At 54.7% G+C, this 194,728-nt stretch carries 203 protein-coding genes, 1 rRNA gene and 1 pseudogene (1 of these 205 only partly in view); 132 read left to right on the forward strand and 73 right to left on the reverse strand.

All coding sequences use genetic code 11. The features are described from left to right. Window positions 1–521 carry the 5' portion of a CPBP family intramembrane glutamic endopeptidase gene (locus WFO64_RS12620; RefSeq protein WP_337012166.1) on the reverse strand. 298 nt of this gene lie to the left of the window's left edge, so the window shows 521 of its 819 coding nt (coding positions 1–521); it begins with the start codon at window positions 519–521; its stop codon lies off the left edge, out of view. Between the two features lie 60 nt (window positions 522–581). Further along, window positions 582–1,424, reverse strand: coding sequence for a 23S rRNA (adenine(2030)-N(6))-methyltransferase RlmJ (locus WFO64_RS12625; RefSeq protein WP_337012168.1), 843 nt, complete (start codon window positions 1,422–1,424; stop codon window positions 582–584). Between the two features lie 438 nt (window positions 1,425–1,862). Between WFO64_RS12625 and prlC the strand changes: the two genes are divergently transcribed. Continuing rightward, the gene (prlC, locus tag WFO64_RS12630; protein ID WP_337012170.1) at window positions 1,863–3,905 is read left to right on the forward strand and encodes an oligopeptidase A; all 2,043 of its coding nucleotides are present in this window, start codon (window positions 1,863–1,865) and stop codon (window positions 3,903–3,905) included. A gap of 8 nt (window positions 3,906–3,913) precedes the next feature. Beyond that, a complete protein-coding gene (gene rsmJ, locus WFO64_RS12635; RefSeq protein ID WP_337012172.1) occupies window positions 3,914–4,672 on the forward strand; it encodes a 16S rRNA (guanine(1516)-N(2))-methyltransferase RsmJ in 759 nt (252 codons plus the stop codon). 405 nt (window positions 4,673–5,077) lie between these two features. Here the strand turns inward: rsmJ and uspA are convergent, their stop codons facing one another. Continuing rightward, entirely contained in the window at window positions 5,078–5,515 is a 438-nt protein-coding gene (gene uspA / locus WFO64_RS12640; protein ID WP_337012174.1) for a universal stress protein UspA, read from the reverse strand. Between the two features lie 417 nt (window positions 5,516–5,932). Here uspA and uspB point away from each other — a divergent pair, with 417 nt between their 5' ends. Continuing rightward, a complete protein-coding gene (uspB, locus tag WFO64_RS12645; protein ID WP_337012176.1) occupies window positions 5,933–6,268 on the forward strand; it encodes a universal stress protein UspB in 336 nt (111 codons plus the stop codon). A 36-nt stretch (window positions 6,269–6,304) separates the two neighbouring features. Here the strand turns inward: uspB and pitA are convergent, their stop codons facing one another. Continuing rightward, window positions 6,305–7,807 (reverse strand): inorganic phosphate transporter PitA, encoded by a 1,503-nt coding sequence (pitA, locus tag WFO64_RS12650; protein ID WP_337012489.1) that lies wholly within the window; start codon window positions 7,805–7,807, stop codon window positions 6,305–6,307. Window positions 7,808–8,050: 243 nt separating this feature from the next. On the opposite strand from pitA, the gene WFO64_RS12655 reads away from it, so the two are divergent. Further along, a complete protein-coding gene (locus WFO64_RS12655) occupies window positions 8,051–9,235 on the forward strand; it encodes an NAD(P)/FAD-dependent oxidoreductase (protein ID WP_337012178.1) in 1,185 nt (394 codons plus the stop codon). Window positions 9,236–9,242: 7 nt separating this feature from the next. Here WFO64_RS12655 and WFO64_RS12660 read toward each other — a convergent pair whose 3' ends face one another. Continuing rightward, on the reverse strand, window positions 9,243–10,229 hold the full coding sequence (locus WFO64_RS12660) for an aldo/keto reductase (RefSeq protein ID WP_337012180.1): 987 nt from the start codon (window positions 10,227–10,229) through the stop codon (window positions 9,243–9,245). A gap of 291 nt (window positions 10,230–10,520) precedes the next feature. On the opposite strand from WFO64_RS12660, the gene WFO64_RS12665 reads away from it, so the two are divergent. Both WFO64_RS12665 and WFO64_RS12670 read left to right on the forward strand, forming a co-directional pair. Then, the gene (locus tag WFO64_RS12665; RefSeq protein WP_337012182.1) at window positions 10,521–10,718 is read left to right on the forward strand and encodes a hypothetical protein; all 198 of its coding nucleotides are present in this window, start codon (window positions 10,521–10,523) and stop codon (window positions 10,716–10,718) included. 1 nt (window position 10,719) lies between these two features. Next, a complete protein-coding gene (locus tag WFO64_RS12670) occupies window positions 10,720–11,547 on the forward strand; it encodes a hypothetical protein (RefSeq protein WP_337012184.1) in 828 nt (275 codons plus the stop codon). A 35-nt stretch (window positions 11,548–11,582) separates the two neighbouring features. On the opposite strand, the gene WFO64_RS12675 is transcribed toward WFO64_RS12670, so the two are convergent. Then, on the reverse strand, window positions 11,583–11,789 hold the full coding sequence (locus WFO64_RS12675) for a hypothetical protein (RefSeq protein ID WP_337012186.1): 207 nt from the start codon (window positions 11,787–11,789) through the stop codon (window positions 11,583–11,585). 262 nt (window positions 11,790–12,051) lie between these two features. On the opposite strand from WFO64_RS12675, the gene WFO64_RS12680 reads away from it, so the two are divergent. Continuing rightward, entirely contained in the window at window positions 12,052–12,729 is a 678-nt protein-coding gene (locus WFO64_RS12680; RefSeq protein WP_337012188.1) for an SDR family oxidoreductase, read from the forward strand. A 15-nt stretch (window positions 12,730–12,744) separates the two neighbouring features. On the opposite strand, the gene WFO64_RS12685 is transcribed toward WFO64_RS12680, so the two are convergent. After that, on the reverse strand, window positions 12,745–14,133 hold the full coding sequence (locus WFO64_RS12685) for a sugar porter family MFS transporter (RefSeq protein WP_337012190.1): 1,389 nt from the start codon (window positions 14,131–14,133) through the stop codon (window positions 12,745–12,747). 270 nt (window positions 14,134–14,403) lie between these two features. Here WFO64_RS12685 and WFO64_RS12690 point away from each other — a divergent pair, with 270 nt between their 5' ends. After that, window positions 14,404–15,063, forward strand: a complete 660-nt coding sequence (locus tag WFO64_RS12690; RefSeq protein WP_337012192.1) for an epoxyqueuosine reductase QueH — start codon at window positions 14,404–14,406, stop codon at window positions 15,061–15,063. Here WFO64_RS12690 and WFO64_RS12695 read toward each other — a convergent pair whose 3' ends face one another. Next, window positions 15,064–15,564, reverse strand: coding sequence for an AraC family transcriptional regulator (locus WFO64_RS12695; protein WP_337012194.1), 501 nt, complete (start codon window positions 15,562–15,564; stop codon window positions 15,064–15,066). 345 nt (window positions 15,565–15,909) lie between these two features. Between WFO64_RS12695 and WFO64_RS12700 the strand changes: the two genes are divergently transcribed. Beyond that, window positions 15,910–16,932: an alpha/beta fold hydrolase gene (locus WFO64_RS12700; RefSeq protein WP_337012196.1), complete on the forward strand. Its 1,023-nt coding sequence runs from the start codon at window positions 15,910–15,912 to the stop codon at window positions 16,930–16,932. A gap of 26 nt (window positions 16,933–16,958) precedes the next feature. On the opposite strand, the gene WFO64_RS12705 is transcribed toward WFO64_RS12700, so the two are convergent. The 5 genes from WFO64_RS12705 to uxuA form a co-directional block, all read right to left on the reverse strand. Further along, the gene (locus WFO64_RS12705; protein WP_337012198.1) at window positions 16,959–17,927 is read right to left on the reverse strand and encodes a GGDEF domain-containing protein; all 969 of its coding nucleotides are present in this window, start codon (window positions 17,925–17,927) and stop codon (window positions 16,959–16,961) included. 102 nt (window positions 17,928–18,029) lie between these two features. Then, complete coding sequence (gene hemB, locus WFO64_RS12710) at window positions 18,030–19,007, reverse strand: porphobilinogen synthase (protein WP_337012200.1); 978 nt, start codon at window positions 19,005–19,007, stop codon at window positions 18,030–18,032. A 127-nt stretch (window positions 19,008–19,134) separates the two neighbouring features. After that, entirely contained in the window at window positions 19,135–20,640 is a 1,506-nt protein-coding gene (proP, locus tag WFO64_RS12715; RefSeq protein ID WP_337012202.1) for a glycine betaine/L-proline transporter ProP, read from the reverse strand. 456 nt (window positions 20,641–21,096) lie between these two features. Beyond that, the gene (locus tag WFO64_RS12720) at window positions 21,097–22,704 is read right to left on the reverse strand and encodes an EAL domain-containing protein (RefSeq protein ID WP_337012204.1); all 1,608 of its coding nucleotides are present in this window, start codon (window positions 22,702–22,704) and stop codon (window positions 21,097–21,099) included. Between the two features lie 288 nt (window positions 22,705–22,992). Continuing rightward, entirely contained in the window at window positions 22,993–24,177 is a 1,185-nt protein-coding gene (gene uxuA / locus WFO64_RS12725) for a mannonate dehydratase (RefSeq protein WP_337012206.1), read from the reverse strand. A gap of 149 nt (window positions 24,178–24,326) precedes the next feature. On the opposite strand from uxuA, the gene WFO64_RS12730 reads away from it, so the two are divergent. Continuing rightward, window positions 24,327–25,010 (forward strand): FadR/GntR family transcriptional regulator, encoded by a 684-nt coding sequence (locus WFO64_RS12730; RefSeq protein ID WP_337012208.1) that lies wholly within the window; start codon window positions 24,327–24,329, stop codon window positions 25,008–25,010. On the opposite strand, the gene WFO64_RS12735 is transcribed toward WFO64_RS12730, so the two are convergent. After that, window positions 24,999–26,054 (reverse strand): AI-2E family transporter, encoded by a 1,056-nt coding sequence (locus tag WFO64_RS12735; protein WP_337012210.1) that lies wholly within the window; start codon window positions 26,052–26,054, stop codon window positions 24,999–25,001. The two genes, WFO64_RS12730 and WFO64_RS12735, sit on opposite strands and share 12 nt — an antisense overlap. A gap of 479 nt (window positions 26,055–26,533) precedes the next feature. Next, the gene (locus tag WFO64_RS12740; protein ID WP_337012212.1) at window positions 26,534–27,349 is read right to left on the reverse strand and encodes a TIM barrel protein; all 816 of its coding nucleotides are present in this window, start codon (window positions 27,347–27,349) and stop codon (window positions 26,534–26,536) included. A 419-nt stretch (window positions 27,350–27,768) separates the two neighbouring features. Between WFO64_RS12740 and WFO64_RS12745 the strand changes: the two genes are divergently transcribed. Together WFO64_RS12745 and iolB are read left to right on the forward strand one after the other, a co-directional pair. Beyond that, window positions 27,769–29,274, forward strand: a complete 1,506-nt coding sequence (locus WFO64_RS12745; protein WP_337012215.1) for a CoA-acylating methylmalonate-semialdehyde dehydrogenase — start codon at window positions 27,769–27,771, stop codon at window positions 29,272–29,274. Between the two features lie 119 nt (window positions 29,275–29,393). Then, window positions 29,394–30,230 carry a 5-deoxy-glucuronate isomerase gene (iolB, locus tag WFO64_RS12750; RefSeq protein WP_337012217.1) on the forward strand — a complete coding sequence of 279 codons (837 nt, stop codon included), beginning with the start codon at window positions 29,394–29,396 and terminating at the stop codon, window positions 30,228–30,230. 59 nt (window positions 30,231–30,289) lie between these two features. On the opposite strand, the gene WFO64_RS12755 is transcribed toward iolB, so the two are convergent. Together WFO64_RS12755 and WFO64_RS12760 are read right to left on the reverse strand one after the other, a co-directional pair. Continuing rightward, window positions 30,290–31,132 (reverse strand): MurR/RpiR family transcriptional regulator, encoded by an 843-nt coding sequence (locus tag WFO64_RS12755; RefSeq protein WP_337012219.1) that lies wholly within the window; start codon window positions 31,130–31,132, stop codon window positions 30,290–30,292. Window positions 31,133–31,627: 495 nt separating this feature from the next. Beyond that, window positions 31,628–33,541 carry a bifunctional 5-dehydro-2-deoxygluconokinase/5-dehydro-2-deoxyphosphogluconate aldolase gene (locus tag WFO64_RS12760; protein WP_337012221.1) on the reverse strand — a complete coding sequence of 638 codons (1,914 nt, stop codon included), beginning with the start codon at window positions 33,539–33,541 and terminating at the stop codon, window positions 31,628–31,630. A gap of 545 nt (window positions 33,542–34,086) precedes the next feature. Between WFO64_RS12760 and iolD the strand changes: the two genes are divergently transcribed. Genes iolD through iolE form a run of 3 tightly spaced genes read left to right on the forward strand, consistent with a single transcriptional unit; the run spans window position 34,087 to window position 38,037 of the window. Further along, entirely contained in the window at window positions 34,087–36,027 is a 1,941-nt protein-coding gene (iolD, locus tag WFO64_RS12765; protein WP_337012223.1) for a 3D-(3,5/4)-trihydroxycyclohexane-1,2-dione acylhydrolase (decyclizing), read from the forward strand. A 55-nt stretch (window positions 36,028–36,082) separates the two neighbouring features. Next, window positions 36,083–37,093, forward strand: a complete 1,011-nt coding sequence (locus WFO64_RS12770) for a Gfo/Idh/MocA family protein (protein ID WP_337012225.1) — start codon at window positions 36,083–36,085, stop codon at window positions 37,091–37,093. A gap of 47 nt (window positions 37,094–37,140) precedes the next feature. Beyond that, on the forward strand, window positions 37,141–38,037 hold the full coding sequence (gene iolE / locus WFO64_RS12775) for a myo-inosose-2 dehydratase (protein ID WP_337012491.1): 897 nt from the start codon (window positions 37,141–37,143) through the stop codon (window positions 38,035–38,037). Between the two features lie 58 nt (window positions 38,038–38,095). On the opposite strand, the gene WFO64_RS12780 is transcribed toward iolE, so the two are convergent. Continuing rightward, entirely contained in the window at window positions 38,096–38,650 is a 555-nt protein-coding gene (locus WFO64_RS12780) for a DcrB family lipoprotein (RefSeq protein ID WP_337012227.1), read from the reverse strand. A gap of 228 nt (window positions 38,651–38,878) precedes the next feature. After that, window positions 38,879–39,544: a 7-cyano-7-deazaguanine/7-aminomethyl-7-deazaguanine transporter gene (locus tag WFO64_RS12785; RefSeq protein WP_337012228.1), complete on the reverse strand. Its 666-nt coding sequence runs from the start codon at window positions 39,542–39,544 to the stop codon at window positions 38,879–38,881. 204 nt (window positions 39,545–39,748) lie between these two features. Between WFO64_RS12785 and tusA the strand changes: the two genes are divergently transcribed. After that, on the forward strand, window positions 39,749–40,000 hold the full coding sequence (gene tusA / locus WFO64_RS12790; protein WP_337012230.1) for a sulfurtransferase TusA: 252 nt from the start codon (window positions 39,749–39,751) through the stop codon (window positions 39,998–40,000). Between the two features lie 54 nt (window positions 40,001–40,054). Here tusA and WFO64_RS12795 read toward each other — a convergent pair whose 3' ends face one another. Together WFO64_RS12795 and WFO64_RS12800 are read right to left on the reverse strand one after the other, a co-directional pair. Then, complete coding sequence (locus tag WFO64_RS12795; RefSeq protein ID WP_337012232.1) at window positions 40,055–42,340, reverse strand: zinc/cadmium/mercury/lead-transporting ATPase; 2,286 nt, start codon at window positions 42,338–42,340, stop codon at window positions 40,055–40,057. Between the two features lie 93 nt (window positions 42,341–42,433). Beyond that, on the reverse strand, window positions 42,434–43,063 hold the full coding sequence (locus tag WFO64_RS12800) for a lysoplasmalogenase (protein ID WP_337012234.1): 630 nt from the start codon (window positions 43,061–43,063) through the stop codon (window positions 42,434–42,436). 145 nt (window positions 43,064–43,208) lie between these two features. Here WFO64_RS12800 and WFO64_RS12805 point away from each other — a divergent pair, with 145 nt between their 5' ends. After that, complete coding sequence (locus tag WFO64_RS12805) at window positions 43,209–43,565, forward strand: DUF2500 domain-containing protein (protein WP_337012236.1); 357 nt, start codon at window positions 43,209–43,211, stop codon at window positions 43,563–43,565. A gap of 26 nt (window positions 43,566–43,591) precedes the next feature. Here WFO64_RS12805 and WFO64_RS12810 read toward each other — a convergent pair whose 3' ends face one another. Both WFO64_RS12810 and rsmD read right to left on the reverse strand, forming a co-directional pair. Next, a complete protein-coding gene (locus WFO64_RS12810; protein WP_337012238.1) occupies window positions 43,592–43,864 on the reverse strand; it encodes a DUF1145 family protein in 273 nt (90 codons plus the stop codon). Beyond that, window positions 43,854–44,453 (reverse strand): 16S rRNA (guanine(966)-N(2))-methyltransferase, encoded by a 600-nt coding sequence (rsmD, locus tag WFO64_RS12815; protein ID WP_337012240.1) that lies wholly within the window; start codon window positions 44,451–44,453, stop codon window positions 43,854–43,856. Before rsmD ends, WFO64_RS12810 begins: the two co-directional genes overlap by 11 nt. Window positions 44,454–44,685: 232 nt before the next feature. On the opposite strand from rsmD, the gene ftsY reads away from it, so the two are divergent. The 4 genes from ftsY (at window position 44,686) to rpoH (ending at window position 49,025) form a co-directional block, all read left to right on the forward strand. After that, a complete protein-coding gene (gene ftsY, locus WFO64_RS12820; protein WP_337012242.1) occupies window positions 44,686–46,281 on the forward strand; it encodes a signal recognition particle-docking protein FtsY in 1,596 nt (531 codons plus the stop codon). A gap of 5 nt (window positions 46,282–46,286) precedes the next feature. Then, on the forward strand, window positions 46,287–46,955 hold the full coding sequence (gene ftsE / locus WFO64_RS12825; RefSeq protein WP_010253318.1) for a cell division ATP-binding protein FtsE: 669 nt from the start codon (window positions 46,287–46,289) through the stop codon (window positions 46,953–46,955). Next, entirely contained in the window at window positions 46,945–47,928 is a 984-nt protein-coding gene (ftsX, locus tag WFO64_RS12830; RefSeq protein ID WP_337012493.1) for a permease-like cell division protein FtsX, read from the forward strand. Before ftsE ends, ftsX begins: the two co-directional genes overlap by 11 nt. 239 nt (window positions 47,929–48,167) lie before the next feature. Next, a complete protein-coding gene (rpoH, locus tag WFO64_RS12835) occupies window positions 48,168–49,025 on the forward strand; it encodes an RNA polymerase sigma factor RpoH (RefSeq protein WP_337012243.1) in 858 nt (285 codons plus the stop codon). 60 nt (window positions 49,026–49,085) lie between these two features. On the opposite strand, the gene panM is transcribed toward rpoH, so the two are convergent. After that, a complete protein-coding gene (panM, locus tag WFO64_RS12840; RefSeq protein WP_337012245.1) occupies window positions 49,086–49,481 on the reverse strand; it encodes an aspartate 1-decarboxylase autocleavage activator PanM in 396 nt (131 codons plus the stop codon). Window positions 49,482–49,875: 394 nt separating this feature from the next. Here panM and WFO64_RS12845 point away from each other — a divergent pair, with 394 nt between their 5' ends. The 10 genes from WFO64_RS12845 to ugpQ all read left to right on the forward strand — a co-directional run bounded on the left by WFO64_RS12845 (window position 49,876) and on the right by ugpQ (window position 60,322). Further along, window positions 49,876–50,988, forward strand: a complete 1,113-nt coding sequence (locus tag WFO64_RS12845; RefSeq protein ID WP_337012247.1) for a branched-chain amino acid ABC transporter substrate-binding protein — start codon at window positions 49,876–49,878, stop codon at window positions 50,986–50,988. 133 nt (window positions 50,989–51,121) lie between these two features. Next, the gene (gene livH / locus WFO64_RS12850; protein WP_009087789.1) at window positions 51,122–52,048 is read left to right on the forward strand and encodes a high-affinity branched-chain amino acid ABC transporter permease LivH; all 927 of its coding nucleotides are present in this window, start codon (window positions 51,122–51,124) and stop codon (window positions 52,046–52,048) included. Then, window positions 52,045–53,316: a high-affinity branched-chain amino acid ABC transporter permease LivM gene (locus tag WFO64_RS12855; RefSeq protein ID WP_337012249.1), complete on the forward strand. Its 1,272-nt coding sequence runs from the start codon at window positions 52,045–52,047 to the stop codon at window positions 53,314–53,316. The genes livH and WFO64_RS12855 overlap by 4 nt, the downstream gene beginning before the upstream one ends. Then, window positions 53,313–54,080 (forward strand): high-affinity branched-chain amino acid ABC transporter ATP-binding protein LivG, encoded by a 768-nt coding sequence (gene livG, locus WFO64_RS12860; protein WP_337012251.1) that lies wholly within the window; start codon window positions 53,313–53,315, stop codon window positions 54,078–54,080. Before WFO64_RS12855 ends, livG begins: the two co-directional genes overlap by 4 nt. A 1-nt stretch (window position 54,081) precedes the next feature. Continuing rightward, the gene (gene livF, locus WFO64_RS12865; RefSeq protein ID WP_337012252.1) at window positions 54,082–54,795 is read left to right on the forward strand and encodes a high-affinity branched-chain amino acid ABC transporter ATP-binding protein LivF; all 714 of its coding nucleotides are present in this window, start codon (window positions 54,082–54,084) and stop codon (window positions 54,793–54,795) included. Between the two features lie 611 nt (window positions 54,796–55,406). Beyond that, window positions 55,407–56,717: a sn-glycerol-3-phosphate ABC transporter substrate-binding protein UgpB gene (gene ugpB, locus WFO64_RS12870; RefSeq protein WP_337012254.1), complete on the forward strand. Its 1,311-nt coding sequence runs from the start codon at window positions 55,407–55,409 to the stop codon at window positions 56,715–56,717. Between the two features lie 60 nt (window positions 56,718–56,777). Further along, window positions 56,778–57,665 (forward strand): sn-glycerol-3-phosphate ABC transporter permease UgpA, encoded by an 888-nt coding sequence (gene ugpA / locus WFO64_RS12875; protein WP_337012256.1) that lies wholly within the window; start codon window positions 56,778–56,780, stop codon window positions 57,663–57,665. Further along, complete coding sequence (gene ugpE / locus WFO64_RS12880; RefSeq protein WP_337012258.1) at window positions 57,662–58,507, forward strand: sn-glycerol-3-phosphate ABC transporter permease UgpE; 846 nt, start codon at window positions 57,662–57,664, stop codon at window positions 58,505–58,507. Before ugpA ends, ugpE begins: the two co-directional genes overlap by 4 nt. Window position 58,508: 1 nt before the next feature. Then, complete coding sequence (locus tag WFO64_RS12885; protein WP_337012260.1) at window positions 58,509–59,582, forward strand: sn-glycerol-3-phosphate import ATP-binding protein UgpC; 1,074 nt, start codon at window positions 58,509–58,511, stop codon at window positions 59,580–59,582. Beyond that, window positions 59,579–60,322 carry a glycerophosphodiester phosphodiesterase gene (gene ugpQ / locus WFO64_RS12890; protein ID WP_337012262.1) on the forward strand — a complete coding sequence of 248 codons (744 nt, stop codon included), beginning with the start codon at window positions 59,579–59,581 and terminating at the stop codon, window positions 60,320–60,322. Before WFO64_RS12885 ends, ugpQ begins: the two co-directional genes overlap by 4 nt. Here the strand turns inward: ugpQ and WFO64_RS12895 are convergent. After that, window positions 60,319–60,594 carry a DUF2756 domain-containing protein gene (locus WFO64_RS12895; RefSeq protein WP_337012264.1) on the reverse strand — a complete coding sequence of 92 codons (276 nt, stop codon included), beginning with the start codon at window positions 60,592–60,594 and terminating at the stop codon, window positions 60,319–60,321. The two genes, ugpQ and WFO64_RS12895, sit on opposite strands and share 4 nt — an antisense overlap. Window positions 60,595–60,799: 205 nt before the next feature. Here WFO64_RS12895 and ggt point away from each other — a divergent pair, with 205 nt between their 5' ends. The 5 genes from ggt (at window position 60,800) to gntU (ending at window position 67,004) form a co-directional block, all read left to right on the forward strand. Further along, a complete protein-coding gene (gene ggt, locus WFO64_RS12900; protein WP_337012266.1) occupies window positions 60,800–62,551 on the forward strand; it encodes a gamma-glutamyltransferase in 1,752 nt (583 codons plus the stop codon). 639 nt (window positions 62,552–63,190) lie between these two features. Beyond that, the gene (locus WFO64_RS12905) at window positions 63,191–63,886 is read left to right on the forward strand and encodes a pirin family protein (RefSeq protein WP_337012268.1); all 696 of its coding nucleotides are present in this window, start codon (window positions 63,191–63,193) and stop codon (window positions 63,884–63,886) included. Window positions 63,887–63,988: 102 nt separating this feature from the next. Further along, a complete protein-coding gene (gene gntR, locus WFO64_RS12910) occupies window positions 63,989–64,984 on the forward strand; it encodes a gluconate operon transcriptional repressor GntR (RefSeq protein WP_337012270.1) in 996 nt (331 codons plus the stop codon). Window positions 64,985–65,124: 140 nt separating this feature from the next. Then, window positions 65,125–65,661, forward strand: coding sequence for a gluconokinase (gene gntK, locus WFO64_RS12915; RefSeq protein ID WP_337012272.1), 537 nt, complete (start codon window positions 65,125–65,127; stop codon window positions 65,659–65,661). A 2-nt stretch (window positions 65,662–65,663) separates the two neighbouring features. After that, window positions 65,664–67,004, forward strand: coding sequence for a gluconate transporter (gntU, locus tag WFO64_RS12920; protein ID WP_337012274.1), 1,341 nt, complete (start codon window positions 65,664–65,666; stop codon window positions 67,002–67,004). A 13-nt stretch (window positions 67,005–67,017) separates the two neighbouring features. Here the strand turns inward: gntU and WFO64_RS12925 are convergent, their stop codons facing one another. The 4 genes from WFO64_RS12925 to WFO64_RS12940 form a co-directional block, all read right to left on the reverse strand. Beyond that, window positions 67,018–67,347 (reverse strand): DUF805 domain-containing protein, encoded by a 330-nt coding sequence (locus tag WFO64_RS12925; RefSeq protein WP_337012276.1) that lies wholly within the window; start codon window positions 67,345–67,347, stop codon window positions 67,018–67,020. After that, on the reverse strand, window positions 67,344–67,655 hold the full coding sequence (locus WFO64_RS12930; protein WP_337012278.1) for a hypothetical protein: 312 nt from the start codon (window positions 67,653–67,655) through the stop codon (window positions 67,344–67,346). Before WFO64_RS12930 ends, WFO64_RS12925 begins: the two co-directional genes overlap by 4 nt. A gap of 110 nt (window positions 67,656–67,765) precedes the next feature. Beyond that, window positions 67,766–68,347: a hypothetical protein gene (locus WFO64_RS12935; RefSeq protein WP_222924892.1), complete on the reverse strand. Its 582-nt coding sequence runs from the start codon at window positions 68,345–68,347 to the stop codon at window positions 67,766–67,768. Window positions 68,348–68,470: 123 nt separating this feature from the next. Continuing rightward, window positions 68,471–69,064, reverse strand: a complete 594-nt coding sequence (locus tag WFO64_RS12940) for a YhgN family NAAT transporter (protein ID WP_003853054.1) — start codon at window positions 69,062–69,064, stop codon at window positions 68,471–68,473. A gap of 219 nt (window positions 69,065–69,283) precedes the next feature. On the opposite strand from WFO64_RS12940, the gene asd reads away from it, so the two are divergent. The 7 genes from asd (at window position 69,284) to WFO64_RS12975 (ending at window position 81,339) form a co-directional block, all read left to right on the forward strand. Beyond that, complete coding sequence (gene asd / locus WFO64_RS12945; RefSeq protein ID WP_337012282.1) at window positions 69,284–70,393, forward strand: aspartate-semialdehyde dehydrogenase; 1,110 nt, start codon at window positions 69,284–69,286, stop codon at window positions 70,391–70,393. Window positions 70,394–70,754: 361 nt separating this feature from the next. After that, entirely contained in the window at window positions 70,755–72,938 is a 2,184-nt protein-coding gene (glgB, locus tag WFO64_RS12950) for a 1,4-alpha-glucan branching enzyme (RefSeq protein ID WP_337012284.1), read from the forward strand. Beyond that, window positions 72,935–74,917: a glycogen debranching protein GlgX gene (gene glgX, locus WFO64_RS12955; protein WP_337012286.1), complete on the forward strand. Its 1,983-nt coding sequence runs from the start codon at window positions 72,935–72,937 to the stop codon at window positions 74,915–74,917. The genes glgB and glgX overlap by 4 nt, the downstream gene beginning before the upstream one ends. 10 nt (window positions 74,918–74,927) lie before the next feature. Then, window positions 74,928–76,220 (forward strand): glucose-1-phosphate adenylyltransferase, encoded by a 1,293-nt coding sequence (glgC, locus tag WFO64_RS12960; RefSeq protein ID WP_337012288.1) that lies wholly within the window; start codon window positions 74,928–74,930, stop codon window positions 76,218–76,220. Window positions 76,221–76,283: 63 nt separating this feature from the next. Next, the gene (glgA, locus tag WFO64_RS12965) at window positions 76,284–77,717 is read left to right on the forward strand and encodes a glycogen synthase GlgA (RefSeq protein WP_337012290.1); all 1,434 of its coding nucleotides are present in this window, start codon (window positions 76,284–76,286) and stop codon (window positions 77,715–77,717) included. Window positions 77,718–77,736: 19 nt separating this feature from the next. Then, entirely contained in the window at window positions 77,737–80,184 is a 2,448-nt protein-coding gene (gene glgP / locus WFO64_RS12970) for a glycogen phosphorylase (protein WP_337012292.1), read from the forward strand. 219 nt (window positions 80,185–80,403) lie between these two features. Continuing rightward, entirely contained in the window at window positions 80,404–81,339 is a 936-nt protein-coding gene (locus tag WFO64_RS12975; protein ID WP_337012294.1) for a LysR family transcriptional regulator, read from the forward strand. On the opposite strand, the gene mdcH is transcribed toward WFO64_RS12975, so the two are convergent. The 9 genes from mdcH to glpD all read right to left on the reverse strand — a co-directional run bounded on the left by mdcH (window position 81,320) and on the right by glpD (window position 90,247). After that, on the reverse strand, window positions 81,320–82,222 hold the full coding sequence (gene mdcH / locus WFO64_RS12980; protein WP_337012296.1) for a malonate decarboxylase subunit epsilon: 903 nt from the start codon (window positions 82,220–82,222) through the stop codon (window positions 81,320–81,322). The genes WFO64_RS12975 and mdcH overlap by 20 nt on opposite strands. Beyond that, on the reverse strand, window positions 82,219–82,836 hold the full coding sequence (locus WFO64_RS12985; protein WP_337012298.1) for a malonate decarboxylase holo-ACP synthase: 618 nt from the start codon (window positions 82,834–82,836) through the stop codon (window positions 82,219–82,221). Before WFO64_RS12985 ends, mdcH begins: the two co-directional genes overlap by 4 nt. A gap of 1 nt (window position 82,837) precedes the next feature. Beyond that, a complete protein-coding gene (locus WFO64_RS12990) occupies window positions 82,838–83,797 on the reverse strand; it encodes an AEC family transporter (protein WP_337012300.1) in 960 nt (319 codons plus the stop codon). A 134-nt stretch (window positions 83,798–83,931) separates the two neighbouring features. Further along, window positions 83,932–84,732 carry a biotin-independent malonate decarboxylase subunit gamma gene (gene mdcE / locus WFO64_RS12995; protein ID WP_337012302.1) on the reverse strand — a complete coding sequence of 267 codons (801 nt, stop codon included), beginning with the start codon at window positions 84,730–84,732 and terminating at the stop codon, window positions 83,932–83,934. Beyond that, window positions 84,732–85,565 (reverse strand): biotin-independent malonate decarboxylase subunit beta, encoded by an 834-nt coding sequence (locus WFO64_RS13000; RefSeq protein WP_337012304.1) that lies wholly within the window; start codon window positions 85,563–85,565, stop codon window positions 84,732–84,734. The genes mdcE and WFO64_RS13000 overlap by 1 nt, the downstream gene beginning before the upstream one ends. After that, window positions 85,558–85,857 (reverse strand): malonate decarboxylase acyl carrier protein, encoded by a 300-nt coding sequence (gene mdcC, locus WFO64_RS13005; RefSeq protein ID WP_337012307.1) that lies wholly within the window; start codon window positions 85,855–85,857, stop codon window positions 85,558–85,560. Before mdcC ends, WFO64_RS13000 begins: the two co-directional genes overlap by 8 nt. Window positions 85,858–85,865: 8 nt before the next feature. Continuing rightward, a complete protein-coding gene (locus WFO64_RS13010; RefSeq protein ID WP_337012309.1) occupies window positions 85,866–86,726 on the reverse strand; it encodes a triphosphoribosyl-dephospho-CoA synthase in 861 nt (286 codons plus the stop codon). After that, the gene (gene mdcA / locus WFO64_RS13015; RefSeq protein ID WP_337012311.1) at window positions 86,726–88,381 is read right to left on the reverse strand and encodes a malonate decarboxylase subunit alpha; all 1,656 of its coding nucleotides are present in this window, start codon (window positions 88,379–88,381) and stop codon (window positions 86,726–86,728) included. Before mdcA ends, WFO64_RS13010 begins: the two co-directional genes overlap by 1 nt. A 360-nt stretch (window positions 88,382–88,741) precedes the next feature. Continuing rightward, the gene (glpD, locus tag WFO64_RS13020) at window positions 88,742–90,247 is read right to left on the reverse strand and encodes a glycerol-3-phosphate dehydrogenase (protein WP_337012313.1); all 1,506 of its coding nucleotides are present in this window, start codon (window positions 90,245–90,247) and stop codon (window positions 88,742–88,744) included. A 227-nt stretch (window positions 90,248–90,474) separates the two neighbouring features. Between glpD and glpE the strand changes: the two genes are divergently transcribed. The 5 genes from glpE (at window position 90,475) to malQ (ending at window position 97,093) form a co-directional block, all read left to right on the forward strand. Beyond that, on the forward strand, window positions 90,475–90,801 hold the full coding sequence (glpE, locus tag WFO64_RS13025; RefSeq protein WP_337012315.1) for a thiosulfate sulfurtransferase GlpE: 327 nt from the start codon (window positions 90,475–90,477) through the stop codon (window positions 90,799–90,801). A gap of 29 nt (window positions 90,802–90,830) precedes the next feature. Further along, window positions 90,831–91,652, forward strand: a complete 822-nt coding sequence (glpG, locus tag WFO64_RS13030; protein WP_337012317.1) for a rhomboid family intramembrane serine protease GlpG — start codon at window positions 90,831–90,833, stop codon at window positions 91,650–91,652. A gap of 30 nt (window positions 91,653–91,682) precedes the next feature. Further along, window positions 91,683–92,441, forward strand: a complete 759-nt coding sequence (locus tag WFO64_RS13035; RefSeq protein WP_337012318.1) for a DeoR/GlpR family transcriptional regulator — start codon at window positions 91,683–91,685, stop codon at window positions 92,439–92,441. Window positions 92,442–92,596: 155 nt separating this feature from the next. After that, window positions 92,597–95,002: a maltodextrin phosphorylase gene (malP, locus tag WFO64_RS13040; protein WP_337012320.1), complete on the forward strand. Its 2,406-nt coding sequence runs from the start codon at window positions 92,597–92,599 to the stop codon at window positions 95,000–95,002. Between the two features lie 9 nt (window positions 95,003–95,011). Further along, window positions 95,012–97,093, forward strand: coding sequence for a 4-alpha-glucanotransferase (malQ, locus tag WFO64_RS13045; protein WP_337012322.1), 2,082 nt, complete (start codon window positions 95,012–95,014; stop codon window positions 97,091–97,093). A gap of 104 nt (window positions 97,094–97,197) precedes the next feature. Here malQ and nfuA read toward each other — a convergent pair whose 3' ends face one another. Beyond that, the gene (gene nfuA, locus WFO64_RS13050; protein WP_161733698.1) at window positions 97,198–97,773 is read right to left on the reverse strand and encodes a Fe-S biogenesis protein NfuA; all 576 of its coding nucleotides are present in this window, start codon (window positions 97,771–97,773) and stop codon (window positions 97,198–97,200) included. Window positions 97,774–97,831: 58 nt separating this feature from the next. After that, window positions 97,832–98,512 carry a DNA utilization protein GntX gene (gene gntX, locus WFO64_RS13055; protein WP_337012325.1) on the reverse strand — a complete coding sequence of 227 codons (681 nt, stop codon included), beginning with the start codon at window positions 98,510–98,512 and terminating at the stop codon, window positions 97,832–97,834. A gap of 34 nt (window positions 98,513–98,546) precedes the next feature. Between gntX and bioH the strand changes: the two genes are divergently transcribed. Further along, window positions 98,547–99,323 (forward strand): pimeloyl-ACP methyl ester esterase BioH, encoded by a 777-nt coding sequence (gene bioH, locus WFO64_RS13060; RefSeq protein ID WP_337012327.1) that lies wholly within the window; start codon window positions 98,547–98,549, stop codon window positions 99,321–99,323. Between the two features lie 170 nt (window positions 99,324–99,493). Further along, window positions 99,494–99,763, forward strand: coding sequence for a YdgH/BhsA/McbA-like domain containing protein (locus tag WFO64_RS13065; protein ID WP_003853019.1), 270 nt, complete (start codon window positions 99,494–99,496; stop codon window positions 99,761–99,763). On the opposite strand, the gene WFO64_RS13070 is transcribed toward WFO64_RS13065, so the two are convergent. From WFO64_RS13070 to yjbE, 4 genes are all read right to left on the reverse strand, one after another. After that, window positions 99,764–101,449 carry an alpha-amylase family glycosyl hydrolase gene (locus tag WFO64_RS13070; RefSeq protein WP_337012329.1) on the reverse strand — a complete coding sequence of 562 codons (1,686 nt, stop codon included), beginning with the start codon at window positions 101,447–101,449 and terminating at the stop codon, window positions 99,764–99,766. 128 nt (window positions 101,450–101,577) lie between these two features. Next, the gene (locus WFO64_RS13075; protein WP_337012331.1) at window positions 101,578–103,905 is read right to left on the reverse strand and encodes a Tex family protein; all 2,328 of its coding nucleotides are present in this window, start codon (window positions 103,903–103,905) and stop codon (window positions 101,578–101,580) included. 103 nt (window positions 103,906–104,008) lie between these two features. After that, a complete protein-coding gene (gene greB, locus WFO64_RS13080; protein ID WP_337012333.1) occupies window positions 104,009–104,482 on the reverse strand; it encodes a transcription elongation factor GreB in 474 nt (157 codons plus the stop codon). A 180-nt stretch (window positions 104,483–104,662) separates the two neighbouring features. Then, window positions 104,663–104,911: an exopolysaccharide production protein YjbE gene (gene yjbE / locus WFO64_RS13085; RefSeq protein ID WP_337012335.1), complete on the reverse strand. Its 249-nt coding sequence runs from the start codon at window positions 104,909–104,911 to the stop codon at window positions 104,663–104,665. A 535-nt stretch (window positions 104,912–105,446) separates the two neighbouring features. On the opposite strand from yjbE, the gene ompR reads away from it, so the two are divergent. Then, the gene (gene ompR / locus WFO64_RS13090; protein ID WP_003853014.1) at window positions 105,447–106,166 is read left to right on the forward strand and encodes an osmolarity response regulator transcription factor OmpR; all 720 of its coding nucleotides are present in this window, start codon (window positions 105,447–105,449) and stop codon (window positions 106,164–106,166) included. Then, the gene (envZ, locus tag WFO64_RS13095; RefSeq protein ID WP_013359293.1) at window positions 106,163–107,530 is read left to right on the forward strand and encodes a two-component system sensor histidine kinase EnvZ; all 1,368 of its coding nucleotides are present in this window, start codon (window positions 106,163–106,165) and stop codon (window positions 107,528–107,530) included. Before ompR ends, envZ begins: the two co-directional genes overlap by 4 nt. 39 nt (window positions 107,531–107,569) lie before the next feature. On the opposite strand, the gene pckA is transcribed toward envZ, so the two are convergent. From pckA to WFO64_RS13120, 5 genes and pseudogenes are all read right to left on the reverse strand, one after another. After that, window positions 107,570–109,189: a phosphoenolpyruvate carboxykinase (ATP) gene (gene pckA / locus WFO64_RS13100; protein WP_337012338.1), complete on the reverse strand. Its 1,620-nt coding sequence runs from the start codon at window positions 109,187–109,189 to the stop codon at window positions 107,570–107,572. Window positions 109,190–109,557: 368 nt separating this feature from the next. Beyond that, window positions 109,558–110,424, reverse strand: a complete 867-nt coding sequence (gene hslO, locus WFO64_RS13105) for an Hsp33 family molecular chaperone HslO (RefSeq protein WP_337012340.1) — start codon at window positions 110,422–110,424, stop codon at window positions 109,558–109,560. A gap of 50 nt (window positions 110,425–110,474) precedes the next feature. Next, a complete protein-coding gene (hslR, locus tag WFO64_RS13110) occupies window positions 110,475–110,876 on the reverse strand; it encodes a ribosome-associated heat shock protein Hsp15 (RefSeq protein WP_136198467.1) in 402 nt (133 codons plus the stop codon). Then, window positions 110,782–111,540, reverse strand: a pseudogene (gene yrfG, locus WFO64_RS13115) (GMP/IMP nucleotidase). The gene hslR and the pseudogene yrfG overlap by 95 nt, the downstream one beginning before the upstream one ends. Before the next feature lie 56 nt (window positions 111,541–111,596). Next, entirely contained in the window at window positions 111,597–113,732 is a 2,136-nt protein-coding gene (locus tag WFO64_RS13120) for an intracellular growth attenuator family protein (protein ID WP_337012343.1), read from the reverse strand. A gap of 392 nt (window positions 113,733–114,124) precedes the next feature. Between WFO64_RS13120 and nudE the strand changes: the two genes are divergently transcribed. After that, window positions 114,125–114,688 carry an ADP compounds hydrolase NudE gene (gene nudE / locus WFO64_RS13125; protein WP_337012345.1) on the forward strand — a complete coding sequence of 188 codons (564 nt, stop codon included), beginning with the start codon at window positions 114,125–114,127 and terminating at the stop codon, window positions 114,686–114,688. A 51-nt stretch (window positions 114,689–114,739) separates the two neighbouring features. Here the strand turns inward: nudE and WFO64_RS13130 are convergent, their stop codons facing one another. From WFO64_RS13130 to mrcA, 4 genes are all read right to left on the reverse strand, one after another. Then, window positions 114,740–116,038, reverse strand: coding sequence for a cytosine permease (locus WFO64_RS13130; protein ID WP_337012347.1), 1,299 nt, complete (start codon window positions 116,036–116,038; stop codon window positions 114,740–114,742). 20 nt (window positions 116,039–116,058) lie between these two features. Beyond that, window positions 116,059–116,505 carry a helix-turn-helix transcriptional regulator gene (locus WFO64_RS13135; protein ID WP_337012349.1) on the reverse strand — a complete coding sequence of 149 codons (447 nt, stop codon included), beginning with the start codon at window positions 116,503–116,505 and terminating at the stop codon, window positions 116,059–116,061. Window positions 116,506–116,772: 267 nt separating this feature from the next. After that, entirely contained in the window at window positions 116,773–117,183 is a 411-nt protein-coding gene (locus WFO64_RS13140; RefSeq protein WP_337012351.1) for a GNAT family N-acetyltransferase, read from the reverse strand. A 483-nt stretch (window positions 117,184–117,666) separates the two neighbouring features. Next, the gene (mrcA, locus tag WFO64_RS13145) at window positions 117,667–120,216 is read right to left on the reverse strand and encodes a peptidoglycan glycosyltransferase/peptidoglycan DD-transpeptidase MrcA (RefSeq protein ID WP_337012353.1); all 2,550 of its coding nucleotides are present in this window, start codon (window positions 120,214–120,216) and stop codon (window positions 117,667–117,669) included. A gap of 116 nt (window positions 120,217–120,332) precedes the next feature. Here mrcA and pilM point away from each other — a divergent pair, with 116 nt between their 5' ends. The 12 genes from pilM to trpS all read left to right on the forward strand — a co-directional run bounded on the left by pilM (window position 120,333) and on the right by trpS (window position 130,196). Then, window positions 120,333–121,139: a type IV pilus biogenesis protein PilM gene (gene pilM / locus WFO64_RS13150; protein ID WP_337012355.1), complete on the forward strand. Its 807-nt coding sequence runs from the start codon at window positions 120,333–120,335 to the stop codon at window positions 121,137–121,139. Further along, window positions 121,139–121,681 carry a PilN domain-containing protein gene (locus WFO64_RS13155; protein ID WP_337012357.1) on the forward strand — a complete coding sequence of 181 codons (543 nt, stop codon included), beginning with the start codon at window positions 121,139–121,141 and terminating at the stop codon, window positions 121,679–121,681. Before pilM ends, WFO64_RS13155 begins: the two co-directional genes overlap by 1 nt. Next, window positions 121,674–122,162, forward strand: a complete 489-nt coding sequence (locus WFO64_RS13160) for a HofO family protein (protein WP_337012359.1) — start codon at window positions 121,674–121,676, stop codon at window positions 122,160–122,162. The genes WFO64_RS13155 and WFO64_RS13160 overlap by 8 nt, the downstream gene beginning before the upstream one ends. Then, the gene (locus WFO64_RS13165; protein WP_337012361.1) at window positions 122,152–122,535 is read left to right on the forward strand and encodes a HofP DNA utilization family protein; all 384 of its coding nucleotides are present in this window, start codon (window positions 122,152–122,154) and stop codon (window positions 122,533–122,535) included. Before WFO64_RS13160 ends, WFO64_RS13165 begins: the two co-directional genes overlap by 11 nt. Next, window positions 122,474–123,745 carry a DNA uptake porin HofQ gene (hofQ, locus tag WFO64_RS13170; protein WP_337012363.1) on the forward strand — a complete coding sequence of 424 codons (1,272 nt, stop codon included), beginning with the start codon at window positions 122,474–122,476 and terminating at the stop codon, window positions 123,743–123,745. The genes WFO64_RS13165 and hofQ overlap by 62 nt, the downstream gene beginning before the upstream one ends. A gap of 362 nt (window positions 123,746–124,107) precedes the next feature. Next, complete coding sequence (gene aroK, locus WFO64_RS13175; RefSeq protein WP_337012365.1) at window positions 124,108–124,629, forward strand: shikimate kinase AroK; 522 nt, start codon at window positions 124,108–124,110, stop codon at window positions 124,627–124,629. A 38-nt stretch (window positions 124,630–124,667) separates the two neighbouring features. Continuing rightward, complete coding sequence (gene aroB / locus WFO64_RS13180) at window positions 124,668–125,756, forward strand: 3-dehydroquinate synthase (protein WP_337012367.1); 1,089 nt, start codon at window positions 124,668–124,670, stop codon at window positions 125,754–125,756. A 72-nt stretch (window positions 125,757–125,828) separates the two neighbouring features. Continuing rightward, window positions 125,829–126,857 carry an SPOR domain-containing protein gene (locus tag WFO64_RS13185; protein ID WP_337012369.1) on the forward strand — a complete coding sequence of 343 codons (1,029 nt, stop codon included), beginning with the start codon at window positions 125,829–125,831 and terminating at the stop codon, window positions 126,855–126,857. Between the two features lie 93 nt (window positions 126,858–126,950). Continuing rightward, on the forward strand, window positions 126,951–127,766 hold the full coding sequence (gene dam, locus WFO64_RS13190; protein ID WP_337012371.1) for an adenine-specific DNA-methyltransferase: 816 nt from the start codon (window positions 126,951–126,953) through the stop codon (window positions 127,764–127,766). A 67-nt stretch (window positions 127,767–127,833) separates the two neighbouring features. Beyond that, on the forward strand, window positions 127,834–128,517 hold the full coding sequence (gene rpe, locus WFO64_RS13195; protein ID WP_337012373.1) for a ribulose-phosphate 3-epimerase: 684 nt from the start codon (window positions 127,834–127,836) through the stop codon (window positions 128,515–128,517). After that, window positions 128,501–129,178, forward strand: a complete 678-nt coding sequence (locus WFO64_RS13200; RefSeq protein WP_337012375.1) for a phosphoglycolate phosphatase — start codon at window positions 128,501–128,503, stop codon at window positions 129,176–129,178. The genes rpe and WFO64_RS13200 overlap by 17 nt, the downstream gene beginning before the upstream one ends. A gap of 16 nt (window positions 129,179–129,194) precedes the next feature. Then, the gene (gene trpS, locus WFO64_RS13205; RefSeq protein WP_337012377.1) at window positions 129,195–130,196 is read left to right on the forward strand and encodes a tryptophan--tRNA ligase; all 1,002 of its coding nucleotides are present in this window, start codon (window positions 129,195–129,197) and stop codon (window positions 130,194–130,196) included. Between the two features lie 59 nt (window positions 130,197–130,255). Here the strand turns inward: trpS and cysG are convergent, their stop codons facing one another. Genes cysG through nirB form a run of 3 tightly spaced genes read right to left on the reverse strand, consistent with a single transcriptional unit; the run spans window position 130,256 to window position 134,529 of the window. Continuing rightward, window positions 130,256–131,620 carry a siroheme synthase CysG gene (gene cysG, locus WFO64_RS13210; protein ID WP_337012379.1) on the reverse strand — a complete coding sequence of 455 codons (1,365 nt, stop codon included), beginning with the start codon at window positions 131,618–131,620 and terminating at the stop codon, window positions 130,256–130,258. A 9-nt stretch (window positions 131,621–131,629) separates the two neighbouring features. Beyond that, window positions 131,630–131,992 carry a nitrite reductase small subunit NirD gene (gene nirD, locus WFO64_RS13215; protein ID WP_337012384.1) on the reverse strand — a complete coding sequence of 121 codons (363 nt, stop codon included), beginning with the start codon at window positions 131,990–131,992 and terminating at the stop codon, window positions 131,630–131,632. Further along, complete coding sequence (gene nirB, locus WFO64_RS13220) at window positions 131,989–134,529, reverse strand: nitrite reductase large subunit NirB (RefSeq protein ID WP_337012386.1); 2,541 nt, start codon at window positions 134,527–134,529, stop codon at window positions 131,989–131,991. The genes nirD and nirB overlap by 4 nt, the downstream gene beginning before the upstream one ends. Window positions 134,530–134,750: 221 nt before the next feature. On the opposite strand from nirB, the gene WFO64_RS13225 reads away from it, so the two are divergent. After that, window positions 134,751–136,028: a cytosine deaminase gene (locus WFO64_RS13225; RefSeq protein ID WP_337012388.1), complete on the forward strand. Its 1,278-nt coding sequence runs from the start codon at window positions 134,751–134,753 to the stop codon at window positions 136,026–136,028. A gap of 35 nt (window positions 136,029–136,063) precedes the next feature. Here the strand turns inward: WFO64_RS13225 and tsgA are convergent, their stop codons facing one another. After that, window positions 136,064–137,242, reverse strand: coding sequence for an MFS transporter TsgA (gene tsgA / locus WFO64_RS13230; RefSeq protein WP_337012391.1), 1,179 nt, complete (start codon window positions 137,240–137,242; stop codon window positions 136,064–136,066). Window positions 137,243–137,503: 261 nt separating this feature from the next. On the opposite strand from tsgA, the gene ppiA reads away from it, so the two are divergent. The 5 genes from ppiA to argD all read left to right on the forward strand — a co-directional run bounded on the left by ppiA (window position 137,504) and on the right by argD (window position 140,847). Then, a complete protein-coding gene (gene ppiA, locus WFO64_RS13235; RefSeq protein ID WP_003852970.1) occupies window positions 137,504–138,076 on the forward strand; it encodes a peptidylprolyl isomerase A in 573 nt (190 codons plus the stop codon). A 98-nt stretch (window positions 138,077–138,174) separates the two neighbouring features. After that, a complete protein-coding gene (locus WFO64_RS13240) occupies window positions 138,175–138,345 on the forward strand; it encodes a YhfG family protein (RefSeq protein WP_314985323.1) in 171 nt (56 codons plus the stop codon). Then, on the forward strand, window positions 138,335–138,928 hold the full coding sequence (locus WFO64_RS13245) for a putative adenosine monophosphate-protein transferase Fic (RefSeq protein ID WP_337012396.1): 594 nt from the start codon (window positions 138,335–138,337) through the stop codon (window positions 138,926–138,928). Before WFO64_RS13240 ends, WFO64_RS13245 begins: the two co-directional genes overlap by 11 nt. A 41-nt stretch (window positions 138,929–138,969) precedes the next feature. After that, complete coding sequence (locus WFO64_RS13250) at window positions 138,970–139,545, forward strand: aminodeoxychorismate/anthranilate synthase component II (protein WP_337012398.1); 576 nt, start codon at window positions 138,970–138,972, stop codon at window positions 139,543–139,545. Window positions 139,546–139,626: 81 nt separating this feature from the next. Next, on the forward strand, window positions 139,627–140,847 hold the full coding sequence (gene argD, locus WFO64_RS13255; protein WP_337012400.1) for a bifunctional acetylornithine/succinyldiaminopimelate transaminase: 1,221 nt from the start codon (window positions 139,627–139,629) through the stop codon (window positions 140,845–140,847). 1 nt (window position 140,848) lies between these two features. On the opposite strand, the gene WFO64_RS13260 is transcribed toward argD, so the two are convergent. Together WFO64_RS13260 and crp are read right to left on the reverse strand one after the other, a co-directional pair. After that, window positions 140,849–142,924 (reverse strand): YccS/YhfK family putative transporter, encoded by a 2,076-nt coding sequence (locus WFO64_RS13260; protein ID WP_337012402.1) that lies wholly within the window; start codon window positions 142,922–142,924, stop codon window positions 140,849–140,851. Window positions 142,925–142,981: 57 nt separating this feature from the next. Beyond that, the gene (gene crp, locus WFO64_RS13265; protein ID WP_003852956.1) at window positions 142,982–143,614 is read right to left on the reverse strand and encodes a cAMP-activated global transcriptional regulator CRP; all 633 of its coding nucleotides are present in this window, start codon (window positions 143,612–143,614) and stop codon (window positions 142,982–142,984) included. 303 nt (window positions 143,615–143,917) lie between these two features. Here crp and WFO64_RS13270 point away from each other — a divergent pair, with 303 nt between their 5' ends. Continuing rightward, window positions 143,918–144,322: an OsmC family protein gene (locus tag WFO64_RS13270; protein ID WP_337012404.1), complete on the forward strand. Its 405-nt coding sequence runs from the start codon at window positions 143,918–143,920 to the stop codon at window positions 144,320–144,322. A gap of 330 nt (window positions 144,323–144,652) precedes the next feature. Here the strand turns inward: WFO64_RS13270 and WFO64_RS13275 are convergent, their stop codons facing one another. The 3 genes from WFO64_RS13275 to WFO64_RS13285 all read right to left on the reverse strand — a co-directional run bounded on the left by WFO64_RS13275 (window position 144,653) and on the right by WFO64_RS13285 (window position 146,823). Continuing rightward, window positions 144,653–145,522, reverse strand: a complete 870-nt coding sequence (locus tag WFO64_RS13275; protein WP_337012407.1) for a phosphoribulokinase — start codon at window positions 145,520–145,522, stop codon at window positions 144,653–144,655. A 61-nt stretch (window positions 145,523–145,583) separates the two neighbouring features. Further along, window positions 145,584–145,802, reverse strand: coding sequence for a YheU family protein (locus WFO64_RS13280; protein ID WP_337012409.1), 219 nt, complete (start codon window positions 145,800–145,802; stop codon window positions 145,584–145,586). Window positions 145,803–145,806: 4 nt separating this feature from the next. Beyond that, window positions 145,807–146,823, reverse strand: a complete 1,017-nt coding sequence (locus tag WFO64_RS13285; protein ID WP_337012411.1) for a hydrolase — start codon at window positions 146,821–146,823, stop codon at window positions 145,807–145,809. A 58-nt stretch (window positions 146,824–146,881) separates the two neighbouring features. Here WFO64_RS13285 and WFO64_RS13290 point away from each other — a divergent pair, with 58 nt between their 5' ends. After that, complete coding sequence (locus WFO64_RS13290) at window positions 146,882–147,484, forward strand: LysE family translocator (protein WP_337012413.1); 603 nt, start codon at window positions 146,882–146,884, stop codon at window positions 147,482–147,484. A gap of 1 nt (window position 147,485) precedes the next feature. On the opposite strand, the gene WFO64_RS13295 is transcribed toward WFO64_RS13290, so the two are convergent. After that, entirely contained in the window at window positions 147,486–148,466 is a 981-nt protein-coding gene (locus WFO64_RS13295; protein ID WP_337012415.1) for a LacI family DNA-binding transcriptional regulator, read from the reverse strand. Window positions 148,467–148,702: 236 nt separating this feature from the next. Here WFO64_RS13295 and tauA point away from each other — a divergent pair, with 236 nt between their 5' ends. The 4 genes from tauA to tauD are packed head-to-tail and all read left to right on the forward strand — an operon-like array spanning window position 148,703 to window position 152,117. After that, window positions 148,703–149,680 carry a taurine ABC transporter substrate-binding protein gene (gene tauA, locus WFO64_RS13300; protein ID WP_337012417.1) on the forward strand — a complete coding sequence of 326 codons (978 nt, stop codon included), beginning with the start codon at window positions 148,703–148,705 and terminating at the stop codon, window positions 149,678–149,680. Window positions 149,681–149,689: 9 nt separating this feature from the next. Continuing rightward, window positions 149,690–150,457, forward strand: coding sequence for a taurine ABC transporter ATP-binding subunit (gene tauB / locus WFO64_RS13305; RefSeq protein ID WP_337012419.1), 768 nt, complete (start codon window positions 149,690–149,692; stop codon window positions 150,455–150,457). Further along, on the forward strand, window positions 150,454–151,281 hold the full coding sequence (gene tauC, locus WFO64_RS13310; RefSeq protein WP_337012421.1) for a taurine ABC transporter permease TauC: 828 nt from the start codon (window positions 150,454–150,456) through the stop codon (window positions 151,279–151,281). Before tauB ends, tauC begins: the two co-directional genes overlap by 4 nt. Continuing rightward, window positions 151,278–152,117 carry a taurine dioxygenase gene (gene tauD, locus WFO64_RS13315; protein ID WP_337012423.1) on the forward strand — a complete coding sequence of 280 codons (840 nt, stop codon included), beginning with the start codon at window positions 151,278–151,280 and terminating at the stop codon, window positions 152,115–152,117. The genes tauC and tauD overlap by 4 nt, the downstream gene beginning before the upstream one ends. Before the next feature lie 33 nt (window positions 152,118–152,150). On the opposite strand, the gene WFO64_RS13320 is transcribed toward tauD, so the two are convergent. Continuing rightward, window positions 152,151–154,055, reverse strand: coding sequence for an ABC transporter ATP-binding protein (locus tag WFO64_RS13320; RefSeq protein WP_337012425.1), 1,905 nt, complete (start codon window positions 154,053–154,055; stop codon window positions 152,151–152,153). Between the two features lie 112 nt (window positions 154,056–154,167). Here WFO64_RS13320 and kefG point away from each other — a divergent pair, with 112 nt between their 5' ends. The 4 genes from kefG to slyD all read left to right on the forward strand — a co-directional run bounded on the left by kefG (window position 154,168) and on the right by slyD (window position 157,494). After that, window positions 154,168–154,719 carry a glutathione-regulated potassium-efflux system ancillary protein KefG gene (gene kefG / locus WFO64_RS13325; protein WP_337012427.1) on the forward strand — a complete coding sequence of 184 codons (552 nt, stop codon included), beginning with the start codon at window positions 154,168–154,170 and terminating at the stop codon, window positions 154,717–154,719. Beyond that, window positions 154,720–156,525, forward strand: a complete 1,806-nt coding sequence (kefB, locus tag WFO64_RS13330) for a glutathione-regulated potassium-efflux system protein KefB (RefSeq protein ID WP_337012429.1) — start codon at window positions 154,720–154,722, stop codon at window positions 156,523–156,525. Between the two features lie 23 nt (window positions 156,526–156,548). Next, window positions 156,549–156,743 (forward strand): YheV family putative zinc ribbon protein, encoded by a 195-nt coding sequence (locus WFO64_RS13335; RefSeq protein WP_337012431.1) that lies wholly within the window; start codon window positions 156,549–156,551, stop codon window positions 156,741–156,743. 196 nt (window positions 156,744–156,939) lie between these two features. After that, complete coding sequence (gene slyD / locus WFO64_RS13340) at window positions 156,940–157,494, forward strand: peptidylprolyl isomerase (protein ID WP_337012433.1); 555 nt, start codon at window positions 156,940–156,942, stop codon at window positions 157,492–157,494. Between the two features lie 96 nt (window positions 157,495–157,590). On the opposite strand, the gene WFO64_RS13345 is transcribed toward slyD, so the two are convergent. Further along, window positions 157,591–157,809 carry a SlyX family protein gene (locus WFO64_RS13345; RefSeq protein WP_010253031.1) on the reverse strand — a complete coding sequence of 73 codons (219 nt, stop codon included), beginning with the start codon at window positions 157,807–157,809 and terminating at the stop codon, window positions 157,591–157,593. A 269-nt stretch (window positions 157,810–158,078) separates the two neighbouring features. Between WFO64_RS13345 and fkpA the strand changes: the two genes are divergently transcribed. From fkpA to bfr, 11 genes are all read left to right on the forward strand, one after another. After that, window positions 158,079–158,924 (forward strand): FKBP-type peptidyl-prolyl cis-trans isomerase, encoded by an 846-nt coding sequence (gene fkpA / locus WFO64_RS13350; protein WP_337012435.1) that lies wholly within the window; start codon window positions 158,079–158,081, stop codon window positions 158,922–158,924. Between the two features lie 166 nt (window positions 158,925–159,090). Next, the gene (locus tag WFO64_RS13355; protein ID WP_337012437.1) at window positions 159,091–159,813 is read left to right on the forward strand and encodes a helix-turn-helix transcriptional regulator; all 723 of its coding nucleotides are present in this window, start codon (window positions 159,091–159,093) and stop codon (window positions 159,811–159,813) included. Beyond that, complete coding sequence (gene tusD / locus WFO64_RS13360; protein ID WP_337012439.1) at window positions 159,813–160,199, forward strand: sulfurtransferase complex subunit TusD; 387 nt, start codon at window positions 159,813–159,815, stop codon at window positions 160,197–160,199. The genes WFO64_RS13355 and tusD overlap by 1 nt, the downstream gene beginning before the upstream one ends. Further along, complete coding sequence (gene tusC, locus WFO64_RS13365; protein ID WP_337012441.1) at window positions 160,199–160,558, forward strand: sulfurtransferase complex subunit TusC; 360 nt, start codon at window positions 160,199–160,201, stop codon at window positions 160,556–160,558. Before tusD ends, tusC begins: the two co-directional genes overlap by 1 nt. A gap of 9 nt (window positions 160,559–160,567) precedes the next feature. After that, on the forward strand, window positions 160,568–160,855 hold the full coding sequence (tusB, locus tag WFO64_RS13370) for a sulfurtransferase complex subunit TusB (protein ID WP_337012443.1): 288 nt from the start codon (window positions 160,568–160,570) through the stop codon (window positions 160,853–160,855). A gap of 124 nt (window positions 160,856–160,979) precedes the next feature. Continuing rightward, a complete protein-coding gene (gene rpsL, locus WFO64_RS13375; protein ID WP_003852912.1) occupies window positions 160,980–161,354 on the forward strand; it encodes a 30S ribosomal protein S12 in 375 nt (124 codons plus the stop codon). Window positions 161,355–161,450: 96 nt separating this feature from the next. Further along, the gene (gene rpsG, locus WFO64_RS13380) at window positions 161,451–161,921 is read left to right on the forward strand and encodes a 30S ribosomal protein S7 (protein ID WP_003852909.1); all 471 of its coding nucleotides are present in this window, start codon (window positions 161,451–161,453) and stop codon (window positions 161,919–161,921) included. Window positions 161,922–162,011: 90 nt separating this feature from the next. Beyond that, the gene (fusA, locus tag WFO64_RS13385) at window positions 162,012–164,126 is read left to right on the forward strand and encodes an elongation factor G (RefSeq protein ID WP_337012445.1); all 2,115 of its coding nucleotides are present in this window, start codon (window positions 162,012–162,014) and stop codon (window positions 164,124–164,126) included. A 68-nt stretch (window positions 164,127–164,194) separates the two neighbouring features. After that, the gene (gene tuf, locus WFO64_RS13390; protein ID WP_105099977.1) at window positions 164,195–165,379 is read left to right on the forward strand and encodes an elongation factor Tu; all 1,185 of its coding nucleotides are present in this window, start codon (window positions 164,195–164,197) and stop codon (window positions 165,377–165,379) included. A gap of 171 nt (window positions 165,380–165,550) precedes the next feature. After that, window positions 165,551–165,745, forward strand: a complete 195-nt coding sequence (bfd, locus tag WFO64_RS13395; protein ID WP_337012448.1) for a bacterioferritin-associated ferredoxin — start codon at window positions 165,551–165,553, stop codon at window positions 165,743–165,745. Between the two features lie 100 nt (window positions 165,746–165,845). Further along, window positions 165,846–166,319 (forward strand): bacterioferritin, encoded by a 474-nt coding sequence (gene bfr / locus WFO64_RS13400; RefSeq protein ID WP_013359241.1) that lies wholly within the window; start codon window positions 165,846–165,848, stop codon window positions 166,317–166,319. Here bfr and WFO64_RS13405 read toward each other — a convergent pair. Then, the gene (locus tag WFO64_RS13405) at window positions 166,306–167,079 is read right to left on the reverse strand and encodes a prepilin peptidase (protein WP_337012450.1); all 774 of its coding nucleotides are present in this window, start codon (window positions 167,077–167,079) and stop codon (window positions 166,306–166,308) included. The genes bfr and WFO64_RS13405 overlap by 14 nt on opposite strands. 393 nt (window positions 167,080–167,472) lie before the next feature. On the opposite strand from WFO64_RS13405, the gene rpsJ reads away from it, so the two are divergent. Genes rpsJ through rpsQ form a run of 11 tightly spaced genes read left to right on the forward strand, consistent with a single transcriptional unit; the run spans window position 167,473 to window position 172,425 of the window. Beyond that, entirely contained in the window at window positions 167,473–167,784 is a 312-nt protein-coding gene (gene rpsJ, locus WFO64_RS13410) for a 30S ribosomal protein S10 (RefSeq protein ID WP_001181005.1), read from the forward strand. Window positions 167,785–167,816: 32 nt separating this feature from the next. Then, a complete protein-coding gene (gene rplC / locus WFO64_RS13415; RefSeq protein WP_337012452.1) occupies window positions 167,817–168,446 on the forward strand; it encodes a 50S ribosomal protein L3 in 630 nt (209 codons plus the stop codon). A gap of 10 nt (window positions 168,447–168,456) precedes the next feature. Continuing rightward, the gene (gene rplD / locus WFO64_RS13420) at window positions 168,457–169,062 is read left to right on the forward strand and encodes a 50S ribosomal protein L4 (protein WP_003850711.1); all 606 of its coding nucleotides are present in this window, start codon (window positions 168,457–168,459) and stop codon (window positions 169,060–169,062) included. Further along, window positions 169,059–169,361 carry a 50S ribosomal protein L23 gene (rplW, locus tag WFO64_RS13425; protein WP_003850708.1) on the forward strand — a complete coding sequence of 101 codons (303 nt, stop codon included), beginning with the start codon at window positions 169,059–169,061 and terminating at the stop codon, window positions 169,359–169,361. The genes rplD and rplW overlap by 4 nt, the downstream gene beginning before the upstream one ends. Window positions 169,362–169,378: 17 nt before the next feature. Continuing rightward, entirely contained in the window at window positions 169,379–170,200 is an 822-nt protein-coding gene (gene rplB, locus WFO64_RS13430) for a 50S ribosomal protein L2 (RefSeq protein ID WP_008927137.1), read from the forward strand. A 16-nt stretch (window positions 170,201–170,216) separates the two neighbouring features. Then, the gene (gene rpsS / locus WFO64_RS13435; protein WP_001138115.1) at window positions 170,217–170,495 is read left to right on the forward strand and encodes a 30S ribosomal protein S19; all 279 of its coding nucleotides are present in this window, start codon (window positions 170,217–170,219) and stop codon (window positions 170,493–170,495) included. 13 nt (window positions 170,496–170,508) lie between these two features. Next, on the forward strand, window positions 170,509–170,841 hold the full coding sequence (rplV, locus tag WFO64_RS13440; protein WP_046289651.1) for a 50S ribosomal protein L22: 333 nt from the start codon (window positions 170,509–170,511) through the stop codon (window positions 170,839–170,841). Between the two features lie 17 nt (window positions 170,842–170,858). Then, complete coding sequence (gene rpsC, locus WFO64_RS13445) at window positions 170,859–171,557, forward strand: 30S ribosomal protein S3 (protein WP_008927135.1); 699 nt, start codon at window positions 170,859–170,861, stop codon at window positions 171,555–171,557. Between the two features lie 12 nt (window positions 171,558–171,569). Continuing rightward, window positions 171,570–171,980 carry a 50S ribosomal protein L16 gene (gene rplP, locus WFO64_RS13450; protein ID WP_008927134.1) on the forward strand — a complete coding sequence of 137 codons (411 nt, stop codon included), beginning with the start codon at window positions 171,570–171,572 and terminating at the stop codon, window positions 171,978–171,980. Then, window positions 171,980–172,171 carry a 50S ribosomal protein L29 gene (gene rpmC, locus WFO64_RS13455; protein WP_003850146.1) on the forward strand — a complete coding sequence of 64 codons (192 nt, stop codon included), beginning with the start codon at window positions 171,980–171,982 and terminating at the stop codon, window positions 172,169–172,171. The genes rplP and rpmC overlap by 1 nt, the downstream gene beginning before the upstream one ends. Further along, window positions 172,171–172,425 carry a 30S ribosomal protein S17 gene (gene rpsQ, locus WFO64_RS13460; protein WP_003850147.1) on the forward strand — a complete coding sequence of 85 codons (255 nt, stop codon included), beginning with the start codon at window positions 172,171–172,173 and terminating at the stop codon, window positions 172,423–172,425. The genes rpmC and rpsQ overlap by 1 nt, the downstream gene beginning before the upstream one ends. A 999-nt stretch (window positions 172,426–173,424) precedes the next feature. Here the strand turns inward: rpsQ and WFO64_RS13465 are convergent. Further along, window positions 173,425–173,667, reverse strand: a complete 243-nt coding sequence (locus tag WFO64_RS13465; protein ID WP_337012501.1) for a hypothetical protein — start codon at window positions 173,665–173,667, stop codon at window positions 173,425–173,427. Between WFO64_RS13465 and WFO64_RS13470 the strand changes: the two genes are divergently transcribed. From WFO64_RS13470 to WFO64_RS13575, 22 genes are all read left to right on the forward strand, one after another. Continuing rightward, the gene (locus WFO64_RS13470) at window positions 173,590–173,817 is read left to right on the forward strand and encodes an amidohydrolase family protein (RefSeq protein WP_337012495.1); all 228 of its coding nucleotides are present in this window, start codon (window positions 173,590–173,592) and stop codon (window positions 173,815–173,817) included. The genes WFO64_RS13465 and WFO64_RS13470 overlap by 78 nt on opposite strands. Window positions 173,818–173,827: 10 nt before the next feature. Then, complete coding sequence (locus WFO64_RS13475; RefSeq protein ID WP_337012454.1) at window positions 173,828–173,965, forward strand: hypothetical protein; 138 nt, start codon at window positions 173,828–173,830, stop codon at window positions 173,963–173,965. A gap of 364 nt (window positions 173,966–174,329) precedes the next feature. Beyond that, entirely contained in the window at window positions 174,330–174,701 is a 372-nt protein-coding gene (rplN, locus tag WFO64_RS13480) for a 50S ribosomal protein L14 (RefSeq protein WP_006120590.1), read from the forward strand. A 10-nt stretch (window positions 174,702–174,711) separates the two neighbouring features. Next, window positions 174,712–175,026 (forward strand): 50S ribosomal protein L24, encoded by a 315-nt coding sequence (rplX, locus tag WFO64_RS13485; protein WP_003850150.1) that lies wholly within the window; start codon window positions 174,712–174,714, stop codon window positions 175,024–175,026. A gap of 14 nt (window positions 175,027–175,040) precedes the next feature. Continuing rightward, the gene (rplE, locus tag WFO64_RS13490) at window positions 175,041–175,580 is read left to right on the forward strand and encodes a 50S ribosomal protein L5 (RefSeq protein ID WP_003850155.1); all 540 of its coding nucleotides are present in this window, start codon (window positions 175,041–175,043) and stop codon (window positions 175,578–175,580) included. A 14-nt stretch (window positions 175,581–175,594) separates the two neighbouring features. Further along, on the forward strand, window positions 175,595–175,900 hold the full coding sequence (gene rpsN / locus WFO64_RS13495; protein WP_008927132.1) for a 30S ribosomal protein S14: 306 nt from the start codon (window positions 175,595–175,597) through the stop codon (window positions 175,898–175,900). Between the two features lie 32 nt (window positions 175,901–175,932). Continuing rightward, complete coding sequence (gene rpsH, locus WFO64_RS13500) at window positions 175,933–176,325, forward strand: 30S ribosomal protein S8 (RefSeq protein ID WP_003850158.1); 393 nt, start codon at window positions 175,933–175,935, stop codon at window positions 176,323–176,325. 13 nt (window positions 176,326–176,338) lie between these two features. Then, on the forward strand, window positions 176,339–176,872 hold the full coding sequence (gene rplF / locus WFO64_RS13505; protein ID WP_013359237.1) for a 50S ribosomal protein L6: 534 nt from the start codon (window positions 176,339–176,341) through the stop codon (window positions 176,870–176,872). A 9-nt stretch (window positions 176,873–176,881) separates the two neighbouring features. After that, window positions 176,882–177,235, forward strand: a complete 354-nt coding sequence (gene rplR / locus WFO64_RS13510; protein WP_003850163.1) for a 50S ribosomal protein L18 — start codon at window positions 176,882–176,884, stop codon at window positions 177,233–177,235. Window positions 177,236–177,249: 14 nt separating this feature from the next. Then, window positions 177,250–177,750 (forward strand): 30S ribosomal protein S5, encoded by a 501-nt coding sequence (rpsE, locus tag WFO64_RS13515; RefSeq protein WP_337012456.1) that lies wholly within the window; start codon window positions 177,250–177,252, stop codon window positions 177,748–177,750. A gap of 5 nt (window positions 177,751–177,755) precedes the next feature. After that, entirely contained in the window at window positions 177,756–177,935 is a 180-nt protein-coding gene (gene rpmD, locus WFO64_RS13520) for a 50S ribosomal protein L30 (protein WP_031376672.1), read from the forward strand. Window positions 177,936–177,938: 3 nt separating this feature from the next. Continuing rightward, on the forward strand, window positions 177,939–178,373 hold the full coding sequence (rplO, locus tag WFO64_RS13525; protein ID WP_003850168.1) for a 50S ribosomal protein L15: 435 nt from the start codon (window positions 177,939–177,941) through the stop codon (window positions 178,371–178,373). 7 nt (window positions 178,374–178,380) lie between these two features. Continuing rightward, on the forward strand, window positions 178,381–179,712 hold the full coding sequence (gene secY / locus WFO64_RS13530; protein ID WP_337012459.1) for a preprotein translocase subunit SecY: 1,332 nt from the start codon (window positions 178,381–178,383) through the stop codon (window positions 179,710–179,712). Between the two features lie 32 nt (window positions 179,713–179,744). Further along, window positions 179,745–179,861 (forward strand): 50S ribosomal protein L36, encoded by a 117-nt coding sequence (gene rpmJ, locus WFO64_RS13535; protein WP_010252805.1) that lies wholly within the window; start codon window positions 179,745–179,747, stop codon window positions 179,859–179,861. Window positions 179,862–180,007: 146 nt separating this feature from the next. After that, window positions 180,008–180,364: a 30S ribosomal protein S13 gene (rpsM, locus tag WFO64_RS13540; protein ID WP_003850176.1), complete on the forward strand. Its 357-nt coding sequence runs from the start codon at window positions 180,008–180,010 to the stop codon at window positions 180,362–180,364. A 16-nt stretch (window positions 180,365–180,380) separates the two neighbouring features. Next, window positions 180,381–180,770, forward strand: coding sequence for a 30S ribosomal protein S11 (gene rpsK, locus WFO64_RS13545; RefSeq protein ID WP_004160563.1), 390 nt, complete (start codon window positions 180,381–180,383; stop codon window positions 180,768–180,770). Window positions 180,771–180,803: 33 nt separating this feature from the next. Then, entirely contained in the window at window positions 180,804–181,424 is a 621-nt protein-coding gene (gene rpsD, locus WFO64_RS13550) for a 30S ribosomal protein S4 (protein ID WP_008927131.1), read from the forward strand. Between the two features lie 25 nt (window positions 181,425–181,449). Beyond that, complete coding sequence (locus WFO64_RS13555; protein ID WP_007891688.1) at window positions 181,450–182,439, forward strand: DNA-directed RNA polymerase subunit alpha; 990 nt, start codon at window positions 181,450–181,452, stop codon at window positions 182,437–182,439. A gap of 40 nt (window positions 182,440–182,479) precedes the next feature. Beyond that, window positions 182,480–182,866, forward strand: coding sequence for a 50S ribosomal protein L17 (gene rplQ, locus WFO64_RS13560; protein ID WP_003850180.1), 387 nt, complete (start codon window positions 182,480–182,482; stop codon window positions 182,864–182,866). A gap of 94 nt (window positions 182,867–182,960) precedes the next feature. Beyond that, a complete protein-coding gene (locus WFO64_RS13565) occupies window positions 182,961–183,332 on the forward strand; it encodes a DUF1992 domain-containing protein (protein WP_337012461.1) in 372 nt (123 codons plus the stop codon). Next, window positions 183,333–183,749: a Zn(2+)-responsive transcriptional regulator gene (zntR, locus tag WFO64_RS13570; protein ID WP_337012463.1), complete on the forward strand. Its 417-nt coding sequence runs from the start codon at window positions 183,333–183,335 to the stop codon at window positions 183,747–183,749. A 59-nt stretch (window positions 183,750–183,808) separates the two neighbouring features. After that, the gene (locus WFO64_RS13575) at window positions 183,809–184,015 is read left to right on the forward strand and encodes an alternative ribosome-rescue factor A (protein ID WP_337012465.1); all 207 of its coding nucleotides are present in this window, start codon (window positions 183,809–183,811) and stop codon (window positions 184,013–184,015) included. Between the two features lie 27 nt (window positions 184,016–184,042). On the opposite strand, the gene mscL is transcribed toward WFO64_RS13575, so the two are convergent. From mscL to def, 5 genes are all read right to left on the reverse strand, one after another. After that, window positions 184,043–184,453: a large-conductance mechanosensitive channel protein MscL gene (gene mscL / locus WFO64_RS13580; RefSeq protein WP_337012467.1), complete on the reverse strand. Its 411-nt coding sequence runs from the start codon at window positions 184,451–184,453 to the stop codon at window positions 184,043–184,045. A 124-nt stretch (window positions 184,454–184,577) separates the two neighbouring features. Next, window positions 184,578–185,954: a Trk system potassium transporter TrkA gene (gene trkA, locus WFO64_RS13585; RefSeq protein ID WP_337012469.1), complete on the reverse strand. Its 1,377-nt coding sequence runs from the start codon at window positions 185,952–185,954 to the stop codon at window positions 184,578–184,580. An 18-nt stretch (window positions 185,955–185,972) separates the two neighbouring features. Then, window positions 185,973–187,274: a 16S rRNA (cytosine(967)-C(5))-methyltransferase RsmB gene (rsmB, locus tag WFO64_RS13590; RefSeq protein ID WP_337012471.1), complete on the reverse strand. Its 1,302-nt coding sequence runs from the start codon at window positions 187,272–187,274 to the stop codon at window positions 185,973–185,975. Window positions 187,275–187,324: 50 nt separating this feature from the next. Continuing rightward, complete coding sequence (gene fmt / locus WFO64_RS13595) at window positions 187,325–188,269, reverse strand: methionyl-tRNA formyltransferase (RefSeq protein WP_337012473.1); 945 nt, start codon at window positions 188,267–188,269, stop codon at window positions 187,325–187,327. Window positions 188,270–188,289: 20 nt separating this feature from the next. Beyond that, entirely contained in the window at window positions 188,290–188,802 is a 513-nt protein-coding gene (def, locus tag WFO64_RS13600) for a peptide deformylase (protein ID WP_337012475.1), read from the reverse strand. Between the two features lie 115 nt (window positions 188,803–188,917). Here def and dprA point away from each other — a divergent pair, with 115 nt between their 5' ends. The 6 genes from dprA to WFO64_RS13630 are packed head-to-tail and all read left to right on the forward strand — an operon-like array spanning window position 188,918 to window position 192,712. Next, a complete protein-coding gene (gene dprA / locus WFO64_RS13605) occupies window positions 188,918–190,042 on the forward strand; it encodes a DNA-protecting protein DprA (RefSeq protein WP_337012497.1) in 1,125 nt (374 codons plus the stop codon). Continuing rightward, window positions 190,014–190,487 (forward strand): DUF494 family protein Smg, encoded by a 474-nt coding sequence (gene smg / locus WFO64_RS13610; protein WP_337012477.1) that lies wholly within the window; start codon window positions 190,014–190,016, stop codon window positions 190,485–190,487. The genes dprA and smg overlap by 29 nt, the downstream gene beginning before the upstream one ends. 24 nt (window positions 190,488–190,511) lie before the next feature. After that, window positions 190,512–191,060, forward strand: coding sequence for a DNA topoisomerase family protein (locus WFO64_RS13615; protein ID WP_337012479.1), 549 nt, complete (start codon window positions 190,512–190,514; stop codon window positions 191,058–191,060). 3 nt (window positions 191,061–191,063) lie between these two features. Beyond that, a complete protein-coding gene (gene tsaC / locus WFO64_RS13620) occupies window positions 191,064–191,636 on the forward strand; it encodes an L-threonylcarbamoyladenylate synthase type 1 TsaC (protein WP_337012481.1) in 573 nt (190 codons plus the stop codon). A gap of 3 nt (window positions 191,637–191,639) precedes the next feature. Further along, window positions 191,640–192,458 (forward strand): shikimate dehydrogenase, encoded by an 819-nt coding sequence (gene aroE, locus WFO64_RS13625; RefSeq protein ID WP_337012483.1) that lies wholly within the window; start codon window positions 191,640–191,642, stop codon window positions 192,456–192,458. Further along, the gene (locus tag WFO64_RS13630; protein WP_337012485.1) at window positions 192,455–192,712 is read left to right on the forward strand and encodes a DUF1488 domain-containing protein; all 258 of its coding nucleotides are present in this window, start codon (window positions 192,455–192,457) and stop codon (window positions 192,710–192,712) included. The genes aroE and WFO64_RS13630 overlap by 4 nt, the downstream gene beginning before the upstream one ends. On the opposite strand, the gene WFO64_RS13635 is transcribed toward WFO64_RS13630, so the two are convergent. Next, a complete protein-coding gene (locus WFO64_RS13635; RefSeq protein ID WP_337012499.1) occupies window positions 192,679–193,233 on the reverse strand; it encodes a gamma carbonic anhydrase family protein in 555 nt (184 codons plus the stop codon). The genes WFO64_RS13630 and WFO64_RS13635 overlap by 34 nt on opposite strands. Window positions 193,234–193,723: 490 nt before the next feature. On the opposite strand from WFO64_RS13635, the gene WFO64_RS13640 reads away from it, so the two are divergent. Continuing rightward, window positions 193,724–194,728, forward strand: a 16S ribosomal RNA gene (locus WFO64_RS13640); the annotation flags it as partial.

The raw sequence follows: 194,728 nt of genomic DNA on the forward strand, positions 1-194,728 counted from the left end.
AAGGCGCCCAGCCACGCCGGCGTGTGTCGCTCAAACGCTAATCCGCCCAGCAGCACCGCGCTACACAGCAGCAGTGGCACGGCGGCGATCAACGCCAGTGCGGCGGGTAGTCGATAGCGTGGTGGCGTGGCCGGCGCGCGAAACAGCGTTGGCAGGCAGGCCAGTAATACAAAAGGAATAAGCGCTTTATCGAAGTTAAACCCGAAGCTGAAAGGCACGCTGCGCGGTCCGGCCTGCACATTCTCTGCCTGAAGGGGGTTGTGAAAGCCTGGAAAAAGATGGAGGAGCAACCCGATGGCGATCAGCACCAGTAGCGCTTCGGTCAGCATTTGTCGTCGATGATGGTCACGGTCATAAATACGGAGTGCCACCACAGCGGCGGTGCCAGTAAACAGCAGCAGTGCTGGCCACGCTAACACGTCCTGATAAAAACCCAGCAGTGTGGCGAGCGCCAGTAATAATAATGCCAGCCGTCGGGCCGGTTGCAGCGCGGCTAGCGCGCCTGCCAGTATAATCCACATGGTAAAGACCTGGTACAACGCCGCAGCACCGGTCGTGAGCGGCGTAGAAGACAAAGAGAGTTATTCGGGTACGATTTGGTTAACCACGAAGTGGCCGGTACCAGCCGGAACCAGTTTCTGATGCAGCCACGGCAGCAGGGTATTCATCTGCTGGGCCAGCTTCCACGGCGGGTTAATCACGATCATGCCAGAGGCGGTCATGCCGCGCTGATCGCTGTCAGGACGGGCCGCCAGTTCGATCTGCAGAATATTGCGGATGCCGGTCGCTTCCAGGTCGCGCAGCATATGTTTGATCTGCTGGCGTAAAACCACCGGATACCACAGCGCAAAGACGCCGGTGCCAAAACGTTTATGGCCTTCCTGAATCCCTTTCACCACCGCCTGGTAGTCGCTTTTCATCTCATACGGCGGATCGATCAGCACCAGACCACGGCGTGACGGTGGGGGCAGTTTCGATTTTAGCTGCTGATAACCGTCGGCACGATCGACGCGCGCGCGGTTATCTTTACTGAACTCATTACGCAGCAGTGGGTAATCGCTGGAGTGCAGCTCAGTGAGTTGCAGTTTGTCATCTTCACGCAGCAGATGACGGGCGATCAGCGGCGAGCCGGGATAGTAACGCAGCACGGGGCCACGATTCAGCGCACTGATCGCATCAAAGTAGGGTTGCAGTAATTCCGGTGCATCGGGCTGCTGCCAGATGCGGGAGATGCCTTCCAGATATTCACCGGTACGCTCGGCGTGCTCGCCGCTGAGCTGATAGCGACCTGCGCCTGCATGGGTATCCAGGTAGAAAAACGGTTTTTCTTTCTCTTTCAGCGCCGTGATGATCAGACTCAGAACGGTGTGTTTCAGCACGTCGGCGTGGTTGCCAGCATGGAAGCTATGGCGATAACTCAGCATTGTTTATCCTGTTGTATGTATAAGGTTTTAATTGATGGAAAATCAATTTATACCAATTATTACCCCACGTATTACCCACAGAACGACGCACAGCAACCGACGCAGGAAAAGCATGAGAACCATTAAGCGGGCGATTATATCAGGGATGTCTCGCTGAGGGGCCAGAAGCGTGATAACAAATCGGGATTTTGGAACACAGCGCTAAGGGCGCCGTTCAGTTCGTGCCACGACGTCGCAGAAAGCAGCTGCAAAACCTGCCCTGCGCGCCAGTGATTCTCTTTGGCATAGGACAAAACCAGCCATCTTACGGGCTGCGATTAGCGCGTTTCTTCCCCACCTCGTCCTGGCTGCCATTGATTTTCGCTACACTAAGCCACATGTTACTTAGATTGCGTTGCGCGACCCGCTGCGCCCCATACATCCAAAAAGGACTGCGCTATGACCAATCCGCTACTGACATCTTTTACGCTTCCTCCTTTTTCTGCCATTAAGCCTGAACATGTGGTGCCTGCCGTGACGGAAGTGCTCAGCCAATGTCGCGCAGAAGTTGAAAAAGTCGTGGCGCAAGGTGCGCCTTATACCTGGCATAACCTGGTTCAGCCGCTGGCGGAAACGGACGATCGCCTGAGCCGTATTTTCTCACCGGTCAGCCACCTCAATGCGGTGAAAAACAGCCCGGAGTTGCGTGAAGCCTATGAGCAGACGCTGCCGCTGCTGTCTGAATACAGCACCTGGGTCGGTCAGCATGAGGGTCTTTATCAGGCGTATCGCAACCTGAAAGAGGGCGAGCAGTACGCTGCATTGGACCTGGCGCAGAAGAAAGCTGTCGACAACGCCCTGCGCGATTTTGAACTCTCCGGTATCGGTCTGCCAAAAGAGAAACAGCAGCGCTATGGCGAAATCGCCGCGCGTCTCTCCGAACTGGGCTCGGCTTACAGTAACAACGTGCTTGATGCCACTATGGGCTGGAGCAAGCTGATCACCGATGAAAGTGAGCTGGCCGGTATGCCGGAAAGCGCGATGGCGGCAGCTAAAGCACAGGCCGAGGCCAAAGAGCAGGAAGGCTGGCTGCTGACGCTGGATATCCCAAGCTATCTGCCGGTCATGACCTACTGCGACAATGCCGCGCTGCGTGAAGAGATGTATCGCGCCTATGCGACGCGCGCCTCGGATCAGGGTCCGAACGCCGGTAAATGGGATAACGGTCCCATCATGGCGGAAGAGCTGGCGCTGCGTCACGAGCTGGCACAGCTGCTGGGATTCGACTCCTACGCCGATAAATCGCTGGCGACCAAAATGGCGCAAAGCCCGTCTCAGGTGATCGACTTCCTCAATGACCTGGCTGAACGCGCCCGCCCACAGGGTGAGAAAGAGCTGGCGCAGCTGCGTGCTTTCGCGCAAAAAGAGCATGGCGTTGAGCAGCTGAATCCATGGGATCTCACCTATTACGGTGAAAAGCAGAAGCAGCACCTCTACACCATTAGCGATGAGCAGCTGCGTCCTTACTTCCCGGAAGCGCGTGCGGTCGCCGGTCTGTTTGAAGTAGTGAAACGTATTTATGGCATCAGCGCGAAGCAGCGTACCGACGTTGAGGTTTACCATCCTGACGTGAAGTTCTTCGATCTGTTCGATGAAACCGGCGAACTGCGCGGCAGCTTCTATCTTGATCTCTACGCCCGCGAGCACAAACGTGGCGGTGCCTGGATGGATGACTGCGTCGGCCAGATGCGTAAAGCCGATGGCAGCCTGCAGAAGCCGGTCGCCTACCTGACCTGTAACTTTAACCGTCCGGTGAAAGGCAAACCTGCGCTTTTCACCCATGACGAAGTGATTACTCTGTTCCATGAATTTGGTCACGGCCTGCACCACATGCTGACCCGCATCGAAGCGCCAGGTGTTTCCGGTATCAGCGGTGTGCCATGGGATGCTGTCGAACTGCCAAGCCAGTTTATGGAAAACTGGTGCTGGGAACCGGATGCGCTGGCCTTTATCTCCGGTCATTTTGAGACCGGCGAACCGTTGCCGAAAGAATTGCTGGATAAAATGCTGGCGGCGAAGAATTATCAGGCCGCGCTGTTTATCCTGCGTCAGCTGGAGTTTGGACTGTTTGATTTCCGCCTGCATACCGAATTTAATCCGGAGAAAGGCGCACAGATTCTGGAAACCCTGCGCGAAGTGAAAAGCCGTGTGGCGGTCGTACCTGGCCCGGAATGGGGCCGTTTCCCACACGCCTTCAGCCACATCTTTGCCGGTGGCTATGCGGCAGGTTACTACAGCTATCTGTGGGCGGACGTGCTGGCTGCAGATGCGTATTCCCGCTTCGAAGAAGAGGGCATCTTCAACCGTGAAACTGGCCAGTCGTTCCTGGATAACATCCTGACGCGCGGGGGGTCTGAAGAGCCGATGGCGCTGTTCAAACGCTTCCGTGGCCGTGAACCGCAGCTCGATGCGATGCTGGAACATTACGGCATTCAGGGATAAACCGGTTCGTGAAAATCTGTTTGCTCGATGAAACAGGCGCCGGAGACGGCGCCTTATCACGTTTAGCACAGTGCTGGCAGCTGGAGCACGATGAGGCTGCGCTGCTTGCCCTGGTGCAAACCCCGACACACCTTGAACTGCGCAAGCGTGATGAGCCAAAACTGGGCGGTATTTTTGTTGATTTCGTCACCGGCGCGATGGCGCATCGCCGCCGCTTTGGCGGTGGACGCGGCGAAGCCGTCGCCAAAGCGGTTGGCATTAAAGGGGGGTATCTGCCGGATGTCGTCGACGCCACCGCCGGGCTGGGGCGTGATGCGTTTGTGCTGGCGGCGCTGGGCTGCCGGGTGCGGATGCTGGAACGCCATCCGGTGGTCGCGGCCTTGCTGGAAGATGGATTGCAGCGCGGGTATCTGGATGCGGAAATTGGCCCCTGGCTGCGCGATCGCCTGACGCTGATTCATGCGGCCAGTGCGCAGGCGCTGGGCGATATCACACCGCCACCGGATGTGGTCTATCTCGATCCGATGTATCCCCATCGACAGAAAAGTGCGCTGGTGAAGAAGGAGATGCGGGTATTTCAGTCGCTGGTGGGGCCGGATGAAGATGCTGATGCATTACTGGAACCCGCCCGACGGCTGGCGAAGAAACGCATCGTAGTAAAACGACCCGATTATGCACCGCCGCTAGCAGGGGTTGTGACGCAGGCAGCTGTGGTAACCAAAAGTCATCGCTTTGATATTTATCCCCCGCTGGTTAATCATCTTTAAGAATGACTAAGCGTTTTTTGGTAAGCACGACGTTATGCGGCGACTTCAGATAATAATTTTCTGCGGTACCGCCCAATTAAGTGTTATTCGGAATGTTTATCGGAAACAAGCGTATCTATCCCGCCGTGACAATGAGCGGCTGATAAGGCAGTGATGTGACTTTTTTGTGATTAAGTAAAACGAGTTTCAGGGATAAGGGACTGTCTGAGTAGAGGGTTTTATGGGAGGGCATGTTTATGGCTGGGCTTAAATTCTTGGCAGAATGTTCTTCTCTTATATTTTCCTGACATTAAGATAATGTCTTTGTTTTTATTAATAGTTTGGCAATAGCAGCCAGTCGATCTGTCGAATGTCAGACTGTCTGAAATGAAAAAAGCCGGCTCACACCGGCTTTAATAACAGCGGCTACTCGTCGTCTGTATCGCGCAGCGGCACAATCAGCATGTCGATATGAACGGTGTTGATCAGCTGACGGGCTGAGGACATCAGCTTGCTCCAGAAATCCTGATGATGACCACACACCACCAGGTCAACGTCATACTTCTTAATCGCATCAACCAGGACCTGTCCAAGGTCGCCACTGCCGCTCAGCGTTTCACTGATCGGGTAGCCCGCCGCATCTGACAACTCTTTCAGTGCTGAATGGGTCTCTTCTGAGATACGCTTTTGCATATCCCCTAAGTTGACATCAATCAGGCCGGTGTAGAGGTCAGAGTAATTCACATCGACGTGAATAAGGGAAATTCTGGCATCGTACGGGCGAGCCAGCGATACGGCCTTATCCACCAGCAACTGGCTTTCGGGAGAAAGGTCTACTGCAATCAGGATATGTTTATAAGCCATGATAAAACTCCTTTCACGAGATTAAGGATGGCATCCGGTGTTCCTGCCGCGTCACAGCTTAGCAAAATCCTTTGCGTGAGCGGGCGATGAGCGCCACCAAAAGTGTCTACCTGCGTTGCAGGTGATGATGTTGTTATGTTCTGAGTATAGCCTTCTCTCACTGCAAATGCTGCCGTTGCCGCCTGGCTTATGAATAAGATCAAGGCTGTGTCAGATTTACTCGCACTGAACGAAAATCATCGTTGGAAAAAATGTAAAGATTTCTCCTACACTGAAAAAAGGCGGTCTGGTTCGCAGCCGTTCAGGGGGCCGAAAAACTTTCGCAGTCCGGTGATTCAGTGGCTGGTTGTTTCTGCAGGCGGACTCAGTGTCTGACGCTGGGTTTGTTGCTGCGATTCCAGCCGGGAGGGGGAGAATATGATCAACACTATTGCGCTTTTTTGGGCTCTTTGTGTGGTGTGTATCGTGAATATGGCGCGCTATTTTTCATCTCTGCGTGCGCTGCTGGCGGTATTACGGGGTTGTGATCCGCTGCTGTATCAGTATGTCGATGGGGCGGGATTTTTCACTTCTCACGGTCAGCCGAGCAAGCAGATGCGACTGGTCACTTATATCTGGGCAAAGCGCTATCTTGATCATCATGATGATGAGTTTATCCGGCGCTGCGAGCGGGTACGGGGGCAGTTTATGCTGACCAGTGCGCTGTGCGGGCTGGTGGTCACGAGTCTGGTGGCGTTGGCGATCTGGCATTAAAAAAGGGCGACGTGCGTCGCCCTTTTTTCGCTGGCATCACACCAGTTTTAAGGCAATCCAGTAGAGCGAACCTGACAGCACAATACAGACCGGCAGGGTGAATATCCACGCCATGGCGATGTTCTTGATGGTCCGGCTCTGTAACCCGCCACCATCGACCAGCATGGTACCGGCTACCGAGGAAGAGAGGATATGCGTGGTGGAGACAGGCATGCCGGTATAGCTGGCGACGCCAATCGACAGCGCGGCTGTCACCTGTGCTGACATTCCCTGTGCATAAGTCATGCCTTTTTTACCAATCTTCTCACCAATGGTGGTGGCAACACGACGCCAGCCAATCATGGTGCCAATGCCCAGCGCCAGCGCCACGGCAACAATAATCCAGATAGGCGCATACTCGATGGTGCCAAGCAGGTCGCTTTTCAGCTTATTGAGGAAACGTTTGTCATCGGGCGAAGTTTCCTGCAGACGGACCGCTTTATCGGCGGTATCCGAGATACACAGCAGCAGACGACGCATCTGACCGCGCTGATCAACTGTCAGCTGATCATAGCTCTGCAGGTTATTCAGCAACACCTGAGCACGGTGTACCGCCTGCAAAGCGCGCGTGCTGTCACAGTGGAACTCCTGCGGGCTGGTTGCTGGCACTTCTTCCGGTGTGGGTAGCTTTGGCGGTGCCATCTGGATGATGTGCGTTAGCGACGCGTTATGTTGCTGGTAATACTGCTCCAGATGATTGACCGCATCACGGGTTCGCGTGATGTCGTAACCGGAGGCATTGATATTCACCACGAAACCGGCTGGCGCTACGCCAATCAGTACCAGCATGATCAGGCCAATCCCTTTCTGACCGTCGTTCGCACCGTGCGAGTAACTTACACCAATTGCCGAAACAATCAGGGCGATACGGGTCCAGAACGGCGGCTTTTTCTTGCCGTCGATCTTCTCACGGTCAGCCGGCGTCATATGAATACGCGCACGCTTTTTGGTGCTGCTCCAGTAGCGACGCAGAATAAAGATTAAGCCGCCCGCCATTACCAGGCCGACAATCGGCGACAGGATTAGAGAGAGGAATATATTCAGCACTTTCGGGATATTAAGTGCATCCACTACTGAGGTTCCGCTCATCAGGGCATTGGTCAGACCAATACCAATAATGGCGCCGATCAGCGTATGGGAGCTGGAGGCTGGCAGACCGAGATACCAGGTGCCGAGGTTCCAGATAATCGCCGCCAGCAGCATAGAAAACACCATGGCGAGACCGTGAGCCGATCCAACATTTAACAACAGATCGGTGGGAAGCATATGAACAATAGCGTAAGCGACACTCAATCCACCGAGCAGCACGCCAAGGAAGTTGAATACACCCGCCATGACCACAGCAAGCTGGGCACGCATGGCACGCGTATAGATGACCGTCGCAACTGCGTTGGCCGTGTCGTGGAAACCGTTGATCGCTTCGTAAAACAATACAAACAGCAGGGCAAGAATCAATAACAGACTCGTACTGAGGTCTAGACCAGCAAACAGATGTAGCATAAACGTTACGCCATTTTGGGAGGACATGAACGCGGCGCATTATCCGCGACAACGTGCTGTATGGGAAAGGAAAATATAGCGTTAATTTACTCTTTAGTTGTAAGGCTTAAGGGTAAGTTAACGAAAAAGGGTTAGATATTAGACAGATACAATATGACACATTTACGGCAATTTTTTGATGCTGGCGTCTCAGTGAGCAGATCACTACAATTTGCGCCTTTCCAGTTAAGAGAGTGAACCGCAGTGGAACAGTTTGACGTTATCATCATTGGTGCCGGTGCCGCAGGGCTGTTCTGTGCCGCCCAGGCCGGACAGCGGGGACGTCGCGTGTTACTGCTGGATAACGGCAAAAAGCCGGGACGTAAAATTCTGATGTCTGGCGGCGGTCGCTGCAATTTCACCAATCTCTATACCGAACCGACGGCATATCTGTCGCACAATCCTCACTTCTGTAAATCGGCGCTGGCGCGTTATACCCAGTGGGATTTTATCGATCTGGTTAACCGCTACGGTATTGCCTGGCATGAGAAAACCCTGGGCCAGCTCTTCTGCGATGACTCCGCTCAGCAGATTGTCGATCTGCTGCTGGCCGAATGTGACAAGGGTAATGTGACGCTGCGACTGCGCAGTGACGTGCTCAGTGTTACGCGCGATGAAAGCGGCTACACCCTGCAACTCAACGGCAGCACGGTACAGGCGGAGAAGCTGGTTATCGCCAGCGGCGGTCTGTCGATGCCAGGTCTGGGTGCCTCGCCGTTTGGCTATAAAATTGCGGAGCAGTTCGGGCTGAGCGTCTTTCCGACGCGGGCGGCGCTGGTACCCTTTACCCTGCATAAGCCGCTGCTGGAGCAGTTGCAGACGCTGTCAGGTGTCGCGCTGGAGACCACCATCGACGCGCAGGATGGCACCCGCTTCAAAGAGGCGATGCTGTTCACCCATCGCGGCCTCTCCGGCCCGGCGGTGTTGCAAATCTCCAGCTACTGGCTGCCCGGTGAGTTCGTCACCATTGACCTGTCGCCTGCTACCCCACTAGAGGCGTTTCTCACGGCCCAACGCGAAGCACACCTGAATCTGAGCCTGAAAAACAGCCTGGCAAAAATCCTGCCGAAACGTCTGGTGGAAGTGCTGCAGGCGCTGAAAGTGGTACCGGATATCACCCTGAAGCAGCTCAACAGCAAACAGCAAACTGAACTGGCGCAGACGCTGCATGCCTGGCGCATTCAACCAAATGGTACGGAAGGATATCGTACTGCTGAAGTGACGCTGGGCGGCGTTGATACCACGCAACTCTCCTCGAAAACGATGGAGGTGCGTGCGGTGCCGGGGCTTTACTTTATTGGTGAAGTGGCCGATGTCACTGGCTGGCTGGGCGGATACAACTTCCAGTGGGCCTGGAGTTCCGCCTGGGCCTGCGCCCAGGCGTTGTAATGCGTATTTACCAGCGCTGATGCACATGGGGGGCGATCTTCTCCCGATAGATCTGCTTCAGCGCCGTCATCGTATCAGCGGAGAGCGCCTCGACGTTGCTGGCACGGGCATTGGCTTCAGCCTGTTCGCGGTTTTTCGCGCCAGGAATCACCACGCTGACATCCTCGTTCATCAGGATCCAGCGCAGCGCAAGCATCGCCATGGTGGTGTCGCCCGAGACAAAACGCCGAATCTCCTCAACTGCTTCCAGCGCCACCTCATACGGCACGCCGGAAAACGTCTCTCCCTTATCGAACGCTTCGCCATTACGGTTAAAGGTGCGGTGATCGTCGGCGGCAAACACGCTGTCGGCGCGCATTTTACCGGTCAGCAGGCCTGAAGCCAGCGGTACACGGGCGATGATCGCCACATCACGGCGTTTCGCTTCATGCAGCAGGAGTTCAGCCGGACGCTGGCGGAAAATGTTGTAGATCAGCTGAATCGACGAGACGTTTGGAAATTCCAGTGCCTTCAGACCTTCTTCTACTTTCTCAACGGATACGCCGTAGTGACGGATTTTTCCGGCGGCGACCATCTCATCCATCTCCGCAAACACGTCCGGGTTGTAATAGACCTCGCTGGGCGGGCAATGCAACTGCACCAGATCCAGCGTGTCGGTTTGCAGATTTTCCCGCGAACGATCGATAAAGGCGTTGAGATTTTCAGTGTTGTAACCGTCAGCCACGTGGGGTGAGAGGCGACGCCCCAGCTTAGTTGCCACAAAAGGGCGTTCCCCGCCACGCTGATTCAGGACCTCAGCAATGATTTTTTCGGATCGACCATCGCCATACACATCGGCCGTATCAATAAAGGTGATGCCGGCATCCAGTGCAGCATTCAGCGCGGCTTTGGCATCCTCCAGACTCACTTCCCCCCAGGTTCCGCCAATGGCCCATGCGCCAAAGCCAATTTCGGAGACGCGCTGACCGGTACGGCCCAGTGTTCGTAGTTTCATGCAAACCTTCCTCGATGCGTTTCAGACAGGGTGACAGTAAGCGGCTAACCCTTGAGCTTAGCGCTTCCCGGCTCAGAGGCGATCAGGCGTTGTCGCAGGCCAGCCCGATAAAATACGACTCTGCTACTCCAGACTGTTGGTTACGTTGAAGATTTCGGCGAAAAACGGTATCGCAAGGGCGACTCCCGCTTCATTAATTAATTGATTTTAAGAAATTTCACCTGAAATTAAACGGGCGAGAGTGTGGATTCAGTCACATACTTCAATTTTCAGGTCAATAAGTGGATCGCTATGTTTAAAGTTTTTAAGTCGGTCTTTGCCAGTCCCGAGAAGTTTCTGCAGATTATGACCCGTCAGGATATCAACGACTCAATCGCTGAAGGTGAGCGCATCATTATTGATGAGAATGGCAATATCTCGGTCAACACGCTGAGCGAGGACGTACACGAAGATTTTGCCCGCCATGTGAATACGTTAAAGGGAGTATAAGGTGGGTACCGCAATATTTATGGTGTTGATGGTCAGTGGTTACTGGTACACCAGTCGCGATTTAAACAGCCGCTTTAAAATCCGTCGCTCGTCGGGTTGGGATGTCTATTTCCTGGTCGCGCTTTACGGCTGTATTTTTGTTCTGCAGGGTGTGTTTGTCACCGGCATCGTCTGGTTACTGCTGCTTTGTGTCTCCGGCATCGCCAATGCTGTCCAGATGATCCCCGGCGTGCATCTGAAGTGGCAGGTGGAGTTTATGAACTGGAGCTTCCTGGGTATCCAGGCGCCGGTCGTGATCATGCTCGCCTTTGCCATTCTGCTCTGCCTCTATCGCTCAAACTGGGCGGGCAGTGCTCGACTGAACGTTTCAGGTCGTAAAGACCTCTATCAGCGACTGTCTCGCTCCAATGGTGTTGAACAACTGCTGTTTCAGTGCATGGAAGAGGGCGAACTGGCATGGATTACATTGAAGTCGCGCCGCATTTACATCGGCATGGTTCATGCCTCAACCTTTGAATATGATAGCACCAAAAACATCGTGCTGATTCCGATGCTGAGCGGATACCGCGACAGCAAGACGCTGAAGCTGGCGGTGGAACATAACTACAGCAAGTGGTACGCCGAGCATGGCATCATGCTTGACTCTAAGCCCAAAGATGCGATGTCGTTTCGGAAAGTCATCATGGTTGACCAGATTGAAAGTCTGTCATTGTTCGACCCGGCCAGTGCAACCGCGCTTTCGATGGGACATCCGCAGGAGGTGGAGAAGAGTCCGGGTAACGATGACGGCGACAGCCCGGATGATAAAAGCCGGGACGCGCCGGGTTAAGAAAGCGCAATATTTCCCCTGATGACATGGCTTCATCAGGGGGAAACCCCTCCCACCTCACACCCTATTTTCTGCGATCCACAGCCGACATACGACTTTATCCGCCTGATACCCACCCGGTTGATAGCCAGTTTCGGATGACGCAGCATCAGATCAATCGTTAAGCGGGCGTGCTGATGCAGGGTAAACGCCACTTCATCATTCAGCACCCGATCGACCGTCGCCATCCCGACGCCCGCCATTTTGTCCCCCTAAGGAGAGCTTTTTTATTCAGACTCCACGCGAAAAATGGCAAGTTTATTGCTGCCCGCCTGCCAGATTGCCTGTCACTTCCAACTAATTGAAATTAAAAAATAATGCGACTTAATAATGGAAAGTGATCAACAGCGCTGTACCGGGGCGGTTTTACCTGCCGTGCGGTCGTCAGACTAAAAAGCAAAGCTGGCCGCTGCCTGGGCGGATTAACCGTTAAGCTTGTGATGAGCGAATCAACGAGGAGTATGTATGGCTCAGCAAAAAGAGGTTCTGATTATTGGTGCTTCACGCGGTATCGGTCTGGCGGTGACGCAGGCGTTTGCCGGTGAGGGCTGGCAGGTCACAGCTACTCACCGCAGTGGCATCCCGGAGCAGGGCAACCGGCCAGAAATATACTGGCATACGCTGGACATGACTCAGTCATCAGCGGTTCAACAGCTTGCCAGCCAGCTCAGTGGTAAGTCGTTCGATGCGATTCTGATCAACGCCGGAATTTCCGGGCCTGCACACCAGACGCTGACGCAGAGCGACGATCAGGAACTGGCGCAACTGTTCCTGACCAATGCGATAGCACCGGTTCGCAGTGCAGAGATTTTGCTGCCGCTGTTGAAGCCGGATGGCGTACTGGCACTGACCTCATCCCAGCTCGGCAGCCTGAATGAAAATCCGGATGCGCAGATGCCGATTTACGCGGCCAGCAAAGCCGCACTGAATATGCTGAGCCGAACGCTGAGAACGGCAACAGAAGCGCAGAGCGGAACACTGCTTACGCTGCACCCCGGCTGGGTGAAAACGGATATGGGCGGCGAGAGCGCGCCTCTGACGGCAGAGGAGAGCGCAGCCGGTATCGTTCAGCAGCTGACCCACTGGCGCGGTCGCGGGGGCCATCACTACGTCGACTACGCCGGCCAGCAACTGCAATGGTAAGCTGATGCGGGGCAGTTACGCCCCGATGTCACGTAGCGCTTTGCCCTTCATCAGGTTGCGTTCAATATGCTCCAGCGTCACATGTTTGGTCTCTGGTACCAGCATCAGCGTCAGCACGATAAACACCAGGTTAAGCACGCCGTAGAACCAGAAGGTGTTGGCATTACCCAGCTGATCCAGCATGGTCAGGAAGGTGGCGCCCACGATCATATTGCCGACCCAGTTGGTAGTGGTGGAGGCGGTAATGCCGAAGTCACGCCCTTTCAGCGGCTGAATCTCTGAACAGAGCAGCCAGATCACCGGTCCGGCTGCCATCGCAAAGCCGACGATGAACATCAGCAGCATCACGACAGCAAAGTATTTGTGGAAATCTGTTTCAACGCCCATGTGCAACAGCGTTCCCAGCACGCCCATGCCAACCGCCATTACCAGAAAACTGGTGGTGAGCATCGGTTTGCGACCCCAGCGATCGACAAAAAAGATCGCAATCAGTGTTGCCAGCATGTTGACCAGCCCGACAATCACCGTGCCCCACATCTGCTCACTGGTGCTGGAGAAGCCGGCAATATTGAAGATTTTGGGTGCGTAATACATCACCACATTCATGCCGGTAAATTGCTGCATAATCTGTAGCAGCATTCCCAGCCACACCGCGCGGCGGAAATTGCCATTGAAACGGAACAGCGACCAGCCGCGCTGCTTCACCTGCAGGCTTTCACGAATCTCTTCCAGCTCCTGCCGGGCCTGTTCGCTGCTGTTGCGCAGCCGATCCAGCACCCGCTGCGCCTCGTTAAAGCGTCCATGCGCTGCCAGCCAGCGCGGGCTGTTGGGCAGGAACAGCACGCCGACAAACAGGATCACCGCCGGAATGGCGATAACGCCGAGCATCCCGCGCCAGTTTCCGCTGTAGCTGAACGCGGTATCGGAGAGATAGGCGACCACGATGCCGGTGGTCAGCATCAGCTGATACATTGAAATCATTGAGCCACGAATACGTTCAGGTGCAATCTCCGCCAGATAGAGCGGCGCAGTGTAAGAGGCAATCCCCACCGCCAGACCCAGCATCACGCGGGCACAGACCAGCGACGCCACATCGGGTGAAAAGGCTGACCAGAGTGAGCCAATCACAAACAGCGTCGCCCCCGCCAGCATACTTTTCTTACGCCCCAGCTTTGATGACATCCAGCCCGCCGCCAGCGCGCCCAGCGCCGCGCCGAACATCATCGAACTCACGACCCACTCCTGCTGATGATTCGTGATCTGCAAATCCTTCGCCAGAAACGGCAAGGCACCTGCAATGACGCCAATATCCAGACCAAACAGCAAGCCGGACAGTGCAGCCATAAAACAGACGAACCAGGTAAAACGGTTCTGTTGATTTCCCGATTTTTTTGCCGCGCCCATGCGAGTCTCCTTGCGGTGGTGCAATGTCAGTATTGTTAATATTATGTAAACATAGTCGCTATCAATGTGTGTCCGATCACACTTCCGACCCTCACCAGGAGGACGCTGGCATTGCAATGAAAAGATAGCCTTAGAGAGCCGCAGGCTGATGCAGCAGGGAGAAACAGCACAGAGGCACGATTACGAAAAACAGGACGCGTCAGGTCAGATTTTGCAACTGCCCGCCTGCGGCATTACACTGCCGCTTTCTGCTATTGATTGAAGGTACTTATGTCTGAACCTTACCAGCGTCAGCCGCTGCCTTTACCGGGTGGTCATAACAAAGTCCTGCTGCACTCCTGTTGCGCACCCTGTTCGGGGGAGGTGATGGAAGCGATGCTGGCATCCGGCATTGAATACACTATTTATTTCTACAATCCGAATATTCATCCGCTCAAAGAGTATGAGCTGCGCAAAGAGGAGAATATTCGTTTTGCCGAAAAATTTGGCGTGCCGTTTGTGGATGCTGACTATGACCGGGATAACTGGTTTGAGAGGGCGCGTGGGTTGGAGTGGTCACCGGAAAGGGGTGAACGCTGCACCATGTGCTTTGATATGCGCTTTGAGCGTACGGCACTCTATGCCCATGAGAACGGATTTCCAGTGATGACCAGTTGCCTGGGTATTTCGCGCTGGAAAGATATGAAGCAGATTAATAGTTGCGGTGTACGCGCAGCGGCCGCTTATCCGGATCTGCTTTACTGGGAGTTTAACTGGCGTAAAGGCGGCGGGTCAGCGCGTATGATTGAAATCAGCAAGCGCGAGAGCTTCTATCAGCAGGAATATTGTGGCTGTGTCTATTCACTTCGCGACACCAATCGTCATCGCGTCACCCAGGGACGTGAGCGTATTCAGATTGGTGTGCAATATTACCAGCCGGATGAATCCTGATTAACCCCTATCGCATAAAGCGTCGGCCTGCGAATAACCGCGCGTTGAGAGCGTAACAGGCCGGGCTGTTACGCCACAACGCTGATTGTCGCATCCAGGCCGCACGTAACTGCAGAGCTGACAGGGATTATCAACGCCGGCCATCTGCTGTGGCGCTTCGTCGTTAAGCAGACGTTTACGACAGGCACTTGGGGTACACCCCATAATCTGCTTAAAAGAGCGCGTAAAGGATTGCTGGCTTTCAAAATGGTATTTCAGCGCCAGACTGATTATGGGCGTCCGGCTGTTTTTTAAATCATTGATACTGGCGTTAAGTTTTTTCTTACGAATATAACGCGCCAGCGTTTCATTATGATAACGGGCAAAAAGTTTTTGCAAGTACCACTTCGAGTAGCCTGCCTTTTCTGCAATATCATCAACACTTAAACGCTGATCCAGATTATTATCAATCCACTCAGTGATAGAGACGATCACGCTTTCGTTATATTTATTTTCGCTCATAGAAACCCCTGTTTAATTTAGGAGGATTCTAAAGAAGTTATCTTAATGTGCTTATTCGTTGCGTAAAGATTTTTCAATATTTGAATCGTTATCTCTAACGATTTCCATTGAACATCATTTTTTAATGCAAAAGACGAATTGTGATTAATCTGTTGTTAATTGCGGGTGAATGGATGATTCTGCCTGAGCAGATGATACTAATTAAAACGGGGTATTACTCCGCTGTCAGACTCAGAGTTAATCCTGTCAGCGTCCATGTAATCAGGGCTATGGCATTGCTCATCAATAGATTTTTGGCGGCGACATGCCAGGCTTAAGACTCACTTTTAACCTGGAGAACCCCGGATGAGCCCGACATACGTGTTGAAAAAACCGCTTGCCGCTTTGCTCACCTCGCTGGCTGTATTTGCTCATGCACCTGCCAGTGTCACGCCGGTTTATGGCGAACAGCTGGAAGGATTTCAATACCCCTATCCACTGCAGCATTTCGATTTTCAGTCCCAGCAGCAACCGCTGAGCATGGGCTATATGGATGTGAAACCGGCGCAACGGACCAACGGCAAAACCGTGGTGTTGATGCACGGTAAAAATTTCTGTGGCGCGACCTGGGAAGAGACCATCCGCGCACTGACTCAGCAGGGATATCGCGTTATCGCACCCGATCAGATTGGCTTCTGCAGCTCGACCAAGCCTGCCAGCTATCAATATAGCTTTCAGCAACTGGCAGAAAATACCCATCAGCTGCTCGCCCGGCTGGGTGTAGATAAGGCGGTGATTATTGGGCACTCCACTGGCGGGATGCTGGCAACCCGTTATGCGCTGATGTATCCGGAACAGACGCAGAAGCTGGTGCTGGTCAACCCGATTGGACTGGAGGACTGGAAAGCTAAAGGCGCACCATGGCGCTCTGTGGATCAGTGGTATCAGCGCGAACTTAAACTCAGCGCAGAGGGCATTAAGAAATATGAGCAGCAGACCTACTATGTGGGGCGCTGGAAACCCGAATATGACAAGTGGGTTGATATGCTGGCCGGACTCAACAGCGGGCCGGGTCACCAGAAGGTGGCATGGAACTCCGCCTTAATCTACGACATGATCTTCACTCAGCCGGTATTGTATGAATTCGGCGATTTGAACGTGCCCACCACTCTGATAATCGGTACCTCAGACACCACGGCCATCGGCAGCGATCTCGCCTCTGCGGAAGTTAAAGCGCGACTCGGTGATTATGCGGTACTGGGGAGAGAAGCCGCAAAACGCATTCCGGGCGCGCGGTTAATCGAATTCCCCGGCATGGGGCATGCGCCGCAGATGGAAGAACCGGCGAAGTTTAATCAGACGTTGCTCGACGATCTGGCTCGGCTCTGAGCCGTCAGGCGCGGCGGCGCCTGATCTTACAGCGCCACGCGTTTCTGCTTTTTACTGAGGTACATCTGTTCATCGCTGTCGTGCAACAACTGCTCCAGTGATTGTGGATGCGCCGCGTCAAATTCCACTATGCCGGAAGAGAATTGCAGGTGGTAGCGACGATTCAGACTGATCGACTGCTGACGTAAATAGCGGGCAAACTGCTGTAACAATGCTTCGCTCTGCTGCTGCTGCAAGCCATTGAAGAGCACCACAAACTCATCGCCGCCCAGGCGGGCAAACAGATCGGAATGCTTGAACACCACTTTCATCGCATCGGCAAAGTCCATCAGCGCACGGTCGCCTTCACGATGGCCGAGCGTGTCATTAATTTGCTTAAATTTGTCGAGATCGAGAAAGGTCAGGCAGGCGGGCCGGTGTTTCATCCGGCACTCATTCAACACCATCTGTCCCAGGGTCATAAAACCGCGGCGATTGGTAATCTGCGTCAGTTCATCACAGGTGGCGGTCTGAAAGGCCACCAGTTCCGCTTCGGCCATGGCGGCCAAATCGCGCATCGTGGCCTGATCCTCTTCATTAAACTGCCGTGGTTCACGACCAATAATACAGAGTGTCCCCATTTTGGCCCCGCCTGGCGCCCGCAGCGGGCAACCCGCATAAAAGCGAATGTGCGGCTCACCGGTAACCAGCGGATTATCATGAAAACGCGCATCTTTGCGCGCATCTTCAACAATCATGATCTCATCCTGCAGGATGGCATGGCCGCAAAATGAGATGTTGCGGGGCGATCCTTTGGGTTCATAGCCCTGAGCGGATTTAAACCACTGATGGTCAGCTTCCAGCAGGCTGACTACTGCGATAGGAACGTCATACAGGCGGCGCGCCAGGCGGGTTAAACGATCAAAGCGTTCTTCCGCTGGGGTATTCATTATGTTCAGCGCACGCAACTGCGATAAACGTTTTGCCTCGTCGGCAGCGATTTCAGGTGCTTTCATCACAGAGCCCTTTATTTTTTAGCTGAAGCCAGGTTCTGGTGTTTGCCTCACGGCGAAGAAGAAGAGCGTGACATAGCCATCACGCTCTTTATGAGGAGGGGATCAGAGCACTTTTTGTTCGGCGAGATCAAGGGCGAAATAGCTGAAAATCAAGTCTGCACCGGCGCGTTTAATTGCACCAAGACTTTCCAGCACCACATTACGCTCATCAATGGCACCGGCCTGTGCTGCAAATTTGATCATCGCGTATTCGCCACTCACCTGATAAGCCGCCAGCGGCAGTTCGGTGCGTTCACGGATGTCACGCAGGATATCCAGATAAGCGCCTGCCGGCTTCACCATCAGTGAATCTGCGCCCTGCGCTGCATCAAGCAGGGATTCACGGATCGCTTCGCGGCGGTTCATCGGATTCATCTGGTAGGTTTTACGATCGCCTTTCAGCGCCGTTCCGGCCGCTTCCCGGAAAGGGCCATAGAACGATGAAGCAAATTTGGTGGAGTAAGACATGATGGCGGTCTGGGTGAAGCCGGCCGCGTCGAGTGCCCGGCGAATCGCCTCGACCTGACCATCCATCGCCGCTGACGGGGCGATGAAATCTGCACCGGCTGCTGCGGCCACTACCGCCTGCTTACCCAGGTTTGCCAGGGTTGCATCGTTATCGACGCCGTGATCACAGAGCACGCCACAGTGGCCGTGGCGGGTGTATTCACAAAAGCAGGTGTCAGACATCACGATCATCTCCGGCACGGTATCTTTGCAGATGCGGGACATACGTGCCACCAGACCGTTTTCTTTCCAGGCATCGCTGCCGGTGGCATCGGTGTGGTGCGAAATACCAAAGGTCATCACCGAGCGGATGCCCGCGTTGGCGATGCGCTCAATCTCATACGCGAGGCGTTTTTCCGGGATACGCATGACGCCAGGCATCGCCTGAATCGCCTTGTAATCGTCCACTTCTTCTTCAACAAAGATGGGCAGAGCCAGGTCGTTCAGGCTCAGGGAGGACTCCTGAAACATTTCACGCATTGAGGCGCTGGTGCGCAATCTTCTTGGGCGCTGGATAAGGGAATAATCAGACATTTTCATTCTTATGCAGGTGAAAAAAGTGACAACAGTTTACTCCCTTTGCCCGCGAGGTATGAAGGTTTGTGTGCGGTAAGGAGAGGGGAGAAGGACTCTCCCGCCGGGCGACGGGAGAGCAGAACGGTTACTCGTTGATATCCGGATGCTGCTGCACCAGGTTTTTACGTTTCGCTTCCAGGCGGGCGATCTCTTCGTCGATATCTTCGATTTTGTGCTCGATATTATCGTGATGCTCCTGGAGAATTTCGCGCGCTTCTTCCATATCCGAGGCGGCTGGTGTGGCACCTTTCAGTGGCTTGTTAGCCGTCTCTTTCATGAACAGACCGGTAACCAGACCAATAATCGCCACGACCATCAGATAGTAGGCTGGCATGTAGAGGTTACTGGTGGTTTCCACCAGCCAGGCGGCCAGGGTGGGCGTCAGACCGGCAACCAGTACCGAGATGTTAAACGCACTGGCCAGCGCACTGTAGCGGATGTGCGTCGGGAACATCGCAGGCAGTGACGAAGCCATGACACCGGTAAAGGCGTTGAGGATCACCGCCAGAAGCAGCAGACCCGCAAAAATCAGGCCCAGCACGCTACTGTTGATCATCATGAAGGCGGGAATTGAGAAGACCAACAGGGCAATACTGCCGATGATAACAAACGGGCGACGGCCGAAACGGTCACTCATCATGCCGATCATTGGCTGGACAAACAGCATACCGATCATGATAGCGATGATAATCATCACGCCATGATCTTCGCTGTAGTGCAGGTTATGTGACAGGTAACTCGGCATGTACGTCAGCAACATATAGTAGGTGACGTTAGTGGCGATAACCAGACCAACACAGGAGAGCAGGCTGCGCCAGTGCTTTGTCGCAATCTCTTTAAACGAGACCTGCGGGCCATCCTGCAGGCCTTCGCGGTCGCCCTGTTCCAGTTTGTCTACGTGCTGCTGGAATGCCGGGGTCTCTTCCAGCGCATGACGCAGGTAAAGACCGATAATGCCCAGCGGCAGCGCAACGAAGAACGGCAGACGCCAGCCCCACTCAAGGAAACTCTCTTCACCGATAATGGAGGAAATCAGGACCACCAGGCCCGCACCAAGCACAAAGCCCGCTATCGAACCGAAGTCGAGCCAGCTTCCCATAAAGCCGCGTTTACGGTCAGGCGAGTATTCGGCCACAAAGATTGAGGCACCGGTATATTCACCGCCCACCGAGAAGCCCTGAGCCATCTTCGCTAACAGCAGCAAAATGGGAGCCCAGATGCCGATGGAGGCATAGGAAGGTATCAGGCCGATACAGAAGGTACTGACCGACATGATGATGATGGTAATAGAGAGAATTTTCTGACGACCATACTTGTCGCCCAGCATACCGAAGAAAAGACCACCCAGCGGACGGATCAGGAAAGGCACTGAGAAGGTTCCCAATGCGGCAATCATCTGCACACCTGGCGACGCATCCGGGAAGAAGACTTTACCCAGCGCATAGGCCACAAAGCCATAAACACCGAAGTCGAACCACTCCATCGCGTTACCCAGCGAGGCTGCGGTGATGGCTTTACGTAAACGGGTATCATCGATGATAGTGACATCATCGATCCCAATTGGTTTTACACGCTTCCTACGCAATTTCATAGAATTACCCTGTAATGGAACACGAAAGTCCTCAACGGCGCGAGCCGTGGTGAATCAGTCAGACCGCTGCGTTGAGAAATTTAAGCATAGCCTCAAATAAGCGCTGTTTTTGCGCCGGCTGACACAATAATTACTGTTGTGATTATTGCGAACAGCGACAGAGTATACCGTTTTTGTGTGATATCTGTCATGTTTGAGCTAAAACTGACCCAAAGGGACGCAAGTTCTGGCTGTTTAGCTCCGCAAAAAAATTATCACTCTGCGTGACGACCGCCGTTTTTTTCAGCAAATCAGGGGGGGATAACCGGTGATTAAGGGCGATACAGACGCCGCAGACGGCGATCCGGTCAACAGAACAGCAGGGCAGGAAAGCCACGGCAGACAACGGAAAAGGCGTAAAAGCAGATGGAGGGGCGCATCAGATATTAACCTCTTGAGTAAAGGTTCAGGTTCAGTTCAGACGCTGGCATTCTGATGAGTGTTAAGGGCGTAATTCCCCTCAACCGGCTGTTCTCCCTGATCGGCCAGCCAGGTGACCAGCGCCGCGTTGTCCATGGGGCGGGCATAATAGTAGCCCTGGATAAAGATTACGCCGCGCCGTTGCAGATAGCGGAACTGTAACGCGGTTTCAACGCCTTCCCCCAGCACTTCCAGCTCCAGTTCACGACTGAGCTGGATAATCGCATCCAGCACCGGGGTTCTGCCATCAAGCGATTCAATCGCGTTGATAAAGCCACGATCGATCTTCAGATAATCCATCGTGAAGGTCTGTAAATAGCTCAGCGAACAGTGGCCGGTACCAAAATCATCAATCGCGACCTTCATTCCGCTATGACGTAATTTCTCCAGCTTGCGTGCCACCGCCACGCCATCTCTAATCAGACTGCGTTCGGTCAGCTCCAGGGTAATCAGAAACTGCTTATCTTTAACCCGCTCAGCAAAGTGCAGCATATCGTCAACAAAATCAGGATGCTGCAGATGATCCGCCGCCACGTTAATGGCCAGGTGGAAATGGGGCTCAACCTGCCAGCTCTGCACATCCTCTGCAATTAAATCCAGCAGATGGCGGGTCAGGGGCACAATCATGCCTTCCGCTTCTGCTGCGCCGATAAAAATTTCGGGCCGCACGCCGTTACCGTCGGGTGTTGTCCAGCGCAGTAGCGCTTCTGCGCCGCTGCAGCGTTGCAGCCGGTTGTCATAGACCGGCTGATAGTGCGCCCTGAACTGGCCACGGGCGATGGCCCGTCGAATCTCATCGCGCCATGAAATATGCCGTTGCAGCCAGTTCGCCATCAGCATCATCAGCAGAATAGAGAAGATAGCCGCCATCGGCATGATGATAAACATCACCTGACGCCAGGCCGAGACCAGTTCAGAAGGTGAAGCAATAAGGGTGACAGAGAGCGGATAGCGGCTGGAGGTGGCCTGATAAATCGGCGGTTCAAACCAGCTGGACGCGGCAATTTGCGAATCACCAAACGAGATCGGCGCGCCGTGGTTAAACTCCATGCTGAAATGATAGAGATGGGAGCTGCTAATCGCGCGCATAAAATCTATCAGATACTGGCCATCAATCACCGCCCAGAAGCTCTCGCCATCGGGCAGATCGCGCATAAAAATCACTGCCGGACGGTCCGGTACGCCGGATGTTCCGGCAATCGACAGACTCCACCACGCTTTTCCGGTTACTGGCGCATTACGCATGATCATCTCTTTCAGCAGGCCAGGGCGTGAACCATAGACCGATGAACAGGCGATTTTGCCCTGCTCTATTTTACCGATGGCGCGGAAATAGGGATTCAGTGAACCGATGCGCTGCAACTGGCTTTGAATCTGGCTGCAGGGCTGATGATGAAACTGGCGCAGCACGGTAATCATATTCCAGGCGCTGTCGCTCATTCTCTCAGCCTGAGATAACAGGGTATTTGCGGCACTCACCTGCTGCTGTTGGACGGTATGACGCGCATCCAGGGTGGTGAAAAAAACGCCAATAATCAGAGGCAGCACACCGGAGATAATAATCACCAGCCTGGCGTAGTCGCGTTTTCGTTTCAGTAGCGGCACCGCTGAATCCTCTGAGTATTTCTGGTTGTATGCGGAGGTGCTGAGCAGGGGCGCATCATAGCATTTCTCCGGGCGCTGCAGATTAGCGTTTTTGCGATCAATTGAACTGACTGAGGTCAATTATCGACCAGACTTCGCATTTATTGACGGGTTGTTTTACCTTCATTGGTATTCAGCAAAAAAATCAGGGGGAGAACGGGTGACGGGCAGGGCAAAAGGCCGATTCGCCGTAGCGGCCAGGGGAGAACCTGGCCCGCCAGAGTACGGGCGCAGGAAGAGACCCTTTACTTAATCGGCAAAATAGATCTGTTTCAGCGCCACTTCAACGCCGCGCAGCTCTGCAAGTCCTTTCAGGCGTCCAATGGCGGAATAACCGGGATTGGTGCGTTTATGCAGGTCGTCCAGCATTTGATGGCCGTGATCGGGACGCATAGGAATTGCCCTCGGGTTGCCCGCCCGACGACGGCGCTGTTCTTCCGCCAGAATGACCTTGATCACGCCGACCATATCGACATCGCCCGCCAGATGCGCCGCTTCATGGAAGCTGGCAGGGTTTGCCTCGCGTTTCGTGGCGCGCAGGTGGACAAAGTTGATGCGGTCAGCATAGGTTTCGGCCATCTCAACCAGCGCATTGTCGGCACGCACACCATAGGAACCGGTACAGAAACAGAAACCGTTGTGCAAACTGTCCACGGTTTCTTTCAGCCACTGCATATCTTCCTGCGTTGAAACAATGCGCGGCAGGCCCAGAATAGGACGCGGTGGGTCGTCCGGATGCACTGCCAGTTTCACGCCTGTTTCTTCCGCAACCGGCACGATGGCGCGCAAGAAAGTTGCCATATGTTCGCGCAGTTTCGCTTTATCGATGCCGTCATACTGTGCCAGTTGCGCCTGAAACTGCTCCAGGGTGTAGCCCTCTTCGGCGCCTGGCAGACCGGCGATAATATTGCGCACCAGGGTGCTTTTCTCTTCTGCACTCATGGTGGCAAAGCGCTGGGCGGCGGCCTGCTGCGCGGCAGCGCTGTAATCCTGCTCAGCGCCCGGACGTTGTAACAGATAAAGTTCGAAGGCGGCAAAAGCGTCGGCGTCGAAGCGCAATGCTTTTGCGCCATCCGGCAGCGTCCAGGCGAGGTCGGTACGCGTCCAGTCCAGCACTGGCATGAAGTTGTAGCAGACGGTATCAATGCCGCACGCGGCCAGATTGCGTATCGACTGCTGATAATTGGCGATATAGCGAAGGTAGTCACCCCGCTGGGTTTTGATCGCCTCATGGACCGGGATGCTCTCTACCACCGACCAGATCAGACCTTTTTCCGCCAGCAGTGCCTGACGCGCTTTAATTTCCTCAACCGGCCACACTTCGCCGTTAGGAATAGGGTGCAGGGCCGTCACGATGCCGGTCGCGCCTGCCTGACGCGCATCATCCAGTGAGACCGGGTCGTCAGGGCCGTACCATCGCCATGTATGTTCCATTTTTACTCCTCAACTGTGATGTGGCCCAGTGGTCAGGCCGCTGGGCCAAGAGTATGATAGTAGGCAAAACAGGGCCGTGATCCGGATCGCAGCGTGACAAACTGCATCGACGACGTGATCGGTTTTAAGCGGCATAAGAGGAGTGGGTGATGACGCTACCCGTAATAAAAACTGAGCGCCTGTACCGTCAGATCGCCAACGCTATTATGGCCGGTATCACGCGCGGTGACTTTGTCGCTGGGGGCTTACTGCCACCGGAGCGCGAACTGGCAAAACAGCTGGGTGTCAGCCGTTCGTCAGTGCGTGAAGCATTGATTGCGCTGGAGATGACCGGCTGGGTCGATATCCGCACGGGTAACGGCATCTACGTAGCTCAGCCGTTGCCACAGGCAGCGGTTCCTCAGGAAATTGAAACCTGCAGTCTGCAGGATCTTTTACAGGCGCGTGAAGCCTTTGAGGGAATGCTGGCAGGATTTGCCGCACGAAACGGTACCACCGTTCAGCGGGCGGCACTGCTGGCGCTGACCGCTGAACTGCAGCAGTACAATGAAAACGATGCAGTCTTTCTGGAGCAGGACAGGCGCTTCCACCTGTTGATCAGCGAGATGAGCGGCAACGATGTGTTGCGCGACCTGCTGGAGCAGTTATGGAACAAACGCCACAGCCCGCATGTGCAGCGACTGGAACGCCATTTTGCCGATAACAGCTTCGCCCAGGAGATGAATGCTGACCATCAGCAGATCGCCAATGCGATTGTGGCGGGCGATGAAGCGGCTGCCCGTCAGGCGATGGAGAGCCATTTACAGCACGTCCAGCAACGGCTACTTGGTTAATCCCCGCGCCCGTTTAGGTCGTCCGGTACCCAGCATAATTGCCAGACGGCTGCCACCTGGCGTGGTTTCCATCAGAATTTTAGTAATGCTGGTGAGCGGCACCGAGAGTAGCATACCAACCGGGCCGAGCAGCCAGCCCCAGAACACCAGGGACAGAAACACCACCAGCGTTGATAAGCCGAGACCTCGCCCCATCAGGCGCGGCTCCAGCATATTACCGAACACCATATGAATCGCGGTAAACAGCGCTGCCACCATCGCAGCATCAAACAGGCTGTTTAGCAGCAGTGCCTGCAGAAACGGTGGGATCCCGGCGATAATCGGGCCGATATTAGGGATAAAGTTGAGGATAAACGCCACGACACCCCATAGCAGCGCGAACTTCACATCCAGCAGATAGAGACTGAGCCAGACCGCGATGCCGGTTATCAGGCTCACCAGGGTTTTCAGCGCCAGATAGTGCGTTACGCCTTTCAGCGCTTTATGCAGTCCGGCGATGCGAATTTTCGGATTCACCAGCGCGTTGCGCATTTTGTAGGGCAGATGATGCACCTCAAACAGCATAAAGACCACGGTCAGCACCAGCAGCACGGTATTGGTCATTGCACCAGAAAAGCCGCTTAGCGCTACTGTGGCCAGGTTCATCATGGTATTAGGGTCGAAATGTTGTACCAGCGCATCGGTTGAGATATTGAGATGAAAACCTGCCGCCAGATGTTGCAGCACCGTCATTTTCTGCTCCATGGTGGCACGCAGTTGCGGGTAAAGATCAGAAAACTCGCTCATTGAGCTGGTGATGATAGCGCCCAGCAGCACGATAATGCAGAAGATCACTGTGATCACCAGCCCAATCGCCAGCCCACGGCGGAAGCCACGACGCATCAGCATCGTCACCAGCGGATTAAGCACAATGGCAAAGAACGCTGCCAGCAGAAGCGGGACCAAAATGTCGGACGCTGCCCGAACTCCGGCGAGGATGATGACCAGCATCGCCAGTTTAATCAGAATATTTTGTCCGATCTTTTCCCTTTGCAGCTCGCTCATTCCCTCTCCCGTAACGTAAATTGGCTGTTGCAAGTGTAGCTGAAAGAAAATTAACAATCTGATTTATCAGAGAAACGGTAAAGCGCGGCGGCACAGAGGCGGTGTTATCAGCGCTACCGCACTCAGCTCTGGCGGAAGAGCAGCAACGGTGCCTTATTCCTGTTTTCATCCCCTCTCTGCTACACGCCTGGGCAGCAGAGAGCCGCCAGATTACCGTGCCATTGTGATGCGCTGGTGGTGAAAGCGGAAAGAGTTAAAGGATAAAACCTATTATTCAGCCAAATACGAGCGAGAGGAGACATGCCTGAACAGCCTGCAGCGGAACCGACTCCCCCACACGGCAACCTGACCCTCTCTTTGCTGATCCTCTCTATCGTGGCCTACATATCGCCATAAAAAAATGGCCCAGCAGCGGGCCAGAACGTCTTTCCAGACACAGATAAACCGATAACTTGTGGGCGCAAAGTCCAAAGCAGGAATCAGGCTTGTAGCAGTTCAATACTGTAGCGGACCTGGCGTTCAATCTCGGCTGGGGTCCAGTTGTTGAGCTGACTGGAGAAAGGCTCAAAGGCATAAACGCCCTTATAGCCGAGCATCTCCAGCCGCTTCACCTGCACCACGCTTTTCAGGACATCGTTATCACTTAGCATGATGCGTTCTTCATCGGTCAGTTCGGCGGTCGGACGCCGATCTTCCACGCCTGAAAGGTGGACCAGCCCAATCTGTTCAGTATCGATACCCGCTGGAAATTCCTGCTCAGCCGGCTCATAGAGATGATGATGGAAAGTATCTAACAGCAGCGTAAAGGGCACTTCCGCCGCGGCGATCAATTGCTGCGCCTCAACCGCCGAACGCAGTGAGCTGCTCGGAAAGCCCAGCGGCTCTACTAACCCCTGAATGCCATAGTGGGCAAAGCGCGGAGCCAGCTGCTGCATCGCCGCCTGTGTCTGCTGGGGTGATATCGGTTTACCCTCATTTAGCGGACACATGACCAGCGCCGTCGCACCAATCTGTTGTGCGGTCTGTAACAGCGTCTCGGACCGGCTCAGCAGCGCGTCATCAATACGGTTAAACGGATAGAGCGCATTAATAGTGACGATATCGATCTGATATCTGTCGGTCAGGGCGCGCAGCTGATCGGTGCTAAGGTCGTCAGTGACGCTGCCGCCCGGCATGTCATTACGCAGTTCAACCTTGCTCAGCCCCAGACGCTGAACCAGCTGAAAAAATGTCTCTAGTGAGAGCCGGGGGGCAATTTTGCGATTGATACAGAAACGGGTCGGATCGATAGCCATGTGCTGACTCCAGGACAAGAAGGTGTTGCGGCTAAAGAAAACATTTATTTCATTAAGAGTGAATTATGAAATTAAGATTATTAGATCAGACTCGCATCAATTTCATATTTCATTTCAGCCAGATGCATAAACACTCGATCGACCTCTCAGAACACAACCTATCTGGCCCCTGGCTACGACGCTGATACGCTAAGGCTGACCGCTGTTAATGACCCCCGTCATCATAACGCTGTCAGAGACTAGCGGGCGGTAAAAATGCGATCTGTGCCGCTAAAAGTAAATTTTCCAAAAAGAACCATTTGAAAAATTTATTCCACTGTAATAGCTTCATAACACGCTTTCAGGTTTGCCTGGTCAGGCAGTATGGCAGGTCACAGAGCCCGCCTGCAGGGAACTTAACCATCTAAAGAGGCAACATCATGACAACCATAGGTAACTTTATTGGCGGTAAAACCACGTTCAGCGCCAGCAACGAAACTATTCCTGTTTACGATCCGGCAACCGGCAAAGTGGTCCGTGAACTGACGCAAAGTACCGCTGATGAAGTGGCCCAGGCGATTGGTGTCGCGCATGACGCTTTTGCAGTCTGGTCGAAAACCTCGCCGCTGCGTCGCGCCCGCGTTCTATTCAACTTTAAAGCCCTGATGGAGCAGCACCGGGATGAGCTGGCGGCGCTGATTGTCTCTGAACATGGCAAAGTCTGGTCTGATGCGTTGGGTGAACTGACGCGCGGTATTGAAGTGATTGAGTTTGCTTGCGGGATCCCGCATCTGCTTAAAGGCGAAAATTCCCCGAACGTCGGCAGCGGCGTTGATAGCTTCTCGCTGATGCAGCCGGTCGGCGTCGTGGCCGGCATTACGCCGTTTAACTTCCCGGCGATGGTGCCACTGTGGATGTTCCCGATAGCTCTGGCCTGTGGTAACACCTTTGTACTGAAGCCACCGGCGCTGGACCCTTCAGCGGCAGTGCGTATGGCTGAACTGCTGACCGAAGCGGGCCTGCCTGATGGTGTCTTTAATGTCGTGCACAGCTCCAATGAAGATGCTGAGCAGCTCTATAAAGATCCGCGCATTGCCGCGGTGAGCTTCGTCGGTTCTTCAGGCGTGGCTGAGCATATCTATAAAACCGCCAGCGCCCATGGCAAGCGGGTACAGGCGTTTGGTGCCGCGAAAAACCATGCCATTGTCATGCCGGATGCCGATCTGGATGCCACCGTTAACGCTATCATGGGCGGGGCATTTGGCTCTGCCGGTGAACGCTGCATGGCGCTGCCGGTCGTGGTCGCCGTGGGCGATGATACCGCCGACAAGCTGATTGCCCGTCTGACACCGCTGGTTAAGGCGCTGCGTATCGGCCCTGGTATGAATCAGGGTGCGGAGGAAAATGAGATGGGTCCGGTCGTCTCGGCAGCGCACCAGAAGAAAGTGCTGGGCTACATCGATAAAGGCGAGCAGGAAGGGGCGAAGCTGGTGGTTGATGGCCGTAGCGTACAGGTTGCGGGTCACGCCGAAGGTTACTATGTCGGCGGCACGCTGTTTGATAACGTCACCTCTGAGATGGTGATTTGGCGTGAGGAGATTTTTGGGCCGGTATTGAGCATCATGCGTGCACCGGACTACAACAGTGCGCTGCAACTGGTTAACAGCCATGAGTTCGGCAATGGCAGCGCGATTTTCACCAGCAACGGTCATATCGCCCGTGAGTTTGTGCAAAACGTCGAGGCGGGCATGGTCGGTGTCAATGTACCGGTTCCGGTGCCGATGGCATTCCACAGTTTTGGGGGCTGGAAGCGTTCTGTGTTTGGCGCGCTCAACGTTCATGGACCGGATGGTGTGCGCTTCTATACCCGCATGAAAACCGCCACCGTGCGCTGGCCATCCGGGCAGCAGACCGTTTCTGAATTCAGTATGCCAACCTTAGGCTAATTCATTTCAACGCTGATCACGGTGCGCGACCGGCAGGATAATCTGCCGGTCGCTTTGTTCGCTGGCACCGCGCCCGCGAGACTACCAGAGCGCCAATCGTGACAGAGAGGAGGATCAGGATGTCTTTATTGTCGAAAGCACAGCCCCCTGACGCGCAGGGTCGTATTCAACATGTGACACCTGAGCGCGCCGGCTGGCGTTACGTAGGATTTGATGTCTGGCTGCTGAAGAAAGGGGAAACTCTGCGCCTCAGCAGCGGTGACAAAGAGCTGTGTCTGGTGCTGGTGGCCGGGCTGGCCTCGGTAAAAACCCGCCATGCTGAGTTTCCCGGTATTGGGAAGCGCATGTCGCCCTTTGAGCGCGTGCCGCCTTATTCCGTTTATGTACCGCATGATGATGAAGTGGACGTTTACGCTGACAGCGATCTTGAGCTGGCGGTCTGTAATGCGCCCGGTCAGGGTAATCTACCTGCGCGGCTGATTGCGCCAGCAGATGTAGGCGTTGAGCATCGCGGAAAAGGGCGCAATCAGCGTCTGGTGCATAATATTCTGCCTGATGATAAACCGGCTGACAGCCTGTTGGTGGTAGAGGTCTACACCAACGAGGGCGATACCAGTTCTTATCCCAGCCACAAGCATGATCAGGAGGCGAGTGAAAACGAAACCTACCTGGAAGAGACCTACTATCACCGTTTCGATCCGGAACCTGGCTTTGCTATGCAGCGCGTCTACACCGACGATCGTTCTCTTGATGTCTGTATGGCACCCTATAATCGCGACGTGGTGATGGTGCCGCGCGGCTATCATCCGGTGGCGACGCTGGCGGGTTATAACAACTACTATCTGAACGTGATGGCGGGGCCGGTGCGGATGTGGAAATTTAGCTGGGAGAAAGATCATGCCTGGGTAAACAGCGACAGCTACCCGCGGAAAGACCAGTCTACTGCGATTTTATAAACGCATGCCTGTCAGCAAAAAGGGCAGTCAATCGGGCTGCCCTTTTTGATGCGCGGAACTCAGGCGGTCCCAGCGTTGTTCAGTGCCAGTGAAACTGCCAGCGTCTGCGCCAGGCAGAGTGAGGCGACCTGAGAACGGAAACCATCGACCTGTGCTTCACGGACTACAAAACAGACATCGCTGAAGGCGGCCAGCGGACTGACCTGGCTGTCGGTAATGGCGATCTGATGCGCACCACGCTTGGCACCCATTTCGACGACTTCAACCGCTTCACGCGCATAGGGCGAGTAGCTGATCGCAATCACCACATCTTTCGGGTTTACCAGGCTGAGCTGCTCGGTAAACATCCCGCCCAGACCATCAATTAAAAAGGCGCGACGCTCCAGATGACGCAACGCGTAGACCAGGTAGGAAGCGACGCTGAAAGAGCGACGCAGGCCGATTACATAGATGTTCTCAGCGTCATTCAGCAGTTTTACCGCTTTATTCAACTGCTCAGGATTAACCTGCATCGCGAGTTGCTGCAGCGCCTGGCTGTTAACCATGGTGAAGACGTTGAGGATCTCCGCTGGACTCTCAGGCGCACTGGCGCTGTCGTCCGTTGAGGTCTGACGAAACAGGCGAGCGCGCTCGGTATAGTTGACCGTCTCCTCCATCAGATGCTGACGAAAAACCTGTTTCATTTCGTTGAAGCCGCTGAAGCCAAACGCATTAGCAAAACGGATCAGGGTTGAGGGAGGCACATCGGCCTGTTGAGCAATCGAGGCGACAGTATCGAAAGCAATATTATTACTGTTATCAAGGATGTAGCGTGCAACCTGTTTAAGACGCTTGCTCAGCGTTTCGTAGCGGCGACGAATATCGTCCTGCAATAGAGAAAGTTGGGTGGGATTATTGCTCATCACTGTTGCCCGTGTAATTAGAATAATGGCTGTATAATGAGCGCTATAGTACCAGATGGATGGAAAATTTCATTTCTTTGCGTCAACGATGCGGTTTATTTCATGGCTTTATGAAATGGTTCACAGATTAGCTTTAGCGTGCCGATGGGTGCCTCTGGACAGGGAATAACAGCGTGAAATCAGGATGAAATGACAGCAGGAAAGGGAAGTCTTCAGTATCATGCCCTCACAGTTAGTATGGCGTGAGACTGTTAAAAAAGTACGTTTTTGGCCGCTGCAAGATCGCGCAGGCCCAGGTAGCACGATCAGATCGGAAAGTCGCTCAGGCCCTCCATGGCCACTCGTCCCGCGCCGTCCCTGGCGCGGGACGCTTTCCTCCTCTGACCGTTTTACCTGCGCGTTTAGCTTATTCATTGCGGCAACATTCACCCTGCTTTGAGTGAGTCAGCAGTCTGAGGCCAGCCTGGTTGAGACAGCCTCTGGCCGAGCAGCAAATCAGGTGCGCGCAGCGCGCCAGTACTCAATCAGCCGCAGATAGTTTGCTTTTACGGTCTCAATCAGCGCCTGATCGTCCAGTTCACCCTGCAACCACTGGCGTGAAGGCTGACCAAAGATGGTACGACCCACCGCAAAACCTTTTACCCAGGGCGCTTTGGCCGCCGCAGCGAAGCCCGCTTTAAGCTTCTCTTCGGGGGCATCCAGGCCGAGTAACAGAATGCCGCGACAGTGGGGATCCTGCTGCTCAATCAGACGGCTGATCGCCTGCCAGCTCTCAGCTGAGAGCGGGGGCAGTTTCCACCAGTCAGGCTGGATGCCCAGACTGTAGAAATGGCTTAAAATATCAAGGTAATACGCTTCGTTCTTATCCGGGTTGCTCTCGGGCAGAATCACTTCCAGCAGCAGTTCATGACTGCTCTTGTTACAGCCTTTCCAGACGTCGAGCACCAGGTCATCCTGCTCTTTGCGCAATTCAGCACTGTCATGGGGATGGTAGAAAACCAGACATTTCACCACGTGTTCGGCGGGCCAGTCGATCAGCTGCGAGCCGATGTTGCCATGTTCCAGGCGCAGTGGACGTGAGCTGGGCAGCTCAATCGGGCGGCCAATCCACCACTGCTTACCGGTAATCGCATTCAGCGCTTTCTGACCGTAGGTGGTATCCGCCAGAATACCGCTTTTGTTCTCCAATCCTGCCTGTTCGGCGGCCTGCTGTGCGGCATTCAGCAGCAACAGTTTCAGCTGTGGAATGCGGCTCTCGTCAACTCCCGCTTCCTGCGCCATATCCGCCAGCTGTTTGCGGTGGTCAAAGGCAAAGACATTCAGTTCCGGCCACTGCTGCTTGCGTGTGGTGACGCGGTGCAGATGGTTCAGACGGCTGTCGAGATCGGGACGCTTCACCTCTTGGTCGCGGCTCAGGAAATCATCCAGTTCTGCTTTAGTTGGCATGGCGGGTGCACAGCCGTGGCGCGACACCACCAGCGCTCCGCAGGCGTTGGCGTAACGGCACGCCTGCTGCCAGCCTTCATCATTCAGCCAGCCGCGCAGCAGCCCAGACATAAAAGCGTCACCCGCGCCCAGCACGTTAAGAACCTCGACGCGCACGCCGGTGTGCAACTGAGTCTGTTCCCAGCTAGTCGGGATCTCACCTTCAAACACCACACAACCCAGGGGACCACGTTTGCAGACCAGCGTCGCCTGGCTTGCCTGACGCACATTCTTCAGCGCGGTCAGGGTATCAGTGCTGCCACCGGCAATATGAAACTCCTCTTCGGTGCCGACGATCAAATCGAAATAGTGCACCACTTCCTGTAACTGCTGAGTCACCTGTGAGGACTCAATGAAACGCGTTTCGCCATCGCCCGGAGAGGTCAGTCCCCACAGCACCGGGCGGTAATCAATATCCAGCGCCGTGCGCAGCCCATTGCGGCGGGCGATATCCAGTGCTTTTATCACCGCTTCACGGGTCTGCGGATGAGATAAATGGGTGCCGGTCACCGCCACAGCACGAGCAGACGTAATAAAGCCCTCGTCAATGTCATTCGGTACCAGACCCATGTCGGCACAGTTATCACGGTAGAAAATCAGCGGGAAAGTCTCTTCGTCTTTGATACCGAGGATTACCAATCCGGTCAGACGCCGCGGATCGGTGATCAGCGCATCGGTATTACAGCCAACGCGCTGCAACTCTTCACGCAGAAAGCGACCATTATGCTCATCTCCTACCCGCGCCAGCATCGCCGATTTCAGCCCCTGAATCGCGGTGCCATAGGCGACGTTGCCCGACGATCCGCCCAGATATTTAGCAAAGGAGGTGACATCTTCCAGACGCGCTCCAATCTGCTGGCCATAAAAATCAACGGCGATACGCCCGATACAAATCACATCAAGCGGCTTCTGTTGTGTACTCATACCTGTGGTTTCCTTCTGTGATTAGCCGAGCTGGCGGGCGAAAAGACCGGCACCAGGTACGCTCTGCTTCCGGATCTGTGGGTGTCTGGCTGGCTATGAGGAGAGTATGAGGAATAAAAATTCCATATTCAACACGGAATGAAATATCCATCGCAATTTTGTGAACCAGGTAAAACTCCTGATTCTCACCCGACTGCGTGGTCTCAGCCTTTACGATGCGTGGTACATCAGGGTTGTGAAGGGGATCGCAGGAATCTGCTCATCAGTAAGACAAGCTGCTGCGTTGAAATGAATTTGTTCATTAGCTTTCGCTCCCTGTTAAACGTTCCAGAGTTTTCTGCCGCTATCGCCCGCCACACCTGTTGCAGTCACTAAATTTGATCTCAATCGCAAAATGAAATGTTTCTTCTGTAATCATGTTTTATGAAAAATATATTTGTTTATAATCGCCTCACGTTTCAGTTATTCCGGTCGCCTTTTCCGCTGATAACAACGCCTGGCGCGGTGTCGCGGAAGTCGGGGTCCACCAGTATGTAAGGAAGAATATGGGCACAATCAGACTGACCACGGCACAGGCGCTGGTTAAATTTCTTGATAATCAATTCATTGATGTCGATGGCGTTGAGACGAAGTTCGTAAAAGGCATCTTCGCGATCTTCGGACATGGCAACGTGCTGGGCCTGGGCCAGGCGCTGGAACAGGAGAGCGGCGATCTGGTGGTCTATCAGGGGCGTAATGAGCAGGGCATGGCTCATGCTGCCACCGGTTTTGCCCGCCAGTCGCTGCGCCGTCAGATTATCGCCTGCAGTTCGTCAGTAGGGCCTGGTTCAGCCAACATGATTACCGCCGCCGCTACCGCCACAGCCAACCGCATTCCTCTGCTGCTGCTGCCCGGCGACGTCTTCGCCACCCGACAGCCCGATCCGGTGCTGCAACAGATTGAGCAGAGCTACGATCTCAGCATCAGCACTAACGACGCTTTCCGCGCCGTCAGCAAATACTGGGATCGCGTCAGCCGGCCAGAGCAGCTGATGTCCGCTTGTATCAACGCCATGCGCGTATTGACCGATCCGGCAGAAACCGGCGCGGTCACGTTGTCGCTACCGCAGGATGTACAGGGCGAAGCCTGGGATTACCCGGACTATTTCTTCCAGAAACGGGTTCACCGGCTGGATCGCCGCCTGCCCGTTGCGGCGCAGCTGGCCGATGCCCTGACGTTGATTAACCGTAAGCGCAAACCGATGATTATTTGCGGCGGCGGGGTGAAGTATTCCGAAGCGGGCGAGGCATTGCGCCAGTTTGCCGAGCGCTATCAGATTCCGTTTGCGGAGACGCAGGCGGGCAAAGGCACGCTGGTCTCTGACCATCCGCTGAATGTCGGTGGAGTGGGCGAAACCGGCTGCCTGGCCGCTAACCTGCTGGCGAAAGAGGCCGATTTAGTGATCGGCATCGGCACCCGCTATACCGATTTCACCACCGCATCGAAATGGATTTTCCAGCATCCCGATGTCAGCTTCCTGAACATCAACACCAGCAACTTCGACAGCTACAAGCTGGATGGCGTGCAGTTGCTGGCCGATGCTCGCGAAGGGCTGACTGCGCTCACCGCCGGGTTGGCCTCGCAGCACTACAGCAACGACTGGGGCAATCAGATTGAGCAGGCACAGAGCCAGTTGATGAAAGAGACGCAGCGCGTCTATCAGGTGGAATATCACGATGGCGACTTTGTGCCGGAGATTGCTGACCATCTTGACCGCGAAGCAGTATACGCAGAATTCAACCGCCTGACCCGATCGCTACTGACGCAAAGCAGCGTGCTCGGCACGTTAAACGAGCAGTTGCCCAAAGACGCGGTCGTGGTGGCGGCGGCAGGCAGTCTGCCGGGTGACCTTCAGCGCGTCTGGCGTACCAAAGATTACAACGCCTACCACGTCGAATATGGCTACTCCTGCATGGGCTATGAAGTGAATGCTGCGCTGGGTGTGAAGCTGGCGCAGCCGCAGCGGGAGGTCTATGCGCTGGTCGGTGATGGCTCCTTTATGATGCTGCACTCTGAGCTGGTCACTTCGATTCAGGAAGGGGCGAAGATCAATGTGGTGCTGCTGGATAACATGACCAACGGTTGCATTAACAACCTGCAGATGGAACACGGTATGGACAGCTTTACCACCGAGTTCCGTTTCCGTAATCCGGAAGGCGGCAAATTGGACGGCGGCTTTATCCCGGTCGATTTCGCCGCGATTGCCGCTGGTTATGGCTGCAAAACCTATCGTGTCACCACGCTTGAGCAGCTTAAAGCGGCGCTGGAAGATGCCCGTCTTCAGGCGGTTTCCACGCTTATCGACATCAAAGTGCTGCCAAAAACCATGATCCACAAATATTTCAGCTGGTGGCATGTCGGTGTGGCGCAGGCGTCGAAAACTGAACGCGCTCAGTCGGTGGCAGACAAGCTCAACAGCCATCTGGAGCAGGCGCGAAAATATTAATCAGGTAGCCGGCCCGTTTCTCTCTTATCCGTTCGAACCCTACACAGGTGTAATTATGACTTTGAAACTTGGCGTAATCGGTACAGGTGCAATTGGTCAGGAACATATTCGCCGTTGCAGTCATGTACTGCAGGGCGCACAGGTGGTTGCGGTCTCTGACATCAATGTTGAAGGCGCGCGTGCTGCGCTGCAACACCTGAACATTGAAGCAGAGTTTTTCCAGAACGGCCATGATGTGATTCAGTCTCCGAATGTCGACGCGGTGCTGGTTACCTCATGGGATCCGACCCACGAAGAGTTCACCTTAGCGGCGATAGCCGCAGGTAAACCGGTGTTCTGTGAGAAGCCGCTGGCGATGAGCGCTGAGGGCTGCCGCCGGGTCGTGGATGCGGAGATTCAGGCGGGGAAACGCCTGGTGCAGGTTGGATTTATGCGTCCTTACGATGCGGGCTACCGCGCACTGAAAAAAGTGATCACCGATGGCGATATCGGTGAGCCGCTGATGCTGCACTGCGCGCACCGCAACCCAACCGTGCCGGAGAACTACTCCACGCCGATGGCGATCAGCAACACCCTGATCCATGAGCTGGATGTGTTGCGCTGGCTGACAAACGATGACTATAAAACGGTGCAGGTGGTCTTCCCGCGCGTTACATCGAAGTCACATCGTCATCTGAAAGATCCGCAGATCGTCCTGTTCGAAACCCACAAAGGGGTACGCATTGACGTCGAAATCTTCGTTAACTGCGCTTACGGCTATGACATTCAGTGTGAAGTGGTGGGTGAAGAAGGAATTGCCCGCCTGCCAGAGCCCTCTTCGGTGCAGTTGCGGAAAGATGCCCGCCTGTCGAACACCATCCTGGTGGACTGGAAAGATCGCTTTATCGAGGCGTATGACGTTGAGATGCAGGCGTTTATCAATGGCATCAAAGCGGGCCAGCTTACCGGGCCCTCTGCCTGGGATGGCTTTGCCGCCTCAGTGGCAGCCGATGCCTGCATCAAAGCGCAAAGCAGTGGTGCGATTGAGCCGGTAGAGATGCCGCCGCGTCCTGCTTTCTATAACTGATTCAGCCCTATACGCGGCCTGGCCGCTCTCCTTCCGGGAAAAAGATGATGAACAAAGAGAATGTAAAACTGGCGATCGCCCCGATCGGCTGGACCAACGATGACATGCCGGATCTCGGCAGTGAAAACACTTTTCAGCAGACCGTGAGTGAGATGGCGCTGGCAGGCTTTACCGGCAGCGAAGTGGGCAGCAAATACCCCCGCAACCCGGCTATTTTGAAACCGATGCTCGACATTCGCGGCATCGAGATCTGCAATGCCTGGTTCAGCACCTTTTTCGCCAACGGAGACAAAGAGAAAACCATCGATGAGTTCATCAATCATATGAACTTTCTGCATGAGATGGGCGCACGGGTGATTGGCTGTTCTGAGCAGAGCAAAAGTATTCAGGGCACCACGCTGGCGGTGTTTGAACAGAAAGCGATTTTCAGCGATGAAGAGTGGCGGTTAACCGCGGAAGGCTATAACGAACTGGCGCGCATCGCGGCGGAGAAGGGGATGCGCGTTACGCTGCATCACCACATGGGCACCGGCATCCAGACCACCGAAGAGATTGACCGGTTTATGGCGATGACCGACGAGCAGGTCGGTTTACTCTATGACACCGGCCACGTCTACTACTCCGAAGGCTCCCAGCAGAAGATGCTGGCGGTGCTGGAAAAATATCTGCCGCGCATCTTCCACGTCCATCTCAAGGATGTGCGTGATGAGGTGGTCGCCGAGGTACGTGAGAACCATCTCTCTTTCCTGGACGGGGTGAAAAAGGGCACCTTTACCGTGCCGGGCGATGGCGTGATCGACTTTAAACCCGTGTTCAAAATCCTGGATGATTACGGCTACAAAGGCTGGATGGTCGTTGAGGCGGAGCAGGATCCGGCGCTGGCCAATCCGTTCGAGTATGCGGTGAAAGCGCGGAAATATATTCGCGAGAATGCAGGGTTATAAAAGGCGCTTCTGACCGAAGGCTGGCTTTCCCACTGTGCAGGGGAGCCAGCCGTCTGGTTTACTTCAGCGTAATGCTTTTCACAATGTTGTCAGCATCGCTCTGCGCCTGCTGCTGATTATCGCCTGGCAGCGTAATCTGCAGCGTCACCAGCTTGCCATCTACTTTTGCCAGAACCACTGAGGACCATGAGGTCTGATTTTTGGCAGAAATTACCGTATCCAGCTGCTGTGCTGGCTGATCTTTCAGCGTCACAGACTTGTTCGACACGACCTGCAACTGCGGGTCGCGATTACGCTGCTGCTGTTCCATACGCTTCGACAGCACATCCAGTCCATCATTGGTCGGATCACCGGCAATCACAATAATCGCTCGGGCACCGGTTTCGTCAGCATAAACGTGCATATTAGTGGTCTGTGAACCCAGTTTACCGCTTTTATCTGACATGCCTGGTGGCAGTGAGAAGCTCAGTTTGCCATCCATCAGCGTGACGGTTTGCGCCGACTGACTGGCGCTGACACCGTTGTCATTCGCCGCTTCATCTTTCTTCTGGTCACAGGCCGCTAAGCCGATTACCAGTAATCCCATTCCTACATATTTCACCAGGTTGCGCATCAGAATCCCTTTTTAAGTTTCCAGTCAGGCATTAATACAACAGGAATCAGGTTGCAAACGCAACCTGATGATTGTCAGAAGATCTTAGCGGGTAATGGCAGAAAATTGTATGGCGGGTCAGAACCTGGGCAGTGCTCGCAATCCTCACGTACAACGTGTACGTTCCAGTTGTTCCGCACAGTCCGTGTTCAGACTGCCTGCAACCATTACGCCTGATGGAATAGGGGGCTAGCCGAAATTTACCTGTCGGACAGTCTGGCGTTCAGCCAGACGCTTCAGCGCCGCGTTGAGTAACACACCGTAAGCGGGCAGGAAGAAGACCATGCAAATCAGCACTTTGAAGCTGTAATCCACCAGGGCAATCTCTACCCAGTGTTGCGCCATAAACGCATCGGGGCTTTTATAAAAGGCGATAAAGAAGAAGGCCAGCGTATCGCTGATATTCCCCAGGAACATGGCGCAGCCTGGTGCAACCCACCACTGTGGCAGACGACGCAGACGATTGAACACGTGAACATCGAGGATCTGACCCAGCGCGTAAGCCATAAAGCTAGCGCAGGCGATACGGGCAACAAACAGATTCATCTTTTCCAGTGCCAGCCAGCCCTGCCATTCACCCTGATAAAACAGTGCCGAGACGCCGTAAGAGATAAACAGCGCCGGAATCATCACCGCCAGGATAATGCGTCGGGCCAGCGGTGCGCCAAAAATACGCACGGTAAGATCGGTCGCCAGGAAGATAAACGGGAAGCTGAACGCACCCCAGGTGGTATGAAAGCCAAAGATTGAAACGGGCAGCTGAACCAGATAGTTACTGGAGGTGATCACCAGCAGGTGAAACAGCGATAACCAGAAAAGCGCATGCAGGCGCTGACGTGAAGAAAATGCGAGCATATTCAACCTTTTTAATGTTGGGGTGAGGGAACCCATTGCGGGACGCCGTTCGGGCAGCGCCAGGCAGTTTTATGAGCAAAAAGCGGCGGCATCTTACCGCGTTGTGCTTTTTATGCAATGGTTAATTTTAGCGCAATCGTTATCGCCTTGATTCACCGCCAGCACGCGCTAGAATGAGCGCCCCTTACCTGAACCGAGTCGATTATGAGCGATGCTTTTTCCTCTGCTGACCATCAGCTGGATGCCCGCGGCCTGCGTTGCCCGGAGCCGGTGATGATGGTGCGCAAAACCGTTCGCAGTTTGCAGGATGGCGAGACGTTAATGATCATCGCCGATGACCCGGCGACGACCCGCGATATTCCCGGCTTCTGTCGCTTTATGGAACATGGCCTGCTGGCGCAGCAGACTGACACGCTGCCCTATCAGTTTCTGATCCGCAAAGGCATGGCAGGTTAACCACAGCCGCCCAGGCCGTCGTTAACCTCACTCTTCAGATCAGAAGCCCTGCACTCAGGCGCGGCGATGCAGTAACCGTAGCGCATTAGCTGTGACCAGCGCGGTTGCCCCCGAATCCGCCAGTACTGCCAGCCAGAGTCCGGTCAGACCCAGCAGGGTTGTGACCAGGAAAATCGCCTTCAGCCCCAGCGCAATGCCAATATTCTGGCGGATGATGCGACGCGTGCGGCGTGCCAGCGCAATCATCGGGGCCAGATTGCTGAGCTGATTACGCGTCAGGGCAGCATCGGCCGCTTCCAGCGCCACATCGGTGCCGCTGCCCATGGCAATGCCCAGCGTCGCCGCTTTCATCGCCGGTGCATCGTTAATGCCATCCCCGACCATCGCCAGCGGCTGCTGCTGACTCAGTTCCCGGATCGCTACGACTTTATCGGCGGGCAGCAGACTGGCGCGATAATCAATATCCAGCTGGCGGGCAATCGTCGCTGCGGCGCGCGGGTTATCGCCGGTCAGCATCAGGCTATCAATACCCAGCTTTTTCAGCGCCTGTAATGCAGATACGGCATCGTCGCGCAGCTGATCGCGCAGAGCCAGCGCTCCCAGCGCCTCACCATCGCGCATTAACACGACCAGTGTTTCACCTTCGGCTTCCCGCTGCGCAATCTGCACGCTTTGCTGCGGCGTCAGACCGGGGGCATGGCCGGGCGTCATCAGCTGAATCTGCTGGCCAGCTATCAGTGCAGTGATGCCGCGTCCCGCTTGCACCTGCTGATCCTGCGCGTCAGGCATCATCAGTTGACGCGTCTGTGCGGCCGCCACGATAGCGCTGGCCAGCGGATGAGTCGCACCCTGTTCCGCCGCAGCGCTCAGCGCCAGCATCTCTGACTCACTGGCCGCACCAAACCGCAGGATCTGTGTCAGCTGAGGCTTGCCCAGTGTCAGAGTGCCGGTTTTATCAAACGCCATTCTGCGCACTGAACTCAGCCGCTCCAGCGCCGCCCCGCCTTTGATTAGCGCGCCCTGACGTGCCGCCGCAGCCAGCCCGGAGGTAATGGCGGCTGGCGTAGAGATCACCAGCGCACAGGGGCAGCCAATCAACAGCAGGGTCAGCCCTTTGTAGATCCACGGCTGCCAGTCGCCTGCGCCGAGCAGTGGCGGCATCACCATCACCAGCAGCGACAGCAGCATTACCAGCGGCGTGTAGAGGCGGCTGAACTGATCGATATAACGCTCAACCGGCGCACGGTGTGTTTCTGCTTCCTCAATCAGTTGCAGGATCCGGTCGATAGCGCTTTCACCCGGCTTCGATACCACTTCCAGCATCACCAGTCGATCAACGCTGGTGGCACCGGCGAGGATTTTTTCTCCACTGGTGCGGGTTACTGGCAGCGATTCACCGGTCAGCGCACTCTCATCGAAACTGGCGAGCGGGCTGATTAAACGGCCATCGACCGGCAAACGGCTGCCTGCCGCGACTTCAATCGTATCGCCGGGTTGCAGCGCCGCGAGCGGCACGTCAATACGCTTTCCTTCTTCAAGGCGAATCGCCGATTCAGGCCGCAATGCCATCAGGCGGGTTACGCCGCTGCGCGCCCTGGAGGCGGCATAGCTTTCCAGTTGTTCACCCAGTTGAAACAGCACCAGCACCATCGCAGCTTCAGCGTGTGCGCCAATAATCAGCGCGCCAGCCGATGCCAGCGTCATTAAGGTTTCTATGGTAAAAGGCGATCCACTGCGCAGGCGCTGCCAGGCACCCCGCGCCACCGGGATCAGGCCGACCAGCGTGGTCAGTACGAACAGCCGGTCGCCCCATCTGGGCGCGAACTGGCTGAGAACGCTGCTGGCGAGCACCAGCAGCGCCAGCATAATCAGCATCCGGTTATGCTGCCAGCCCGGACTGTCGGGTGAGGTGGATGAGGTGGCTGATGGGGCGGCGAGCTGAAAACCCGCTTTTTTCACCGCCTGTTCAACGGTGTTTTGGACATCTTTGTCGGCGTTGATCACCAGCTTCTCACTGCTGAACAGCACGCGGGCGTTGGTTACGCCATTCACCTGACGGACAGCGGTTTCAATACTGCGGGCGCAACTGGGGCAATCCATGCCGCTGACCTGCCAGCTAAAGGTGTGACGGCTTTCGGGTCGCCGGTCGCTTTCCTCATCCGCGTCGTTGCCCGGGCTGTTATTACCGTCGCAGCAACAGCCTGCGGTATCAGCGGTGACTGGCGTGGCGGCGTGGATGGAAAGAGAAACAGGGCGGGCGGGGCGAATCTGGCACAAGGGGTTAGCTGCGGTGTGGCTGGCGCGCGGTTTGCCGCAGCCACAGGCGTGTTGTTGATGCATATGATCTCCAGAGTGTAAGAGTCGCGGGTTGAGCAACGTTGCTCATCCCTTATCCTACACTCTGGAGTGCACTCCAGAGTCAAGGCTATTTTCTCAGATGACCCACAATGAGCGCACGATCATAAAGTGACCGGCAAAGTAGCAGGCGGCGACAATGGCGCTGTCGGCGGTGAAGCGACGACGATAGTGCGAAAGGAACCAGACGGCGTTTGCCAACAGCAGCAGGCCAGCACCGACCATGATAGAGAAGCTGTAATCAGTCGGGCGGAAGAAGTACTGCTCGGTGGCAATCCAGGTCATGACCAGGGTCATACCGATAAAGGTGCAGACGGGCCAGCGCAGATCTTCCAGTCGACTCCACAGCACCCCAATCAGGGCGGCACCGATGATCAGCAGCGTTAGCGGAATCGGCCAGAAGAAGGTCATTGTCATGCTGGCGGCGAAACAGAGGGTATAGAGCAGATGCGACAGGAAAAAGGCCCCGACAGCATAGAGCATCTGCTGACGCGGCAGCAGCGTTAACGCATCACCAACCAGCGTCGCGACCAGCCCGGCCAGAATCAGGTAGTCCGTAGTCTGCAACACCGGTGTCTGCCACGCCAGCCCAACCAGCAGCAGGAGCGTGACCGGTTTAAACAGCCAACGTTGCCACTGTGGGCCGCGATAGGTGGCATCGACATAGAGCCAGCCGGAGAAAAGTACAGCGAGGAAAGACCAGAGCATTGTTTCTCCCTTTTTTACTCAAAATGGTGAAAGATCCCAAAATATCTCTTCCAGTTTAGGTTAAGCCTCTGCGATGTGACAATCAGGCAACTCTGGTTGTATGCTTTGCCGCCTGATTAATTCTACCCACAGGCACGAGAGCGCGATGAGTAAACCTCCGTTAATCTTTTTTATTGTCCTGGCGATTATCGCCGTGCTGGCAACCCGTCACTTCATTAAGCAACGCCGTGAAGTGGCGGTGAATGACGCTTCACCGGAGCGTGCTCTGCAGGTTGAGGTCAGAACCAAACGTGAATTTCCTTCGCCTAATCGCCGTTCACGGCAGCGTGAAGTAATCGCTGGGGAAGAGATGCGGTATGAGGCACTGTTTCATCCGCTGAACGGTGCCAGCGACATCAAAGTGCAGCTTAAAGCGGGGGAATATCATCAGCTGGATAAAGGGGCGAGAGGCGAGCTGAAGATGCAGGGCACGCGCTTTATCAGCTTCACGCCCATGCAGTAACTGGCGGGCATCGCGCCCGCCCGGCACTATTTTTTACGGGGGAAGGTTTTTTTCTGCCACGCGACCAGTTCGAATACCCCGAACAGAAATACTTTGGCCTGGGTGACGCGGTCAATCGGCGGCGCATCTTTAGTCTGCGTCGTGCGCAATAACACCAGTTGCAGGCCATGCATCAGGATCATGAAAATCAGTGCAACGTTGATAAAATAAGTCAGCGGTTTCGGATAGGGATGAACCACGTTAGCCAGTAAAAATCCCCACACGCAAAGCATCAACAGACGCCCCAAATTAAGTAACATCCTGCGTCTCCTGTTGACGTTGATACAAACGATAAGCCACTTGCCCGGCTATTTTCTCGCGATAAAGATCCCATTCTGGCGGCACCGGCGGTGCACCATTTTCTACTTCACTTTCAACGTAAATCAGCGCCTCATCCGCCAGCCAGTGATTCTGCTCCAGCAACTGTAGCGTCTGTTCCAGTAATCCCTGACGAAACGGCGGATCGATAAACACCACATCGAACGGTTCGCCCGGTTGTGCCAGCCAGTTTAGCGCATTGGTCTGAATCACGGTGCCATTGCTGGCGCGCAGGGTTTGCAGATTCTTTGTCAGCTGCTGCGCCACCGGACGTTCCAGCTCCAGCAGGGTCGCCGATCCCGCGTAACGCGACAGCGCTTCCAGTCCTAAGGCACCGCTACCGGCAAAGCAGTCGAGGCAACGCGCCTCTGGGAGCACGGGAGCCAGCCAGTTAAACAGCGTCTCACGCACCCGATCGGTGGTAGGGCGCAGTCCGGCGCTGTCCGGCACCGGTAATTTGCGTCCGCGCCACTGGCCACCAATGATGCGAATCTGCCCGGCACCGCCTGTACTGCGGGGGTTTTTATTCATCTTGCTCACAACTCGTCATAATTTGTTGCGTAGTTTAACGGGCGAATCGGTGAGAAGAAACGTTAAAAAAGGGTGCTGTGGTGAGCTGGCTGGAAAGTGTTAGACTACTGAGTTGCTGAAGTCATGCATTATTCTGCGGTTGACGCCGGTCTGGCGCTGACCGACTTTCATTGATTTACCCCTGGAAACCACGCGCGACCGGGACAAAGCCATCGAGGAGTGTCGTCACACAATGGCAAAAGAGAAAAAACGTGGCTTTTTTTCCTGGCTGGGATTTGGCAAAGAGGAAGAGAAACAACCTGCAGCGGAGGAGCAGACACAAGAGGTCGCAGAACCCGCACAGCAGCCAGAACAGGATGCCCCGGCATTAAGCCAGGCGGAAGCGCAAGCGGAAGAGACTGTCGTCATCACTGAAACGGTGGCCGGACAGCAGCGTGAGGCGGAAGTCACCGCGGCAGCGCCGCATGAAACGGCACCCGTGGTGCAGAATGACGCTGAGCCGATTGAGGCCGATCCTGAAGCGCTGCTGGAAATCGCCGCGCCTGAACATGATGCGACGCCGGTTATTGACGCCGACGACGTGGTGCAGCCAGCAGTTGACGCGGAACCCGCAGACGCGCCGTTAAGCGATGAAGAGCGGACGGCACTGGCGCTGAGCGACGCCGCGATCGTTGAAACCCCGCACAGCGAAGCCCAAGCGCCGTTAAGTGTAGAAGCGCTGACTCCTCTGAGGCCGGACGACGCTGCGATCAATGAAACCCCGCTGACTGAGGAAGAACTGACCGCGCTGGCACTGGGCGATGCCGAAGTGACTGACGCGGAATCGGCAGACACCTTATCCGATACCGTCAGCGATCTTCCGCTGGCCGCCGCGCCACTCATCGTTCAGGAGCAGGAGCGTCCCAGCAAAGAGGGCTTCTTTGCCCGGCTGAAACGCAGCCTGGTGAAAACCCGTCAGAACCTCGGTTCCGGTTTTATCAGTCTGTTCCGTGGCAAAAAGATTGATGATGACCTGTTTGATGAGCTGGAAGAGCAGCTGCTGATTGCGGATGTGGGTGTGGATACCACCCGCCGCATCATCACGCATCTGACCCAGCAGGCAAACCGTAAGCAGCTGCGTGACGCCGAAGCGCTCTACGGCCTGCTGAAAGCGGAAATGGCCTCGATTCTGGCGAAAGTGGATGCGCCGCTGGACGTTTCAGGCAAAACACCGTTTGTGATCCTGATGGTTGGTGTCAATGGTGTGGGTAAAACCACCACCATTGGTAAACTGGCGCGCCAGTATCAGGCCGAAGGTAAATCCGTGATGCTGGCGGCGGGAGATACTTTCCGCGCTGCGGCTGTTGAACAGCTACAGGTGTGGGGTCAGCGTAATAACATTCCGGTTATTGCTCAGCACACCGGCGCAGATTCCGCTTCGGTGATCTTTGATGCGATTCAGGCCGCCAAATCGCGTGGCGTTGACGTGCTGATTGCCGATACCGCCGGTCGTCTGCAGAACAAATCGCATTTGATGGAAGAACTGAAAAAAATCACCCGCGTGATGAAAAAACTGGATGATTCTGCGCCCCACGAAGTGATGCTGACGCTTGATGCCAGCACCGGACAGAATGCGGTCAGCCAGGCCAGACTGTTTAATGAAGCCGTGGGCCTGACCGGTATTGCGCTTACCAAGCTGGATGGCACCGCCAAAGGCGGCGTGATCTTCTCGGTGGCCGATCAGTTCGGTATTCCGATTCGCTACATTGGTGTCGGTGAAGGTATTGAAGATTTACGGCCGTTTAAGGCGGAAGATTTTATTGAGGCACTGTTTGCCCGAGAGGACTAATTAGGATGATTCGCTTTGAAGAGGTCAGTAAGGCATATCTCGGCGGACGTCAGGCGCTGCAGGGGGTAGATTTCCGTCTGCGTCCCGGCGAAATGGCGTTTCTGACCGGCCACTCCGGTGCCGGTAAAAGTACCTTACTGAAGCTGATTTGTGGCATTGAGCGCCCGAGTGCCGGAAAAATCTGGTTTAGCGGCCACGACATTTCCCGCCTGCGTAACAGCGAGGTGCCTTTCCTGCGTCGTCAGATCGGCATGATCTTCCAGGATCACCATCTGCTGATGGATCGTTCGGTTTATGAGAATGTGGCTATCCCACTGATTATCTCCGGTGCCAGCGGCGAAGATATCCGACGTCGCGTTTCGGCGGCGCTGGATAAAGTGGGTCTGCTCGACAAAGCGAAAAGTTATCCGATTCAGCTTTCTGGCGGTGAACAGCAGCGTGTGGGCATCGCCCGTGCGGTGGTGAACAAACCGGCGGTACTGCTGGCAGATGAACCGACCGGTAACCTTGACGACGCGCTGTCAGAAGACATCCTGCGCCTGTTCGAAGAGTTCAACCGCGTCGGCGTCACTGTCCTGATGGCGACGCATGACAGTGGCCTGATCGCCCGACGCAATTATCGGATGATGACGCTGAATCAGGGACGTCTGCACGGAGGCCATGATGGTCAATAAACGTATTAAACGTCCGGCTGCGCCAAAAGCTAAGCGGCCGTCGAAGAGTAAAGCGCTGAAGGGCGGCTGGCAGGAGCAATGGCGCTATGCGCTGCGCGGCACGCTCTCTGATATGTGGCGTCAGCCGCTGGCAACCCTGTTGACGGTGATGGTGATTGCCATTTCACTGACGCTGCCCAGCGTCTGTTACATGGTGTGGAAAAACGTCAGTCAGGCGGCAACGCAATGGTATCCGGCTCCGCAATTAACCGTCTATCTTTCCAAAACGCTGGATGACTCTGCGGCAGAAAACGCAGTGGCGCAGCTCAAACAGGTCGAAGGCGTGGATAACGTCAATTACCTGACGCGGGAAGAGGCGCTGAACGAGTTCCGCAACTGGTCAGGCTTTGGCGGTGCAATGGATATGCTGGAGCAGAATCCGCTGCCTGCGGTGGCCATCATTACGCCTAAGCTCAATTTCCAGAACTCAGACACCATGCAAAGCCTGCGCGATCGGGTGACCAAAGTGCAGGGTGTGGATGAAGTACGCATGGATGACAGTTGGTTTGCGCGGCTGGCGGCGCTTACCGGGCTGGTGGGGCAGATCGCCTCAATGATTGGCATACTGATGGTCGTGGCGGTGTTCCTGGTGATCGGTAACAGCGTCCGGCTCAGCATCTTTGCCCGACGCGACACCATTAACGTGCAGAAGCTGATTGGCGCTACGGACGGCTTTATCCTGCGTCCTTTCCTCTATGGCGGGGCGCTGCTGGGCTTTAGCGGGGCGGTGCTGTCACTGCTGCTGTCGGAAGTGCTGGTGCTGCGTCTGCAATCCGTCGTCGCCAGTGTGGCGACCGTATTTGGTACCACCTTCTCGCTGGAAGGCTTCTCCTGGGATGAGGCGCTGCTGCTGCTGCTGATTGCGGCGATCATCGGCTGGGTCGCGGCCTGGCTGGCAACGGTACAACATTTACGCCGATTTACGCCGCAGTAAACGCCTGCAACATTTTTTTGTTATAATGGTCCTCTGCTACTGATGGTGGGTGCAGAGGATCTTATCCCTTCTTCACTTTCTGTCATCTGTGTGTAAAATATTCACTGCTATAATTTTTCTGTGGATAACTTTGTTTTCCTTGTAGCACAGATTGCTTTCGGATTTCGCGCGACGTTGACTTAATGTATCGTCTGCGCAGGGAAATGTGCGGCAATTCCACTAAATTTGTGAGGGTTTGAATGACCAAAGAAATGCAAACTTTAGCTATTGCTCCTCTTGGCAACCTGGAGTCTTACGTCCGGGCTGCGAATATCTGGCCGATGCTGTCGGCAGAAGAGGAAAAAGCGTTGGCTGAACGGCTGCATTACCAGGGCGATCTGGATGCGGCAAAGACGCTGATCCTGTCTCACCTACGCTTTGTAGTTCATATCGCTCGTAATTACTCCGGCTACGGCCTGCCACAGGCAGACCTGGTTCAGGAAGGCAATATCGGCCTGATGAAAGCGGTGCGTCGCTTCAATCCTGAAGTGGGCGTCCGTCTGGTTTCATTTGCCGTGCACTGGATTAAAGCCGAGATTCACGAATACGTGCTGCGTAACTGGCGTATCGTGAAAGTCGCGACGACCAAAGCACAGCGTAAGCTGTTCTTTAACCTGCGTAAAACTAAGCAGCGTCTGGGCTGGTTTAATCAGGATGAAGTCGAGATGGTTGCGCGTGAACTGGGCGTAAGCAGTAAAGACGTGCGCGAAATGGAATCGCGTATGGCAGCGCAGGACATGACCTTCGACATGTCTGCTGACGACGAGAGCAGCGAAGGCCGATCAATGGCACCGGTGCTCTATCTCCAGGATAAAACGTCTGACTTTGCTGACGGCATTGAAGAGGACAACTGGGACGCACACGCCGCTGACAAGCTGAGCTATGCGATGGAAGGTCTGGATGAGCGTAGTCAGCACATCATTCGCGCACGCTGGCTGGATGAAGATAATAAAACCACGCTGCAGGAGCTGGCCGATCAGTACGGCGTATCAGCCGAACGTGTCCGGCAGCTGGAAAAGAACGCCATGAAGAAACTGCGTATGGCGATCGAAGCGTAACGCACTTCGACATAGCAGGGGGCGACACATGATGTCGCCCTTTTAGTTTCCTGCGCCCGGTTAGTCTGCCGACCGAATCCAGCCATCACTCTGCGCCCTGAAGTCACACGCCTGCATAAACGCTGCCCGCACCTGCTGGTCGTCGCTGCCATCATCAGCAATCCACCAGTCCGCTAGCGATCCATTTTGCCTGATCGTCTCCTCCAGCAAATATTGACCCACCCCGCGTCGCCGGGTGACATCGCGCACCTCCAGCCGGTGAATCTTGCCATGTATCCCGGAGATTTCCAGCTGCAAAGCCGCCAGCAGCCTATCGTTAAAGCGCGCAGCATAGAGACGATGAGACTCACTTAAACTCAGTTCCAGTTTTTCAATCTCCAGATCCGGCCAGACTTTGCCAAGGTCGATGCGATCCTGCGCGGTCAGCGAAGTTAAGCGCTGGATAGTGAGTTTCATAACAAAAACCTCTAAAAAAGGGGAAGTGTAGCGAAAGTATACAACCCGAGTGCCACCACATTTTCATCAATAAAACAGGTCAAAAGATGGCCTGGATGCCAGGATGATAGGTGTAAACAGGGATCGCGTGCGATTTATCCAGCATAACACGCTGGCAAAGTGGTTATAAACCGGCCATTGACTCCAGTGTATTATGCTGTTTCACGGCCTCCATTCTGAATATGTCAGTTGATTTACAGAAGAAAATTCCTGTTTAATAACCTGAAAAATAAAGCCTTATTAATAATAAATGGCAGAAAAGTACGCTAACTCATTAATGCTTAATCAGTTTTCGACTTTATCTGGCCACGCAAACACTCACAACATACACGACAAAACAAATGGGGTAGTCAGGATGAAAATGAAAGGTCGCGCATTACTGGCGGGATGTGTAGCACTGGCGATGAGCCATGCGGCGCTGGCTGAAGATATCAAAGTGGCGATTGTCGGCGCAATGTCGGGTCCGGTGGCGCAGTACGGCGATATGCAGTTCGCCGGCGCTACCCAGGCGATTGAAGATATCAACGCCAAAGGCGGTGTTAACGGCAACAAACTGGTTGCGGTGAAATATGACGATGCCTGTGATCCGAAACAGGCGGTTGCGGTTGCGAACAAGGTGATTAACGACGGCATTCGCTATGTGATCGGCCATCTCTGCTCTTCATCCACCCAGCCTGCATCTGACATCTATGAAGATGAAGGCGTGCTGATGATCACCCCGGCGGCGACCGCACCTGACCTGACTTCCCGTGGCTATAAACTGATTATGCGCACCACCGGTCTCGACTCCGATCAGGGCCCGACCGCAGCAAAATATGTGATGAGCGAGCTGAAACCGCAGCGTATCGCTGTGGTACATGACAAACAGCAGTATGGCGAAGGGCTGGCGCGTTCCGTGCAGGAGAGCCTGAAAAAGCAGGGCGCCAATATCGTGATGTTTGAAGGTATCACCGCGGGTGATAAAGATTTCTCTACCCTGGTAGCCCGCTTCAAGAAAGAGAACGTCGATTTCGTTTATTTCGGCGGTTACTACCCGGAAATGGGTCAGATTGTGCGTCAGGCGCGTGCTGCGGGTCTGAAAACCCAGTTTATGGGACCAGAAGGCGTGGGTAACGCCTCGCTGTCGAACATCGCCGGTGCGGCTTCTGAAGGTATGTTGGTGACGCTGCCAAAACGCTACGACCAGGTTGAAACCAACAAACCGATTGTCGAGGCGCTGAAAGCGAAGAAACTCGACCCGACCGGCCCGTTCGTCTGGACCACCTATGCCGCACTGCAGTCGCTGGCGACCGGCATGGATCGCAGCAAGAGCGCTGAGCCGGATGCTATCGTGAAAAACCTCAAGGAAGGCGCTGCGGTGCCAACCGTGATGGGTAACCTGAACTGGGATGAAAAAGGCGACCTCAAGGGCTTTGAATTTGGCGTCTTCAAATGGCACGCCGATGGCACCTCGACCGCAGTGAAGTAACCAGGCTGTTTTGTGGTGAGCGGGAGGCCGGAAAACCGGTTTCCCCTGACCTGCGACACGAACGCCTGGCCCTCGTCTGCCAGGCGTTTTTTGTACCCCGATCGCCTGCGATCGGTTAAGTAAGGGTCAAGGTATGTCCGAGCAGTTCCTCTATTTTATTCAGCAGATGTTTAACGGTGTGACCCTGGGTAGCACCTACGCGCTGATTGCCATCGGTTACACCATGGTTTACGGCATTATCGGCATGATCAACTTCGCCCATGGCGAGGTGTACATGATCGGTAGCTATGTCTCCTTTATCGTGATTGCCGCCCTGATGATGATGGGCATCGACACGACCTGGCTGATGATTGCAGCTGGCTTTGTGATGGCGGTGATTATCTCCAGCGCTTACGGCTGGAGCATTGAACGTGTCGCCTACCGGCCAGTACGCTCCTCCAAACGCCTGATTGCGCTGATCTCCGCCATCGGGATGTCTATATTCCTGCAAAACTACGTCAGCCTGACGCAGGGTTCACGCGACCTGGCACTGCCGAGCCTGATCACCGGACAGTGGACGGTGGGCGAGAGCAACGGTTTTGCCGCCACCATCTCCACCATGCAGATTGTGATCTGGGTGGTGACGTTCCTGGCGATGCTGGCGCTGACCACCTTTATCCGCTATTCCCGCATGGGCCGAGCCTGTCGCGCCTGCGCGGAAGACCTGAAAATGGCCAGCCTGCTGGGGATTAACACCGACCGCGTCATCTCGCTGACCTTTGTTATCGGGGCTGCGATGGCCGCAGTAGCGGGCGTGTTACTGGGCCAGTTCTACGGTTCAATCAACCCCTTCATCGGCTTTATGGCAGGCATGAAGGCATTCACCGCCGCCGTGCTGGGCGGGATTGGCAGTATTCCGGGCGCAATGATTGGCGGTCTGGTGCTGGGTATTGCCGAAGCGCTGACCTCAGCGTATCTCAGCACAGAATATAAAGATGTGGTCTCATTTGCCCTGCTGATTGTAGTGCTGCTGGTGATGCCGACCGGGATTCTGGGTCGCCCGGAGGTCGAAAAAGTATGAAGTCTTCCTTTATCAATGCCCTCATCTCCTCGGTAATGCTGCTGGTACTCGCCACCTTCTTTATGGGACTGCGCCTGAATCTGGACGGCACCAATCTGGTGGTGCAAAACGCCGGTAGCGTGCGCTGGAACTGGATCGCCACAGGCTGTGCGGTGGTGTTTCTTTTCCAGTTGCTGCGCCCGGTATGGCAAAGCGGCCTGAAAAAAATTTCCGGCCCGGCATTGGTGTTGCCCGGTCTGGATGGCTCGACGCCAAAACAGAAACTGGTGATGGCGCTGCTGATTATCGCTGCCGTTGCCTGGCCATTCCTGGTGTCACGCGGCACCGTTGATATCGCCACCATGACGCTGATCTACGTGATGCTCGGTCTGGGCTTAAATGTGGTGGTCGGGCTCTCTGGGCTGCTGGTGCTGGGTTATGGCGGCTTCTACGCCATTGGTGCCTACACCTTTGCGCTGCTGAACCACTATTACGGACTTGGCTTCTGGCAATGCCTGCCGCTCTCTGGCATCGTCGCCGCGCTGTTTGGTCTGCTGCTGGGCTTCCCGGTACTGCGACTGCGCGGTGACTATCTGGCGATTGTGACGCTGGGCTTCGGTGAGATCGTGCGTATTCTGCTGCTGAATAATACCGCCCTGACCGGCGGGCCGAATGGCATCAGCCAGATCCCGAAACCGACGCTGTTTGGTCTGGAGTTTGGCCGTACGCCACGTGAAGGTGGCTGGGATACCTTCCATAACTTCTTTGGGCTGAAGTACGATCCCAGCGACCGTATTATCTTCCTCTACCTGGTGGCGCTGCTGCTGGTGGTTCTGACGCTCTTTGTCATTAACCGGCTGCTGCGGATGCCGCTGGGCCGGGCCTGGGAAGCGCTGCGCGAGGATGAGATTGCCTGCCGTTCACTGGGCCTCAGCCCGACCCGCATCAAGCTGACCGCCTTTACCATCAGCGCCGCGTTCGCCGGATTTGCGGGCAGTCTGTTTGCGGCGCGTCAGGGCTTTGTCAGCCCGGAATCTTTTACCTTTGTCGAATCCGCCTTTGTGCTGGCGATTGTGGTACTGGGCGGGATGGGCTCGCAGTTTGCAGTGATCCTGGCCGCCATTCTGCTGGTGGTATCACGTGAGCTGATGCGCGATCTCAATGAGTACAGCATGCTGGTGCTGGGTGGCCTGATGGTGCTGATGATGATCTGGCGTCCGCAGGGATTATTACCGATGAAGCGGCCGCATCTGAAGCTCAGAACCGGGAAACAAGGAGAGCAGGCATGATTCAGCCTTTATTAGCCGTTGAAGGCCTGATGATGCGCTTCGGCGGCCTGTTAGCCGTGAACAATGTGGCGCTGGAGTTGCGTCCGCAGGAGATCGTTTCGCTGATTGGGCCAAACGGTGCCGGTAAAACGACTGTGTTCAACTGTCTGACCGGCTTTTACAAGCCAACCGGCGGCACAATCAAATTGCGTGAGCAGCATCTGGAAGGGTTGCCGGGCCAGAAGATTGCACGGATGGGTATTGTGCGGACTTTCCAGCACGTGCGTCTGTTCCGTGAGATGACGGTGATTGAGAACCTGCTGGTGGCGCAGCATCAACATCTGAAAAGTGGCGTTTTTTCCGGCCTGTTGAAAACGCCAGCCTTTCGCCGCAGTGAGAGCGAAGCCCTGGATCGTGCGGCGACCTGGCTGGAGCGAATCGGTTTACTGGACCTGGCTAACCGTCAGGCAGGCAATCTGGCCTATGGTCAGCAGCGTCGGCTGGAGATTGCGCGCTGCATGGTGACGCGCCCGGAGATCCTGATGCTGGATGAACCGGCGGCGGGCCTCAACCCCAAAGAGACCCACGAGCTGGACGCGCTGATTGCGGAACTGCGTGGTGAACACAAGGTGTCGGTGCTGTTGATTGAACATGATATGAAGCTGGTGATGGGGATTTCTGACCGTATTTACGTGGTCAATCAGGGAACGCCACTGGCTAACGGAACGCCGGAAGAGATTCGTAATAACCCGGATGTCATTCGTGCCTATTTAGGAGAGGCCTGAGATGGCAAATGCGATGTTAACCATTGAGAACGTCAGCGCCCATTACGGCAAAATTCAGGCGCTGCACAATGTCAGCCTCTATATCAATCAGGGTGAAATCGTCACCCTGATTGGGGCCAACGGCGCCGGAAAAACCACGCTGCTCGGCACGCTTTGTGGCGAACCGCGCGCGACGCAGGGCACCATTACCTTTGATGGCAAAACCATTACAGACTGGCAAACCGCGCGCATTATGCGAGAAGCAATTGCCATCGTGCCGGAGGGACGTAGGGTCTTTTCGCGTATGACGGTGGAAGAGAATCTGGCGATGGGCGGTTTTTTTGCCAGCCGTCCGGACTATCTGACGCGGCTCAGGCGCGTTTATGAACTGTTCCCTCGGCTGGAGGAACGTAAAATTCAGCGCGCCGGGACGATGTCGGGTGGAGAGCAGCAGATGCTGGCGATTGGCCGCGCGCTGATGAGCCAGCCGCGCCTGCTGCTGCTGGATGAGCCGTCGCTGGGACTGGCACCGATCATTATTCAGCAGATCTTCGACACCATTGAGCAGTTGCGCAGCGAAGGGATGACGATTTTCCTGGTGGAGCAGAATGCGAATCAGGCGCTTAAGCTGGCGGATCGGGGCTATGTGCTGGAGAACGGGCATGTGGTGCTCGAAGATACCGGTGCAGCTCTTCTCTCCAACGAAGCCGTCCGCAGCGCTTACCTCGGCGCTTAACGTCTAGAGGCCTGGCTTACTTGCCATTTCGACACCGGGCAGTGCTCGCATTCCTCACGTACTTCAGTACGCTCCGGATGCTGTGCGCTGGCCGGTGCCGAACTGCCTGCGACGCCGACGGCCTTGAGTGTCGGTGTGGGTGGTGGTGCCGGCGGCCTTTAAATTTGCGCAAAAGCACGGACAAGCGCTGCTATTGCCAGAGGCCGTTGCAGCTAATGGTAATAAATTCGACGTAGCAATGATGTATAGCCGCTCAGACTGCTGACAAACTCAAATCAGTGTGAATCTGGCCGCAACAAATAAACTCAACGCGCAGGAAACACGGTCAGAAGAGGAAAGCGTCCCGCGCCAGGGACGGCGCGGGCCGAGCATGTCATGGATGACGGATTTTGCGTCTTTCCGATCTGACCGTGTTTCCTGTGCATGCTCAGTCTTACAGCAACCTGGCCAGATTTTGTCAACAAAGTAGTTAGCTGCTCCGCCTTTCCTCTCTTCCGCCTGTCACCAGGCTGTCATCTTCCTGTTATTAATTCGTCATTTCCCCGTGTCATGTTACTTCGCGAAACAGAAATCCGTGATTTCACGCGTATTTACCTGCACAGGAAAATTCTATGTCCGTCGTTACCTTTCGTCGTAGCCTGATGAGCGCGCTGCTCGGTCTGACGCTCAGCAGCCATGCCATGGCCGCCACTGAGATCCCTTTCTGGCACTCCATGGAAGGTGAGTTAGGCAAAGAAGTGGATTCGCTGGCACAGCGTTTTAACCAGACGCATCCCGATTACAACATTGTTCCGACCTACAAAGGTAACTACGAGCAGAGTCTGGCTGCAGGGATTGCAGCCGTGCGCAGCGGCAAAGCCCCTGCGGTACTGCAGGTCTATGAAGTCGGTACGGCGACGATGATGGCGTCGCAGGCGATTGTGCCGGTGCATCAGGTCTTCAAAGACGCCGGAATCGCGTTTGATGAAAAGCAGTTCGTGCCAACGGTGGCGGGCTACTACAGCGACAGCAAAGGTCGGCTGATCTCTCAGCCGTTCAACAGCTCAACGCCGGTGCTCTACTACAACAAAGATGCCTTTAAAAAAGCGGGCCTTAACCCGGACCAGCCACCCAAAACCTGGCAGGCGCTGGCGGCGGATGCCGCCGCACTACGCAAATCGGGCATGAGCTGTGGCTACGCCAGCGGCTGGCAGGGCTGGATCCAGATTGAAAACTTCAGCGCCTGGCATGCGCTGCCGGTAGCGACTGAAAACAATGGGTTCGATGGCAGTGATGCGGTGCTGGAGTTCAACAAGCCCGTTCAGATTCGTCATATTGAACTGCTGGAAGCGATGAACAAAAAAGGGGACTTCACCTACTTTGGCCGCAAAGATGAGTCCACCGCCAAGTTCTACAACGGCGACTGCGGCATCACTACCGCCTCATCCGGTTCGCTGGCGGATATCCGTCATTACGCCAAATTCAATTTTGGCGTCGGCATGATGCCGTATGACGACACCGTGCCGAATGCGCCGCAGAACGCCCTGATCGGCGGCGCCAGCCTGTGGGTGATGAAAGGCAAAGATGCGACAACCTACAAAGGCGTGGCTGAGTTTATGCAGTTCCTCGCTAAACCAGAAATTGCCGCGGAGTGGCACCAGAAAACCGGCTACCTGCCGATTACCACTGCCGCCTACGAGCTGACCAGGCAGCAGGGCTTCTACGACAAAAATCCGGGTGCGGATATCGCGACCCGCCAGATGATGAACAAGCCGCCGTTGCCGTTTACCAAAGGCATGCGTCTGGGCAATATGCCGCAGATCCGAACTGTGATCGACGAGGAGCTGGAAAGCGTCTGGACCGGCAAACAATCGCCGCAAAGCGCGATGGATAATGCGGTAAAACGCGGCAATGATCTGCTGCGTCGCTCCAGCAGCAGGTGAAGTAATCTTTCCCCTGGGCCAGCCCTGCTGGCCCTCTCTTTTACTGAGTTTGAATACGCCATGTCTTCATCCCGTCCGGTCTTTTCCACCAGCCTGTTGCCCTATCTTCTGGTGCTGCCGCAACTGCTGATTACCGCCATCTTCTTTCTCTGGCCTGCCGGTGAAGCGCTGTGGTACTCGCTACAAAGCCTCGATCCCTTTGGCCTCTCCAGCCGCTTTGTCGGGCTGGAAAATTTCAGACGGCTGTTTGCCGATGCTTACTATCTGGACACCTTCTGGACCACCCTGAAATTCAGCGGCATGGTCACGGTGTTCGGCATGGTGTTTTCGCTGCTGCTGGCGGCGCTGGTGGATTATGTGGTGCGACTGCGTCGCTTCTATCAGACGCTGCTGCTGCTGCCCTACGCCGTTGCCCCTGTCGTGGCCGCAGTGCTGTGGATGTTCCTGTTTAATCCAGGTCTGGGCCTGTTCAGCTACCTGCTGAACCATATCGGCTACAACTGGAACTATGCGCAAAACAGCGGTCAGGCGATGTTCCTGGTGGTGCTGGCGTCGATCTGGCAGCAGATGAGCTACAACTTCCTGTTCTTCTTTGCCGCATTGCAATCTATCCCCAAATCGCTGGTGGAAGCCGCCGCCATTGATGGTGCCGGGCCAGTGCGTCGCTTTTTTAACCTCTCTTTACCACTGATCACGCCGGTCAGCTTCTTCCTGCTGGTGGTCAACCTGATCTATGCCTTCTTCGATACCTTCCCGGTGATCGATGCGGCAACCGGCGGCGGACCGGTACAGGCAACCACCACGCTAATCTACAAAATTTACCGTGAGGGCTTTACCGGTCTTGATCTCTCCTCGTCCGCGGCGCAGTCGGTGGTGCTAATGCTGCTGGTCATCGGGCTAACGGTACTCCAGTTCCGCTTTGTTGAACGTAAGGTGCAATACCAATGATTGAGAATCGACGCGGGCTGGATCTCTTCAGCCACATCGTACTGGTGCTGGGGGTGCTCACCATCCTGTTTCCGCTCTATGTGGCCTTTGTGGCGGCGACGCTGGATAACGAGGCGGTCTATCAGGTGCCGATGACGCTGGTGCCCGGCACGCACCTGGGGGAGAACATCTCGCGCATCTGGAGCCACGGCGTCAACGGCAACGGACCGGCGTTTGGCCTGATGCTGGTCAACAGCATGATCATGGCGCTGGGCATCACCTTCGGCAAAATCACCGTGTCGATGCTGTCGGCGTTTGCGCTGGTCTGGTTTCGCTTTCCGCTGCGTACGCTCTTTTTCTGGCTGATCTTCATCACCCTGATGCTGCCGGTTGAGGTACGAATCTTCCCTACGGTACAGGTGATTGCCGATCTCAACCTGCTCGACAGCTACAGCGGATTAACCCTGCCGCTGATGGCCTCGGCGACCGCCACCTTTCTGTTCCGCCAGTTCTTTATGTCACTGCCCGATGAGCTGGTGGAAGCTGCGCGCATCGACGGTGCCAGCGCGATGCGCTTTTTTATCGACATTGTTCTGCCGCTGTCCAAAACCAATCTGGCAGCGCTGTTTGTCATCACCTTTATCTACGGCTGGAACCAGTATCTCTGGCCGCTGCTGATCATCAATGACGGCAGCCTGGGCACAGCAGTGGCGGGGATCAAAAGCATGATCTCCTCCAGCGGATCGCCAACCCAGTGGAATGAAGTGATGGCAGCAATGTTACTAACCCTTATCCCACCGCTGGTGGTGGTATTAGTCATGCAGCGTGCTTTTGTGCGCGGCCTGGTTGAGAGTGAGAAATAAGATGGCAGGCGTAACCCTTCAGGCAGTAACCAAATCCTACGATGGCAAAAATCAGATCATCCAGCCACTGAACGTCACCATCAATGAAGGCGAATTTATGGTGATGGTCGGGCCATCCGGCTGCGGTAAATCGACCCTGCTGCGTATGGTGGCCGGACTAGAGCGCGTCAGCTCCGGCGATATCTATATCGACGACCGGCGCGTTACTCAGGAAGAGCCGAAAGATCGCGGCATTGCGATGGTGTTCCAGAACTACGCGCTCTATCCCCACATGTCAGTGGAGGAGAACATGGCCTATGGCCTGAAAATCCGCGGGATGGGCAAAGAGCAGATCCGCCAGCGGGTGCTCGACGCTGCGCGCAGTCTGGAGCTGGATCACCTGCTGATGCGTCGGCCTCGCGAACTGTCTGGCGGACAGCGTCAGCGCGTGGCGATGGGCCGGGCGATCGTGCGTGAACCCGCGGTCTTTCTGTTTGATGAGCCGCTGTCGAATCTTGATGCCCGCTTGCGCGTGCAGATGCGGCTGGAATTGCAGCAGCTGCACCGCCGCTTACAGACTACCAGCCTCTATGTGACGCACGATCAGGTCGAGGCGATGACGCTGGCGCAGCGGGTGATGGTGATGAACAAAGGGGGGGTTGAGCAACTCGGCACGCCGGTCGAGATTTATGAACGTCCCGCCAGCCAGTTTGTCGCCTCGTTTATCGGCGCGCCCGCCATGAATCTGCTGAAAGGGCAATTCAGCAGCGATGGATCACGCTTTGACCTCGACGCCTCGCACGCCCTGCCGCTCAACGACAGCAAAGCGAAATGGGCCAACCAGCCGGTGGTGCTCGGCATCCGGCCCGAACATATTCAGCTCAGCAGCCGCGAGCAAGGCGGCGTACCCTTGCGTGTCGATACGCTGGAGATGCTGGGGGCCGATAATCTGGCGCATGGCCGCATCGGCGACACGCCACTGGTGGTACGCTTAGCCCACAGCGAACGGCCGCAGCCAGGCAGTACGCTGTGGCTGCATCTGCCGTCAGATGCGTTACACTTCTTCGATTCAACCCATGGAAAGCGTCTGGAATGAGCACTCAACACTGGCCCTATCCCCGCATCGTCGCCCATCGCGGCGGCGGTAAACTGGCACCGGAAAACACCCTGGCGGCGATCGATGTCGGCGCGCAATATGGTCATCAGATGATTGAATTTGATGCCAAATTATCTGCGGATGCGCAGATCTTCCTGCTGCATGATGACACACTGGATCGCACCAGCAACGGCTGGGGCGTAGCCGGTCAGCTGCCGTGGGAGAAACTGTCACAGCTTGATGCGGGCAGCTGGTTTGGCAATGCGTTTACCGGTGAAAAGCTGGCGCGGCTGGATCAGGTGGCGGCACGTTGCCGCCAGCATCAGATGATGGCGAATATCGAAATTAAACCGACCACCGGCAGCGACGCCGAAACCGGACGGGCCGTGGCACAGGCTGCCGCGATTCTGTGGCAGGATCAGATCGCACCGTTGCTCTCTTCGTTTTCGTTTGAGGCGCTGGAAGCGGCGATGCAGGTGGAGCCGCAACTGCCGCGTGGCCTGCTATCACACAGCTGGGACGCGCAGTGGCAGGAAAAAACCGCTGCGCTGGCGTGCGTCTCAATTCATCTCAATCATAAGGTGCTGACCGCTGAACGGGTTGCAGAGCTGAAGGCAGCGGGCCTGAAAATTTTGGTCTACACCGTCAATAGCCCTGATCGGGCGCGGGAGTTGCTGAAGTGGGGCGTTGATGCCATCTGTACCGATGCCATCAACATTATCGGCCCCGATTTCAGTTAGTTCTGGTTCTGCTGACCCGGCTGCGTGGTGATCACCCGCTGCTGGGCACTGTTGCGCTGTTCCTGCATCTTACGCTGCATATCCTGCGTCTGACGCTGCTGATCCTGGCGCAGCTTCAGCTGCTGTTGCTGCTGCTGGGTCTGCATCTGCGACTGCATCCGCTGCTGGCTGGGGTTATAGCCCGGCTTGTTCGGATCGTTGGTGCTGTTCAGCGTGTTCGCCTGGCTGGCGAAAGGCAGCAGGGCAGCTAAAACAATCATCCACTTTTTCATCACTCCTCCTTCCTTAACGCGACAGGTTTTGGGTGCACAACGACGCACACCGATATCAGGGTCGCAGCCATAAGTTTACCCGATATCACAGACCTTACGTTCCGATCTATTCCTGATTTGACTTAACCCTGGTTTTTTTGCTGTATTTGTAGGGGGTTGCGTAAATGATAAAAAAATGTAAATAACAATATGGGATGGTAGCAGGATGAAAATGCAGCAAAGAGTGCGTCAGCTTAGCTGGTCGCTGATGATGAGTTTCGCTGTGGTGGCGGGCGCTAACGCTGCGCCAACCCAGGCACCACCGGTCTCCTACGGGGTGGACAGTGACACCTTTCACCCGGTCAAAGCGCAGCACGGCATGGTGGCGTCGGTGGATGCGATAGCAACGCAGGTTGGCGTCGAGATCCTGCGTCAGGGCGGTAATGCGGTGGATGCCGCGGTGGCGGTGGGCTTTGCGCTGGCCGTGACCCATCCGCAGGCGGGCAACCTGGGCGGCGGCGGCTTTATGCTGCTTCGCACCGCCTCTGGCCGCGCCACCGCCATCGATTTTCGTGAAATGGCGCCGGGACACGCGTCGCGCGACATGTTTTTGGATAAGCAGGGCAACGCCGACAGCAAGCTCTCGCTGACATCCCATCTCGCCTCCGGCACGCCGGGCACCGTAGCCGGACTGGCGCTGGCTGCGCAGAAATATGGCACTCTGCCGCTGAGCACCCTGCTGGCACCGGCGATCAAACTGGCGCGTGAGGGTATTCCGGTCAACGACGCGCTGGCGGATGACCTCAAGACCTACGGCAAAGAAGTGCTGATCACCCATCCCAACAGTAAAGCGATCTTCTACAAACCGGACGGTACGCCCTGGCAGAAGGGCGATCGGCTGGTGCAGAAAAACCTCGCGCACAGCCTGCAACTGATTGCCCGTCAGGGGCCGGATGCCTTTTACAAAGGTGAAATTGCGGATGAGATCGCCAGAGAGATGGCGCAGCACGGCGGCCTGATCAACAAAGCTGACCTGGCGGCCTATCGTGCGGTCGAGCGAACGCCTGTCAGCGGCACTTACCGGGGTTATGACGTCTTCTCAATGCCGCCACCGTCATCCGGTGGCATCCACATCGTGCAGATCCTTAATATCCTGGAGAACTTCGATCTGGCGAAGATGGGCTTTGGCAGTGCTGATGCCATGCAGGTGATGGCGGAAGCGGAGAAATATGCCTACGCGGACCGCTCGGAATATCTCGGCGATCCCGATTTCGTGAAGGTGCCGTGGCAGGCGCTGACCAGTAAAGCCTATGCCAAAACCCTGGCGCAGCAGATCGATGTGGCGAAGGCACGACCTTCCAGCGAGATCAAACCGGGCAAGCTCGAACCCTACGAAAGCAATCAGACTACCCATTTCTCGGTGGTGGATAAGCAGGGAAACGCAGTCGCGGTGACTTACACGCTTAACACCTATTTCGGCAGCGGGATTGTGGCGGGCAACAGCGGCATCCTGATGAATAACGAGATGGATGACTTCTCAGCCAAGCCAGGCACACCAAATGTCTATGGGCTGGTAGGCGGGGAAGCGAATGCGGTGCAACCGGCGAAACGTCCGTTGTCATCAATGTCGCCGACCATCGTCGCCAAAGGGGGCAAAACCTGGCTGGTGACCGGCAGTCCTGGCGGCAGCCGCATTATCACCACGGTGCTACAGATGGTGGTTAACACTGTCGATTTTGGGATGAACGTCGCAGAAGCCACCAATGCGCCGCGCTTCCATCATCAATGGCTGCCGGATCAGCTGCGGGTGGAGAAGGGCTTCAGTCCCGATACGCTGCGTCTGCTGGAAACCAAAGGTCAGCATGTGAAGGTACTGCCGTCGATGGGCAGTACGCAGAGCATCATGATCGGGCCAGATGGCATGCTCTATGGCGCTTCCGATCCGCGCAGCATCGATGATTTGAGTGCGGGTTATTGAGATTTTACTGTGTTGTTTGCGCAGGCACGGTTTAACAGTGAACCGTGTCAGACAGAGTCAGCAAGCAGAAAGGGCCCCGGAAGGGTAATGCTAGTCAGTTAAGCGACAGGTGATAACGCAGTCTGGTGCCCGGCCTGCTCTGGCCCGCACTGCGGCTCGCTCGCCCAGAAAAAAAGCTGCCACGTTTGACCGTGACAGCCTTTACAAATCTCATCTTAACTGATCAGCATTACCCCGGAAGGAGCCTTTTTTGCATTCAGAGGCTCAGAGTTCAAATACGCTGTGACGCGATTTAAAACCCGCCACAGCATTAAAACCCTTTAAACATCAAGGTATTCATCGCGTTAATCAGAGCAAAAAGTATGAAAATGACTTTACAGACGCGAATGATAATGATTATTATTGTCATGCGTTCTCGGGAGGTCGCCCGACAGCCTGAGAAAGCACGACATTGCTCACATTGCTTCCAGTATTATTTAGCCAGCCAGGTGCTGGCTTTTTTTTGCCTGCCCTTCTTCAGTGCTTTTCAGCCACTGCTCAATGCTCATTCAACTATTTTGAACAGAGGCGTGAAGTTTTTCAGCTAACAATCAGACTGCCTCAGAGACAAACTATAAAAAACATTGAGGAGATTTGAACATGATCTATGTACGCAAAGCTGAAGAACGCGGTCACGCAAACCATGGCTGGCTGGATAGCTGGCATACCTTCTCTTTCGCCCGCTATCACGACGCGAACTTTATGGGGTTCTCTGCGCTGCGGGTCATCAATGAAGATGTGATCGAGGGCGGTCAGGGGTTTGGCACCCATCCTCATAAAGATATGGAAATCCTGACCTACGTGCTCTCTGGTACGGTTGAGCATCAGGACAGCATGGGCAACCAGGAGCAGATCCCGGCAGGAGAGTTCCAGATCATGAGCGCTGGCACCGGCGTACGTCACTCTGAGTACAACGCCAGCGACAGCGAGCCACTGCACCTTTATCAGATCTGGATCATTCCTGAGCGTACCGGCATTGAGCCACGTTACGATCAGCGCCGCTTCCCGGATGTACAGGGACGTCAGCTGGTGTTAAGCCCGGATGCCCGTGAAGGGTCGCTGAAAGTCTGGCAGGACATGACCTTATCGCGCTGGGTACTGGTTGCCGGTGAGCAGGACAACGTCGCGATTGAGGCGGGACGCCGTATCTGGATTCAGGTCGTCAAAGGGGACGTTACCGTTAACGGCCACGCGGTCACCACCAGCGACGCTCTGGCTATCTGGGACGAAAGCGCGCTGACCATTGAAGCCAGCTCGGCTGCAGAAGTCCTGCTGTTTGATCTGCCACCGGTCTAAGCAGATAACGGGCGCGCATCGTCGCGCCCGGTTAGGAATTTTGTGACAGAAAAGTGATAGACTCATCGTACTTTTGCTTTCAGGGCGATCACAGGCGCTACGATGAAGAAGAAAAGACCGGTATTACAGGACGTTGCCGATCGCGTCGGCATTACTAAAATGACCGTCAGCCGTTACCTGCGTAATCCAGAGCAGGTCTCCGTTGCCCTGCGGGATAAGATTGCGGTGGCACTGGATGAGCTGGGTTATATCCCCAATCGCGCCCCCGATATGCTTTCTAACGCCACCAGCCGCGCCATTGGCGTACTGCTGCCGTCACTCACTAACCAGGTTTTTGCTGACGTATTGCGCGGCATCGAAGCCGTCACCGACGAAGCCAACTATCAGACGCTGGTCGCCCACTTTGGTTACATCCCGCAAAAAGAGGAGCTGCAACTGCGCTCGCTGCTGGGCTGGAACATTGATGGGGTCATCCTCACCGAACGCACCCATACACCAGGCACGTTACGCATGCTGGAAGTGGCTGGCATTCCGGTGATTGAAGTGATGGACAGCGTCACACCCTGCCTGGATATGGCGGTAGGCTTTGATAACGTTGAAGCGGCCCGGCAGATGACACAGACGATTCTCAGCAAAGGCCATCGTCACACTGTCTACCTCGGCGCACGCCTGGATGAACGTACGCTGCAGAAGCAGTGCGGTTACGAAATCGCAATGCGCGAGGCGGGGCTAACGCCACGCAGTGTGATGATGGAAGATGCCTCTTCATTCAGTGCCGGTGGCGATCTGCTGCGTGAGGCGCAACGTCTCTATCCCGAAACGGATAGCCTGTTCTGTACCAATGACGATCTGGCGGTCGGTGCGATGTTTGAGTGTCAGCGCCAGGGATTGCAGGTGCCCTCTCAGATGGCGATAGCCGGTTTCCATGGCCATGACATCAGCCAGGTTGTCACGCCACAGCTGGCGACCGTGCTGACGCCACGTGACCGCATGGGGCGCGAAGCCGCGGCGCTGCTGCTGGCGCGCATTGCCGGTGAGAGCAGCACCTGCCAGCCGCTGGATGTCGGTTTTGAGATCAGTGAAGGTGGCAGCATCTGATTGTGGCATTTTTATGAGTCAGCTCACACTTTCATGCTTTTCCTGGTAAAAAGGTTGCGAGGCTGTTAAACGGCCATGAGAATGAGAAACGACATTGTTATCGGTAACATTGGCAAATTCTCACCTGCCGGAGCAGAAAAATGACAACGCAATCCCCGTCGCATCACGTTTTTATCCTGATGGGCGTTTCAGGCAGCGGAAAGTCTGCCGTCGCCAACCAGGTTTCTCAACAGCTGAATACGGCCTTTCTTGACGGTGATTTTCTCCACCCCCGCGCCAATATCCTGAAGATGGCCGATGGTCATCCGCTGGATGACAACGATCGCCAGCCGTGGTTACAGGCACTGAACGACGCCGCGTTTGCCATGCAGCGCACCCAGGCGATTTCCGTGATTGTCTGTTCAGCTCTGAAGAAAAGTTATCGCGACATCCTGCGTCAGGGAAATGACAACCTGCGTTTCGTCTACCTGAAAGGCGATTTCGACACCATCGAAGCCCGCCTGAAAGCGCGTAAAGGCCACTTCTTCAAGCCGCAGATGCTGGTGACGCAGTTTGCGACGCTGGAAGAGCCAGGGCGAGACGAGCCGGATGTACTGGTGGTGGATATCGCACATTCACTGGACGACGTGGTGGCGGCTACGGTTGCGACTATCCAGGACGCTATCAGCCAGGGTTAGAGATGAATACCGCAACACTCGTTTTGACTGCAGCAGGCTCCGTCCTGCTGCTGCTTTTCCTGGTGATGAAGGCCCGTATGCACGCCTTCGTCGCGCTGATGTTAGTCTCCATCGGTGCCGGGGTGTTCTCCGGCATGCCATTGAACAAGATCGCTGAAACCATGCAGAAGGGGATGGGCGGCACACTCGGTTTCCTGGCCATTGTGGTTGCGCTGGGCGCGATGTTTGGCAAAATCCTGCATGAAACCGGCGCAGTTGATCAGATCGCCATCCGGATGCTGAAAACCTTTGGTCAGAGCCGTGCCCATTACGCCATGGGCATTGCCGGTCTGATCTGCGCGCTGCCGCTCTTCTTTGAGGTCGCAGTGGTGCTGTTGATCAGCATCGCGTTTGCGGTGGCGCGGCGTACTGGTGGCAATCTGGTGAAGCTGGTGATCCCGCTGTTTGCCGGTGTGGCCGCGGCGGCGGCGTTCCTGCTGCCCGGACCGGCCCCGATGTTGCTGGCCTCGCAGATGCACGCAGACTTTGGCTGGATGATCCTGCTGGGTCTTTGTGCGGCCATCCCTGGCATGCTGATTGCCGGGCCGCTGTTTGGCAACTTCATCGGCAACCACGTCACGTTCAGCGCGCCGCCGGAAGATCATCAACCGGATGTCGATGAGAGCAAGCTGCCGTCGTTTGGCTTCAGCCTCTCACTGATTCTGTTCCCGCTGGTGCTGGTGGGCCTGAAAACCATCGGCGCACGCTTCACGACCGAAGGCACCCCCCTGTATGAGTGGCTGGAATTTATCGGTCACCCTTTCACCGCCATCCTGCTGGCGCTGCTGGTGGCGATTTATGGCCTGGCTTACCGTCAGGGTATGGATAAAGAGCGGGTAATGCAGGTGTGCGGCAGTGCGCTGCAACCGGCCGGGATTATCCTGCTGGTGATTGGCGCAGGCGGCGTGTTTAAGCAGGTACTGGTGGACTCCGGCGTCGGGCCGGTGCTGGGCAATGCGCTGACCGGCGCAGGACTGCCGATTGCGCTGGCCTGCTTTATCCTGTCGGGTGCGGTGCGGGTGATTCAGGGATCGGCAACGGTCGCCTGTCTGACCACGGTCGGATTGATCATGCCGGTGATTGAACCGCTGCACTACAGCGGTGCTCAGCTGGCGGCGCTGTCGATCTGCATCGGCGGTGGCTCAATCATTATCAGCCATGTGAACGATGCCGGTTTCTGGCTGTTTGGTCGCTTCACCGGGGCCAGCGAAGCCGAAACGCTGAAGACGTGGACGCTGATGGAAACCATTCTCGGCACTACCGGGGCTATCGTAGGTATGATTGCTTTCGAACTGCTTTCCTGACCAATCTGACGGGCTATCTGCCCGTCAGGTTTTTTTCCCGCGAGCCGGGGAAGAGTAAAAAAGGGAACAGCAGATAAGGCGCCACCGCCAAAAGGACAATGACGCCGCGTGAATAGCCAGAGTCATTTATTCTTCTCACCCCGCAGGAAAAAACAGGCAAAATAAACAGCAGCAGCGCGGTTAAGCCTATTTCATGTTGTGGCCCGGTAAACCATTGCAGATAACTGCAGAACCAGACCAGCTGAAACAGCAGGAAAATAGAATAGCTCGCCCTTCCTTCACGCCCCTCATAGTCAAACGTGCGCAGCAGACAGCTTTTGATAATCTGCAGCAGCCTGTTCATGCCCATTTTCTTCTTATCAGAGCAAAAACAACCAGCGTGATGGCGGCGGCAAGTAAATAAATCCAGGCAAAATCAGTGACGTCAACTTGCATCAGCCGCACGTCATTCAACGTCGCTTTCCGGCCCGAGACGGATAATACGGTCAGTCCAGCTAAACAGAGTATATTTGCCAGAAAGAATAGTGCCTGAAAGGCTGTTTCTTTAGCCGCGGACAGGAAGGCAATTTTTCTGAAACCCCACCAGGCTACCAGATAAACCAGCAGCCAGAGCAACGCGCAGAGTAGCGGGGCAACCAGATAACTGCGCATATCTGTGATCACCCCTGAATAGCCGCTGTTGGCATACTGCAGGACTTCCTGAAGGGAGAAGTAACCTGTTATCAGATAGAGCGCGCCGAAAAAAAAGGATAATAACAACCTCATTGCATTTCCCTCCGGGTTTTCAGACGCTGCATCAGCTGCGGCAGCTCTTTTCCGGGGTCTACCATCACTAGCTGTTTACTTTTTGCATCGTATTTCGCGGCGGCGGTCGGGTCACCTTTACCGCCCTCCGCCATCACAAAGCGTGCATCTGAACGGCCATAAAGGCCGACATGCGGGAAGGGATCGCTGCCAAAGGCCAGCACGTTTCGGCCAGGCAGGGTATATTCTCTGGTCAAAAAATCCGGGATTTTTTTTGAATCGACGCCTGAGAAAGGCGTAGTGACAAAGCGGGAACCTGCATAATCGAGGGAAAAGCACGTACTGTTATCGGCTGCATTTTTCTGCACCAAATCCGCGCCAAACAGAATTTTTAAACGCTGCCAGACCGTCGCGCTGTCGGGTTCGATCTTTTTGCCTTCCAGATAAACATCTTGTTTATGATAAAGTTGGTAAACCATTTTGTGAATCTGCATCATGGAGGCGCCAACACCGTGCCAGTTCGGTGCATCCCTGCTGTAAAGCCGCTCAACGATAATAAAGACGCCTGTCCCGGCATAATTTTCGATACTGCCCGCCATAGAAATCTCCTTTTTTACAACATTATATTAATATTATTGTTCATTTCAATGCCGTAACTATGTGATAAACAGGCTGAACTGATGCGGCTGCCTGCCTCTCAGTGTAAAACGACAAAGGCGCGCTTATAACTTCAGATAAGCCCGAATGCCGTCCAGGAACATCTGGGTGGCCAGCATAATCAGTATTAATCCCATCAGCCGCTCCAGCGCATTCACGCCTTTGTCGCCCAGCAGACGCAGGAACAGACCTGACATCAGCAGAATACCCACCGTCACGCCCCAGGCGATCAGCAGCGCGCCGACCAGGTGCGACATCTGATGCGGATATTGATGCGACAGCAGCATCAGCGTCGCAAGCAGCGACGGCCCGGCCACCAGTGGGATCGCCAGCGGCACCAGGAAGGGCTCTTCACCCGCCGGTAAGCCCGAGCTGCTGCTTTCAGCCGACGGAAAAATCATCTTGATGGCGATAAGAAACAGGATGATCCCGCCGGAAATCGACACTGTCTCGGTGCGCAGATTTAAAAACGCCAGGATGCGTTCGCCGGTAAACAGGAACAGCAGCATGATAATCAGCGCGATCAGCATTTCACGGATCAGCACCACTCGCCGCCGTTTCGGCTCCAGATGCTTTAAAACCGACATAAAAATCGGCAGATTGCCCAGCGGATCCATAATTAACAACAATAATATTGTCGCCGAAATCATTTCAGTCATCGGTTTTACACCATGTTGTTCGCGAAAAAGCGGAGTTATTAGTTACGCTGCTGAAAAAGTTAGCGTAATCGAATTAATTCACTTGCTACCCGGCCTGCATTTTGTAGAGTGAGTGGAAACGGGTAAACCTTATTATTACGCAGAGCGGCGTGAAAATAGCACGCCGCTCTCTCCTCTGAAATGAAAAGCAGGTGTAAAACTGCCTGAGACGGACACGACATGAAGAATGTAGGTTTTGTTGGTTGGCGCGGTATGGTCGGCTCAGTGCTGATGTCCCGCATGAGTGAAGAGCGTGATTTTGATGCAATCAATCCGGTCTTCTTCTCGACGTCGCAGCATGGTCAGGCGTCACCCGCCTTCGCGGGCAAACAGCAGGGCACACTGCAGGATGCGTTTGATATCGAGGCGCTGCGCGCGCTGGATATCATTATTACCTGCCAGGGCGGCGACTACACCAGTGACGTCTATCCAAAGCTGCGCGCCAGCGGCTGGCAGGGATACTGGATTGATGCGGCCTCCACGCTGCGCATGAAAGACGATGCCATTATCATCCTCGATCCGGTCAACCATGCGGTGATTCGCGAGGGCATTGACCGTGGGATCAAAACCTTTGTCGGCGGTAACTGTACCGTCAGCCTGATGCTGATGTCGCTGGGCGGCCTGTTTGCTCAGGATCTGGTGGAGTGGGCCTCGGTGGCTACCTATCAGGCCGCCTCGGGCGGCGGCGCGCGCCACATGCGTGAACTGCTGACCCAGATGGGCATGCTGCACGATCACGTTGCGCCTGCGCTGCAGAACCCGGCCTCTGCCATCCTTGACATCGAACGTAGCGTGACCGACTTCACCCGTTCCGGTACCCTGCCGACCGATAACTTCGGCGTGCCGCTGGCGGGCAGTCTCATTCCATGGATCGACAAACAGCTGGAAAACGGTCAGAGCCGTGAAGAGTGGAAAGGTCAGGCTGAGACCAACAAGATCCTCGCCACCTCCAACGTCATTCCGGTCGATGGATTATGCGTGCGCGTCGGTGCGCTGCGCTGCCACAGCCAGGCGTTTACGCTGAAGCTGAAACGTGACCTGCCGCTGGCTGAAATCGAGCAGCTGCTGGCCTCCCACAATGAATGGGTCAAAGTGGTGCCGAATGACCGTGAGCTGACGATGCGTGAACTGACGCCCGCCGCTGTCACCGGCACGCTGACCACGCCGGTTGGCCGGTTACGCAAGCTTAATATGGGGCCGGAATATCTCTCCGCGTTTACGGTTGGCGATCAGCTGTTGTGGGGCGCAGCCGAACCGTTGCGTCGCATGCTGCGGTTGTTAACCCGCTAAACAGAAAACATCACCAAAGGCCGGATTTATCCGGCCTTTTTTGTCTTTGCAGTAGGCGAAATAGCCTGCCGTTTCGCTTACTCAGTGATCAGCTTCCCTTTTTTGCCGGTCGGTAAATAATTTTTTGCGTAACATCATGGCAACTGCCGTGACCAAGCTATGATTTAACCATGATGTGCCACAGGTAACTCTTTTGCTTTCCAGACTAAATGGTTGTGGTACACGGCAAAAATAATTTTCCCACGGAATGGCCTGACTCCTTTTGTCGTCGTACGTATGGCTCAATGAAGAGCAGCGCAAGTGAAGCGCGACAGGCTATGTTGCGTTCATTTCGGCTGCCAATTATCACAGGAAGAAAGTCATGTCAGAGCTTCCCGATCGCGAGGCGATCAATGCCCTGTTTGCGGGTAATTATGCCGACCCTTTTTCGTTACTAGGGATGCACCGAACTCAGCAAGGCCTTGAAGTCAGGGCATTGCTCCCCGAAGCGCTTGAGGTGTGGGTGATTGAAACTTCCACCGGGCGCAAACTGGCTCAGTTGGTGTGTGAAGATGCACGCGGCTTCTTTAGTGGCGTCATTCCACGCCGTAAAAACCCGTTCCGCTACCAGCTGGCGGTAAACTGGCATGGCCAGCAAAACCTGGTGGATGATGCCTATCGCTTTGGCCCGCTGCTGCAGGAGATGGATCTGTGGCTGCTGGCAGAAGGCACGCACCTGCGCCCTTACGAGACGCTGGGCGCACATGGTGACGTCATTGATGGCGTCTTTGGCACCCGCTTCTGCGTCTGGGCGCCCAACGCCCGTCGCGTGTCTGTTGTCGGCGATTTCAATTTCTGGGATGGCCGCCGTCATCCGATGCGTCTGCGTCAGGAGCTGGGTATCTGGGAGCTGTTTGTACCGGGCGCGGTCAACGGCCAGCTCTACAAGTATGAAATCATCGACGCCAATGGCGAACTGCGCATCAAAGCGGACCCGTACGCCTTTGAAGCACAGATGCGTCCACAAACCGCGTCGATGATTTGTGGTCTGCCAGAGCCGATTGAGATGAAAGAGGAGCGCAAAGCTGCCAACGCCTTTGACGCGCCAATCTCTATCTATGAAGTCCACCTCGGTTCCTGGCGTCGCCATACCGACAACAATTTCTGGCTGAGTTACAAAGAGCTGGCTGAACAGTTGGTCCCTTACGTCAAGGCGATGGGTTTTACCCATATTGAACTGCTGCCGATCAACGAACATCCGTTTGATGGCAGCTGGGGCTATCAGCCGCTGGGCATGTATGCGCCAACCCGCCGTTTTGGTACCCGTGACGAGTTCCGCGCCTTCATTGACGCCGCCCATGAAGCGGGCCTCAACGTGCTGCTCGACTGGGTGCCGGGTCATTTCCCCAGTGATGATTTCGGTCTGGCACGCTTCGACGGCACTCAGCTCTATGAGCACAGCGACCCGCGTGAGGGCTTCCACCAGGACTGGAACACGCTAATCTACAACTTTGGTCGCCGGGAAGTGAGCAACTACCTGTCGGGCAATGCGCTTTACTGGACGGAGCGTTTTGGTATTGATGGCCTGCGCGTGGATGCGGTGGCGTCGATGATCTACCGCGACTACAGCCGCAACGAAGGGGAGTGGGTGCCGAATCAGTATGGTGGCCGTGAGAACCTCGAAGCGATTGAGTTCCTGCGTTATACCAATCGCACGCTCGGCACCGTGGCATCCGGCTCGGTAACCATGGCCGAGGAGTCTACGGACTATCCTGGCGTGACGCGTCCTACCGAAGGCGGCGGGCTGGGCTTCTGGTTCAAATGGAATCTGGGCTGGATGCACGACACGCTCGACTACATGCAGGTCGATCCCATCTACCGCAAGCACCATCACAACCTGATGAGCTTCGGCATAATGTACAACTACACCGAAAACTTTGTACTGCCGCTGTCGCATGACGAAGTGGTGCACGGTAAGCGCTCGATTCTCGACCGTATGCCGGGAGACGCCTGGCAGAAGTTCGCCAACCTGCGCGCCTATTACGGCTGGATGTGGGGGTTCCCTGGCAAGAAACTGCTGTTTATGGGCAACGAATTTGCGCAGGGCCGTGAGTGGAACCACGACGTCAGCCTCGACTGGCATCTGCTGGAAGGGGACGACAACTGGCACCACGGCGTCCAGCGTCTGGTGCGCGATCTCAACCACACCTATCAGTACTACACGCCGCTGCATCAGCTCGACTTCGATCCGGCAGGATTTGAGTGGCTGGTTGTAGACGATGCGGAGCACTCCGTTTTCGCCTTTGTGCGTCGCGACCGTGAAGGCAACGAAGTGATTGTGGTCAGTAACTTTACCCCGGTGCCGCGTCCTGGCTATCGCTTTGGCGTTAACCAGTCTGGCTACTGGCGTGAGGTACTGAACACCGATCAGCACGACTATCACGGCAGCGATGTGCGCAATCATCGGGTGCATACCGATGAGCAGCACAGCCACGGACGACCCCAGTCGCTGAGTCTCAATCTGCCGCCGCTGGCAACGATATGGCTGGTGCGGGAGGCTGAATGACCATCACTGCCGGAGATCCCGAACCGCTGGGTGCCAGTTACGATGGCAAAGGCGTTAATTTCACCCTGTTCTCACAGCATGGCAGGCGCGTAGAGCTGTGTCTGTTTGATGAACAGGGCGCAGAACAGCGTCTCGATCTACCTGGTCGCAGCGGGGATATCTGGCATGGTTATGTTCCGGCGTTAAAACCGGGACAGCGTTATGGCTACCGGGTGCATGGCCCCTGGGCGCCGCAGCAGGGACATCGCTTTAATCCAGCGAAGCTGCTGGTTGACCCCTGCGCCCGCGCAGTTGAGGGCGATGTACCGGATGACCCGCATTTTCATGGCGGCGAGGCGCAGCCCGACGCCCATGATAATGCGGCGATTGCGCCGAAGTCTCTGGTGGTCGCGGAGGATTTTGACTGGCAGGGGGATGTTGCGCCTCGTATCCCGTGGGGCAACACGGTGATTTATGAAGCTCACGTGCGCGGCCTGACGCAGCAACATCCGGAAATTCCGGAAACTCTGCGCGGGACTTACGCGGCGCTGGGTCATCCTGTTATGGTGGATTACCTGCGTCATCTGGGGATTACCACCCTTGAGCTGCTGCCGGTGGCCCATTTCGCCAGCGAACCGCGGCTGCTTCAGCTCGGTCTGAGCAACTACTGGGGCTATAACCCCTTTGCGCTCTGGGCGGTTGATCCTCGTTACGCCTCTGGTCAGTCGGGCGTGACGCCGTTGCAGGAGTTTCAGCAGGCGGTCAAAAACCTGCACGCGGCGGGTATCGAAGTGTTGCTGGATGTGGTGTTCAACCACACCGCCGAACTGGATGAGATTGGCCCGACGATCTCAATGCGCGGCATTGATAACGCCAGCTACTACTGGCTCGATGAGCAGGGCGATTATCAGAACTGGACCGGCTGCGGCAACACGCTGAACATTCACCATCCGCAGGTGATGACGTGGGCATTAGAGGCGCTGCGCTACTGGGTGCGGGTCTGCCACGTCGACGGCTTCCGTTTTGACCTCGCACCGGTGCTGGGCCGCACGCCGGATTACCGGCGTGATGCGCCATTTTTTGAGGCGATACGCGCCTGTCCGCTGCTCTCTCAGGTCAAACTGATTGCTGAACCCTGGGATATCGGGCCTGACGGCTATCAGGTTGGCCGTTTTCCGCCGCCGTTTGCCGAATGGAACGATAAGTTCCGCGACACCGCGCGTCGCTACTGGTTGCACGGCGCATTAAGCACCGGTGAGTTTGCCCGGCGCTTTGCCGCCTCAAGCGATCTTTACCAGCATGATGACCGGCCGCCACACGCCACGGTTAATCTGATCACCGCCCATGACGGCTTTACGCTGTGGGATGTGGTGAGCTTCGAACGTAAACACAATGAAGCGAACGGGGAAGATAACCGTGATGGTCACGGCGACAACTACAGCCACAACCACGGCAAAGAGGGGCTGAACGTCAGCGTTGACGTGATTGAACGGCGCCGCCGCAGCGTGCGGGCACTGCTGACCACGCTGCTGCTGTCACAGGGCACGCCGATGCTGCTGGCAGGCGATGAGCGTGGCCACACGCAGCGCGGCAATAACAACGCCTACTGTCAGAATAACGCCCTGAGCTGGCTTGACTGGCAGGCGGATGAGAAGGGATTAGCCGGGTTCACCGCAGCATTGATCGCTCTGCGCCAGCGCATTCCGGCGCTGACCGCAGATCGCTGGTGGCAGGACGGTGACGGCAATGTGCAGTGGCTTAATGCCGGTGGCCAGCCACTGCAACACGATGAATGGGCGCAGGGGATGCACAGATTGCAGATCCTGCTGTCCGGCCGCTGGTTAATAACAATAAACGCCACGGATACGGTGAATGACATCGTGTTACCAGACGGAGAATGGCGTGCCCTTCCTCCTTTCGCCGGGGACGACAACCCCATCCTGCTCACTGTCTGGCATGGTCCCGCACACGGTGTGTGTGTGTTCCAAAAGCAATCATAAGGAGTCAGACATGGTCAAGTTAGATAGAACAGAACACCTCATGCTGGCCCGCCAGCTCCCTACACAGACGGTTGCTCTGATCCTTGCCGGCGGACGCGGCACGCGTCTGGTCGATTTAACAGCCAAACGTGCCAAACCGGCGGTGCATTTCGGCGGCAAGTTCCGCATTATCGACTTTGCCCTCTCCAACTGCGTTAACTCCGGTATCCGACGGATTGGCGTAATTACCCAGTATCAGTCCCATACCCTGACTCAGCATATCCAGCGTGGCTGGTCGATCTTCAATGAAGAGATGAATGAGTTTGTCGATTTGCTGCCAGCGCAGCAGCGCTTTTCGACCGAACAGTGGTATCGCGGTACGGCCGATGCCGTGACGCAAAACCTTGATGTGATTCGCCGCTATCAGGCGCAGTACATCGTGATCCTTGCCGGGGACCACATTTATAAGATGGATTATTCACGCATGCTGCTGGATCACGTGGTCAATGAGGCGAAATGTACCATCGCCTGTTTACCGGTGCCGGTGCATGAAGCTACCGCGTTTGGCGTGATGGCGGTGAACGAAGAGAACCGGGTGATCGACTTCGTTGAGAAACCTGCGAAACCGCCCACCATGCCGGGCGATGACACGCAGGCGCTCGCCAGCATGGGGATCTACGTTTTCAACGCGGACTATCTCTATACGCTGCTGGAAGAAGACCTGCAGACGCCTGGCTCTAATCATGACTTCGGCAAAGATATCCTGCCGAAAATCGTGGCAAGCGGCGAAGGCTATGCACACTCCTTTGCGCTCTCCTGCGTGCAGAACGACGACAACGCGCCGCCTTACTGGCGCGACGTCGGGACGCTGGAAGCATACTGGCGCGCCAATCTCGACCTGGCATCAGTGATGCCTGAACTTGATATGTATGACGTCACCTGGCCGATCCGTACCCACATGGAGCCGTTGCCGCCAGCCAAATTTGTTCAGGATCGATCCGGCAGTCACGGAATGACCATGAACTCGCTGGTGTCGGGCGGCTGCATTATCTCCGGTTCGGTGGTGGTCAATTCGGTGCTGTTTCCACGGGTACGCGTTAACTCTTTTTGCAATATTGATTCAACCGTACTGCTGCCTGATGTGGTTGTGGGCCGATCGTGTCGTCTGCGTCGCTGCGTGATTGATCGCGCCTGCGAGTTACCGGAGGGCATGGTGATTGGCGAAAACCCCGATGAAGACAGTCGCCGGTTTCACCGTTCGGATGAAGGGATCGTACTGGTAACCCGCGCCATGCTGGCCAGACTGGCCAAAGCGGGGCTGTAAGCGATAAGCGGAACTTACGCAATCGGCACGCGGAGCGTGCCGGATAACTTAATGAGGTCGAGGATGCAGGTTTTACATGTCTGTTCAGAACTTTTCCCGCTGCTGAAAACGGGCGGGCTGGCTGATGTAGTCGGGGCATTACCTCAGGCGCAAATTGCGGGCGGCACGGATACGCGAGTGCTGTTACCTGCGTTTCCCGCATTGCGCAAAGGCATACCTGATCTCCAGGTCGTGACAGAGCGAGAGACATTTGCCGGTCATGTGCGTCTGTTATTTGGTGAATTTAATGGGGTGGGCATCTATCTGATTGATGCTCCCGGCCTCTACGATCGTCCCGGCAGTCCCTATCATGACGAGTCGCAGTTTGCGTATGTCGACAACTATCTGCGCTTTGCGCTGCTGGGCTGGGTCGGCTGTGAACTGGCGTGCGGTATGGATTCCATGTGGCGTCCCGATATCGTCCACGCCCATGACTGGCACGCTGGCCTGACCTGCGCCTATCTGGAAGCGCGTGGCCGTCCGGCCAAATCGGTGTTTACCGTGCATAACCTTGCGTATCAGGGGTTGTTCTCGGCGCACCACATGGAAGAGATTGGCCTGCCGTGGTCGTTCTTCAACATGCATGGGCTGGAGTTTTTCGGTCAGATTTCCTTCCTGAAAGCGGGACTCTTTTACGCCGACCATGTGACGGCGGTCAGTCCGACTTATGCGCATGAAATTACCTCTGCCGAGTTTGGTTACGGCATGGAAACCCTGCTGGCGCAGCGGATGCTGGAAGGCCGTCTCAGCGGGATTCTCAACGGTGTTGATCCCTCTATCTGGGACCCGGCGCACGATCTGTTGCTCAGTGCGCGCTACAACCGCGACACGCTGGAAGCGAAAGCGGAGAACAAACGTCAGCTGCAGGTGGCGATGGGCCTGAAGGTTGATGATAAAGCGCCAGTGTTCTGCGTGATCAGCCGTCTGACTAAACAGAAAGGGCTGGACCTGGTGCTGGAGGCACTGCCCGGTTTACTGGCGCAGGGCGGACAGCTGGTGCTGCTGGGACAGGGCGATGCCGAACTGCAACAAGGATTCCTGGCGGCGGCGGCGGAGCATCCGGGTAGCGTGGGTGTGCAGATTGGCTATCACGAAGCGTTCTCACATCGCATTGTCGGTGGCGCGGACGTGATTGTGGTGCCGAGTCGCTTTGAGCCCTGTGGTCTGACACAACTTTATGGACTGAAGTATGGTACGTTGCCGTTAGTGCGCCGCACGGGTGGGCTGGCCGATACTGTCAATGACAGCTCACTGGAGAACCTGGCCGATGGCATCGCCAGTGGATTCAGTTTTGAAGATGCCAACGCCTGGTCACTGTTACGGGCAATCCGGCGCGCGTTTGTGTTGTGGTCCCGTCCTTCGCTATGGCGTTACGTTCAGCGCCAGGCGATGGCGATGGACTTTAGCTGGCAGGTGGCCGCACAAGCCTACCGTGATCTCTACCAACGTTTGATGTAACGGACGGGGAAAACTGGATATGAATGCACCTTTCACTTACGCCTCACCAACGTTGACGGTTGATGCCTTAAAGCATTCGATTGCCTACAAACTGATGTTTACCATCGGCAAAGATCCCTCTATCGCCAATAAGCATGAGTGGCTCAACGCCTCGCTGCTGGCGGTGCGCGACCGGATGGTGGAGCGCTGGCTGCGTTCCAGCCGTGCCCAGCTCTCTCAGGATGTCCGCCAGGTCTATTACCTGTCGATGGAATTCCTGATGGGACGTACGCTGGGCAATGCGCTATTGGCGATGGGGATTTATGACGATCTCAATCAGGCGCTGGATGAGATGGGTCTGGATCTGGCCGAGCTGATGGAAGAGGAGAACGATCCGGGGCTGGGCAACGGTGGCCTGGGTCGCCTGGCGGCCTGTTTCCTCGATTCACTGGCAACGCTGGGCATGCCGGGCCGCGGCTACGGCATCCGGTATGATTACGGCATGTTCAAACAGAACATTGTGGAAGGTGAGCAGAAAGAGTCGCCGGATTACTGGCTTGAGTATGGCAATCCGTGGGAATTCCAGCGTTTCAATACCCGTTATAAAGTGCGTTTTGGCGGTCGCGTTCAGCATGAAGGCGCGAAAGTACGCTGGCTGGAGACCGAAGAGATCCTGGCGATGGCCTATGACCAGATCATTCCGGGCTTCGACACCGATGCCACCAACACTTTACGGCTGTGGGGCGCGCAGGCCAGCAACGAAATCAACCTCGGTAAGTTTAACCAGGGTGACTACTTCGCGGCGGTGGAAGATAAAAACCACTCTGAAAACGTATCGCGCGTGCTCTATCCCGATGACTCAACCTACTCGGGCCGTGAACTGCGTCTGCGTCAGGAATATTTCCTGGTCTCCGCGACCGTGCAGGACATTCTTAATCGCCACTGGCGGATGCACCAGACCTGGGACAACCTGGCGGATAAAATCGCTATTCACCTGAATGATACCCATCCGGTGCTGGCGATCCCCGAATTGATGCGCCTGCTGATTGACGAACATAAATTCAGCTGGGATAGCGCCTTTGATGTCTGCTGTCAGGTCTTCTCCTACACCAACCATACGCTGATGACCGAAGCACTGGAGACCTGGCCGGTGGATATGATCGGCAAGATCCTGCCGCGCCACCTCAGCATCATTTTTGAGATTAACGACTTCTTCCTCAAGACCATTCAGGATCACTATCCTGAGGATCAGGAGCTGCTGTCACGCATTTCGATCATTGACGAGAACGATGGTCGTCGGATACGTATGGGTTGGCTGGCAGTGGTAGTCAGCCACAAAGTGAATGGCGTCTCTGAGTTGCACTCCAATTTAATGGTACAGTCGCTGTTTGCCGATTTCTCCCGTCTGTTCCCTGGCCGTTTCTGCAACAAAACCAACGGTGTTACCCCGCGTCGCTGGCTCGCGCTGGCGAACCCGGCGCTGTCAGAAGTGCTGGATGAAGAAATCGGCCGCAACTGGCGTACCGATCTCAGTCAGCTGGGTGAGCTGAAGGCGCAGATCGACTATCCGGCATTTATCGAAAAAGTGGCGAGCGCTAAGCATCAGAACAAGCGTCGGCTGGCTGACTGGGTGGCCAAGAATCTGGACGTGGTGCTCGACCCGAATGCGCTGTTTGATGTGCAGATCAAGCGTATTCACGAGTACAAACGCCAGTTGCTCAACGTGCTGCATGTGATCACGCGATACAACCGTATCAAGGCCGATCCGCAGGCGGATTGGGTACCTCGCGTCAATATCTTTGCCGGTAAAGCGGCGTCGGCCTATTACGTCGCCAAGCACATTATTCATCTGATCAACGATGTCGCAAATGTGATCAACAACGATCCTCAGGTAAAGAACAAACTGAAGGTGGTCTTCATCCCGAACTATAGCGTGAGCCTGGCGCAAATCATTATCCCGGCAGCCGATCTCTCTGAACAGATTTCTACCGCAGGAACGGAAGCGTCCGGCACCAGTAATATGAAGTTTGCGCTGAATGGCGCGCTGACCATCGGCACGCTGGATGGCGCTAACGTTGAAATGCTGGATCACGTCGGTGAAGAGAACATCTTTATTTTCGGTAATACCACGCCGCAGGTCGAAGCCCTGCGCAAAGGCGGCTATAACCCGCGTGACTATTACGAAGGGGATGAAGAGCTGCATCAGGTGCTGACCCAGATTGCTTCTGGCGTATTCAGTCCACAGGACCCGGGTCGCTACCGCAATCTGTTCGATTCACTGGTCAACTTCGGCGATCATTACCAGTTACTGGCGGATTATCGCAGTTATGTGGATACCCAGGATAAGGTGGATGCGCTCTATCGTAAACCGGATGAGTGGCAGCGTCGCGCGGCTAAAAACATCGCCGGAATGGGTTACTTCTCGTCGGACCGTACTATTCAGGAGTACGCCGATGAGATCTGGAACATTTCACCGATAAGGTTGTAAGGCGCATGCAATAACCTCTTTTTACGTTGCGGTCGACGGATCGGCCGCACGCTTCTGTTCTCTCTTTCTCACCGCCCATCCCGCACGTCTGTCTGAAGATTCAGCCTCTTATCGCTCCTGCGCCCGTGAGTGCCTCTTGTGCGAGCCAGATCATTACACCCTGGCTGAGAATCGCTACTATGCGGGAAAGCAAAATGACCTTACAGGCAACCGCAGCCAATGAGTGACAACATCAACCAGGAAATTACCTTCCGTAAACTCAGCGTCTTCATGATGTTTATGACCAAAGGGAATATCGCCCGCACGGCGGAAGCGCTGGAACTGAGCAGCGTCAGCGTGCATCGTGCGCTGCACACGCTGGAAGAGGGCATCGACTGCCCGCTGTTTATCCACAAGGGCCGCAACCTGGTGCCGTTGCCAGCCGCCTGGACACTGCTGGACTATTGTCGCGACGTGACCACCCTGATGGGCAAAGGCATTGAAGAGGCGCGCAAGGTGGCGGGTATCGGCGGAGGTCGCCTGCGGCTTGGCACGCTCTACTCGCTGACGCTTGAAACCATTCCCCGGCTGATCATGGGCATGAAGCTGCGTCGGCCCACGCTGGAGCTCGATCTGACCATGGGTTCCAATCAGATGCTGCTGAATATGCTGGAAGATGATGCGCTGGATGCCATTTTGATCGCCACCGATGACGGCCAACTCAACGACGCGCATTTTGATGTCGTTCCGCTGTTTGAAGACAGGATCTTTTTGGCCGCACCGGCCGGGGAAATGCGGAACGAAACCGGTCCGGTGGATCTGCGTGATTTTGCTGACCGTAATTATGTCTCACTGGCTGAGGGGTTTGCCACCTATGCGGGTTCACAGGAGGCGTTTCAGATAGCCGGATTTGAACCGCGAATGGTCACCCAGGTGAATGACATCTTCTCAATGATAAGCCTGGTGCAGGCGGGCGTTGGCCTGGCGCTGATTCCGGGACGGATGAAAAAAGTGTATGAAAACAATATTCAGTTGCTGACGCTCGCTGAGCCTTACCAGATGCGTCAGCAGATCTCGATTGTCTACTCACATCGCCGCGAACGTGATAATGACCTGCTGGCGCTGGCGGCAGAAGGGCGGATGTATGCCCGCAGCCTTACTGACTCAGCCGTTTAGCCAGATGCCGCGCAACCTCGACGCTGTTGCGCTCCAGACAAATCGCTTCGCCCTGCCAGTTCGCCTGAAGCGTCAGGCCAGTCAGCACATTGCCTGGCGGCATCTCAATCGCCAGTCGCGCATCGCGCTGATTGGCTGAAACAATGGCATCATTCCACTGCACTGTGCGCGCCATATTAAAGGCAAGATCGTCGGCAATCTTTTCTGGCTCCCAGATCACCCGTCCGGTTGAGCCGCTGAGGTAAGTGCAATGCGGGCGAGAGAGGCTGACGGCTGCAAATGCACCCGCCAGTTCTGCGGCGGGCTTATCCAGCAGCGCACAGTGCGAGGGCACGCTTACCGCGAGTTTGATCGCTTTGCTGGCACCGGCATTCAGCGCTTTCTGCGCGACCAGGGCCATGTCCTCGTCACGACCGGCAATCACGATCTGCGTTTCCGCGTTCAGGTTGGCGATGTAGGTATTGCTGCCGTCCAGCAGTTTCTCCAGACGACTCAGCGTTAAGCCGGTAATCGCAGTCAGGCCATATCCCTGCGGATAAGCCTGCTCCATCAGGTCACCACGCAACGCAACCAGCCGCAGGGCGTCGCTGAAATCGAGCGCACCGGAAATTACCGCAGCAGGAAAGGCGCCAATTGAAAGGCCGCTGACGATGTCCGGTTTCACTCCGCATCGGATCAGTTCGCGCGCCCAGGCGACACCAGTAATCAGCAGACTGAGCTGCACGGCCCTGGTGTGTCGCAGCGCATCGGCACTGTCGAGCCGGTCGGTCTCGTCGCCCAGCACCGCGCGCACACGGGTTAACACTGCATCACCGTCGGGCATATGCTGCAGCATCCCGGCACGCTGGGTGCCCTGGCCGGGGAAGGTAAAGAGTATTTTCATGGATTCTCCCTGCTCCAGGGTGAAGCGGTCAGTATGGGGCCGGTGTCAGTTTTTAACAGCACGCGTCCCTCGCGCAGCCACTCGTTGAGGGCAAACGCGCCAGACGGCGTTTCTATCTGGGTATCCACCCGGCAGCCCAGCGTATCAGTCTGCTTCTGCCATTGTTGCAGCGCGTCGCGTGCCAGCGGCTGCGGGGCGCGGATCACTAAATCAAGATCGCTGGCGGCGTGCAGCGTGGGTTGTTGCGTCGCCAGTGCATAGCCGGTGCTGCCGGTAATGCCCCAGCACCACGTCCAGGCGGTATCATTAAGCGCAATTGCCGCGCTGACCGGCGCATAAGCGCTAAAGGGTGAATCCAGCAGCCGTGTACGTTCTGCCAGCATCTCTGGCGTCACCACCCGCATAATCTCAGCGGGATCGATCCATCCGGCAGCGCGTTGCTCACGTCGCTCACCGCGCACGCCAATTGGGATCAACCCGGATTCACGATGATCGCGCCGCACTACCACCGGCAGATCGGGATGCCAGAACTGCCTGACCCAGCTTGCTTTGATCCTGGTTAAAGCGCTGCTGTTACGCAGCCAGAGCAGATCGTGGGGGCCAGGCGTGGTCATATTACATTCCTGATGTCAGCGTGATGAACAGCGGTAACGATAAAATACATAAAATCGAACTTAACAGCAGCACGGCTTCAGCATCCGGCGACTGCACACCAAAGCGGTTACCGAACACCACGCCGAAGAAACCGGCTGAGAGTGCAATCATCAGGATAGCGGTGATCGCCACCGAACCGTTAAGTCCCAGCGCCAGTACCAGACCCCAGGCGATAAAAGGCTGAATCAGCAGCTTGGCCACCGTACCGACGCCAACTACGGCGTTGAGTTTCAGTGTACGTGCAGAGAGGATTACGCCAGTCAGGAACAGCGCCGCGGCGGTTGCGGCCAGGCCCAGTGGTTTTATCGCGGCCAGCACCAGATCGGGCATTTTAACGCCCAGCGCCGATAACACCACCCCGATCAACGGCCCCAACACAATCGGTTTTTTCACTGAACGCCACATCAGAATCGGCAGCATAGTCAACGTTGAGCCATGTTCTGTGCCTGCGGCAAACGCTTTTTCACGTTCAAGGATCAGCAGGCAAAGCGGGGTCAGCAGGACTGAACCACAGGCGATGGAGACCGCCACCGAGAGCGACGTCGCACCATTATCACCCAGCACGCTGGCCAGAATCGGCAGCCCCAGTGCGGCGTAATTAGGCAGCGCCACGGTCAGTGTCAGAACGGCCGCATCCTGCGGTGACTTTTTGAATACTTTGGTGGCAAGGAAATAGACGCCGCCATAGGTGATCCACATCGCGCCAGTAATGACCACAATCAGCGGCCATTGCGCCACAATGCCGGGCCAGGGGGTCTGGACGGTAGCACTGAACAGCGCGGCGGGCAGTGCAAAATCCATTACGAAAATATTCAGCAGGGAGACATCTTTGTTATTGACCATTCCGGCCTTACCGGCCCAGAAACCCAGCAGCATAATGACGAAGATTGGAGCAAGGGCATGAACAATTATATAAATCATAAATCACCTGTAATTAAGAAATAATTCATTAAAAAACAGCGATGTTTATAATTCTGAACACGGCCACTGCTCCGGGGCGCACTTAACGATGCACCCCGTCAGACCGGTTTCGGCAGGTTTATTTTTTTATTTAATTACCAGGTCGCGCGTATACGTTCGCGAACCAGGGAGGAGCTGTGACGATTGGATGCGCCAAGACGGATTTTCAGGCTTGCATCCTGACGTGCGTCACTGATCGCCTTGTGCAGCGCAATCTCGACCATTGCCACATCGGCGTCAGATGGCGCATCAGGATCGCCCACGTTCAGCAGATCGGAGAGCAGACCCAGCGTGGCAAAGTTATTCACGTCGTAAGCCATCGGTGGAATGGTGGCAGCCAGTTTTTCCAGCGCCTCCACAGAACGCAGCGTAATACGTGCCGCCGACGCTTTGCCCATAGCATGAACCAGCACGCCCTGATCGTTCAGTGCAATCAGACGGTTAGCCTGATAACCGTGTGCCAGGAATGCACCGGACATCGCTTTGCCGACAATCAATCCAATCACCGGATGACCGTCAAGACGCGCGTTGGCATAAGCCCCCGCTGCACCTGCCAGCGCCTGGTGAATACCAAATGCCTCTTCGCGGCGGCCATAGGCCTGACTCGGTACGTCGATCACCGCCACAATCGGGCGTTTGACGGTGCTGTTTTTGTCTTCTTCCCGCGTTTTATTCACCACTTTCGCCAGTGTCCAGCCTTCCAGCAGACCGACTTCACCCTGTGCGGCGCGCGGATAGTGGTTTTGTGCATCGGGCACTACGGCGATAAAGCGCACGTTTTCGCCATTAAGCTGGCCGTCGGCCACCTGAACAGAGGCACACAGGCCGTTAAGGCGTTGCGCATGGGGTGCAAGTTTTTCCAGCCAGATTGCACCACGGCTGCTTGTCTGCGTCATTATTTCTCCTCCCGGGCGAAAAGCTGTTTAATCTGCGCGGTGTCCGCCTGCTGACGAGTGTCGAACTGCGTCAGACGCGACAGGAAATCGTCATATTTATCGCTGCGGTTCTGCGCCGGAATACCTCTGGCAATAAAGTCATGCATTGCGGTTTTCACGGCGTTGATCCCATCATCAACCAGCGCATCAACCAGACCGCTGGCGTAGCGGATTTCGCCGCCGGTCATGCTCCAGATAAACGGGCGATCGCGTGAGTCATACTCTTCAATGCCCGCTTCCTGCTCAATCACCTGCGGGCCGTTCAGGCCCAGACGGGCTTCCCGTGTCACAATCAGGTAGCTGCACAGGGCGGCGGCGATAGACATCCCGCCGAAGCAGCCAACGGTGCCAGCAATAATGCCGATAACCGGGGTATAGCGACGCAGGTCGACAATCGCCGCATGAATATCGGCAATCGCCGCCAGCCCCAGATTTGCTTCCTGTAAACGCACGCCGCCGGTTTCCAGGCAGAGCACTGCCTGAGTGGGTATTCCGTTGCGGTTGTCTTCGGCTGCCATTTCCAGCGCCGCCGCCATTTTCGCGCCGGAGACTTCGCCCATGCTGCCGCCCTGGAAAGTGCCTTCAATGGCGATAACGACCGCAGACTGACCGTTCAGCGTGCCGCGCGCCACCACCATGCCGTCATCTGACTGCGGCACCACGCCCTGTGGGGCCAGCCATGGCGACATGATGCCTTCAAAAGGATCAAGCAGTTCGCGGTAGCTGCCCGCATCCAGCAGCGCATGGGCGCGTTCACGGGCCCGTAATTCAATAAAACTGGCATCGTTACGCATGGCTCACCTCTTCAAAAACCTGTTCAATACGGATACGCGCCACGCCGGGTGTCGCACCGAAATCGTGAATAATCAGCTTTCCGGCGGGCAGGCCGTTGATCAGCGTCAGGCGGTCGAACAGCGCTTTCCAGCGGGCGTCGCTGTTATCCAGTGAGGTGGTGATATCAATATTCAGTGTCTGACCTTCAGTCGCGGTGTACAGCACTTCCATATCACCGGAACCAACGACCCCGGCCAGCGATCTGCCACTGAGCAGGCGGTTAGCAGGTAAAGATAATGTGATGTGTTCCATAATGGCCTCTAAAAATAAGAATGTTCAGGCGAACAGACCCGATCGATAAACAGCGTCGCGGCCAGCAAATCAGCGGCCCCGCCGGGTGAGGCGTTGAGTGCCAGCATCCGCCGGTCAAGCAGCGCCAGCGCCAGCTGACCTGCGGCTGTGCGGCAGCCGCCAGCCAGCAGCACGGCGCGTGCTCCCTGTTGCATAGCGTTGAGTCCGGCCATTCCGGCACGTGACAGCACACAGGTATCGCTGAGCGAGGTCATGATCGCCATCAGTGCATCAAGGCGGGCTTCGCTTTCACTGGCTCCCACCGCCCGACTTGTCAGCAGTTGCGGTAGCGCCAGCTTCATCACGTGAGGAAACGCCTGTTGCGCCTCTTCGCGTGCGCCGGGTACCTGATAGCGGTGCGTCGCTTTTAACCCTTTGCTGAACAGTTTTGGCGCGCGGCTGTCGGGCAGGCTGGCCAGCGCGGCCGCCGTGCGGGTCAGCGGGTCGGCACGGGCTATGCCACCCTGCATAGCTGCGGCACTCACCAGCAATCCCAGCGCCCAGATCGCCCCCCGATGGGTATTAACGCCGTCGGTTGCCGCCATCATCTGCTGCTCGCCGTCGCGGCCCAGGCGACCCACCGTTTCGCGCAGGGCGATATCGGCGGGACGCAGCCAGCTGTGACGGGCCAGCGCCAGAAAGGTCGGCGTCAGGCTGTGCGCGGAACGCTCCATCAGCGCCAGCGTCAAATCCTGATGTGCGCCGTTTCCCCGGCTGTCTACCAGACCCGGCTTGGGGCTCAGGCGTGCTTCATCGATCAGACAATCGCGCGCCATCGTCGCCAGTTGGCTGGTCTGCGCCTCGGCTTGAGTCTGTGACAGGAGTTTCATTACCAGCTCCGGAATTTAGCGGGCGGGTTATACAGGCCATCTGACCATTCAACCAGGTCAGCCACGCTGCCAGCCGCCAGCAGTGAACGGGTGGCGTCGGAGCGGCGGATACCCATATCTTCCGGGTAAACCACTTTGCCGCTTTTACGCAGGGCCGCGACGCGTGCTGCATCCACCCCAAGACCGATATCGGTGATCCCCGCCACGGCGGCGACCATGGCGCGACGCTCTTCAAGGCTTTCTGCACGATAGAGATAGGCGATGCCTTCCTCGGTCAGCACGTGTGTGACGTCATCGCCGTAGATCATTACCGGGGCCAGCGGCATACCGGAGGATTTCGCCACGTCAACCGCATCAAGTTGTTCAACAAAGGTGGGTTTTGCGCCAGCCTGGAAGGTCTCGACCATCTGCACGACCAGTTTTTTACCGCGCTGCATCGGGTCTGGCTCGGTGATCATATTCAGCCAGGCGGGGGTCGCGTGACGTCGGCCATGCGGATCGTGGCCCATGTTTGGTGCGCCACCGAAGCCGGAGAGACGACCACGGGTTACGGTTGAGGAGTTCGCCAGACCATCAACCTGCAGGGTTGCGCCAATAAACATATCAACCGCGTACTGGCCTGCCAGCTGACAGAGGGCACGATTAGAGCGCATCGACCCATCGCTGCCGGTAAAGAAGATGTCGGGACGGGCGCGGATATACTCTTCCATCCCCAGTTCGCCACCGAAGCAGTGCACGCTCTCCACCCAGCCGCTCTCAATCGCCGGAATCAGTGTCGGGTGCGGGTTCAGCGTCCAGTGCTTACAGATTTTGCCTTTCAGGCCTAGCTGTTCGCCGTAGGTGGGCAGCAGCAGTTCAATCGCGGCGGTGTTAAAACCGATACCGTGGTTGAGTGACTGCACCTGATGTTCGGCGTAGATACCTTTAATCGCCATCATCGCCATCAGGATGTGTTCCTGCTTAATCAGGCGCGGGTCGCGGGTAAACAGCGGTTCGATAAAGAATGGCTTGTCAGCCACCACGATGTAGTCGATCCAGGATCCGGGGATATCGACGCGCGGCAGGTCGGTTTCGTCATCGACCAGTTCATTGACCTGGGCTATCACGATACCGTCACGAAATGCGGCAGCTTCCACCAGCGCCGGGGTATCTTCGGTACTCGGGCCAGTATAGAGATTGCCTTTGCGGTCCGCTTTGTATCCGGCAATCAGGGCAACATTCGGGCTGAGGTCAACATAGAGGCGGGAATAGAGTTCGATATAGGTATGAATAGCGCCTATTTCCAGCTGTCCATCCTGCAGTAGCTGAGACATGCGCAGGCTCTGCGGGCCGGAAAAAGAGAAATCGAGTTTGCGGGCAATACCTTTTTCAAAAATATCGAGATGCTCACTGCGGCCAACGCTGGGCATAATCATATGCAGGTCGTGAATCTTTGCCGGATTAACCGCCGCCAGCGTACGGGATAAAAAGTCAGCCTGCTTCTGATTATTCCCTTCCAGCACCACCCGGTCGCCTGGAGCAATTAACTGTTCCAGCGCTTCGGTAGCTCGTTCAACAGGAATGACTTTGCCATCAAGGGGAAAGGAGGCCATACGACGCGCTTTTTCACTGCGGCGTGTGTTCCACTCCCGGGCAGGCATTTGGCCTGTGTTCATTTCAACCTCCTGATTAGAATCGCGGTAATTAGGTTTATGCTGAGGGAAGTCTGAGCGTTCTTAAAACCGTGTTCAATTAAGCAAAAACACTGAACGTTAGATTTAAGGTAACAATGGCGAAAGGGGGCAAATAAGCGAAATCACAAGTGTTGAGTTTAGGCAGTAATGCATGAAGGAAAAGTTACAGCGATGAATATTGCTGGTCGCAGTTCATTATCAACAAAAACAATCCAGCAGGGTTAATCTTCAGCTAGCGAATATTCTGTGCGCGCGCGAATGCAGGAGGCCTGAATATTCACCGGGTTAGCAGCCAATAAAAAAGCAGGCCGGAGCCTGCTTTATGAGTTCTTTACTGCGCGCTTATGATGCCAGCGACAGGGCGGGTTTTGCTTTTGCGGCCAGCCACTCTGCCACCCGAGCCTGCTGCTCTTTGGTCAGCCACATACCCTGTTTGGTGCGACGCCAGATTGCATCATCCAGCTCACGAACCCACTCATGCTGCACCAGGTAGCGTAACTCAGCCTCATAAAACTCGTGACCGAAGTTCTCACCCAGATCGTCCAGACTTTTCGCGCCAGCCAGCAGTGTTTCAGTGCTACTGCCGTAGGTGCGCGAGAAGTGGCGCGCCATGTTTTCGCTGATAAACGGATAGCGACGACGCAGACTGGCCGCGTAATCTTCACGGGTGCCGGAGATATTTCCGCCCGGCAACACGCAGTTCTTCGTCCAGGCCGGGCCGGCGTTTGGGTAGTACTTCGCCAGTTTCTCCAGCGCATGTTCTGCCAGCTTACGATAAGTAGTCAGCTTGCCGCCAAACACCGAAAGCAGCGGTGCCTGACCGTTATCATCGCGTACATCCAGGGTGTAATCACGGGTGATCGCCTGTGGTGAATCTGATTCATCATCACACAGCGGACGGACACCGGAGTAAGACCAGACGATATCGTCTGCAGCCAGCTGCTTTTTAAAGTGTCCGTTGAACACTTTCAGCAGGTAGTCTGTCTCGCTGTCATCAATATTGACGTTTTTCGGATCGCCTTTGTACTCCACGTCAGTGGTACCGATGATTGAGAACTCATCCATCCACGGAATGACAAATACAATGCGGTTATCTTCGTTCTGCAGGATGTAAGCCTGCTTCTCGGTATGAACGCGCGGCACCACGATATGGCTGCCTTTGATCAGGCGGATGCCGTAGGGCGATTTCAGCTTCAGGCTGTCGTCAAACAGCTGCTTAACCCACGGGCCAGCGGCGTTGACCAGACCTTTCGCCTGCCAGGTGTAAGTTTTGCCGCTGTCGACATCTTCCGCTTCAACCTTCCACAGGTTACCTTCGCGCCAGGCTCGGGTCACGCGGGTACGGGTACGCACTTCGCCGCCACGCTTCACCACTTCCTGCGCGTTCAGGACGACCATGCGGGCATCATCGACCCAGCAGTCAGAATATTCGAATCCCCGCGTAATTTCCGGCTTCAGGGCCGAATCTGCGCCAAATCGCAAACTTTTGCTGGCTGGCAGACTGGTACGCTTGCCGAGATGGTCATACATAAACAGGCCTGTACGAATCATCCACGCCGGACGCAGATGCGGACGGTGCGGCAGACGGAAACGCATCGGGAACGCCAGGTGCGGGGCCATTTTCAGTAGCACTTCACGCTCAGCCAGTGCTTCACTGACCAGACGGAATTCGTAATGTTCAAGGTAGCGCAGGCCGCCGTGAATCAGTTTTGAGCTGGCAGAGGAGGTCGCGCAAGCCAGATCCCGCGCCTCCAGCATTAGCACCGACAGTCCGCGTCCTGCAGCGTCTGCTGCAATGCCGGCACCGTTGATGCCGCCGCCGATCACGATCAGGTCTTTGGTTTCCACGTCATCTCCTCCGATGTTCGGAATAGTTCACTAATGTTCGTTTTCGAGCATAATCATAATCGCAAACCAACATTGACGCCAGCTTTTAACCAGTCAAAAACATTTTTGCGTGATATAGCTAACATTCTGCCCACCAAAAAAACGGATAGCCGTAACGATTGTCAGGTTATCGGCGTGGATTCTCGGGTTACACTGTGCGCTATTGTGACGCTGTTATGAGAGATCCCATGGAAATGTTCGAATGTATTGATGTGCAGCAGGCGCAGGCACATCTGGCGCAGGGCGCGCTGCTGGTGGATATCCGCGATCCGCAAAGTTATGCCCTGGGTCATGCGGCGGGCGCTCTGCACCTGACCAATACCAACCTCAGCGACTTTGTCAGTGGTGCCGATCACAGCCTGCCGGTGCTGGTAATGTGCTATCACGGCAACAGCAGCAAAAGTGCAGCACACTACCTGCTGGGACAGGGCTTCAGTGCAGCGTATAGCATTGATGGCGGCTTTGATGCATGGCGTGCCGCCTTTCCTCAGCAGGTTGCCCTCGGCAGTGAATAAATTGCTTCTCGTCACATGGAGAGTTACTGATGCGCATTACCCAATTTAATCAGCCGCGCATGGCACAGGCGTTTGTTGACTACATGGCGACGCGGGGCATTACGCTGCGTATTGAGCATGAAAATCACTACGTCATCATGCTGGATGATGAGAGCAAGGTTTCAGTGGTCGAAAACGAACTTCAGCAGTTTTTGCACGACCCTAATCATCCGCGCTATCAGGCCGCCAGCTGGCACAGCGGTAAAACCGACAGCGGCCTGCGCTATGAGCGCAGCAATATCTGGGCGAACATCCGTGAGCGTGCCGGTCCGCTGACCATGACCCTGATGGTGCTCTGTATCGCGGTATTTATTCTGATGCAGGTGATGGGCGATCGCACCGTGATGGCCTGGCTCTCCTGGCCGGATGCTGATCAGCATCTTCAGGTCTGGCGCTGGTTCAGCCATGCTCTGCTGCACTTTTCACTGCTGCACATTCTGTTTAATCTGATGTGGTGGTGGTATCTGGGTGGCGCGGTTGAGAAGCGGCTTGGCAGCGGTAAGCTCTTTGTCATTATGCTGATTTCGGCCCTGCTCAGCGGCTGGTTGCAGGCGAAGTTTAGCGGCATCTGGTTTGGCGGCCTGTCGGGTGTGGTCTATGCCCTGATGGGTTACTGCTGGCTTCGCGGGGAGCGCGATCCCGACAGCGGCGTCTATCTTGAACGGGGATTAATCGGTTTTGCGCTGGTCTGGCTGGTGATTGGCTGGTTCGGCGTCTTTGGTCTGGCTATTGCCAACGCGGCGCACGTTGCCGGTCTGGTCGTCGGGCTGGCGATGGCGCTGGTGGATACGCGTAACGTCACGCGTCGTTAAACAGGTTTTGCGGGTTAACAGGAGAGGAACGTGAAGCAGACGCAACGTCATGACGCGATTATCGATTTAGTCCGTCGTCAGGGATATGTCAGTACTGAGGAGCTGGTGGATCATTTTGAGGTCAGCCCGCAAACCATTCGTCGCGATCTCAATGATCTGGCTGATCAGAACAAAATTCAGCGCCACCACGGCGGCGCGGCGCTTCCTTCCAGCTCTGAGAATACCGCCTGGCACGATCGTAAAATGATGTGGTCAGCAGAAAAAGCGCGTATAGCTCAGCGCGTGGCCAGCCAGATCCCGGATGGTGCCACGCTGTTTATCGATATCGGCACCACGCCGGAAGCGGTGGCGCATGCGCTGCTCAATCACAGTGACTTACGCGTGGTAACCAACAACCTCAATGTGGCGATGCTGTTGATGGGCAAACCCGATTTCCGGGTCATTATCGCGGGTGGTGAAGTACGGACCCGCGATGGCGCGGTGATGGGTGAAGCGACGCTCGACTTTATTTCTCAGTTCCGGCTCGATTACGGCATCCTGGGGATCAGCGGCATCGATATGGATGGTTCGCTACTGGAATTCGACTATCACGAAGTCCGAACCAAGCGCGCTATTATTGAGAATTCACGTTGTGTGATGCTGGTGGTGGATCACTCCAAGTTTGGTCGTAACGCCATGGTTAACCTCGGCAACATGAACCTGCTGGACTACCTTTACACCGACAAAACGCCGCCTGCCAGCGTAATGAAAGTGATTGAGCAGCACGAGGTTCACCTCGAACTCTGCTGATTTCTGTCACGCCAGCTTTCGGGCTGGCGTTTTTGTTTGATTACTGTCGCTTTTTCCCCCACTCCCGTCTTTACTTAACGGTTGCTGGCACCTGGTTGCCAGCCCGTGCGCTGTCTATTTTTGCTTCACCTCATTGCATAACAGAAGGGAGTGATATGCCGCAGCAAAAATTCAATAAAGCCCGTTTTAATGCCGCACTTACCCGCCAGTGGCAACAGTTAAGCCTCCTTTCCGCCCAGCAGATGACCCCGCACCAGGCATGGCAGGCGGTCAGCGCGGCACTGGCGGAACTGTTGGCCGCGCAACCGGCACCGCGCCCGGCTGAGCAGCAGCGTCACGTTAATTACCTGTCGATGGAGTTCCTGATTGGGCGGTTGACCGGCAACAATCTGCTGAATCTTGGCTGGTATGACGAAGTCAACGCGGCGCTGGCTGAGCAGCAACTCGATTTAACGGAACTGCTGGAGCAGGAGGTCGATCCGGCGTTGGGCAATGGCGGGCTGGGACGACTGGCCGCCTGCTATATGGATTCGATGGCGACGGTGGGACAATCCGCGACCGGCCATGGACTTAACTATCAGTACGGGCTGTTCCGCCAGTCTTTTGATGATGGTCAGCAGAGTGAAGCGCCTGATGACTGGCAGCGCGAGCGCTATCCGTGGTTCCGGCACAATACGGCGCTGGATGTCGACGTGGCAATGGGCGGCCGGGTAGAAAAGCTGGAAAACGGTGGTGTACGCTGGCATCCCGATTTTACGCTGCGCGGCGAAGCCTGGGATTTGCCAGTGACCGGCTACCGCAACGGCGTGACGCTGCCGCTACGCCTGTGGCAGGCGGTGAGTGCGCATCCGTTTGATCTTACGGCGTTTAACGACGGCAAGTTTCTGCAGGCGGAACAGCCGGGCATTGAGGCGGCAAAACTAACCAAAGTGCTCTATCCCAATGACAACCATCAGGCCGGCAAGCGGCTGCGTCTGATGCAGCAATATTTTCAGTGCGCCTGTGCGGTGGCGGATATCCTGCGGCGTCACCATCAGGCCGGGCGAAGCATTCACAGCCTGCCTGACGTCGAAGTGATCCAGCTCAACGATACCCATCCCACCATCGCTATCCCGGAGATGCTGCGGGTGCTGCTGGATGAGCATCAGCTGAGCTGGGAGGAGGCGTGGCAGATCACCCGCCGGTTGTTTGCTTACACCAACCACACGCTGATGCCGGAGGCGCTGGAGCGCTGGGATGAGAAGCTGATGCGAAGTCTGCTGCCGCGCCATATGCTGATCATTAAAGAGATTAATCAGCGGCTGAAAAAGCAGGTAAAGCAGCGCTGGCCGGATGACAAAGCGATGTGGCACAAGCTGGCGGTGGTGGCTGACGGTCAGGTGCGGATGGCGAATCTCTGCGTAGTGAGCGGTTTCGCGGTTAACGGCGTGGCGGCGCTGCACTCACGCCTGGTGGTCAGCGATCTCTTCCCCGAATATCATCAGCTCTGGCCGCAAAAATTTCATAATGTCACCAACGGCATTACGCCGCGTCGCTGGCTGAAGCAGTGCAATCCGGCGCTGGCCGGGCTGATTGATGAGACGCTGAAAACCGAGTGGGTTAACAATCTTGAGGCATTAACCGGTCTGGAGGTGTATGCCGACGATCAGGCTTTTCGTCAGCGCTATCGCAGCATTAAACAGCAGAATAAAGCGCAGCTTACTGATTACATCGCCCGGCACACCGGCATCATTGTGAATCCGACTGCGCTGTTCGATGTGCAGATCAAGCGGCTGCATGAATATAAGCGCCAGCACCTCAGCCTGCTGCATATCCTCTACTGCTATCAGAAGCTCTGTAATAACCCGGAGGATGTCACCTTTACGCCACGGGTGTTCCTGTTCGGGGCCAAAGCCGCGCCGGGCTATTACCTCGCCAAAAATATCATTTACGCCATTAACAAGGTGGCGGAGGTGGTGAACAACGATCCACGCGTCGGCGACCGACTTAAAGTGGTGTTTATCCCTGACTACCGCATCACCGTGGCCGAACTGATGATCCCGGCGGCCGATCTCTCTGAGCAGATCTCCACCGCCGGGTATGAAGCCTCCGGCACCGGCAACATGAAGCTGGCGCTGAACGGCGCGCTGACGATTGGCACGCTGGATGGCGCCAATGTCGAGATTGCCGAACAGGTGGGCGAGGAGAATATTTTTATCTTCGGTCACACCGTGGATGAGGTCAAAGCGCTCAAGGCGAAAGGCTATAACCCGAAAAAGGTGCGAAAGCAGAACCAGCCGCTGGACGAACTGCTGAAATCGCTGGAGAAGGGCAACTTCAGTGGTGGGGATAAACACGCGTTTGACCTGATGCTGGAGAGCCTGACGAAACATGGCGATCCGTGGCTGGTGCTGGCCGATTTCCAGGCTTATGTCGAGGCGCAGCAACGGGTGGAAGCCCTGTGGCGCGACCCGGAAGGCTGGACCCGCGCCGCCATTCTCAATACGGCACGAACCGGCATGTTCAGTTCGGACCGTTCAATTCGCGACTATCAGCAACGCATCTGGCAGGCACCGCGCTAAGGAGCAGCAATGAAACAAAATTCACTCGATCAGGCCGCCCGTGCCGCAGGTATTTCACTGGATTACATCAACGTTAATGGCGAGAAAGAGGCGATCAGCGATGAGACCAAACGCGCGCTGCTGGCGGTGATGGGCGAGCCGCAGGATGCAAAAAAATTGCCTCTGCCGCCGGTGATGGTCTTCAGCGGCAGTGGCAAGCGCCAGCTAACGCCACAGGGCACTGGCCTTTACCACTGGCAGTTGCAGACCGAAAAGGGCAGGCAGCTCAGCGGTGAGTTAACCGCCGGTGAGCCTTTTACGCTGCCAGGTCCCCTGGCTCAGGGCTATCACCAGCTGACACTTAGCAAAGGCAAGAAAAGCTGGCAGACGCGGATTATTGTCGCGCCACGGCGCTGCTATCAGCCTCCGGCGCTGGAGGCGGGAGAAAAACGCTGGGGGGCGCTGGTGCAGCTTTATACCGTGCGCTCTGAACAAAACTGGGGCATCGGCGACTTCGGCGATCTCGACCAGCTTCTGGTGCAGCTGGCTGAGCGCGGTGGCGATTTCGTCGGGCTGAATCCGCTGCATGCGCTTTATCCCGCCAGCGCCGACTTTGCCAGCCCGTACAGCCCGTCGTCACGCCGCTGGCTAAACGTCATCTATATCGACGTCAGTCAGGTAGCCGATTTTCAGCAAAGCGCGGCGGCACAGACGTGGTGGAAAAGCGCTAAAACCCAAAAGGCGCTGACCATCGCGCGTGAGGCGGAGCGGGTCGACTACGAGACTGTGATGGCGCTGAAGCTCGCTGCGCTGCGACACGGCTGGACACACTTTCAGGCGCGAGACAGCCAAAGCGAAGAGCATCAATCCTGGGCAGCCTTTGTCCGTGAAGGCGGTGACAGCCTGCGTTATCAGGCCGCCTATGACGGGATACACCTGGAGCGGCGGGCAGAGAAGGCGCAGCAAGGCGGCTGGCCAGCGTGGCCGGAGGGGTGGCGCAACAGCCAGTTGCCGGAGGTGCAGCAGTGGTGCGAACAGCATGAAGAGGAGATCGCCTTCTGGCAGTGGCTGCAGTGGCTGGCGCAGCAGCAGTTCTCTGGCTGCTGGACGCACAGTCAGGCGCTGGGCATGAGTGTCGGTCTCTATCGTGACCTGGCGGTGGGCGTAGCGGAAGGCAGTGCTGAAACCTGGCACGACCCGGAGCTTTACCGTCTGAAGGCTTCGGTGGGTGCACCGCCTGACCGTCTTGGTCCGCTGGGGCAAAACTGGGGTTTACCGCCGATGGATCCGCATGTGATGCAGGCGCGCGGTTATCAGCCCTTTATCGACATGCTACGCGCCAACATGCGCGACTGCGGTGCGTTGCGCATTGACCATGTGATGTCGCTGCTGCGTCTGTGGTGGGTGCCTGCAGGGGAGACGGCGGATAAAGGGGCCTATGTCGCCTATCCGGTCAGCGATCTGCTGGGCATCCTGGCGCTGGAGAGCCACCGGCTACGCTGTATGGTGATTGGCGAAGACCTTGGCACCGTCCCCCAGGAGATAGTCAGTTTGCTGCGCAAAAGCGGCGTCTTTTCATGGAAGGTGCTCTGGTTTGAGCAGGAGAAAGATGAACGCTATCGTGCGCCTCAGGATTATCCGCGCCAGTCGATCGCCAGCGCCAGTACCCATGATCTGCCTACGCTGACCGGTTTCTGGGAGCAGGGCGACCTTAAGCTGGGAGAGAAGATTGGGCTTTATCCGGGCGATGCGGTGAAAGCGTTGCATCAGCAGCGCGCTGCGCAGAAGCAGGCACTGCTGGATGCTTTACATCAGGCGTATGCATTACCGATACGCAGCCAGAAAAAGGCGGAGAAGCTTACGATGACGCCTGCGCTGAACCGGGCGATACATCGCTTCCTGGCGGATACAGGCAGTGCGCTGCTTGGCTTGCAACCCGAGGACTGGCTTGGCATGACTACGCCGGTCAACGTGCCGGGCACGGTGGATCAGTACCCTAACTGGCGACGCAAGCTGAGCAAAACGCTGGAGGATATTTTTGCGGACAAGGAAGTGAATGCGCTACTGAAGGTGGTCAGCCAGCAGCGTCAGTCAGGAAGAAAAGGGCAGTAAGAATAGCGCGGCAGCGGGGCTGCCGCGTTTCTGATCGTGTTCCCTGAGCAGGCTCGATCTCACAGCGGAGAGGGCAGCGTTTGTCTGTCATCCCCGCTTAATCATCAGTAAAACGAGTGTTCACCGCGCTGATGCTCGGTAATGTCCCGGACGCCTTTGAGTTCCGGGAAGGCGGCCAGCAGCTCTTTCTCGATGCCATCTTTCAGGGTCACGTCGATCATCGAACAGCCGTTACAGCCGCCACCAAATTGCAGGATGGCGTAACCCTCATCGGTGATCTCCATCAGTGAAACGCGACCGCCATGGCCAGCCAGTTGTGGATTGATCTGCGCCTGCAGCAGATATTCCACGCGCTCAACCATTGGTGCATCATCAGAGACTTTACGCATTTTTGCATTCGGCGCTTTCAGCGTGAGCTGCGAACCGAGATTGTCGGTAACGAAGTCAATTTCAGCATCTTCCAGATACGGTTTGCTCAGCTCATCAATGTAGGCAGAGAGCTTTTCAAACTTCAGTTCAGTGTCGGTGGCTTCAACAGCATCGGGCGGACAATAAGAGACGCCACATTCAGCTGTTGGCGTACCCGGGTTAATCACGAATACGCGAATCTGGGTGCCATCTTCTTGTTTGGATAGCAGTTTAGAAAAATGTTCCTGGGCAGAATCAGTAATTCGGATCATGTCGATTGCTCAATAGTTGACTAATTTAGTTGGTTATAATACGCCCATCAAAGACGCTCTACAAGGTACGGCACAGGCACCAGACCTGCACGCTGGCCGCTCCCTCCGCCAGTAACAGGCGACTGATTTCATCTACGGTACTGCCGGTCGTAATGACGTCATCCAGCAGAGCGATATGGCGGTCCTGCACCGCCATTTCAAGGCGGAAGGCACCGCGTAAGTTGGTGCGGCGCTGGCGGGCGCTGAGTTGATGTTGTAATGCGCCCCTTCGCTTGCGGGAAAGACCTTCACGCCATTCACATCTCAGCCAGTGGGCCAGCGGTGTGGCTAACAACACCGTCTGATTGAAGCCACGCTGCCAGCGTCGCCGCCGATGCAGCGGAACCGGCAGCAACAGATCGGGCCGCGGCACACTGCCGCGTCGGTAAACATTCAGCCAGCTTAGCAAAAGCAGCCGCGCCAGCATCACCCTGAGTGCGGTTATATGAGAAAACTTAAGCTGATTAACCCACTGACTGAACGGCGGACAATAGTCATTGACGCAGACCAGCGCCTGCCAGGCGGGCGGTTTAAGCTGGCAGCGGCCACAGGCGACCTTAACTGAGCCTGCCGGTAATCCGCAGCGCGGACAGAGCAGCGGCAACGGCGGTAATCCGCGCAGGCATAAGCTGCAGATGCCGTGCCGGGCTATTCGCAACGGCATCCGGCATAGCCAACACAGGGCGGGCATTGCTAGCATAGCGACCTCCTTATCATTTTCGGGATAATAACTGATGACGTCGCTCTACTGGCATACCTGCGGAGAAGGAAAACGCGATCTTGTGCTGCTGCATGGATGGGGACTGAATGCCGAAGTCTGGCAAAGCATCATTCCGCGACTTGGCGCGCACTATCGCCTGCATCTGGTCGATCTGCCTGGCTACGGACGCAGCGGAGATTTCGGCGCACTGACGCTAGAGCAGATGGCTGAGCAGGTACGGCCTTTGCTGCCACCGCAGGCTATTGTAGTGGGCTGGTCGCTGGGCGGTCTGGTGGCGACGCAGCTGGCACTGAGTGCGCCAGAAAAGCTGGCTGCACTGATCACCGTCGCGTCGTCACCCTGTTTCACCGCCTCGGATAGCTGGCCCGGCATTAAACCGGAAACGCTGCAGAATTTTCAGCAGATGCTCAGCACCGATTTTCAGCGCACGGTGGAGCGCTTTCTGGCGCTGCAAACGCTGGGCACCGAAACGGCGCGTGCCGATGCGCGGCAGTTGAAAGAGGTGGTGCTGTCACAACCGATGCCGGAGGTGGTGGTACTGGATGGCGGGCTGGAGATTCTGCGTCAGGTCGATCTACGCGATGCGTTACCGCAAATCAGGCTGCCGTTTCTGCGCCTCTACGGAGCATTAGATGGGCTGGTGCCGCGCCGGATTGCCACGGAGATAGACGAAATGTTACCAGGGTCGCCCTCGGTGGTTATCGAAAAAGCAGCACATGCACCTTTTATTTCCCATTCTGATGATTTTTGTCAGCATATTGTTAGTTTTATCAGTGCGTTGCCGGGATAATGATGCTTTGTATTGGCAAAATCTCTGGTAGCAGCAATACTTCTCTCTGTGAGCAAGGCCGCTACAATTTTATGTGATTAGTCACGGAAATGACTATGCCGTTCCATACTGCCTTACGCGTTTAGCGGCTGCTTACATCTCACAATGGATCATGAATGAGGGTAAACATAATGAAGGTTTTTAAATGGGTTGTGGCTTCAATGATGATGGGCGCGATTTCATTTTCTGCGATGGCAGCAAAAGAAGTCACGAAAGAAGAAGTTAAGACAATGAACCTGCAGAAGATTGGCACCGTTAACACCACGGCGGAAACCACCTCGCCAATGGATGCTAAAAAAGTGCTGTCGAAGCTCGCTGACGAAAAAGGCGGCAAATACTATCTTGTGATCGCCGGTCGCGAACACGGTAAATTCAGCGCCACGGCTGAAGTCTACAAGTAATTAACGTAGCCACATGAACTGCCAGGCATCCAGCTTAACCGGCTGGGTGCCATCAACGTTCTCTCCGCTCACCACATCCTGCAGCGTATGCGCCACGGGCAGCTGCGTCTCCACTGATCGCCCACTGAGATTAAACACGCACAGCAGCCCGTCGCCGTTTTCCGGCTGATGGCGGCTGAGCATCAGTACGGCGTTTTCACTGTCATAGATCGTCATGAGATTATCGGGATGAAGCGCAGGCTGACGACGACGTAGCTGAATCAGCTGGCCGAGTCGGGTATAAATCTGCTGGCGCAGCCAGTCACCGCCCGCCAGCGCCGCCTCAATCTGCTGTAAATCATACTTCTGACGGTTAATCGCCCGGTTGTGTCCGGCGGCACGCACGCCATCATAATGGTTACGACCGCCCAGAATGCTCTGGATATAGATGGCAGGCACACCAGGAAAAACCAGTAGAATCGCATGGGCCAGTAAAAAGCGTTTCAGCCGGGTGGCGTCGTCGTCGGTCTCGCGGTTTAACGCATCCAGCCAGGTGACGTTGATTTCATAGGGGCTGGTGGTGCCGTCAGGGTTGTTTTTATAGGAGACCAGCGCGCCTTCCAGCGCGAGATCACGCACCAGCGCTACAATCTCCACTTCAGACAAAATACCGCGTGCCGGATTCAGCCCGATGCCATCGTGTGACGCCAGGAAGTTGAAAAAAGTAGTGTCGTTGCTGCTGAGATCCAGCGAGCTGGCCCACTGCCGCAGTGCGCGCGCCGAGCCGGTGTGAATCGCATGCAGCACCAGTGGCGGCAGCGAAAACTGATAGACCATCTGCGCCTCATCGTGCCCGTTGCCCAGATAGCTAATGTTGTCCTGATGCGGCACGTTGGTTTCGGTGATAATTACCGTACCTGGCGCGACCTGGTCGGCAATCGCGCGAAACAGCTTCACCAACTGGTGGGTTTTTTCCAGATGAATACAGCGCGTTCCAGGCGTTTTCCACATATAGCCGACTGCATCAAGACGTACGTAGTCGGCACCGCGTATCAGGTAGTCGAGCAGCACGTTGACCATGCGCAGCAACACCTCAGGATTGGCAAAGTTGAGGTCGATCTGGTCGGCGCTGAAGGTGGTCCAGATAAAGCGAGTCTCGCCATCCGCCATCTTAAACGGCGTCAGCAGCGGCGAGGTGCGCGGACGCGTCACGGCGCTGAGATCGATGGCGGGTGGCACGCTGATAAAGAAATTGTCCCAGCCGGGATCCTGCGCCAGGAAGTGGCCGAACCAGGCGCTGTGTGCCGACATATGGTTGCAGACGAAGTCGAACATCAGCCGGGTTTCCTGATGCAGTCGCGCAATATCCTGCCAGTCGCCGTAAAGCGGATTGACCTGATGGTAATCAATCACCGAAAAGCCGTCGTCGGAGGACCAGGGAAAAAAGGGCAGCAGGTGAACCAGCGGAAACGTGGATTGCAGGTGCTGCTGATAGAACCGGGAAAAGGTGCTGAGCGTGGGGGTATCAGCTTCACGAAACTGATCGGCATAAGTGATCAGCACCACATCCTGCTCATCCCAGTGTGCCTTGCGCGGCAGTTTAACGGCCTCGCGGGCTGTGGCGATGTCAGCCAGCAGGCGCGCAAAGGTCGCCTCCGGAAATGTGCCAGCATAAATCTTATCAATCAGAACGGTGATCGTTTCCATCGTGAATTGGGTGCCACAGCAGGTGTTGTTTTTATGACAGGCGTCTTTTTAGCGTAGCGTTATGGCGGGGATTTTCAACCGGCGAAAAGGGTGTGAAGAGGGGGCCAGACGGTGGCCCCCTGAAAAGCTTAGCGTTTTTTTCCGAAAGCCGCGGCCAGTGCATCACCCATCGCACTGTTACCCGCTGACGCGCTGACCGGACGCGGACGACCTTTCGCGGCGGTCTGACGTTTCTCTTCGCGCGGGGCGGCGTTTTTCGCGCCACCCCGTGCATTGCCTTCGCCTGGCTGCTCATCAAGACGCATGGTCAGGGCAATACGTTTGCGCTGGAGATCGACTTCCATCACTTTCACCTTGACGATATCACCCGCTTTCACCACCTGATGCGGGTCTTCCACAAAGCGGTCAGAGAGCGACGAGATATGCACCAGGCCATCCTGATGCACGCCGATATCCACGAACGCACCGAAGTTAGTCACGTTAGTGACGGCACCTTCGAGGATCATGCCCGGCGTCAGATCGTTCAGTGTCTCAACGCCTTCAGCGAACTGCGCGGTTTTAAACTCAGGACGCGGATCGCGGCCCGGTTTCTCCAGCTCTTTGATAATGTCGGTGACGGTCGGCAGACCAAAACGTTCATCAATGAAATCGCGGGCGCTGAGATTACGCAGGCTGCCCGCGTTGCCCATCAGGTCACTCAGTGCCTGCTCGGTGGCGGCCAGAATGCGCTCCACCACCGGGTAAGCTTCCGGGTGGACGGTCGAGGCATCCAGCGGGTTATCACCGTGGTTGATGCGCAGGAAGCCCGCACACTGCTCAAAGGCTTTTGGCCCAAGACGGCTTACTTTCAGCAACTGCTGGCGGTTCTGGAAGCGACCATTCTCATCACGCCAGCCGACAATGTTCTGCGCCATCATGCGAGTCAGGCCCGCGACGCGGGTCAGCAGCGGCACCGAGGCGGTGTTGAGGTCAACGCCAACGGCGTTAACGCAATCTTCCACCACGGCGTCGAGTTTCTTCGCCAGCTGGCTCTGGCTGACGTCATGCTGATACTGACCCACACCGATCGATTTCGGGTCGATTTTTACCAGCTCAGCCAGGGGATCCTGCAGACGGCGGGCAATCGACACCGCGCCGCGCAGCGAAACATCGAGATCCGGGAACTCCAGTGCCGCCAGCTCAGAGGCCGAGTAGACCGATGCGCCGGCTTCACTGACAATCACTTTCTGCGCCGTGACCTGCGGGAACTGCTGCTGCAGATCCAGGAAGAAGCGCTCGGTTTCACGGGAAGCGGTGCCGTTGCCAATCGCCACCAGCTCTACCTGATGCTTAATGCAGAGCGCGGCAACGGCGGCAGCGGCTTTGGCGGTCTGGCCGGTGTGCGGATAAACGGTATCGGTCGCCACGACTTTGCCGGTGGCATCGACCACCGCGACTTTAACGCCGGTACGCAGGCCCGGGTCCAGCCCCATGGTGGCGCGCATCCCAGCGGGGGCCGCCATCAGCAAATCGTGCAGGTTGCGGGCAAAAACGTTGATCGCTTCATCTTCTGCGCGTTCGCGTACCGTGCCCATCAGCTCAGTTTCCAGATGCAGCATCACTTTGATGCGCCACGTCCAGCTCACCACCGCTTTACGCCAGCTATCAGCCGGTGCGCTATTCAGGCGCAGGTTCAGGTGCTCAGCAATCAGCGTTTCGCCGTGGCTTTCACGCGGTGCCTCATCAAACTGTGGATCGGCATTCAGCGACAGTTGCAGTACGCCTTCGTTGCGGCCACGCAGCATCGCCAGCGCACGGTGCGACGGCACGCCGCTCAGCGCTTCATGGTGATCAAAGTAGTCGCGGAATTTGGCGCCCGCTTCCTCTTTGCCTTCCACCACGCGTGACACCAGATGGGCATTTTTCCAAAGGTAGTGACGCACTTTCGCCAGCAGCGCGGCATCTTCAGCGAAACGCTCCATCAGAATGTAGCGGGCACCATCCAGCGCGGCACGGACATCGGCGACGCCTTTGTCGGCATCGACATACTGCTCAGCAAGCTGCTCAGGGATGTGAGATGGCGCCTGCCAGAGCGTGTCTGCCAGCGGTTCCAGACCCGCCTCGATAGCGATCTGTCCACGCGTGCGGCGTTTCTGTTTGTAGGGCAGGTAGAGGTCTTCAAGCTCGGTTTTGCTGAGGGTGGTGTTGATGGCGCGGGCGAGGTCGTCAGTGAGTTTTCCTTGCTCGTCAATTGACTTCAGAATCGACTGGCGTCGCTCTTCAAGTTCACGCAGATAGCTGAGACGGGTTTCCAGCTGGCGCAGTTGGGTATCATCCAGCCCGCCAGTCACCTCTTTACGATAGCGCGCGATAAACGGCACGGTATTCCCTTCATCCAACAGGCGAATGGCGGCGTCAACTTGCTCTGCACGTGCCTGGAGCTCACTGGCAATTATCTGGCTCAGAACTTTCATCATCAGGACTGTCTTGCTTTCCGGGTTGTGAAATAGCCGACAGTTATACGGATTGATGGCTAAAATTGCCAGAGAAGTGGGTGGCTTTCAGCGATAATCTGAATCGTTATTGCGAGTAGTCAATCGCGTTCACATACCACAGCGCCGGGCCCGCTGGCGTCTCGACGGTGGTGGCATCGCCGACCTCTTTTTTCAGCAGCGCCCGCGCCATGGGCGAGTCGATGGAGATGTAATCTTTGCGGCCAAAAATCTCATCGTAGCCCACAATGCGGAAGCGTTTGAGGTCGCCCTCATGGTTTTCAATTTCCACCCAGGCACCAAAGAAGACTTTGCCATCCTGCTGAGGTGAATAGTCAACGATACGCAGCTGTTCAAGACTTTTGGTGAGATAGCGAACGCGGCGGTCTATTTCACGCAGCCGTTTTTTGTTGTACTGATAATCGGCGTTTTCACTGCGATCGCCAAGGCTGGCAGCCCAGGTGACTTTCTTTGTCACTTCCGGTCGCTCTTCACGCCACAGATAGTCGAGTTCCGCTTTCAGCTTATCAAAGCCTTCGCGGGTAATAAGTCGGGTTTTCATGCTATACCGGCCAGAGATACAAAGAGCGACAGTGTAAGACAAAGAGGGCGCGGTAAAAAAGAGTCGGGGAAAGGGTTTTTAAAGGTTAAAAACCCACATTGACTTCCCCGGCGGCGAAAGGGTTAGTGCTGAATACCAAACTGAAGCCAGTAATCTGAAGCCGGTCAAAAGGTACGGTACTTATTTTCCGGTTTGGGTCGCCGTGGTGGTCGAGGTGCCGGTGCTGTGACCGTCACCGCCGCCGCCGCCCATGGTGGCCAGTGCTACGCCCAGCAGGGCGGCGACTGCACCCACACCGATGGCGTTAGAGTTACCTTGTGCTGTTGTTGTTGCTGCTGCGCCGGCGGCTTCACCGGTGGCTGTTGCAGCATAACCTGGGCTAACGCTGCTGAATGCCAGCGCGCTCAGCAGTAAAATTGTTTTTTTCATTGTGTTTTCCCCGTTGAGACATCGAATGTTGCCTGAGCAGTCTGGTTGAAAACGGAGAAGGCGAAAAGTTGGCTTTACTGATTGATTTAAAGGGCTTTAATTTAAACTGGCCTTGCGGATGGCACCGCTGAAACTAATCCGAGAGAAGCGTGAGGCGTTAGGCGGGTTTGCTGGAATATTATGCTGCCTGGTTGCTGTTGAGGTAGATTATCTGGAGCTTATCTACAATGATGGCTGCTCATTAAGTCAAATTATCTGCTAACTCACTGAATTGATTGATTGATTAAAAACTGGCTCGCTTCTGACGCCAGTGATACAGAGAAACACGGCCGTTTTTTCAGATTTGCCGTATCAGGGGCCGGGCGAGGGTAAACGTGTTAAAACGGGCTCGAAATCGCCTTAAATCAAATATAAGCTCCTGTTTAATATGCTTTGTAACAATTTTGGCTAGAATATAAACCAATAATGACTGTCACTATAAGGCAACTTTTTTTAACAATGCTGGCTCAGGCAATAGCGCCTTTGGGAGTTGAAAATGCAAGAGAACTACAAAATTCTGGTCGTTGATGATGATATGCGTCTGCGCGCATTGCTTGAACGCTATCTCACCGAGCAGGGCTTTCAGGTACGCAGTGTCGCTAATGCCGAGCAGATGGATCGTCTGTTAACCCGCGAATCCTTTCATCTGATGGTGCTCGACCTGATGTTGCCAGGCGAAGATGGTCTCTCTATCTGCCGTCGTCTGCGCAGTCAGAGCAACCCGATGCCGATTATTATGGTAACCGCCAAGGGTGAAGAGGTGGATCGTATCGTGGGGCTGGAGATCGGCGCTGACGACTATATTCCCAAACCGTTTAACCCGCGTGAGCTGCTGGCGCGTATTCGCGCAGTGCTGCGTCGTCAGGCCAATGAATTGCCAGGTGCGCCGTCGCAGGAAGAGGCGATTATTGCTTTCGGTAAATTCAAACTTAATCTCGGCACCCGCGAGATGTTCCGCGAAGATGAGCCGATGCCGCTGACCAGCGGTGAGTTTGCGGTGCTGAAAGCGCTGGTCAGCCACCCTCGTGAGCCGCTGTCACGCGACAAGCTGATGAACCTGGCGCGTGGCCGTGAATACAGTGCCATGGAACGTTCGATTGACGTCCAGATCTCCCGCCTGCGTCGCATGGTGGAAGAGGATCCTGCGCATCCGCGTTATATCCAGACCGTCTGGGGTCTGGGCTACGTCTTTGTGCCGGACGGCAGTAAAGCATGAAGCGACTGCGCTTCTCGCCACGTAGTTCGTTTGCCCGCACCCTGCTGCTGATCGTTACCCTGCTGTTTGTCAGCCTGGTAACGACCTATCTGGTGGTGCTGAACTTCGCCATTCTTCCCAGTCTGCAACAGTTCAATAAGGTGCTCGCGTACGAAGTCCGTATGCTGATGACCGACCGGTTGCAACTGGAAGATGGCACGCAGCTGGAAGTGCCACCAGCGTTTCGCCGGGAAATCTACCGCGAACTGGGGATCTCGCTCTACACCAATGCAGCAGCAGAGGAGAGCGGATTGCGCTGGGCGCAGCATTATGAATTCCTGAGTGAGCAGATGGGGCAGCAGCTTGGCGGTCCGACCGATGTGCGGGTTGAGGTTAACAAAAACTCGCCAGTGGTCTGGCTGAAAACCTGGCTGTCGCCCGATATCTGGGTGCGGGTGCCGCTGACTGAGATTCATCAGGGCGACTTCTCGCCGCTGTTCCGCTACACCCTGGCGATTATGTTGCTGGCGATTGGCGGTGCCTGGCTGTTTATCCGCATCCAGAACCGGCCACTGGTGGATCTGGAGCACGCTGCCCTGCAGGTCGGGCGCGGGATTATCCCGCCGCCGCTGCGCGAATATGGCGCGTCAGAAGTGCGATCGGTAACCCGCGCCTTTAACCAGATGGCGGCCGGTGTGAAGCAGCTGGCAGATGACCGCACGCTGTTAATGGCGGGCGTCAGCCATGATTTACGTACGCCGCTGACCCGCATTCGTCTCGCCACCGAGATGATGAGCGAGCAGGATGGCTATCTGGCCGAATCGATTAACAAAGATATCGAAGAGTGCAACGCCATCATCGAACAGTTTATCGACTACCTGCGCACCGGTCAGGAGATGCAGACCGAGCGCGCCGACCTGAACAGCGTGCTGGGTGAAGTGGTGGCGGCGGAAAGTGGCTACGAGCGTGAAATCGAAAATGCGGTGATGCCGGAAGAGTTAATGCTGGATATCAACCCGCTGTCGATTAAGCGCGCGCTGGCTAACCTGGTGGTCAACGCCGCACGCTACGGCAATGGCTGGATCAAAGTCAGCAGCGGACGGGAACTGCATCGCGCCTGGTTCCAGGTGGAAGATGATGGACCTGGCATCAAGCCGGATCAGCTGGCGCATCTGTTCCAGCCGTTTGTGCGGGGCGACAGCGCCCGCAGCACCAGCGGAACCGGTCTCGGCCTGGCGATTGTACAGCGGATTATCGATGCCCATCAGGGCTCGCTGGAGATTGGCGAGAGCGAACGCGGAGGCTTGCGTATTCGTGCCTGGTTGCCGTTAGTGGAAACGATGGCGCTGAGCCACAACAATGGCAGCAACAGCATCTCAAACTGATAAACGCGGCGCGGCAGTATCCCTGCCGCGCCGGTTCTTTTAGCGTTGCGGACCGGCTTTCACCAGCGCAGCACCTGCGGCGTTATCTGTATACTTGTCGAAGTTATCAATAAAGCGCTGTGCCAGACCTTCGGCGGCAGCGGTCCACTTCTCTTCACTTTCCCAGCTACGACGCGGATCGAGCGTGTCACTGTCCAGCTCGCCCAGCGCAACCGGCATCTGCAGATTAAAGATTGGCAGCGTTTCTGTCGGTGCGTCATCCAGCTCACCCGCCAGGATTGCATTGATAATGGCGCGGGTATTCTTCAGTGAGATGCGTTTGCCGCTGCCGTTCCAGCCGGTATTCACCAGATAAGCCTGCGCACCGGACGCCTCCATCCGCTTCACCAGCACTTCAGCGTACTGCGTCGGATGCAGCGTCAGGAATGCCGCGCCAAAACAGGCGGAGAAGGTCGGGGTCGGTGCTGTCACGCCACGCTCGGTGCCGGCCAGTTTGGCGGTGAAGCCTGACAGGAAATGATACTGCGTCTGCTCCGGCGTCAGACGTGAAACCGGGGGCAGCACGCCAAACGCATCGGCGGTCAGGAAAATCACTTTCTTCGCGTGGCCCGCTTTTGAGACCGGCTGCACAATATTGTCGATGTGATTGATTGGATAGGAGACGCGAGTATTTTCCGTTTTGCTGCCGTCGGCATAATCGACGCTGCCATCTTTGCGCACCACCACATTTTCCAGCAGCGCATTGCGGCGAATGGCGCGGTAGATCTCCGGTTCAGCCTGCTCAGAAAGGTTGATGGTTTTGGCGTAGCAGCCGCCCTCAAAGTTAAACACGCCATCATCGTCCCAGCCGTGCTCATCATCGCCGATCAGTTGGCGGTCAGGATCGGTGGAGAGCGTAGTTTTACCGGTGCCAGAGAGACCAAAGAAGACCGCCACATCCCCCGCTTTACCAACGTTAGCTGAACAGTGCATCGAGGCAATACCTTTCAGCGGCAGCAGGTAGTTCATGATGGCGAACAGACCTTTCTTCATCTCGCCGCCGTACCAGGTTCCGCCAATCAACTGCATGCGTTCCGTGAGATTGAAGGCGACAAAGTTTTCTGAGTGCAAACCCTGCGTCTGCCAGTCAGGATTGGTGCATTTGGCCCCGTTCATCACCACAAAATCGGGCGTGAATTCGGCCAGCTCAGCGTCGGTGGGCTGGATGAACATGTTCTTAACGAAGTGTGCCTGCCAGGCCACTTCGGTGACGAAACGTACGCTCAGACGTGAATCGGCATTGGCACCACAGAAGGCATCCACCACAAACAGACGCTTACCTGAAAGCTGGCGGGTAACGCAGCTTTTCAGTGCGCTCCAGGTCTCCTGCGACAGGGGCTGATTGTCGTTTTTGCCGGTGCCCTGGTCGTTCCACCACAGGGTATCGCGCGTGGTGTCGTCACGCACAATGTACTTATCCTTTGGCGATCGCCCGGTGAAAATCCCGGTGTCTACTGCAATCGCGCCGCTCTGCGTCAGGGTGCCACGAGCAAAACCTTCGAGGTCCGGGCGCATCTCTTCCTGAAAAAGCGTGTCGTAATCAGGGTTGTAAACCACTTCCGTGGTATCCACGATGCCCAAAGCGGCAAGGTCTTGCGAGGTCAGGCCGTTAACGCGCATTTTACTGCTCCTTAAATCGGTGTCTGTTCTGCAAAGCAGAGATAGGTTGGGATCGTGCCACCTGCTGTTGAATCGGGTGCAGCGAATGACTGAACGTCTACTGCGCTTCGTCACGACAGCCTGCAAAGATCACCGGGCTGTTCAGGGCATCTGCCTCTGGCTTCCAGGCGTTTGCACGATCGCGCGCAGTTTACTCTTCTGCGTTAAGGGAAAAAGGGCAGTGATCTAAAAATGCGACTCAGGGCGCGTTAAGGCTATGTTTCGAACGTTTAAAAGATGTTATGAAAGTAAAAAAAGATAATTTGTCTGAAAAATTATGGGGATAGGCAGGAGATATGGGGAAGGGGCGGCAGAAGCCGCCCGATAAATCAGTGCAGTCGGTCGTTATTTACAAGAGAGTGGCTGCGGATACCGGCAATGTCTACGGCGTCAAACACATAGTTTGAACCGCAGTAGTCGCAGTGCATGTCGATTTTGCCATCTTCCGCGATGATCTCATCCACCTCTTCCTGCGGCAGCGTGGTCAGTACTTCGCCACAGCGTTCACGTGAGCAGGTGCATTTGTAGATCACCGGCTGCGGATCGTAAAGGGTGACCTCTTCCTGATGATAAAGACGCCACAGCGCTTCATTCGCAGGCAGATCGATCAGCTCTTCAGTTTTGATGGTTTCGGTCAATGTTGCCAGATGGTCGAAGACCTCTTGCTCCGTATCCTGCGCGGGCAGCACCTGCAGCAGAATACCGGCGGCGCCTTTGTCGCTGGTGCGAATAAACAGCCGCGTTGGCAGTTGCTCTGAGCGCATGAAGTAATCTTCCAGGCACTCCGCCAGCGTTTCACCTTCCAGCCCGACCACACCCTGATAACGTTCACCCTTTTCAGGGGAAATGGTGATCACCAGATAGCCATTTCCCACCATGCTTTTCAGGGTGCTGTCGTCCGGGATGTCGCCTTTGATACGTGCCACACCGCGCAACTCCTGGTTGTTGTTACCGTTGATCACCGCCAGCGATAGCGGACCGTCACCCTGCAGCTGTACGGTGATTTCGCCATCAAACTTCAGTGTGGCGGTCAGCAGGCTGGTGGCGACCAGCATCTCACCCAGCAGCGTTTTAACCGGTGCCGGATAGTCATGGTTTTTCACGGTTTCACGCCAGGTGTCAGAGACGTTCACCAGCTCACCGCGCACGGCGGCATTTTCAAACAGATAACGATGCAGTTGATCCTGGACTGACATATTTTTTTCTCTCACTGGAACGGAGCGATGGCGCGTCAGCTAAGACGGCATTATTCATCACCCGATAATTTAAACTTCATCAAATCGCGACGCTCTTTCTTGTCAGGTCGCCGATCGGGATGGGGCATAGTCAGCGCATTCATTTTGCGCGCCTGCGCCATTTTTTCGCGTTTTTCAATGCTGGCATCGGTTTCGCGATAGAGCTGCTGGGCCTCGCTGGCGGGACGGCGCTGAGCGCTGATGTCCGCTACGACCACGGTGCGCTCATCGTTGCCCTGACGCAGGGTCAGCTCCGCATTCAGCTCCACCAGCTTGCCGGGTTTGCTGCGCTGGCCGTTGTAATGCACTTTGCCGCCTTCAATCATCTCCCGCGCAATCGCGCGGGTTTTGTAAAAGCGCGCGGCCCACAGCCATTTGTCGAGGCGGACTTCTTCGCTGCTTTTCTCTTTCATTGCTGCTCCTGACTGAGATCAGCGTCCGGTAATCGCTGGTGGCGCGATGACGCTGAAAAATTTGCTCAGGACGACCCGAAGCGGGGTTCCGTACGCCTAAGCACTCGCCAATACCCCATAACGTCGCAGCATCCAGAATCACGTCGTTATCGTCGATAAACAGCGTGCGCTACACAGAAAAGCCGGTGTGCTGTTGTACCGCCTGCCATAAACGTTGGTCTTCTTTCGGATACCCAAAAGTATGGGTGGAAAGTAATAAATCAAGGTGTGGCGCAAAACCTGTCTGCGCCAGTTTGACGTCAAGATTGTAAGGGTGCGCGTTGGTCAGCAGGATGGTGGACTTGCCCGCGCGGCGCAGAGCCTGCCAAAAAGACAGTGTATCCTCTCGTCGCAGCGCGACCTGGCTGCGCATCGCCCAGCTCATGGCACGGATGTCCAGCGCCAGCGCCTCTGCCCAGTAATCCAGACAATACCAGTTTAGCGTATGGGCGACGGCCTGATACTTTTCCGTGATGATCGCATCGGCTTCCGTCCGGGTGATACCGCGTTGCTGGCTAAGTTGTTCAGGCACATGATCCAGCCAGAAGTGACGATCAAATGCCAAACCCAGCAGCGTGCCATCCATGTCGAGCAGCACGGTATCAATCTCAGACCCATTGAGCATGCGGGGGGGCACCCTGTAAAAAAACCGGGCGACAGGGTAGCACAGAAGGGCAGGGCTCAGAATATCGGGCGCACGCTCTGCAAAGTGCCGAGGTTGTGATTGAAACACTTGTCGTAGTATTGCTGGATATCGGCCATGCGCTGACGATTACGGTGCACACGGCGTAACGCCAGTAGTCCATTGATCACACCACAGGTCAGCAGCACCAGCAGCAGCAGTACGGTGCCGAGATAGCGCCACTGCGCCATGGCATCCGGTTCATTGTGCAGTGCGATGTGCCGCGTGCCGTTGGCATCCGTTGAAATGCTGGTGATGATTCCGCTGGCGCTGAAGGGCGTGTGCAGCAGCAGGGCAGAGATACGCTGCAACTCGCGCCACTGTGATGGCGGATCGAGATCAAACAGCGACACGGTAGGCTGTGGCTGATTCACCAGCTGGCGACCCTCGTCGCTGACGATCAGGAACCCCCCTGGCGGTGGGCTATTGAGATTTTCTGCCGCCCGACGGGTTTCGCGGAAAAAGAAGGTAGAGGTAGCCGTATTCACCAGGTTTTCCAGTGCTTCCGCACTGACCGGCCGCAGCAGCACGTTCATGCCGTTTAGCTGGCCGGAATCTGCCCGGCGCATCAGCGCTTCCCAGTCTTTGGCATTGCCCAGGTTTACCAGCGCATTTTTCAGGCGCATACAATCCTGTGGCTGATTACAGAGATCCTGGGTTTTCATCACCAGGTCGGAGAAGTCATCCAGCAGGATCATCCCGGACTTCTGAATCGCGGACGCCAGCTGCGGATTCAGTTTGGGATCGGTATTGGTCTCAGGATGCAGCTGCTTTGTGGTGGTATCCAGCAGGGCAGCGGCTTTATCAATGATGTCCGATTGTGGCTGCGGCAACGGCGTTGCGTTATTCCAGTAAACCGCCGAGCAGTCGAACGGCATATAAGCGTAGCTCCGGTTGCTCTGATAATTGTCCGGCACCGAACACATGCCAGTACCGCTTACCTTGAGATTGTCACCAATGTTCAGGGCCACGCTGCTGAGTTTATCGACGCTGCTGACCTCCAGGCTGTCGGTGCCCCTGGCCCAGGCCAGACTGAGCTTGATGGGCATGCCGAGCGGGATCCAGGTGACCAGCATGGTCAGCACCATTAGCGAGCCACAGGCCAACACCACGTTCTTCCGCCAGCGCTGAATAGGAAAGTTTTTGACTTCATCCTGCAGCGACAAAAAGCGACCCTGACGTACTACCTGACGGTTGAGGTAGATCTCCACATCGGTCACCTGGCCGAGATCATGTGCCACATAAGGCTGCCAGTGCGGGGGATAGGCGAGGTCAATAATTCCCAGCGTGATGTTGCTCTGCTCCTGGTTCGATTCACTGAACAGTCCCCAGCGCTTTGGCGCGCCGCGCAGACAGTGTATGTCACGCAGGCCGCGCTCACCGGGAATGCGACAGAGCAGCCACAGGCTGGCGGCAATCATTAATGCACCCGTCAGCACCAGCCAGATCATCAGAGTGGCGGGCACAAAGAGGCTGAAGAAGAACAGTAAGAAGGCAAGGGAGATCATCACCGCTTCACGCGTGCCGTCTGGCCGCGACAGGCGATACTCTTCCGCTGTCTCTTTGCGCACCTGCAGCAGTTCGACGTTTTCCTTTTCCGCTTTTCGGATCGAGGCGTTGGTCGACACCGGACGCATCAGCGTTGGCAGTGATTGCTGATCCACGGCGTAATCCACCAGCGAGTGGCCATTCAACGAGATCACCAGCGGAATAGATTGGGTGCGGATTAACTCAACGTAGTTTTCGTCGGTGATGTACTGCTCCCATAGTGGCGGCAGATGAACTTCAACTTCATCAAGGTAGTAGCGCCATTTATGGGGATCGTCCGTTGAGAGGCCGTAGCGGGTAATCGCGCGGGTCACCGGATAGACATTGTTGCTCTGCGCCGTCAGCGTCAGACGTTCAGACGCGCTGCGCTTATCGGTAGTGACCGTGGTTCGGGGCTGCTTCTCCAGTGCGGCGACATACTTATCAACCGCCTCACGCTCCTGAGCCGAGAGTTTACGGCAGGGCGGACTGATAAATGGCAGAGGTTTCGCCAACGGCGGCCGATGCCGCATAGCGTACCAGAACCCAATGCCTGCCAGGATTGAACAGGCCAGCACTATGGCCAGGATCATAAAGATTGTGCTCATGCTCTGCTCAATTCAGCCAAAATGCTGCCTTCACTTTTAAACTGACGCTCCCGGTTATGCTCACTATAAAAGAGACATTCCGGAAGATTATATAACCCTGAGGAGTCAGACACCCGATGAGATAGTGCCAGCGTATATCTGATTAGCATTTTTTAAACCCTGCCTTGCCCGAATGGTAACCGGCTCAGACTGGATTAAATATCGGTATTATCTGAAACTTATCGCAGCATATTGACTAATGCAAATTTAGTCTTAACTGATAACCAAAGGCTGTTATTCAATCGCTGTAATCTATGCAACGATAACGTCACAGTCTGACTGTCGCACAATTGCCTGTGGTTAGGTATGCTAATTCGCTACTGATAGCCGGCGCAGAATAATTTGAGGCTGATATGAAAATTCCAAAAAAACCTGACATCCTCAATATCACCGCCGTGGCGCGTTCACGATTATTCACCATTGAATCAGTCGATCTGGCTTTCAGCAATGGTGCGCGTCGCGTTTATGAGCGGATGAAGCCCTCAGAACGCGAAGCGGTGATGATTGTGCCGATTATTGATGACCACCTAATCCTGATTCAGGAATATGCTGTCGGACTGGAAACCTACGAACTTGGTTTCCCGAAAGGGCTGATTGATTCAGGTGAAACTGTGAATGAAGCGGCTGTTCGCGAACTAAAAGAAGAGGTCGGTTTTGGTGCCGAACAGCTGACAACGCTGGGCAGGCTCACCATGGCACCCTCCTACTTTTCCAGCAAAATGAACATCGTGGTGGCGGAAGGTCTTTACGCCGACAAGCTGGAAGGCGATGAGCCAGAGCCGCTGATTGTTCACCGCTGGCCGCTGAGCGATATGCTGTCGCTGCTTGAAGAGCCCGATTTTCGCGAGGCACGTAATGTCAGTGCGTTATTTATGGCGCGCGAATGGCTGGTAAAACAGGGGCGGCTGAGTTACTGACAGAGAGAGGGGTCAGCAAGCAAACGCGCCGGCCAGCCGGCGCGTTTTGCGTTATTCAGTAACTACTTTTTCCTGTGCGGCTGATGTGCGTTTCAGGAGTGGTGCGATCAACAGATAAACCACGCACGCTACGAGAATTGAATTGAGCACCGGTACACCGCGCTCAATCAGCAGACCGGTGGCACCGCCCGCGATGCTGGCAATCAGTGCGGGCCAGCCGATGAGCTGCGAGTTTGCCGGTAAGGCATTGCTATTGCGGCTCAGCGCCAGCGTCTGGCGGTCAGTTTTCAGTACATAGTAGTCAATGATCATTACGCCCAGTACTGGCGGAAAGATGACTCCCAGGAGTTCCAGAAAATCGACAAAACGATCAAGAATCCCAAGAATTGAACAGAGTGTGCCGAGCAGGCCGAGCAGCAGCGTAATCACAGGATAACGCGGCTTATAGCCAGTTACGCCTTCAATCGCGTTGGCGATGCCCAGCGTTGACGAGTAGAGATTCAGGTCGTTAATGCGCAGGGTAGAAAAGACCACAACCAGCAATCCCAGGGAGCTGGTGGTTTGCGTAATAATCGTGATGATGTCTGAGGTCTGCAGTTCTCTGGCGATTAGAATCGCCAGGCCATTAATCCCATATTCTCCCGCCAGAATGGTCAGCAGCGTAATGGCGAAGACATCTTTACCGCTACGTGAGAAACGCGTCAGGTCGGGAGTCATCAGACTGGCCAGGATTGCACCGCCAATCACCATGGTAATGGCGGCGCTCACGGTAATGGTTTCGCTCGCGATAACCGGCGGTGTGCTCTGGCCAGACTGACCGTGGAACGCGTGCCAGAAAATCCAGCCGACCAGCATGATGAACAGCGGAACTGCAATGCGCGCAGTAAAGCGCAGAGCCTTAAAGCCAAAGGTAACCAGTAACGTCAGAACAGTTCCTGAAAGCGCTGCCGACGCTGCAAAGTTGAGTTTGCCGTTCAGGGCATAGCTCAGCGAACGGGCGAAAACGGCATTCTGAATGCCGAACCAGCCCAGCAGGCTGACTGCGACCAGCAGACCAATGAACACTGAGCCGTGGCGACCAAAACCACACCAGCGAGCCAGCAGACTGCCCGGCAGTCCCTCGCGCATTCCCGCATAGCCGAGTGCGAAGGTCAACACGCCAAATAGCAGACTGGCCAGCGTGATCGCGGTAAATGCCTCGCCGGGCGTCATACTGTTGCCCAGAACCGCGCCAAGCATAAACTGATCCAGTGCAGTCAACATGCCCATATGCACAATAGCGACGCTCAGCAGTGAAAGCCTTTTATTTGCAGGCACAGGGCTCAGAGGATAATCATCAAATTTACTCACAACAGGGTTTCCTTACCGGTTTATATGTAAATAACGCCTGTGCTGAGAAACCTCTCTGGCAGATAATTCTCCAGTGATTCCGCACGGCAGTAGCTCTCAAATTGTTGTAGCGAATGCACACCTGCTTTTTGATAAAGCGTGGTGATACGGTTACCGATAGTTTTTACACTGAGGTCATAGATGCGGGCGATCTCTTTCGCGCTGAATCGCCGCAGCAGCAGGAAAATGACATCCAGCTCAGCGGGGGTAAACAGGGGATGATCCAGGCGCGTCGTCAATACAGAAGATTTTTTGGGATCGATAAAGCTCATTGCCGTAAGGTTATCGACCGGACGTGCATTCCAGATGCAGCCCAGCCACTGCTTTCGATTATCGAATACAGGATATTTTTCGCTGATAAAAGGAGAGAGATAATTGTTGCCATACCAGTAGTGGGTTTCGATCACGGCCACGCTGCTGTTATTCAATTTTACCTGCTGATCGTGCTCGCAAAATTTATCGGCGCAATCACTCCAGCGCGTGGGAAACTCACTGTCTCTTTTCCCCTCTAATAAATAACTCCTGGGCGTGGCGGTATACATTCTTGCAGCTTCATTCATATAAAGATGCTGTGATGCTGCATTCTTAAAACCCCAGGGCGTCGGTAATAAATCCATGGTGGTGGCGAATGCAGAAATAAATTCATCAATACTTTGGTATGGGCTATCCATGGCGCCTCGCTGAAAGCATTCAGATTATAATCTCTTTGCCAGATAATAACGTGCGTAGCGCTGCGCATATCCATCATGTTCGCCATAGACGTGATAACCCAGTTTTTCGTAAAAACCACGCGCCTGGAAACTTAACGTGTCAACGACGGACATATGGCAGCCTCGATTGCGCGCTTCCTCTTCCGCTGCCTGCATCAGCTGACGGCCGGTGCCATGCAGCCGCCAGGCATCTTCTATCCATAAATAATGAATATCCAGCGTGCCACACCAGGTATGGGCTAACAGGCCGCCCTGGATATTTTTCTGGTCGTCATACAGGATAACATTTAGCGTTTTCATATTGATGTCAGCAAAGCGTCCATTATGCTGCCAGAGTTGCTGAATAATATATTCTTCAGTCTGAGGGTCTTGCGTATGGCCCACTTTAATTTCCATATATAAACGTATCCATGGGTGATTGAATCAAAATAGAGGTTATCAGGCTTTCTATTCTTATCATGATGATAAGCGATGCGCAAGGGTTAATATCCCTCCTGTTATTGCGCGCAGTTAATATTAAGCTGGCTACCGTTGTTCAGCTGACATGTCAATAATCATATTTGCTGGCATCAGGGAAGACCAGGCTAATCATGGCGATATAATAACAATATTCCTTTTCGGTTCAGTTTCTGAATCGCTTCATACACATTGCTTTTTATTATCACACTGAATTAATGCCGATCGCTTAGGGCGATCGGCATTTTTCTCAGCAATAGAGGGGGCTATCTTTCCGGCCTATATTTCTTTTTTTCCGTTCCGGCTGACTCAGTTGCTCAGCCACGAAAAGCATTGCCTGTTTCATCAGGATAAACGGGCCGATAAAAAAGGCTGATCACTTCGAGTGACCAGCCTCAGATATTTCACATTGCAGATATCACATCAGAACAGCTCGTGACTTTCGCCGTTATCCATAATGGTCGTACCCACATCATGAACCGAATATTCGGTTGGCTGGGTGCCATTGATGAAGTACTCCTGACGGGTGTTGCCCCCCCCATTTGCCAGCTTGCCGGTGTTGCGATCAATAGTGACCGTAACCACCCCATCCGGCGGCGTTAACGGCTGCACCGGTACACCCTCCAGCGCATGCTTCATGTATTCATCCCATGCTGGTTGCGCACTCTTCGCGCCGCCCTCATAGCCTGAAATCTGGTCAGGAATGGCACCGGAGAGCGTGCTGCGGCCCAGATTGCGGCGCGCATCATCAAAGCCGATCCAGACTGAAGTGACCACGCCGGGGCCGTATCCAGAGAACCAGGCATCTTTCGAGCTGTTGGTGGTACCGGTTTTACCGCCGATATCATTACGCTTGAGGTCACGCCCGGCACGCCAGCCGGTGCCCATCCAGCCCGGTTCGCCAAAGATGTTGCTATTCAGCGCGCTCTTGATCAGGAAGGTGAGCGGGGTATTGATCACGTGTGGTGCATATTGCTGATCACCCTGTTGGGCCTGAGCGGGAACCTGTTCCAGTTCAGGCTGAGGAACCGCCTGATTCTGGTTGTTATTAGAGGCAGCAACGTTCTCGACGCTCTCTTCATTCAACGCCAGCGCTTTTTTTGTCTCACCATAGATCACCGGCAGATTGCACTGTGGACAGGCGATTTTCGGTTTCTCTTCAAATACCTTGCCGCCCTGTTCGTTCTCAATCCGGGTGATGAAGTAAGGATCGACCAGGAAGCCGCCATTCGCCATCACGGAATAGCCGCGTACCACCTGTAACGGTGTGAACGACGCCGCACCTAATGCCAGCGACTCAGTGTGAACAATGTTTTGTGCCGGGAAACCAAAGCGCTGCAGATACTCTGCGGCGTAATCCACGCCCATCGCACGCATCGCACGCACCATCACCACGTTTTTCGACTGGCCCAGTCCCTGGCGGAGACGAATGGGACCATCATACGTTGGCGGTGAGTTCTTGGGACGCCAGTCAGCACCCGCACCCGCATCCCAACGTGAAATCGGGACATCATTAAGGATCGAAGCGAGCGTCAGCCCGCGATCCATAGCGGCGGTATAGAGGAAAGGTTTGATGTTAGAACCGACCTGGCGCAGCGCCTGAGTCGCGCGGTTAAACATGCTCTGGTTAAAGGCGAAACCGCCCACCAGCGCGCGCACTGCACCATCATTGGGATCCAGTGAAACCAGCGCCGAGTTCACATCCGGCACCTGGCCCAGCCACCAGTCATCACCGACTTTACGCACCCAGATTTGCTGGCCTGCCTGCAATACCTGCGTGACGCTTTTCGGCGTCGGACCCTGTACGGTGTCAGACTTATAAGGACGCGCCCAGCGCACACCAGCTAATGCCAGCGACACATTGCTGCCATCTTTCAGCATCACGGTCGCTTCATCGCTTCGCGCTTCCGTAACTACAGCCGGATAGAGCGGACCATAGACTGGCAGTGCCTTCAGCGCTTTCTCAATTTTCGTCTGATCCCAGGCGGGTTCACCCACTTTCCACAGCACGCTGGTCGGGCCGCGATAGCCATGACGCATATCGTAGGCCATGACGTTATTGCGTACCGAGGTCTGAGCGGCTTCCTGCAGGCGGCGAGTCACGGTGGTGTAGACCTTGTAACCGTCGGTGTAGGCATTTTCACCGTAGCGTTTCACCATCTCCTGACGCACCATCTCACTGAGATAAGGGGCAGAGAAAGCGATTTCCGGGCCGTGATACTTCGCCACCAGCGGCGTATTACGTGCCTCATCATACTGCTGCTGCGTGATGTAATGCTGATCCAGCATACGCGCCAGCACAACATTGCGGCGCGATAGAGCGCGGCCAGGCGAGTAAAGCGGGTTAAAGGTGGAAGGCGCTTTCGGCAGACCGGCAATCATCGCCATTTCACTCAGCGAGAGCTGGTCAACCGGCTTACCAAAATAGACCTGCGAGGCTGCGCCGACGCCATAAGCACGGTAGCCGAGATAGATCTTATTCAGATAGAGCTCAAGAATTTCATCTTTGTTCAGCAACTGCTCAATGCGGATCGCCAGGAACGCTTCCTTTATTTTACGCATCAGAGTGCGTTCCGGGCTCAGGAAGAAGTTACGGGCTAGCTGCTGAGTGATGGTACTTGCACCCTGCGAGGCATGACCGGAGACCAGCGCAATGCTGGCCGCGCGGAAAATACCCACCGGATCAACACCGTGGTGCTCATAAAAACGGCTGTCTTCGGTCGCAATAAACGCTTTCACCATCACAGGTGGCACTTGCTGCAGAGTCAAAGGGATACGGCGCATTTCGCCATACTGGGCGATTAGATCGCCCTCGGCGCTGTAAACCTGCATAGGGGTTTGCAAACGCACATCTTTCAGCGTGTTCACGTCGGGCAGCTGTGGCTCTATATATTTGTATAAACCATAAATCGAGCCAGCTCCCAACAGAATGCAACACACTGTAAGGATCAATAGATACTTTACGAACTTCACCTGGAATTTCCCATCTGTTGTCGTTTGAGCAGTTTATAAACAACCGCGCGGTAGTATAAAGGCAAGCCAGACGCTTTGATATGTCCATTTTCCCGGACGATAAGGAGATCGCGCGCATGGCTTTTCATACCTGGCAAATTGGGCTGGATATTCAGAATAGGCAGATTTGCGCCCTGGCCCTCCAGCCTCGTCGTGATGGCTGGCAACTGCGCCACTGGTGGCAGCAGCGGCTGCCGCAAGATACGTTAAGAAACGGCGTGCTGCAATCTTCGCCTGAATTACTGGCGGCTTTAACGGCCTGGCGTCAGCGGTTACCACGCCGTTATTCGCTGCGGGTCGGACTGCCAGCCCAACTGGTGCTGCAACGTCAGCTTCCCCTGCCCGCGCAGTCGCTGAATGAGCCCGCACTGGGGCACTACGTGCAGGCGGCTGCACGCCGTCTTTTTCCGCTGGAACCTACTGCGCTGGCGCTGGATTATCGACCGGATGTGCAGAGTGGCCAGCTCTGCGTCACGGCAGCAAGGCTGGAGATTATCGATCAGTGGGCGGCACCACTGCTGCAAGCAGGATTAAAGCCACAGGTGTTCGAACTGACCACTGAAGCATTGAAACGGTTAGCCCGACAGGCAGAACTGAAAACTGGCGCGGTGCTGGTTCTGCAACAGGATAACCGCTGGCTCTGGAGCGATACGCACAGCGCTGCTGACACAGGAGAAGTCGCCACGCTGGAGGCGCTGCAGCAGCACGCCTTTCCCGACGCCATTTCTGTTACCTGGTGTACATCCGGTCACGCTGGGCTGCCCGCTAACGCCCTCGTGTTTTCCCCCTTTGATCTGTTTCGTTATAAGCAGCCGCCCTTGCCGGAGAATCCGGGCGCTTTTGCGCTAGCGGCTGGTCTGGCGCTGCGCGATGGAGATGAGTGATGGTGGCGGTTAATCTGCTGCCCTGGCGGCAGCGCCGTCGGCAACAGCAGCAGCGGCAAAGCTTTGTGGTGCTATCACTGATGCTGGGTACCCTGTTACTGGTGGTGATGCAGCAAACCTGGCGGATCCATCTGGCGCATCAAAATGTGGCGAAGGCGAGCAGGGTGCAGCAGCAGGCGCTGGAAAGCGTGGGAGAGCAGTTAGCGCAGCAGAAGCAGTTACTGGCGCAGCTCGCTGTCGTACGAAAACAACAGGCCAGGCATCGCCAGCAGGCTGTCCAGCTGGCAGCCTGGCAGCAGTTCTGGCTTGATTTACCTCTGTTGCTGCCCGACGCCGCCTGGCTGACCCGGCTGGAGAAGCGCGACAGTCGTCTGACACTGGAAGGGCTGGCGCAGGATATGGCAGCGATCCGGCAGTTCCGCCAGCAGTTAACCACCGTCGCCCTATTTAGTCAGGTGAAGCAGGGCGGGGTTAAGCGTCAGGCTGATGGCAGTTATCGGTTTTCACTGCGGGCAGCGGTGCAGGAGGTGAACGATGATTGATCGCTGGTGGCAGATGGACGCTATACCGCGCTACGGCTTGCTTACCGCCTTTTCATCGGGTCTGCTGCTGCTCTCCTGGATTCTGTGGTTGCGGCCACAGCAACAGACGCTGACCGCTGAGCAGCAGGCGCTGTTTGAGTTGACCCGCACCCTGCAGCAGCGCCAGCAAGAGTGGCGTCAGAATCCCGATAATACGCAGTTGCAGGCGCAACTGCAGTCGATGCAGAGCGCCAGGCCTGCATCGGGCGCATCGGGCCGGGCAGTAGAAGAGATCCTGGCGGCACGCCGTAGCCAGCTGGAAGAGTGGCAGCCGGATGCATCCTCCCGCACGCTGACGCTGCATCTGCAGTGGCAGGCGTTTCAGTCGCTTTTTGCTGAGCTTGCTGATGCCGCCGCGCCGTTTCCGGTACATTTCCAGCTGCTGGCCCAGCCGCAGTTCCTGGTGGCTCAACTCTGGCTGGAACCTGAAGATGCGCCATAGACTGCTGATTTTGCTGCTGTGCTGTGGTGGCGTGCTGGCGCGGGATCCGTTCCGGCCTGTTACCGGTTCAGTCTGTGAGGCGTCAGTGGAACCTCTTACCGGCTGGCGTCTGCAGGGGATTATTGGCCGGGAGGCGCATTTCAATGCCTGGCTGCTGAGCCCGCAGGGAGAGAGCATCACAGCCCGCAGTGGCAAGCCATTTCCATTAGCACCCTGGCAACTGGCTGAGATGACTCGCCGCAGCATCACCTTAGCGGTGCCGAAAAGCTGCACCGCACAACAGACTGCATTTTATTTAAAAGGACGTTCGCATGATAAGGATAGCCACCCTGCTGCTGGCCTTAAGCTGCCTGTTCCCCGTTTACGCCGCTGATGAGGAGCCCCTCAGCCTGACTTTTGATAACGCGCCAGTAGAGCGTATTTTGCAGGCGCTGGCTGACTATCAGCAGATCAATCTGATGATTGCGCCAGAGGTTGAAGGTTCGTTATCACTGCGGCTGGATAACCTGCCCTGGCATCAGGCGCTGGACCTGGTGGCGCGCATGGCAAAGCTGACGCTAATTGAACAGGATAATGTCCTGCTGGTCTATCCAGAGAGCTGGCAGCAGGCTCAGTATCACGCACGGCAGGCTGAGCAGCAGGAGCGGTTGCAACAGATGCCTTTGCAGCAGCGCGCCGTGATATTGCGCTACGCCAGCGCCAGTGAGGTGCATGCCAGTCTGCTGAGTGAGCGACAGTCGCTGATGACGCCGCGCGGCAGCGTAACGGTCGACAAACGCACCAACGCCCTGTTACTGCGTGATACTGCGGCAGCGTTGAAAGAGACGGAGCGTTGGATACGGGCGCTGGACCTGCCACTGGAACAGATTGAGCTGTCGGCTCACATCGTCACCATCAGCGAAGAGCATCTGCAGGAACTGGGTGTGAAGTGGGGATTGCAGGCAGGTGACGCCGCAGTAACAGACATCCTGCATCATCCCCGGCTGGATATTCCGCTGGCGGTGAATTCCCCTGGCATCAGCGTAGGTATGTCGCTGGCGCGCATCGGGGGTCAGCTTCTGGATCTGGAGTTAAGTGCGCTGGAGCAGGAGAACCAGGTTGAAATCATCGCCAGTCCGCGTCTCTTGACCTCACATCAGCAGACCGCTTCGATTAAGCAGGGCACTGAAATTCCCTATGAAGTATCGGCGGGAAACAGCGGCGCCACCAGTATTGAGTTTAAAGAAGCGGTGCTAGGCATGGAGGTGACACCGACAATTTCCGGCAATGGCCGCATTCAGCTGAAAATCCATATCAGTCAAAATATGCCGGGGCGTAGCATCAAAACCGGCGATAGTGACATATTATCCATTGATAAACAGGAAATTGAGACTCAGGTCACGGTCAGTGACGGGCAAACATTGGCGTTAGGCGGTATCTTTCAGCAGCAGCGTACCCGTGGACAGAATCAGGTGCCGCTGCTGGGAAATGTGCCGCTGATTGGTGGGTTGTTTCGCCAGCAATCTGAGCAACGCAAAAAAAGAGAGCTGGTGATCTTCATTACACCGCGATTGGTCAGGGAAGCAGCGCTTACGGCTGGATAAAACGGAAAATGCGTCCCTTAAGGCCATCTGCGTTGACGCAGGAGAGGAATTAGCTTACAAGGTTTAGCGATTTTCAATACGGTGTAACCGTCTATGCTGGGTAAATCCTGGCAAACAGATCAGAAAACTCCTCTGTAAGCAGCGTTGTAAAGACGCAGCGCTGGCGCGTTACAGTTTCGCGAACACAGGCCAATTCAGAAATGGATGTGCTGAAGGCAATATAATCGGTTGCCAAACAGCCTTGAGTGTTGAGATAATTTTTCATCTGACTCTTGCTAACGCTCATGAGGTCTCAGTTCCTGTCCCGCCAGCAAACGCTGAACGCGGGGTATCATTAACGAATTCTTAGTAATACCGACAAAATGGCAGAGAAACGCAATATCTTTCTGGTTGGGCCGATGGGTGCCGGCAAAAGCACTATTGGCCGTCAGTTGGCTCAGCAACTCAACATGGAGTTCTTCGATTCCGATCAGGAAATTGAGCGACGCACCGGAGCGGATGTGGGCTGGGTTTTTGATGTCGAAGGCGAAGCTGGCTTTCGCGATCGCGAAGAAAAAATCATTAACGAACTGACCGAGAAGCAAGGCATCGTCCTGGCGACAGGCGGTGGTTCCGTCAAATCCCGGGAAACGCGTAATCGTCTCTCAGCCCGCGGTGTTGTGGTTTATCTTGAAACCACCATCGAGAAGCAACTGGCGCGCACTCAACGTGACAAAAAACGTCCGTTGCTGCAGGTGGATTCACCGCCGCGTGAAGTGCTCGAAGCGCTGGCTGGCGAACGTAACCCGCTCTACGAAGAGATCGCCGATGTAACCATTCGTACAGATGATCAGAGTGCGAAAGTGGTGGCGAATCAGATTATCCACTTGTTGGAAAAAAGTTGATCCAACGTTCGAAGGCTTTTTAACAGGTATCGAGCTTCATGGAGAAGATCACCGTCTCACTGGGGGAACGCAGTTACCCCATCACTATCGCCGCCGGACTGTTTAACGATCCGGCTTCTTTTTGGCCGCTGACCGCGGGCGAAAACGCCATGGTGGTGACAAACCAGACGCTGGCTCCGCTCTATCTTGACCAGCTAACGGCGCTGCTGACGTCGGCAGGTGTAACCGTGGATCAGGTGATCTTACCCGACGGTGAGCAATACAAAACGTTGGCCGTGATGGATCAGGTTTTTACCGCACTCCTGCAAAAGCCGCACGGTCGTGATACGACGCTTGTCGCCTTAGGCGGCGGCGTCATTGGCGATCTTACCGGTTTTGCTGCGGCCAGCTATCAGCGTGGTGTACGCTTTATCCAGGTACCGACCACCTTACTGTCGCAGGTTGATTCTTCGGTTGGCGGTAAAACGGCCGTTAATCATCCGCTGGGCAAAAACATGATCGGCGCGTTTTATCAACCCGCGTCGGTGGTGATCGATACCGCTTGTCTGCAGACGCTGCCCCCGCGCGAACTAGCCTCCGGCCTGGCTGAAGTGATCAAATACGGCATCATCCTCGACGGTGCGTTTTTCCAGTGGCTGGAGCAGCATCTTGATGCCCTGCTGGCGCTGGATGAACAGGCACTGGCGTACTGTATTCGTCGCTGCTGTGAACTGAAAGCCGAGGTCGTGGCTGCCGATGAGCGTGAAAACGGTCAGCGGGCATTGCTTAATCTGGGCCATACTTTTGGTCATGCGATCGAAGCACACATGGGCTATGGCAACTGGCTGCACGGTGAAGCGATTGCTGCAGGTATGGTGATGGCGGCACGCACGGCTGAACGTCTGGGGCAGTTCCAGGCGCAAGAGACGGAACGCATTATTGCTCTGTTACAGCGTGCCGGTTTACCGGTTCATGGGCCGCAGGCGATGAGTGCGGAGATGTATCTCCCGCATATGATGCGTGATAAGAAAGTTCTGGCGGGCAAACTGCGGCTGGTACTCCCGCTGTCGATTGGCCGCTCTGAAGTGCGTGGTGGCGTGGCACATGATATGGTGCTGGCTGCAGTTAACGATTGTCAGCAACCCTGAGATTAAGCAGTTGAGTGGTGACGCGACGCGCAGGGTGCGCAGTGCGGAATACCGCTTTACGGAGGAGGCAAAATGGATGAGTTTAAACCGGAAGATGAGTTAAAACCTGACGCCAGCGACCGCCGTCCCTCGCGCCCTCGTAAGTCGTCTACCGCAGCCAAAATACCGGTTTCGCGCCAGCGCATCATGATGGGCGTTGGGATTTTGGTTCTGCTGTTACTGGTGCTGGGTATTGGTTCAGCGCTGAATGGCCCGGATGAGAAAAAACCGGCAACTGCGGGCAACACACCGGCGGCGGGTGGGGGTTCCGGCAGCGAGAAAAATATCGACCTGGCCGGTTCCTCTTCCATGTCAGGTGCGCAAAACAGTCCGGGTACTGTCGAAAATAACGCGGCGACCAACGGTGATGCTGCGTCCAATCCGCAGCGTGATGTCTCGATGCCGCCTGTCTCCTCCACCCCAACTCAGGCTGCACCGGTTGACTCGCCTGCAAATCAGCAGCGTGTCACGCTGCCGGGCGATCTGAACAGCGCACTGAGTAATCAGCAGCAGCAGGTCGACAGTGCCGCTATGGGGACGCAAGGTGGCAGTTCACTGCCAACAGCGCCTGCTACTGTCAGCGGCAATGCGGGAACGTCTGCGAATCCTGTAACGGCACCTGCAAGCCGTCAGACGCCGAACAAATCAAACGCTCCTGCCCGTCCGGCGCACGATTCATCGCATAAAACTGCCTCGAAGCCTGCAACCCGTGACAGCAAAGCCCATACCACCCCAGCGCGTACGCCAGCCAGTTCTGCTCCGGCCGCCGCGGCAGGCAGCAGTACAGCCAGCAAATCACTGCCAGGCGGAAGCTACACCCTACAGCTGAGTGGGGCATCGAAGGCAGAAAGCCTGAATGCCTGGGCTAAGCAACAGAATCTGAGTGGGTATCACGTCTACAAAACCACCCGTAACGGTCAGTCGTGGTACGTGCTGGTGAGTGGCTCTTATGCCACACCGGCTGATGCCAAACGCGCGCTAGCTTCGCTGCCTGCGGAAGTGCGAGCCAAGAATCCGTGGGTTAAACCGGTAAGCCAGGTGAAGAAAGAAGCCAGCCAATAGCGGATGTGGGGCCAGTATCTGGCCCCGTTATAAGCGCAGATCTGCTGTCGGTCCAGCCACAGCCTCACATTAAGATGTAATAACCACGACAGCATGAAAAAAAATCGCGCTTTCCTGAAATGGGCTGGGGGAAAATTTCCCTTAGTAGAAGAGATCCATCGTCATCTGCCGCAAGGCGACTGCCTGGTGGAGCCATTTGTTGGTGCAGGTTCGGTGTTTCTGAACACTGAATTTGATCGCTACCATCTTGCTGATATCAACAGCGACCTGATTAATCTCTACAACATTGTAAAAACGCGCACCGCGGATTTCATTCGTGACGCGAAGCTGCTGTTTACGCCGGAAGGTAACAACGAAATCTGTTATTACCAGCGTCGCACCGAATTTAACACCAGCACCGACGCCTACCAGCGCGCGCTGCTTTTCCTCTATATGAATCGTCACTGTTACAACGGCCTCTGCCGCTATAACCTGCGTGGTGAGTTCAACGTGCCGTTTGGCCGTTATCGCAAACCCTACTTTCCAGAAGCAGAACTGTTATGGTTTGCCGAGCGCGCGCAAAAAGCGACGTTTGTCTGTGAATCGTACGATGTTACCCTGACTAATGCCGGTAAAGGTTCGGTCGTCTATTGCGATCCGCCTTATGCGCCACTTTCGGCAACGGCTAATTTCACGGCTTATCACACGAACAGCTTCAGCCTGCGTGAGCAGGAGAATCTGGCGGCACTAGCGGCACAGCTCGCTTCGTCAGAACACCGGATTCCGGTACTGATTTCTAACCACGACACTGCACTGACGCGTTTGTGGTATCAGGGTGCAGTGTTACATGTGGTCAAAGCCCGGCGTTCTATCAGCCGAAGCATAACGGGTCGCACTAAGGTCGACGAACTGCTGGCACTTTATCGCTAGTCTGTTTCGTCCGCGACCAACGCATTACGCCAGCCGCAGGGCTGGCGCACAACAGTGGGAGAATCGGATGAAACAATATTTGCTGGCCCCTTCAATCCTTTCTGCGGACTTTGCTCGCCTGGGCGAAGACACAGCCAAAGCGCTGGCGGCCGGAGGTGACGTGGTACACTTCGACGTGATGGATAACCACTACGTACCTAACCTGACCATGGGCCCGATGGTGCTGAAAGCGCTGCGGGACTATGGCATCACCGCCCCCATCGATGTGCATCTGATGGTGAAGCCGGTAGATGCGCTGATCCCTGAGTTTGCCAAAGCGGGTGCCACCTACATCACTTTTCATCCCGAAGCCAGCGAACACGTCGATCGCACCCTGCAGTTGATTAAAGAGCATGGCTGTAAAGCGGGTCTGGTATTTAACCCGGCGACTCCGCTGAGCTACCTCGATTACGTCATGGATAAGCTGGATATCATTCTGCTGATGTCAGTAAACCCCGGTTTTGGCGGTCAGTCATTTATTCCCGGCACACTGGATAAACTGCGTGAAGCGCGCAGACGTATCGATCAGAGCGGTTACAGCATTCGTCTTGAAGTGGATGGCGGCGTGAAGATCGACAATATCGGCCAGATTGCTGCCGCAGGTGCCGACATGTTTGTCGCCGGATCTGCGATCTTCGGTCATCCTGACTATAAAAAAGTGATCGACGATATGCGCAACGAACTGGAGAAGGCCAATGGCTCATTTCACTGATATTCGTGCGCTGGCATTTGATCTTGATGGCACGCTGGTTGATAGCGCGCCAGGCCTGGCCGATGCGATCGACCGCACGTTGAACGACCTCCGTCTGCCGCAGGCGGGCCTTGAGCATGTCTCAACCTGGATTGGCAACGGCGCCGATATCATGATGGCCCGTGCGCTGACCTTCGCGCTGGGCCGCGAGCCGCAGCCGGAAGAACAGCGTGAAGCGCGGGCACTGTTTGACCGGCATTACGCCGATACCGTGGATGCGGGCAGTACACTCTTCCCCCAGGTGAAGCAGACGCTGGCCGCATTAAAGGCTTCCGGGCTGCCGATGGCGATAGTCACCAACAAGCCGACGCCGTTTGTGGCACCGCTGCTGGAATCGCTTAGTATTGCCGATGCGTTTTCGCTGATTATTGGTGGCGACGATGTGCCGGTCAAAAAACCGCATCCTGCGGCGATCTTTATGGTGCTGGGTACCTTTGGTCTGTTGCCAAATCAGTTGTTGTTTGTCGGCGACTCACGCAATGATATCCAGGCGGCGCAGGCGGCAGGCATCCCTAATGTCGGCATGACCTTTGGCTATAACTATGGCGAGCCGATTGCTACCAGCCAGCCCGATTTAACCCTTGACTCTTTCGACGAACTTTTGCCCGCTCTGGGGCTGTAAATATCAGGACTTAAGTATGAAACCCATCGTTTTCAGCGGCGCACAGCCGTCCGGCGAACTGACCATTGGTAACTATATGGGAGCGCTGCGTCAGTGGGTGCAGATGCAGGATGATTTTCATTGCATTTACTGCATTGTTGACCTGCACGCTATCACCGTGCGTCAGGATCCTGTTGCACTGCGTAAAGCGACGCTGGACACGCTGGCGCTCTATCTGGCCTGCGGTATCGACCCGCAAAAAAGCACTATTTTTGTTCAGTCGCATGTGCCAGAGCATACGCAACTGAGCTGGATCCTGAACTGCTACGCCTACTTCGGTGAACTGAGCCGCATGACGCAGTTCAAGGATAAATCAGCGCGTTACGAAGAGAACATTAACGCGGGTCTGTTTGACTATCCGGTGCTGATGGCGGCTGACATCCTGCTCTATCAGACCCATCAGGTGCCGGTCGGTGAAGACCAGAAGCAGCATCTGGAGCTGAGCCGCGATATCGCGCATCGTTTCAATGCGCTCTATGGCGATATCTTTAAGGTGCCAGAACCGTTCATTCCGAAGTCTGGCGCGCGCGTGATGTCGCTGCTGGAACCGACGAAGAAAATGTCCAAATCTGACGATAACCGCAATAACGTCATCGGCCTGCTGGAAGATCCGAAAGCGGTTGTGAAGAAGATTAAACGCGCCGTTACTGATTCTGAAGAGCCGCCAGTAGTGCGTTACGACGTTAAAGAGAAAGCGGGCGTCTCTAACCTGCTGGATATTCTGTCGGGCGTGACCGGTAAAACCATCGTCGAGCTGGAGCAGGAGTTCGAAGGCAAGATGTATGGCCACCTGAAAGGCGCGGTAGCGGATGCCGTGTCGGGTATGCTCTCTGAGGTGCAGGAGCGTTATCACCGTTTCCGCAACGATGAAGCGTTGCTGGAGCAGGTAATGCGTGATGGCGCAGCAAAAGCACGCGCACAGGCGCAGGAAACGCTGAAGAAGGTCTATCAGGCGGTGGGCTTTGTGGCGATGCCATAATGGCTGAGCAGACAAACAGGACGGCGGGCATCGTGCCCGCCGTTTTTTATTTGCCGGTTTCAGAACCAGCGCAGACTGTCGCGCAGACTCACCACGCTACCGATGATCATCAGGCTGGGGCTGGTTACCTGATTGGCTAACGCTTCCAGCTCGCTCAGTGTCCCGGTGACTACGCGCTGACGCGTACTGGTGCCGTTTTCCACCAGCGCCACCGGCATATCGCTGTGCATACCGTGCTTTATCAACTGCTGCTGAATCTCTCCGGCCTGCGCCAGCCCCATATAAAAGACCAGCGTCTGTTGCTCCGCCGCCAGCGTCTGCCAGGCGAGCGAGCGCTCTTTCTGCAGATGCCCGGTAACCAGTCTGACGCTCTGCGCATGATCGCGGTGGGTCAGTGGAATGCCGCTGTAGGCTGCACAGCCCGACGCAGCGGTGATCCCAGGCACCACACTGAAGGGAATCCGCAACGGCGCCAGTGCCTCCAGCTCTTCACCACCGCGACCAAAGATAAAGGGATCGCCGCCTTTCAGCCGGACCACCCGTTTACCCTGCTGCGCCTGCCGGATTAGCAACTGGTTAATCTCATCCTGCGGCACACAGTGATGGCCGGCGCGTTTACCGACAAAGATGCGCTCGGCATCGCGGCGGACCAGATTCAGGATCTCGTCGGAGACCAGGCGGTCATAGACGATGACGTCTGCCTGCTGGATTAGCTGTAAGCCTTTCAGGGTCAGCAGTCCTGCATCACCCGGACCGGCACCGACCAGCGCCACTTCACCCTGTTGGGGAAGGCTAGCGTTAAAAAGGTGGTCGGTAATCTGCCCCGCCCGTTCACTGTCACCGTTGGCCAGCGAATGGGCCAGCCGCTCGCTGTTAAAAAAGCGCTCCCAAAAGTGGCGGCGGGCATTGATAGAGCCGAACTGTTTTTTCACGCGCGGACGCAGGGTACCAGCCAGCAGCGCCAGTTGGCCCAGATATTGTGGCAGTATCGCCTCCAGCTTTTCCCGCAACAGACGAGCCAGCACCGGCGCGCGTCCGCCGGAAGAGACGGCGACCATCAGTGGCGAACGGTCGACTATCGACGGCATAATGGCGCTGGCCTGCTGCGGTGCATCCACCAGATTGCAGAAGATCTGCTGACTTTCCGCTGCCTCAGCCACCTGCTGATTGACCACCTCATCGCTGGTCGCGGCCACCACCAGCCAGCAGCCAGTCAGCCAGTGTGGGTCAAACGCCCCTGGCAGTAACGTGACGGCTTTCTGCTGCGCCCATTGCCGGAAGGCGGGGGAGAAATCAAGGGCACCGACCCGCAGATCGGCTCCGGCCTCCAGCAGCAGGCGGGCTTTTCGCTCAGCCACGTCACCCGCGCCGACCAGCAGACAGCGTCGGCCCTGCAGGCGGCAGAAAAGGGGGAAGTAGTCCATCAGAGGTCCTTAAAAAAAACCGCTAAGGTGGGCTGTTGATGGGAGTGACAGGCAGACTTCGACCTGTCCGGCATTGATCCGCACCGGCCAGGCCACCACAGAGCGCGTTTCATCCTCCATGCAGTAGCCATCGCTGAGGCGAAAGCGCTGCTTTTTCAGTGGGCTGGCAACCCAGAGCGCATCCTGATGTTCAGCGATAATGCCGCGTGAAAGTACGCTGGCATCTGCAAACGGGTCGATATTGCTGATGGCAAAGAGCTGCTCGTCATTGCGTGGGCGGAAGATAGCAATCTGCTGGCCTTTGACCAGCGCGCATACGCCAGTCGCGGGCATGATCTGCGTCAGCGGGCACACCGGATACCACTGGCTCATGAGTCGGTCTCCTCAATCGGGGTCACGGCAATACGTTCATCGGCGCGTGCCGGGCGATGCTGGTCGCGCTCCGCGACGCGTTGCACACCAGGATCGCGCTGTGGCGAGTTGATGAAGTGGGCGAAGTGCGTCAGCTGTGCCTTATCTTCCAGCGTCACTTTCCATTCACATCTGACGCTGGCGCGCAGCGCTGCCAGCTGCTGTTCCATCTGGCTGTTGAGGCCGAGTTTGTCATCCACGATGACTTTACGCAGATAGTCGATGCCGCCTTCCAGACTTTCCAGCCACAATGAGGTGCGCTGCAGGCGATCGGCGGTGCGGATATAGAACATCATGAAGCGGTCAAGGTAGGTGACCAGTGTTTGCTGATCGAGATCGGCCACCAGCAGATCGCCATGACGCGGCTTCATGCCCCCGTTACCGCAGACGTAGAGATTCCACCCTTTTTCCGTAGCGATAATGCCGACATCTTTGCTGTGCGCCTCAGCACATTCGCGGGTGCAGCCAGAGACGCCAAATTTCATCTTGTGTGGCGTACGGATACCTTTGTAGCGGTTCTCAAGCAGCACGCCGAAGCCGAGGCTGTCGCCCACGCCGTAACGGCACCAGGCACTGCCGACGCAGGTTTTCGCCATACGCAGCGATTTGGCATAGGCCTGACCGGTTTCAAATCCGGCATCGATCAGCTGTGACCAGATAGCGGGCAGATCGTCTTTCTGCGCGCCAAACAGACCGATGCGCTGGGAGCCGGTAATTTTAGTGTAAAGCTGGTAGCGTTCGGCGATCTCGCCAATCACTTTCAATCCCTGTGGGGTGATTTCACCCCCGGGCGAGCGCGGGATCACCGAATAGGTGCCATCTTTCTGGATGTTACCCAGATAGAGGTCGTTGCTGTCTTGTAATGGCGTGTGCTGTGGCTTGAGCACATACTCATTCCAGCAGGAGGCGAGCAGTGAGCCAACCGTGGGTTTGCACACTTCACAGCCGTAACCCTGCCCATAGCGGGCCAGCAGTTCATCAAAGGTTTTGATCTCCTCCACCTGAATCAGGTGATAAAGCTCCTGACGAGACCAGGCGAAATGGGCGCAAAGATGGTTATTGACTTCGATACCCTGACGACCGAGTTCACTATTGAGGACCTGGGTGATCAGGGGAATACAGCCACCGCAGCCGGTGCCTGCACGGGTGCTGCTTTTTAGTGCTGCCAGGGTATGACAGCCACCCTGAACCGCCTTAATGATGTCGCCTTTGCTGACGTCGAAGCAGGAGCATATTTGCGCGCTATCAGGCAGAGAATCGACGCCGATGGCCGGGTTATCCCCGCTGCCTGCAGGCAGAATCAGCGCTTCCGGATTAGCAGGCAGCGGAATGGCATTTAGCACCCGCTGCAGCAGGTTGCCATAGTCGCTGGTGTCGCCCACCAGCACGGCACCCAATAGGGTTTTCTGATCTTCACTGATAATCAGGCGTTTGTAGATCGATTTGCGCTCATCCAGCCAGACCACGCTGCGTGCGCCTGGCGTGGTGCCTCGCGCATCGCCAATGCCGCCGACATCGACACCCAGCAGCTTCAATTTGGCGCTCATGTCCGCGCCGGTAAACGCGTTGTCGCGACCCAGCAGATGGTCGCTGGCCACCTGGGCCATTTTATAACCCGGCGCCACCAGGCCATAGACGCGATTCCGCCAGGCGGCACATTCACCGATGGCGTAGATAGTGGGATCGCTGGTCCGGCACTGGTCATCAATGGCGAGGCCGCCGCGCGGGCCCAGGGTTAATCCACACTGCTTTGCCAGTTTGTCCTGCGGGCGAATGCCGGTGGAGAAGACGATGAAATCGACCTCCAGCGCGCTGCCATCGGCAAACTGCAGGGTTTTACCGCCGTGCTCATGATGCACAATCTGTTGGGTATTTTTGCCGGTGTGTACCCGTCCCCCCATCTGCTCAATCTTACGGCGCAGCTGCTCGCCGCCTTGCTGATCTAACTGCTCCGCCATTAGCACTGGCGCAAACTCAATGACGTGGGTTTCGACGCCGAGGTTTTTCAGGGCCCCGGCCGCTTCCAGCCCCAGCAGGCCGCCGCCAATTACCGCACCGCGTTTGCTGCGGCGCGAGCAGGCTTCGATGGCGTTGAGATCTTCAATGGTGCGATAGACAAAGCAGTCGCTGCCTTCAGCTCCTTTGATCGGCGGAACCCACGGATAGGAACCGGTAGCAAAAATCAGCGTGTCATAATGAACTGTACGACCGGTACTGGAGTGAATCACTTTCTCATCACGGTTAATGGTGATGGCACGTTCGCCCAGCAGCACATTGACCTGATGTTTGTCGTAGTAGCCTTCACGAACCAGCGATAGCTCTTCAGCAGTGTGATGTGAGAAGTAAGCAGACAGGTGGACACGATCGTAGGCGACGCGGGGTTCTTCACAAAAGACGGTCAGCGAGAACATGTTGGGTTCCGCTTTATCAAGTAATTCTTCTATGAAGCGGTGGCCGACCATGCCGTTACCGATAACGACGACATTGTGCTTGCTCATTTTGGCCTCAAATTTGTGAAATCTGCGGCTACAATAGCGCGCCCTTTCGGGCACTTATTGATATGCATCAACCACAACGCCATATACCCATTAAGGGTTACTCCATTGATTTTAATTGATTTTATCCGGCGAGACTAACCTGCTGAATGTACAGCATTGCTGCAGGAGGTATGAATCGTGCTAGTTTTAACCACAAAGGTTAATCGGATAAGGAGTCGGCCATGCTGTCACCCAGCAGGATCAATAACGTGCGCTTACCCTGGCGGGAAGGATTGTGGCAAATCGAAATCGCTGACGGAAAAATTGCCCGAATTTCAGCCCAGCCGCAGCACTCTTCACCGGCGGATCACTCGCTGGACGGCGAAGGCGGCTTAGCCTGCGCGCCTTTTGTTGAGCCACATATTCATCTGGATACCACCCAGACGGCGGGCGAACCGGCGTGGAACCAGTCCGGCACGCTGTTTGAAGGGATCGAGCGCTGGGCAGAGCGCAAGGCGCTGCTCAGCCACGAAGATGTTAAACAGCGGGCGTTGCAGACGCTGAAGTGGCAGATCGCCAACGGTATTCAGTTTGTTCGCACCCATATTGACGTGTCAGACCCGTCACTGACGGCTCTAAAAGCGATGCTGGAACTGAAGGCGGAGATGGCGCCGTGGATCACTATTCAGATTGTGGCGTTTCCTCAGGAGGGGATTCTCTCTTATCCCAACGGCGAAGCGTTGCTGGAGGAGGCCTTGCGGCTGGGCGCGGATGTGGTCGGCGCCATTCCGCACTACGAATTCACCCGCGAGTATGGCGTCGAGTCGCTGCATAAAACCTTTGCGCTGGCTAACCGCTACGACCGGCTGATTGATGTTCACTGCGATGAGATCGATGATGAACAGTCGCGCTTTGTGGAAACCGTGGCGGCACTGGCGCATCGCGATGGCAACGGTGCGCGTGTTACGGCCAGCCATACCACCGCAATGCACTCTTACAATGGCGCGTATACCTCACGGTTGTTCCGGCTGCTTAAGTTGTCGGGCATTAATTTTGTCGCAAATCCACTGGTCAATATTCATCTTCAGGGCCGCTTCGACACCTACCCTAAGCGGCGAGGGATTACGCGGGTGAAAGAGATGCTGGAGGCGGAGATTAACGTCTGCTTCGGCCACGACGATGTGTTTGATCCCTGGTATCCGCTGGGCACCGCCAGTATGCTGCAGGTGCTGCATATGGGATTACATGCCTGTCAGCTGATGGGCTACGAGCAGATTGATGCGGGTCTGGATCTGATTACGCATAACAGCGCGAAGACGCTGCAGCTTTCAGGCTATGGTATTCAGAGCGGCAAAGATGCCAGTCTGATTATTCTGCCGGCCGAGAGTGGTTTTGATGCGGTAAGAAGACAAGTTCCGGTGCGCTATTCGCTACGTCGCGGTGTGGTGGTGGCAGAGACGAAGCCCGCAGAAAGCGAGATTTACTGGCGGGAGCGGGAGCGCATAGACTTCCGGCGTTAAACAGCAGGGCGGCGATCAATCGCCGCCCTGAATGATTAATGCGTGACGTGACCGTGGGTACGATGACGGCTGACAAAGCCGAGCAGGGCACACATCACAAACACCACGGCGTAGAGCGCGTTAGCCGTCGCCAGTGCAGTATGCACACCACTTTTCTCAACGATAGGCGCTGTGACCACAAAGGTCAGCATGGTGCCGACGGTGCCGCAGGTCAGAATGAAGTTCACCAGCTTCGGTGACGCCACTTTGGTCTGCAGTGACCCCAGGGTGATGATGGTGGTGTAGATGGCGCTGGAGCTGAAGCCAAGAATCATAATGATCCATTTCAGCATGCTGGCATCGCTGCTACTGACGAACCAGTACATCAGTACCGTAGCCAGACCCGCCAGCACCATCAGAATACGTTGCAGATCGAAGAAACGGAGCAGGAAGCTGAAGGCCCACATGCCGACCATATAAGCTGTCCAGAAACTGCCTACCAGTTGTCCGGCGTCATTAATATTCATGCCCATGACTTTAGTGGCATATTCCGGCACCCAGGAGATAAAGCCAAGCTGGCCCAGAATGTAGCAGAGTGCCGCCACTGCCAGCAGCAGCACGCCCATGCCCCATTTTTCTTTCTCAACCGTTGGGCTGTTTTCGGGCTTACGGAGCACCGGGAACTCAACAAACAGCGTCATGATGAAGATTGCGACGTAGATAAAGCCAATGCAGACATAGACCCAGTACCACGGCAGCTGACGCGCCAGCAGGATCCCTGCCAGCACCGGAAATAGCGTGCCCGCCATGCTGAAGAAAGAGTCAGTAAACAGCAGGCGTGAACCGCGCTGGCGCCCTTCATACATGTGGGTAATCAGGAAGGTGCCGATCGACATGGTAATGCCGCTGACCACGCCCAGCACAAACATACACAGCGAGAAAACGGTCAGATCGCGGCTGGTCATCAACCCGATTATCGCCAGAACCATCAGGATAAAACCGAAAATCAGCTGCCGCTTCAGTGGCACAATCACCATCAGCCAGGCGTTCAGGAAAACCGCAGCCAGGATGCCGCTGTTGAGGAAGGTGAAGGTATTACTCATGCTGGAGATGGGAATCTGAAAATCTTTTGCGATATCGCCCATTACCATGCCGGTAACGATAACCAGTGCGCCGGTCAGCGCATAGGAGAAGAAGCTTATCCAGGTGAGGCCAATACGATTACGGTTTGTCATGTTCTGAGCCTGTTGAGAACCGGGTGCCTAAAAGTGTCAGAAAGTGTAAACGGAACTGTGATCTTAATAAACTAGCAGTGAAACTACAGCTCCATATTTCATGTGTTGTGTGATTTTAATCACGAAATTGCCGGAGTTTAACGTTTGCTCACCCCTTTTGCCGCAACAGCGTAAATATAGGTAAAACGCTGGCTCCGGGAATCGAGTCTCTCTACAATCAATCACGTTTTTGTGCCCGCTCTCCCAGGTAAGGAATCTTTCATGTTTAAACGTACTTTAACAGCGGCCATCACCCTGTTAGCGCTCTCTTCCGTTTCCGCCCAGGCGCTGGCCGCAAAAGGTGACACTCACGTTTTGCTCACCACTTCCGCCGGTAATATCGAACTCGAACTGAATAACCAAAAAGCGCCGGTTTCCGTGAAAAACTTCGTTGATTACGTCAATAACGGTTTTTATAACAACACCATTTTTCACCGCGTGATCCCTGGTTTTATGGTGCAGGGGGGTGGCTTCACCACGGACATGCAGCAGAAGCAGACCAACGCGCCGATCAAGAATGAAGCGGATAATGGCCTGCGTAACCTGCGCGGCACCATTTCCATGGCGCGTACCGCCGATAAAGACAGTGCGACCAGCCAGTTCTTCCTCAATGTCGCGGATAATGCATTCCTCGACCACGGACAGCGCGATTTTGGCTATGCCGTCTTTGGTAAGATTGTGAAAGGTCAGGATGTGGTTGAAAAAATTTCTCAGGTACCGACCAAAGATGTGGGTCCGTACCAGAATGTTCCGTCCAAACCGGTAGTTATCCTCTCCGCCAAAGTCCTGCCTTAAGCCCTTCCGTCGCCATCTGCGGATGGCGACCGTCTGCCGCGTCCGGCAAAGCCCGAATTTACTCTTATACTTAGGGCAAAACCTGAGCAGGAGGCGGCATGGCGAACAAACTCACTGAAAAGCAAAAGGTCACTCTGTGGCAACAGCGGCGTAGCGCCAGCTATCAGGCCAGCTGTCGGCTGGAAGGCTTCTCGCCGAATGAAACCAGCGTAAACAGCGATGATGCGGCCGCACGTCTGGCGTCACTGAGGAGGCAATATGGACTCTGATACTGCTGTCAGCCAGGACCCCTACCTGTGGCAGCACGACAGGGTGCTGAAAAACCTGCCCGATATTCATGATGCCGCACAGCTGCGTAAGGCTGAGCTGAGCTTCAGTGCGGCACGCGTCGCCATGCTGGAGCTTGGCCCCTGTAATCCTGGTTTGCCCTACCTGCGCCAGATCCACCGCACGCTGTTTCAGGACGTTTACAGCTGGGCCGGTGAACTGCGCACTATCGATATCTGGCGTGGTGAGACACCGCTCTGTCATTTCGAATATATCGAAAAGGAAGGCAATGTCCTGATGGCCGCGCTGGAAGAGGAGAAGCGGCTGGCTGACCTGCCGCTTGAGGCGTTTATTGAGCGCATCGCCCATTACTACTGCGAAATCAATATGCTGCATCCTTTCCGCCACGGGAACGGTCGGGTACAGCGGATTTTCTTTGAACAGCTGGCGCTGCATGCCGGTTATCTGCTGGCGTGGGAAGAGACTGACGCTGAAAGCTGGAAAGCGGCTAATCAGGCCGCTGTGGCCGGAAACCTGGCTCCGCTGGAGCAGGTATTTGCGAAAGTGGTGAGCGAGGCGGCTTAACCGCGTAGAATAGCGGCGCGAGTTATCATTCTGGACAGGTCATGCTGCTGCTTATCGACAATTACGACTCCTTTACCTGGAATCTTTATCAATATTTCTGCGAGCTGGGTGCACAGGTTCAGGTGGTGCGTAATGATGCCATCACCCTGGAGCAGATGGCGGCCTTACCGCTGACCCATCTGGTGATTTCCCCTGGCCCCTGCACGCCTTCAGAGTCGGGTATCTCGCCGGCGGCGATCCGGCATTTTGCCGGTAAATTGCCGGTGCTGGGCGTCTGCCTGGGACATCAGGCGATTGCCCAGGCGTATGGCGCGCGGATCGTGCGCGCACGTCAGGTGATGCACGGCAAAACCTCCGCGATTCAGCACACCGGCCAGGGCGTGTTTCGCAATCTGAATAATCCCCTTACCGTAACCCGCTACCACTCGCTGATAGTGCAGCGTGATTCCCTGCCCGACGTATTCGAGGTGACTGCCTGGACGATGCGTGACGGCGAGCCTGACGAAATTATGGGATTCCGCCATAAAACCCTGGCGCTGGAAGGTGTACAGTTCCATCCCGAAAGCATTCTCAGCGAGCAGGGACATCAGTTGCTGCGCAATTTCCTTGCGCAATAAGTTGCCTTTAAGTGATTTTTTATGCATATTTTGTGCTTATTATTTCAGGTTTGCACAACTATCATTTAAATGGGGTCATCAATGGCAGCGGAAAAAATTGCGGTCACGCGGGAGACGTTCGATAACGTTATTTTGCCTGTTTATGCACCTGCGCAGTTCGTGCCGGTAAAAGGCAAGGGCAGTCGTGTATGGGATCAGCAGGGCAAAGAGTATATCGATTTCTCGGGTGGTATTGCCGTTACTGCACTTGGACACTGCCATCCTGCGCTGGTGGCGACGCTGAAAAGCCAGGGCGAGACACTGTGGCATACCAGCAATGTCTTTACCAACGAACCGGCCCTGCGTCTCGCCAGTAAGTTAATTCAGGCAACCTTTGCTGAACGAGTCTTCTTCGCGAACTCGGGTGCCGAAGCCAACGAAGCTGCTTTTAAGCTGGCACGCTACTACGCCTGCAAACGTTACAGCCCATTCAAAAGTAAGATTATCGCCTTTCATAACGCCTTTCATGGCCGAACGCTGTTTACCGTCACGGTTGGCGGACAGCCAAAATATTCTGACGGATTCGGTCCTAAACCAGCGGATATTGTCCACGTGCCGTTCAATGACCTGGACGCAGTGAAAGCGGTGATTGACGATCACACCTGCGCCATCGTGGTTGAGCCGATTCAGGGTGAGGGCGGCGTGGTACCCGCGACCCAGGAATTTATGCAGGGACTGCGTGAGCTGTGCGATCAGCATCAGGCGCTGCTGGTGCTGGATGAAGTACAGAGCGGCATGGGACGCAGCGGTAAGCTGTTCGCCTATGAGTATTATGGCGTCCAGCCCGATATTCTGACCTCTGCCAAGGCGCTGGGCGGCGGTTTTCCAGTCAGCGCCATGCTGACCACGAACGAGATCGCCTCGACTATGGCGCCGGGCGTGCATGGCACCACCTATGGCGGCAATCCACTCGCCTGTGCTATTGCCGAAACTGCGCTCGATATCATCAATACCCCGGAGGTACTGGCGGGCGTGGAAAGGCGTCGTCAGTACTTTGTCACGGCGCTGCAGGCCATCGACGCGAAGTATGATCTCTTCAGCGACATTCGCGGCAAGGGTCTGCTGATTGGCGCGGCACTGAAACCCCAGCATGCCGGTAAGGCGCGCGACATCCTGAATGCCGCCGCCGCTGAAGGTGTCATGGTGCTGGTCGCCGGAACCGACGTGATGCGTTTTGCCCCATCACTGATCATTGAGCCTGCCGACATCGAAGAGGGCATGAGCCGCTTCGCCACGGCCATCAGCAACGTACTCAACGGCTGATTTAATTTTTACGTAAGCGTCTGATCAGCCAGCGGCCATGTTGGGGTCGCTGGCTCCACGCCAGCGATGAAATGGTATGCATTACGCTCAGATGATCGAGAATGCGCCGCACATGCTGTTCCACCACCGTAACCGGCCCCTCACTGATGTTCTCCAGCTCATCCAGTAGATTGACCTGGGAGCTTGCACCATCATATTCCAGCCGCTGCTGGCACCGCTGCAGTGCGATTTCACAGGATTGCAGGTAACGCTCAGCCAGCGAGGCCGTGAGCATGGTGTGCTCACGTGCCAGAATCGTCATCGCATTGATATGCTCGACGATAAACTGACTGTGGGTGACCCAGAGCCGCATATCTTTAAGATACTGGGCGTTAAACGCGGGTTCCTGCATCGCCTGATTCAGTGAGTTAAACAGCGCATTATGGGCCTGATTAACCTGCACGCGCTGATAGGCGAGTTTCCCTGGCGACTGTTCGTCGCCCAGCAACAGCCGCAGCGCATCCTGATAGGTCTCCAGCGCGTCATGGGCGTTCTGCCGCAATAATCCGCTCTGCCACTGTGGCCACAGCCACAGCATCCCGCCAAAGGCAATCAGACAGCCCATCAGCGTATCCATCAGTCGCGGCAGCAGAAACTGCGCACCATTCAGCGACAGCAATTGCAGCGAGTAAACCGCCGTAACCGTAAAGCCAATCATCGACCAGCCATAGAACTGGCGGGTGAAGCGATAGCTGATGAACGTTATCGCCAGCATGGTCAGCAGCACCAGCGATTCCGGCACCGCCAGGCGTAGCGTGGCGGCCGCGATCACCAGCCCCGCAAAGGTGCCCAGCGCCCGGTGCTGAATGCGGACACGGGTGGCGCTATAGCCGTTCTGGCTGACGAACATAATGGTCATCAGGATCCAGTAGGGTTTGGGGATGTTGAAGAACAGCGCCAGCGCGCTGCCCAGCATCAACATCACCGCAAAGCGACCCGCCGTGCGCAGTGCCGACGAGCGAAACGAGAGGTAACTGCGCAGCGCCGGTAACAGCGGCAGTCGGCGCTGACGGTCGGCCATCAGATCGCGCTGATAAAGCGGTTTCTGCGTGCGCAGCACCCGCGCGATACGGTTGAAGTGGTAGAGGCAGAAGTTACCCACCGGATTGTCGGGATGCTGATGGGTGATCTTCTCCAGCGCGCCGAGCTGTTTATCCATCGCAAAGCGATCGGGTAACTGGTGATAGAGAATGTTATCCGCCAGCACCCGCAGTCGGGCCGAGATAGTTTTGGCATTCCAGCGGATCACCGCTTCGGCATGGCTCTGCTCGACCAGCTTCTGCACCTCTTCCGGCCGATGGAGGCTGACTGAGATATGCTCCTGCAAATCCAGCGCCACCTGAAAGGCGCGCGTCAGCCGTTTATGACTGTGATCGCGGCTTGCCGACAGCATATGCATCTGCTGATAACAGGTGGTGATGAGGTCGACCACTTTCTGCTGGCGAGCCAGCAGCGGCGGTAGCGCCTTTTCCGGATCGGTCAGCTGCGTCAGCAGGGTATATTTGGCGTCACAATAGTTAGCCAGTTCACGGTAGATCAGGCTCAGGCTTTCGCGCATCGGCTGCTCTTTCCACAGCCAGAACCAGAACCAGTTAAACAGCCCATACCATAACGTGCCGCCGATATAGAGCAATGGGGGAACATAGATTGGCATGCGGCCAATCAGGCTCAGGGTAAAGATGGCGGCGATAAGGGTGCCGGGCAGCAGGCGACCATGCAGCGGGCTGATCTCCCCGGTGACGCCGAGCAACAATGGCATGGCGAACAGGATCAGCGGCAGGGGAATAGCATGCAGGGTGAGCCACTGAATCAGAAAGCTGCCGAGGGCAAACAAGCTGCCGCCAACAATCAGACGTTTAAAGAAGCGTTTATGCGGCGTATCCAGCCCGGCGATATTGCAGCAGGCGGGCACTAACGAGAACAGCAGACCTTTTTGCAGGTCGCCAGCCAGCCAGCCCAGCGCCACAGGCAGACAAAGCACCAGCGTTTGCCGCAAGGCATAGTTAACTTCAGGATGGTAAATAATTCGACGCCACATCGGCTCAACACAAACAATAACGGCGTGATGTTGCCATCACGCCGTGGGTGACAGGAATTAGCGGGTGCCGTAAACGACGATGGTTTTGCCGTGTGCGGAAATCAGGTTCTGATCTTCAAGCATCTTCAAAATACGGCCCACGGTTTCACGTGAACAACCAACAATCTGACCAATTTCCTGACGAGTGATTTTAATTTGCATGCCGTCGGGATGCGTCATGGCATCTGGCTGCTTCGCCAGGTTAAGCAGGGTCTGTGCAATGCGTCCGGTCACGTCGAGGAAAGCGAGGTTACCTACTTTTTCAGACGTCACCTGAAGGCGACGCGCCATCTGCGATGAGAGTCGCATCAGGATATCGGGGTTAACCTGGATCAGTTGACGGAATTTTTTGTAAGAAATCTCCGCCACTTCACACGCGCTTTTCGCACGTACCCAGGCGCTGCGCTCCTGGCCTTCTTCGAACAGGCCAAGCTCACCAATAAAATCGCCCTGATTCAGGTAAGAAAGAATCATCTCTTTGCCTTCTTCATCTTTAATCAGAACCGCGACGGAACCTTTCACGATGTAGTAGAGCGTTTCTGCTTTTTCACCTTGATGAATCAGCGTACTTTTGGATGGATACTTGTGAATATGGCAATGGGACAGGAACCATTCGAGTGTAGGGTCTGTTTGCGGTTTGCCGAGAACCATTCGCTATTATCCTCTGTTGTAATCGTGCCCAAAATACAGGGGGCAGTTTTCCCTGTCAGGCGGTGAAAGCTTTAAGCGTTTCCATTTCAGGAAATCATTCGGGCCGCATCAGGCGCAGTGCGCATCATTCTTCCCGGCTTCGCCATCGGGTGACGAAAAATATTTTCAGCACTGTTTGTAGCACAGCTTTTGTCGACTGTCTTCTGTTGTCTCGCTTCAGCTACAGGCGGATTTCTCTGGATTGCTGTTTACCTGGCGAAAGCGTACGCTGGCGACAAAACAGCGTATTCCGGAGCAAAAATCATGCAGGCAAGAGTGAAATGGGTAGAAGGGTTGACATTTCTCGGAGAATCCTCATCCGGCCATCAGATACTGATGGATGGAAATTCGGGTGATAAAGCGCCCAGCCCAATGGAGATGGTGCTGATGGCGGCGGGTGGATGCAGCGCGATTGACGTAGTATCAATTCTGCAAAAAGGCCGCAACGATGTGGCTGATTGTGAAGTAAAACTGACCTCAGAACGTCGTGAAGAGACGCCGCGAATCTTTACGCACATCAACCTGCATTTTATTGTGAGTGGCAAAACGCTCCAGGATAAAGCGGTCTCACGCGCAGTGGATCTTTCTGCTGAAAAGTATTGCTCTGTTGCCATCATGCTGGGTAAAGGCGTCACCCTTACCCACAGCTATGAAGTGATCGAACTGTAATAGTCGGAGGGGCTTTTTAGGGGCAATGGCAAAAACGGATTCGTGTAGTCTTAAGACCGTGCCTGCGCAGTGAACCGGGTCAGATCGAAACGTCGCTTAAGCCAATCCCTGGCCGCTCCGGTCCGCGCGATTACGCACCTCATCCCTGAGGTGCGCCCGTAGCCGGGCCAACGCTTTGCGTTGTTCAAAAACGCTCCCGGCGTTTTTGTCCCCTGGCGCAGGACGCTTTCCTGCTCAGACCCGGTTCCCCACGTGTTAAGCTTTTTCGCTGCTGTAAGACTCACCCTGCATTGGCATTGGCATTAGTCTGATGAGGTCCTTTCTGACCTTTTATTCAATGCGTTTACCTTCCATCAGCCGCTTCACCAGCGGCCCCATAATCAACTCCATCGCCAGACCCATTTTGCCGCCCGGCACCACCAGCGTATTAATGTGCGAGATAAACGAACCCTGCAACATTGCCAGCAGATAGGGGAAGTCGATATCTTCCACCGCCTGAAAGTGAATCACCACAAAGCTCTCATCCAGTGACGGAATGGCACGGGCGGCGAACGGATTCGAGGTATCCACGGTTGGGACGCGCTGAAAGTTGATATGGGTGCGTGAAAACTGTGGGGTAATGAAGTTGATATAATCTTCCATCGATCGCACCACTGAATCCATCACCGCTTCACGTGAATGACCGCGTTCACCGGTGTCCCGCACCAGCTTCTGAATCCACTCCAGGTTAACAATCGGCACCACGCCGACCAGCAGATCAACCTGTTCCGCCACGTTATGCTGCGCCGTCACTACGCCGCCATGTAGTCCTTCATAGAAGAGAATATCAGTGTCCTGCGGCAGCGGCTGCCACGGTGTAAAGGTGCCGGGCACCTGATTCCACGGTACCGCTTCATCGTAGGTGTGCAGATATTTACGCGCCTGTCCCTGTCCGCTGTGACCATACTCTCTAAAGCTCTGTTCCAGCAGGCCAAAATCATTGGCTTCGGGGCCGAAGTAACTGACATGACGTCCTAAATCGCGCGCCTTACGAATCGCCATATCCATTTCAGGGCGGGTAAAGCGGTGAAAGCTGTCACCTTCCAGCTCCGCTGCATTGAGGTCGAGTTGCTGAAAGATTTTACGAAACGCGAGGCTGGTGGTGGTGGTTCCTGCGCCGCTGGAACCGGTCACCGCGATAATAGGATGACGTGCAGACATAGAAAAGCTCCCTGTGAGGTCGGGTGACAGGCATTGTTATCATGAAATGGTGTTGGGTGCATCAGCCACGAAATTCTTTGCGCGGCATGATATTGACCGATTCGTGCAGCTCCGACCACACCAGTACCACTTCACCGCTTTCCAGCTGACGTCGCACATCGGCTACCTTATCCAGCAGGCTGCGCTCCTGCTCACCATAGTCCGTGCCTTCGCGCAGCACAAAGGTTTCAATCAGATTTTCAAGGGTCTCAGGTGAGACCTGTTGCCAGGGAATAATCACGAGATCAGTTATCCAAAAAAGGGGCGATCCACTGGGGAATGCGCTGTTCCAGCCACATTTCTGGCTGGCGTAACGTCCCGCCGACAAAACCAACATGGCCGCCATGGGGCGTCAGTTGATAGGTAATAGTGGCAGATAATTGGCTACTGTGCGGGATCACCTCATCACTCATAAAAGGATCATCTTTGGCGTGGATGATCAGCAGCGGTTTCTCTGCGTGTTTCAGCCAGGGCATGGCGCTGGCACGGTGATAGTAATCTGTCGCATCCACAAAACCGTGGGCGCGGGCGGTAATCGCATCATCAAAATCGCGCAGGCGCCGTAGCGCTTTCAGCTGCGCCAGATTAATCGGCAGCGTATCCGGCCAGGCGTGCAGTTTGCGGCGGGCATTTTTCTTTAGCTGCGCCAGCAAATAGTATTGATAGAAACGTGAGAAGCCACGTTCCAGTTTAACGCTACAGGGCTCCAGCAGCAGTGGTGCTGAGACAATGACGCCGGCATCGACTTCGGCGGTTGCGCCCTGCTGGCCCAGCAGACAGCCCAGCATATTGCCGCCCAGCGAGAAACCGACGGCGGCGGTGGGCACGCGGCCCCAGCGGGTGTGCAGCCAGTGCAGGAAAAAGCGGGCATCTTCGGTTTCGCCAGAGTGATAGATGCGGTTCAGCCGGTTAGGTTCACCGCTGCAGCCACGAAAATGCATCACCACTGCCAGCCAGCCGCGTGCGCGGCAGATCGCCATCAGACCATGAATATAAGGGCTGTGAAAACTGCCCTCCAATCCATGAAAAAGCACCACGCGGGGTTTATGCTGCGCACATTGCGGGTCTTCGCTCCAGGCAAGATCGACGAAGTCGCCATCGGGCAGGTCGAGTCGCTGCCAGTGGGGATCGACCGTGATACGGCGCCGTAACAGGCGCGGCAGCAGGGTCTGCAGGTGCGCGTTACGCAGGCTGTCAGGCGGTGTGAAATGCTCGTTTTCCGGTTCGGTAAATTTCATCTGGTAAAAGCTTGTCTGTTCCATATCACACTGTTAGCTTCGATAAGTTTTTTCTTGCAGGGGTAAGGAGTACCCGATTGCCATGGAACTGAGTCTTTTCTTATCAATGTTGGGATTTCTTTGGGTCGCGGCTATTACGCCTGGACCTAATAATATGTTACTCACCGCCTCGGGCGCTAATTTTGGCTTTCTGCGCACCATTCCGCTGATGATCGGCATCATGATCGGTATGCAGGTGATGCTGCTGATGGTCGCCTTTGGCGTAGGCGGTCTGATCTTGCTCTATCCTTCGCTGCACCTGGTGCTGAAAATTGCCGGTAGCCTCTATCTGCTCTGGCTGGCATGGAAGATAGCGACGTCCAGCTATGAAAAGCTGGAAACCGATCGGGCACCGGATACACCGATGCCGTTCTGGCAGGGCGGATTGTTGCAACTGATCAATCCCAAGGCCTGGCTGATGGCACTGGGCGCAGTCGCCAGCTTCAGCCTGGCCGGTGACGCTTATCGTCATTCCGTGATAGCGATAAGCATCGGCATGTTTCTGGTTAATCTGGTATCGGGCGTGATATGGATGGGATTTGGCGCGATGATCGGCCGCATTCTGCGCAGCCGACGCGCCTGGAAAATGTTTAACCTTGCCATGGGTCTGCTGACCGCCGCCTGCGTATTGTTAATCTGGCACTGAGTTAGCTGGATGCGCGTTCAACGCGTTTCCAGGGCAGCACCTCACGGATCACCGGTGCGTTCGGCTGACGTATTTTCTGCAGCAGTAGCTGAACGCTGCGCGCGCCCAACTCGTTCATTGGCTGCTCAATGGTGGTCAGCGGCGGATTCAGGCTGCGGGTAAACGACACGCCATCAAAGCCGACCACCGCCAGATCTTCCGGCACGCGCATACCCGCTTCCAGTGCCGCGTGGACTACGCCCACCGCCAACACATCTGAAACCGCAAATACCGCGTCCGGCGGTTCGGGTAGCGCCATGAATTCCCTTAGCGCCTGGCTGCCCGCCTCACAGGAAATTTCGTGGGTATAGGCGATACCGGACCATGCATACCCCAGCTCATCAATCGCCTGCCGGTAGCCCTTTTCACGATGATGCGAGTAAAGGTAACGCATATCGCCATTGACCAGCCCGATGCGTTTACGCCCTTTACCGGCGAGATAGTGGACGGTGTCTCGGGCTGCCTCCAGGTGATCAATGCTGACCGAGGAGGCGGGGATATCCGGATCAAACTCACAGCACTGCACCCAGGGCGCACCGGCGATCAGCGCCTGCAAATCCGGTAAGCCTGAGGCAGCATCCATGGTAATGACACCATCTACCACTTTCCCGGTCAGCAGGGAGAGATAAGCGGCTTCCCGCTGAAGTTGCGAGGCAGAGTGACAGAGCAGGATGTGATAGCCGTGCATTTCTGCTTCGGCCTCAATGCCCTTAACCACGCGTGAACAGAAAGGGTTGGTGATATCCGAGATCAGCACTAGCAGCATGTGGCTTTGCGCCGTACGTAGCTGACGTGCCAGTAAATTTGGCTGATAGGCGCAGGCAGAGATTGCCGCCAGGACTTTCTCGCGCGTATCGGGCTTTACGCCAGTGTGTGCGTTGAGAACCCGCGATACCGTGGCTTTGGAGACGCCAGCTAGCTGAGCGACTTTCTCGATCGACATCGGATACAGAGACCTTAACAGGCGATAATTGGGAACGCATATGAATAGCACAGGGATAATGTGAGCGCCTGACATTTTTGCTTACTTTAGCGATTTTCAGCATTTGCGCTTTTTTGCTTAGCTTTTCAGATAGTGATCTAAGAACTTATTTCTATTAGGAATAATTTTTAATTCCTTTATGAAAAAATAGCGCCCAGAGACACTGACTCCACTATATAAACGGTGGGGTAAGGATCATGGCAGCAACACGTTTAACTTTTTTAGCCGCAGCGCTGACACTGCTGGCGTTTCGGGCTGATGCGGTCAATGTCACCGTGGCTTACCAGACCTCTGCCGAACCGGCGAAAGTGGCGCAGGCTGACAACAGCTTTGCGAAAGAGAGCGGGGCGAGTGTTGACTGGCGTAAGTTTGACAGCGGCGCAGGCGTACTACGCGCACTGGCTTCCGGCGACGTGCAGATTGGCAATATCGGTTCCAGCCCATTGGCGGTTGCGGCGGCGCAGAAGCTGCCGATCGAAGCTTTCTTACTCGCCTCTCAACTGGGTAATTCTGAAGCGCTGGTGGTGAAAAAGAACATCACCGCACCCCACGATTTGATCGGTAAGCGCATCGCGGTGCCGTTCATTTCCACCACCCACTACAGCCTGCTGGCTGCCCTGAAACACTGGGGCATCAAGCCGTCGCAGTTACAACTGGTGAACCTGCAGCCACCCGCGATTATCGCGGCCTGGCAGCGTGGCGACATTGATGGCGCTTACGTCTGGGCGCCCGCAGTCAACGAGCTGGAAAAAGAGGGTAAGGTGTTAACCGACTCTGCGGAAGTCGGAAGCTGGGGATCACCGACGCTGGATGTCTGGGTGGTCCGTAAAGATTTTGCCGGGCAGCATCCGGAGATCGTGACCGCTTTTGCCCGCAGCGCGCTTGACGCGCAGCAAGCCTATCTTAACAGCCCCGATAGCTGGCTGAAGCAACCCGATAACCTCAGCAAACTCTCTCGCCTTAGCGGAGTGCCGGAAGCGCAGGTGCCGGATCTGGTGAAGGGCAATACCTATCTCACGGCGCAGCAGCAGGTTGAACAACTGGGCAAACCGGTCAACAAGGCGATCGTCGATACCGCGCAGTTTCTGAAAGCGCAAGGCAGAGTGCCGCAGGCGGATAACGACTACAGCAGCTACGTGACCTCCCGTTTCGTCGAGCCATTAGTTAAACCTTAAGGAGGCACTATGCTGCGCATCGCTCACCTTAATGCACGTTATGCCGGGCAGCCGGTATTGCAGGATATCAATCTGCAACTGGATAGCCATGAACTGCTGGTGGTGCTCGGCCCCTCCGGCTGTGGCAAAACCACGCTGCTCAATCTGGTTGCCGGCTTTCTGCCGGTAGAGTCAGGCAGCATCATGCTGGATAATCAGCCGGTAAACGGGCCAGGTGCGGAGCGCGGCGTGGTGTTTCAGCATGAAGGTTTATTACCGTGGCGCAACGTCCTGGAGAATGTTGCTTTTGGCCTGCAGCTGGCGGGGATGCCGCGCCAGGCGCGCGACACCATTGCGCGGAAACTCATCAGGCAGGTGGGGCTGGAAGGGGCAGAACAGCGCGCCATCTGGCAGTTGTCTGGCGGTCAGCGTCAACGCGTTGGCATTGCGCGTGCGCTGGCCACCGATCCGCAACTGCTGCTGCTGGATGAGCCTTTTGGCGCCCTGGATGCCTTTACCCGCGAGCAGATGCAAACCCTGCTGCTGACGCTGTGGCGCGACAGCGGTAAACAGATTCTGCTAATTACTCATGACATAGAAGAAGCCATTTTCCTCGCCAGCGAATTGATTTTGCTGTCGCCAGGACCGGGACGCATCGTTGAGCGGCTGCGGCCCGGGTTTGGTCAGCGCTTTGCCGCGGGGGAGTCGTGCCGCAGCATTAAATCCGATCCGCAGTTTATTGCCCAGCGCGAGTATGTGCTGAGCCGGGTGTTTGATCAGCGGGAGGCGTTTGCATGAGTGCGTTAATCCACGACAAGTCACTACCAGTGCGCCGTCGGCTGCGCTGGCCGTTTTCAACGGCCTTTACTCTGAGCGTGCTGAGCCTCTCTCTGTTGTTACTGCTCTGGTGGGGCGTGACCGCGCTGGGCCTGATTGCACCGCTGTTCCTGCCACCGCCACAGCAGGTGTTTAGCAAGCTGCTGCTGATTGCCAGCGCCCAGGGGTTTATGGATGCCACGCTGTGGCAGCATCTTGCCGCCAGCCTGACGCGAATGCTGATTGCGCTGACCGCAGCGGCTGTCATCGGCATTCCGGTGGGGATTCTGATGGGCCTCAGCCCGGTCGCACGCGGGCTGCTCGATCCCCTGATTGAACTCTATCGCCCAATTCCGCCGCTCGCTTATCTGCCCTTGATGGTGATCTGGTTCGGCATTGGTGAGACCTCTAAAATCCTGCTGATCTATTTGGCGATTTTCGCGCCGGTGACACTCTCCACCCTTGCCGGGGTACGCAACACGCAGCAGGTACGCCTTCGTGCTGCGCGCTCGCTGGGGGCTAACCGCTGGCAGCTGCTGCGCTGGGTGATTCTGCCGGGCGCGCTACCGGAGATCCTCACCGGTCTGCGCATTGGTCTGGGGGTTGGCTGGTCAACGCTGGTGGCGGCTGAACTGATCGCTGCTACGCGTGGCCTCGGTTTTATGGTGCAGTCAGCGGGAGAATTCCTCGCCACAGATGTTGTGCTGGCGGGTATCGCAGTGATCGCCTTTATCGCTTTTAGCTTAGAACTCGGGCTCCGCGCGTTGCAACGCCGTCTGACGCCCTGGAGTGGAGAACAATCATGAACGAACGTCTCAATTTTACCCCGCTTGGTCCGTACATTGGCGCGCAGGTCTCTGACCTGGATGTATCCCGCCCATTGAGTGATGCGCAGTTTGAGCAGCTTTATCATGGCCTGCTGCGTCATCAGGTGCTTTTCCTGCGCGACCAGAAAATTACTCCAGAACAGCATCGGGCGCTAGCAATCCGCTTTGGCGACCTGCATATCCATCCGGTCTATCCGCATGCAGAAGGCGTCGAGGAGATTATCGTGCTGGATACCCACGAGGATAATCCGCCGGATAATGACAACTGGCACACCGATGTCACCTTTATCGACACACCGCCGGCGATCGCCTTGCTGGCGTCAAAAGTGCTGCCGGAGGCGGGTGGTGACACGCTCTGGACCAGTGGCATTGCGGCTTACGATGCGCTCTCTGAGCCCTTTAAGCAGCTGCTGGCCGATCTCCGCGCCGAGCATGATTTCAAAAAGTCTTTCCAGGAGTATAAGTACAGAAAAACCGAAGAGGAGCATCAGCGCTGGCAGCAGGCGGTAGAAAAACATCCGCCAGTGCAGCATCCGGTCATCCGCACGCATCCGGTTAGCGGTAAAAAAGCACTGTTTGTGAATGAAGGTTTTACTACGCGGATTGTGGAGTTAAGTGAGAAGGAGAGTGATGCGCTGCTGGGCTTTCTGTTTGCGCACGCCACTAAACCGGAGTTTCAGGTACGCTGGCGCTGGCAACCAGACGATCTGGCTATCTGGGATAATCGGGTCACGCAGCATTATGCCAATGCCGACTACTATCCTGCACGACGGATCATGCAGCGGGCAACGGTGCTGGGCGACAAACCGCGTTAAAAGAGCATCTCCCCGCGAGCGGGGAGATGTTATTTATGAGGCCATCATCTGTTCGAGCTGCTCCTGCGCTTCCAGCCACGCCATCTCAACCTCTTCCAGCGCAGATTTACTCTCGGCCTGACGCTGCAGTGCGCTGGTCAGGTCCGCTTTACGGCTCTGATCATAAATAGCACTGTCTGAGAGCTGCGCTTCGGCATCGGCCAGCTGGCTCTGCCATTTGCTCATCTGCTTTTCCAGTTTCTCTATCTCTTTACGCAGCGGCTGCGTCTGGGTGCGCAGCTCGGCATCGCGGCGCTTCTGATCTTTACGCGCCTGGGCGCTGTTGCCGTTATCCTGCTTCGGCGCGGCATCCTGTTGCGCCTGCTGCTTCTGCAGATCGCTCAGCCACTGCTGATAATCTTCGAGGTCACCCTCAAATACATCTACTTTGCCATCATGCACCAGATAGAGATCGTCGGTGGTCGCGCGCAGCAGATGACGATCGTGCGATACCACCACCAGCGCACCTTCAAAGTCGATCAACGCTTCGGTCAGCGCCTGGCGCATATCGAGATCAAGGTGGTTGGTCGGTTCATCCAGCAGCAGCAGGTTAGGGCGCTGCCAGACAATCAGCGCGAGCACCAGTCGCGCTTTCTCACCGCCGGAGAAGCGCTCGGTGATTTCAGTGACTTTATCGCCGCGGAAATCGAAGCCGCCCAGATAGTCGCGCAGCTGTTGTTCCAGCACGTTAGGCGCAATGCGTGCCAGATGCTGCAGCGGTGACTCATCGGCACGCAGGTACTCCAGCTGATGCTGGGCGAAGTAACCGAGCTTGATCCCTTTGGCCAGCCCCATCCTGCCGTCCATCGCCTCCAGCTCACCCGCCAGCAGCTTAATCAGGGTCGATTTACCGGCGCCGTTACGTCCCAGCAGGCCGATGCGCGAGCCCGGCACCAGGTTGAGCTTAATAGCGTTGAGAATGATGCGCTCGCCATAACCCGCGGTGACCTTCTCCATCTTCAGCAGCGGATTGGGCAGGTTTTCTGGCTTGCGGAAGCTGAAGCTGAACGGATTGTCGACATGGGCAGGCGCAATCATCTCCATGCGCTCCAGCATCTTGATGCGGCTCTGCGCCTGCTTCGCCTTGGTAGCCTGGGCGCGGAAGCGATCAATGTAGCTGTGTAAGTGCGCTACTTTCTCCTGCTGGCTCTCATACAGCGACTGCTGCTGAGCCAGTTTGGCGACGCGCTGCCGCTCAAAGGAGCTGTAGTTGCCGGTATACTCGAACATCGACTCCTGTTCGATATGAATAATTTTGTCGATGACGGGATCGAGGAAGTCACGATCGTGCGAGATCAGGATTAGCGTGCCTTCATAACTCTTCAGCCAGCGCTCCAGCCAGATCACCGCATCAAGATCGAGGTGGTTAGTCGGTTCATCCAGCAGCAGCAGATCGGAACGGCAAATTAGCGCCTGTGCCAGGTTGAGGCGCATCCGCCAGCCACCGGAGAAGTCGCTGACCGGGCGTTGCAGCTGTTCCTGACTGAATCCCAGACCGTGCAGCAGGCTTGAGGCGCGCGCATGGATGCTCCACGCCTGCACCGCGTCCAGCTGACCGTGCAGCAGCGCAATGGCATTGCCATCGTCGCGCAGATTGGCATCCGCCAGTTCCGCCTCAAGCTGGCGATAGTGGCGATCGCCATCGATGACATACTCCAGCGCGGCTTTGTCCAGCGCAGGGGTTTCCTGATTCACCCAGGCCAGCGCCCAGTGAGCAGGAAAAGTGACGGTACCGGCATCGCTGGTGATTTCACCTTTTAACAGCGACAGCAGCGTGGATTTACCACAGCCGTTTTTACCCACCAGCCCGACCTTCTGGCCAGGATTGATGGTGGCGGTGGCGTTGTCGAGCAGGACGCGGATGCCGCGGCGAATTTGTAAGGCTGAGAAGACAATCATGTAAGCGCCGTATCGTCAGAATATGTTAATTTACTGGCAACATAATGAGATTTTGCTGCGTCGTGCATGGTAGCGGAAAACCGCACCAATGACGACGCTTTGGAGGGAAAGGATGTCGCAGCCACCCAGGGTTTTGCTGCTTTATGCTCATCCGGAATCACAGGATTCGATCGCTAATCGGATTTTGCTACAGCCAGCTCAGGCGCTGGAACACGTTACTGTGCACGATCTGTACGCGACCTATCCGGATTTTTTTATCGATGTGCATCATGAACAACAACTGCTGCGTGAACATGACGTCATCGTTTTCCAGCATCCGCTCTATACCTATAGTTGTCCGGCGCTGCTGAAAGAGTGGCTGGACAGGGTACTGTCGCGTGGTTTCGCCAACGGTGTGGATGGCAATGCACTGGAAGGCAAGTACTGGCGCAGTGTGGTGACCACCGGTGAGCCAGAGAGTGCCTTTAAACAGCACGGTCTGAACCGCTATTCACTGAATGACATTATGCGTCCTTTCGAACTGACCGCGCGGATGTGCCGTATGCACTGGATGCCGGCGATGATCGTCTACTGGGCGCGTCGTCAGGATCTGGAATTAATGAAAAATTATGCCCGCGCTTATGGCGACTGGCTGGCAGCACCGCTGCCGAATGGAGGGGTGTAAATGGAAGGACAAACGCTGCTGACCGCGGGGGTGATTTATCTGGTTGCGGCGGTACTGATTGTACCGGTGGCGGCACGCCTCGGTATTGGTGCAGTTCTGGGCTACCTGGTGGCGGGTATCGCTATTGGGCCGTGGGGGTTAGGCTTTATCAGCGACGTTGACGAGATTCTCCATTTCTCTGAGCTCGGTGTGGTTTTCCTGATGTTTATTATCGGGCTGGAACTGAATCCGGCAAAGTTGTGGGCGCTGCGCCGCTCCATATTTGGCGTCGGCGCAGCGCAGGTGATCTTCTCCTCGGCCATTCTGGGCGGCTTATTGTGGCTGACTAACTTTAGCTGGCAGGCTGCGGTCATCGGTGGGATTGGTCTGGCGATGTCCTCGACCGCTATGGCGCTGCAGCTGATGCTGGATAAGGGTATGAACCGCAGCGAAGCGGGCCAGTTGGGCTTCTCGGTGCTGCTGTTTCAGGATATCGCGGTGATCCCCGCCCTGGCGCTGATCCCGCTGCTGGCGGGAACCGACAACGGCCATATTGACTGGATGAAAGTCGGTATGAAAGTGCTGGCATTTGCCGGCATGCTGATAGGCGGACGCTATCTGCTGCGACCTATCTTCCGTTATATCGCTGCGTCGGGCGTGCGCGAAGTTTTTACCGCCGCCTCGCTGCTGCTGGTGCTGGGCTCTGCTCTGTTTATGGATGCGCTGGGGCTGTCAATGGCGCTCGGCACCTTTATCGCCGGGATCCTGCTGGCGGAGAGCGAATACCGGCATGAACTGGAAGTTGCTATTGACCCCTTTAAAGGGTTACTGCTGGGCCTGTTCTTTATTTCAGTTGGCATGGCGCTTAACCTCGGCGTGCTCTATACCCATATTGTGACCATCCTGTTGGGCGTCGTGACGCTGGTGGCGGTGAAAACGCTGGTGCTTTATCTGCTGGCGCGCATTTATGGCTTACGCAGTTCCGAGCGGCAGCAGTTTGCTGGCGTGCTGAGTCAGGGTGGCGAGTTCGCCTTTGTCCTCTTTTCAGCGGCCTCTTCAGCGAAGCTCTTCTCAGGCGATCAACTACCGATGCTGCTGGTAACAGTGACCCTGTCGATGATGACCACACCCCTGCTGATGAAGGGGATTGATCGTCTGCTGGCGCGTCGTTTTAACGAAACGGACGATGAGGCAGAGAAACACTTTGTTGAAGATGACCAGCCGCAGGTGATTGTGGTGGGTTTTGGCCGCTTCGGGCAGGTGGTTGGTCGTCTGTTGATGGCGAATAGTAAACGCATCACCGTGCTGGAGCGCGATATCAGCGTGGTGAGTCTGATGCGTAAATATGGTTATAAGGTCTATTACGGCGACGCCACCGAACTGGAGTTGTTGCGTGCGGCCGGTGCGGCCAGCGCCCAGTCGATTGTTATCACGTGTAATGAGCCGGAAGATGCGATGATTATCGTGCATCTGTGCCAGCAACATTTTCCGCAGTTGCAGATCCTGGCGCGTGCCCGTGGCCGTGTTGAAGCGCATGAGTTATTACAGGCAGGCGTCACGCAGTTCTCGCGTGAGACTTTCTCCAGTGCGCTTGAGTTAGGGCGTAAAGCATTGATGACGCTGGGAATGCATCCGCATCAGGCGCACCGCGCCCAGCAGTATTTCCGGCGGCTCGATATGCGCATGCTGCGCGAATTGATGCCAAGCCTTTCTGACAGTGCGCAGGTTTCGCGGGTGCGTGAAGCGCGGCGTGAACTGGAAGATATCTTCCAGCGCGAAATGCAGCGCGAAAAGCGGCAGATCGATGGTTGGGACGATGATCAATAACCTTTTTAAACAGGCAGAATCTAATGCGTAAACGTTTTATTGCCGGTGCGACATGTCCGAACTGTCAGGAGAAGGACACGCTGGCGATGTGGCGTGAAAATAATGTCGATGTGGTGGAATGTGTGAAGTGTGGTCACCAGATGCGTGAGGTGGATAAGCAGGCGCGCGATCAGGTTCGCACGAATGAGCAGGTTATCGGCATTTTCCATCCTGAATAGCGCAATGACGCAGCTTTTTTTACGCTTAAACTTACAGCGGGATTGAATTCCGTTACAATTGACGCCAGTAAGTCTGGGGTCGCAAGAGAAAGTGAAATCCCTCTTGTACCCAGCCCGAACCTTTCTGGTTGGTGTTATTGCACGCAAGAATAGACCAATGAGACAGGATCTCAGCTCTCAACGGTTAGGAGATATCATGAAAGTAGCAAAAGACCTGGTGGTAAGCCTGGCCTATCAGGTACGTACAGAAGACGGCGTGTTAGTTGACGAGTCACCGGTGAGCGCACCGTTAGACTATCTGCACGGTCATGGTTCCCTGATTTCTGGTCTGGAAAATGCGCTGGAAAATCACATTGCCGGTGACAAGTTTGATGTGCATATCCCAGCAAATGATGCATACGGCCAGTATGACGACAACCTGGTGCAGCGTGTCCCTAAAGACGTCTTCATGGGCGTTGATGAACTGCAGGTTGGCATGCGCTTCCTGGCAGAGACCGATCAGGGCCCGGTGCCGGTAGAAATTACCGAAGTGGAAGATGATCATGTCGTGGTTGATGGTAACCACATGCTGGCGGGTCAGAACCTGAACTTCAACGTTGAAGTGGTTGCTATCCGCGAAGCAACGCCGGAAGAACTGGCTCATGGCCATGTTCACGGTGCAGATGGCCATCATCATGACCATGACCATGCTCACGACCATGATCACGGTAAAGGCGGTTGTGGTACTGGCGGTTGCGGTTGCAGCCACTAAGTCTCAACAGACCTTTCAAGGCCACCTCCGGGTGGCCTTTCTTTTGGCGATCATTCTGGTCATGCCTGGGTGAGCAGTGGACCAGAAATCCCGCTATCAGTAGTGTGGTGGTGGTGTCTCTTCAGACTGTGAGGCGACTATTGATGGCGCATTCGCTTTGAGCTTGTCGGTTAGAATGCGCATCTGTTCACGCATCTTGTTCATCTCCAGCTCGTGCTGAACGACCGCGCTGTTCAGCTGATCGATAGTCATTTCCTGAAAGGCCAGTTTACTCTCTAACGTCTCCAGACGCTGTTCCCACTCAGATTGTTGCATGACCTGTTCCTCTGTTAAGGTGCGACTCGGGGCGTGATTCTACGACCTGAATGCCAGGAATCACCTGTTTTTTTCACGATCGAAGGCGTTGCGCTTGAAAAAAGGCAGCGCGGCATCAACTCTGATGAAACTTCCCGATGTTATAAAGGTCGGAGGTAGACCGGGTAATTACATTGTGGGAGTGTTCGACACTGCCACGTAAAGTTATAGTGTGGGCCCTGAAGTCCGCAATGTTTCCCGAGGTTAGACGCTTCGGTTTTGGAGAATGGATGAAATCACTGTTTAAAGTCACATTGTTAGCTACCACCATGGCTGTTGCGCTAAATGCTCCGCTGGCAATGGCGGCAGATACTGCTGCGGCACCACAGGCTGCACCAGCCGCTGCGCCACAGTCCGCACCTCAGGCTCCAAAAAATGCTGCCTTCAAAGATGAAGACCAGCAGTCTGCTTACGCGCTGGGTGCTTCACTGGGTCGCTACATGGACAACTCTCTGAAGGAGCAGGAAAAACTGGGCATCAAACTGGATAAGCAGCAGCTGATTGCTGGTGTTCAGGATGCATTTGGCGGTAAGAGCAAACTCTCGGATCAAGAGATTGAGCAGACGCTACAATCCTTTGAAGGGCGCGTGAAAGGCGCAGCCTCAGCGAAAATGGAAAAAGATGCGAAAGAGAACGCCGAGAAGGGCGAAACTTACGCAACCAAATTTGCGAAAGAGAGCGGTGTGAAGAAAACCGAAAGCGGTCTGCTATATAAAGTTGAGAAAGAGGGTACCGGCGACGCACCTAAAGACAGCGATACTGTAGTGGTAAACTACAAAGGTACGTTGATTGACGGTACTGAATTCGACAACTCTTATACCCGTGGCGAGCCACTCTCATTCCGTCTGGATGGTGTCATCCCGGGCTGGACTGAAGGTCTGAAGCATGTGAAGAAAGGCGGCAAGATCAAGCTGGTAATCCCACCGCAGCTGGCTTACGGCAAAAATGGGGTCCCGGGCATTCCGGCTAACTCCACACTGGTGTTTGATGTTGAGCTGCTTGATATCAAACCCGCGCCAAAGGCAGATGATAAAGCACAGGCTCCTGCGCCTGCTGCTGCAGAAAAAGCGCAATAATCTGCTGACCGCCGCCTTCTGGCGGCGGTTACATTTCGGCTTCACGACAAACCTCTGGCTTAAGGCGACGACATTTGCCAGACTAATGCCTGCCTAATTATCCCAATATTGAGTCTGCCCATAAGCCGCTGCGACAGGCTCCAGCCATACAGGGTGATACTCTTCAATGTCTAATCCATTCAATCCGGGTGAACTAAGTGACTTCGATCTTCTGGAGCAGCGCCCGTTCGAACAAATTGATTACGATATTCTGAAATCGTACGAGGCTGTCGTAGATGGCCTGGCGATGTTGATCGGTTCGCATTGTGAAATTGTCCTGCATTCACTTGAAGATCTTAAATGTTCAGCAGTGCGTATCGCCAATGGTGAACACACTGGCCGTAAAGTCGGTTCCCCTATTACCGATTTAGCCCTGCGTATGCTGCATGATATGCATGGAGCGGACAGTAATGTTTCCCGAGCCTATTTCACGCGTGCCAAAAGCGGCGTGCTGATGAAATCGGTCACCATTGCGATTCGTAACCGTCAGCAACGAGTCATTGGCTTGCTCTGCATCAACATGAACCTTGATGTGCCGTTCTCACAGATTATGTCGACCTTTATGCCACCCGAGATGCCGCAGGTTGACTCCAACGTTAACTTCGCCAGCTCGGTAGACGATCTGGTGATGCAGACGCTGGAGTTCACCATTGAAGAGGTGAGTGCTGACCGTAATGTATCGAACAATGCCAAGAACCGTCAGATTGTGCTGAACCTGTACGAGAAGGGGATTTTCGACATTAAGGATGCCATCAACCAGGTAGCCGATCGGCTGAACATCTCGAAACACACCGTCTATCTCTATATCCGCCAGTTTAAAAATGGCGACTTTCAGGGACATGACCGGTAATGCGTTACACCCTGCTCGTGACCGGCCCGGCGTACGGTACGCAACAGGCAACCAGCGCATATCTGTTTGCCCGCGCACTGCTGACGTCGGGCCATCAGCTTGACAGCGTATTCTTCTATCGAGAAGGGGTGCTGAATGCTAACCAGCTGACTACGCCGGCCAGTGATGAATTTGATCTGGTGCGTGCGTGGCAGACATTACATCAGGAGCAGGGCGTGGCTCTGAACATCTGTGTGGCGGCCGCGCTACGGCGTGGTGTTAGCGACTCGCATGAAGCGGCACGACTTCAGCTGGCGGGTAGTAACCTGCAGCCCGGCTTTACTCTGAGTGGGTTAGGCGCACTGGCGGAAGCCGCGCTGAGCTGTGAACGCATGGTGCAGTTCTGATGAATCGGGTAGCGTTTGTCTTTACCCGGGCGCCGCACGGCAGCAGCGCAGGGCGTGAGGGGCTGGATGCCGCGCTGGCCACGGGCGCACTCAGTGAAGATATCGGCTTATTTTTTATTGGTGATGGCGTGCTGCAGCTTAATCTGCACCAGCAACCTGAGACGATTAAGAGCCGTCACTATGCCGCGACCTTTGGCGTGCTGGCCCTGTATGAGATTGAACACTGCTATCTCTGCCGGACATCGCTGATAGCGCGTGGATTAGAGGTTGACGCTGACCGGTTGCTGGATGTTACGCTACTGGATGCGGCGGAACTGCGGCAGACTCTGGCCCGCTACGATCGCATTCTTACTTTTTAAGAGACGTTAATGCTGCATACCTTACTGCACTCACCGGCACACTGTGATCTTGAGACCCTGCTTTTAATGGCAGGTGCGGGCGATGACGTGCTGCTTCTGCAGGATGGCGTGCTAGCTGCCTTGGCGGGCAGTGGCGCATTGATGCGGTTCTCAGAGTGTGACGCGACGCTGTGGGTACTGGACGAAGATGTTCAGGCTCGCGGTCTCGCTGGGCAAATTTCGACCAGCGTGCAGTCAGTAGACTATACTGGGTTTGTCACGCTAACGATCAGGCATCAGCAACAAATGATCTGGTAATCAGCGAAAACCTGGTTATTTCTTGACACCCCTTTGACGCAGCCCTAAAATTCTGCCTCCTCGTAATTCTACGAGGCGATTTATTACGTGTTTACGAAGCAAAAGCAAATCCAGGAGCTATTTAATGGCAACAGTTAACCAGCTGGTTCGCAAACCACGCGTCCGCAAAGTTGCAAAGAGCAACGTGCCGGCGCTGGAAGCTTGCCCGCAAAAACGTGGCGTTTGTACGCGTGTGTACACCACCACTCCTAAAAAACCAAACTCCGCACTGCGTAAAGTCTGCCGTGTGCGTTTGACCAACGGTTTTGAAGTTACCTCCTACATTGGTGGTGAAGGTCATAACCTGCAGGAACACTCCGTGATCCTGATCCGTGGCGGTCGTGTAAAAGACCTGCCAGGTGTGCGTTACCACACCGTTCGTGGCGCGCTTGACTGCTCAGGTGTTAAAGACCGTAAGCAGGCTCGCTCCAAGTACGGCGTGAAGAAGCCAAAGGCTTAATGGTTCTCCGTTAAGTAAGGCCAAACGTTTTAAATTAAATGTCAAAATAAACTCATAGAGTTTTGGACAATCCTGAATTAACAACGGAGTATTTCCATGCCACGTCGTCGCGTCATTGGTCAGCGTAAAATTCTGCCAGATCCTAAGTTCGGATCAGAGCTGCTGGCCAAATTTGTAAATATCCTGATGGTAGATGGTAAAAAATCTACTGCAGAATCAATCGTTTATACCGCGCTTGAGACCCTGGCTCAGCGTTCAGGTAAAAACGCTCTGGAATCTTTTGAAGTAGCCCTGGAAAACGTGCGTCCGACTGTCGAAGTTAAGTCACGTCGCGTTGGTGGTTCTACTTATCAGGTACCAGTAGAAGTCCGTCCGGTTCGTCGTAATGCTCTGGCAATGCGCTGGATCGTAGATGCTGCTCGTAAACGCGGTGATAAATCAATGGCTCTTCGCCTGGCGAACGAACTTTCTGATGCTGCAGAGAACAAAGGTACAGCAGTTAAGAAACGTGAAGACGTTCACCGCATGGCAGAAGCCAACAAGGCGTTCGCACACTACCGTTGGTAATCACCACGTAGTTGTTAAACCAGCGGGCGCTCAATCAGCCAACCCGCTGGGGTCGACTTACCTTGAACGTCCGAGAATCAGAGGAATCAAATGGCTCGTAAAACACCCATTGCCCGCTACCGTAATATCGGTATCAGTGCGCACATCGACGCCGGTAAGACTACCACTACCGAACGCGTTCTGTTCTACACCGGTGTAAACCACAAAATCGGTGAAGTACATGACGGTGCAGCAACCATGGACTGGATGGAGCAGGAACAGGAACGTGGTATTACCATCACTTCCGCTGCGACCACCTGTTACTGGTCTGGTATGGCCAAGCAGTTTGAACCACACCACATCAACATCATCGACACCCCAGGACACGTTGACTTCACCATCGAAGTTGAACGTTCTATGCGTGTGCTTGATGGCGCGGTAATGGTTTACTGTGCAGTTGGTGGCGTTCAGCCACAGTCTGAGACCGTATGGCGTCAGGCTAACAAATATAAAGTTCCACGCATTGCGTTCGTTAACAAAATGGACCGCATGGGTGCTAACTTCCTGAAAGTTGTTAAACAGATGGAAGTTCGTCTGGGCGCAACTCCAGTTCCTCTGCAGCTGGCTATCGGCGCAGAAGAGAAATTCACCGGTGTTGTTGACCTGGTGAAAATGAAAGCAATCAACTGGAACGACGCAGACCAGGGTGTAACCTTCGTCTACGAAGATATTCCAGCTGATATGCAGGAACTGGCTGAAGAATGGCATGCGAAGCTGGTTGAAGCCGCTGCTGAAGGCTCTGATGAGCTGATGGAGAAATTCTTCGGTGGTGAAGAACTGACTGAAGAAGAGATCAAAACATCTCTGCGTAAGCGTGTTCTGAACAACGAAATTATCCTGGTAACCTGTGGTTCTGCATTTAAGAACAAAGGTGTTCAGGCGATGCTGGATGCAGTTGTTGAATATCTGCCAGCACCGACTGACGTTACCGCGATCAACGGTATGCTGGACGACGGTAAAGACACGCCGGCTGTTCGTCACTCTGATGACAACGAGCCGTTTGCTGCACTGGCGTTCAAAATCGCTACCGACCCGTTCGTGGGTAACTTAACCTTCTTCCGCGTTTACTCTGGTGTTGTTAACACGGGTGACACCGTGTTCAACCCGGTTAAGTCAAACCGTGAGCGTCTGGGCCGTATCGTTCAGATGCACGCTAACAAGCGTGAAGAGATTAAAGAAGTTCGTGCGGGTGATATCGCAGCTGCGATTGGCCTGAAAGATGTGACCACTGGTGACACCCTGTGTGACCCAGATAACGTCATCATCCTTGAGCGCATGGAGTTCCCGGAGCCGGTAATCTCTATCGCCGTTGAGCCAAAAACCAAAGCTGACCAGGAAAAAATGGGTCTGGCTCTGGGCCGTCTGGCAAAAGAAGACCCATCATTCCGCGTATGGACTGATGAAGAATCTAACCAGACCATCATCGCCGGTATGGGTGAATTGCACCTCGACATCATCGTTGACCGTATGAAGCGTGAGTTCAACGTTGAAGCAAACGTGGGTAAACCACAGGTTGCTTACCGTGAAGCGATTCGCAACAAAGTTACCGATGTTGAAGGTAAACACGCCAAGCAGTCTGGTGGTCGTGGTCAGTATGGCCATGTTGTTATCGACATGTACCCACTGGAGCCAGGTTCGAACCCGAAAGGCTACGAATTTGTCAACGACATCAAAGGTGGTGTGATTCCTGGTGAATACATCCCTGCGGTTGACAAAGGTATCCAGGAGCAGCTGAAATCAGGCCCTCTGGCTGGTTACCCGGTTGTGGACCTGGGCGTGCGTCTGCACTTCGGTTCTTACCACGATGTCGACTCCTCAGAACTGGCGTTTAAACTGGCCGCGTCTCTTGCCTTCAAACAGGGCTTTAAACAAGCGACACCTGTTCTGCTTGAGCCTATCATGAAGGTTGAAGTTGAAACGCCAGAAGAGAACACGGGTGATGTCATCGGTGACCTTAGCCGTCGTCGTGGTATGCTCAAAGGGCAGGAATCTAACGCTACTGGCGTTCAGATTCACGCTGAAGTTCCGTTGTCTGAGATGTTCGGATACGCAACTCAGCTGCGTTCTCTGACCAAAGGTCGTGCTTCTTACTCCATGGAGTTCCTGAAGTATGACGATGCGCCAAACAACGTAGCGCAGGCCGTTATTGAAGCTCGTAGCAAATAAGCTACGGTTTAAATTTGAACTGATGCCTTCACCCAGATGGTGAAGGCACAACGTAAGGAATTATCGCCATGGCGAAAGAGCAATTTCAGCGTAACAAACTGCACGTAAACGTGGGCACCATCGGTCACGTCGACCACGGTAAAACCACCCTGACTGCAGCTATCACTACCGTACTGTCTAAAACTTACGGCGGCCAGGCTCGTGCATTCGATCAGATCGATAACGCACCAGAAGAGAAAGCTCGTGGTATCACCATCAACACTTCACATGTTGAGTATGAAACCCCGACTCGTCACTACGCGCACGTTGACTGCCCAGGCCACGCCGATTATGTGAAAAACATGATCACCGGTGCTGCGCAGATGGACGGCGCGATCCTGGTTGTTGCAGCGACTGATGGCCCGATGCCACAGACCCGTGAGCACATCCTGCTGGGTCGTCAGGTTGGCGTTCCTTACATCATCGTGTTCCTGAACAAGTGTGACATGGTTGATGATGAAGAGCTGCTGGAACTGGTAGAAATGGAAGTGCGTGACCTGCTGTCAGCATATGACTTCCCAGGCGACGATACCCCAATCGTTCGTGGTTCTGCCCTGAAAGCGCTGGAAGGCGAAGCTGAGTGGGAAGCGAAAATCATCGAGCTGGCTGAGCATCTGGACAACTACATCCCAGAACCACAGCGTGCGATCGACATGCCGTTCCTGCTGCCAATCGAAGACGTATTCTCAATCTCTGGCCGTGGTACTGTTGTTACCGGTCGTGTTGAGCGCGGCATCGTTAAAGTCGGCGACGAAGTTGAAATCGTGGGTATCAAAGATACTGCGAAATCAACCTGTACCGGTGTTGAGATGTTCCGTAAGCTGCTGGACCAGGGTCAGGCAGGCGAAAACTGTGGTGTTCTGCTGCGCGGTATCAAGCGTGAAGACATCCAGCGTGGCCAGGTTCTGGCTAAGCCAGGCTCAATCAAGCCACACACCCAGTTTGAGTCAGAAGTTTACGTTCTGTCTAAAGACGAAGGTGGTCGCCATACTCCGTTCTTCAAAGGCTATCGTCCACAGTTCTATTTCCGTACAACTGACGTAACCGGCTCAGTCGAGCTGCCAGAAGGCGTTGAAATGGTCATGCCAGGCGACAACATCAAAATGGTTGTTACCCTGATCCACCCAATCGCAATGGACGAAGGTCTGCGTTTCGCAATCCGCGAAGGTGGCCGTACCGTTGGCGCGGGTGTTGTTGCTAAAGTTATCGCATAATTGTGATATCTGCTGTGGTCGTGCAAATGGCCACTGCAACACAGTAAAAAGAGCACTCCGGTGCTCTTTTTTTTGGTCTGAAGATGGGCATAACCCTGCAAAACGTGGGTTTGAAATAAAAATGATTCTTATTTACTCTGTGTACAGAAAATGTACCCGAGTGATTAATCAATGTACGTCTGCCTGTGTAATGCCATCAGTGATAAAACCCTTCGTGAAGTTGTGCGTCGCTATCAGCCCAAATCTATTCAGCAACTGCGCCAGCTTGTGCCGGTCGGCAAGCAATGCGGCAAATGCGTTCGCGCTGCGCGTGAAATTATGGATGAAGAGATGCAGCATGCACCACTCTACAAAGAGATAGCCTGACCGACGATCGGTGCGTGAATACCCACAATTTCTGTCGCGTTTTTTTGACTTCTTTTTAACCGCATCTACGCTCTAATAAACCAGACGTGGAGGGTTAACAATGAAGGGCGATATCAAAGTTATCAGTCATCTCAACAAACTGCTTGGAAATGAACTGGTTGCTATCAATCAGTACTTTTTGCATGCACGCATGTTCAAAAACTGGGGTCTGACGCGCCTCAATGACGTTGAATACCATGAATCAATCGATGAGATGAAACATGCCGACAAATATATTGAGCGCATTCTTTTTCTTGAAGGCATTCCAAATCTTCAGGATCTGGGACGTTTGCGGATCGGTGAAGACGTTGAGGAGATGCTGAGTTCAGACCTGAATCTGGAGCTGGAAGGTGCTAAGGATCTTCGTGAAGCCATCTCCTATGCTGACAAAGTTCATGATTATGTCAGTCGTGACATGATGATTGAAATCCTGGCTGATGAAGAGCATCACATTGACTGGATTGAGACAGAACTTGAGTTAATCCAGAAAATGGGCATCCAGAACTATCTGCAGGCTCAGATTAAAGAAGAGTGAATCGGGTCTGGAGCACGACCATTACCCAGCCCGCAATAGCCAGGAAAGGGCCAAACGGCAGCGGGCTGTCCCCCTGAATGAAACCCCGCAGCTGCAATATCACGATCGCCGCTAGCGCCAGTAAGGTGGCACCCAGCGCAATCCACGGTAATGCCTGCCAGCCGCAGCAGGCACCTAACGCTGCGAAGAGCTTAATATCACCATAACCTAATCCTTCATACCCCCGAACGTGTAGATAGCTCCAGGCAAGCAGCCATAACGCACAGTAGCCCGCCATGGCGCCCCATATCGCCGCTGTTGCGGTTCCGGTCATTGTGGCATGGAGCAATCCGAGCCAGAGCAGAAGATAGTTGAGTGGGTCTGGTATGCAGAAGTGGCGACCATCGATGACAGCTATAAGTAACAGCAGGCTCGAGGCAATGATAATGAAAATAGAGTCTGCTGGTTGGTCAAAACTTTGCAGTACCAGCAAGCATAGTATTGCGAACAGCCATTCAATGATAAAGCTTCCTGCGCCGAAAGGATGTTGACAGAAGCGACACTGTCCTTTTAAGTGTGGCCAGCTTATTAGTGGCAGAGCATCGCGCCACAACAGGCGCTGCTGGCAATGATCACATCGTGAACCGGGAAAGCAAAATGCAGTAAACCATTGAGCAGGTGAGAGGGCGGGCGCAAAGCGTTCGCAGGCCAGAGAAAGAAAACTTCCCAGGGCACCTCCGCCAGCAAGTGCAGTCATCTGAATGATAAGGATTAGGGACATGATCAAGCTCCGGCCAAAAGGTTACGAGCACTCTTATCGGCTTTCAGCTTTGTGTCATCTATGAGTGAAGAAAGGCGGAAATGGCTTCACAACCGAATACACGATTTATCAGCTACATGGCAATGTTATGCGACAGGTGCCTCAACAACCGTCCACTATTTGATGGGTAAAAACTAAACGCGGGTTGCTTCCTGAACAGATTTACGTATAATGCGCGGGCCTGCAGATATTGCAGGCGCGATTCGAGCAGAATCGCAGACGGCTGAAATTTAGGCCGCCTGACAATACTCCCAATTGTGGAGTTATATGCTGAACGATTACACTCTCCCATCAATCGTAATGGGCTCGAGTAGTAATTTTTTTCGTCTATAAAAAGTTTGGAGCTCTGGTCTCATGCAGAACCAAAGAATCCGTATCCGTCTTAAAGCGTTTGATCATCGTCTGATCGATCAATCAACCGCGGAAATCGTTGAGACCGCCAAGCGCACTGGTGCGCAGGTTCGTGGTCCAATCCCGCTGCCAACCCGCAAAGAGCGTTTTACCGTTCTGATCTCTCCGCACGTTAACAAAGATGCGCGTGATCAGTACGAAATCCGCACTCACAAGCGTCTGGTAGACATCGTTGAGCCAACTGAAAAAACCGTTGATGCTCTGATGCGTCTGGATCTGGCTGCCGGTGTTGACGTGCAGATCAGCCTGGGTTAATCAGGTCATCGAGCGATTAAGAGGTTGAAACAATGATTGGTTTAGTCGGTAAAAAAGTGGGCATGACCCGCATCTTCACTGAAGATGGCGTTTCTATCCCCGTCACCGTAATCGAAGTTGAAGCGAACCGCGTTACCCAGGTCAAAGGTCTGGAAAACGATGGTTACCAGGCAATTCAGGTTACCACCGGTGCTAAAAAAGCAAACCGTGTGACCAAACCTGAAGCTGGTCATTTTGCTAAAGCTGGCGTTGAAGCTGGCCGTGGCCTGTGGGAATTCCGCACTGCTGAAGGTGACGAATACTCTGTGGGTCAGAGCATCAGCGTTGAGATTTTCGCTGAAGTTAAGAAAGTTGACGTAACCGGTACCTCTAAAGGTAAAGGTTTCGCCGGTACCGTTAAGCGCTGGAACTTCCGTACCCAGGACGCTACTCACGGTAACTCCTTGTCTCACCGCGTTCCGGGTTCTATCGGTCAGAACCAGACTCCGGGCAAAGTGTTCAAAGGCAAGAAAATGGCAGGTCAGCTGGGTAATGAGCGCGTAACCGTTCAGAGTCTGGACGTAGTACGTGTTGACGCTGAGCGCAACCTGCTGCTGGTTAAAGGTGCAGTTCCCGGTGCTACCGGTAGCGACCTGATCGTTAAACCAGCTGTGAAGGCGTAAGGGGATAGCAATGGAATTAGTATTGAAAGACGCGCAGAGCGCGCTGACTGTTTCCGAAACTACCTTCGGTCGTGATTTCAACGAAGCGCTGGTTCACCAGGTTGTTGTTGCTTACGCATCTGGCGCCCGCCAGGGTACTCGTGCGCAGAAAACTCGCGCCGAAGTAACCGGTTCAGGCAAAAAGCCATGGCGTCAAAAAGGCACCGGCCGTGCGCGTGCAGGTTCTGTAAAGAGCCCAATCTGGCGTTCAGGTGGCGTGACCTTTGCTGCGAAGCCGCAGGACCACAGTCAAAAAGTTAACAAAAAGATGTACCGCGGCGCGCTGAAAAGCATCCTGTCCGAACTGGTACGTCAAGATCGTCTGATCGTTGTCGAATCATTTGCTGTAGAAGCACCGAAAACCAAGCTGCTGGTACAGAAACTGAAAGACATGGCTCTGGAAGACGTGCTGATCATCACTGGTGAACTGGATGAGAATCTGTTCCTGGCTGCGCGTAACCTGTACAAGGTTGATGTGCGTGATGCATCCGGTATCGACCCAGTTAGCCTGATCGCCTTCGACAAAGTCGTTATGACTGCTGATGCAGTTAAGCAAGTTGAGGAGATGCTGGCATGATCCGTGAAGAACGTCTGCTGAAAGTACTGCGCGCGCCGCACGTATCTGAAAAAGCATCTAGCGCGATGGAAAAAACCAATACCATCGTTCTCAAAGTTGCTAATGACGCGACCAAAGCAGAGATCGTTGCTGCTGTTGAGAAACTGTTCGAAGTAGAAGTTAAAGACGTAAACACCCTGGTAGTTAAGGGCAAAGTTAAGCGTCAAGGACAGCGTATCGGTCGTCGTAGCGACTGGAAAAAAGCTTACGTCACCCTGAAAGAAGGCCAGAATCTGGACTTCGCTGGCGGCGCTGAGTAAGTCGGAGGAGAAAGACAATGGCAGTTGTTAAATGTAAACCGACATCTCCGGGTCGTCGCCATGTAGTTAAAGTGGTAAACGCGGAGCTGCACAAGGGCAAACCATTTGCCCCGCTGGTAGAAAAAAACAGCAAATCCGGTGGCCGTAACAACAATGGTCGTATCACTACCCGTCATATTGGTGGTGGTCACAAGCAGGCTTATCGTATTGTTGACTTTAAACGCAACAAAGACGGTATCCCGGCAGTTGTTGAACGTCTTGAGTACGATCCGAACCGCTCTGCGAACATCGCACTGGTTCTGTACAAAGACGGCGAACGCCGTTACATCCTGGCCCCTAAAGGCCTGAAAGCCGGCGACCAGATTCAATCTGGCGTTGATGCTGCGATCAAAGCAGGTAACACTCTGCCGATGCGTAACATCCCGGTGGGTTCAACCGTGCATAACGTAGAAATGAAACCGGGCAAAGGCGGTCAGATTGCTCGCTCAGCCGGTGCTTACGTGCAGATCGTTGCACGTGAAGGTTCTTACGTTACCCTGCGTCTGCGTTCAGGTGAAATGCGTAAAGTCGAGTCTGACTGCCGCGCAACACTGGGCGAAGTCGGCAACGCTGAGCATATGCTGCGCGTTCTGGGTAAAGCTGGTGCAGCCCGTTGGCGTGGTGTTCGTCCGACCGTTCGTGGTACCGCGATGAACCCAGTTGATCACCCGCACGGTGGTGGTGAAGGTCGTAACTTTGGTAAGCACCCGGTAACTCCGTGGGGCGTTCAGACCAAAGGTAAGAAGACCCGTAGCAACAAGCGTACTGATAAATTTATCGTACGTCGCCGTAGCAAATAATATTAGAGGATAAGCCATGCCACGTTCTCTCAAGAAAGGTCCTTTTATTGACCTGCACTTGCTGAAGAAGGTAGAGAAAGCGGTGGAAAGCGGTGACAAGAAGCCTTTGCGCACTTGGTCCCGTCGTTCAACGATCTTTCCTAACATGATCGGTTTGACCATCGCTGTCCATAATGGTCGTCAGCACGTTCCTGTCTTTGTTTCCGACGAAATGGTTGGTCACAAACTGGGTGAATTCGCGCCGACACGTACTTATCGCGGTCACGCGGCTGATAAAAAAGCCAAGAAAAAATAAGTAGGAGGAAGAGATGGAAACTATTGCTCAACATCGCCATGCTCGTTCTTCTGCCCAGAAGGTACGCTTGGTTGCGGACCTGATTCGCGGTAAGAAAGTGTCGCAGGCTCTGGATATTTTAACCTACACCAATAAGAAAGCGGCTGTACTGGTTAAGAAGGTCCTGGAATCTGCCATTGCTAACGCCGAACACAACGATGGCGCTGATATCGACGATCTGAAAATCACGAAAATTTTCGTAGATGAAGGTCCGACCATGAAACGCATTATGCCGCGTGCCAAAGGTCGTGCAGATCGCATCCTGAAGCGCACCAGCCACATTACTGTGGTTGTGTCCGATCGCTGAGACTCTGGAGACTAGCAATGGGTCAGAAAGTACATCCTAATGGTATTCGCCTGGGTATTGTAAAACCATGGAACTCTACCTGGTTTGCGAACACCAACGAATTCGCTGACAACCTGGACAGCGATTTTAAAGTACGTCAGTTCCTGACAAAAGAATTGGCTAAAGCATCTGTCTCTCGTATCGTTATCGAGCGTCCAGCGAAGAGCATTCGTGTGACTATTCACACCGCTCGTCCGGGCATCGTTATCGGTAAGAAAGGCGAAGATGTAGAAAAACTGCGCACGGTCGTCGCGAAAATCGCTGGCGTTCCTGCACAGATTAATATCGCCGAAGTCCGCAAGCCGGAACTGGACGCGAAACTGGTAGCTGACAGCATCACTTCACAGCTGGAGCGTCGTGTTATGTTCCGTCGTGCTATGAAGCGTGCGGTTCAGAACGCCATGCGTCTTGGCGCGAAGGGGATTAAAGTTGAAGTTAGCGGCCGTCTGGGTGGCGCTGAGATCGCACGTACCGAATGGTATCGTGAAGGTCGCGTGCCATTGCACACACTGCGTGCTGACATTGACTACAACACCTCTGAAGCGCACACCACTTATGGTGTAATCGGCGTTAAGGTATGGATCTTCAAAGGTGAGATCCTGGGTGGTATGGCTGCTGTTGAACAACCGGAACCGGCTGCTCAACCTAAAAAGCAGCAGCGTAAAGGCCGTAAGTAAGGAGAGTCGCTGATGTTACAACCAAAGCGTACGAAATTCCGTAAGGTGCATAAAGGCCGTAACCGCGGTCTGGCTGCGGGTACGGATGTCAGCTTCGGTACTTTCGGTCTGAAAGCTGTTGGCCGTGGTCGTCTGACTGCTCGTCAGATCGAAGCAGCACGTCGTGCTATGACCCGTGCAGTTAAGCGTCAAGGTAAGATCTGGATCCGAGTATTCCCGGACAAACCGATTACCGAGAAGCCGCTGGAAGTGCGTATGGGTAAAGGTAAGGGTAACGTAGAGTATTGGGTTGCCCTGATCCAGCCTGGTAAAGTCCTGTATGAAATGGACGGCGTACCAGAAGAGCTGGCCCGTGAAGCATTCAAGCTGGCAGCAGCAAAACTGCCTATCAAAACCACCTTTGTAACTAAGACGGTGATGTAATGAAAGCAACTGAGCTGCGTGAAAAAAGCGTTGAAGAGCTGAACACTGAGCTGCTTAATCTGCTGCGTGAGCAATTTAACCTGCGCATGCAGGCAGCATCTGGCCAACTGCAGCAGACTCATCTGCTGAAACAGGTTCGCCGTGATGTTGCACGCGTTAAGACTTTACTGACTGAGAAGGCGGGTTCGTAATGACCGATAAAATCCGTACTCTGCAGGGTCGTGTAGTAAGTGACAAAATGCAGAAATCTGCAGTTGTTGCTATCGAACGTTTCGTGAAACACCCGATCTACGGCAAATTCATTAAACGTACGACCAAGCTGCACATCCATGACGAGAACAATGAATGTGGAATTGGTGACGTGGTTGAAATCCGCGAATGCCGTCCACTGTCCAAGACTAAATCCTGGACCCTGGTTCGCGTAATCGAGAAAGCGGTTCTGTAATAAGAATTGTTTTTTCTGAGGAAACCCTCTGCTTCGGCAGGGGGTTTTTTTTTGCCTCTTACTCATACCTGATCCATTGTGCCTGTGACCATGCAGGTTTGATGTTGCTCAAAAATTTAATGGCTTGCGAGGATTAAGCTGCGACTCTTCAGGCTATGTAGCCTGGAAGGGCCGGACTATAGATGCCGCATTTATCATAACTGTACAAGGAAATGTGCCGTGAAAATGGAGAGTCATGACCGCTTACGCCGGTCAATGTTGAAATTACTACTGTTAGCTGTATTACGAGCTATTACCTACTATTAGCTTAGCCAAAAGTTTGCCGCTACTATCATGTCGCACACAACCACAACACACAGGCAATAGCATGGAACGAACTCTGTTACTAAACAACGCCGGATGCGTGGTCTGCATGGATGTCGACAGTTGGGATATATTCAATACAAGCATTCTGAACAAATGAAATCAGATCGTGGCGTTAGGGGAAGCAGGCTCGATACCCGATAGCGCGGATGAGATTATCGGTCTGCTAAGCCACATTGTTATTCAGGGTCTAATCAATACGCATCATCACATGTAACAGAGTCTGACCCGCACGATTCCTGCAGTACCAAATGATGAGTTTTTTAACTGGCTGACCTGCCTTCACCCACTGTGGCAGAATCTGACGCCCGAGATGAGTCATATCTCCACGCCGATCTTAATGGCCGGGTTAATGTTCTTTGGCTGCACCACCATCAATAACCACCTTTGTGCCTACTCTAATGGCTGTAAACTTAACGACCCATATTGATGAAACTGCAGTCTTAATGGGCATGGTTTCCATGCGAGCCGGGGCAGCATGAGCGTTAGTAAATCCCTGGGTGGCCAGCCGCCCGACGCACTGGTAGAGAATAAAGCCGCAATTATGATAGACACGCAGCCTGTGTGATTCAGTACTGCCACGATGAAAGTCACATTTCGATGTTACGTATCGTGATTGTGTCATGTGCGCCGTGCTCACTCAGTCGTGAGCTGATGAAGCAGTCCGTTGCGCTGGCATGCAGCTTCAACGTTTCTATGCATCCCCATCTGGCGGAGAATAAACAGCATATGTGGCATAGCCGCAAAAAATTCATATGACACCAGCGCAGCATGTTGATGACCTCGGCTGGGTTGATTGGAATGTGTGGCACGTACTGGGTCAAACTGGATCAGCATGGTATTGAGTTTTTTGCGCACACCAGGGCTGGCGTCGCGCATTGTCCATGCTCAAACATGCGGCTTGTCTCGGGAATTGCGCCGTTACGGCATATGTGTGATGCCGGCGTACATGTCGGTATGGGTGAAGATGGCTTAGCCTCGAGTGGCTGTTCAGATATGATGGCTGAAGTATGTCAGGTACTGGAGTAAGTGGGCGAAAATGCTTAACCGTAATGATGTGGGTGCCATTGCGCCAGGCATGATGGCAGATCTTGCCATCTTTGACCTGAATCGCATTGATCTTGCCGGGGCAGGGCACGATCCGGTCGCCGCCTTTGTGTTCTGTAATCCGGGATAGGTTGCTTAATATCATTAACGGAAAAGTCAGGGGGCGTGATGAAAAACTGGCCGGAATTGAACTACCAGCCTTGCTGCGGCAGCATCACCACCTGGCCATTAAACTTGGCTGGTTGAGTCAGAATGACACTTTATTTGGGAAGCGACGAAAAATAAGACAGATTACATTTGCTACTGTTCGCACTATTCCCTAGAATACGCCCTCCCTGTCATCAGGGGAAATCAGCGGCTCGATTGAGAGCCGTTTATTTTTTCTACCCATCTGTGAGAACCGGTGTTACAATGCCGCGCCCTCAATTATGGGGCTTTCTAACGACCTGAGGTTTAGGTCCCGAAGTAGTAGTTGACATTAGCGGAGCACTAAAATGATCCAAGAACAGACTATGCTGAACGTCGCCGACAACTCCGGTGCACGTCGCGTAATGTGTATCAAGGTTCTGGGTGGCTCGCACCGTCGCTACGCAGGCGTCGGTGACATCATCAAAGTTACCATCAAGGAAGCAATTCCTCGTGGTAAAGTCAAAAAAGGTGATGTCCTGAAGGCGGTAGTGGTGCGCACCAGGAAGGGTGTTCGTCGCCCGGACGGTTCTGTCATTCGCTTCGATGGTAATGCATGCGTTATTCTGAACAATAACAGTGAGCAGCCTATCGGTACGCGTATTTTTGGGCCGGTAACTCGTGAACTTCGTACTGAAAAGTTCATGAAAATTATCTCTCTGGCACCAGAAGTACTCTAAGGAGCGAACAATGGCAGCTAAAATCCGTCGTAACGACGAAGTTATCGTGTTAACCGGTAAAGATAAAGGTAAGCGCGGTAAAGTTAAGAATGTCCTGTCTTCTGGTAAGGTCATCGTTGAAGGTATCAACCTGGTGAAGAAACATCAGAAGCCGGTTCCGGCTCTGAACCAACCAGGCGGCATCGTTGAAAAAGAAGCTGCTATTCAGGTTTCTAACGTTGCACTGTTCAACGCGGCAACTGGTAAGGCTGACCGTGTAGGCTTTAGATTCGAAGACGGCAAAAAAGTCCGTTTCTTCAAGTCTAACAGCGAAACTATCAAGTAATTTGGAGTAGTACGATGGCGAAACTGCATGATTACTACAAAGACGAAGTAGTCCAGAAACTCATGACAGAGTTTGGCTACAATTCTGTCATGCAAGTCCCTCGGGTCGAGAAGATCACCCTGAACATGGGTGTTGGTGAAGCGATCGCTGACAAGAAACTGCTGGATAACGCAGCAGCTGACCTGGCAGCAATCTCCGGTCAAAAACCGCTGGTCACCAAAGCACGCAAATCAGTTGCAGGCTTCAAAATCCGTCAGGGCTATCCGATCGGCTGTAAAGTAACTCTGCGTGGCGAGCGCATGTGGGAGTTCTTTGAGCGTCTGGTCACCATTGCTGTTCCACGTATCCGTGACTTCCGTGGCTTGTCCGCTAAGTCATTCGATGGTCGTGGCAACTACAGCATGGGTGTACGTGAGCAGATCATCTTCCCAGAAATCGACTATGACAAAGTCGATCGCGTTCGTGGTTTGGATATCACCATTACCACTACTGCGAAATCTGATGATGAAGGCCGTGCTCTGCTGGCTGCCTTTGACTTCCCGTTCCGTAAGTAAGGTAGGGTTACTTAATGGCTAAGCAATCTATGAAAGCACGCGAAGTTAAGCGTGCAAAATTAGCAGACAAATTCTTCGCTAAACGCGCTGAACTGAAAGCGATCATCTCTGATGTGAACGCTTCCGACGAAGACCGTTGGGATGCTGTTCTGAAGCTGCAGAGTCTGCCGCGTGATTCCAGCCCTTCACGTCAGCGTAACCGCTGCCGTCAAACAGGTCGTCCGCACGGTTTCCTGCGGAAGTTTGGGTTGAGCCGTATCAAGGTCCGCGAAGCCGCCATGCGCGGTGAAATCCCGGGCCTGAAAAAGGCTAGCTGGTAATTGTCACCAATTGAATCACGGGAGTAACACAGATGAGCATGCAAGATCCGATCGCGGATATGCTGACCCGTATCCGTAACGGTCAGGCCGCGAACAAAGTTGCGGTCACCATGCCTTCCTCCAAGCTGAAATTGGCAATTGCCAACGTTCTGAAGGAAGAAGGATATATTGAAGATTTCAAAATCGAAGGCGACATCAAGCTGGAACTGGAACTTACTCTCAAGTATTTCCAGGGTAAAGCTGTTGTAGAAAGCATTCAGCGAGTAAGCCGTCCTGGTCTGCGCATCTATAAGAAAAAAGATGAGCTGCCAAAAGTAATGGCTGGTATGGGCATCGCTGTAGTTTCTACATCCAAAGGTGTCATGACTGATCGTGCAGCGCGCCAGGCAGGTCTTGGTGGCGAAATTATCTGCTACGTAGCGTAATCGGAGGATACATATGTCTCGTGTTGCTAAAGCACCTGTCGTTGTTCCTGCCGGCGTAGAGGTAAAACTCGACGGTCAGGTAATTTCGATTAAAGGTAAAAACGGCGAGCTGACTCGTACTATCAATGATGCTGTTGAAGTTAAGCATGCTGACAACGCTTTGACTTTCGCCCCGCGCGAAGGTTTCGTTGACGGCTGGGCGCAGGCGGGTACTTCTCGCGCGCTGCTGAACGCAATGGTTATCGGTGTTACCGAAGGCTTCACTAAGAAGCTGCAGCTGGTTGGTGTAGGTTATCGTGCAGCCGTTAAAGGCGACGTGGTTAACCTGTCTCTGGGCTTTTCTCATCCAGTCGATCACCAGCTGCCCGCAGGTATCACTGCAGAATGTCCAACTCAGACTGAGATCGTGCTGAAAGGTGCTGATAAACAGTTGATTGGGCAGGTTGCAGCGGATCTGCGCGCCTACCGTCGTCCTGAGCCTTATAAAGGCAAGGGTGTCCGTTACGCCGACGAAGTCGTGCGTACCAAAGAGGCTAAGAAGAAGTAAGGTAACACTATGGATAAGAAATCTGCTCGTATCCGTCGTGCGACCCGTGCACGTCGCAAGCTCAAAGAGCTGGGTGCTACTCGCCTGGTGGTACATCGTACCCCGCGTCATATTTACGCACAGGTAATCGCCCCGAACGGTTCCGAAGTTCTGGTCGCTGCTTCTACTGTAGAAAAAGCTATCACTGAACAACTGAAGTATACCGGTAATAAAGAAGCCGCAGCTGCAGTAGGTAAAGCTATCGCAGAACGCGCAATCGAAAAAGGCATCACTGGTGTTTCTTTCGACCGTTCCGGTTTCCAATATCATGGTCGCGTCCAGGCACTGGCAGATGCTGCCCGTGAAGCTGGCCTTCAGTTCTAAGGTAGAGGTCTAAGATGGCACACATCGAGAAACAAGCTGGCGAACTGCAGGAAAAACTGATCGCGGTAAACCGTGTTTCTAAAACTGTTAAAGGTGGTCGTATCTTCTCCTTCACAGCACTGACTGTGGTAGGCGATGGTAATGGTCGCGTAGGTTTTGGTTACGGTAAAGCGCGTGAAGTTCCGGCAGCGATCCAGAAAGCGATGGAGAAAGCCCGTCGCAACATGGTTAACGTCGCGCTGAACAACGGCACCCTGCAGCACCCAGTTAAAGGTGCACACACGGGTTCCCGCGTGTTTATGCAGCCGGCTTCAGAGGGTACCGGTATTATTGCCGGTGGTGCAATGCGCGCCGTTCTGGAAGTCGCTGGAGTTCATAACGTACTGGCAAAAGCCTATGGTTCTACTAACCCGATTAACGTGGTTCGTGCAACTATCGACGGCCTGGGCAATATGAAATCTCCGGAAATGGTCGCTGCTAAGCGTGGTAAATCCGTTGAAGAAATTCTGGGGTAATCACGATGGCTAAGACTATTAAAATCACTCAAACCCGTAGTGCTATTGGCCGTTTGCCTAAGCATAAAGCCACTCTGGTTGGCCTGGGTCTGCGTCGTATTGGCCACACCGTTGAGCGTGAAGACACGCCTGCAGTTCGCGGTATGGTTAACGCGGTTTCCTATATGGTTAAAGTGGAGGAGTAAGAGATGCGTTTAAATACTCTGTCTCCGGCCGAAGGGTCTAAGCACGCTACCAAGCGTCTGGGTCGTGGTATCGGTTCTGGCCTCGGAAAAACTGGTGGTCGTGGTCACAAAGGTCAGAACTCACGTTCTGGCGGTGGCGTACGTCGCGGTTTCGAAGGTGGTCAGATGCCTCTGTACCGTCGTCTGCCGAAGTTCGGTTTCACCTCTCGCAAAGCAATGATCACTACAGAGATTCGTCTGTCTGATCTGGCGAAAGTTGAAGGCGGTATCGTCGACCTGAACGCGCTGAAAGCAGCCAACATTGTCGGTGTTCAGATTGAATTCGTTAAAGTAATTCTGTCTGGTGAAGTTTCTACACCGGTAACGGTTCGCGGTCTGCGTGTCACCAAAGGTGCTCGTGCTGCAATCGAAGCTGCTGGCGGTAAAATCGAGGAATAAGTAGCAGATGGCTAAACAACCGGGATTAGATTTTCAAAGTGCCAAAGGTGGCCTTGGTGAGCTGAAACGCAGACTACTGTTTGTAATTGGCGCACTCATTGTCTTCCGTATTGGCTCTTTTATTCCAATCCCTGGTATTGATGCCACTGTACTTGCCAAACTGCTTGAGCAACAGCGTGGCACCATTATTGAAATGTTCAACATGTTCTCTGGTGGTGCTCTCAGCCGTGCTTCTATTTTCGCACTGGGCATCATGCCGTATATATCGGCATCGATTATCATCCAGTTATTAACGGTGGTTCATCCAGCGTTAGCGGAAATTAAGAAAGAAGGGGAAGCTGGCCGTCGTAAGATTAGCCAGTACACCCGATACGGTACGTTGGTATTGGCCATATTTCAGTCTATCGGTATTGCAACCGGTCTGCCGAATATGCCAGGGATGCAAGGTCTGGTAATGAATCCAGGCTTTGCTTTCTACTTTACCGCTGTTGTGAGTCTGGTCTCGGGAACGATGTTCCTGATGTGGCTGGGCGAACAGATTACTGAACGTGGTATCGGTAACGGTATTTCGATCATTATCTTCGCAGGTATCGTTGCGGGTCTCCCGCCGGCCATTGGCCATACCATCGAGCAAGCGCGGCAAGGCGACCTGCACTTCCTTCTGTTGCTGTTGGTTGCAGTACTCGTATTCGCAGTGACCTTCTTTGTTATTTTTGTTGAACGTGGTCAACGCCGCATTGTGGTGAACTACGCAAAACGTCAACAGGGTCGTCGCGTTTACGCTGCACAGAGCACACATTTACCGTTGAAAGTGAATATGGCGGGCGTAATTCCGGCCATCTTTGCTTCCAGCATTATTCTGTTCCCGGCAACGATTGCATCGTGGTTTGGGGGTGGAACCGGTTGGAACTGGCTGACAACAATTTCGCTGTATTTGCAGCCAGGACAGCCGCTTTATGTGCTACTCTATGCGACTGCAATCATCTTCTTCTGTTTCTTCTATACGGCGTTGGTTTTCAACCCACGTGAAACAGCAGATAACCTGAAGAAGTCTGGTGCATTCGTACCGGGAATTCGTCCGGGAGAGCAAACGGCGAAGTATATTGATAAAGTAATGACACGTTTGACCTTAATCGGCGCTCTATACATTACTTTTATCTGCCTTATCCCGGAGTTCATGCGTGATGCGATGAAGGTTCCCTTCTACTTTGGCGGTACATCACTGCTTATCGTAGTTGTCGTCATCATGGACTTTATGGCTCAAGTGCAAACTCTGATGATGTCGAGTCAGTACGAGTCGGCACTGAAGAAAGCTAACCTGAAAGGCTACGGCCGTTAATTCAGTTGGTTGAGAAGTTACGGAGAGTAAAAATGAAAGTTCGTGCTTCCGTCAAGAGATTATGTCGTAACTGCAAAATCATTCGTCGCGACGGTGTCGTGCGTGTGATCTGCAGTGCCGAGCCAAAGCATAAACAGCGCCAAGGCTGATTTTGTCACATATTTTTCTTGCAAAGTCGGGTTGAGCTGGCTAGATTAGCCAGCCAATCTTTTGTATGTCAGTGCGTTTCCATTTGAGTATCCTGAAAACGGGCTTTTCAGCATGGGACGCGCTTGTTTAATTATAGGAGTGCATAGTGGCCCGTATAGCAGGCATTAACATTCCTGATCAAAAACATACCGTTATCGCATTAACTTCGATCTTCGGTATCGGTAAAACTCGTTCAAAAGCCATCTGCGCTTCAACGGGTATTGCTGAAAATGTTAAGATCAGTGAGCTGTCTGAAGAACAAATTGATCAGCTGCGTGATGCAGTTGCGAAATTCGTTGTAGAAGGTGATCTGCGCCGTGAAATCACCCTGAGCATCAAGCGTCTTATGGACCTTGGTTGCTACCGTGGTTTGCGCCATCGTCGTGGTCTTCCGGTTCGCGGTCAGCGTACTAAGACCAACGCACGTACCCGTAAGGGTCCGCGTAAACCGATCAAGAAATAATCGGGGTGAGTAAATAATGGCAAAGGCACCAGTTCGTGCACGTAAGCGTGTAAGAAAACAAGTCTCAGATGGCGTGGCTCATGTCCATGCTTCTTTTAACAACACCATCGTTACCATTACTGATCGTCAGGGTAACGCACTGGGTTGGGCAACCGCCGGTGGTTCCGGTTTCCGCGGTTCACGTAAATCCACTCCGTTTGCTGCTCAGGTCGCTGCAGAGCGCTGTGCAGAAGCGGTAAAAGATTACGGAATTAAGAATCTGGAAGTTATGGTAAAGGGTCCGGGTCCAGGTCGCGAATCTACCATTCGTGCTTTGAACGCCGCTGGTTTCCGCATCACTAATATTACTGATGTGACTCCGATCCCTCATAACGGTTGTCGTCCGCCGAAAAAACGTCGCGTATAACGCCCGTTTTTTTAGGATAGTTGGAGAAAGAAAATGGCAAGATATTTGGGTCCTAAGCTCAAGCTGAGCCGTCGTGAGGGCACTGACTTATTCCTTAAGTCTGGCGTTCGCGCGATTGATTCCAAGTGTAAGATTGAACAAGCTCCTGGTCAGCATGGTGCGCGTAAACCGCGTCTGTCTGATTACGGCGGTCAGTTACGTGAAAAGCAGAAAGTTCGTCGTATTTACGGCGTTCTGGAGCGTCAGTTCCGTAACTACTATAAAGAAGCAGCTCGTCTGAAAGGCAACACCGGTGAAAACCTGTTGGCTCTGCTGGAAGGTCGTCTGGACAACGTAGTTTATCGTATGGGCTTTGGTGCCACTCGTGCAGAAGCACGTCAGCTGGTGAGCCACAAGTCTGTTCTGGTAAATGGCCGCGTTGTTAACATCGCTTCTTATCAGGTATCTCCGAATGATGTCGTTAGCATCCGTGAGAAAGCCAAAAAGCAATCTCGCGTGAAGGCCGCTCTGGAGCTGGCTGAGCAGCGTGAAAAGCCAACCTGGCTGGAAGTTGATGCGACTAAGATGGAAGGTGTGTTCAAGCGTATTCCTGAACGTACTGATCTGTCTGCGGACATTAACGAACACCTGATCGTCGAGCTTTACTCCAAGTAAAGCTTAGTACCAAAGAGAGGACACAATGCAGGGTTCTGTGACAGAGTTTCTAAAACCGCGCCTGGTAGATATCGAGCAAGTGAGTTCGACGCACGCCAAGGTGACCCTTGAGCCTTTAGAGCGTGGCTTTGGCCATACTCTTGGTAACGCACTGCGCCGTATTCTGCTTTCATCCATGCCGGGTTGCGCGGTGACCGAGGTTGAAATTGATGGTGTACTTCATGAGTACAGCACCAAAGAGGGCGTACAGGAAGATATCCTGGAAATCCTGCTCAACCTGAAAGGGCTGGCGGTAAGAGTTCAGGGTAAAGATGAAGTTATTCTGACCCTGAATAAATCTGGCATTGGCCCTGTGACTGCAGCCGACATTACCCATGATGGTGATGTCGAAATCGTCAAGCCTCAGCATGTCATTTGCCATCTGACCGATGAGAACGCTTCTATCAGCATGCGTATCAAAGTTCAGCGTGGTCGTGGCTATGTGCCGGCTTCTGCCCGAATTCATTCGGAAGAAGATGAGCGCCCAATCGGCCGCCTGTTAGTTGACGCTTGCTACAGCCCTGTAGACCGTATCGCCTACAATGTTGAAGCAGCGCGTGTAGAGCAGCGCACCGACCTGGACAAGCTGGTCATCGAAATGGAAACCAACGGCACAATCGATCCTGAAGAGGCGATTCGTCGTGCGGCAACCATTCTGGCAGAACAACTTGAAGCTTTCGTTGATTTACGTGATGTACGTCAGCCAGAAGTAAAAGAAGAGAAACCAGAATTCGATCCGATCCTGCTGCGCCCTGTTGACGATCTGGAATTGACTGTCCGCTCTGCTAACTGCCTTAAGGCAGAAGCTATCCACTACATCGGTGATCTGGTACAGCGTACGGAGGTTGAGCTGCTTAAAACGCCTAACCTCGGTAAAAAATCTCTTACTGAGATTAAAGATGTGCTGGCTTCGCGTGGTCTTTCTCTGGGCATGCGCCTTGAGAACTGGCCTCCAGCAAGCATTGCTGATGAATAATCAGATCACAGGTTAAGGTTTCACTGAGAAGGATAAGGTCATGCGCCATCGTAAGAGTGGTCGTCAACTGAACCGCAACAGCAGCCATCGTCAGGCTATGTTCCGCAACATGGCCGGTTCTCTGGTTCGTCATGAGATCATCAAAACGACTCTGCCGAAAGCCAAAGAACTGCGTCGCGTAGTTGAGCCGCTGATTACTCTTGCCAAGACCGACAGCGTAGCTAATCGTCGTCTGGCATTCGCCCGTACTCGTGATAACGAGATCGTGGCAAAACTGTTTAATGAGCTGGGCCCGCGTTTCGCGAGCCGTGCCGGTGGTTACACTCGTATTCTGAAGTGTGGCTTCCGTGCTGGTGACAACGCTCCGATGGCTTACATCGAGCTGGTTGATCGTCCAGAAGCTCAAGCAGAAGCAGCCGCAGAGTAATCTGTAGCAACGTAAAAAACCCGCTCCGGCGGGTTTTTTATTGCCTGAAATTTACTATCTTAAAACATGGTCTTTCACGTTTAAGGAGCCAACTATGTGGCTGGTTGACGAACTTGCTGAACAACACATCCAAGCTGCGATGGCTAAAGGCGAGCTAAGTAATCTTCCCGGCTCTGGCAAGCCGCTGCAACTGGATGATGACAGCCATGTTCCCCCGGAGTTGAGAGCGGGCTATCGGATACTGAAAAATTCAGGCTTTCTGCCTCCTGAACTTGAGTTAAGAAGGGAATACCTTGAAATTAATAAACTTATTCACCAGATTGATCCTTCTGAACAACGCTATCAGAGCTACTGTCATCGACTTCAGTTGCTGGAATTGCGATTACGTCAGGCAGGAATGAGTACCAATTTTCTTCATGGCAGTTATTCTAATGCTATTCAACACCGTTTCTGTGAGGAGAAATAAATGTTTCGTATCGGCCATCTAGCTAAGCTTGCAGAGGTGACGCCAGACACAATCCGGTTTTATGAAAAACAGCAGATGATGGATCATGATAGTCGAACGGGAGGTGGTTTTCGCCTTTATAGCAAGGGCGATCTTCAGCGTCTGAAATTTATTCGTCATGGCCGTAAACTAGGTTTTAGCCTGGAAGCCATCAGACAACTACTCTCGATCCGGATCGATCCTGCGCACCATACCTGTCAGGAATCTAAAGCGATTGTTGAAAAACGGCTGGCTGAAGTTGCTCAGATGATCTCAGAATTAGAAACGATGCAGCATTCCCTGCGACATCTTTCTATTGCCTGCTGTGGTGACAGTCACAGTAGCATTTCATGCTCAATTCTTGAGGCGCTGGAGCGAGGAGAGGCTGTGAGCAAATAAGTATATTGTTATTTCGCTGTAGAGTAATAGAGTTTCAGCTGATCTCAACAGGAGGCGTCATGAATAAATATCAGCACACAAAAGGTAAAATCCGCGATAATGCGATGCAGGCTCTGCTACACGACCCACTATTTCGACAGCGCATCGAGCAGAAGCAAAAAGGTAAAGGCAGTTTCATGCGGAAAGAGAAACATGGTAAGGGGAATGGATGGGAGGGCAGTGATAAGAAAGCGTCTTATCACTGCCCTCCCGCTTTTACAGTTTAAAAAACCGCCTGTGAGGCGACTTAATATTTATACCCGGGTGTTCTGCTGTTTCAGCAGATCGCGGATTTCAGTCAACAGTAATTCTTCGTTTGAAGGTTTCGCAACTGGCTTCTCTACTTCCTTTTTCTTATAAAGACGATTCATTAACTTAATCGCCATAAAGATTGCAAAAGCAATAATGACAAAATCGAAGATGGTCTGAAGGAAGATACCGTACTGCATTACAACGGCTGGAGCATCGCCAGCCGCGGGCTTAAGTACCCAAGCGAATGATTTAAAGTCGACACCACCGATGAGTAAGCCTAATGGTGGCATAATGATGTTGGCGACTAATGATGAAACGATTTTGCCAAATGCAGCACCGATGATGACACCAACGGCTAAATCCATCACGTTGCCGCGCATTGCGAAATCGCGAAACTCTTTGATTAAACTCATACTTATCTCCTTGTCCAAGCCAATGCCATAAAGTCTAACAAACCTTACTGTTTTTGCCATCATCACTGCGTATTAAGCGGCAGTTTTATTTTCCATATATTTTGTTAGCATGAAGACGCGGCATTTACAGGAAGAATGGACTCGGCTGGAAGAGACGTTCTACATCTGACACGAATTTTTTGTCGGTCAGGAACATGATGACATGATCACCTTGTTCAATACGCAGGTTGTCATTAGCAATTATCACATCATCACCGCGTACTACTGCGCCAATAATGGTCCCGGGTGGTAGTTTAATATCATTAACAGAGCGGCCGACCACGCGTGAAGTAGATTCATCGCCATGCGCTATCGCTTCTATCGCCTCTGCAATACCGCGTCGCAACGACGAAACGCCCACGATATCCGCTTTGCGTACATGACCCAACAAGGCAGAAATCGTGGCCTGTTGAGGTGAAATAGCAATATCGATAACGCTGCCCTGTACCAGATCGACGTAACCACGGCGCTGAATCAGCACCATCACCTTCTTCGCACCCATTTTTTTCGCCAGCATGGCTGACATAATATTGGCTTCATCATCATTGGTGACGGCGATAAACAGATCAACCTGCTCAACATGTTCTTCAGCAAGAAGCTCCTGATCTGACGCATCGCCATAAAAGACCACGGTATCATGCAGATGTTCTGCGAGTTCCGCTGCGCGCTGGGGGTTACGTTCAATCAGCTTAACGCTGTAGTGCTTCTCAAGCCGCTGTGCCAGACCGAAACCGATATTGCCGCCACCCACCAACATAATCCGCTTATAAGGTTTCTCCAGCCGCTGCATCTCACTCATTACCGCACGAATATTCTGACTGGCAGCGATGAAAAAGACTTCATCACCCGCTTCTACGATGGTTGAACCCTGCGGACGAATCGGGCGATCCTGACGAAAGATTGCGGCTACGCGCGTATCAATGTGTGGCATATGCTCACGCATGATCGAAAGAGGATTACCCACTAATGGTCCGCCATAATAAGCTTTGACCACTGCAAGGCTGACTTTGCCTTCAGCAAAGTTGACGACCTGCAACGCGCCAGGGTACTGGATTAAACGATAAATATTGTCGATTACCAGCTGCTCAGGCGAGATGAGGTGATCGATGGGTACCGCTTCAGGAATAAACAACTTGTCCGCATCACGCAAATAGTCGGCCGCGCGAATACGGGCGATACGATTCGGCGTATTGAAAAGCGAGTAAGCAATCTGACAGGCAATCATGTTGGTTTCATCCGAGTTGGTCACGGCAACCAGCATGTCGGCATCTTCCGCACCCGCCTCACGCAAAATTCGCGGATGGGAACCATGACCCTGTACGACGCGGAGATCGAACTTATCCTGCAGATGACGCAGGCGTGCAGAGTCGGTATCAACCACCGTGATATCGTTGTTTTCACCCACCAGATTTTCTGCCAGGGTTCCGCCAACCTGTCCTGCGCCCAGAATGATTATTTTCATCGGTTATTAATACTCATCTCAGTTTGCACCCGATTTTTTTATCAGCTTAGCGTAGAAGAAACCATCTCCGCCTTCGGCTTGAGGGAATACCTGTAATCCGTTCGCGGGCGCATCCCTGAGTGATTCTGCCTGGGCATCGTGCTGGCGTTGCAGGAAAGCATCTATCTGCTGATGATTCTCTTCAGGCAGGATGGAACAGGTGGCATAAATTAGCGTACCACCAGGTTTCAGGTGCGGCCAGATAGCGTCAAGGATTTCACTCTGAAGCTTTACCAGCTCGGCGATATCACGATCGCGACGCAGCCACTTAATATCGGGATGACGTCGGATAACGCCGGTCGCAGAGCAGGGTGCATCGAGCAGAATACGGTTAAACTGATGCTCACCGCACCACTGTTGCGGCGTTCGTCCATCACCCTGTCTCACGTCAGCCTGCATGCCCAGTCGCTGCAGATTCTCACTCACGCGTTTTAGACGATGTGCATCGACGTCAACGGCCATAACTTCTGCTTCAGGTGCGATTTCAAGAATATGGGTAGTTTTACCGCCGGGTGCAGCGCATAAATCCAGAATCTGTTCGCCGTTTTGGGGTTCAAGCAGCAAAGCACAGCGCTGAGCGGATAAATCCTGCACGGTCACCCAGCCCTGATCAAAACCGGGTAACTGGCTGACTGGGGCAGGGGCGTCAAGCCACAGGGCATCTGGCACATCGGTAGCGGTTTGCGCACTCCTGCCGCTTTCGGTCAGCATTGCCAGCCACGCGTCACGATCATGGTGCTGGCGGTTAACTCGCAGCCACATCGGCGGACGCAGATTATTTGCTTCGACGATCTGTTGCCATTGTTCTGGCCAGGCATGCTGCAACCGTTTTAGCAGCCACCCCGGATGCAGATAACGCTGCGGGCCATCCTTAATGCTGGCGAGCAACTCTTTTCGCTGGCGCTGAAACTGACGTAATACACCATTTAATAAGCCTTTCAGGCTGGTGCGCTTCAGTACCTCGGCGCCAGCAACGGTTTCTGCCAGCGCGGCATGAGCAGGTACACGGGTATATTCCAGCTGATAAAGCCCGACCATGATCAGATAATGCAGAACCCGCTGCTTGCCGGTAAGAGGACGTTCCATCAGTTTGCCAATTAGCGCTTCCAGCTGCGGTAATGTGCGCAATACGCCAAAACAGATCTCCTGCACTAACGCGCTATCTTTGTCAGAGAGTTTCTTCTGGGCGGCAGGCAGTGCCGTATTCAGGGATTCACCCTTGTCGACGACGCGCTCAATAAGTTGAGCGGAGAGGCTACGCAGATTGATTGATTTAGTCATAGGGTTTTTGTCATCAAACAAAAAGCCCGGTGAGTGACCGGGCCTGAGAGTCAGTCCAGAAGGGTTCCAGGTTCAAACCATTCCCGGCGCGAATTGAGAAGATCCTGAGCCGACATCGGTTTCTTACCGGCGGGCTGCAACTGCAGCAGATTCAGTACGCCCTGAGCAGTCGCCACCTGGATACCATGCTTGTCAGCACTGATAATTTCACCCGGCGAACGCTCGCTGTGGGGCAGAACGGTTGCCTGCCAGACTTTTACCGGTTGCTCGTCAATGGTGAAAAAGCTGATTGGCCACGGGTTAAACGCGCGGATACAACGTTCAAGCTGTTCTGCAGAAAGTGTCCAGTCAAGACGCGCCTCCTCTTTACTTAGCTTCTCAGCATAGTTGGCCAGTGTTTCATCCTGTTTTGCAGGTGCAGCCCGCTGAGTGGCCAGTAATGTCAGCGTATCCAGCAGCGCCTGTGGACCAATCTGTGCCAGTTTTTCATACAGTGTTGCACTGGTATCCTGGTCGGCAATCGGACAAGCCAGCTTATGCAGCATATCGCCGGTATCTAATCCTACGTCCATTTGCATGATCGTCACGCCGGTTTCGCTATCGCCAGCCCACAGCGCACGTTGAATAGGCGCGGCTCCACGCCAGCGTGGCAGCAGCGATCCATGCACATTGATACATCCCAGGCGTGGCATATCGAGCACGGGCTTAGGCAGAATTAATCCGTAGGCTACGACAACCATCACATCGGCCTTAAGGTCAGCAATCAGTTGCTGATTTTCTTCAGGTCGCAGTGACTTGGGCTGATAAACCAGAATGTCATGTGCCAGCGCCAGCGTTTTGACCGGGCCTGGCGTTAATTTGTTACCGCGACCAGCAGGACGGTCGGGTTGGGTGAATACGCCGACAACCTGATGTTCAGAACTAAGCAGCGCGTCAAGATGACGCGCTGCAAAGTCAGGTGTGCCGGCAAAGATGATTTTTAGCGGGGGAGACACATTTATCCCTTCTTAAGATCTCAGGAAGTCTGCGCGTTCTGACGCGCCAGTTTCTCTAACTTAGTTTTGATCCGTTGCCGCTTTAAAGGCGACAGATAATCGATAAACAATTTGCCTTCCAGATGATCGATCTCATGCTGGATACAGATGGCCAGTAACTCGCTGGCTTCCAGCTCGAAAATTTTACCGTCGCGATCAAGAGCGCGGATCTTTACTCGCTCGGCACGCGGAACAAACGCGCGCTGTTCCGGAATAGAGAGGCAACCCTCTTCAATACCGGTTTCGCCACTTTTTTCCAGCAGCTCAGGGTTAATCAGTACTAAACGCTCTTCGCGACTTTCAGAAACATCAATCACGATAATACGCTGATGAATATCTACCTGTGTAGCCGCAAGGCCAATACCTTCTTCGGCATACATCGTCTCGAACATATCATCAACGATACGCTTAATGTCTGCGTTAACTTCTTTAACGGGCGCGGCGACTTTCCGAAGACGCTCGTCAGGAAAATGTAATACCTGCAAAACTGACATAAATATCCAGATCTGTATTCGGTTAAGAAAAGATTACTGCCTCATATTGTAGACTTTTCGAGGCCTGATTGACAGCATTGTCCGGCAGGAAGCAAGGACGATCAGTGAGCATATGATGGACAAAATAGCGCAGTATGTACGGCTGGCAACCGTCACTGGAATGACAGGGAAACGCTGGGTTGAGGTGGCGCAGCGGATAGGTGCCGGACAGGTAGACAGGGAGCAGCTTATCCTGCTTGGGTTAGATGCCAGCCAGTGCCAGCAATATTATGATCTGCCTGAAAAAAAACTCGCGGAAGTGCATACATGGCTGTCGCAGAGTCCGGCTCATCATCTGGTAACCGCTCTGGACGCAGCCTATCCAGCCCGTCTTAAAGAAACAAACCGCTTTCCGCCGCTGCTCTATATTGATGGCGATCCTGCAGTCATCAGCACATCACAGTTAGGGGTGGTAGGCAGCCGAAACTGTTCACACAATGGCCGTTACTGGTGTGACTGGTTTACACAGCACTTAAGCCTCAGCGGTCTGACCATTACCAGCGGTCTGGCACGGGGTATTGATGGTATTGCGCATCAGGCAGCACTCAACGTGGGCGGTAAAACGGTGGCTGTGTTAGGTAGTGGATTGCAGAGGCTCTATCCCAAAAATCATGCTCATCTTGCCGCAGAGATTGTTGAACAGGGTGGTGCTGTGGTTTCTGAGTTTCCGCTTACGACTATACCGTATCCGCTCAATTTTCCCCGCCGTAATCGTATCATCAGTGGCCTTAGCCATGGGGTGCTGGTGGTAGAAGCCTCTCTGAAGAGTGGTTCACTGGTAACGGCTCGTTATGCGCTGGAGCAAAATCGCAATGTCTATGCCTTACCTGGCGCACTCGGCAACCCGTTAAGCGAAGGCGTAAACTGGTTGATTCAGCAGGGCGCGCTGCTGGTGGCCCATCCCAATAACATCGTCGAAGATCTGGCAAGTGCGCTTAACTGGCTGCCGGTGACCCAGGCAAACGAAATTTATTCTGAGGTGAGTGACGATGCTCCATTGCCATTTGCTGATGTGTTGGCTAACGTAGGTGATGATGTTACACCTGTTGACGTTGTCGCTGAACGTGCCGGCCAATCTGTGCCAGTTATCTCAGCTCAGTTGCTGGAACTGGAGTTAGCAGGATGGGTCGCAGCTGTACCCGGCGGCTATGTCCGATTGAGGAGGGCATGCCATGTTCGACGTACTGATGTATTTGTTTGAGACATATATCCACAACGAAGCAGAAATGGGTGTTGATCAGGACAGATTGACAGACGACCTGACGGATGCCGGGTTCCATCGTGAAGATGTTTACAGTGCGCTGAACTGGCTGGAAAGATTGGCTGACTATCAGGATGGGCTGGTTGCGCCAATTTTACTGACAAATGATCCGCTCTCCATGCGCATCTATACCGATGAAGAGAGCAAACGTTTAGATGCTGATAATCGTGGGTTCCTGCTTTTCCTGGAGCAGATTCAGGTGCTGAATCTGGAAACCCGTGAAATGGTCATCGAACGAGTCATGGCACTTGATACCTCTGAGTTTGACCTGGAGGATCTAAAATGGGTGGTGTTGATGGTGTTGTTCAACATTCCAGGATGTGAAAATGCCTATCAGAAGATGGAAGAACTGCTATTCGACGTCAATGAAGGTATGCTGCATTAAATTTTCTTTCATGCATTGATCGCTATGAGTAAAGCTGCACTCTTCACCGTGCGTAAACAGGATCCCTGCCCCGCTTGCGGGGCAGCATTGGTTATTCGCTCTGGTAAGCACGGTCCTTTTCTGGGCTGCGCGAACTACCCGGCGTGCGACTACATTCGTCCCTTAAAAGGTCAGGCCGATGGCCACGTGGTCAAAGTGCTGGACGGACACGCTTGTCCCGAATGCGGAGCGGATAAAGTATTGCGGCAGGGACGTTTTGGTATGTTCATTGGTTGTAGCCTCTATCCGGAATGCGGATACACTGAAACCATCGACAAACCGGATGAAACCTCGCTGGCCTGTCCACAGTGCCGTGAAGGCCGATTAATTCAGCGGCGTTCCCGTTACGGCAAAACCTTTCACTCCTGCGATCGCTATCCAGCCTGCCAGTTTGTCGTGAATCTGACACCCGTTACCGGAATCTGTCCTTATTGCCAGTATCCGCTGTTAGTCGAAAAAAAGACGGCACAAGGGATCAAACGCTTTTGCGCCAGTAAAGGTTGTGGCAAGGCCATTGCTGAAGAGAATTTATAGATCATGGAAAATCAACACCTCGCCGATTCACTTGAGACCTGCTTAGAGCATCTGAATCGACAGGCGGTCATCGCCTATCCCACTGAAGCCGTATTTGGTCTGGGCTGTGACCCCGACAGCGAATCTGCCGTCATGGCCTTGCTGGCGCTGAAACAGCGTCCGGTAGAAAAGGGACTCATCCTGATAGCGGCTGATTACACCCAGCTTGAACCGTACATCTCCGCTCACGAATTGTCTGTGACACAGCGTGAGCGGATGTTTGCATGCTGGCCTGGCCCAGTGACCTTTGTTGTACCTGTTCCACCACAAACGCCTCGCTGGCTTACCGGACAGTTTGATTCACTGGCCATCCGCGTTAGTGACCATCCTGATGTTCAGGCGCTTTGCCGCGCCTTTGGTAAACCGCTGGTCTCTACCAGCGCAAATCTGTCAGGCCTCCCACCCTGCCGCACAGCCGAAGCAGTGAAGCATCAGTTTGGTGGGCACTTCCCGGTTCTGTCGGGAAAAACGGGTGGACGACTCAATCCTTCTGAAATCCGCGATGTCACCAGCGGCGAACTTTTACGTCAGGGTTAAGTTATGGATCAATTCGTCGTTTTCGGTAATCCGATCAACCACAGTAAATCTCCGCTGATCCATCAGGCTTTTGCTGAACAGACGGGCATTGATCATCGCTATGGTCGACTCTGTGCCCCGGTTGATGGTTTTCCTCTGGCGCTTACTGTCTTTTTCGAACAGGGAGGCCGTGGCGCCAACGTTACGTTACCTTTTAAACAGCAGGCATGGGAATTTGCCGACCAACTCAGCGAACGTGCAGCCCTATCCGGCGCGGTAAACACGGTGAAAAAGCTCAGCGATGGGCAGATCCTCGGTGACAACACGGATGGTATTGGCCTGTTAACCGATCTCGAACGGCTGATGATGATCAATGCTGGCGATAGTGTATTACTGGTGGGAGCAGGCGGTGCCGCACGCGGGGTAATTCTGCCGCTACTCTTATCAGGCGTGACACTCACTATTGTCAACCGTACCGCAGAGAGGGCAGAAGAGCTGGCTAGTCTGTTTGGTCAGAGCGGAACTATCCGCGCATCTGGTTTTGAGCAACTGGCAGACCAACACTTCGATCTGATCATTAATGCGACCTCAAGCGGTGTAGAGGGAAAAACGCCACCTTTACCTGCGGAAGTGATCCATTCCAGTGTGCGCTGTTATGACATGTTTTATCAAAGTGGGCTGACCCCTTTTCTGCTCTGGTGTCAGGCGCAGGGCGCGAATCGTCTGGCAGACGGACTGGGTATGCTGGTGGGTCAGGCTGCTCATGCCTTTTATCTGTGGCACGGTGTGATGCCGGAAATCGCTCCGGTGATTGCTCAGCTAAAGCAGGCAATGCAGCCATGAATCAGGCGATACAGTTTCCTGATGATGAAATCTATAACGCTGAACTGAACGCGGTCTGTTTTCCTGTGCTGGTGAACGGCATGCGGTTAAATTGTGCAATCAGCCGCGAGTTGCTGGCGTCACGTTTCGGCGAAGGGGAGGTGATGGCGCTGTTTCAGCACCATCGCTGGGATCTGGAAGATGAGGCCGAAGCGGCAATTCGTCAGGATAATATTGATGCTCAGGGCTGGATCTGGTTATCTCCAGCCAGGTAGTTATCTTTCCAGGCGACATAGTTATTAGCGGAATAAAGTAAACCTTCCTTCTCATTGTCATTCAGCAGTCTGATTTGCCTGACCGGACTACCCAGATAGAGATAGCCGCTCTCTAGTCTTTTACCCGGTGGCACCAGACTTCCGGCACCAATCATCACCTCTTCTTCTATTATTACACCATCCAGCAGAATCGATCCCATTCCAACCAGCACGCGATCGCCAATGGTACAGCCGTGCAGCATGGCTTTATGTCCGACCGTCACATCCTCACCAATAATAAGAGGGAATCCCTCTGGATTGGATGACGACTTGTGGGTGACATGTAGCACGCTGCCGTCCTGCACATTAGTACGTGCACCAATGCGGACCTGATTCACGTCACCCCTGATCGCAACCAGCGGCCAGATGCTCACATCATCCTCTATGATGACATCACCGACAACAACACTGCTGGGATCGACCATAACGCGCTGGCCAGTTTGTGGGAAAAGATCTTTATAGGGACGTAGGGCGGAAGTCATCATTGTTTTCCTTTTATCTGTTTTCAGTTCAGCCTGATGCGTTTTTCGCCAGCTGACAAGTCCATTCTGGCCTGGATCGATTGCGATCTCATCAATCTGGATCATTTATAACCGTTCAGGTAAAAGATCCAAAAAAAGGGTTGTGCTCTGAAACGGGATCCCTATAATGCGCCTCCATCGACACGGCACACCGGCAACGGGAAACGGGTTGAGAGGCACAGGAGACTGGGCCGCCGGAGAAAAACTTCTGAAATAGAGGTTGACTCTGCAGGAGGAACGCGTAATATACGCCACCTCGCGACAGGACGCTAACGCACTGTTCGCGCTGCTCTTTAACAATTTATCAGACAATCTGTGTGGGCACTCGCAGGATTGATATCAGCGTCTCCGGACGTAAAAAATATCAAGTCTCACGAGTGAACACATAATGAAATTCATTATGACGTTTTACAGATGAGCACCGCTTAACGTGTTTAAGCAAATCAAACTTAAATTGAAGAGTTTGATCATGGCTCAGATTGAACGCTGGCGGCAGGCCTAACACATGCAAGTCGGACGGTAGCACAGAGAGCTTGCTCTCGGGTGACGAGTGGCGGACGGGTGAGTAATGTCTGGGGATCTGCCCGATAGAGGGGGATAACCACTGGAAACGGTGGCTAATACCGCATAACGTCGCAAGACCAAAGAGGGGGACCTTCGGGCCTCTCACTATCGGATGAACCCAGATGGGATTAGCTAGTAGGCGGGGTAATGGCCCACCTAGGCGACGATCCCTAGCTGGTCTGAGAGGATGACCAGCCACACTGGAACTGAGACACGGTCCAGACTCCTACGGGAGGCAGCAGTGGGGAATATTGCACAATGGGCGCAAGCCTGATGCAGCCATGCCGCGTGTATGAAGAAGGCCTTCGGGTTGTAAAGTACTTTCAGCGGGGAGGAAGGCGGTGCGGTTAATAACCGCGCCGATTGACGTTACCCGCAGAAGAAGCACCGGCTAACTCCGTGCCAGCAGCCGCGGTAATACGGAGGGTGCAAGCGTTAATCGGAATTACTGGGCGTAAAGCGCACGCAGGCGGTCTGTTAAGTCAGATGTGAAATCCCCGGGCTTAACCTGGGAACTGCATTTGAAACTGGCAGGCTTGAGTCTCGTAGAGGGGGGTAGAATTCCAGGTGTAGCGGTGAAATGCGTAGAGATCTGGAGGAATACCGGTGGCGAAGGCGGCCCCCTGGACGAAGACTGACGCTCAGGTGCGAAAGCGTGGGGAGCAAACAGGATTAGATACCCTGGTAGTCCACGCCGTAAACGATGTCGACTTGGAGGTTGTTCCCTTGAGGAGTGGCTTCCGGAGCTAACGCGTTAAGTCGACCGCCTGGGGAGTACGGCCGCAAGGTTAAAACTCAAATGAATTGACGGGGGCCCGCACAAGCGGTGGAGCATGTGGTTTAATTCGATGCAACGCGAAGAACCTTACCTACTCTTGACATCCAGCGAACT

Origin of the sequence: Pantoea sp. AS142, assembly GCF_037152305.1 — a bacterium.
Lineage (GTDB): Bacteria > Pseudomonadota > Gammaproteobacteria > Enterobacterales > Enterobacteriaceae > Pantoea.

Excerpts from the sequence above, each read along its gene's own strand:
- WFO64_RS12625 (WP_337012168.1), bottom strand. The coding sequence starts at position 1,424 with ATGCTGAGTTATCGCCATAGCTTCCATGCTGGCAACCACGCCGACGTG.
- prlC (WP_337012170.1), top strand. The coding sequence starts at position 1,863 with ATGACCAATCCGCTACTGACATCTTTTACGCTTCCTCCTTTTTCTGCC.
- uspA (WP_337012174.1), bottom strand. The coding sequence starts at position 5,515 with ATGGCTTATAAACATATCCTGATTGCAGTAGACCTTTCTCCCGAAAGC.
- uspB (WP_337012176.1), top strand. The coding sequence starts at position 5,933 with ATGATCAACACTATTGCGCTTTTTTGGGCTCTTTGTGTGGTGTGTATC.
- pitA (WP_337012489.1), bottom strand. The coding sequence starts at position 7,807 with ATGCTACATCTGTTTGCTGGTCTAGACCTCAGTACGAGTCTGTTATTG.
- WFO64_RS12660 (WP_337012180.1), bottom strand. The coding sequence starts at position 10,229 with ATGAAACTACGAACACTGGGCCGTACCGGTCAGCGCGTCTCCGAAATT.
- WFO64_RS12665 (WP_337012182.1), top strand. The coding sequence starts at position 10,521 with ATGTTTAAAGTTTTTAAGTCGGTCTTTGCCAGTCCCGAGAAGTTTCTG.
- WFO64_RS12675 (WP_337012186.1), bottom strand. The coding sequence starts at position 11,789 with ATGGCGGGCGTCGGGATGGCGACGGTCGATCGGGTGCTGAATGATGAA.
- WFO64_RS12680 (WP_337012188.1), top strand. The coding sequence starts at position 12,052 with ATGGCTCAGCAAAAAGAGGTTCTGATTATTGGTGCTTCACGCGGTATC.
- WFO64_RS12685 (WP_337012190.1), bottom strand. The coding sequence starts at position 14,133 with ATGGGCGCGGCAAAAAAATCGGGAAATCAACAGAACCGTTTTACCTGG.
- WFO64_RS12690 (WP_337012192.1), top strand. The coding sequence starts at position 14,404 with ATGTCTGAACCTTACCAGCGTCAGCCGCTGCCTTTACCGGGTGGTCAT.
- WFO64_RS12695 (WP_337012194.1), bottom strand. The coding sequence starts at position 15,564 with ATGAGCGAAAATAAATATAACGAAAGCGTGATCGTCTCTATCACTGAG.
- WFO64_RS12700 (WP_337012196.1), top strand. The coding sequence starts at position 15,910 with ATGAGCCCGACATACGTGTTGAAAAAACCGCTTGCCGCTTTGCTCACC.
- WFO64_RS12705 (WP_337012198.1), bottom strand. The coding sequence starts at position 17,927 with ATGAAAGCACCTGAAATCGCTGCCGACGAGGCAAAACGTTTATCGCAG.
- hemB (WP_337012200.1), bottom strand. The coding sequence starts at position 19,007 with ATGTCTGATTATTCCCTTATCCAGCGCCCAAGAAGATTGCGCACCAGC.
- proP (WP_337012202.1), bottom strand. The coding sequence starts at position 20,640 with ATGAAATTGCGTAGGAAGCGTGTAAAACCAATTGGGATCGATGATGTC.
- uxuA (WP_337012206.1), bottom strand. The coding sequence starts at position 24,177 with ATGGAACATACATGGCGATGGTACGGCCCTGACGACCCGGTCTCACTG.
- WFO64_RS12730 (WP_337012208.1), top strand. The coding sequence starts at position 24,327 with ATGACGCTACCCGTAATAAAAACTGAGCGCCTGTACCGTCAGATCGCC.
- WFO64_RS12735 (WP_337012210.1), bottom strand. The coding sequence starts at position 26,054 with ATGAGCGAGCTGCAAAGGGAAAAGATCGGACAAAATATTCTGATTAAA.
- WFO64_RS12740 (WP_337012212.1), bottom strand. The coding sequence starts at position 27,349 with ATGGCTATCGATCCGACCCGTTTCTGTATCAATCGCAAAATTGCCCCC.
- WFO64_RS12745 (WP_337012215.1), top strand. The coding sequence starts at position 27,769 with ATGACAACCATAGGTAACTTTATTGGCGGTAAAACCACGTTCAGCGCC.
- iolB (WP_337012217.1), top strand. The coding sequence starts at position 29,394 with ATGTCTTTATTGTCGAAAGCACAGCCCCCTGACGCGCAGGGTCGTATT.
- WFO64_RS12755 (WP_337012219.1), bottom strand. The coding sequence starts at position 31,132 with ATGAGCAATAATCCCACCCAACTTTCTCTATTGCAGGACGATATTCGT.
- WFO64_RS12760 (WP_337012221.1), bottom strand. The coding sequence starts at position 33,541 with ATGAGTACACAACAGAAGCCGCTTGATGTGATTTGTATCGGGCGTATC.
- iolD (WP_337012223.1), top strand. The coding sequence starts at position 34,087 with ATGGGCACAATCAGACTGACCACGGCACAGGCGCTGGTTAAATTTCTT.
- WFO64_RS12770 (WP_337012225.1), top strand. The coding sequence starts at position 36,083 with ATGACTTTGAAACTTGGCGTAATCGGTACAGGTGCAATTGGTCAGGAA.
- iolE (WP_337012491.1), top strand. The coding sequence starts at position 37,141 with ATGAACAAAGAGAATGTAAAACTGGCGATCGCCCCGATCGGCTGGACC.
- WFO64_RS12780 (WP_337012227.1), bottom strand. The coding sequence starts at position 38,650 with ATGCGCAACCTGGTGAAATATGTAGGAATGGGATTACTGGTAATCGGC.
- WFO64_RS12785 (WP_337012228.1), bottom strand. The coding sequence starts at position 39,544 with ATGCTCGCATTTTCTTCACGTCAGCGCCTGCATGCGCTTTTCTGGTTA.
- tusA (WP_337012230.1), top strand. The coding sequence starts at position 39,749 with ATGAGCGATGCTTTTTCCTCTGCTGACCATCAGCTGGATGCCCGCGGC.
- WFO64_RS12795 (WP_337012232.1), bottom strand. The coding sequence starts at position 42,340 with ATGCATCAACAACACGCCTGTGGCTGCGGCAAACCGCGCGCCAGCCAC.
- WFO64_RS12800 (WP_337012234.1), bottom strand. The coding sequence starts at position 43,063 with ATGCTCTGGTCTTTCCTCGCTGTACTTTTCTCCGGCTGGCTCTATGTC.
- WFO64_RS12805 (WP_337012236.1), top strand. The coding sequence starts at position 43,209 with ATGAGTAAACCTCCGTTAATCTTTTTTATTGTCCTGGCGATTATCGCC.
- WFO64_RS12810 (WP_337012238.1), bottom strand. The coding sequence starts at position 43,864 with ATGTTACTTAATTTGGGGCGTCTGTTGATGCTTTGCGTGTGGGGATTT.
- rsmD (WP_337012240.1), bottom strand. The coding sequence starts at position 44,453 with ATGAATAAAAACCCCCGCAGTACAGGCGGTGCCGGGCAGATTCGCATC.
- ftsY (WP_337012242.1), top strand. The coding sequence starts at position 44,686 with ATGGCAAAAGAGAAAAAACGTGGCTTTTTTTCCTGGCTGGGATTTGGC.
- ftsE (WP_010253318.1), top strand. The coding sequence starts at position 46,287 with ATGATTCGCTTTGAAGAGGTCAGTAAGGCATATCTCGGCGGACGTCAG.
- ftsX (WP_337012493.1), top strand. The coding sequence starts at position 46,945 with ATGGTCAATAAACGTATTAAACGTCCGGCTGCGCCAAAAGCTAAGCGG.
- rpoH (WP_337012243.1), top strand. The coding sequence starts at position 48,168 with ATGACCAAAGAAATGCAAACTTTAGCTATTGCTCCTCTTGGCAACCTG.
- panM (WP_337012245.1), bottom strand. The coding sequence starts at position 49,481 with ATGAAACTCACTATCCAGCGCTTAACTTCGCTGACCGCGCAGGATCGC.
- WFO64_RS12845 (WP_337012247.1), top strand. The coding sequence starts at position 49,876 with ATGAAAATGAAAGGTCGCGCATTACTGGCGGGATGTGTAGCACTGGCG.
- livH (WP_009087789.1), top strand. The coding sequence starts at position 51,122 with ATGTCCGAGCAGTTCCTCTATTTTATTCAGCAGATGTTTAACGGTGTG.
- WFO64_RS12855 (WP_337012249.1), top strand. The coding sequence starts at position 52,045 with ATGAAGTCTTCCTTTATCAATGCCCTCATCTCCTCGGTAATGCTGCTG.
- livG (WP_337012251.1), top strand. The coding sequence starts at position 53,313 with ATGATTCAGCCTTTATTAGCCGTTGAAGGCCTGATGATGCGCTTCGGC.
- livF (WP_337012252.1), top strand. The coding sequence starts at position 54,082 with ATGGCAAATGCGATGTTAACCATTGAGAACGTCAGCGCCCATTACGGC.
- ugpB (WP_337012254.1), top strand. The coding sequence starts at position 55,407 with ATGTCCGTCGTTACCTTTCGTCGTAGCCTGATGAGCGCGCTGCTCGGT.
- ugpA (WP_337012256.1), top strand. The coding sequence starts at position 56,778 with ATGTCTTCATCCCGTCCGGTCTTTTCCACCAGCCTGTTGCCCTATCTT.
- ugpE (WP_337012258.1), top strand. The coding sequence starts at position 57,662 with ATGATTGAGAATCGACGCGGGCTGGATCTCTTCAGCCACATCGTACTG.
- WFO64_RS12885 (WP_337012260.1), top strand. The coding sequence starts at position 58,509 with ATGGCAGGCGTAACCCTTCAGGCAGTAACCAAATCCTACGATGGCAAA.
- ugpQ (WP_337012262.1), top strand. The coding sequence starts at position 59,579 with ATGAGCACTCAACACTGGCCCTATCCCCGCATCGTCGCCCATCGCGGC.
- WFO64_RS12895 (WP_337012264.1), bottom strand. The coding sequence starts at position 60,594 with ATGAAAAAGTGGATGATTGTTTTAGCTGCCCTGCTGCCTTTCGCCAGC.
- ggt (WP_337012266.1), top strand. The coding sequence starts at position 60,800 with ATGAAAATGCAGCAAAGAGTGCGTCAGCTTAGCTGGTCGCTGATGATG.
- WFO64_RS12905 (WP_337012268.1), top strand. The coding sequence starts at position 63,191 with ATGATCTATGTACGCAAAGCTGAAGAACGCGGTCACGCAAACCATGGC.
- gntR (WP_337012270.1), top strand. The coding sequence starts at position 63,989 with ATGAAGAAGAAAAGACCGGTATTACAGGACGTTGCCGATCGCGTCGGC.
- gntK (WP_337012272.1), top strand. The coding sequence starts at position 65,125 with ATGACAACGCAATCCCCGTCGCATCACGTTTTTATCCTGATGGGCGTT.
- gntU (WP_337012274.1), top strand. The coding sequence starts at position 65,664 with ATGAATACCGCAACACTCGTTTTGACTGCAGCAGGCTCCGTCCTGCTG.
- WFO64_RS12925 (WP_337012276.1), bottom strand. The coding sequence starts at position 67,347 with ATGAACAGGCTGCTGCAGATTATCAAAAGCTGTCTGCTGCGCACGTTT.
- WFO64_RS12930 (WP_337012278.1), bottom strand. The coding sequence starts at position 67,655 with ATGCGCAGTTATCTGGTTGCCCCGCTACTCTGCGCGTTGCTCTGGCTG.
- WFO64_RS12935 (WP_222924892.1), bottom strand. The coding sequence starts at position 68,347 with ATGGCGGGCAGTATCGAAAATTATGCCGGGACAGGCGTCTTTATTATC.
- WFO64_RS12940 (WP_003853054.1), bottom strand. The coding sequence starts at position 69,064 with ATGACTGAAATGATTTCGGCGACAATATTATTGTTGTTAATTATGGAT.
- asd (WP_337012282.1), top strand. The coding sequence starts at position 69,284 with ATGAAGAATGTAGGTTTTGTTGGTTGGCGCGGTATGGTCGGCTCAGTG.
- glgB (WP_337012284.1), top strand. The coding sequence starts at position 70,755 with ATGTCAGAGCTTCCCGATCGCGAGGCGATCAATGCCCTGTTTGCGGGT.
- glgX (WP_337012286.1), top strand. The coding sequence starts at position 72,935 with ATGACCATCACTGCCGGAGATCCCGAACCGCTGGGTGCCAGTTACGAT.
- glgC (WP_337012288.1), top strand. The coding sequence starts at position 74,928 with ATGGTCAAGTTAGATAGAACAGAACACCTCATGCTGGCCCGCCAGCTC.
- glgA (WP_337012290.1), top strand. The coding sequence starts at position 76,284 with ATGCAGGTTTTACATGTCTGTTCAGAACTTTTCCCGCTGCTGAAAACG.
- glgP (WP_337012292.1), top strand. The coding sequence starts at position 77,737 with ATGAATGCACCTTTCACTTACGCCTCACCAACGTTGACGGTTGATGCC.
- WFO64_RS12975 (WP_337012294.1), top strand. The coding sequence starts at position 80,404 with ATGAGTGACAACATCAACCAGGAAATTACCTTCCGTAAACTCAGCGTC.
- mdcH (WP_337012296.1), bottom strand. The coding sequence starts at position 82,222 with ATGAAAATACTCTTTACCTTCCCCGGCCAGGGCACCCAGCGTGCCGGG.
- WFO64_RS12985 (WP_337012298.1), bottom strand. The coding sequence starts at position 82,836 with ATGACCACGCCTGGCCCCCACGATCTGCTCTGGCTGCGTAACAGCAGC.
- WFO64_RS12990 (WP_337012300.1), bottom strand. The coding sequence starts at position 83,797 with ATGATTTATATAATTGTTCATGCCCTTGCTCCAATCTTCGTCATTATG.
- mdcE (WP_337012302.1), bottom strand. The coding sequence starts at position 84,732 with ATGACGCAGACAAGCAGCCGTGGTGCAATCTGGCTGGAAAAACTTGCA.
- WFO64_RS13000 (WP_337012304.1), bottom strand. The coding sequence starts at position 85,565 with ATGCGTAACGATGCCAGTTTTATTGAATTACGGGCCCGTGAACGCGCC.
- mdcC (WP_337012307.1), bottom strand. The coding sequence starts at position 85,857 with ATGGAACACATCACATTATCTTTACCTGCTAACCGCCTGCTCAGTGGC.
- WFO64_RS13010 (WP_337012309.1), bottom strand. The coding sequence starts at position 86,726 with ATGAAACTCCTGTCACAGACTCAAGCCGAGGCGCAGACCAGCCAACTG.
- mdcA (WP_337012311.1), bottom strand. The coding sequence starts at position 88,381 with ATGAACACAGGCCAAATGCCTGCCCGGGAGTGGAACACACGCCGCAGT.
- glpE (WP_337012315.1), top strand. The coding sequence starts at position 90,475 with ATGGAAATGTTCGAATGTATTGATGTGCAGCAGGCGCAGGCACATCTG.
- glpG (WP_337012317.1), top strand. The coding sequence starts at position 90,831 with ATGCGCATTACCCAATTTAATCAGCCGCGCATGGCACAGGCGTTTGTT.
- malP (WP_337012320.1), top strand. The coding sequence starts at position 92,597 with ATGCCGCAGCAAAAATTCAATAAAGCCCGTTTTAATGCCGCACTTACC.
- malQ (WP_337012322.1), top strand. The coding sequence starts at position 95,012 with ATGAAACAAAATTCACTCGATCAGGCCGCCCGTGCCGCAGGTATTTCA.
- nfuA (WP_161733698.1), bottom strand. The coding sequence starts at position 97,773 with ATGATCCGAATTACTGATTCTGCCCAGGAACATTTTTCTAAACTGCTA.
- gntX (WP_337012325.1), bottom strand. The coding sequence starts at position 98,512 with ATGCTAGCAATGCCCGCCCTGTGTTGGCTATGCCGGATGCCGTTGCGA.
- bioH (WP_337012327.1), top strand. The coding sequence starts at position 98,547 with ATGACGTCGCTCTACTGGCATACCTGCGGAGAAGGAAAACGCGATCTT.
- WFO64_RS13065 (WP_003853019.1), top strand. The coding sequence starts at position 99,494 with ATGAAGGTTTTTAAATGGGTTGTGGCTTCAATGATGATGGGCGCGATT.
- WFO64_RS13070 (WP_337012329.1), bottom strand. The coding sequence starts at position 101,449 with ATGGAAACGATCACCGTTCTGATTGATAAGATTTATGCTGGCACATTT.
- WFO64_RS13075 (WP_337012331.1), bottom strand. The coding sequence starts at position 103,905 with ATGATGAAAGTTCTGAGCCAGATAATTGCCAGTGAGCTCCAGGCACGT.
- greB (WP_337012333.1), bottom strand. The coding sequence starts at position 104,482 with ATGAAAACCCGACTTATTACCCGCGAAGGCTTTGATAAGCTGAAAGCG.
- yjbE (WP_337012335.1), bottom strand. The coding sequence starts at position 104,911 with ATGAAAAAAACAATTTTACTGCTGAGCGCGCTGGCATTCAGCAGCGTT.
- ompR (WP_003853014.1), top strand. The coding sequence starts at position 105,447 with ATGCAAGAGAACTACAAAATTCTGGTCGTTGATGATGATATGCGTCTG.
- envZ (WP_013359293.1), top strand. The coding sequence starts at position 106,163 with ATGAAGCGACTGCGCTTCTCGCCACGTAGTTCGTTTGCCCGCACCCTG.
- pckA (WP_337012338.1), bottom strand. The coding sequence starts at position 109,189 with ATGCGCGTTAACGGCCTGACCTCGCAAGACCTTGCCGCTTTGGGCATC.
- hslO (WP_337012340.1), bottom strand. The coding sequence starts at position 110,424 with ATGTCAGTCCAGGATCAACTGCATCGTTATCTGTTTGAAAATGCCGCC.
- hslR (WP_136198467.1), bottom strand. The coding sequence starts at position 110,876 with ATGAAAGAGAAAAGCAGCGAAGAAGTCCGCCTCGACAAATGGCTGTGG.
- WFO64_RS13120 (WP_337012343.1), bottom strand. The coding sequence starts at position 113,732 with ATGAGCACAATCTTTATGATCCTGGCCATAGTGCTGGCCTGTTCAATC.
- nudE (WP_337012345.1), top strand. The coding sequence starts at position 114,125 with ATGAAAATTCCAAAAAAACCTGACATCCTCAATATCACCGCCGTGGCG.
- WFO64_RS13140 (WP_337012351.1), bottom strand. The coding sequence starts at position 117,183 with ATGGAAATTAAAGTGGGCCATACGCAAGACCCTCAGACTGAAGAATAT.
- pilM (WP_337012355.1), top strand. The coding sequence starts at position 120,333 with ATGGCTTTTCATACCTGGCAAATTGGGCTGGATATTCAGAATAGGCAG.
- WFO64_RS13155 (WP_337012357.1), top strand. The coding sequence starts at position 121,139 with ATGGTGGCGGTTAATCTGCTGCCCTGGCGGCAGCGCCGTCGGCAACAG.
- WFO64_RS13160 (WP_337012359.1), top strand. The coding sequence starts at position 121,674 with ATGATTGATCGCTGGTGGCAGATGGACGCTATACCGCGCTACGGCTTG.
- WFO64_RS13165 (WP_337012361.1), top strand. The coding sequence starts at position 122,152 with ATGCGCCATAGACTGCTGATTTTGCTGCTGTGCTGTGGTGGCGTGCTG.
- hofQ (WP_337012363.1), top strand. The coding sequence starts at position 122,474 with ATGATAAGGATAGCCACCCTGCTGCTGGCCTTAAGCTGCCTGTTCCCC.
- aroK (WP_337012365.1), top strand. The coding sequence starts at position 124,108 with ATGGCAGAGAAACGCAATATCTTTCTGGTTGGGCCGATGGGTGCCGGC.
- aroB (WP_337012367.1), top strand. The coding sequence starts at position 124,668 with ATGGAGAAGATCACCGTCTCACTGGGGGAACGCAGTTACCCCATCACT.
- WFO64_RS13185 (WP_337012369.1), top strand. The coding sequence starts at position 125,829 with ATGGATGAGTTTAAACCGGAAGATGAGTTAAAACCTGACGCCAGCGAC.
- dam (WP_337012371.1), top strand. The coding sequence starts at position 126,951 with ATGAAAAAAAATCGCGCTTTCCTGAAATGGGCTGGGGGAAAATTTCCC.
- rpe (WP_337012373.1), top strand. The coding sequence starts at position 127,834 with ATGAAACAATATTTGCTGGCCCCTTCAATCCTTTCTGCGGACTTTGCT.
- WFO64_RS13200 (WP_337012375.1), top strand. The coding sequence starts at position 128,501 with ATGGCTCATTTCACTGATATTCGTGCGCTGGCATTTGATCTTGATGGC.
- trpS (WP_337012377.1), top strand. The coding sequence starts at position 129,195 with ATGAAACCCATCGTTTTCAGCGGCGCACAGCCGTCCGGCGAACTGACC.
- cysG (WP_337012379.1), bottom strand. The coding sequence starts at position 131,620 with ATGGACTACTTCCCCCTTTTCTGCCGCCTGCAGGGCCGACGCTGTCTG.
- nirD (WP_337012384.1), bottom strand. The coding sequence starts at position 131,992 with ATGAGCCAGTGGTATCCGGTGTGCCCGCTGACGCAGATCATGCCCGCG.
- nirB (WP_337012386.1), bottom strand. The coding sequence starts at position 134,529 with ATGAGCAAGCACAATGTCGTCGTTATCGGTAACGGCATGGTCGGCCAC.
- WFO64_RS13225 (WP_337012388.1), top strand. The coding sequence starts at position 134,751 with ATGCTGTCACCCAGCAGGATCAATAACGTGCGCTTACCCTGGCGGGAA.
- tsgA (WP_337012391.1), bottom strand. The coding sequence starts at position 137,242 with ATGACAAACCGTAATCGTATTGGCCTCACCTGGATAAGCTTCTTCTCC.
- ppiA (WP_003852970.1), top strand. The coding sequence starts at position 137,504 with ATGTTTAAACGTACTTTAACAGCGGCCATCACCCTGTTAGCGCTCTCT.
- WFO64_RS13240 (WP_314985323.1), top strand. The coding sequence starts at position 138,175 with ATGGCGAACAAACTCACTGAAAAGCAAAAGGTCACTCTGTGGCAACAG.
- WFO64_RS13245 (WP_337012396.1), top strand. The coding sequence starts at position 138,335 with ATGGACTCTGATACTGCTGTCAGCCAGGACCCCTACCTGTGGCAGCAC.
- WFO64_RS13250 (WP_337012398.1), top strand. The coding sequence starts at position 138,970 with ATGCTGCTGCTTATCGACAATTACGACTCCTTTACCTGGAATCTTTAT.
- argD (WP_337012400.1), top strand. The coding sequence starts at position 139,627 with ATGGCAGCGGAAAAAATTGCGGTCACGCGGGAGACGTTCGATAACGTT.
- WFO64_RS13260 (WP_337012402.1), bottom strand. The coding sequence starts at position 142,924 with ATGTGGCGTCGAATTATTTACCATCCTGAAGTTAACTATGCCTTGCGG.
- crp (WP_003852956.1), bottom strand. The coding sequence starts at position 143,614 with ATGGTTCTCGGCAAACCGCAAACAGACCCTACACTCGAATGGTTCCTG.
- WFO64_RS13270 (WP_337012404.1), top strand. The coding sequence starts at position 143,918 with ATGCAGGCAAGAGTGAAATGGGTAGAAGGGTTGACATTTCTCGGAGAA.
- WFO64_RS13275 (WP_337012407.1), bottom strand. The coding sequence starts at position 145,522 with ATGTCTGCACGTCATCCTATTATCGCGGTGACCGGTTCCAGCGGCGCA.
- WFO64_RS13285 (WP_337012411.1), bottom strand. The coding sequence starts at position 146,823 with ATGGAACAGACAAGCTTTTACCAGATGAAATTTACCGAACCGGAAAAC.
- WFO64_RS13290 (WP_337012413.1), top strand. The coding sequence starts at position 146,882 with ATGGAACTGAGTCTTTTCTTATCAATGTTGGGATTTCTTTGGGTCGCG.
- WFO64_RS13295 (WP_337012415.1), bottom strand. The coding sequence starts at position 148,466 with ATGTCGATCGAGAAAGTCGCTCAGCTAGCTGGCGTCTCCAAAGCCACG.
- tauA (WP_337012417.1), top strand. The coding sequence starts at position 148,703 with ATGGCAGCAACACGTTTAACTTTTTTAGCCGCAGCGCTGACACTGCTG.
- tauB (WP_337012419.1), top strand. The coding sequence starts at position 149,690 with ATGCTGCGCATCGCTCACCTTAATGCACGTTATGCCGGGCAGCCGGTA.
- tauC (WP_337012421.1), top strand. The coding sequence starts at position 150,454 with ATGAGTGCGTTAATCCACGACAAGTCACTACCAGTGCGCCGTCGGCTG.
- tauD (WP_337012423.1), top strand. The coding sequence starts at position 151,278 with ATGAACGAACGTCTCAATTTTACCCCGCTTGGTCCGTACATTGGCGCG.
- WFO64_RS13320 (WP_337012425.1), bottom strand. The coding sequence starts at position 154,055 with ATGATTGTCTTCTCAGCCTTACAAATTCGCCGCGGCATCCGCGTCCTG.
- kefG (WP_337012427.1), top strand. The coding sequence starts at position 154,168 with ATGTCGCAGCCACCCAGGGTTTTGCTGCTTTATGCTCATCCGGAATCA.
- kefB (WP_337012429.1), top strand. The coding sequence starts at position 154,720 with ATGGAAGGACAAACGCTGCTGACCGCGGGGGTGATTTATCTGGTTGCG.
- WFO64_RS13335 (WP_337012431.1), top strand. The coding sequence starts at position 156,549 with ATGCGTAAACGTTTTATTGCCGGTGCGACATGTCCGAACTGTCAGGAG.
- slyD (WP_337012433.1), top strand. The coding sequence starts at position 156,940 with ATGAAAGTAGCAAAAGACCTGGTGGTAAGCCTGGCCTATCAGGTACGT.
- WFO64_RS13345 (WP_010253031.1), bottom strand. The coding sequence starts at position 157,809 with ATGCAACAATCTGAGTGGGAACAGCGTCTGGAGACGTTAGAGAGTAAA.
- fkpA (WP_337012435.1), top strand. The coding sequence starts at position 158,079 with ATGAAATCACTGTTTAAAGTCACATTGTTAGCTACCACCATGGCTGTT.
- WFO64_RS13355 (WP_337012437.1), top strand. The coding sequence starts at position 159,091 with ATGTCTAATCCATTCAATCCGGGTGAACTAAGTGACTTCGATCTTCTG.
- tusD (WP_337012439.1), top strand. The coding sequence starts at position 159,813 with ATGCGTTACACCCTGCTCGTGACCGGCCCGGCGTACGGTACGCAACAG.
- tusC (WP_337012441.1), top strand. The coding sequence starts at position 160,199 with ATGAATCGGGTAGCGTTTGTCTTTACCCGGGCGCCGCACGGCAGCAGC.
- tusB (WP_337012443.1), top strand. The coding sequence starts at position 160,568 with ATGCTGCATACCTTACTGCACTCACCGGCACACTGTGATCTTGAGACC.
- rpsL (WP_003852912.1), top strand. The coding sequence starts at position 160,980 with ATGGCAACAGTTAACCAGCTGGTTCGCAAACCACGCGTCCGCAAAGTT.
- rpsG (WP_003852909.1), top strand. The coding sequence starts at position 161,451 with ATGCCACGTCGTCGCGTCATTGGTCAGCGTAAAATTCTGCCAGATCCT.
- fusA (WP_337012445.1), top strand. The coding sequence starts at position 162,012 with ATGGCTCGTAAAACACCCATTGCCCGCTACCGTAATATCGGTATCAGT.
- tuf (WP_105099977.1), top strand. The coding sequence starts at position 164,195 with ATGGCGAAAGAGCAATTTCAGCGTAACAAACTGCACGTAAACGTGGGC.
- bfd (WP_337012448.1), top strand. The coding sequence starts at position 165,551 with ATGTACGTCTGCCTGTGTAATGCCATCAGTGATAAAACCCTTCGTGAA.
- bfr (WP_013359241.1), top strand. The coding sequence starts at position 165,846 with ATGAAGGGCGATATCAAAGTTATCAGTCATCTCAACAAACTGCTTGGA.
- WFO64_RS13405 (WP_337012450.1), bottom strand. The coding sequence starts at position 167,079 with ATGTCCCTAATCCTTATCATTCAGATGACTGCACTTGCTGGCGGAGGT.
- rpsJ (WP_001181005.1), top strand. The coding sequence starts at position 167,473 with ATGCAGAACCAAAGAATCCGTATCCGTCTTAAAGCGTTTGATCATCGT.
- rplC (WP_337012452.1), top strand. The coding sequence starts at position 167,817 with ATGATTGGTTTAGTCGGTAAAAAAGTGGGCATGACCCGCATCTTCACT.
- rplD (WP_003850711.1), top strand. The coding sequence starts at position 168,457 with ATGGAATTAGTATTGAAAGACGCGCAGAGCGCGCTGACTGTTTCCGAA.
- rplW (WP_003850708.1), top strand. The coding sequence starts at position 169,059 with ATGATCCGTGAAGAACGTCTGCTGAAAGTACTGCGCGCGCCGCACGTA.
- rplB (WP_008927137.1), top strand. The coding sequence starts at position 169,379 with ATGGCAGTTGTTAAATGTAAACCGACATCTCCGGGTCGTCGCCATGTA.
- rpsS (WP_001138115.1), top strand. The coding sequence starts at position 170,217 with ATGCCACGTTCTCTCAAGAAAGGTCCTTTTATTGACCTGCACTTGCTG.
- rplV (WP_046289651.1), top strand. The coding sequence starts at position 170,509 with ATGGAAACTATTGCTCAACATCGCCATGCTCGTTCTTCTGCCCAGAAG.
- rpsC (WP_008927135.1), top strand. The coding sequence starts at position 170,859 with ATGGGTCAGAAAGTACATCCTAATGGTATTCGCCTGGGTATTGTAAAA.
- rplP (WP_008927134.1), top strand. The coding sequence starts at position 171,570 with ATGTTACAACCAAAGCGTACGAAATTCCGTAAGGTGCATAAAGGCCGT.
- rpmC (WP_003850146.1), top strand. The coding sequence starts at position 171,980 with ATGAAAGCAACTGAGCTGCGTGAAAAAAGCGTTGAAGAGCTGAACACT.
- rpsQ (WP_003850147.1), top strand. The coding sequence starts at position 172,171 with ATGACCGATAAAATCCGTACTCTGCAGGGTCGTGTAGTAAGTGACAAA.
- WFO64_RS13470 (WP_337012495.1), top strand. The coding sequence starts at position 173,590 with ATGTGTGGCACGTACTGGGTCAAACTGGATCAGCATGGTATTGAGTTT.
- WFO64_RS13465 (WP_337012501.1), bottom strand. The coding sequence starts at position 173,667 with ATGCGCGACGCCAGCCCTGGTGTGCGCAAAAAACTCAATACCATGCTG.
- WFO64_RS13475 (WP_337012454.1), top strand. The coding sequence starts at position 173,828 with ATGCTTAACCGTAATGATGTGGGTGCCATTGCGCCAGGCATGATGGCA.
- rplN (WP_006120590.1), top strand. The coding sequence starts at position 174,330 with ATGATCCAAGAACAGACTATGCTGAACGTCGCCGACAACTCCGGTGCA.
- rplX (WP_003850150.1), top strand. The coding sequence starts at position 174,712 with ATGGCAGCTAAAATCCGTCGTAACGACGAAGTTATCGTGTTAACCGGT.
- rplE (WP_003850155.1), top strand. The coding sequence starts at position 175,041 with ATGGCGAAACTGCATGATTACTACAAAGACGAAGTAGTCCAGAAACTC.
- rpsN (WP_008927132.1), top strand. The coding sequence starts at position 175,595 with ATGGCTAAGCAATCTATGAAAGCACGCGAAGTTAAGCGTGCAAAATTA.
- rpsH (WP_003850158.1), top strand. The coding sequence starts at position 175,933 with ATGAGCATGCAAGATCCGATCGCGGATATGCTGACCCGTATCCGTAAC.
- rplF (WP_013359237.1), top strand. The coding sequence starts at position 176,339 with ATGTCTCGTGTTGCTAAAGCACCTGTCGTTGTTCCTGCCGGCGTAGAG.
- rplR (WP_003850163.1), top strand. The coding sequence starts at position 176,882 with ATGGATAAGAAATCTGCTCGTATCCGTCGTGCGACCCGTGCACGTCGC.
- rpsE (WP_337012456.1), top strand. The coding sequence starts at position 177,250 with ATGGCACACATCGAGAAACAAGCTGGCGAACTGCAGGAAAAACTGATC.
- rpmD (WP_031376672.1), top strand. The coding sequence starts at position 177,756 with ATGGCTAAGACTATTAAAATCACTCAAACCCGTAGTGCTATTGGCCGT.
- rplO (WP_003850168.1), top strand. The coding sequence starts at position 177,939 with ATGCGTTTAAATACTCTGTCTCCGGCCGAAGGGTCTAAGCACGCTACC.
- secY (WP_337012459.1), top strand. The coding sequence starts at position 178,381 with ATGGCTAAACAACCGGGATTAGATTTTCAAAGTGCCAAAGGTGGCCTT.
- rpmJ (WP_010252805.1), top strand. The coding sequence starts at position 179,745 with ATGAAAGTTCGTGCTTCCGTCAAGAGATTATGTCGTAACTGCAAAATC.
- rpsK (WP_004160563.1), top strand. The coding sequence starts at position 180,381 with ATGGCAAAGGCACCAGTTCGTGCACGTAAGCGTGTAAGAAAACAAGTC.
- rpsD (WP_008927131.1), top strand. The coding sequence starts at position 180,804 with ATGGCAAGATATTTGGGTCCTAAGCTCAAGCTGAGCCGTCGTGAGGGC.
- WFO64_RS13555 (WP_007891688.1), top strand. The coding sequence starts at position 181,450 with ATGCAGGGTTCTGTGACAGAGTTTCTAAAACCGCGCCTGGTAGATATC.
- rplQ (WP_003850180.1), top strand. The coding sequence starts at position 182,480 with ATGCGCCATCGTAAGAGTGGTCGTCAACTGAACCGCAACAGCAGCCAT.
- WFO64_RS13565 (WP_337012461.1), top strand. The coding sequence starts at position 182,961 with ATGTGGCTGGTTGACGAACTTGCTGAACAACACATCCAAGCTGCGATG.
- zntR (WP_337012463.1), top strand. The coding sequence starts at position 183,333 with ATGTTTCGTATCGGCCATCTAGCTAAGCTTGCAGAGGTGACGCCAGAC.
- WFO64_RS13575 (WP_337012465.1), top strand. The coding sequence starts at position 183,809 with ATGAATAAATATCAGCACACAAAAGGTAAAATCCGCGATAATGCGATG.
- mscL (WP_337012467.1), bottom strand. The coding sequence starts at position 184,453 with ATGAGTTTAATCAAAGAGTTTCGCGATTTCGCAATGCGCGGCAACGTG.
- trkA (WP_337012469.1), bottom strand. The coding sequence starts at position 185,954 with ATGAAAATAATCATTCTGGGCGCAGGACAGGTTGGCGGAACCCTGGCA.
- rsmB (WP_337012471.1), bottom strand. The coding sequence starts at position 187,274 with ATGACTAAATCAATCAATCTGCGTAGCCTCTCCGCTCAACTTATTGAG.
- def (WP_337012475.1), bottom strand. The coding sequence starts at position 188,802 with ATGTCAGTTTTGCAGGTATTACATTTTCCTGACGAGCGTCTTCGGAAA.
- dprA (WP_337012497.1), top strand. The coding sequence starts at position 188,918 with ATGGACAAAATAGCGCAGTATGTACGGCTGGCAACCGTCACTGGAATG.
- smg (WP_337012477.1), top strand. The coding sequence starts at position 190,014 with ATGTTCGACGTACTGATGTATTTGTTTGAGACATATATCCACAACGAA.
- WFO64_RS13615 (WP_337012479.1), top strand. The coding sequence starts at position 190,512 with ATGAGTAAAGCTGCACTCTTCACCGTGCGTAAACAGGATCCCTGCCCC.
- tsaC (WP_337012481.1), top strand. The coding sequence starts at position 191,064 with ATGGAAAATCAACACCTCGCCGATTCACTTGAGACCTGCTTAGAGCAT.
- aroE (WP_337012483.1), top strand. The coding sequence starts at position 191,640 with ATGGATCAATTCGTCGTTTTCGGTAATCCGATCAACCACAGTAAATCT.
- WFO64_RS13630 (WP_337012485.1), top strand. The coding sequence starts at position 192,455 with ATGAATCAGGCGATACAGTTTCCTGATGATGAAATCTATAACGCTGAA.
- WFO64_RS13635 (WP_337012499.1), bottom strand. The coding sequence starts at position 193,233 with ATGACTTCCGCCCTACGTCCCTATAAAGATCTTTTCCCACAAACTGGC.